This window comes from Streptomyces sp. Ag109_G2-15 (assembly GCF_900215565.1).
GTDB lineage: Bacteria > Actinomycetota > Actinomycetes > Streptomycetales > Streptomycetaceae > Streptomyces > Streptomyces diastatochromogenes.
Map to the genome: position 1 here is coordinate 451,518 of NZ_OCNI01000002.1, position 225,792 is coordinate 677,309.

The 225,792-nt window shown below is 72.2% G+C and carries 206 protein-coding genes, 7 pseudogenes and 3 riboswitches (2 of these 216 running past the window's edge); of the genes and pseudogenes, 104 read left to right on the forward strand and 109 right to left on the reverse strand.

What is annotated here, in order from left to right; translation table 11 throughout:
• Window positions 1-397 carry the end of a glycoside hydrolase family 5 protein gene (locus CRP49_RS38530; RefSeq protein ID WP_097258042.1) on the forward strand. 1,502 nt of this gene lie to the left of the window's left edge, so the window shows 397 of its 1,899 coding nt (coding positions 1,503-1,899); its start codon lies off the left edge, out of view; it ends in the stop codon at window positions 395-397.
• 23 nt (window positions 398-420) lie between these two features.
• On the opposite strand, the gene CRP49_RS38535 is transcribed toward CRP49_RS38530, so the two are convergent.
• Window positions 421-1,392, reverse strand: a complete 972-nt coding sequence (locus tag CRP49_RS38535) for an aromatic ring-hydroxylating dioxygenase subunit alpha (RefSeq protein WP_101375539.1) — start codon at window positions 1,390-1,392, stop codon at window positions 421-423.
• Between the two features lie 148 nt (window positions 1,393-1,540).
• Here CRP49_RS38535 and CRP49_RS38540 point away from each other — a divergent pair, with 148 nt between their 5' ends.
• Complete coding sequence (locus CRP49_RS38540; protein WP_257033775.1) at window positions 1,541-3,064, forward strand: NAD(P)/FAD-dependent oxidoreductase; 1,524 nt, start codon at window positions 1,541-1,543, stop codon at window positions 3,062-3,064.
• Here CRP49_RS38540 and CRP49_RS38545 read toward each other — a convergent pair.
• The 3 genes from CRP49_RS38545 to CRP49_RS38555 all read right to left on the reverse strand — a co-directional run bounded on the left by CRP49_RS38545 (window position 3,059) and on the right by CRP49_RS38555 (window position 7,161).
• Entirely contained in the window at window positions 3,059-4,642 is a 1,584-nt protein-coding gene (locus tag CRP49_RS38545; RefSeq protein WP_097258045.1) for an MFS transporter, read from the reverse strand. The genes CRP49_RS38540 and CRP49_RS38545 overlap by 6 nt on opposite strands.
• A gap of 163 nt (window positions 4,643-4,805) precedes the next feature.
• Entirely contained in the window at window positions 4,806-6,170 is a 1,365-nt protein-coding gene (locus CRP49_RS38550) for an alpha/beta hydrolase (protein WP_097258046.1), read from the reverse strand.
• Window positions 6,171-6,336: 166 nt separating this feature from the next.
• Window positions 6,337-7,161, reverse strand: coding sequence for a PaaX family transcriptional regulator C-terminal domain-containing protein (locus tag CRP49_RS38555; protein WP_257033776.1), 825 nt, complete (start codon window positions 7,159-7,161; stop codon window positions 6,337-6,339).
• Between the two features lie 76 nt (window positions 7,162-7,237).
• Between CRP49_RS38555 and CRP49_RS38560 the strand changes: the two genes are divergently transcribed.
• Window positions 7,238-7,480, forward strand: coding sequence for a Smr/MutS family protein (locus tag CRP49_RS38560; protein ID WP_257033777.1), 243 nt, complete (start codon window positions 7,238-7,240; stop codon window positions 7,478-7,480).
• An 18-nt stretch (window positions 7,481-7,498) separates the two neighbouring features.
• Here the strand turns inward: CRP49_RS38560 and CRP49_RS38565 are convergent, their stop codons facing one another.
• The 3 genes from CRP49_RS38565 to CRP49_RS38575 form a co-directional block, all read right to left on the reverse strand.
• The gene (locus CRP49_RS38565) at window positions 7,499-7,969 is read right to left on the reverse strand and encodes a DUF6174 domain-containing protein (protein ID WP_097258049.1); all 471 of its coding nucleotides are present in this window, start codon (window positions 7,967-7,969) and stop codon (window positions 7,499-7,501) included.
• Between the two features lie 86 nt (window positions 7,970-8,055).
• Window positions 8,056-9,273 (reverse strand): MFS transporter, encoded by a 1,218-nt coding sequence (locus CRP49_RS38570; RefSeq protein WP_373560424.1) that lies wholly within the window; start codon window positions 9,271-9,273, stop codon window positions 8,056-8,058.
• 60 nt (window positions 9,274-9,333) lie between these two features.
• Entirely contained in the window at window positions 9,334-10,317 is a 984-nt protein-coding gene (locus tag CRP49_RS38575) for a hypothetical protein (protein WP_143670091.1), read from the reverse strand.
• Window positions 10,318-10,536: 219 nt separating this feature from the next.
• On the opposite strand from CRP49_RS38575, the gene CRP49_RS38580 reads away from it, so the two are divergent.
• From CRP49_RS38580 to CRP49_RS38590, 3 genes are all read left to right on the forward strand, one after another.
• Window positions 10,537-12,672: a SpoIIE family protein phosphatase gene (locus CRP49_RS38580; protein WP_097258052.1), complete on the forward strand. Its 2,136-nt coding sequence runs from the start codon at window positions 10,537-10,539 to the stop codon at window positions 12,670-12,672.
• 63 nt (window positions 12,673-12,735) lie between these two features.
• Entirely contained in the window at window positions 12,736-13,536 is an 801-nt protein-coding gene (locus tag CRP49_RS38585; RefSeq protein ID WP_097258053.1) for an SAM-dependent methyltransferase, read from the forward strand.
• A gap of 36 nt (window positions 13,537-13,572) precedes the next feature.
• Window positions 13,573-14,487, forward strand: coding sequence for a serine hydrolase (locus CRP49_RS38590; protein WP_097258054.1), 915 nt, complete (start codon window positions 13,573-13,575; stop codon window positions 14,485-14,487).
• A 31-nt stretch (window positions 14,488-14,518) separates the two neighbouring features.
• Here the strand turns inward: CRP49_RS38590 and CRP49_RS38595 are convergent, their stop codons facing one another.
• Entirely contained in the window at window positions 14,519-15,385 is an 867-nt protein-coding gene (locus tag CRP49_RS38595; RefSeq protein ID WP_097258055.1) for a class I SAM-dependent methyltransferase, read from the reverse strand.
• Window positions 15,386-15,510: 125 nt separating this feature from the next.
• On the opposite strand from CRP49_RS38595, the gene CRP49_RS38600 reads away from it, so the two are divergent.
• On the forward strand, window positions 15,511-16,002 hold the full coding sequence (locus CRP49_RS38600; RefSeq protein ID WP_097258056.1) for a peptidylprolyl isomerase: 492 nt from the start codon (window positions 15,511-15,513) through the stop codon (window positions 16,000-16,002).
• Between the two features lie 106 nt (window positions 16,003-16,108).
• Here CRP49_RS38600 and CRP49_RS38605 read toward each other — a convergent pair whose 3' ends face one another.
• Window positions 16,109-16,438, reverse strand: coding sequence for a branched-chain amino acid transporter permease (locus CRP49_RS38605; protein ID WP_097258057.1), 330 nt, complete (start codon window positions 16,436-16,438; stop codon window positions 16,109-16,111).
• Complete coding sequence (locus CRP49_RS38610; RefSeq protein WP_097258058.1) at window positions 16,431-17,180, reverse strand: AzlC family ABC transporter permease; 750 nt, start codon at window positions 17,178-17,180, stop codon at window positions 16,431-16,433. Before CRP49_RS38610 ends, CRP49_RS38605 begins: the two co-directional genes overlap by 8 nt.
• A 62-nt stretch (window positions 17,181-17,242) precedes the next feature.
• Here CRP49_RS38610 and CRP49_RS38615 point away from each other — a divergent pair, with 62 nt between their 5' ends.
• Together CRP49_RS38615 and CRP49_RS38620 are read left to right on the forward strand one after the other, a co-directional pair.
• On the forward strand, window positions 17,243-17,701 hold the full coding sequence (locus tag CRP49_RS38615; protein WP_097258059.1) for an Lrp/AsnC family transcriptional regulator: 459 nt from the start codon (window positions 17,243-17,245) through the stop codon (window positions 17,699-17,701).
• An 84-nt stretch (window positions 17,702-17,785) separates the two neighbouring features.
• On the forward strand, window positions 17,786-18,577 hold the full coding sequence (locus CRP49_RS38620; RefSeq protein WP_097258060.1) for a ribonuclease BN: 792 nt from the start codon (window positions 17,786-17,788) through the stop codon (window positions 18,575-18,577).
• Window positions 18,578-18,621: 44 nt separating this feature from the next.
• On the opposite strand, the gene CRP49_RS38625 is transcribed toward CRP49_RS38620, so the two are convergent.
• Window positions 18,622-19,512: an NmrA/HSCARG family protein gene (locus CRP49_RS38625; RefSeq protein ID WP_097258061.1), complete on the reverse strand. Its 891-nt coding sequence runs from the start codon at window positions 19,510-19,512 to the stop codon at window positions 18,622-18,624.
• 235 nt (window positions 19,513-19,747) lie between these two features.
• Here CRP49_RS38625 and CRP49_RS38630 point away from each other — a divergent pair, with 235 nt between their 5' ends.
• On the forward strand, window positions 19,748-20,902 hold the full coding sequence (locus tag CRP49_RS38630) for a histidine kinase (protein WP_097258062.1): 1,155 nt from the start codon (window positions 19,748-19,750) through the stop codon (window positions 20,900-20,902).
• Window positions 20,903-20,935: 33 nt separating this feature from the next.
• Here CRP49_RS38630 and CRP49_RS38635 read toward each other — a convergent pair whose 3' ends face one another.
• From CRP49_RS38635 to CRP49_RS38655, 5 genes are all read right to left on the reverse strand, one after another.
• Complete coding sequence (locus CRP49_RS38635) at window positions 20,936-22,996, reverse strand: serine/threonine-protein kinase (RefSeq protein WP_097258063.1); 2,061 nt, start codon at window positions 22,994-22,996, stop codon at window positions 20,936-20,938.
• Between the two features lie 199 nt (window positions 22,997-23,195).
• Entirely contained in the window at window positions 23,196-24,167 is a 972-nt protein-coding gene (locus tag CRP49_RS38640) for an alpha/beta hydrolase (RefSeq protein ID WP_097258064.1), read from the reverse strand.
• Window positions 24,168-24,377: 210 nt separating this feature from the next.
• The gene (locus CRP49_RS38645) at window positions 24,378-25,301 is read right to left on the reverse strand and encodes a helix-turn-helix domain-containing protein (RefSeq protein WP_097258065.1); all 924 of its coding nucleotides are present in this window, start codon (window positions 25,299-25,301) and stop codon (window positions 24,378-24,380) included.
• Window positions 25,302-25,411: 110 nt separating this feature from the next.
• A complete protein-coding gene (locus tag CRP49_RS38650) occupies window positions 25,412-27,226 on the reverse strand; it encodes an AfsR/SARP family transcriptional regulator (RefSeq protein WP_097258066.1) in 1,815 nt (604 codons plus the stop codon).
• A 64-nt stretch (window positions 27,227-27,290) separates the two neighbouring features.
• Window positions 27,291-30,119 (reverse strand): BTAD domain-containing putative transcriptional regulator, encoded by a 2,829-nt coding sequence (locus CRP49_RS38655; protein ID WP_097258067.1) that lies wholly within the window; start codon window positions 30,117-30,119, stop codon window positions 27,291-27,293.
• A gap of 168 nt (window positions 30,120-30,287) precedes the next feature.
• Here CRP49_RS38655 and CRP49_RS38660 point away from each other — a divergent pair, with 168 nt between their 5' ends.
• A complete protein-coding gene (locus CRP49_RS38660) occupies window positions 30,288-30,866 on the forward strand; it encodes a hypothetical protein (RefSeq protein WP_097258068.1) in 579 nt (192 codons plus the stop codon).
• A 98-nt stretch (window positions 30,867-30,964) separates the two neighbouring features.
• Entirely contained in the window at window positions 30,965-31,792 is an 828-nt protein-coding gene (locus CRP49_RS38665; RefSeq protein ID WP_097258069.1) for a maleylpyruvate isomerase family mycothiol-dependent enzyme, read from the forward strand.
• A gap of 6 nt (window positions 31,793-31,798) precedes the next feature.
• On the opposite strand, the gene CRP49_RS38670 is transcribed toward CRP49_RS38665, so the two are convergent.
• From CRP49_RS38670 to CRP49_RS38700, 7 genes are all read right to left on the reverse strand, one after another.
• The gene (locus CRP49_RS38670) at window positions 31,799-32,026 is read right to left on the reverse strand and encodes a hypothetical protein (protein ID WP_097258070.1); all 228 of its coding nucleotides are present in this window, start codon (window positions 32,024-32,026) and stop codon (window positions 31,799-31,801) included.
• Window positions 32,013-32,303, reverse strand: coding sequence for a DUF6400 family protein (locus tag CRP49_RS38675; RefSeq protein ID WP_097258071.1), 291 nt, complete (start codon window positions 32,301-32,303; stop codon window positions 32,013-32,015). The genes CRP49_RS38670 and CRP49_RS38675 overlap by 14 nt, the downstream gene beginning before the upstream one ends.
• Before the next feature lie 63 nt (window positions 32,304-32,366).
• Entirely contained in the window at window positions 32,367-33,101 is a 735-nt protein-coding gene (locus tag CRP49_RS38680) for a DUF1345 domain-containing protein (protein WP_097258072.1), read from the reverse strand.
• Window positions 33,102-33,179: 78 nt separating this feature from the next.
• Complete coding sequence (locus CRP49_RS38685; protein WP_097258073.1) at window positions 33,180-34,148, reverse strand: threo-3-hydroxy-L-aspartate ammonia-lyase; 969 nt, start codon at window positions 34,146-34,148, stop codon at window positions 33,180-33,182.
• A 339-nt stretch (window positions 34,149-34,487) separates the two neighbouring features.
• The gene (locus CRP49_RS38690; protein ID WP_097258074.1) at window positions 34,488-35,660 is read right to left on the reverse strand and encodes a DSD1 family PLP-dependent enzyme; all 1,173 of its coding nucleotides are present in this window, start codon (window positions 35,658-35,660) and stop codon (window positions 34,488-34,490) included.
• Complete coding sequence (locus tag CRP49_RS38695; RefSeq protein ID WP_097258075.1) at window positions 35,657-36,595, reverse strand: ornithine cyclodeaminase family protein; 939 nt, start codon at window positions 36,593-36,595, stop codon at window positions 35,657-35,659. The genes CRP49_RS38690 and CRP49_RS38695 overlap by 4 nt, the downstream gene beginning before the upstream one ends.
• Before the next feature lie 11 nt (window positions 36,596-36,606).
• Window positions 36,607-37,245: a transcriptional regulator gene (locus tag CRP49_RS38700; protein ID WP_097258076.1), complete on the reverse strand. Its 639-nt coding sequence runs from the start codon at window positions 37,243-37,245 to the stop codon at window positions 36,607-36,609.
• Between the two features lie 341 nt (window positions 37,246-37,586).
• On the opposite strand from CRP49_RS38700, the gene CRP49_RS38705 reads away from it, so the two are divergent.
• On the forward strand, window positions 37,587-38,894 hold the full coding sequence (locus CRP49_RS38705; RefSeq protein ID WP_179851985.1) for an MFS transporter: 1,308 nt from the start codon (window positions 37,587-37,589) through the stop codon (window positions 38,892-38,894).
• A gap of 70 nt (window positions 38,895-38,964) precedes the next feature.
• Window positions 38,965-39,111: a hypothetical protein gene (locus tag CRP49_RS47275; protein ID WP_179851986.1), complete on the forward strand. Its 147-nt coding sequence runs from the start codon at window positions 38,965-38,967 to the stop codon at window positions 39,109-39,111.
• Between the two features lie 58 nt (window positions 39,112-39,169).
• Here CRP49_RS47275 and CRP49_RS38710 read toward each other — a convergent pair whose 3' ends face one another.
• Window positions 39,170-40,948 carry a bifunctional sugar phosphate isomerase/epimerase/4-hydroxyphenylpyruvate dioxygenase family protein gene (locus tag CRP49_RS38710; protein WP_097259259.1) on the reverse strand — a complete coding sequence of 593 codons (1,779 nt, stop codon included), beginning with the start codon at window positions 40,946-40,948 and terminating at the stop codon, window positions 39,170-39,172.
• Window positions 40,949-41,345: 397 nt separating this feature from the next.
• Here CRP49_RS38710 and CRP49_RS38715 point away from each other — a divergent pair, with 397 nt between their 5' ends.
• From CRP49_RS38715 to CRP49_RS38725, 3 genes are all read left to right on the forward strand, one after another.
• Window positions 41,346-42,140, forward strand: coding sequence for an IclR family transcriptional regulator (locus CRP49_RS38715; protein WP_094219671.1), 795 nt, complete (start codon window positions 41,346-41,348; stop codon window positions 42,138-42,140).
• Window positions 42,141-42,261: 121 nt separating this feature from the next.
• Window positions 42,262-42,484: riboswitch (cobalamin riboswitch) on the forward strand.
• A 145-nt stretch (window positions 42,485-42,629) separates the two neighbouring features.
• Window positions 42,630-44,939 carry a 5-methyltetrahydropteroyltriglutamate--homocysteine S-methyltransferase gene (gene metE / locus CRP49_RS38720; protein WP_097258078.1) on the forward strand — a complete coding sequence of 770 codons (2,310 nt, stop codon included), beginning with the start codon at window positions 42,630-42,632 and terminating at the stop codon, window positions 44,937-44,939.
• Between the two features lie 128 nt (window positions 44,940-45,067).
• Entirely contained in the window at window positions 45,068-45,646 is a 579-nt protein-coding gene (locus CRP49_RS38725; RefSeq protein ID WP_097258079.1) for a histidine phosphatase family protein, read from the forward strand.
• Between the two features lie 6 nt (window positions 45,647-45,652).
• On the opposite strand, the gene CRP49_RS38730 is transcribed toward CRP49_RS38725, so the two are convergent.
• The 5 genes from CRP49_RS38730 to CRP49_RS38750 form a co-directional block, all read right to left on the reverse strand.
• Entirely contained in the window at window positions 45,653-46,006 is a 354-nt protein-coding gene (locus CRP49_RS38730; RefSeq protein ID WP_097258080.1) for a hypothetical protein, read from the reverse strand.
• 92 nt (window positions 46,007-46,098) lie between these two features.
• Window positions 46,099-46,851, reverse strand: a complete 753-nt coding sequence (locus CRP49_RS38735; protein WP_097258081.1) for a CbtA family protein — start codon at window positions 46,849-46,851, stop codon at window positions 46,099-46,101.
• Window positions 46,852-46,872: 21 nt separating this feature from the next.
• Entirely contained in the window at window positions 46,873-47,094 is a 222-nt protein-coding gene (locus CRP49_RS38740; protein WP_086692985.1) for a CbtB-domain containing protein, read from the reverse strand.
• A gap of 36 nt (window positions 47,095-47,130) precedes the next feature.
• Window positions 47,131-47,273, reverse strand: a riboswitch (cobalamin riboswitch).
• A gap of 117 nt (window positions 47,274-47,390) precedes the next feature.
• Complete coding sequence (locus CRP49_RS38745) at window positions 47,391-49,577, reverse strand: MMPL family transporter (RefSeq protein ID WP_097258082.1); 2,187 nt, start codon at window positions 49,575-49,577, stop codon at window positions 47,391-47,393.
• A gap of 262 nt (window positions 49,578-49,839) precedes the next feature.
• Window positions 49,840-50,427, reverse strand: coding sequence for a rhodanese-like domain-containing protein (locus CRP49_RS38750; RefSeq protein ID WP_097258083.1), 588 nt, complete (start codon window positions 50,425-50,427; stop codon window positions 49,840-49,842).
• Between the two features lie 82 nt (window positions 50,428-50,509).
• Here CRP49_RS38750 and CRP49_RS38755 point away from each other — a divergent pair, with 82 nt between their 5' ends.
• The gene (locus CRP49_RS38755) at window positions 50,510-50,797 is read left to right on the forward strand and encodes a metal-sensitive transcriptional regulator (protein ID WP_094219678.1); all 288 of its coding nucleotides are present in this window, start codon (window positions 50,510-50,512) and stop codon (window positions 50,795-50,797) included.
• Between the two features lie 36 nt (window positions 50,798-50,833).
• On the opposite strand, the gene CRP49_RS38760 is transcribed toward CRP49_RS38755, so the two are convergent.
• The 7 genes and pseudogenes from CRP49_RS38760 to CRP49_RS38790 form a co-directional block, all read right to left on the reverse strand.
• Window positions 50,834-51,580 (reverse strand): sulfite exporter TauE/SafE family protein, encoded by a 747-nt coding sequence (locus CRP49_RS38760; protein WP_097258084.1) that lies wholly within the window; start codon window positions 51,578-51,580, stop codon window positions 50,834-50,836.
• Complete coding sequence (locus tag CRP49_RS38765; RefSeq protein ID WP_097258085.1) at window positions 51,577-51,966, reverse strand: rhodanese-like domain-containing protein; 390 nt, start codon at window positions 51,964-51,966, stop codon at window positions 51,577-51,579. Before CRP49_RS38765 ends, CRP49_RS38760 begins: the two co-directional genes overlap by 4 nt.
• A 135-nt stretch (window positions 51,967-52,101) precedes the next feature.
• On the reverse strand, window positions 52,102-53,469 hold the full coding sequence (locus CRP49_RS38770; RefSeq protein ID WP_097258086.1) for an MBL fold metallo-hydrolase: 1,368 nt from the start codon (window positions 53,467-53,469) through the stop codon (window positions 52,102-52,104).
• A gap of 271 nt (window positions 53,470-53,740) precedes the next feature.
• Window positions 53,741-54,011, reverse strand: a pseudogene (locus tag CRP49_RS48960) (sigma factor); the annotation flags it as partial.
• 128 nt (window positions 54,012-54,139) lie between these two features.
• Entirely contained in the window at window positions 54,140-55,141 is a 1,002-nt protein-coding gene (locus CRP49_RS38780; protein WP_097259260.1) for a LacI family DNA-binding transcriptional regulator, read from the reverse strand.
• Between the two features lie 155 nt (window positions 55,142-55,296).
• Entirely contained in the window at window positions 55,297-56,463 is a 1,167-nt protein-coding gene (locus CRP49_RS38785) for an acyl-CoA dehydrogenase family protein (protein ID WP_097258087.1), read from the reverse strand.
• A gap of 47 nt (window positions 56,464-56,510) precedes the next feature.
• Window positions 56,511-57,746, reverse strand: a complete 1,236-nt coding sequence (locus CRP49_RS38790; protein WP_097258088.1) for a CaiB/BaiF CoA-transferase family protein — start codon at window positions 57,744-57,746, stop codon at window positions 56,511-56,513.
• A 129-nt stretch (window positions 57,747-57,875) separates the two neighbouring features.
• On the opposite strand from CRP49_RS38790, the gene CRP49_RS38795 reads away from it, so the two are divergent.
• The 4 genes from CRP49_RS38795 to CRP49_RS38810 all read left to right on the forward strand — a co-directional run bounded on the left by CRP49_RS38795 (window position 57,876) and on the right by CRP49_RS38810 (window position 60,916).
• Window positions 57,876-58,823 carry a LysR family transcriptional regulator gene (locus tag CRP49_RS38795; RefSeq protein ID WP_097259261.1) on the forward strand — a complete coding sequence of 316 codons (948 nt, stop codon included), beginning with the start codon at window positions 57,876-57,878 and terminating at the stop codon, window positions 58,821-58,823.
• A 75-nt stretch (window positions 58,824-58,898) separates the two neighbouring features.
• Window positions 58,899-59,441 carry a thiamine pyrophosphate-binding protein gene (locus CRP49_RS38800; protein ID WP_097258089.1) on the forward strand — a complete coding sequence of 181 codons (543 nt, stop codon included), beginning with the start codon at window positions 58,899-58,901 and terminating at the stop codon, window positions 59,439-59,441.
• Window positions 59,438-60,031: a thiamine pyrophosphate-dependent enzyme gene (locus CRP49_RS38805; RefSeq protein ID WP_097258090.1), complete on the forward strand. Its 594-nt coding sequence runs from the start codon at window positions 59,438-59,440 to the stop codon at window positions 60,029-60,031. The genes CRP49_RS38800 and CRP49_RS38805 overlap by 4 nt, the downstream gene beginning before the upstream one ends.
• A gap of 15 nt (window positions 60,032-60,046) precedes the next feature.
• Entirely contained in the window at window positions 60,047-60,916 is an 870-nt protein-coding gene (locus CRP49_RS38810; protein WP_097258091.1) for a hypothetical protein, read from the forward strand.
• A 21-nt stretch (window positions 60,917-60,937) separates the two neighbouring features.
• Here CRP49_RS38810 and CRP49_RS38815 read toward each other — a convergent pair whose 3' ends face one another.
• The 6 genes and pseudogenes from CRP49_RS38815 to CRP49_RS48590 form a co-directional block, all read right to left on the reverse strand.
• A complete protein-coding gene (locus tag CRP49_RS38815; RefSeq protein ID WP_097258092.1) occupies window positions 60,938-61,516 on the reverse strand; it encodes a PadR family transcriptional regulator in 579 nt (192 codons plus the stop codon).
• 88 nt (window positions 61,517-61,604) lie between these two features.
• Window positions 61,605-63,014 carry a YhgE/Pip family protein gene (locus CRP49_RS38820; protein WP_097258093.1) on the reverse strand — a complete coding sequence of 470 codons (1,410 nt, stop codon included), beginning with the start codon at window positions 63,012-63,014 and terminating at the stop codon, window positions 61,605-61,607.
• A 27-nt stretch (window positions 63,015-63,041) separates the two neighbouring features.
• Window positions 63,042-63,839 (reverse strand): SGNH/GDSL hydrolase family protein, encoded by a 798-nt coding sequence (locus tag CRP49_RS38825; protein WP_097258094.1) that lies wholly within the window; start codon window positions 63,837-63,839, stop codon window positions 63,042-63,044.
• Window positions 63,840-63,927: 88 nt separating this feature from the next.
• Window positions 63,928-64,588 (reverse strand): annotated as a pseudogene (locus CRP49_RS38830) (acyl-CoA dehydrogenase family protein); the annotation flags it as partial.
• Window positions 64,549-65,448 (reverse strand): LLM class flavin-dependent oxidoreductase, encoded by a 900-nt coding sequence (locus CRP49_RS48585; protein WP_257033778.1) that lies wholly within the window; start codon window positions 65,446-65,448, stop codon window positions 64,549-64,551. The gene CRP49_RS48585 and the pseudogene CRP49_RS38830, both read right to left, overlap by 40 nt.
• Window positions 65,349-65,609, reverse strand: a complete 261-nt coding sequence (locus CRP49_RS48590; RefSeq protein ID WP_257033779.1) for a hypothetical protein — start codon at window positions 65,607-65,609, stop codon at window positions 65,349-65,351. Before CRP49_RS48590 ends, CRP49_RS48585 begins: the two co-directional genes overlap by 100 nt.
• Window positions 65,610-65,772: 163 nt before the next feature.
• Between CRP49_RS48590 and CRP49_RS38845 the strand changes: the two genes are divergently transcribed.
• From CRP49_RS38845 to CRP49_RS38865, 5 genes are all read left to right on the forward strand, one after another.
• Window positions 65,773-66,078 (forward strand): helix-turn-helix transcriptional regulator, encoded by a 306-nt coding sequence (locus tag CRP49_RS38845; RefSeq protein ID WP_097258095.1) that lies wholly within the window; start codon window positions 65,773-65,775, stop codon window positions 66,076-66,078.
• 111 nt (window positions 66,079-66,189) lie between these two features.
• Entirely contained in the window at window positions 66,190-66,393 is a 204-nt protein-coding gene (locus CRP49_RS38850; RefSeq protein WP_097258096.1) for a hypothetical protein, read from the forward strand.
• 11 nt (window positions 66,394-66,404) lie between these two features.
• A complete protein-coding gene (locus CRP49_RS38855) occupies window positions 66,405-66,581 on the forward strand; it encodes a hypothetical protein (RefSeq protein ID WP_373560425.1) in 177 nt (58 codons plus the stop codon).
• A gap of 103 nt (window positions 66,582-66,684) precedes the next feature.
• The gene (locus CRP49_RS38860; RefSeq protein WP_097259262.1) at window positions 66,685-67,617 is read left to right on the forward strand and encodes an NAD(P)-dependent oxidoreductase; all 933 of its coding nucleotides are present in this window, start codon (window positions 66,685-66,687) and stop codon (window positions 67,615-67,617) included.
• Window positions 67,614-68,537 carry an RNA polymerase sigma-70 factor gene (locus CRP49_RS38865; protein ID WP_097258097.1) on the forward strand — a complete coding sequence of 308 codons (924 nt, stop codon included), beginning with the start codon at window positions 67,614-67,616 and terminating at the stop codon, window positions 68,535-68,537. Before CRP49_RS38860 ends, CRP49_RS38865 begins: the two co-directional genes overlap by 4 nt.
• Window positions 68,538-68,572: 35 nt before the next feature.
• Here CRP49_RS38865 and CRP49_RS38870 read toward each other — a convergent pair whose 3' ends face one another.
• On the reverse strand, window positions 68,573-69,547 hold the full coding sequence (locus CRP49_RS38870; protein ID WP_257033780.1) for an Lrp/AsnC family transcriptional regulator: 975 nt from the start codon (window positions 69,545-69,547) through the stop codon (window positions 68,573-68,575).
• A gap of 244 nt (window positions 69,548-69,791) precedes the next feature.
• The gene (locus tag CRP49_RS38875) at window positions 69,792-71,399 is read right to left on the reverse strand and encodes an MFS transporter (RefSeq protein WP_097258099.1); all 1,608 of its coding nucleotides are present in this window, start codon (window positions 71,397-71,399) and stop codon (window positions 69,792-69,794) included.
• A gap of 339 nt (window positions 71,400-71,738) precedes the next feature.
• On the opposite strand from CRP49_RS38875, the gene CRP49_RS38880 reads away from it, so the two are divergent.
• From CRP49_RS38880 to CRP49_RS38900, 5 genes are all read left to right on the forward strand, one after another.
• Window positions 71,739-73,013, forward strand: coding sequence for a hypothetical protein (locus tag CRP49_RS38880; protein WP_097258100.1), 1,275 nt, complete (start codon window positions 71,739-71,741; stop codon window positions 73,011-73,013).
• A 75-nt stretch (window positions 73,014-73,088) separates the two neighbouring features.
• A complete protein-coding gene (locus CRP49_RS38885) occupies window positions 73,089-73,496 on the forward strand; it encodes a hypothetical protein (protein ID WP_097258101.1) in 408 nt (135 codons plus the stop codon).
• A gap of 114 nt (window positions 73,497-73,610) precedes the next feature.
• The gene (locus CRP49_RS38890) at window positions 73,611-74,693 is read left to right on the forward strand and encodes a PLP-dependent cysteine synthase family protein (protein ID WP_097258102.1); all 1,083 of its coding nucleotides are present in this window, start codon (window positions 73,611-73,613) and stop codon (window positions 74,691-74,693) included.
• Entirely contained in the window at window positions 74,690-75,949 is a 1,260-nt protein-coding gene (locus tag CRP49_RS38895; protein ID WP_097258103.1) for an MFS transporter, read from the forward strand. The genes CRP49_RS38890 and CRP49_RS38895 overlap by 4 nt, the downstream gene beginning before the upstream one ends.
• Window positions 75,950-76,007: 58 nt before the next feature.
• Window positions 76,008-77,156 (forward strand): permease, encoded by a 1,149-nt coding sequence (locus CRP49_RS38900; RefSeq protein WP_097258104.1) that lies wholly within the window; start codon window positions 76,008-76,010, stop codon window positions 77,154-77,156.
• Between the two features lie 15 nt (window positions 77,157-77,171).
• Here CRP49_RS38900 and rox read toward each other — a convergent pair whose 3' ends face one another.
• The gene (gene rox / locus CRP49_RS38905) at window positions 77,172-78,599 is read right to left on the reverse strand and encodes a rifampin monooxygenase (protein ID WP_097258105.1); all 1,428 of its coding nucleotides are present in this window, start codon (window positions 78,597-78,599) and stop codon (window positions 77,172-77,174) included.
• 188 nt (window positions 78,600-78,787) lie between these two features.
• Here rox and CRP49_RS38910 point away from each other — a divergent pair, with 188 nt between their 5' ends.
• The 4 genes from CRP49_RS38910 to CRP49_RS38925 all read left to right on the forward strand — a co-directional run bounded on the left by CRP49_RS38910 (window position 78,788) and on the right by CRP49_RS38925 (window position 82,715).
• Window positions 78,788-79,231, forward strand: a complete 444-nt coding sequence (locus CRP49_RS38910) for a hypothetical protein (protein ID WP_097258106.1) — start codon at window positions 78,788-78,790, stop codon at window positions 79,229-79,231.
• Window positions 79,232-79,340: 109 nt separating this feature from the next.
• Window positions 79,341-80,252: a hypothetical protein gene (locus CRP49_RS38915; RefSeq protein WP_097258107.1), complete on the forward strand. Its 912-nt coding sequence runs from the start codon at window positions 79,341-79,343 to the stop codon at window positions 80,250-80,252.
• Between the two features lie 215 nt (window positions 80,253-80,467).
• On the forward strand, window positions 80,468-81,688 hold the full coding sequence (locus CRP49_RS38920; RefSeq protein WP_179851988.1) for an FAD-dependent oxidoreductase: 1,221 nt from the start codon (window positions 80,468-80,470) through the stop codon (window positions 81,686-81,688).
• 244 nt (window positions 81,689-81,932) lie between these two features.
• Window positions 81,933-82,715, forward strand: a complete 783-nt coding sequence (locus CRP49_RS38925; protein WP_373560426.1) for a GNAT family N-acetyltransferase — start codon at window positions 81,933-81,935, stop codon at window positions 82,713-82,715.
• A gap of 28 nt (window positions 82,716-82,743) precedes the next feature.
• Here CRP49_RS38925 and CRP49_RS46145 read toward each other — a convergent pair whose 3' ends face one another.
• Window positions 82,744-82,884 (reverse strand): hypothetical protein, encoded by a 141-nt coding sequence (locus CRP49_RS46145; RefSeq protein ID WP_257033781.1) that lies wholly within the window; start codon window positions 82,882-82,884, stop codon window positions 82,744-82,746.
• A 188-nt stretch (window positions 82,885-83,072) separates the two neighbouring features.
• On the opposite strand from CRP49_RS46145, the gene CRP49_RS38930 reads away from it, so the two are divergent.
• The 3 genes from CRP49_RS38930 to CRP49_RS38940 all read left to right on the forward strand — a co-directional run bounded on the left by CRP49_RS38930 (window position 83,073) and on the right by CRP49_RS38940 (window position 86,579).
• A complete protein-coding gene (locus tag CRP49_RS38930; protein ID WP_179851989.1) occupies window positions 83,073-84,437 on the forward strand; it encodes an MFS transporter in 1,365 nt (454 codons plus the stop codon).
• 70 nt (window positions 84,438-84,507) lie between these two features.
• On the forward strand, window positions 84,508-85,200 hold the full coding sequence (locus CRP49_RS38935) for a response regulator transcription factor (protein WP_097258109.1): 693 nt from the start codon (window positions 84,508-84,510) through the stop codon (window positions 85,198-85,200).
• Complete coding sequence (locus tag CRP49_RS38940) at window positions 85,197-86,579, forward strand: HAMP domain-containing sensor histidine kinase (protein ID WP_097258110.1); 1,383 nt, start codon at window positions 85,197-85,199, stop codon at window positions 86,577-86,579. The genes CRP49_RS38935 and CRP49_RS38940 overlap by 4 nt, the downstream gene beginning before the upstream one ends.
• On the opposite strand, the gene CRP49_RS38945 is transcribed toward CRP49_RS38940, so the two are convergent.
• A complete protein-coding gene (locus tag CRP49_RS38945; RefSeq protein ID WP_257033782.1) occupies window positions 86,570-87,538 on the reverse strand; it encodes a TAXI family TRAP transporter solute-binding subunit in 969 nt (322 codons plus the stop codon). The genes CRP49_RS38940 and CRP49_RS38945 overlap by 10 nt on opposite strands.
• 120 nt (window positions 87,539-87,658) lie before the next feature.
• Between CRP49_RS38945 and CRP49_RS38950 the strand changes: the two genes are divergently transcribed.
• Window positions 87,659-88,429, forward strand: a complete 771-nt coding sequence (locus tag CRP49_RS38950) for an isoprenyl transferase (RefSeq protein WP_097258112.1) — start codon at window positions 87,659-87,661, stop codon at window positions 88,427-88,429.
• Window positions 88,430-88,456: 27 nt separating this feature from the next.
• Here CRP49_RS38950 and CRP49_RS38955 read toward each other — a convergent pair whose 3' ends face one another.
• Complete coding sequence (locus CRP49_RS38955; protein WP_097258113.1) at window positions 88,457-89,350, reverse strand: LysR family transcriptional regulator; 894 nt, start codon at window positions 89,348-89,350, stop codon at window positions 88,457-88,459.
• A 72-nt stretch (window positions 89,351-89,422) separates the two neighbouring features.
• On the opposite strand from CRP49_RS38955, the gene CRP49_RS38960 reads away from it, so the two are divergent.
• The gene (locus CRP49_RS38960; RefSeq protein WP_094219723.1) at window positions 89,423-89,812 is read left to right on the forward strand and encodes a RidA family protein; all 390 of its coding nucleotides are present in this window, start codon (window positions 89,423-89,425) and stop codon (window positions 89,810-89,812) included.
• A 17-nt stretch (window positions 89,813-89,829) separates the two neighbouring features.
• Here the strand turns inward: CRP49_RS38960 and CRP49_RS46630 are convergent, their stop codons facing one another.
• From CRP49_RS46630 to CRP49_RS38970, 3 genes are all read right to left on the reverse strand, one after another.
• Window positions 89,830-90,006, reverse strand: coding sequence for a cold-shock protein (locus CRP49_RS46630; RefSeq protein ID WP_116128317.1), 177 nt, complete (start codon window positions 90,004-90,006; stop codon window positions 89,830-89,832).
• Window positions 90,007-90,142: 136 nt separating this feature from the next.
• The gene (gene pip, locus CRP49_RS38965; RefSeq protein ID WP_097258114.1) at window positions 90,143-91,102 is read right to left on the reverse strand and encodes a prolyl aminopeptidase; all 960 of its coding nucleotides are present in this window, start codon (window positions 91,100-91,102) and stop codon (window positions 90,143-90,145) included.
• A gap of 37 nt (window positions 91,103-91,139) precedes the next feature.
• Entirely contained in the window at window positions 91,140-92,357 is a 1,218-nt protein-coding gene (locus CRP49_RS38970; protein WP_097258115.1) for a glycoside hydrolase family 88 protein, read from the reverse strand.
• Between the two features lie 310 nt (window positions 92,358-92,667).
• On the opposite strand from CRP49_RS38970, the gene CRP49_RS38975 reads away from it, so the two are divergent.
• Window positions 92,668-93,432: a polysaccharide deacetylase family protein gene (locus tag CRP49_RS38975; RefSeq protein WP_097258116.1), complete on the forward strand. Its 765-nt coding sequence runs from the start codon at window positions 92,668-92,670 to the stop codon at window positions 93,430-93,432.
• A gap of 23 nt (window positions 93,433-93,455) precedes the next feature.
• Here the strand turns inward: CRP49_RS38975 and CRP49_RS38980 are convergent, their stop codons facing one another.
• Both CRP49_RS38980 and CRP49_RS38985 read right to left on the reverse strand, forming a co-directional pair.
• Complete coding sequence (locus tag CRP49_RS38980; protein WP_097258117.1) at window positions 93,456-93,806, reverse strand: hypothetical protein; 351 nt, start codon at window positions 93,804-93,806, stop codon at window positions 93,456-93,458.
• A gap of 153 nt (window positions 93,807-93,959) precedes the next feature.
• Window positions 93,960-94,346 carry a hypothetical protein gene (locus CRP49_RS38985; protein WP_143670092.1) on the reverse strand — a complete coding sequence of 129 codons (387 nt, stop codon included), beginning with the start codon at window positions 94,344-94,346 and terminating at the stop codon, window positions 93,960-93,962.
• A 230-nt stretch (window positions 94,347-94,576) separates the two neighbouring features.
• Between CRP49_RS38985 and CRP49_RS38990 the strand changes: the two genes are divergently transcribed.
• From CRP49_RS38990 to CRP49_RS39005, 4 genes are all read left to right on the forward strand, one after another.
• A complete protein-coding gene (locus CRP49_RS38990) occupies window positions 94,577-95,872 on the forward strand; it encodes a ThuA domain-containing protein (protein WP_097258119.1) in 1,296 nt (431 codons plus the stop codon).
• 102 nt (window positions 95,873-95,974) lie between these two features.
• Window positions 95,975-97,171, forward strand: a complete 1,197-nt coding sequence (locus tag CRP49_RS38995) for an EfeM/EfeO family lipoprotein (protein WP_097258120.1) — start codon at window positions 95,975-95,977, stop codon at window positions 97,169-97,171.
• On the forward strand, window positions 97,168-98,373 hold the full coding sequence (gene efeB / locus CRP49_RS39000) for an iron uptake transporter deferrochelatase/peroxidase subunit (RefSeq protein ID WP_097258121.1): 1,206 nt from the start codon (window positions 97,168-97,170) through the stop codon (window positions 98,371-98,373). The genes CRP49_RS38995 and efeB (CRP49_RS39000) overlap by 4 nt, the downstream gene beginning before the upstream one ends.
• Before the next feature lie 176 nt (window positions 98,374-98,549).
• Window positions 98,550-100,367: a phospholipase C gene (locus tag CRP49_RS39005; RefSeq protein ID WP_097258122.1), complete on the forward strand. Its 1,818-nt coding sequence runs from the start codon at window positions 98,550-98,552 to the stop codon at window positions 100,365-100,367.
• 57 nt (window positions 100,368-100,424) lie between these two features.
• Here CRP49_RS39005 and CRP49_RS39010 read toward each other — a convergent pair whose 3' ends face one another.
• Window positions 100,425-101,672 carry a cation:proton antiporter gene (locus CRP49_RS39010; RefSeq protein ID WP_097258123.1) on the reverse strand — a complete coding sequence of 416 codons (1,248 nt, stop codon included), beginning with the start codon at window positions 101,670-101,672 and terminating at the stop codon, window positions 100,425-100,427.
• A gap of 41 nt (window positions 101,673-101,713) precedes the next feature.
• A complete protein-coding gene (locus tag CRP49_RS39015) occupies window positions 101,714-104,764 on the reverse strand; it encodes an FG-GAP-like repeat-containing protein (RefSeq protein ID WP_097258124.1) in 3,051 nt (1,016 codons plus the stop codon).
• Between the two features lie 250 nt (window positions 104,765-105,014).
• Here CRP49_RS39015 and CRP49_RS39020 point away from each other — a divergent pair, with 250 nt between their 5' ends.
• Together CRP49_RS39020 and CRP49_RS39025 are read left to right on the forward strand one after the other, a co-directional pair.
• The gene (locus CRP49_RS39020; RefSeq protein WP_097258125.1) at window positions 105,015-106,016 is read left to right on the forward strand and encodes a phosphotransferase; all 1,002 of its coding nucleotides are present in this window, start codon (window positions 105,015-105,017) and stop codon (window positions 106,014-106,016) included.
• 323 nt (window positions 106,017-106,339) lie between these two features.
• Window positions 106,340-107,761, forward strand: a complete 1,422-nt coding sequence (locus CRP49_RS39025; RefSeq protein ID WP_257033876.1) for a N,N-dimethylformamidase beta subunit family domain-containing protein — start codon at window positions 106,340-106,342, stop codon at window positions 107,759-107,761.
• 22 nt (window positions 107,762-107,783) lie between these two features.
• On the opposite strand, the gene CRP49_RS39030 is transcribed toward CRP49_RS39025, so the two are convergent.
• From CRP49_RS39030 to CRP49_RS39040, 3 genes are all read right to left on the reverse strand, one after another.
• Window positions 107,784-107,972 carry a hypothetical protein gene (locus CRP49_RS39030; protein ID WP_097259266.1) on the reverse strand — a complete coding sequence of 63 codons (189 nt, stop codon included), beginning with the start codon at window positions 107,970-107,972 and terminating at the stop codon, window positions 107,784-107,786.
• Between the two features lie 140 nt (window positions 107,973-108,112).
• Window positions 108,113-108,712: a hypothetical protein gene (locus CRP49_RS48595; protein ID WP_257033783.1), complete on the reverse strand. Its 600-nt coding sequence runs from the start codon at window positions 108,710-108,712 to the stop codon at window positions 108,113-108,115.
• A gap of 85 nt (window positions 108,713-108,797) precedes the next feature.
• Window positions 108,798-109,421 (reverse strand): TetR/AcrR family transcriptional regulator, encoded by a 624-nt coding sequence (locus CRP49_RS39040; RefSeq protein WP_097258126.1) that lies wholly within the window; start codon window positions 109,419-109,421, stop codon window positions 108,798-108,800.
• Window positions 109,422-109,643: 222 nt separating this feature from the next.
• Here CRP49_RS39040 and CRP49_RS39045 point away from each other — a divergent pair, with 222 nt between their 5' ends.
• The 3 genes and pseudogenes from CRP49_RS39045 (at window position 109,644) to CRP49_RS47280 (ending at window position 112,891) form a co-directional block, all read left to right on the forward strand.
• Window positions 109,644-111,104: an APC family permease gene (locus CRP49_RS39045; RefSeq protein ID WP_097258127.1), complete on the forward strand. Its 1,461-nt coding sequence runs from the start codon at window positions 109,644-109,646 to the stop codon at window positions 111,102-111,104.
• A gap of 26 nt (window positions 111,105-111,130) precedes the next feature.
• Window positions 111,131-112,702 (forward strand): amidohydrolase, encoded by a 1,572-nt coding sequence (locus CRP49_RS39050; RefSeq protein WP_097258128.1) that lies wholly within the window; start codon window positions 111,131-111,133, stop codon window positions 112,700-112,702.
• 94 nt (window positions 112,703-112,796) lie between these two features.
• A pseudogene (locus CRP49_RS47280) lies at window positions 112,797-112,891 on the forward strand.
• 39 nt (window positions 112,892-112,930) lie between these two features.
• Here the strand turns inward: CRP49_RS47280 and CRP49_RS39055 are convergent.
• Window positions 112,931-113,623 carry a pyridoxamine 5'-phosphate oxidase family protein gene (locus CRP49_RS39055; RefSeq protein ID WP_097258129.1) on the reverse strand — a complete coding sequence of 231 codons (693 nt, stop codon included), beginning with the start codon at window positions 113,621-113,623 and terminating at the stop codon, window positions 112,931-112,933.
• Window positions 113,624-113,788: 165 nt separating this feature from the next.
• Between CRP49_RS39055 and ppk2 the strand changes: the two genes are divergently transcribed.
• From ppk2 to CRP49_RS39070, 3 genes and pseudogenes are all read left to right on the forward strand, one after another.
• Window positions 113,789-114,592 carry a polyphosphate kinase 2 gene (gene ppk2 / locus CRP49_RS39060; protein WP_097258130.1) on the forward strand — a complete coding sequence of 268 codons (804 nt, stop codon included), beginning with the start codon at window positions 113,789-113,791 and terminating at the stop codon, window positions 114,590-114,592.
• 87 nt (window positions 114,593-114,679) lie between these two features.
• Window positions 114,680-115,408, forward strand: a complete 729-nt coding sequence (locus tag CRP49_RS39065) for a hypothetical protein (protein WP_257033784.1) — start codon at window positions 114,680-114,682, stop codon at window positions 115,406-115,408.
• A 159-nt stretch (window positions 115,409-115,567) separates the two neighbouring features.
• Window positions 115,568-117,613: pseudogene (locus CRP49_RS39070) on the forward strand (non-reducing end alpha-L-arabinofuranosidase family hydrolase).
• A 53-nt stretch (window positions 117,614-117,666) separates the two neighbouring features.
• Here CRP49_RS39070 and CRP49_RS39075 read toward each other — a convergent pair.
• Window positions 117,667-119,235 carry a carbohydrate-binding protein gene (locus tag CRP49_RS39075; RefSeq protein ID WP_097258132.1) on the reverse strand — a complete coding sequence of 523 codons (1,569 nt, stop codon included), beginning with the start codon at window positions 119,233-119,235 and terminating at the stop codon, window positions 117,667-117,669.
• 219 nt (window positions 119,236-119,454) lie between these two features.
• Complete coding sequence (gene bla / locus CRP49_RS39080) at window positions 119,455-120,378, reverse strand: class A beta-lactamase (protein ID WP_097258133.1); 924 nt, start codon at window positions 120,376-120,378, stop codon at window positions 119,455-119,457.
• Window positions 120,379-120,509: 131 nt separating this feature from the next.
• Between bla and CRP49_RS39085 the strand changes: the two genes are divergently transcribed.
• The 3 genes from CRP49_RS39085 to CRP49_RS39095 all read left to right on the forward strand — a co-directional run bounded on the left by CRP49_RS39085 (window position 120,510) and on the right by CRP49_RS39095 (window position 123,060).
• Window positions 120,510-121,508, forward strand: coding sequence for a LysR family transcriptional regulator (locus CRP49_RS39085; protein ID WP_097258134.1), 999 nt, complete (start codon window positions 120,510-120,512; stop codon window positions 121,506-121,508).
• Window positions 121,505-122,440, forward strand: coding sequence for a serine hydrolase (locus CRP49_RS39090; RefSeq protein ID WP_097258135.1), 936 nt, complete (start codon window positions 121,505-121,507; stop codon window positions 122,438-122,440). Before CRP49_RS39085 ends, CRP49_RS39090 begins: the two co-directional genes overlap by 4 nt.
• A 161-nt stretch (window positions 122,441-122,601) precedes the next feature.
• Window positions 122,602-123,060, forward strand: a complete 459-nt coding sequence (locus CRP49_RS39095) for a cyclic nucleotide-binding domain-containing protein (protein ID WP_097258136.1) — start codon at window positions 122,602-122,604, stop codon at window positions 123,058-123,060.
• A gap of 117 nt (window positions 123,061-123,177) precedes the next feature.
• Here the strand turns inward: CRP49_RS39095 and CRP49_RS39100 are convergent, their stop codons facing one another.
• A complete protein-coding gene (locus CRP49_RS39100; RefSeq protein WP_097258137.1) occupies window positions 123,178-123,780 on the reverse strand; it encodes a hypothetical protein in 603 nt (200 codons plus the stop codon).
• Window positions 123,781-124,126: 346 nt separating this feature from the next.
• On the opposite strand from CRP49_RS39100, the pseudogene CRP49_RS39105 reads away from it, so the two are divergent.
• A pseudogene (locus CRP49_RS39105) lies at window positions 124,127-124,465 on the forward strand (STAS domain-containing protein); the annotation flags it as partial.
• A gap of 56 nt (window positions 124,466-124,521) precedes the next feature.
• Here the strand turns inward: CRP49_RS39105 and CRP49_RS39110 are convergent.
• The 5 genes from CRP49_RS39110 to CRP49_RS39130 all read right to left on the reverse strand — a co-directional run bounded on the left by CRP49_RS39110 (window position 124,522) and on the right by CRP49_RS39130 (window position 130,165).
• Window positions 124,522-126,903, reverse strand: a complete 2,382-nt coding sequence (locus tag CRP49_RS39110) for a phosphoketolase (RefSeq protein ID WP_097258138.1) — start codon at window positions 126,901-126,903, stop codon at window positions 124,522-124,524.
• A 48-nt stretch (window positions 126,904-126,951) separates the two neighbouring features.
• A complete protein-coding gene (locus CRP49_RS39115; protein ID WP_257033785.1) occupies window positions 126,952-127,785 on the reverse strand; it encodes a universal stress protein in 834 nt (277 codons plus the stop codon).
• A gap of 43 nt (window positions 127,786-127,828) precedes the next feature.
• Window positions 127,829-128,272 carry a universal stress protein gene (locus CRP49_RS39120; protein ID WP_097259267.1) on the reverse strand — a complete coding sequence of 148 codons (444 nt, stop codon included), beginning with the start codon at window positions 128,270-128,272 and terminating at the stop codon, window positions 127,829-127,831.
• A gap of 115 nt (window positions 128,273-128,387) precedes the next feature.
• Window positions 128,388-129,041, reverse strand: coding sequence for a response regulator transcription factor (locus tag CRP49_RS39125; RefSeq protein WP_097258140.1), 654 nt, complete (start codon window positions 129,039-129,041; stop codon window positions 128,388-128,390).
• On the reverse strand, window positions 129,038-130,165 hold the full coding sequence (locus CRP49_RS39130) for a sensor histidine kinase (RefSeq protein ID WP_373560445.1): 1,128 nt from the start codon (window positions 130,163-130,165) through the stop codon (window positions 129,038-129,040). Before CRP49_RS39130 ends, CRP49_RS39125 begins: the two co-directional genes overlap by 4 nt.
• A 242-nt stretch (window positions 130,166-130,407) precedes the next feature.
• On the opposite strand from CRP49_RS39130, the gene CRP49_RS39135 reads away from it, so the two are divergent.
• Window positions 130,408-130,968: a heme-binding protein gene (locus CRP49_RS39135; RefSeq protein ID WP_097258142.1), complete on the forward strand. Its 561-nt coding sequence runs from the start codon at window positions 130,408-130,410 to the stop codon at window positions 130,966-130,968.
• Between the two features lie 46 nt (window positions 130,969-131,014).
• On the forward strand, window positions 131,015-131,485 hold the full coding sequence (locus CRP49_RS39140; protein ID WP_097258143.1) for a hypothetical protein: 471 nt from the start codon (window positions 131,015-131,017) through the stop codon (window positions 131,483-131,485).
• A 62-nt stretch (window positions 131,486-131,547) separates the two neighbouring features.
• Here the strand turns inward: CRP49_RS39140 and katG are convergent, their stop codons facing one another.
• The 4 genes from katG to CRP49_RS39160 form a co-directional block, all read right to left on the reverse strand.
• Window positions 131,548-133,740 carry a catalase/peroxidase HPI gene (gene katG, locus CRP49_RS39145; RefSeq protein WP_097258144.1) on the reverse strand — a complete coding sequence of 731 codons (2,193 nt, stop codon included), beginning with the start codon at window positions 133,738-133,740 and terminating at the stop codon, window positions 131,548-131,550.
• A gap of 26 nt (window positions 133,741-133,766) precedes the next feature.
• A complete protein-coding gene (locus tag CRP49_RS39150; RefSeq protein WP_097258145.1) occupies window positions 133,767-134,210 on the reverse strand; it encodes a Fur family transcriptional regulator in 444 nt (147 codons plus the stop codon).
• A 188-nt stretch (window positions 134,211-134,398) separates the two neighbouring features.
• Window positions 134,399-135,532, reverse strand: a complete 1,134-nt coding sequence (locus tag CRP49_RS39155) for an abortive phage infection protein (RefSeq protein ID WP_097258146.1) — start codon at window positions 135,530-135,532, stop codon at window positions 134,399-134,401.
• A 161-nt stretch (window positions 135,533-135,693) separates the two neighbouring features.
• Window positions 135,694-136,161: a GNAT family N-acetyltransferase gene (locus CRP49_RS39160; protein ID WP_097259268.1), complete on the reverse strand. Its 468-nt coding sequence runs from the start codon at window positions 136,159-136,161 to the stop codon at window positions 135,694-135,696.
• A 219-nt stretch (window positions 136,162-136,380) separates the two neighbouring features.
• On the opposite strand from CRP49_RS39160, the gene CRP49_RS39165 reads away from it, so the two are divergent.
• Window positions 136,381-137,580, forward strand: coding sequence for an acyltransferase (locus CRP49_RS39165; protein WP_097258147.1), 1,200 nt, complete (start codon window positions 136,381-136,383; stop codon window positions 137,578-137,580).
• Window positions 137,581-137,644: 64 nt separating this feature from the next.
• On the opposite strand, the gene CRP49_RS39170 is transcribed toward CRP49_RS39165, so the two are convergent.
• The 8 genes and pseudogenes from CRP49_RS39170 to CRP49_RS49440 all read right to left on the reverse strand — a co-directional run.
• Complete coding sequence (locus CRP49_RS39170) at window positions 137,645-137,878, reverse strand: chaplin (RefSeq protein WP_097259269.1); 234 nt, start codon at window positions 137,876-137,878, stop codon at window positions 137,645-137,647.
• A 90-nt stretch (window positions 137,879-137,968) separates the two neighbouring features.
• The gene (locus CRP49_RS39175; RefSeq protein ID WP_097258148.1) at window positions 137,969-140,509 is read right to left on the reverse strand and encodes a discoidin domain-containing protein; all 2,541 of its coding nucleotides are present in this window, start codon (window positions 140,507-140,509) and stop codon (window positions 137,969-137,971) included.
• Between the two features lie 89 nt (window positions 140,510-140,598).
• The gene (locus tag CRP49_RS39180; RefSeq protein WP_218893036.1) at window positions 140,599-141,408 is read right to left on the reverse strand and encodes an inositol monophosphatase family protein; all 810 of its coding nucleotides are present in this window, start codon (window positions 141,406-141,408) and stop codon (window positions 140,599-140,601) included.
• Window positions 141,409-141,439: 31 nt separating this feature from the next.
• Window positions 141,440-143,251 carry an RICIN domain-containing protein gene (locus tag CRP49_RS39185; RefSeq protein WP_097258150.1) on the reverse strand — a complete coding sequence of 604 codons (1,812 nt, stop codon included), beginning with the start codon at window positions 143,249-143,251 and terminating at the stop codon, window positions 141,440-141,442.
• 113 nt (window positions 143,252-143,364) lie between these two features.
• Window positions 143,365-144,540 carry an NAD(P)/FAD-dependent oxidoreductase gene (locus CRP49_RS39190; protein WP_097258151.1) on the reverse strand — a complete coding sequence of 392 codons (1,176 nt, stop codon included), beginning with the start codon at window positions 144,538-144,540 and terminating at the stop codon, window positions 143,365-143,367.
• Window positions 144,541-144,688: 148 nt separating this feature from the next.
• The gene (locus CRP49_RS39195) at window positions 144,689-145,390 is read right to left on the reverse strand and encodes an SDR family oxidoreductase (protein ID WP_097258152.1); all 702 of its coding nucleotides are present in this window, start codon (window positions 145,388-145,390) and stop codon (window positions 144,689-144,691) included.
• 78 nt (window positions 145,391-145,468) lie between these two features.
• Window positions 145,469-145,837, reverse strand: a complete 369-nt coding sequence (locus tag CRP49_RS49435) for a DUF1932 domain-containing protein (protein WP_373560446.1) — start codon at window positions 145,835-145,837, stop codon at window positions 145,469-145,471.
• A 74-nt stretch (window positions 145,838-145,911) separates the two neighbouring features.
• A pseudogene (locus tag CRP49_RS49440) lies at window positions 145,912-146,346 on the reverse strand (NAD(P)-binding domain-containing protein); the annotation flags it as partial.
• Between the two features lie 161 nt (window positions 146,347-146,507).
• Here CRP49_RS49440 and CRP49_RS39210 point away from each other — a divergent pair.
• From CRP49_RS39210 to CRP49_RS48600, 6 genes are read left to right on the forward strand one after another with little or no spacing between them, the layout of a single operon-like run.
• On the forward strand, window positions 146,508-147,416 hold the full coding sequence (locus CRP49_RS39210; RefSeq protein WP_257033786.1) for an ABC transporter substrate-binding protein: 909 nt from the start codon (window positions 146,508-146,510) through the stop codon (window positions 147,414-147,416).
• Window positions 147,413-148,225, forward strand: coding sequence for an ABC transporter permease (locus CRP49_RS39215; RefSeq protein WP_097258155.1), 813 nt, complete (start codon window positions 147,413-147,415; stop codon window positions 148,223-148,225). Before CRP49_RS39210 ends, CRP49_RS39215 begins: the two co-directional genes overlap by 4 nt.
• On the forward strand, window positions 148,222-149,061 hold the full coding sequence (locus CRP49_RS39220) for an ABC transporter permease (protein ID WP_097258156.1): 840 nt from the start codon (window positions 148,222-148,224) through the stop codon (window positions 149,059-149,061). Before CRP49_RS39215 ends, CRP49_RS39220 begins: the two co-directional genes overlap by 4 nt.
• A complete protein-coding gene (mdlC, locus tag CRP49_RS39225; RefSeq protein ID WP_097258157.1) occupies window positions 149,058-150,662 on the forward strand; it encodes a benzoylformate decarboxylase in 1,605 nt (534 codons plus the stop codon). Before CRP49_RS39220 ends, mdlC begins: the two co-directional genes overlap by 4 nt.
• A 3-nt stretch (window positions 150,663-150,665) precedes the next feature.
• On the forward strand, window positions 150,666-151,418 hold the full coding sequence (locus CRP49_RS39230; protein ID WP_097258158.1) for an ABC transporter ATP-binding protein: 753 nt from the start codon (window positions 150,666-150,668) through the stop codon (window positions 151,416-151,418).
• A gap of 45 nt (window positions 151,419-151,463) precedes the next feature.
• Window positions 151,464-151,982: a hypothetical protein gene (locus CRP49_RS48600; RefSeq protein ID WP_257033787.1), complete on the forward strand. Its 519-nt coding sequence runs from the start codon at window positions 151,464-151,466 to the stop codon at window positions 151,980-151,982.
• A 45-nt stretch (window positions 151,983-152,027) separates the two neighbouring features.
• Here the strand turns inward: CRP49_RS48600 and CRP49_RS39240 are convergent, their stop codons facing one another.
• Window positions 152,028-154,673: a glycosyl hydrolase gene (locus CRP49_RS39240; protein WP_097258160.1), complete on the reverse strand. Its 2,646-nt coding sequence runs from the start codon at window positions 154,671-154,673 to the stop codon at window positions 152,028-152,030.
• 192 nt (window positions 154,674-154,865) lie between these two features.
• Between CRP49_RS39240 and CRP49_RS39245 the strand changes: the two genes are divergently transcribed.
• Window positions 154,866-155,465: a cadmium resistance transporter gene (locus tag CRP49_RS39245; protein WP_097258161.1), complete on the forward strand. Its 600-nt coding sequence runs from the start codon at window positions 154,866-154,868 to the stop codon at window positions 155,463-155,465.
• Here the strand turns inward: CRP49_RS39245 and CRP49_RS39250 are convergent.
• Window positions 155,431-156,555 (reverse strand): GNAT family N-acetyltransferase, encoded by a 1,125-nt coding sequence (locus tag CRP49_RS39250; protein WP_097258162.1) that lies wholly within the window; start codon window positions 156,553-156,555, stop codon window positions 155,431-155,433. The genes CRP49_RS39245 and CRP49_RS39250 overlap by 35 nt on opposite strands.
• Before the next feature lie 302 nt (window positions 156,556-156,857).
• Window positions 156,858-157,727 carry a helix-turn-helix transcriptional regulator gene (locus CRP49_RS39255; protein WP_097258163.1) on the reverse strand — a complete coding sequence of 290 codons (870 nt, stop codon included), beginning with the start codon at window positions 157,725-157,727 and terminating at the stop codon, window positions 156,858-156,860.
• A gap of 140 nt (window positions 157,728-157,867) precedes the next feature.
• Here CRP49_RS39255 and CRP49_RS39260 point away from each other — a divergent pair, with 140 nt between their 5' ends.
• From CRP49_RS39260 to CRP49_RS39300, 9 genes are all read left to right on the forward strand, one after another.
• Window positions 157,868-158,617 carry an SDR family oxidoreductase gene (locus CRP49_RS39260; RefSeq protein WP_097258164.1) on the forward strand — a complete coding sequence of 250 codons (750 nt, stop codon included), beginning with the start codon at window positions 157,868-157,870 and terminating at the stop codon, window positions 158,615-158,617.
• Window positions 158,618-158,651: 34 nt separating this feature from the next.
• Window positions 158,652-159,560, forward strand: a complete 909-nt coding sequence (locus CRP49_RS39265) for an SDR family NAD(P)-dependent oxidoreductase (RefSeq protein WP_097258165.1) — start codon at window positions 158,652-158,654, stop codon at window positions 159,558-159,560.
• Between the two features lie 40 nt (window positions 159,561-159,600).
• Window positions 159,601-159,816: a tautomerase family protein gene (locus CRP49_RS39270; RefSeq protein WP_097258166.1), complete on the forward strand. Its 216-nt coding sequence runs from the start codon at window positions 159,601-159,603 to the stop codon at window positions 159,814-159,816.
• 76 nt (window positions 159,817-159,892) lie between these two features.
• Complete coding sequence (locus CRP49_RS39275) at window positions 159,893-160,321, forward strand: PaaI family thioesterase (RefSeq protein WP_097258167.1); 429 nt, start codon at window positions 159,893-159,895, stop codon at window positions 160,319-160,321.
• A 674-nt stretch (window positions 160,322-160,995) separates the two neighbouring features.
• Window positions 160,996-163,167: a TIM-barrel domain-containing protein gene (locus CRP49_RS39280; RefSeq protein ID WP_373560447.1), complete on the forward strand. Its 2,172-nt coding sequence runs from the start codon at window positions 160,996-160,998 to the stop codon at window positions 163,165-163,167.
• 116 nt (window positions 163,168-163,283) lie between these two features.
• Window positions 163,284-164,498, forward strand: coding sequence for a carbohydrate-binding protein (locus CRP49_RS39285; protein WP_097258168.1), 1,215 nt, complete (start codon window positions 163,284-163,286; stop codon window positions 164,496-164,498).
• 112 nt (window positions 164,499-164,610) lie between these two features.
• On the forward strand, window positions 164,611-165,387 hold the full coding sequence (locus CRP49_RS39290) for a polysaccharide lyase family 7 protein (RefSeq protein ID WP_097258169.1): 777 nt from the start codon (window positions 164,611-164,613) through the stop codon (window positions 165,385-165,387).
• 95 nt (window positions 165,388-165,482) lie between these two features.
• Window positions 165,483-165,935, forward strand: a complete 453-nt coding sequence (locus tag CRP49_RS39295) for a hypothetical protein (protein WP_097258170.1) — start codon at window positions 165,483-165,485, stop codon at window positions 165,933-165,935.
• 163 nt (window positions 165,936-166,098) lie between these two features.
• Window positions 166,099-167,064, forward strand: coding sequence for an SMP-30/gluconolactonase/LRE family protein (locus CRP49_RS39300; RefSeq protein WP_097258171.1), 966 nt, complete (start codon window positions 166,099-166,101; stop codon window positions 167,062-167,064).
• 47 nt (window positions 167,065-167,111) lie between these two features.
• Here the strand turns inward: CRP49_RS39300 and CRP49_RS39305 are convergent, their stop codons facing one another.
• A complete protein-coding gene (locus tag CRP49_RS39305) occupies window positions 167,112-170,486 on the reverse strand; it encodes a pyruvate carboxylase (protein ID WP_097258172.1) in 3,375 nt (1,124 codons plus the stop codon).
• 331 nt (window positions 170,487-170,817) lie between these two features.
• On the opposite strand from CRP49_RS39305, the gene CRP49_RS39310 reads away from it, so the two are divergent.
• On the forward strand, window positions 170,818-171,963 hold the full coding sequence (locus tag CRP49_RS39310) for a sorbosone dehydrogenase family protein (protein ID WP_097258173.1): 1,146 nt from the start codon (window positions 170,818-170,820) through the stop codon (window positions 171,961-171,963).
• A gap of 32 nt (window positions 171,964-171,995) precedes the next feature.
• Here the strand turns inward: CRP49_RS39310 and CRP49_RS39315 are convergent, their stop codons facing one another.
• Window positions 171,996-172,886, reverse strand: coding sequence for a hypothetical protein (locus CRP49_RS39315; protein WP_097258174.1), 891 nt, complete (start codon window positions 172,884-172,886; stop codon window positions 171,996-171,998).
• A 488-nt stretch (window positions 172,887-173,374) separates the two neighbouring features.
• Between CRP49_RS39315 and CRP49_RS39320 the strand changes: the two genes are divergently transcribed.
• The 8 genes from CRP49_RS39320 to CRP49_RS39355 all read left to right on the forward strand — a co-directional run bounded on the left by CRP49_RS39320 (window position 173,375) and on the right by CRP49_RS39355 (window position 181,602).
• A complete protein-coding gene (locus CRP49_RS39320) occupies window positions 173,375-174,832 on the forward strand; it encodes an ATP-binding protein (RefSeq protein WP_097258175.1) in 1,458 nt (485 codons plus the stop codon).
• Window positions 174,829-175,236: a roadblock/LC7 domain-containing protein gene (locus tag CRP49_RS39325; protein ID WP_097258176.1), complete on the forward strand. Its 408-nt coding sequence runs from the start codon at window positions 174,829-174,831 to the stop codon at window positions 175,234-175,236. The genes CRP49_RS39320 and CRP49_RS39325 overlap by 4 nt, the downstream gene beginning before the upstream one ends.
• A complete protein-coding gene (locus CRP49_RS39330) occupies window positions 175,233-175,580 on the forward strand; it encodes a DUF742 domain-containing protein (RefSeq protein ID WP_097258177.1) in 348 nt (115 codons plus the stop codon). The genes CRP49_RS39325 and CRP49_RS39330 overlap by 4 nt, the downstream gene beginning before the upstream one ends.
• A 15-nt stretch (window positions 175,581-175,595) precedes the next feature.
• Complete coding sequence (locus CRP49_RS39335; protein WP_097258178.1) at window positions 175,596-176,819, forward strand: cytochrome P450; 1,224 nt, start codon at window positions 175,596-175,598, stop codon at window positions 176,817-176,819.
• Window positions 176,816-178,042, forward strand: coding sequence for a cytochrome P450 (locus CRP49_RS39340; RefSeq protein WP_097258179.1), 1,227 nt, complete (start codon window positions 176,816-176,818; stop codon window positions 178,040-178,042). Before CRP49_RS39335 ends, CRP49_RS39340 begins: the two co-directional genes overlap by 4 nt.
• Window positions 178,043-178,216: 174 nt before the next feature.
• Window positions 178,217-179,206 carry an aldo/keto reductase gene (locus tag CRP49_RS39345; protein WP_097258180.1) on the forward strand — a complete coding sequence of 330 codons (990 nt, stop codon included), beginning with the start codon at window positions 178,217-178,219 and terminating at the stop codon, window positions 179,204-179,206.
• 66 nt (window positions 179,207-179,272) lie between these two features.
• Window positions 179,273-180,439 (forward strand): PP2C family protein-serine/threonine phosphatase, encoded by a 1,167-nt coding sequence (locus tag CRP49_RS39350; protein ID WP_097258181.1) that lies wholly within the window; start codon window positions 179,273-179,275, stop codon window positions 180,437-180,439.
• A gap of 101 nt (window positions 180,440-180,540) precedes the next feature.
• On the forward strand, window positions 180,541-181,602 hold the full coding sequence (locus CRP49_RS39355) for a glycerophosphodiester phosphodiesterase family protein (protein WP_097258182.1): 1,062 nt from the start codon (window positions 180,541-180,543) through the stop codon (window positions 181,600-181,602).
• 65 nt (window positions 181,603-181,667) lie between these two features.
• Here CRP49_RS39355 and CRP49_RS39360 read toward each other — a convergent pair whose 3' ends face one another.
• From CRP49_RS39360 to CRP49_RS39375, 5 genes are all read right to left on the reverse strand, one after another.
• On the reverse strand, window positions 181,668-182,168 hold the full coding sequence (locus tag CRP49_RS39360) for a hypothetical protein (RefSeq protein ID WP_097258183.1): 501 nt from the start codon (window positions 182,166-182,168) through the stop codon (window positions 181,668-181,670).
• A gap of 188 nt (window positions 182,169-182,356) precedes the next feature.
• Window positions 182,357-182,515, reverse strand: a complete 159-nt coding sequence (locus CRP49_RS47290; RefSeq protein ID WP_179851991.1) for a hypothetical protein — start codon at window positions 182,513-182,515, stop codon at window positions 182,357-182,359.
• Window positions 182,512-183,327, reverse strand: coding sequence for an SAM-dependent methyltransferase (locus CRP49_RS39365; RefSeq protein WP_097259271.1), 816 nt, complete (start codon window positions 183,325-183,327; stop codon window positions 182,512-182,514). Before CRP49_RS39365 ends, CRP49_RS47290 begins: the two co-directional genes overlap by 4 nt.
• Before the next feature lie 72 nt (window positions 183,328-183,399).
• Window positions 183,400-183,612, reverse strand: a complete 213-nt coding sequence (locus CRP49_RS39370) for a DUF397 domain-containing protein (RefSeq protein ID WP_097259273.1) — start codon at window positions 183,610-183,612, stop codon at window positions 183,400-183,402.
• A 26-nt stretch (window positions 183,613-183,638) separates the two neighbouring features.
• Complete coding sequence (locus CRP49_RS39375) at window positions 183,639-184,514, reverse strand: helix-turn-helix transcriptional regulator (RefSeq protein ID WP_097259272.1); 876 nt, start codon at window positions 184,512-184,514, stop codon at window positions 183,639-183,641.
• Window positions 184,515-184,832: 318 nt separating this feature from the next.
• Here CRP49_RS39375 and CRP49_RS48965 point away from each other — a divergent pair, with 318 nt between their 5' ends.
• Complete coding sequence (locus CRP49_RS48965; RefSeq protein ID WP_097258184.1) at window positions 184,833-185,642, forward strand: ATP-binding protein; 810 nt, start codon at window positions 184,833-184,835, stop codon at window positions 185,640-185,642.
• 165 nt (window positions 185,643-185,807) lie between these two features.
• Entirely contained in the window at window positions 185,808-186,464 is a 657-nt protein-coding gene (locus CRP49_RS39385) for a GNAT family N-acetyltransferase (protein ID WP_097258185.1), read from the forward strand.
• Window positions 186,465-186,511: 47 nt separating this feature from the next.
• Here the strand turns inward: CRP49_RS39385 and CRP49_RS39390 are convergent, their stop codons facing one another.
• The 4 genes from CRP49_RS39390 to CRP49_RS49445 all read right to left on the reverse strand — a co-directional run bounded on the left by CRP49_RS39390 (window position 186,512) and on the right by CRP49_RS49445 (window position 189,462).
• Window positions 186,512-186,817, reverse strand: coding sequence for an acylphosphatase (locus CRP49_RS39390; protein WP_097258186.1), 306 nt, complete (start codon window positions 186,815-186,817; stop codon window positions 186,512-186,514).
• On the reverse strand, window positions 186,814-187,758 hold the full coding sequence (locus CRP49_RS39395) for an acyl-CoA desaturase (protein WP_257033788.1): 945 nt from the start codon (window positions 187,756-187,758) through the stop codon (window positions 186,814-186,816). Before CRP49_RS39395 ends, CRP49_RS39390 begins: the two co-directional genes overlap by 4 nt.
• Before the next feature lie 23 nt (window positions 187,759-187,781).
• Complete coding sequence (locus CRP49_RS39400; protein WP_097258187.1) at window positions 187,782-189,053, reverse strand: beta-ketoacyl synthase; 1,272 nt, start codon at window positions 189,051-189,053, stop codon at window positions 187,782-187,784.
• A gap of 94 nt (window positions 189,054-189,147) precedes the next feature.
• Complete coding sequence (locus tag CRP49_RS49445; RefSeq protein ID WP_373560427.1) at window positions 189,148-189,462, reverse strand: hypothetical protein; 315 nt, start codon at window positions 189,460-189,462, stop codon at window positions 189,148-189,150.
• Here CRP49_RS49445 and CRP49_RS47295 point away from each other — a divergent pair.
• On the forward strand, window positions 189,449-189,595 hold the full coding sequence (locus tag CRP49_RS47295; RefSeq protein WP_179851992.1) for a hypothetical protein: 147 nt from the start codon (window positions 189,449-189,451) through the stop codon (window positions 189,593-189,595). The two genes, CRP49_RS49445 and CRP49_RS47295, sit on opposite strands and share 14 nt — an antisense overlap.
• Before the next feature lie 190 nt (window positions 189,596-189,785).
• On the opposite strand, the gene CRP49_RS39410 is transcribed toward CRP49_RS47295, so the two are convergent.
• Window positions 189,786-190,040 (reverse strand): hypothetical protein, encoded by a 255-nt coding sequence (locus CRP49_RS39410; protein ID WP_097258188.1) that lies wholly within the window; start codon window positions 190,038-190,040, stop codon window positions 189,786-189,788.
• A 32-nt stretch (window positions 190,041-190,072) separates the two neighbouring features.
• A complete protein-coding gene (locus CRP49_RS48970) occupies window positions 190,073-192,241 on the reverse strand; it encodes an acetoacetate decarboxylase family protein (RefSeq protein ID WP_101375460.1) in 2,169 nt (722 codons plus the stop codon).
• A 235-nt stretch (window positions 192,242-192,476) separates the two neighbouring features.
• On the opposite strand from CRP49_RS48970, the gene CRP49_RS39420 reads away from it, so the two are divergent.
• Window positions 192,477-193,484, forward strand: coding sequence for an acyl-CoA desaturase (locus CRP49_RS39420; protein ID WP_218893018.1), 1,008 nt, complete (start codon window positions 192,477-192,479; stop codon window positions 193,482-193,484).
• Here the strand turns inward: CRP49_RS39420 and CRP49_RS39425 are convergent.
• Window positions 193,468-193,926, reverse strand: a complete 459-nt coding sequence (locus CRP49_RS39425) for a flavodoxin family protein (protein ID WP_097258190.1) — start codon at window positions 193,924-193,926, stop codon at window positions 193,468-193,470. The two genes, CRP49_RS39420 and CRP49_RS39425, sit on opposite strands and share 17 nt — an antisense overlap.
• Window positions 193,927-194,048: 122 nt before the next feature.
• Here CRP49_RS39425 and CRP49_RS39430 point away from each other — a divergent pair, with 122 nt between their 5' ends.
• Entirely contained in the window at window positions 194,049-194,690 is a 642-nt protein-coding gene (locus CRP49_RS39430) for a bifunctional 2-polyprenyl-6-hydroxyphenol methylase/3-demethylubiquinol 3-O-methyltransferase UbiG (protein WP_257033789.1), read from the forward strand.
• A gap of 86 nt (window positions 194,691-194,776) precedes the next feature.
• Window positions 194,777-195,472, forward strand: a complete 696-nt coding sequence (locus CRP49_RS39435) for a lipoprotein (RefSeq protein WP_097258192.1) — start codon at window positions 194,777-194,779, stop codon at window positions 195,470-195,472.
• A gap of 21 nt (window positions 195,473-195,493) precedes the next feature.
• On the opposite strand, the gene CRP49_RS39440 is transcribed toward CRP49_RS39435, so the two are convergent.
• The 4 genes from CRP49_RS39440 to CRP49_RS47300 form a co-directional block, all read right to left on the reverse strand.
• Complete coding sequence (locus CRP49_RS39440) at window positions 195,494-196,150, reverse strand: GNAT family N-acetyltransferase (RefSeq protein ID WP_097258193.1); 657 nt, start codon at window positions 196,148-196,150, stop codon at window positions 195,494-195,496.
• 119 nt (window positions 196,151-196,269) lie between these two features.
• Window positions 196,270-198,321, reverse strand: a complete 2,052-nt coding sequence (locus CRP49_RS39445; protein ID WP_257033790.1) for a DUF1996 domain-containing protein — start codon at window positions 198,319-198,321, stop codon at window positions 196,270-196,272.
• Between the two features lie 314 nt (window positions 198,322-198,635).
• Window positions 198,636-198,808, forward strand: a riboswitch (cyclic di-AMP (ydaO/yuaA leader).
• A gap of 476 nt (window positions 198,809-199,284) precedes the next feature.
• A complete protein-coding gene (locus CRP49_RS46635) occupies window positions 199,285-199,497 on the reverse strand; it encodes a hypothetical protein (protein ID WP_143670093.1) in 213 nt (70 codons plus the stop codon).
• A gap of 237 nt (window positions 199,498-199,734) precedes the next feature.
• On the reverse strand, window positions 199,735-200,211 hold the full coding sequence (locus tag CRP49_RS47300) for a hypothetical protein (protein WP_143690612.1): 477 nt from the start codon (window positions 200,209-200,211) through the stop codon (window positions 199,735-199,737).
• A gap of 66 nt (window positions 200,212-200,277) precedes the next feature.
• Here CRP49_RS47300 and CRP49_RS39450 point away from each other — a divergent pair.
• A pseudogene (locus CRP49_RS39450) lies at window positions 200,278-200,715 on the forward strand (C40 family peptidase); the annotation flags it as partial.
• A gap of 22 nt (window positions 200,716-200,737) precedes the next feature.
• On the opposite strand, the gene CRP49_RS39455 reads toward CRP49_RS39450, so the two are convergent.
• Window positions 200,738-201,802 (reverse strand): NAD-dependent epimerase/dehydratase family protein, encoded by a 1,065-nt coding sequence (locus tag CRP49_RS39455; protein WP_257033791.1) that lies wholly within the window; start codon window positions 201,800-201,802, stop codon window positions 200,738-200,740.
• Window positions 201,803-201,968: 166 nt separating this feature from the next.
• On the opposite strand from CRP49_RS39455, the gene CRP49_RS39460 reads away from it, so the two are divergent.
• Both CRP49_RS39460 and CRP49_RS39465 read left to right on the forward strand, forming a co-directional pair.
• Window positions 201,969-203,333 carry an FAD-dependent oxidoreductase gene (locus tag CRP49_RS39460; protein WP_097258195.1) on the forward strand — a complete coding sequence of 455 codons (1,365 nt, stop codon included), beginning with the start codon at window positions 201,969-201,971 and terminating at the stop codon, window positions 203,331-203,333.
• Between the two features lie 119 nt (window positions 203,334-203,452).
• Window positions 203,453-204,418 (forward strand): DUF1152 domain-containing protein, encoded by a 966-nt coding sequence (locus tag CRP49_RS39465; RefSeq protein WP_097258196.1) that lies wholly within the window; start codon window positions 203,453-203,455, stop codon window positions 204,416-204,418.
• 15 nt (window positions 204,419-204,433) lie between these two features.
• Here CRP49_RS39465 and CRP49_RS39470 read toward each other — a convergent pair whose 3' ends face one another.
• Both CRP49_RS39470 and CRP49_RS39475 read right to left on the reverse strand, forming a co-directional pair.
• The gene (locus CRP49_RS39470) at window positions 204,434-205,453 is read right to left on the reverse strand and encodes a hypothetical protein (protein ID WP_097258197.1); all 1,020 of its coding nucleotides are present in this window, start codon (window positions 205,451-205,453) and stop codon (window positions 204,434-204,436) included.
• Window positions 205,450-205,827 (reverse strand): PadR family transcriptional regulator, encoded by a 378-nt coding sequence (locus CRP49_RS39475; RefSeq protein ID WP_097258198.1) that lies wholly within the window; start codon window positions 205,825-205,827, stop codon window positions 205,450-205,452. The genes CRP49_RS39470 and CRP49_RS39475 overlap by 4 nt, the downstream gene beginning before the upstream one ends.
• Window positions 205,828-206,193: 366 nt before the next feature.
• On the opposite strand from CRP49_RS39475, the gene CRP49_RS39480 reads away from it, so the two are divergent.
• Together CRP49_RS39480 and CRP49_RS39485 are read left to right on the forward strand one after the other, a co-directional pair.
• Window positions 206,194-207,369, forward strand: a complete 1,176-nt coding sequence (locus CRP49_RS39480) for a hypothetical protein (protein WP_097258199.1) — start codon at window positions 206,194-206,196, stop codon at window positions 207,367-207,369.
• Window positions 207,370-207,391: 22 nt separating this feature from the next.
• Entirely contained in the window at window positions 207,392-207,679 is a 288-nt protein-coding gene (locus tag CRP49_RS39485) for a DUF1232 domain-containing protein (protein ID WP_097258200.1), read from the forward strand.
• 34 nt (window positions 207,680-207,713) lie between these two features.
• Here the strand turns inward: CRP49_RS39485 and CRP49_RS39490 are convergent, their stop codons facing one another.
• Complete coding sequence (locus CRP49_RS39490; RefSeq protein ID WP_257033792.1) at window positions 207,714-208,847, reverse strand: hypothetical protein; 1,134 nt, start codon at window positions 208,845-208,847, stop codon at window positions 207,714-207,716.
• Window positions 208,848-209,061: 214 nt separating this feature from the next.
• On the opposite strand from CRP49_RS39490, the gene CRP49_RS39495 reads away from it, so the two are divergent.
• Both CRP49_RS39495 and CRP49_RS39500 read left to right on the forward strand, forming a co-directional pair.
• Window positions 209,062-211,578, forward strand: coding sequence for a PP2C family protein-serine/threonine phosphatase (locus CRP49_RS39495; protein ID WP_097258201.1), 2,517 nt, complete (start codon window positions 209,062-209,064; stop codon window positions 211,576-211,578).
• 83 nt (window positions 211,579-211,661) lie between these two features.
• The gene (locus tag CRP49_RS39500) at window positions 211,662-214,400 is read left to right on the forward strand and encodes a SpoIIE family protein phosphatase/ATP-binding protein (RefSeq protein WP_097258202.1); all 2,739 of its coding nucleotides are present in this window, start codon (window positions 211,662-211,664) and stop codon (window positions 214,398-214,400) included.
• 95 nt (window positions 214,401-214,495) lie between these two features.
• Here CRP49_RS39500 and CRP49_RS39505 read toward each other — a convergent pair whose 3' ends face one another.
• Window positions 214,496-215,992, reverse strand: a complete 1,497-nt coding sequence (locus tag CRP49_RS39505; protein WP_097258203.1) for an FG-GAP repeat protein — start codon at window positions 215,990-215,992, stop codon at window positions 214,496-214,498.
• 145 nt (window positions 215,993-216,137) lie between these two features.
• Complete coding sequence (locus CRP49_RS39510) at window positions 216,138-217,976, reverse strand: glycoside hydrolase family 15 protein (RefSeq protein ID WP_097258204.1); 1,839 nt, start codon at window positions 217,974-217,976, stop codon at window positions 216,138-216,140.
• Window positions 217,977-218,192: 216 nt separating this feature from the next.
• On the opposite strand from CRP49_RS39510, the gene CRP49_RS39515 reads away from it, so the two are divergent.
• The 5 genes from CRP49_RS39515 (at window position 218,193) to CRP49_RS39535 (ending at window position 223,784) form a co-directional block, all read left to right on the forward strand.
• Window positions 218,193-218,399 (forward strand): hypothetical protein, encoded by a 207-nt coding sequence (locus tag CRP49_RS39515; protein WP_094220393.1) that lies wholly within the window; start codon window positions 218,193-218,195, stop codon window positions 218,397-218,399.
• Between the two features lie 561 nt (window positions 218,400-218,960).
• Window positions 218,961-219,206, forward strand: coding sequence for a hypothetical protein (locus CRP49_RS39520; protein ID WP_097258205.1), 246 nt, complete (start codon window positions 218,961-218,963; stop codon window positions 219,204-219,206).
• Window positions 219,207-219,696: 490 nt separating this feature from the next.
• A complete protein-coding gene (locus CRP49_RS39525) occupies window positions 219,697-220,488 on the forward strand; it encodes a hypothetical protein (protein ID WP_097258206.1) in 792 nt (263 codons plus the stop codon).
• A gap of 855 nt (window positions 220,489-221,343) precedes the next feature.
• Window positions 221,344-222,813: an APC family permease gene (locus CRP49_RS39530; protein ID WP_097258207.1), complete on the forward strand. Its 1,470-nt coding sequence runs from the start codon at window positions 221,344-221,346 to the stop codon at window positions 222,811-222,813.
• Window positions 222,814-222,824: 11 nt separating this feature from the next.
• Entirely contained in the window at window positions 222,825-223,784 is a 960-nt protein-coding gene (locus CRP49_RS39535) for a hypothetical protein (RefSeq protein WP_097258208.1), read from the forward strand.
• Here the strand turns inward: CRP49_RS39535 and CRP49_RS39540 are convergent.
• The 3 genes from CRP49_RS39540 to efeB (CRP49_RS39550) all read right to left on the reverse strand — a co-directional run.
• The gene (locus CRP49_RS39540) at window positions 223,781-224,320 is read right to left on the reverse strand and encodes a hypothetical protein (RefSeq protein ID WP_143670094.1); all 540 of its coding nucleotides are present in this window, start codon (window positions 224,318-224,320) and stop codon (window positions 223,781-223,783) included. The genes CRP49_RS39535 and CRP49_RS39540 overlap by 4 nt on opposite strands.
• A 113-nt stretch (window positions 224,321-224,433) precedes the next feature.
• Window positions 224,434-225,585 (reverse strand): HoxN/HupN/NixA family nickel/cobalt transporter, encoded by a 1,152-nt coding sequence (locus CRP49_RS39545; RefSeq protein WP_097258210.1) that lies wholly within the window; start codon window positions 225,583-225,585, stop codon window positions 224,434-224,436.
• Window positions 225,586-225,731: 146 nt separating this feature from the next.
• Window positions 225,732-225,792, reverse strand: the end of a protein-coding gene (efeB, locus tag CRP49_RS39550; RefSeq protein ID WP_097259278.1) for an iron uptake transporter deferrochelatase/peroxidase subunit. 1,202 nt of this gene lie beyond the right edge of the window; 61 of the gene's 1,263 nt are visible here — the last part of the coding sequence; its start codon lies off the right edge, out of view — the gene reads right to left on this strand; it ends in the stop codon at window positions 225,732-225,734.

Consider the following 225,792-nt stretch of genomic DNA (forward strand, 5'->3'; position numbering starts at 1 on the left):
GTGCACCGACGCCGGTACGGCGGACCTGCGGAGCCCCGACGTGGGTCAGACGGCCGTCGTCGACGAGCGGTACGTTCCCGCAGGCGGCGACTGGGCGTCCGGGTACACCAAGCTCCAGTGCCCACCGGGCGGTTTCCTGATCGGCTACAGCCTGCGCGGGGAGCGTCTGTCGGCGGCCTTGTGCGCGCCGGGCCGCACGCCGCTGCCGGGAAGCGGACGCACCGTGTGGTTCGACCGGTCCGACAACCGTCCCTCCGGTGCGGCGGGCGGCGACTTCGCCTACGGCGACTACAAGGGCCAGTGCGCCGAGAACGAGTACGCCGCCGGGATCGCCTTCACCACCCGCTTCGGCAGCCGTCCGGGGCCCGATGCGCTGCTGTGCCGGACACTGCGCTGAGGAAAGCCGCGCGAAGAGGCTCCTCAGGCTGACGGGTAGAACTGGCGGGCCCAGTGGCGGAAGAGGCCGATGCCCTCGTCGTTCGCGGCCAGGCGGGGGCGCGGCTCGTAGCGTTTGGTGTTCCAGATCCTCAGGTCCTGGCGGACCTTGCCGACCGCGGTCCTCAGCATCGCCCGCGCGAAGGCCCGGTGCAGGCCGTGCCGTGGGAGAGACGCTCCGGTGGCGTCCGGTCTGCGGAGGTCCGCACAGGCTGTCGCGACCAGCATGCGGGTGCGCCGGGGCCCGGTCGGTGTGTGCATGGCCCACAGATAGCTGACGAGCCCGAGCGAGGGCAGGGGCAGTTCGACTCGGAGGTATCCCAGCCCGGCCATCAGGAACGTGTGGTCGGCGCGGATCCGGTGCCTGAGGGCGGGCGGCCGGTCCGGGCCGAGGCGCAGTCGCATGCCCAGGAGGGGGCCTTGGGCCGTCGGAGGGTCGAGTTCCTGCACGGTCACCTGGTGCAGGACGGGGAGATGCCGGTAGTCGAGCGTGTTCTCGATGATCTCCTGGGGATGGGTGTGCACCTCTGTGCTCCAGGCGGCCGTCGGAACGACTCCGGCCTGGGCGGTCTCGGGGACTTCCCAGGCGGGTGGGGCGCCCTCCGGCTCGTACCAGGCGAAGACGAAGCCGTTGTGCTCACTGAGGGTGTGGTGCTCCAGGCGGGTGCGCGGTGGCGGGCCGTCGGGCGTGCCGACGCAGGTGCCGTCGGGGGCGAAGGCGAAGCGGTGGAAGGGGCAGACCAGGTTCTCGCCCCGCACGGTGCCGCCCGCCCCGAGATGAGCGCCGAGGTGCGGACAGTAGGGGCGCACCGCGCGGAGCCGGCCGTCGCGGGTGCGGTAGAGCACGACGTCCTCGTCCATGAAACGGCGGGTCAGGACACTGCCGGGGGCGAGTTCACGTGCGCGCGCCAAGTAGAACCAGCCGCTGGGGTAGGGCAGTTCGTCCCTCATCGTCATGACGGGCAGCCAAACACGGGAAACGACATCGAAGATCACATATCCGGCTGGGTCACTCGTATGAGGTAGCTACGGTCATGTCTACCTACCCGAACGCCGATAGCGCTTACGATCAGTCACTCTGAGTGATCAATTGGGGGGAGCGCCCGTGACCGGGGAACGTAGCGACAGTGGACGTCAGGACGTGGAGGTCGTCGTCATCGGGGCAGGGCTCTCCGGAGTGGCGGCCTTGGTCGCACTGCGTCGGGCCGGCATCGAGGACATCGTGGCACTGGAGAAGTCCGGCCGTCTCGGCGGGACTTGGCGCGACAACACCTATCCCGGATGCGGATGCGATGTGCCGTCGATGCTGTACGAGTACTCGTTCGCCCCGCACGCCTGGAGCCGGTGCTTCGCCGGACGGTCCGAGATCCTCGACTACCTCGAGACCACGGCGGCGACGCACGGCGTGGACGAGGCGATCCGTTACGACACCGAGGTGCTGAGCAGCCGCTGGGACCCGGACGCGCACCGCTGGGAGCTGCGGACCACGTCGGGCACGTACACGGCCCGTGCCGTGATCGTCGCCACCGGCCCCTGGCACCAGCCCCGTTGTCCCGACATCCCCGGCCTCGACACCTTCCCCGGCACCGCCTTCCACTCCGCCCGCTGGGACCACGAAGCCGACCTGACCGGGCGCCGTGTCGCGGTGGTGGGTACGGGAGCGTCCACCGTGCAGTTCCTGCCGGAGATCCAGCCGAAGGCGGCTCACGTCGACGTCTTCCAGAGCACACCGCAGTGGGTGCTCCCCAAACCCGACTATCCCCTCTCTCCGGGCCTCCGCCGTTTCCTCGGACACCACCCGGCAGCCCGCCGCGCACTGCGCGGCCTGCACCACTGGACCCAGGAGGCCATCGGCGTCCCCCTGCGCCACCCCCGCCTGCTACGGCCGCTGGAGTCCCTGGCCCGCCTCCACCTGCGCACCTCCATCCCGGACCGTGCCCTGCGCCAGGCCCTCACTCCGACCCACCGCCTCGGTGGCCGGCGCCTGATCACGTCCGGCACCTACTACCCCGCCCTCACCCGGCCCAACGTGCGGCTGCATCCCACCCGTGTGGCCGCCGTGGAGGGCTCCGACGTCATCGGCGCCGACGGGACCCGCACCCGCGCCGACATCATCGTCCTCGCCACCGGCTATCACATCGGCGAGATCCCCCTGGCCGACCGCCTGCACGGCGCGGGCGGCACCACGCTGGCCCGGACCTGGGCCGACAGCCGCCGCGCCTACCTGGGCACCAGCGTCAGCGGATACCCCAACCTCTTCCTGCTCATCGGCCCGAACCTGCTGACCGGCACCACCGCGGTCCCCACCGTCCTCGAAGCCCAACTCCGGTACGTCACCACCGCCCTCACGCACCTGCGCACCAGCGGATGCGCCGCGCTGGACGTCAGGCCCGAGGTCGAGGAAGCCCACCAGCAGGCCCTGCACGAGGCGCTGCGCACCACCGTCTACAACACCGCGGGCACCAGCTACTACTTCGGCCGCCCGGGCGTCAACACCTTCTGCTGGCCCTGGTCGACCGCCCGGCTCGTCAAGCGTCTGCACGCCTTCACCCCGGACGCCTACACCTGGACGCTGCCGCTGCCGGCCCAGGCCTGCCGGGCCACGCACGCGTCGTCGGTTCGATCATGACAACGCAGGGTGTTTCACCTCCGGCTGCTGCACGGCCCTGGTCGCGCCCTCCCCCCTCAGCGCCGTGACGACCAGCAGCGCGGAGAACAGGGCGGCGCAGCCGCACACCACGAATCCGATGGCGTAGCCGTGGCCGAGGGCGTCGAGGGCGTAGGCGCGGGCCGCTCCGGGTGCGGAGTCGGCGGGTACGGAGTTGAGCGCGAGCGGGCCGCCCTCCTTCAGCACCTCGTGTGCCGCGCCCCGTGACTCCGTGCTCAGGCCGGGTGCCGTGGCCAGGGACGTCGACACCCGAGTGGCCGCCTGGCCGAGTGCCACGGCGCCGATGACGGCGGGGCCGAGGGTGAAGCCGAAGTCACGCAGCAGGTTGGTGGCGCCGCTGGCCATGCCCGCCAGGTGGACCGGAACCGTGTTGACGGCGGTCGCGGTGATCGAGGACACCGTGAGGGCGAATCCGACGCCGACCAGGCCGAGCGGCAGGATCAGGGAGGTCAGCGCCCGGTCGTCGACGTCCAGGGTGGCGGCGAGGAAGTCGCCCGCTGCGATCAGGGCCAGGCCGATGGTGAGCGGCACGCGCGCGTGCAGGCGGTGCAGCAGTCTGGAGGTCAGCGGGGTGAGGAACGGGGTGAGCCCGTTGAGCAGCAGGAACGCGAACGCCGTCCGCAGCGGGCTCTGGTGCTGGATCGGGCCGAGCCGGATGCTGGCCGCGTAGGCCGTGCCCAGGAAGCTGAACATGCCGACGACGGCGACGACCGCGGCGATGGCGAAGGACCGGTTGCGGAAGAGGTCCAGGCGCAACAGCGGCGAGCGGACGCGCAGTTCGGCGGCGACGAACAGGGCGAGGAAGACGGCGGCGAGTACGAAGGCGACGACCACCGGCGTGGATCCCCAGCCGTCCGTCGGTCCCTGGATGACGGCGTAGAGGAGCGCGAACAGGCCGATGCCGATGGTGACCTGACCGGCGACGTCGAGTGAACGCCCTTCCGGCGCACGGGAGTCGGCGGCTGCGAGCAGGCTGACGAGCGCGCTCGCGGCGGCGAGTACGGCGACCACGACGAACGCCGACCGCCAGGAGCCGTAGGTGCCGGTGATGCCACCGAGCAGCGGGGCGAGGAAGCCGCCGGCGGACAGGCTGGACGCCCAGACGGCGATGGCCCGGGCCCGATGGGCACCGGACGGGGTCCCGGCCGCGATCATCGCGAGCGAGGTCGGGAACAGCGCCGCCGCGCCCAGTCCGGCCAGCGCCTGTCCCGCCCACAGCTGGTGGATGCCGGACGCGGTGGCGGCGACGACCTCGCCCGCGCACAGCAGCAACGCTCCGCCGATGAGCAGCCGCCGGCGGCCGAAGAGGTCGCCGAGGACACCGAAGCTCAGCTCCAGGACCGCCACGGGCAGCAGGAACGCGTCCGATATCCAGGTGAGTTGGGAGCCGACGGGGTGCAGGTGTTCCTGGAACAGACCGTTGAGGGTGGCCGGCATGGCGAGGCCGATCTGCGCCAGGCAGACGGCGAGACAGCCTGCGACGAGGGTGCCGACGGGGAGGGAGGCGCGGGACGGCGCAGGGTCTGGGGTTCGAGGCATCGGAGGTCCCAACGTGAGGGAGGTGCAGGGGTGGGCGGGTCGGGGCGAGGGGGCTTGCAGGCCGTCAGGCGTGGTCCGGGCGAGGGGGCGCGTAGGCCGTCAGGCGTGGTCCGGGCGGTCGCGGCCCACCGTCAGGCGGGCGGGGCTGTACGGATATAGGCCGTCAGCCGTGGTCGGGACGGTCGCGGCCCACTGTCAGGCGGGCGGGGCGGTACGGCACATAGGCCGCTCCGTCCAGGCCGCTCGCCGTGGCCGATCGCTGCAGGGCGGCCGGAGTGGCGGCGGCCCAGCTGCCGGTGGTGACGCGGTGTTCGAGGGCGTGGAGGGCGGCTACCGTCTCGGCGGTGGTGAAGGTGCAGTGGCCCTGGCGCTCGACGTAGGCCTGGCGGAGCAGCGACCCGCGGCCGGCGGCGCGGACGCGGTCGGCGAACCGGCGCTCCTGCTCGACGGGGACGAGGTTGTCGGCGGTGGTGTGCACGTCCAGCAGCGGTACGGCGGGCCCGGGGTCGGCCGTGGAGGTGCGTGCCGCGGTGCGCACGGCGGCCGGGTCGGCGGTGACCGAGGCGCCCGTGGTGAGGGCGTCGAGGTCGGCGTCCAGGTCGAGCCCGGCCGCCCGGTACAGCGCGCGGACCTGCGGGGCGTGCGCCGATCCGGCGAGCAGGCGCGCGTAGTCGACGCCCTGGTTCCAGGAGTTGTTGCCGCCGACGGACTGCTCCACGGCGTACCGGCCGCCCTCGACGAAGGAGAGGATGCCGTTCGCGAACCAGGCGTACTGCTGCTCCTGCTGTCCGGCCCAGTCGCTCGGCGCGGGGGCGGTGCGGCCCGGGGCCCAGGTCGGCAGGTTGAGGAAGGCCGCGGCCAGCGCGATACGGGCGCGGCCCTGCGGGGTCGACTGGGCCGCGGTGACGGCCGCGGTGAGCTGCTGCGCCGTGCCGGCGGCCTCGTCGGCCGAGGTGAACCGGACGAGTTTGACCTGCTGCTCGGGCAGCAGCAGCCGGGCGAGGGTGTATTCGGCGTCGAGCTGGTAGTTGTCGAGGTCGGTGCCGCCGGCCACGAGCCCGCACAGGCCGAGCGCGCCGTCGATGCGGCCGGTGCCGTCGCGGGCGATCCTGGCGTTGACGAGCCCGCCCATGGAGGTGCCGACGGCGAGGGTGCGGCGCGGGGCGCCGATGCGCGCGGTGACGGCGTCGAGAGTGGCGAACTGGTCCCGTTCCGCGCTGTTCAGGGCCCACATCGAGCCGTTCGGGTCGTAGGAGGAGCTGGCCAGCGCGTACCCCTCCCGCAGCAGTTCGGTGCGTACGGCGTCGGTGGGCGCGTCCCGGGCGACGAGCGGGCCGAAGCCGTGGCTGAACAGCAGCAGCGTGCCGTTCCAGTCGGCCGGGACGTCGGCGATCCAGGTCGCTCCGTCGGCGAGGGTGCCGGTGAGGTGGCCGGTGTCCGTCGCAGCGGCCGGGGCAGGGCCGGTGGTGAGGGCCGTGACCGCGGCCGTGGCCAGGGCGACGAGGGAGAGGCGGAGTCGGTTACGCATGGCGGTGGCTCCTGAGGGGTGATGGGGGGCGGGAGCGTGTGGTGGCCGATGCTCAGTGCACTGAAGGTAGGGGGAACGCCAGGGAATGTAGGGCTGTTTTCTTGCGGGCGTCAATGGAATGCACAACATTGGCTGGTGCGAGGGGCCCGCCCGGTGCCGCCGAGGGTCAGGAAGCGGCTGGGATCGTGTCGATGATCCGGCGAGCGGCGTCGCGCGCCGCGGGTTCCAGCAGGGCGTGGACCATGCGGAAGGTCTTCTCGGCGCTGGCCGCCGGCCAGGTGTCGGGCAGGTGGCGGCCGGGCAGCCGGGGGTCTCGGCGGATCACCTGCAGCCACTCGCAGGTCATCCGCAGCCCCAGGGCGAGGGCCTCCTCCGCCGGGCGGTTTCCGGCGTCGTCCGTGAGCGGCCGCCAGTCGGTCTCGAACGCCCGGTAGCGGGCGGCCAGTTCGTCGAGGTCCCAGGTGTCGTGGATCATCTCGGCGATGTCCATGCCGGTCTCCGCGCGCGCCCGGAACACCTTCACGTGCGCGGCCAGGCCGAGTTCGGCGACGATGCCGGAGACGTCGACCTCGCCGGGCGCGATCCACAGCCCGCTGAACAGGGCCCCGAAGCCGCTCCAGGTCAGCTGTGAGCGCAGGTCGTGGCGCTGGCGCTGCCAGGAGTCCGGGAGCGAGAAGCCGAGCAGGGTCCAGGTGCCGTCCCACTCACTGTTGACCGCGCCCGTCTTCCAGATCCGCCGCTGCCCGTCCCGCAGGATCGCCTCGGAGCGGTCGGTGAGCCCGAAGTAGGTGCGCCGGCCCTCCCGCTGCCTGCGCAGCAGACCACGGTTCACCATGCGGGTGAGCGTGGACCGGGTGGCCTGCTCCCCTACCCCGACCCGCCCGAAGACGTCGATCAGACTGCCGGAGTAGACACAGACGTCCTGGTCCAGGACATGGTCACCGAGGAAGGTGAGCACCAGGGACTGCGGGCGGAGGGATGCTGTGGACACGGGGCTACGGTACGACGGCCTCCGCGGTGCGAGACTGCCGCATCGGCACGCACACACCAGGAGGAGACCCCCCATGATGTCCCTCGATCTCCATCCCCTCTTCCGCAACAACCGCGACATCGAACTGGCGCTGCGGCAGTTCGTCTTCAAGGCCAACAACGCGGGCGAGCCGGTCGCGGAGATCATTCCGGGCAAGGGATCAGGGCAGCTCAGGGCGCGCGTCCTCGCGTTCCTCGACCAGAAGCACATCAGGAAGCTGTACGTGCGCCGGGAGGTCGACTCCGGGAACACCGGCCGCATCCTCGTCTACTTCGAGTGAGCGCACGGCGTCGCAGGGCTAGTGCGCGGCGACGTAATCACTGATCACGTACTGGGCTTCGTCGTCCACGGCGTTCGCCGACCAGTCCAGGGTGATGCTGCGTGGATACCCGGTGGTCGAGTACTCCGCCTCCGCCGTGTCCGCGCCGTCGCGACGGGCCTGTTTCAGCTCCTTCAGCAGTCCACCGATGGTGGGCACCGCCCCCGGCGACCGCCGCACCACATCGCGGCTCTCCTCGTCCAGCCCCACCACACGCACCGCCTTCCCCTCCCGCACGGTCACCCGGAAAGTGCCGGTCAGGAGCCGCTCTCCCCCGGTCGACTTCAGGGTGTACGTGTACGCCGACGGCTCCTTCCAGGCGGTGCTCTCCGCCTGCGCCGCTCTGCCGGACTCGGCCTCCTCCTGGCACGCGGCGGTTGCCCAGACGAGCCCCGCGATCAGTACGAGGCGTGGCAGCGCGGACCGGGGGACCAGACGGACGGATCTCATGTGCGGGCCTTTCACCAACGCGGGCTGTTTCTCCTTCGACGCCGGAGGGCCGCGGGACGTTCACCCCACGGGTGATGAGCCTCGGTTCATCGCCGGACGGTGGCCGGGGACAGGTTCCGTCGCACGTGGATGCCCACTGCCGTCACCAGCAGGACCGCGCACCCCGTGAACACCAGACCGGCCCCGCGCAGCCCCAGCGCCACCGTCATGGCTCCCACTCCGACGACCGGCAACGAGATCCCCACGTATGCGACGACGAAGAACGCCGAGATGGTGGCGCCTTGGTGCGCCGGGGGCGCCGCGGTGCTCACCTCGGTCAGTCCGGCGCGGAACGCCATCCCCTGCCCCACGCCACCGGTCACCGCCCCGGCCAGCAGCACCGGGAAGGACTCCAGGAACAGCGAGGCCGCGATGAGCAGGAGGCCGGCGACGAGCACCGTACAGCCCCAGGGCAGGGATCGGCGCGCGCCGACCGGTCCCATGAGCAGCTGACCGCCGGTCGAGGCGCAGAACACACAGAAGGCGACGGCACCGGTGACCGCCAGGTTGTGCACCCCCAGGGTCTCCGTGAGAAAGGCCGGGGCGACGGCCGTGAACAGGCCGAGCATGGAGAAGCCCGCGAAGGCGGCGAGGGCGCACGGTGCGAACACCCCGCGCACCTCCGGCGGAACCGTCATGCCCTGAGGTCGCAGCGACGGCCGCGGAACGCTGCGGCGCACGGTCTCGGGCAGCAGACAGACGACCACCATGGCGATGGCCAGGAGGGCCAGATGGGCGACGAACGGGAGCTTGAGCGGCCAAGGGGCGTACTCGGCGAGTAAGCCGGACAGGAGCGGGCCGAGTCCGAGACCACCCATGTTGGCCGCGGTCGCCGCCAGTCCGGCACGGCCGCGTCGGTCGGGCGGCGCCAGTTCGAGCACGGCCGCGGTGCCCGTGCCGCTCAGCAGACCGGCCGAGAAGCCCGACAGCACCCGGCCCGTGTACAGCAGCGGCAGTCCGCGCTCGGACAGGAAGCACACTGCGCTGAGGGCGGCGAGGCCGAGCGCGGCCAGCAGCACCGGCCGTCGTCCCAGCACGTCGGAGAAGCCGCCGGCGATCAGCAGGGCGGCGATGACGCCTACCGCGTAGACGGCGAACACCACCGTCACGATCAGTTCGGAGAACCCGATCTGCTCCCGGTACAACCCGTACAGCGGTGTGGGCAGGGTGGTGCCCATCATGCCGACGGCGAAGACGCCCGCTGCGGACTTGTACCCCGGGCGTCCTCCACCCCGTCGAGGTGGCTCTGCGTCGCTGCTGATCACAGCCCACCATAGGCACCGGCTGTCGGGCACGATGCGCCTCGCAACGCCGTGCTGCGCCGGCTACACCAGGAAGGCGTTGACGCGGCCCGCCGCGATCTGCTTCTTGTCCTTGACCGGCTGTGCGACCGCGGCCTGGGGCGAGCCGGAGTTGACGCTCCAGCGGTATCCGACGAAGAGGGACGTGTCGGGGTCAGCGTAGAAGATCATGTGCCCGTAGCCCACACCGCTGTGCTCGGTGTAGGTGCTGTTGTCGTCGGCGATCTCGGCGCGGCTGTCGGGGTACGCACGGTAGCGGTCGATGCTGGACTGGCTGGTGAGGTCGGGGCCGCCGTGCGGGCTGTTGGTGCAGTCGACGATCTGGAAGAGGTGCGGGACGACCCCGGTGATGCCCAGCTTGCTGTCGACGGAGGAGGCGTACGTGCCGAGGTACGCGCGGATCAGCACGGTGTGCCCGGTGTACGGGGTGCTCTTGGCGTTGGGGTCGTAGTCCCAGGCCACGATGTCGCCGGGGCGCAGGTTCACCGGCTTGGTCACCGGGTCGATGTGCGGCACGTTGGAGGCGTTCAGGAATCCGGCCTGCAGATCCTCGGCGTTCGGGAACGAGGAGGTGCGGGGCAGGCCGTCCTTCGGCGGGAAGTACTGGTTGAAGTAGGCCGGGGTGGCCCAGCCGTACGCGGTGTCGGCGCCGTAGGAGCGCTGCAGCAGCGACGTCATGAACGAGGCGCACTGGGAGAGGTTCTCGAACTCCTCCGGGTGCCCGGGACGGCCCCAGGTCACCGTGGTTCTGCCGAGGTTCTCGCCATTGGTCTGCTCGACGTTGTACCGGTTGTGGTCCCACTGGTTCGCGCGCAGCCGCAGGTACTCCACCAGCGTCTCGGCCTCCAGCAGGTGCGGCGGCTTGAGCTGGTAGAGCGCGGCGGTCGCCGGTTCGGCGGCGACGGCGCGCGCGGGCAAGACCAGGGAACCGGCGGACGCGGCGAGCGCCAAACCGGCGCCCCCGGTCAGCAGATGACGACGAGACGGACCGGAAAAGGACGTGGACAACGCAACCCCCCTGGAATGCGGACGGCGGGAACGGTCTGGGTCCCGCCTTCGAACGCTGGACGATATCAGGCAGTCTGATCTTGGTCGGGTCGTCCCGCCTTGGCAGTGATCCAGATCGGACATATGGTCCCGATAAGGCAACCTATGGTTCGCGCGGCCGATGCTCGGACAGTCGACGCCCGGATCGGTGGCGCCGCCCGGAGGCGAGCGGAGGGCACGATGCGGCCCGGTGATCTACCGAATGGCGGCGGGTCACTGGACGACGCGCTCGGGACGGGTCTGACCGACGTCGTGCGCCGCACCGGCGCCGTGATCGGCGGCCTGTACCTGATCGAGGAGCCGGCGCCGATGCTGCGCCTGGTGGCGCTGTGCGGGCTTCCCGTCGAGTTCGCCCAGACCTGGCGGCGCCTGCCCCTGACCGCCCCCGTCCCGGTCGCCGACGCGATCCGTGAGGACCGGCTGGTGTGGATCGGCAGCCAGGTCGAGATGTCCCGCCGCTATCCGATCACCGCGGCCGTGCTGCCCTATCGTTTCGCGCTCGCGGCCGTCCCGCTGACCGGCGTACGACGGTGCTGGGGTGGCATCGTGCTCATGTGGTCCGGCGACCACCCGCAGGAGGCCTCCCCGCGCGAACGCGGCCACATCCTCACCAGCGCACACCGGCTGGCCCGTCTGCTGGACGACGCACCGGGGCCACCCGGCTTCCCTGAGCAACCGCGCATCTGGCCGCTCGAAACCGTACGCCACCCCACGCAGACCGGAATGGCCGCGGTCGACTACCTCGAACGCCTGCCCGAAGGTGCCGTCGCCCTGGACCTGGAGGGCCGCGTCACCTTCGTCAGCGGCGTCGCCGCCCGGCTCCTCGGGCGCCCCGCGGAGCAGCTGCTGGGCGCGCGGCCCTGGCAGGCGCTGCACTGGCTGGACGATCCCGCGTACGAGGACCAGTACCGCACAGCCGTCGTCAGCCGTACGCCGCTCTCCTTCGACGCACTCCGGCCGCCCGACCAGTGGCTGACCTTCCGGCTCCATCCGGACTCCAGCGGTATCAGCGTCCGTATCACCCCGTACACCGAGCAGCCGGCGGAGACGGCGGCGCCCGCCGCGCAGCGGTCCGCGGCGGCGCCGACCGGACGTCTCTACCAGTTGGTCCACCTCGCGGCGGCCCTCACGGAGACGGTGACCGTACGGGACGTGGCCGCCCTGATCGTCGACCAGATCCTCCCCGCCTTCGGAGCCCAGGGGATGGTCCTCTCCGCGGCGGACGCGGGCCGGCTGAAGATCACCGGCCATCACGGCTACCCCGACGACGTCATCGAGCGCCTCGACGCCCTTCCCCTGGACAGCGACCTCACCCCCGCCGGTCAGGTCCTGGCCAGCGGCGTGCCCGCCTTCTTCGCCAGCCCGGACGACATGGCACGCAACCACCCCCGGGCGCCCCGGATGAGCGGCAAACAGGCCTGGGCCTTCCTGCCCCTCGTCGTCACGGGCCGGCCGGTGGGCTGCTGCATCCTGTCCTACGACCGTCCGCACACCTTCACGGCCGACGAGCGCGCCGTCCTCACGTCGCTGGCCGCCCTCATCGCCCAGGCACTCGACCGCGCCCGCCTCTACGACTCCCAGCACCGGCTCGTCCATGAACTCCAGCAGGTCCTCCTGCCCCGCACCCTGCCCACCCTGCCCGGCCTCGAAGTCGCCGCCCGCTATGTGCCGGCCGGGCACGGGCTCGATGTCAGCGGGGACTTCTACGACCTGCTCCGCCTGGACGACAGCACGGTCGCGGCGGTCATCGGCGACGTGGAGGGCCACAGCATCGCCGCCGCCACCCTCATGGGACAGGTCCGCACCGCCGTTCACGCCCACGCGAGCGCCGGGGCGGCACCGGACGAGGTCCTCTCCCGCACCAATCGGCTGCTGGCGGACCTGGAGTCCGACCTGCTCGTCGCCTGCCTCTATGCGCACCTGGACCTGGCCCACGGACGACTGACCCTGGCCAGCGCCGGTCACGTCCCGCCTCTCCTGCTCGACGCTCAGCACCGCGCGCGCATTCTGGACGTCGAGCCCGGCCCGCTCCTGGGCATCGGCGCGGATGTCCACTACCCCGTCACCGCCGCCCCGCTGCTCGACGGAGCCGTCCTGGCCCTCTACACCGACGGGCTGGTGGAGAAGCCCGGACGCGACGCCGCGGACACCACGTCCGACCTGCTCAAGCACCTCGCGGACACGGACGACCCCGACCTCGACCACCTCGCCGACAGCCTCGTCCACCACGCCTGGCCGACCGGTCAGTACACGGACGACGTCACCGTGCTGCTCCTGCGCGCGGTGCACAACCACCCGCGCCTTCCTGGTAGTTGATGTGCGAAGCTGTCGTGAACCGTTCACGGGTGGGGCCGTGGCGGTCGTCGAGAGGAGCGCGGTGTGGGACAGGACGGCGGCTTCAGCGTCGGGGAGATCGACACCAGCAGGCCGCACCCTGCGCGGATCTACGACTACCTGCTGGGCGGCAAGGACAACTACGAGGTGGACCGGCGGGCCGGTGACGAACTCGCCGCCGCCGCGCCCGAGGTGCGCATCGGCCTGCGGGCCAACCGCGCCTTCCTGCAGCGTGCCGTCCGGTACGTCGTCGGCAGCGGGGTACGCCAGATCCTCGACATCGGCACCGGGCTGCCCACCTCGCCCAACGTGCACGAGATCGCCCACGGGCCGGCACCGGACGTCCGCGTGGCCTACGTCGACAACGATCCGATCGTGGCCGCGCACGCCAACGCGCTGCTCAGCAGCTCCGGCGCGACCAGTGTCGTACTCGCCGACGTGCGCGACCCTCAGGCCGTCGTGAACCACCCCGAGGTCCGCCGGGCCATCGACTTCGACCGGCCGGTCGCACTCCTCCTGGTCGCCGTCCTCCACTTCCTCACCGACGCGGAGAAGCCCGAGCAGGTCGTCGCCGCGCTGCGCGAGGCGCTTCCGGCCGGCAGCTTCCTGGTGCTGTCGCACGCCACCGACGACTTCGCCGACCGCAGCGCCGCCCAGGCCGTCTACAGCAAGGCCACCGCCACACTGAACCTGCGGTCCCGCGATGAGATCGAGCGGTTCTTCGACGGTTTCGAACTGGTCGAGCCCGGCCTGGCCCAGGTCCCGTTCTGGCGCCCGGACGCCCCGCCACCGCCGCGGTCCGGCGAGATCGGCTTCTACGGAGGGGTGGCCCGCAAGACCGCGTGACCTCAAGGGAGTTCGGCGAGCAGGGGCGGTGGGCGGATGTTCGAGGACAGGCTTGCGCAGGTGTTCGCCGAGGCCGGGTGCCAGGGCAGTGTGGCTGTCCTGGACATCGACGGTCCCGGCCAAGTGGTGCTGGGCGGCGACGAGTTGGTGGTCGCCGCCTCGACGTTCAAGATCGCGGTGGCTTTGGAGTTGTTCTGCCGGGGCGCCGAGGGGGAGCTGGACCTGGCCGAGCGCGTCCGGCTCGCGCCGTCGCAGGCCACACCGGGCGGTCAGGGCTTCTGCATCTTCGAGGACGAGGCCGAGGTCTCGCTGCGCGATCTCGCCCGGATGATGGTGACGATCAGCGACAACACCGCGACCGACGTGTTGATCCGTCGGGTGTCGGTACCGCGGATCCACGCCCGGCTGGCCGCGTTGGGCCTGGACCGGATCCGGTTGGCGGGCACGATCCAGGAGGAGTTCGACGCGATCGGCCGCGATACGGGGTTCGCCGGGTGGGCGGAGATGACCCGTGCGATGCGCGAGGCGGGCTCACCCCGGGATGCCGAGCGCATATGGGAGCGCGCGCTGTCCGCTCCGTCCCTGCGGCCCGGGCGCATCACAAGCGCGACGGCCGGGCAGATGGCCGCCTTGCTGAGGATGATCTGGCGGGACGAGGCCGGGCCCGCTGAGGCCTGCGCGGCGGTGCGGTCCGTCCTCGGACAGCAGCGGCTGACCCGGAAGATCGCCGCCGGATTCGGTGACGAGGTACGGGTGGCCGCCAAGTCGGGCACGGTTCCCGGGTGTGTGAGCAACGATGCCGGAGTCGTGCACTTCCCCGACGGTTCCCGCTTCGCGGTGGCGGTGTTCACCAGGCCCACCGGGCCCGGTCCCCGGCCACCACAGTCCGATTCCGTGATGGGTACGGTCGCCCGCCTGGGCGTCGAGCACCTGCGCCGGCTCGGCCGCTGACGGCGGCTGGGGCAGGACCGGCCCGGACAGATCAGCCGCGTGCTCCGGCCGCGGCAGGCACGGGCGGCTTTCGCCAGACGAACACCTCGGTGCTGGGCCCCCGTTCGCAGAACCGGCCCGTCGGGGAGGAGGAGCGCAGCAGGCGGCGCAGGTCGGTCTCGAAGGCGTCGCGTTGTGGGCCGAACAGGCCAGGTGCCGAGTACGACATCGAGAAGGTCGAGGCGACGACGTCGTCCTCACTGCGTTCCAGCACCTGCCCGCCGGGGACGACATGCCGCTCGGGTCCCAGGAATCCGGCGCGCGCGATGATCGCCGCTTCGCCGCCGGGTGTCCCGTCGGGCAGCACTCCGCGCCCGGCGCGGCGGACCGGCCCCAGGTACTGCTTGACGAGTTCACCGATGGCCCCGTGCGGCACACCGGGGTACGCCAGTCCCTCGACGTCGAGCGGCTCGCCCTTCAGGTCCGAGAGGTGCACCAGCGCCCCGCCGGGCCGGAGCATGCCGCGCACGGTGCCCGCCACCAGGTCGCGGTCCATCCAGTGGAAGGACTGGGCGAAGACCGCCACGGTGAACGTGCCGAGGTCCGCCGGGAGATCCTCGGCCCGGATCCGTACCCACCGGGACTTCACGGCCCCTTCCGCGGCGGCGGCCCGGCGGGCGGCTTCGCCGATCATGCCCGGGTCGGGGTCCACGCCCACGACTTCGCCGAACAGGGGCGCGAGGGGCACCGCCACGGTGCCGGGGCCGCATCCCACGTCGAGGAGCCGCCCGGTCCCGTCGAGCCCGAGCACGTCGGCCAGCACCGGCACGAGAGTGGGGGCGTACGGCAGCCTGCCCCGGTCGTAGTAAGGGGCCGCCCCCGCGAACAGTGTTTCGTCCCACACCCAGTCTCCCGTCACGGGAGGATTCTCCACGCGAGAAGGCCACGAGGCGCGCTCTTTGTCGGCGTGGTGCGGAGCGACACCAGACGCGCAAGGAGACCCTTCTGCACGTCGCGACACTCGTCGACGATAAATTGATCGCCATGAGTGACAACGTGTACTTCGACATCAGCATCAACGACGAGCCGGCCGGCCGGATCGTCTTCAAGCTCTTCGACGACGTGGTTCCCAAGACCGCCAAGAACTTCCGCGAGCTGGCCACCGGCGAGCACGGCTTCGGCTACGCCGGTTCCTCGTTCCACCGGGTCATCCCGCAGTTCATGCTGCAGGGCGGCGACTTCACCCGGGGCGACGGCACCGGCGGCAAGAGCATCTACGGCGAGAAGTTCGCGGACGAGAACTTCACCCTCAAGCACGACCGCCCGTACCTTCTGAGCATGGCGAACGCCGGCCGGAACACCAACGGCTCGCAGTTCTTCATCACCACGATCGTCACCGACTGGCTCGACGGCAAGCACGTCGTCTTCGGTGAGGTCGTCGAGGGTCAGAAGCTCGTCGACCAGATCGAGGGCGTCGGCAGCCGCAGCGGCGCGACCAGCGCGAAGGTCACGATCACCGCGAGCGGCACGGTCTGACCGACACGCTCCCCCACCAGCGGGTGACGCGAACGCCCCGGTGATGACGCCGGTCGGTCCTCTCCTGACCGGCCGTCTCACCGGGCGTCGGCCTGTTGGCGGGCCGTCAGTGCGCGAAGACCGTGCTGGCCAGCGTCACATGGACCGCGGTGCCGCCGAGGATGCTCAACAGGGCGTTGCGGCGCCACAGATGGAGGGCGACGGTGACGGTCAGGGCCGCCAGGGGCGCCGCCACGCGGGCGTGGGTCAGCGGCAGGTCGCGCAGGCAGTAGACGACCAGGATCACCATGATCCCGGCGGGCATGCGCGTGCTCAGGTACCGGACCGTGCCGCTCGCCCGCAGCGGGGCGAGGGCGGCGAAGGGGAGGGCGCGCAGGGCCCAGGTCACCGCGGCGGATATCAGGACCGCGGCGACGAGGTAGGTCGTGTCAGGCATGGCTCGGCTTCCTGCGGGTGGTGAGGTGTCGGGCCAGGAGCCCGGCGGTGAACAGGGCGAAGGCGACCGGCAGCAGCTGACCGGGGAACAGCAGCCGGGCGGCGAGGGCGCTGACCAGGGCGAGCAGCGGGGTGGGCACATCGCCCCGCCGGTCGCGGACGGCGTCCAGCGCCAACACGGTGAACAGGGCGGTCAGCGCGAAGTCCAGCCCGGTGACGCTGTCCGGCACGAGGGAGCCGAGCAGGGCTCCGGCGGCGGCGCCCCCGGCCCAGTACAGGTGCATGAAGAGCTGCAGCCAGAGGATGCGCCGGCTCGACCAGGACCGGGCCTGCTGCCCGGCGGTCAGGGCGTACGCCTCGTCGCACAGCGCGAAGGTGCTGTACGTCTTCCCGAGCCGCCCCTCCACCCGGTCCAGCGGGAAGGACAGGGCGTAGAAGACGTGCCGTAGGTTCACCAGGAACGCGGACACGGCGACGGAGACCAGCGGCGCGGCCGCGGTGACCATGCCGATCAGCAGGAACTCGAACGACCCGCCGTAGATCAGCGCGCTGGACAGGCCCGCCCACCACCAGCCGACTCCGGAGTGGGTGACGAGCACCCCGAAGGCGATGCCGAGCGGGACGAAGCCGAGGCCCACGGAGGCGGAGTCCTCGAACGCGGCCCGCGCCTCGGAGCGGGTTCGGGGCGGTGGGGCCGGCGCGGGCGAGGCCAGGCCGTCGAGCACGGCGGGGGATGTTCGCATGAAGACATTTTAGGAAAAATGTCACGTCATATGATTGCCGATTGTTTCCGTACGCTGGCCGTATGCGCAATGAAGTGAAACTCGACGCCATCGATCGAGACATTCTGTTCCACCTGCGCCAGGACGGCCGGCTGACCAACGTCGAGCTGGCCCAGCGGGTGGGACTGACCCCGCCACCGTGCCTGCGCCGGGTCAAGCGGCTGGAGGAGGCGGGTGTGATCGCCGGGTACCGGGCCGTCGTGGACCCCCAGGCCCTGGGCCGCGGCCTCGAGGTCCTCATCGACGTCGAGGTCAGCGCCAACGACCGTACGACCTTCCTGGAGTTCGAGGACACGGTGGCGTCGTACGACGAGGTGATCGAGTTCCGGCGCATGTACGGCCGCCCCGACTACTTCGTCCGGGTCGCCGTCGCCGACCACGCCGCCTACGAGTCCTTCCTCACCGAGCGGCTCAGCGCACTGTCCTGCGTCCTGCGCATCGACTCCCACCTGACGATGAAGACGATCAAGTCGGGCCCTTGACACCATCTTCGGCATGTCCGGCCGGGCGGTTCCGCGGCTTTCGTCCGATCATGTCACCAGAGACTCATCGCACGGGAGGAACCCGTGAGGCAGTGGCGGCGCGGCCTCCACCGCGCGTGGGAGTGGCTCCGTCTGCGCGCCCTGCTCCGCAACGGCCGCGAACTGGAGCTGATGCACCGGGCCATGGGGTTCGCCACGCTCGCCCTCGTGACGCTGGCTCCGCTGCTGATCGTGGTCGCCGCGGCCGATCCGCTGGTGCGGGGAGGCTTCGCCTCCTGGCTCACCGACGGCATGGGCCTGTCGGGACAGTCCGCCCAGGCGCTCACCAGCATCATCAGTCCGCCGCGCAAGGTCATCGGCACCACCAGTGTGCTGAGCCTGATCCTGCTCGCGGTGTTCGGTATCTCCTTCGCTGGCAGCGTGCAGAACGGGTACGAGCGGATCTGGGGCCTCTCGGCCGGGCCCTGGCACCGGGTCTGGCGGCAGGCGACCTGGCTGGTGGTACTGACCGCCTACCTCTACCAGGAGGTGCAGACGCGGACGGCGCTGCACGGGATGCAGCGGATCTCGCTGTCCGTGATCAGCACGGTGCTGTTCTTCTGGTGGGGCCAGCGCTTCCTGCTGGGGGGCCAGGTCCACTGGCGCACCCTGCTGCCGGGCGCGATCGCCACGGTCCTCGGCCTGGTCGGCCTCAGGGCCTTCTCGTTCCTCGTCTTCACCCCGCTCATCGTCACCAACGCACTGAACTACGGTGCGGTCGGGACCGTGCTGATCGTCGAGTCGTGGCTGATCGGCGTCGGGTTCGTCGTGTACGGGGGTGCGCTGTTCGGCCGCTGGTTCGTCGAGCACCACTGGATGCCCACCCACGAGGAGTGAGCGGCGGGACTGGTCGGTGCGGTTGAGCCAGTAGCCGATGGGCTTCACGACAGGGCGGGTTCCTTCGGATTCGGGGTGAGCAGGGCGGGCCAGTCCTGGGCGGCGGCCCAGTCTGCGAAGGTGTGCCAGCCGACCTCGGGGTGGGCACGGCGCAGGCCGGTGACGTCGACGTCGAGGCCGGTGGAGGTGAAGTAGGAGAACATCGCCGCGAGGTCGTGCGAGTGGGTGCGGACGTAGGACAGGGGCACCTCGCGGTGCGTGACCGGACGGCCGGTGGCGGCGGACAGGGCTGCGGCGATCTGGGCGGCGGTGAGTTCGTCCGACGCGATGTCGATACGGCGGCCGGTGAAGTCGGACCGGCGCCGCAGGACCAGGGCCGCGAACGCGCCGATGTCTTCGGCGGGGATGAGCGTCAGGGCGCGGTCGGCCGGCATGGGCCAGGCGAAGGTGTTCTCGCGCAGGCCTTCCAGGGTCCAGCCGGAGGCGAAGTTGTCCATGAAGGCCGCGGGGGCGATGACCGTCCAGGGGACGCCCGTCGCCCGCAGGTGCCGCTCGATCTCGGCCTTGCTGTCGTAGTGCGGGATGCCCGTGCCGCGGTCGGCGTGCGCCGCCGACGTGAACACGATGTGGCCGACCCGGGCGGCCGCCGCCGCGTCCAGCAGGGTCCTGCCCTGGCGGACCTCGGTGGCGGTGTCCGTGCCGAACGGGGTCGTCACCGCGAAGAGGGAGTCGGCGCCGGCGAGGGCGGCGTCCAGGGAGGTGCGGTCGTCGAAGTCGGCGTACCGGACGTCCGCACCGAGCCCGCGCAGGGCCTCGGCCGCCGGTGCGGCGGGGGTGCGGGTGAGCGCACGGACCCGGTGTCCGGCGACCAGCAGGGCGCGGGCGGTGGCCCCGCCCTGGGCGCCGGTCGCACCGGTGACGGCGATGGTGAGCATGTGGGCTCCTTGAGGGGTGGATGGAGGCAGAAACATTCCGGACTTCTCTGCGTGACGCATTGGTTGCGTCACGAAGGAGAGTAGCCCACATCTTCGCTGCGTCGCGCAGGCATTCGGGTGTGAGGTGGATCACCCTCGGACCTGAGCGTGATCGAGGCGACGGTGTAGCGGGCTGCACCCCGAAGGTGGAGTCCGCTTCCCCGGTCGTTCGCGTCGGATCGCCTAGCGTTGCCGTATGGGTAGAGCGTTGCGGCAGGCCGGGCGTGCCACGGTTCACCTGGTCCTTGCCGCGGTCCTGGTCTTCGGTCTGTATCTCTTCATCACCGTGCTGCTCATCACGGCCGTCGCCACGCTCGCCGTGGTCGGGGCCTGGATGCTGCCCGAGACGGTGATGCTGATCCGTCGGATCGCCGGGGCCAAGCGGCACATGACCGCCGCCTGGACGGGACGGCGGATCCCGGAGGCGTACCAGACCCTCACCGGTCCGCTGCGTCAACGCCTGCGCACCGCGGTCCTTGATCCCGGTACCCGTATCGACCTGCGCTGGATGGTCGCCTCGTACGTCTACGGCGCACTGGTCTTCCTTGCGCTGCCGCTGTGGCCGCTGGGTCTGGTCGTCGACGGGGTGTGGTGCGGGCTGCTGCGCCGCGCTCCGGTCGTACTGCCTCTGATCACTCGGCTCGCCGACCTGGAGGCCGCCTGGTCGACGGCCCTGTTGCGGCCCTCGCCCCAGGCGCTGCTCGCCGCCCGCGTCGAGGAGCTGGCCGCGACCCGTGCCGACGCTATCTCGGCGCACGAGGCCGAACTGCGCCGCATCGAACGCGATCTGCACGACGGCGCCCAGGCCCGCCTGGTGGCGCTGTCCATGCGGATCGGGCTGGCACGGCGCGCGTACGACCGCGATCCGCAGATGGCGCGCAGGCTGCTGGCCGAGGCACAGGACCAGGCCGAGGAGGCGCTCACCGAGCTGCGCCAGGTGGTGCGCGGCATCCATCCGCCGATCCTCACCGACCGCGGCCTGGCCGGGGCCGTACGCGCCCTGGCGGCGAGCAGCGGGCTTGAGGTGACCGTGGAGGTCGCGGGTGGTCTGGAGGAGGGCCCGCGGCCCCCGGCCGCCGTCGAGGCCGCCGCGTACTTCGCGGTGGCCGAGGCGCTGACCAACGCCGCCAAGCACGGCGGTGGCCGACGGGCGACCGTACGGCTGGAACGCCTGCGCTCCGGGCTGCGTGCCGTCGTGCGGGACGACGGCACGGGCGGGGCGGACGAGAGCGAGGGCACGGGCCTGCTGGGCGTCCGCCGGCGGGTCGCCGCGCTGGACGGCAGCGTGCAGGTGTCCAGTCCGGTCGGGGGGCCGACCGTGATCGAGGTGCGGCTGCCGTGCGTGTGGTGATCGCCGCGGACGACGCCCTGCCGCTCCGGCCCGTTACCGCATGCAGTCGCCCGAGCCCGTGAGCTCGGGGAAGCGGGCGTTGCCCTCGAACACGGCGATGGACCAACGGGTGTACTTCCAGGCCTTGTTGCGGCTGTACTCGGAGACCAGCCTCCGGCACGCGGTGGTGGTGACGACGTCCTGGAAGTTGTCCCGTTGGGCGCGGCCGATCAGTGTGCCGTCGGGGTCGTGCATCCACACGTAGGCGGCCTTCTCGACGGGATCGAAGCCGAGGCTGATGTCGTTGTCCGCGGCCGCGGGATCCACCCCGTTCCCCTCGGCGACCCTGCCCTTCCAGGCCGCGGTGATGGCCTTGTCGGTGGCGTCGGCGACGCGGATCTCCGCCTGGTCGCTGCTCGGTATCTGCGCGGTCGCCATGCCGGACTCGTCGCCCTGCCACTGCCCGGCGGTCTGGTTGTAGCACCCGTCGGTGGCCTCGCCGAAGCCGAGGATGTTCGGCTCGGGATCGGTGTCGGAGTCCTTCCAGAAGACCGAGTAGCGGCCGTAGGGCCAGGCGGTGGGGTCGTCCGCGAGCCTGCGGGCCAGGGCGGTGCAGGCCGCCATCTCCCCGCTCCTGCGGAACACTTCCTGCTGTTCCTCGGGAAGCTGGGAGATCGGGCCGCCGGTCACCATCAGCGTCTGCGCACGCTCGTTGAACGTGACCGTGGGCTCCATGAAGGCCATGTCCTTGGTGGCGAGCATGGTCCTCACGTCGTCCCGGACCGCCTTCGCCACGTCCTGCTCGGCCGCGGTGCCCGCTACGGTGCTGGCTCTCCACTCGTCGTCGCCGGGCTGGGTCTCGTCCCCGGCACGGGTGAAGGCGGGGTCGGGCACTCCGGCGAGGGGGTCGGTCGGGACGGCCGCCCTCCGCGGATCGGCCGCCGGCTCCGGCGCCCGCGTCGTCCCGCCGGGCGCGGCGGATCCGGTGTGACGTGCGGTGCTGTCCTCGTGCGCGGCCGGGGATGCGGTGGCCGTGGACTCGTCGGACTTTCCGGCGTGGTCGCTGCCCCCGCGTGGGAAGGCGATGGCGGCGCCCGCGAGGCCGCCGGCCACGGCTGCTGCGACGAGGACGGTCGTGATGGTCCGCTTACGGGAGGACGATGGCGCCGGGGCGTGCCAGCGGGGATCGTCCAGGGTGGGCAGGTCCCACTGGGCCATGACCGGGTCGCCGGCACCGGTGGGTCCCAGGTGCACCTCGCCGCCGACGACCTGGGTGGTCTGTGCGGCGAGCAGCCGTGCGCACTGCTCCGCCGCCGTGACGGCGGGTATCCGGTCGGCGGGCTCCTTCGCGAGCGCCGTCGTCACGATCTCCCGCACCTCCTGCGGAACGCCGTCCAGATCGGGTTCCCCCGACATGACTCGGAACGCGACCGCGTCCGGCGCGCCGCCGCCGAAGGGGAGACGGCCGGTCGCGGCGTAGGCCACCAGCGCACCCCAGGCGAACAGGTCGCCCTCGGGTCCGGCCGTGCCGTCGCGGTAGTACTCGGGGCTGATCCAGCCGGGGGTGCCGGTCAGGACGCCGGTCCGGGTCACGCTGGTGCCGTCGGCGGCGTGGGCGATACCGAAGTCCAGCACGCGGGGCCCGGCGGGCGTGAGGATGACGTTCTGCGGCTTCACGTCCCGGTGGACCACGCCGGCCGCGTGGATGGCCGCCAGCGCCTGGGCCGTACCGGTCGCGAACGCGTACAGGGTGCCGCCGGTGAGCGGGCCGTGCTCGGCCAGGTGCCGGTTGAGGGTGGGGCCGGGCGCGTAGGCGGTCGCCAGCCAGGGTGCGTCGGCCTCGGGGTCGGCGGCGAGCAGGGGCACGAGGCAGGGGCCCTGTACCCGGGCGGAGAGGTGCACCTCGCGGCGGAACCTGGCCCGGAACTCCGGGTCCTGGGCCTGCGCGGGGTGGATCACCTTGACCGCGACCCTGAGTCCGTCGGCGGTGAGGCCGGCGTGGACCGTGCCCATGCCACCGGAGCCGAGACGGCCGATGATCCGGTACGGGCCGATGCGGGCGGGGTCCCCCGGGTGGGCAGGCTGAACCCGCCCGCCCGCGCCAGTAGTGCTCACGGAACTCCCCCCAGGAGCATGCCAACAGACCGTGCGGAAGATATGGAGAACGTGTATATCACGCAGATGGTTGAAGTCGGCACGCGTCTCGGGGGGCGGGAGGTCACAGGCTCACGGCGATGCTCGCCGCGTCTGACACACCATCAAGCTGCTTACGGGATCGCCCTCCCGCACGGACGGAAGGGCGACCCGTCCGGCTTCAGGCGGTGTGCAGGGCCGCGTGCAGGGTGCGGGCGGCCAGGGTGATGGCGGCCTCGGCGGCGTGGGTGCCGCGCAGGGCGTTGAGCATGACGAAGTCGTGGATGACGCCCTGGAAGCGCACCGCGGTGACGGGTACGCCGGCCTCGCGCAGCTTGTTGGCGTAGGCCTCGCCCTCGTCCCGCAGGACGTCCGCCTCGGCGGTGACGACCAGGGCCGGGGGCAGATCCTTGAGCTGCTCCGTGGTGGCGCGCAGCGGGGAGGCGGTGATCTGCGCGCGCTCGGCCTCGTCGGTCGTGTACTGGTCCCAGAACCACTGCATGCCGTCGCGGCGCAGGAAGTAGCCGGTGGCGAACTGGTGGTAGGAGCCGGTGTCGAAGTTCGCGTCCGTGACCGGGTAGAACAGCACCTGCTGGACCAACGGGAGGCCGCCGCGCTCCTTGGCCATCAGGGTGAGGGCGGCGGTCATGTTGCCGCCGACGGAGTCACCGGCCACGGCCAGCCGGGAGCCGTCCAGGCCCTTGGCCGCGCCCTGCTCCACGACCCAGCGGGCGACGGCGTAGTTCTGCTCGATGGCGACCGGGTAGCGGGCCTCGGGCGACAGGTCGTACTCGGGGAAGACGACGGCCGCGTCGGCGCCGACGGCGAGTTCGCGCACCAGGCGGTCGTGGGTGTGGGCGTTGCCGAAGACCCAGCCGGCGCCGTGGATGTAGACGATCACCGGGAGGGCGCCAGTGGCTCCGGCGGGCTTGACGATCCGGGCCCGGACGCTGCCCGTGGGGCCGCCCGAGACGGTGATCCACTCCTCGTCGACGGCCGGCTTCCCGATGTCGCCGGACTGCACCTCGTCGACCGCCTTACGGCCCTCCGCCGGGGCGAGGTCGAACAGGTACGGCGGATTGGCGGTCGCCCGCGCGAACTCGGCGGCGGCGGGCTCCAGGACCGGCTGGACCGGTGCTACGGCATCGGACATCGATTCTCCTCGGATTTCGTGGGCGCCGGATCGTCCGGCGGGATGTGCTGAGTGCTCCGGCACCGCCGAGCGCCACCGTAGAACCGCTGGGCGGAGGTCAGTTGCCCGTGAGCGAACGGTCGGTGTGCCGACAGTGCACGGATCCGCCGGGCGCCGCTGTCGGTGCGGTGCGATGCGATCCGAGGTACGGTCCGGTGCGCCAACGGCTGTCTACCGGTCCGCGGAGTCCCGCCACTCGCGCGGGGTCATCCCGTACGTGGTGCGGAAGACGCGGCTGAAGTGCGTGGCGCTGGCGAAGCCCCAGCGGCCCGCCACCGCGGCGATGGTCCGGGTCCCGCGGGACCGGTCCGCGAGTTCGCGCCGGCACTCCTCCAGCCGGCGCAGCAGGATCCGCCTGCCGACCGTGGTCCCTTGGTCCGCGAAGAGCTTGTGCAGGTAGCGCACGGAGATGTGGTGGGCTCGGGCGATCCGCTCGGGAGACAGCTCCACGTCGCCCAGGTTCAGGTCGATGAACCTGAGGATCCGGCACACCAGGGACGGCTGGTCGCCGACGGCCGCCCTCCCGTTTTCCCGCAGGTGCTCCGTGGCGAGGGTGGTGAGCAGGTTCGCGGCGTTCCAGGCGAGCATCTCGCCGACCGCGGGCCGCGACACCACGGCGGTGTCGGCGAGGCCGGACAGGAACGGCGAGAGGAGCGAGCCCATCCGGGAGTCGCGGCGCACGGGCACCCTGGTGATCCGGTGCAGGTCGCGGTCCGCGAGCCCCAGTTGTTCGCGCGAGAGCAGGAACGTCTTCGTACGGCATCGCTCGGGGAGGTGCAGCGAGGGCGGGCGGTACAGGTCGTAGAAGCAGATGTCGCCCGGGCCGAGCACGCCGTCCACGGAGGGTTCCTGCAGTAACAGCGGCCCGCCGCCCCGCACGCCCACGAACAGGTACTCACCGCTGTCGCGGGCGGTCCACCTGTGGGGCCCTGCGGCGAGGTCGGGTTGCCCGTACGGCGAGCGTTCGCGGGGCAGCACGGCGGGGGCCGGGTCCGTGATGAGGATGTCCAGTCCCATGGCCCGCCGCCACACGCGCCCCGGTCGCGGTGAGCCCGGGTGTCCGCCGCTCGCCTCGATGCCGGTCGTCGCCGTCATCCGCCGTCGCCTCCGCTCTGTCGTCACGTGAAGCGGCGATCCGGTCGGCCACTTCGCCGGGAGCGTAGGTCGGGGGATGTGCAAAAAGAGTGACAGGGAAGTGAGGGAGGCTACGCGGTGAGTTCGGTGGCGAAGGCGCGCAGCAGCTCGTGCAGGGCGTAGCGGCCGGGCGTGGCTTCGGTGACGAGGTGCGCCTCGGCCAGCTCGCCCAGGAGCGCCCGGGCCTCGCGCACCGGCAGGTCGGCGAGTGCCGCGGCGGCACCGGCCGTGACGAGGGGGCCCGTGTGCTGCGGAAGCAGCCGGAACAGCCGCGCGCTGCGCGCCGACAGGGTCCGGTAGGAGCAGTGGAACGCGGTGCGGACGTCGGCTGCCCCCTTGGCGGACGAGAGGGCGTCGAGGCTGCCGTGGGCGGCGCGGAGTTCGGCGGCGAGGGCGGCCAGCGGGAAGTCCCTGCGGCTGGTGGCGCGCGCGGCGACGACGGCGAGGGCCAGCGGCAGCCGCCCGCACCGCGCGACGATCTCCTCGACCGCCTCGGGTTCTGCGGTCATGCGCGCGAAGCCGATCCGCCGGGCCAGGGCGGCGCGGGCGTCCGCTGCGGACGGCAGGTCCAGGCGCAGCGGGCGTGCGCCGGCGGCGATCAGGCCGGGCAGTGCGTTGCGGCTTGTGACCACCGTCAGGCAACCGGGCGAGGCGGGCAGCAGGGGACGCAGCTGCTCGGTGCCGGCGGCGCCGTCGAGGAGGACGAGAAGGCGGCGGCCCGCCAGCAGGCCGCGGTAGAGGCCGGCGAGCGCGTCCACGCCCTCCGGCATCCGCCGCGCGGTCACTCCGAGGGCGGCGAGGAGCTGCCGTAGCGCCTCGGCGGGTTCCAGGGCGGACCGGCGTGGGTCGAAGCCGCCCAGCTCCACGTGGAGTTGGCCGTCCGGGAAACGGTCTGCGGCGCGGTGCGCCGAGTGGACCGCCAGGGCGGTCTTGCCGATGCCCGCCATTCCGCTGATCAGGACGGTCGCGGGCACCCCGTCGGTGGCCGCCGTGGCGTCGGCGAGGGCGTTCAGCGTCTCCAGCTCGGTGCCACGGCCCGTGAAGACGGCGAGGTCGGGCGGCAACTGGGCGGGCCGGACGAAGGGTTCCGGAGACCGCCGTCGCACCGGGGGCGCGTCCCGCCCGGCGGGCCGCACCTCTTGGCGCAGGACGCGGGCGTGGGCCGCGCCCAGTTCGGGACCGGGTGGGACGCCGAGCTGCGCGGCCAGGTCGCGCCGGACGTCCTCGTACGCGGTCAACGCCTCGGCCTGCAGTCCGCGGGCCGCCAGCGACAGGACCAGTCGGGCGTGCAGCGCCTCGTCCAGCGGTTCGAGTACGGCGGCTCTGCGCAGGGCGGGGAGCACCTGCTCCGACCTGCCGCACAGCAGCGCGGCGTCCGCCGCCATCTGCGCGGTGCGCACGAATTCCCGCTCCACGGCAGAGAAGTGGAGGTGCGCGCGCGTGGCCTCGGCTATCCCGGTCGCCACCGGACCGCGCCACAGGGCGAGGGCGTCGGCGAAGTGCCGTACCGCCTCCTCCGGCCGTCCGGTGGCGGCGGCCCGCATGCCCTGTCGGGTGAGGTCGCGGAAGCACAGCAGGTCGACCTCGTCGGTGTCCGCCTCCAGCAGATAGCCACCGGTACGGGTCAGCAGGCGCCGGCCGGGCGCGCGTGGCGGCAGTTCCGGTTCCAGCAGCCTGCGCAGCGCACCGACGTAGCGGCGCACCACGTTCCGGGCGCTGGCGGGCGGCTGCCCGGGCCAGAGCACGTCGACGATCTCGCTCATCCGCACGGACCGGCCCGTGTGCACCAGCAGCAGCCCGAGCAGGGCCCGTTGCTGGGGGAAGCCGAGATCCAGCTCGGTCTCCCCGCGCACCACCCGCAGGGATCCGAGCACTTCGAACCGCATCACTTCACCGAGTCCCGTCCGGCACGGCCACCGACCGCCGCCGCGTCGTGCGTGTGTCCGCCGCTCACACCGCGCCGACCCACTCGTCCCGTCCGTCGAGTCGGGCCCGGACCCTGTCGGCGTCGGGATGGCCGAGCGCGGTGAGGAGGGTGAGGGCCTGTTCCCAGGCGGCCCGGGCGCTGTCGCGGTCGCCGGTGGCCAGATGGGTCTCGCCGATGCGGGTGAGCGTGTCGGCCTCCGGGTACGGCACTCCGAGCGCGCGGTACAGGGTCAGCGCGTTGCGGTAGCCGAGCAGGGCGTGCGGGTGTCGGCCGAGGTGGTGGTAGGCGTAGGCGATGCTGTCCCAGGTCGCGGCCTGGCCGTAGCGGTCGCCCAGGTCCTGGAGCAGGGTCAGGGCCTCGAAGCAGTGCGTGAGCGCCTGCCGGTGCTCGCCGAGCAGGACGTGGTACCAGCCGACGGAGTTGAGGACGCTGGCCTGCGCCGGCCGGTGCCCCGCCGTACGGAACAGGTCGAGGGCGAGCCGGTTGTGCCGCAGGGCCCCGGCCAGGTCGCCCTGCTGCTCGCTCGTCCAGCCCAGGCTGCGGTGGGTTCCCGCCCGGCCGACGAGGTCACCGAGACCGGTGAACAGCTCCAGGGCCCGGTCGAGGTGGGCGCGGGCCTCGTCGTGCAGGCCCAGTCTGCCCGCCGCCCGGCCGAGGCCCCGCCGGGCGCGGGCCTCCAGGGCGGGCTCGGCGAGCCGCAGCGCGGCGTCGAGCGCGGTGCGCTGGGCGGTCAGCCCGTCGTGCCAGTGGCCGCGCCGTTCGAAGTACGGTTCCAGGGACCAGGCCAGCAGACACGCGAGCCGGTCGCGACGGGAGGCCGCCGCCTCCTGGATGACGGCGGGCAGCGCCCCGTACTCGGCACCGAGCCAGGCCAGGGCCTGGCTGTCGTCGGCGAACGGTTCGGCGTGCGTGCCTTCCGGCAGGGGCGGGAGATCCCCACTGGGGTCGAGTACCGCACCGGCGGCATGGGCGCGGTGCAGGTAGTGCGCGAACAGCCTGTCGACCGCCTCCTGCCGCTCGTCCTCGCCGTGGTGGGTCTGGAGGAGTTCGGTGGCGTGCGCGCGGAGCAGGTCGTGGAAGGCGTGGCGGCCGGGGGCGGGTTCGTTGACGAGGTGGACGCCGCAGAGTTCGGCGAGCAGGGGACGCACCTGACGGAGCGGCAGTCCGGCGAGCGCGGCCGCGGCGGCCGGGGAGGCGTCCGGGCCGGGGTGCAGGGCGAGGAACCGGAAGAGCCGGGCGGCTTCGGCCGACACGGCATGTGCGGACCAGGAGAACACCGTGGCGACGTCAGCCGAGGTGTCGGGCCGGGTGAAGGCGTCGAGGCTGCCGTGGGCCTCGCGCAGTTCGGCGGCGACGGCCGCCAGCGGGAAGTGGGGGCGCAGGGCGGCCCGGGCGGCCACGCAGGCGAGGGCGAGGGGCAGTCCGGCGCACCGGGTGATGATCTCGTCCACCGCCCCGGGTTCGGCGGCGATCCGCCGCGCGCCCAGCCGGCCGGCGAGGAACGCCCGTGCCTGGCCGGGGTCGAACGGCCGCAGGGTCAGGGAGCGGGCTCCGTGGGCGGCCACCAGGCCGGTGAGTTCGTCCCGGCTGGTGACCACGGTGAGGCAGCCGGGCGCGCCGGGCAGCAGCGGCCGTACCTGCTCCGCGTCACGCGCGTTGTCGAGCAGGACGAGCACCCGCCGTCCGGACAGCACGCTGCGGTAGAGCGCGGCCTGGGCGTCCAGGCCCCGCGGGATGCGCTCCGGCGGCACCCCGAGCGCGTCGAGGAAGCCGCGCAGGGCCTCCCCCGGGTCGGTGATCGACCCGGACGGGGCGAAGCCGCGCAGGTCGGCGTAGAGCTGCCCGTCCGGATAGCGGTCGGCGACCCGGTGGGCCCAGTGGACGGCGAGCGCGGTCTTGCCCACGCCCGCCATGCCGCCGAGCGCGGAGATCAGCACCGTCTCGGCCTGCTCCGCGTCGTCGGCGAGCGAGCCGAGCACCTCCTCCAGCTCGGCGTGGCGACCGGTGAACGTCGGCAGGTCGTGGGGCAGTTGGGCGGGTACGGCGGTGCGCGGACCCAGGGATTCCCGGGGCGGTGTGTCGGCACCCGGACCGGTCGCCTCGTGCAGCGCGTCCCGTAGTTCGGGTCCGGGATCGATGCCCAGCTCGTCGGCGAGGCGGGCGCACGCGGCCCGGTAGGTGCTCAGCGCCTCGGCGCGGCGGCCGGTGGCCGCGAGGGCCAGGACCAGCCGGGCCAGCAGGGGCTCGTCCAGCGGGTGCTCGGCGACGGCGTCCCGGAGTTCCGGCAGCACCCGGCCCGGTACGCCGGCGCGCAGCGCCGCGTCGGCCGCCTCGCGCACGGCAGCGAGGCGCTCGCGCTGCGGGCCGCCGACCGCCAGGCGGTCGCGCACGTCCGGGGAGATCCCGGACGCCACCGGTCCGTTCCACAACGACAGCGCCTCGGCGAGCAGATCCACGGCCCGTGCGGGCGAGCCTTCGGCGGCGGCCCGCCGGGCTTCGTCCCGCAGCCCGCGGAAGCGTACGAGGTCCAGGGCGTCGCCGTCGGTGACCAGCCGGTAGCCACCCGCGCCGCGTACCAGCCGGCGGCCCGACGCCCGCGCGGGCAGCCCGGGCTCCAACAGGCGGCGCAGGGAGCCGACATGACGGCGGACGACGTTGACGGCGGTGCGCGGAGGGTGCGGTCCCCACAGCGCGTCGACGATCTCGGGTACGGGGACGGGCTGACCTGCCCTGAGCAACAGGAGGGCCAGCAGCGCCCGTTCCTGAGGCCCCCCGAGATCCAGCTCGCGCTCCCCGCGCCAGACCCGCACCGGCCCCAGCACCGCGAACCGCACGGCCGACTCGTCCGGCATGACGCCCCCTCCGGTCTGCCTCCCCGGCCTCGACTGTACGTCACCGGATCAGTGACCGAGAGTTACTGCCCCGCGAGACCCCTGAAACTCCGGGCACTCGGCGTGCAACCTTTCGCCATACCTGCGTGTCTCACCCGATAACAGCATGACTCGACCAAGGGGGACATCATGCGAAGAATTGGGGCAGTGATAGCGGCGCTCGTTCTGGCGGGCACCGGGCTGGCGACGGCGTCGAGCACGGCGGGCGCCGCACCTGCGGCCACCGCGCGGGCGACGGCGTGTCCGACCGGCTGGGGCAGCGGCGCCAAGGGCGGTCCCACCGCCGGGGCCGTGCCGCTGGACAACATCAGGACCGGTCGGCACGCCTGCTTCGACCGCATGGTCTTCGACGTGCCCGGCGGTGGCCGGTCCATCGGCTTCTCCGTCCGGTACGTGCACCGGCTCCACCAGACCGCCAGCGGCCGCTACATCCCGGTCGGCGGCGGGGCCATCCTCGACGTCCATATCGGCGCGCCGAGTTACGACCCGGAGACCGGCACACCGACGTATCCGGGACGGGTGGGGCACACCCTTCCGGGCGTGAACGTCAGCGGTTACCGCACCTTCCGGGACACCCGGTTCGCCGGCAGTTTCGAGGGTGAGACGCAGATCGGCCTCGGGGTCCGGGCCCGGCTGCCGTTCCGGGTGATCCAGCTGCCCGACCGTGTGGTGGTCGACGTGGCCCACAACTGGACGGGCAGCCGCTGAGCGCGCGCCGCCCGCGGGCTTGCCCCGCGTTCCCGAGTCTGATTGGGTACGCGGCGCCCCGTGCGCTCGGGGCGTGGCAGGCGGGAGGGGCGGGCGGCGTGCAGGTGACGGAACGGCAGGACATCGGGGGGCCGCTGCCCGAGGACCTCGGGCAGGCGATACGCGGGACCGCCGAGGACATCGCCGCGCTGTTGCGGCGTGTGCCCGACACGGCGGTTCCCGTACCGGGATCGGAGTGGAGCGTCGGCGAGGCGGCCGCACATCTGGCCCTGGCCAACGAGCTGATGGCCGACCTCGCCTCCGGGCGTGAGCGCCCGTACGGGGACGGCACCCCGCAGAGCCTGGCCGCGGCGAACGCCGAGTCCCTCGCCGGCTTCGGGGAGCGCCGGGCCGAGCCACTGGCGACAATGATCGCGAAGCAGGCCGAGGTATTCCTGGACGCCGTGGCGCGGACGGGCACAGCGGGCCGTACCCCGACCACGCCCATGGGCACCATGGACCGCGGCGTTCTCGCGTCCTACCTGCTCACGCACATGCTGGGCCACGGATACGATCTCGCGCGCGCCCTGGACCGCCCGCACATGCTCGACGGCCCGCGCGTGGGCCTCTGTATGCCGTTCATGCTCTCGGTCATGCCGCGCGTCACGAACACCGCGGCCGCCGCCGGTCTCACGGCCCGTTACACGGTCCGGCTCCGCGGGGGCGAGGCGTTCGGCGTGTCCCTGGCCGACGGCGCCGTGCAGGTGACACCGGGGCCGCCGCCGGGCCGCTCGGACTGCACCATCCTCATCGAGCCCACCGCGTTCCTCCTGATCGCGCTGGGCCGGCTCAACCCCTGGCGTGCCATCGCCCGGGGGCAGGTGCTCGCCTGGGGAGCCAAGCCCTGGCTGGCTCCCCGCTTCCCGACCCTGTTCACCGCACCCTGAGCGGTCTCACCCCTGGTGCCGGGTGGCGCCGAAGTCGGTCTCGTGGGTCCAGACGTGGGTGCAGGACGGGCACTGCAGGTGGAGCAGGCTGCCGGTGTTGGAGAGCAGGTAGCGCCAGTGGTCGTGGCACGCACGCCCCTGCTCGCAGGTGGCGCACTGCCGGCGGTCGTCGCAGTTCGGGCAGTCCACCCAGGCACGGCGCCCGATGTCGGCCTGCGGGTCAAGCGGCAGCATCGCCGCCCCCGCGCCTGGGGAGCACCCCGGCCGCGACCAGCTCGTCGTAGACGCGCTGCTGCTCCGCGTCGAGGCCGGAGTACAGCAGGTCGTACGCCTCCTCCTCACCGCGCAGCGCCGCGACGGGGTCCCAGTCGGGCCCCAGAGCGGCCAGGGCGTGCGTGCGCCGGAGCATTTCGTGCGCGGTCAGGTCGACCACGAAGTCGACGGGCGCGGATGTGCTCTCTGCGGCAGGCTCGTCCGGCTCGCCGGGAAGGATGGGGTCAAAGGAGGACATACGACCGAACGTAGGTAAGCCTCTCCCACCAGGGCAAGAGCAGGTGGGAGAAGTCACAGCAGGTCACTTCAGGATGTTCACGGCCCGCGCGACCACCAGGACCACGGTCACCAGAGAGACCGAGGACTGCAGCATCATCAGCATCTTCGCCCACCGTGACAGGGGCATCACGTCGGTCGGGCTGAACGCGGTGGAGTTGGTGAAGGAGAGGTACAGGTAGTCCAGGAACGCCGGCTCCCAGTCCGGCGGGGCGGTCTCCGGGCTCTGCATCTGCACGAAGAGGAAGTCTGCGTGCTGCTGCCGGCCGAGGGCGCGTGCCATCGGGCCGCCGCGGTCCCACTCCCAGTACCACAGGGCGAAAACGATGACGTTGGTCAGCCAGATGCCGCCGCCGGTGAGCAGCAGCGGCACCGCGTCCGCCCCCGCGGTGCCGCTCACCAGGTCCGCCACGAGCCGGATGGCCGCCAGACCGTTGGCCAGGCTGATGACGCAGATCAGGCCCAGCCCCAGCCACCGCAGCCGGCGTGTACGGGGCTCGACCCGCCGGGGGTTCGCGGCGATCAGGCCTGCCAGCAGCACCAGCTCCAGTACGGGCAGTGCCCAGAACGGCTGGAGCGCGAGCCGGTGCGGCAGCATCAGCTGCAGGGCGACCGCCACCAGGATCGCGGCGGTCACCGCCCAGCGCGGCTCCCCGCGCGTCGCCCGCTGCCACGCGGGGACCAGATCACGTTCGCGGCTCGCCAGCATTCGCTCGATCCTGGCCAAGCGGTTCTCGGCGTCGCCCGTCTCTTCGGTCATGGCCAAGATTGTCCCGGGTGCCGGGCCACCCGGCGGAGGGGGTGCCCACCACCCGGCGTACCGGCTCCGACCTCCGCCTCAGCCGCTGATGAGCGCCGTGAACCGCTCGGTGTCGATGTTGCCGCCCGAGGCGATGACACCGATCCGCCGCGGGAGGTTGTCGACGCGTGCGGACAGGAGGGCTGCCAGGCCCGTCGCGCCGCTGGGTTCCAGGACGATCTTCAGGCGCTCGAAGGCGAACCTCATGGCCTGGACGATCTCCTCGTCGCTGACCAGGGTGACGGCGTCGACCAGGCGCCGGTTGATGTCGAAGGTGATCTCGCCGGGGGTGGAGATCGCCTGGCCGTCGGCGATGGTGCGGGGCACGGGAATGGTGACGCGCTCACCGCTCTCCAGGGACCGCTTGGTGTCGTCGCCCGCTTCGGGCTCGACGCCGATCATGCGGATGCCGGGGTGCAGCGCATTGGCGGTGGTGGCGCTCCCGGCGATGAGGCCGCCCCCGCCGACGGGCACGACGAGTGCGTCGAGTTCTCCGGTGTCCTCCAGGAGTTCGAGGGCGGCCGTGCCCTGGCCGGCGATGACGTGCGGGTGGTCGTAGGGCGGGATCAGGGCCAGGCCGCGGTCCTCGGCCAGGGCCTCGCCGAGGGCCGTGCGGTCCTGGGTGTAGCGGTCGTACGTCACGATCTCCGCCCCGTAGCCGGCGGTGGCCGCCATCTTGGACCGGGGGGCGTCCTCGGGCATCAGGATGACGGCGCTGGTGCCGAGTTCGCGGGCGGCCAGGGCGGTGGCCTGGGCGTGGTTGCCGGAGGAGTAGGCGGCGATGCCCTTGGCCAGTTGCTCGGGAGAGAGCTGGGCGGCCGCGTTGTAGGCGCCGCGGATCTTGAAGGCGCCGATCCGCTGGAAGTTCTCGCACTTGATGAACACCTCGGCACCGACGAGGGCGTCGAGCGTGCGCGAGGTGAGGACGGGGGTGCGGTGGGCGATGCCCTTGAGGCGCGCGGCGGCGTCACGGACGTCGTCGAACGTTACGGGCGAAGCGGCGGCCATGGCGTGTCCTTGCTGTCGGAGCCTTGCGGCAGGAGTAAGGAGGTGGGCGGGAGCTTTGGTGGGCGGAAGCCTCGGGGGGCGGGAGCCTTCGTGGGCGGAAGCCTCGGGGGGCGGAAGCCTTCGTGGGCGGAAGCCTCGGTCGAGGAGGCCTCGGTCGGCGGGAGTCTCGGGGGGCGGGAGCGCCTTGGGGGCGGGAGCCTTGGAGGCGGGAGCCTCGGTCGGCGGGAGTCTCGGGGGGCGGGAGCCTTGGGGGCGGAAGCCTCGGTCGCCGGGAGTCTCGGGGCGGGCGGAAGCCTCGGTCGGCGGAAGCGTTGGTGGGCGGGAGCCTCGGTCGGCGGGCTACCAGCCGCTGACCCGGTTCCAGACTCCCTGGATCGCGGGTGTGGGACCATCGTCGGGCCGGCCGCCGTCGACGACGTGGTAGCCGTGGTGCTGGGCCGCCGTGGCGCAGGCGTGGTTGGGCAGGATGCGCAGGCGGGTGCCGACGGGCAGGTCGGGCAGGAGGGCTCCGTCGCGTGCGCTGAGGGTGCCGTGCTCCTGGCTCGCGCCGGTCATGACGAGCCCGGGGATCAGCCGGCCGGTCAGGTCGGCGACGAGGCCGTAGCCCTGGTCCTGGGGCTGGGCGGAGGTGCCGCGGTCGCGGGACATGGCCATCCAGCCGCCGTCGGTGATGATCCACCCGTACTCGGGGCGGTGACCGATGACGGTGACGACCACCGACAGGGCCAGGTCGTCGAGGTCGCAGACGCCCAGGCCAGCCATGACCAGGTCGAAGAAGACGTAGTTCCCGGCGCGCAGTTCGGTGACGCCCGTGAGGTCGTCCGCCGCGTGGGCGGTGGGGGTGGAGCCGACGCTGACGATGTGCACGGGCAGCCCGGCGGCCCGCAGTGTGTCGGCTGCGGCGACGGCGGCGTCGCGTTCGTTCTTCGCCGCCAGGCGCTGTTCCTCGGCGGTGTGGGCGAAGTAGGACTCGCCCGCGTGGGTCAGGACGCCGTCGAGGCAGCCCGCCTCGTGCAGGATGCGGCCGATGCCGACGAGCCCCGGCGCGTCGGGCCTGAGTCCGCCGCGGTGGCCGTCGCAGTCGATCTCGATCTGGGCGGGGACGGCGATGCCCGCTTCCCGAGCGGCGTCGGCGACGGACGTCGCCTGTTCGGTGCTGTCGAGCAGGACGCGCAGGGTGACGCCGCGACGGAGCAGGGCGATCACACGGGGCAGCTTGTGGGGGTCGATGCCGACGGCGTAGGTGATGTCGGTGTAGCCGGCGTCGGCGAACGCCTCGGCCTCGGCGAGGGTGGAGACGGTGACGGGGCAGGGGGTGCCGTCGTACAGGAGGGCGGCGACGTCGAGGCTCTTGGCCGTCTTGACGTGCGGGCGCAGGGTGACCCCGAGCCGGTCCGCCCGCTGGGCTAGCCGTGCGATGTTGCGTCGTGCCCTGTGCACGTCGACGACGGCGAACGGGGTGCCGGGATCCGCCAGGTTCCGGACGTGCGTTGCAGGTGCGGTGGTGCTCACAGAGTTATGTCCATCCTCTTCAGAAGGGCCAGGCCCAGGTAGAGGTCCTGCAGGCCGATGCCGGAGCTGTCGAAGACCGTGATGTCGGCGTCGTCGCCGCGTCCCGTGGCCCGGCCGGTGAGGACCTCGCCGAGCGGGGTGAGCACGGTCTCCTCGGGAGCGTGCTGGCTGTCGCCCATGCGGCGGGCCTGCTCGGGCAGATCGCAGAAGACGCGCGCCACGGAGAACAGCTCGGGGTCCAGTTCCCGCTTGCCGGGGGCGTCCGCGCCCATGCAGGAGACATGGGTACCGGGCCGGATCCACCGGGCCCGGAACAGGGGCGGGTCGTCGGCACGGGCGTTGGTGGCGGTGACGATCACGTCGGCCCGGGCGCAGGCCTCCTCGGCGCCGGTGACCGTCGCGGTACGGCCCTCCGCCGCGAGGTCGGCCGCCATCCGTGCGGCGCGGTCCTTGTCGCGGCCCACGACCAGGACCTCGTCGACGGGCCGGACCCGGCTGACGGCCCGTACCTCGTAGGCGGCCTGGTGCCCGGTGCCGAACACGGCCAGGGTGGAGGCGCCGGGGCGGGCCAGCAGATCGACGGCGAGGGCGTCGGCGGCCGCCGTCCGGTAGGCGTTGGCCTCGCCGACCTCCAGGACGGCGGCGATCCTGCCGATCGTCTGGTCCAGGAGCAGCAGGGTGGAGTGGTGGCGCGGCAGCCCCTGCTCCGGGTTGCCCGGCCAGTAGCTGCCGATCTTCACCCCGGCGTGCGTGGCGGAGGCCGACGGCTTGAGCGTGAACCGGTTCCGCGGGTCGGATCCGTGCACGGCCACGCTGGGGAAGACCGCGCCGTCCACGGTCGCGGCGAAGGCCTCGCGGGCCGCCTGCAGCGCGAGGTCCTCGTCGACGACCGCGGCGGTCTCCTCTTCGGTGATGTGCAGGAGACGGCGACTCATTGAGCGGCCCTTCACTTGGTGTAGTTGTAGACGGTCGCGCGGGACACGCCGAGCAGGTCCGCGATGGCCTGAGCGGCGTCACGCGAGTCGAAGTAGCCGTCCGCGTGCAACTGCCGTACGAGCGCCTTCTTGGCCTCCCGGCCCAGCGACCTCGGGGTCCCCCCGCGTTCCGCGGCCGACGCCTCGACCGCCTGGCGCAGTTCCCGGGCGTTGCGGTCGCGCAGGGTCTCCAGCGGCTGTTCGCGATGCTCGGTGTCGGTGGCGACGAGGTTGGACAGGGCGAGCGTGACCGGCGACAGGACGGAGACGTCGAGGTTCAGGCACAGGGCCGCGATGTACTCGCCGGCGCTGTTCTTGATGCCGATCGACGTGCTCTTGGCCGGGCGGCCGTCGGGGAACCGGTTGGGGTAGTTCTGGATGACGCTCGGGTACTGCGGGTCGGCGATCCGCGCCAGCCCCAACTCGGTCGCGGAGTCGCCGACTTCACGACCGGAGAGGTTGTTCTCGATGGCCCGGATCGCGTGCTTCGGATCACGCAGGTCGTGCAGAACCACCTCGCACAGCCCCGGGAACATCCGGCCCAGGGCAACGGCGATCTTCTCCGATTCGCGGATGAGGTGCTCGTCCGCTTCGGCCTCGGCGGTACGCATGACGTGACCCTCCCGCTCGACAGAGTTCGACTCTTTTTCCAACTCTGGACAGCGAGGCTAATCGGTTACGTAGCCGCCGTCCAGCAGCCCGGACGAGGACGACGGGTGCGGGCCAGGTGAGTTCGTACAGGTACCGCTCCGCGTCCCACGGGGATCCGTACCTGACGCACGACCATTGACACTCGCCCGTCCCGACCCGAGACTCATGGCCAGCTCAAAGTGAACCAAATTTCACCTGGCGAACAGGCCGCTCCTGTTCCCGAGCCCATTCATCTCCGAGGACGAAGATGACCCCCTCCCCCACATCCCCCGCACCTCGTCCCCCACACACGCTCCGCACGGTGTTCCCGGTCGTCGCCCTGTGCTGGCTCGCCGTCTTCTTCGACGGCATGGACGTCAACATCTACGGCGCCGTGATGCCGCACATGCTCGACGACTCCGGTCTCGGCCTGACCCCGGCCGACGCGGGCACCATCGGCAGCTGGACCACCTTCGGCATGCTCATCGGCGCGCTCACGGCCGGAAACCTCACCGACTGGCTCGGCCGCCGGCTGATGCTCGTCGCGAGCGTGTCGCTCTTCTCCGTCGGCTCGGCGATCTGCGCCCTGGCCGGGGGCATCGGCCCGTTCGGGGTCGGCCGGTTCGTCTCCGGTCTCGGTCTCGGCGGGCTCATGCCGCTCTGTCTGGCCTTGGTCATGGAGTTCGCACCGCCGCGCCGGGCCGCCCTGACCACCGGCCTGCTGATGACCTCGTACCACGCGGGCGGCATGGCGGCGACCGGCCTCGGCCTGACCCTGGCCCCGGCGGCGGGCTGGCGCTGGGTGTTCTGGGCGGGCGTCCTGCCGGCCGTGGTCGCCGTGCCGCTGCTACTCGCCCTGCTGCCCGAGTCGCCCGGCGTACTGCTGGCGCGCGGTGAGCGGGAGCGGGCCGACGCCGTCGCGGACCGCTACGGGCTCCCCCGGCCCACCGCCGTCGCCGCGCCGGCCGCCGGGGCCAGGGGCCGTCTGGCCGCCGTGCGCGCGCTGTTCCGCCCCGACTCGCGCTGGGCGACTCCCCTGCTGTGGCTGGCCTCCTTCTGCGGTCTGCTGCTGGTCTACGGCGTGAGCACCTGGCTGCCGCAGATGATGCGTGCCTCCGGCTACGGCCTGAACTCCTCCGTCAGCTTCCTGCTCGTCATCAACGCGGGCGGCATCGTCGGCCTGCTGATCGCGGGCCGCACCGCCGACCGGTTCGGCGCGGTCCGGGTGTCGGCGGTCTGGTTCGTGCTGACGGCCGCCGGAGCGCTGCTGCTCAAGGCACATCTCCCGCTGGGCGCCACGTACGCCGTGGTCGCCGTCACCGGTGTGTGGCTGTTCAGCGCGCAGGTCATGGTCTACGCCGCCACCGACACCGTCTATCGCGGCAGCGAGCGTGCGGCGGGCCTGGGCTGGGTCACCGGTGTCGGCCGCACCGGCGCCGTCGTGGGCCCCTGGCTGATCGGTGCGTTGGCCGACAGCGGCAACGAGAGCTGGGGCTTCACGACGTTCGCCCTCGCCGGGCTGGTGGGCGCGGTCGCCATCGCCCTCGTGCCGCTCGCCCGGCGGATCGGCCGGAGCGGTGCCCCGGCGACCGTTCGCCTCGCAGCCGGCGCGAGCCCCTCGAAAGGCTGACGTCCGGCCCTGGATCCCCTGCTCGGTATGCCCCCACTCAATTCCCCCCACTCGACAAGGAGTCGGCACGATGTTCCCGCGCACCCGGTTACCCGCAGGACGCTTCCGGCGGGCCCTGGCCGCAGCCGCCGCGGCCGTGGTCGTCCTCACCGCCGCGGGGGTCGCGACCCCCGCCCGGGCCACCACGCAAGCAGAGGTCGTGAAGGACCTCCCCTAGGCCCCCGCCCAGCACCCAGGGCAGCATGCTGAACCCAGGGCCCTCGCCGCCCGAGGGGCTATCTCCGTTGGGCGGCGAGGCGTATGGGGGCGTTGGCGGCGCCGTAGCCGCGGTAGCCGCCGGACCGCTGCACGAACTCGAAGAAGACGTGGCCGACCGTCTCCGTGTAGCAGTGCCGGAACTCGCCGCCGTGCTCGTCCCGGTCGTAGAGGATGCCGAGTTCGCGGTACGTCTCCCACTCGCCCTCGGGAAACTCGTACCGCGCCCGCAGATCGTCGTAGTAATTGGCGGGTACCCGCAGCAGGTTGGCGCCCGCCGCGCGGAAGCGGCGCACCGCCGCGACGATGTCGTCGACGGCGAAGGCCACGTGCTGAGCCCGGGTGCCGGTCTCGTCCGTCGGGCTCGGGGCGAGGTTGAGGACCAGCCGTGGTCCGTCGGGCGGGGCGGACAGGGCGCGGCTGCGGAAGAGGCCGTAGGGGTCGGCGAGTTCGACGGTGTCGTGCGGGCTGAGGCCCAGCACGGCGCGGTGGAAGAGCACCGCCTCGTCGAAGTGGTGCCAGGGTTGGGTGAGCGCGAGATGGTCGATGCCGGTGACGCCGGTGGACCGGCTCGCCGCCCGGTGCTCGAAGTCATCCGTCCAGCTGGGGAGTTGAGGTCGACGGGTGGCGCAGAACAGCACTTCGGTGCCGTCGGGTGCCACCACCGACTCCAGGGGGACGTCCTGCTCGGCCCGGCGTCGGGGCAAGGTGGGGGCGAGCAGGGCCTCGGCGCGGCGGGCGGCGGCCTGCGGATCCGGTGACTCCAGACCGATGGCGGCCAGCCTGGTGCCGGCGCGGCGCGTGGCGGCTCCGGCGTTGACCAGGACGCGGGCCTCGCCCTGCTCCCACAGGTCGACGGGCTTTCCGCGGTGCCGGCCGGTGCGGGTGAAGCCGAGTGCGGCCAGCAGTTCGCCGATGGGCTGGGGGTCGCCTGCGGCGAGTTCGGCGAAGGCCACTCCGGAGGGTGCGGCCGGGGCCGGCAGGGCGGACACGCCGGCGCTCTCCTCAAGAGCGAGCAGGGACCGCAGACCGTCCACGGCCGTGCGGCCCGCGTCCGCCTGGCGGAACACGTCGTTGAAGACCTCCAGCGACAGCGGCCCCTGGTAGCCGGTGGCGAGCACGTGCCGGACGAGCCCGGCGACGTCGAAGCCGCCCTGACCGGGGAAGCAGCGGTAGTGGCGGCTCCACTGCAGGACGTCCATGGCGAGCAGGGGGGCGTCGGCCAGCTGGAGGAAGAAGATCTTCTCGCCGGGGATGCCCTCGATGCCCTTGGGGTCCGAGCCGCGGGAGAGGATGTGGAAGCTGTCCAGGCAGGTGCCCAGCGCCGGGTGGCCCGCGGTCTCGACGATGCGCCAGGCATGGTCGTACGTGTTCACGTGCCGCCCCCAGGCGAGCGCCTCGTAGGCGACGCGGATGCCGAACTCCTGGGCCAGACCCGCCAGTTGACTCAGCTGCTCCGCGGCGAGCGCGTCGTCGTCCACCGTCTGCGGGGAGACGTTGGAACAGACGAGGACGGTGTCCACGCCGAGCCGTGTCATCAGGTCGAACTTGTGCCGGGCGCGACGGAGATTGCGGGCGAACTCGTCGGCGGACACGGCCTCGATGTCCCGCATCGGCTGGTAGAGGTCGATGGACAGGCCCAGGTCCGCGGTGCGGGCGGCGACCTCCTCAGGCGCCAGGGGGCTCGCGAGCAGGTCGTTCTCGAAGATCTCGACGCCGTCGAAGCCGGCGCGCGCGGCGGCGGTGAGCTTCTCGGTCAGGGTGCCGCTGAGGCAGACGGTGGCGATCGACTTACGCATGGCCGCCACCCACGCCGATCCAGGTCTCCCCGGCCCGCCCTGCTGCTTTCACTGAAACTCCAAGCTGACCACTAGACGGTTCATTCGTTCCGCTGTGCGGTCACAGTAATCAGGCAGGGGTCTTCTGGACAAGGGCGCATCGAGCCCAGTCTCGACCGGGGGGGGTGGCCAGAGCGCCACGGCGGGCCACTGCAGCCTTGAATCGCCAGGTCCACGGTACGGATCTGACAGACCGCTCAGCGGTACCTCAGGGGTGAGCTACGGAGCCGTCAAGGGCCGCGACAGGATGGCCCCGGCTCTGCGGTTTCCCTGGTCCGCGCAGCGGACTACGGTCGGGGGTGTCATGGACGGGTGGGCGCGGCGCGGAGACGGGTCGGCCACAGCGGGGAGGCAGCAGGTGAGCGAGGAAGAGACGCCGGCGGGGGGCGACCGGGATCAGCAGCCCACCGGGGTGCGCAGTGTCCGGCGGGCCTTCGACATCCTCAACCTGCTCAGCGAGCAACGGCCCGTGATCACGCTGCGGGAGATCACCGAGGCGACCGGGCTGGCGAAGACCACCGCGCTGCGGCTGGTGCAGACCCTGGAGGAGAGCGGTCTGCTGTGGTCGCACCCGGCCGGCTACACTGCGGGGCCGGCGCTGTGGCGCTGGGCCTATCTCGCCCGCAGCCAGTGGGAAGTGCCCCAGGAGACCCGTAAGGTCATGCGCGACCTGGCCGACCGGCTCGGCGAGACCGTCAACCTCTTCGTCGCGCGTGACGTCCACCGCATCTGCGTCGCCCACGAGGAGAGCCCGCACCCGCTGCGTCATGTCGTCGACGTCGGCGACGAGCAGCCCCTGTGGGCCGGCGCCTCCTCCAAGATCCTCCTGCGCGACGCCCCCGAGGCGCTGCTACAGCGCGTGGCCGCCGCCTCCCCCCGCGGTGAGGCGTACACCGATCAGCTGCGGACCTGGGCGGCCGAGGCGGCCGAGCGGGGCTACGCGGTCAGCAGCAGCGAGTGGGACGAGGGGCTGACCGCCGTGGCGGTGCCCGTGACCGGCCGCACCGGCCGGGTCGTCGCGTCCCTCTCCCTGAGCGGCCCCAGCCACCGCTTCCCCTACGAGGCCGTCGAGCGCTTCGCCACAGAACTCACCCAGGGCGCCCGCCTCATCTCCGACCAGGGCTTCACCCACCCACTGGGCAGCGAGGGCTGAGCCGGCGGGCTCCCGCGGGAGAGTCACACGGGGGCGCCGACAGTCCCTCAGGAATGCGTTACCCCGCCTGGCGCAGGCCGAGTTCGTACACCTGTGGTTCCGGCGGCGCACGCCACCCTCTAGGCTTGCCGGTGCAGCTGGTTCGCCCCGTCAGCCAGGCGGGATGCGTCGTAAGAGGGAACCCGGTGGGAATCCGGGACTGCCCCGCAGCGGTGAGCGGGAACGACCGCCGTCATACGCACTGGGCCCACGAACAGGGTCTGGGAAGCGACGGCCAGTAGGTGTCCTCCTTGGTGAGGGCGTGCCCGCGAGTCCGAAGACCTGCCAACTGCCCGCGTGCGAAGCACTCGTGCGCGGACATCCCGGTGACCTCGAGGGCGGGTCGGCGTACACACCGAGCGGGCGGCCGCTGCCGTCCGGTCCGTCGCCCCTTCGCGCTCTCGTCCCGTCCCCGGGATCTCAGGGATCAGTCTCGCGAAGGAGATCTCCGTGACCACCAAGCCCGCAGCCGCGGCAGCACGGGCCACCGTGTACGGCTACCCCCGCCAGGGACAGCACCGGGAACTGAAGAAGGCGATCGAGGGCTACTGGACGGGCCGCGTCACCGCGGACGCCCTGCGGGCCACCGCCGCCGAACTGCGCCGCACCACCTGGCGGCGGCTCGCCGAGGCCGGCATCGACGAGGTGCCGACCGGCGACTTCTCGTACTACGACCACGTACTCGACACCACCGTCATGGTCGGCGCGATCCCCGACCGGCACCGGGCCGCCGTCGCCGCCGATCCGCTCGACGGGTACTTCGCCATGGCCCGCGGCACCCAGGACGCGGCGCCGCTGGAGATGACCAAGTGGTTCGACACGAACTACCACTACCTGGTCCCGGAACTGGGCCCGGACACGGTGTTCACGGCTCACTCGGCCAAGCAGGTCGCCGAGCACACGGAGGCCGGCGCCCTGGGGCTCACGGCCCGGCCGGTGCTCGTCGGCCCCGTCACCTACCTCCTGCTCGCCAAGCCCGCGCCCGGCGTGGCTCCCGGCTTCGACCCGCTCACCCTCCTCGACCGGCTGCTGCCGGTGTACGCCGAGGTCCTCGCCGACCTGCGCGCGGCCGGTGCGGAGTGGGTGCAGCTGGACGAGCCCGCCCTGGTCGAGGACCGTACTCCGGCCGAACTGAGCGCCGCGGCCCGCGCCTACCGTGCCCTCGGCGCCCTCACCGACCGGCCCAGGCTGCTGGTCGCCTCCTACTTCGGCCGGCTCGGTGCGGCCCTGCCGCTGTTGGCCAAGGCGCCGGTGGACGGACTCGGCCTGGACTTCACCGAGGCCGCGGCCGCCAACCTGGACGCGCTCGCGGCCGTCGGCGGGCTGCCCGGCAAGCGCCTGGTCGCGGGGGTCGTCAACGGCCGCAACGTCTGGGTCAACGACCTCGAGAAGTCGCTGGCCACCCTCGGCACCCTGCTCGGTCTGGCCGACCAGGTCGATGTGTCGGCCTCCTGCTCGCTGCTGCACGTCCCCCTCGACGCCTCGGCGGAGCGGGACATCGCACCGCAGATCCGGCGCTGGCTCGCCTTCGCCCGGCAGAAGACCGCCGAGATCGCCACCCTGGCCCGCGGGCTCTCCCACGGCCCGGACGCCATCGCCGCCGAACTGTCCGCCAACCGCGCCGACCTCGCCTCCCGGGCAGCCTCCGCCATCACCCGCGACCCGGCCGTCCGCGCCCGCACCGCCGCCGTCACCGCCGCGGACGCCCGCCGCCGTCAGCCGTACCCGGAGCGGGCCGCGGCCCAGCGCGCCCATCTGCGTCTGCCGTTGCTGCCCACGACGACCATCGGCTCCTTCCCGCAGACCGGTGACCTGCGCACCGCGCGGGCCGACCTGCGTGCGGGACGGATCGACACGGCAGGCTACGAGGAGCGCATCCGGGCCGAGATCCAGGAGGTGATCGCCTTCCAGGAGCAGGCCGGCCTGGACGTCCTGGTGCACGGCGAGGCCGAACGCAACGACATGGTCCAGTACTTCGCCGAACAGCTCACCGGCTACCTCGCCACCCAGCACGGCTGGGTCCAGTCCTACGGCACCCGCTGCGTACGCCCGCCGATCCTGGCCGGCGACATCTCCCGCCCCGAACCGATGACGGTGCGCTGGACGTCGTACGCCCAGTCCCTCACCGACCGCCCGGTCAAGGGCATGCTCACCGGCCCGGTCACCATGCTCGCCTGGTCGTTCGTCCGTGACGACCAGCCGCTCGCCGAGACCGCACGCCAGGTCGCCCTCGCCCTGCGCGACGAGGTGAACGACCTGGAGGCAGCGGGCACTTCGGTGATCCAGGTCGACGAGCCCGCGCTGCGCGAGACCCTGCCGCTGCGGTCCGCCGACCGCCCGGCCTACCTGGAGTGGGCCACGGAGGCGTTCCGGCTCACCACCAGCGGCGTGCGCCCGGACACCCAGATCCACACCCACATGTGCTACGCCGAGTTCGGCGACGTCGTCCGGGCCATCGACGATCTCGACGCCGACGTCATCAGCCTGGAAGCCGCCCGCTCCCACATGCAGGTCGCCCGGGAACTCGCCGCCTACGGCTACCCGCGCGAGGCCGGACCGGGTGTCTACGACATCCACTCCCCGCGGGTACCCGGCGCGGAGGAGTCTGCCGATCTCCTGCGCCTCGGGCTGAAGGCCATCCCCGCCGAACGTCTGTGGGTCAACCCCGACTGTGGTCTCAAGACGCGTGGCTGGCCCGAGGTACGGGCCAGTCTGGAGAACCTGGTGGCTGCGGCGCGGACCGTGCGCAGGGAGATCTAGCCACCGAGCCGGGCGCGCCCCGGTCGAACCGACCGGGGCGGCCTGCGCGGCTGCCCGGCATGCCCGTACCGTCGTACGCAGCCAGTCCGGAACACCCCGCCCCGCGGCGGAAGCAGAGGAGCAGCCGCGTGACCAGCCGTGTCACTCTCATCTCACCGGCGACCACGCCGTCGCTGCGGCGGGCCCGCTTCGACGACGGCGACTCGATCGAGGACAGCGCGGCGGCGCGGGCCAGGTCGGCGGCCGGGTCGCTGCCCGCCGCGGTGCGTGTCCTCGTCTCTCCCAGCGTGCGCTGCCGGGAGACAGCCTCGGCGCTCGGCCTCGACGCCTCTCCGCAGCCGGAACTCTCGGGCCTGGACGTGGGCCGGTGGCGGGGGCGGACGCTGGACGACGTCGGTGCCGTAGAGCCGGAATCGGTGGCCGGCTGGCTGGCCGATCCGGGTGCCGCACCGCATGGCGGGGAGTCGGTACGGGAGCTGTGTGCCCGGCTCGCGCGCTGGCTGGACACGAGTGGTGCGGTGGACGGCAGGACGATCGCCGTGGTGGAGCCGGAGGTCGTACGGGCCGTGGTGGTGCACGCGTTGGGCGCGCCCGAGGCGGCGTTCTGGCGCGTCGACGTCCCGCCGCTCACGGCGACGGAGGTCACCGGCCGCTCCGGGCGCTGGAACGTGCGGCTCGGACACGTCCTCGCCGGGCCGGGCGACTGACGGCGGTCAGGCGGTCGCGTCCCGATGGCGGCGCAGCAGTGCCGCGATCGCGCACCGCAGGCAGTCGGTGTCCGTGTCCCCGGTCGTGTCGTGGTGGCCGTGGCAGTCGGCCGCCGCCTGTCGGCCCGCGCCCTCATCCGCCGTACGGCAGGCCGCCGTTGGGCCCCCGACCAGGGCTTCGAGTTCTTCGAGGAGTCTCTCGGTCCGCTTGACCTGCTGGGCGAGCACCCGTACCCGCGCGCTCTGGCCGCCGATCTGGCGTCGGCTGGCGATGAGTTGTGCGTACTCCTCCACGGTCAGGGCGACCGCCTCACGTCCGCCGAGAGTGATGTGGCGCGGTTCGGGACGTTGTCTGGCCACTCGGCTCCTCCGCTCGTCGCCTCCTCCGGTGTCCGGGAAACGCGAGAGGGCCCCCGGACGGTTCCGGAGGGCCCTCTCGTGTCCTGAAGGGATCAGTGCGTGGCGGGAACTCTCCGCCCGGACTCGGCGGTCGCGGGCTTCGGGTTCAGCTGCCGCTCGGCCAACTCGCCGAAGAGCAGGCCGAATCCGCCCCACAGAACGGCCTGGATGGCCAGTGCGGAGAGGCGGAACCGCCACAGCAGGGTGGCCGGGAAGTCCTTCGGCACCTCGTTGACGGCCGGCAGGAAGGCGTAGGCCAGGCCGATCGCGACGGCGAAGGCGGCGACCGCGAGGACGGTCGCGTACCAGGTGCCCAGGGTGGGTACGAGGCGCTTGCCCAGGATGGTGGCGGCGACCGCCAGGAGCACGCCGAGCAGCATCATCAGGAAGTACAGGGTCGTCCGCTTGCCGATGGTGTCGGGGTCGCCGACCGACGGCGGGTTGGCCGGGTACTTCAGGAACGGGACGACGTAGACGGCGAGCAGTGCGCAGCCGGACAGCAGCAGCGCGGTCGCCCGCGGGCCGAAGCGGCCGACGCGGCCGAGCGCGACGCAGAAGGCGAGCGCCGCGATGCCGCCGAAGGCGACCCCGTAGACGAGGACACCGGTGGCCAGGCCCGCGGTGGACTGCAGGGAGCGGGAGACGACCTCCATCTCGTGCTCGTGGGAGTGGGCGTCCTCGAAGCTGATCGCGTTGTCGACGCTCGGCTCACCGAGGAAGTAGGCGACGACCAGGGCGAGTACGCCGGCGGCGAGGCCGGCGAGCATGCCTCGCACGAGGAGGTTTCTTACCGTTGTGGAGTTCATGGGTGCGCGGTGTCCCTCGCGTCAGTGGCAGGGGAACCCGAGCAGGTGGCGGGCGTCGTGCACCCACTCGTGGACGTCCGTGCCGTTGAACACGGAGGTGGCGCCCTGCTCGGCGCCGACGAAGTAGAGCAGGACGAGCATCAGGATGCCGAAGAAGACCGCCCAGGGTGCGATTGCCTTGAGCGGCAGCGTGGCGGGAACGGCGGGGGTGGTGGCTGTCGGCTGGGCGACGGTCTGCGCCATGGCAGGACCTCCTCTGGGAGTTCGCGTCCCATCTCGGTGGTGCACATGACGACGGCCACGGGTCTGACTCACGGGTCCCCAAGGGGTGTTCCGCATACAGTGGCGCGACCGTGCCGGATTCCCACCGGCTTCCGTCTCGCCGTCGTCGATATCGGACAGACCGTACCGCGTGGCGCGTGCATGGCCAAGACCGCGTGGTCCGTCGTGATCTTCCTCTCGCGTCGGCCGTCACGGCGAGGCCGGGGTGCGGTCTGCCGGGCCGTGCGGCCCGGCAGACCTGCCCCGTCACACTGCCGTCAGCCGCGGCGGCCCGACGGATCGGGCGCGACCGTGTCCCGGTTCTGGCCGGGGACCGAACCGGCGTCAGGAGACCCGGCGCCGACGGGCGCTCCCTGCGCCCGGTCACCGTGGCCCGGCCACCACGCGGCGTGGCCGATCAGCGCGGTGAGGCTCGGCGTGAAGAACATCGCCATCACGAAGGCCGCGACCGCGATGCCGAAGGAGACCGCGAAACCCATCTCCGTCAGCAGCGCGTTGCCCGCCAGCATCATCGTGGCGAAGGTCGCCGCCAGGATGAAGCCGGCCGCCGCCACGGTCGGCCCGGCGTGCCGGAGCGCCATGCCGGCCGCCTCGCGCGGCTCGCGGCCCTCGCGGGCCTCCTCGCGGAGCCGGGCGATCATGAGGATGTTGTAGTCGGTGCCGATGGCGACCACGAACAGGTACATGATCACCGGGAGCATGAACATCAGACCCGAGTGTCCCTGTCCCTCCTGGAAGATCCAGACCGTGGCGCCGAGGGTGGCACCGAAGCCGAGGCCCACCGAGGCCATCAGGTACCAGGGGGCGACCACACTGCGCAGCAGCAGCCCCAGGATGACCATGATGAGGAGGGCGGCGACGGGGAAGACCGTCCGGTAGTCGTGGTTGACCGCGGTCTTGATGTCCTTGTAGATCGAGGACATGCCGCCGACGACGGCCTCCGTGCCGCCGGGGGCGTCGGAGTGCGCGACGTCGCGCACCTCGCCCACGACGTCGATCGCCTTGTCCGTCGAGGCCTCGTACTTGAGCGTGACGGTGAAGTCCGCGGTGGTACCGCCCTTGTTCACCTGGGTCATGCGCGCGCTCGCGACGCCGTCCACGGCGCCGAGCTTCCGCGCGTACGTGTCGAAGGCGGCCTTGTCCAGCGGCTTGCCGTCGGTGCTCGACAGGTAGACGTCGGTGGGTGCGGCGGCGCCCGCCGAGTACGCCTTCTGCATCTCGTCCTGGACGACCATGGACTCCTTGGTCTTGGGCATGGAGCCCGCCGCCAGGTCGAACGTGGCGTTGAAGCCGAGGGTGCCCAGCGAGAGGGCGACCAGGACGAGGCCGGACACCGCGGCGGTCAGCGCCGGGCGGCGCTGCACGCCCCGGCCGAGGGCGGCGAACCGGGCGTTCTCCGGCTCCCGCTGCCAGGACTTGGAGGGCCAGAAGACCTTCGGTCCGATGAGCGAGACCACGGCCGGGATCAGGGTCAGGCCCGCGACCAGGGTGGCGGCGACCGCGATGGCGAGCGCCGGGCCCATCTGCTTGAGGAAGCCGAGCGTGGACAGCACCAGCGCGAGGAAGGCGATGATGACCGCTCCGGCGGCCGAGGCGATGGCCTCGCCGACCCGGTCGACCGCGTTGACCATGGCCTGTTTCGGCTCGTCGCCGGCGCGCAGGCGCTCGCGGTAGCGGAACATCAGGAAGAGGAAGTAGTCCGTGCCGACGCCGAAGAGCACGACGATCAGGATCGACGAGATCGAGCTGTTGGCCTGCAGGTCGAACAGCTTGGTGGCGTAGGCGATCAGCCCGTTGGCCACGGCGGACACCAGACCGATCAGGACCAGGGGCAGGATCGCCAGGATCGGCGCACGGAAGATGATCAGCAGGGTCACCAGGATGATCAGGAAAGTCCCGATGCCGATCAGCGCCTGGCCGCGCTGGGAGGAGTCCTGCTGGTCGAGGACCTGCGCGGCGGAGCCGCCGAGCTTGACGTCGAGGTGCGTGCCCTTGGCCAGGTCCTTGACGTCCTCGCGCAACACCTTGGCCGCGTCGGCCTGTTTGGGCTGACCGGCGTTCTTGCTGTCCATCTGCACCAGGGTCAGGTCATACCTGCCGTCCTTGGACGGCAGGCCGGGGACGACCTTCTGCACCTGGTCGATGTGCTTCTTGCCCAGTTCTGAAGTGATCCGGGCGATGTCCTGCTTGTCGGCGGCGGTGAGCTTGCCGCCGTCGGTGCGCTGGTACAGCGCGATCGCGGACGGAGTGAAGGCGCTGGGGAACGCCCTCTCCTGCAGATCCGCCGCTTTGATCGACTCGTAACTTTTGGGCAGGAAACTGCTCTCGTCGCTGTTCGAGGGCAGGCTCGGCGCGGTGGCGACGATCGCCACCGCCGCGATGAGCCATGCCACGATCGTCCAGACGGGATGACGGACGACGGCATTCCCAATGCGTCGGAACATGCGGAAGGTCCTCCTGGGCAGGAAGATCACCGCAGCCCGGGGAGCGGACCCTGGCATCGGCGACCCCGACCAGCCGTCGCTCTCGGGCCGGTCGAATGGTTGTCTTCAGATGCGATCGTAGTGACCGCACACCGCGATCATTCCATCGTGTGCCGTCCGGCCGCCAAAAACCCTTCTCTTTTCAGTCATGGCTGTTCACTCGCCGTTTGAGGAGTGAACTCCCGTCTGACTGGCGGGCGTTGGAGCATCTTGCGGTCCTAGGTCAGCGACTGCGGAGAGCACTGAGTGCCGCGTCGAAGTCGGCCGCGCCGGGACGGTTGTGCGGCAGCTTGCCGAGCAGGATCGCCATGCCACAGGTGTCGGTGAGCGCCGAGAAGACCAGACCGCCCGCGACGCCCGCCGACAGGATCTGGAAGGCCGGGTGCAGGAGCAGCCCGAGGACGATCCCCACCAGGACCAGCGCCCCCGCCGTGAACCGGACCTGCCGCTCCATGCTCCAGCCGGCCCGGGTGCCGCGGGCAGCGGGCTGCTCCAGGTCGTGGCCTGCCGCGGCCCAGGCGCTGGTGCCCCCGGCCAGGGTGGCGGCGGGGATGCCCTGCTCCGCGAGCAGCCCGCAGGCGTTCTCGGAGCGGGCTCCGGAGGCGCACACGACCAGGACCTCGCCGCGCTCGGCGGCGTGCCGGATCTCGGGCAGGGCGCGCCGGATCCGGTCCAGGGGGACGTTGAGGGCGCCGGGCAGGTGACCCGAGGTGTACTCGCCGGGGGTGCGTACGTCGATGACGGTCAGCTCGTGCAGCCGAGTGCGGGCCTGGTCGGTGCGCAGGGTGACGGGGGCGAGGGGGGCGGTCATGGCAGGTGTGATCCTTAGGTGTTCGACGCCGTCCCGTACCGGGACGTACAGTACCCCTAGGGGTATTTTTCGAGGAGTGATCGTGGAACTGGAACTCGCGGGTGCGGAGCTGAAGTCCGTCCTGAACCGGCTGCGCCGCGCGCAGGGCCAGATCTCCGGCGTGATCCGGATGATCGAGGAGGGGCGCGACTGCGAGGAGGTCGTCACGCAGCTCGCCGCCGCGTCACGGGCGCTCGATCGTGCCGGTTTCGCGATCATCGCCACCGGCCTTCAGCAGTGCATCACCGACATGGAGTCCGGCCGTAAGAACGGCGAGGACCCGGAGCAGATGCGGGCCCGTCTGGAGAAGCTCTTCCTGTCGCTGGCGTGAGAGGCGGGCCGGCGCGCGACTGTGGGCGTCGGCGCATCACACCACCGCCTCGATCATCATGAACGCGGCCACGGCCAGCAGTACCAGGGCGAAGGTCCGCTGCAGCGCGCGCCCGGAGACCTTCGCCGCGAGCCGCTTCCCGTCCCACGCAGCGAGCACCGCGGCCCCGGCGAAGGGCCCGATGGCAGCCCAGTCGAGACCGTCGGCCGTACCGGCCCGCATCGCCAGCGCGGCCAGGGAGTTGGCGGTGATCACCAGCAGGCTGGTGCCCACCGCGTCGCGCATCCGCAGGCCGAGCACGCTCACCAGTGCGGGTACGGCGAGGAAGCCGCCGCCGACGCCGAGGACGCCGGTCACCGCGCCGAGCCCGGCACCCGCGGCCGCCGCCCGGTCCGGTCGCACCGGCACCGCGGTGTCCGACGCGGCACGGGGTCGTAGCATCCGCACCGCGGCCGTTCCCGCCACCACGGCGAAGGCGGCCGTCAGGGCGGCGCCGGGCACTCGTCCGGCGAGCGCACCGCCGAGCATCGCGGGGACAATCCCGGCCGCGGCGAACAACAGCCCGGTCCGCCACCGCACATGGCCGTCCCGGGCGTGCGCGGACAGCGCCGTGGCCGAGGTGACGGTGACGATGACGAGGCTGGCGGTGGTGGCCGCGACCGGGGTGAAGCCGAGCAGGTAGATCAGCGCGGGGACGGCCAGGACGCTGCCACCGCCCCCGAGCGCGCCGAGCGCCAGGCCGATGACGGCCCCGGCGGCCAGGGCGAGTACGACAGCGCTCACGCGACGGTCCCGTTCCCGCCCCGCGAGTCCACCACGGGCAGTCCCGCCGCGGCCCAGTCCCGCATGCCGCCGATCACGTCCACAGCCTCGGTACCGCGCGCGGCGAGCAGATCGGCCGCCCGCCGGGAGCGGTTCCCCGAGCGGCAGATCACGACGATCGGACCCGCCTGCGCGCCCGCGGGCAGCCCGGCCCCGGCGGCCAGCGCCGACAGCGGCAGGTGCACGGCGCGTGGTGCGTGCCCCGCCTGCCATTCGTGGGGTTCGCGGACGTCCAGCAGTACGGCGTCCGCGCCGCCCTCGGCGGCTTTGCCCTGGCCGGTGCGGGCGGCAGCCTCCTGGGCGGTCACCCGGCCCGGAACGCGCCGGTCTCGTCGGAAGAAGCTCATCGTGGCTTGTCGCTCCTGTCTCCCCTGTCGGTACGGAAGGTCGGTAAGGAGGGTCGTACGGCAGATCGGTGTGGAACGTCGGCACGGAAGGCCGATGCTCAAGGTCGTCACGGACGTCTTCGGTGTCTGCTGCGGTCAGGCGGCGCGGACCGTGAGCCCGGCGTTCCCGGCCGCGTCGAAGCCGTCGTCCACGGCGACGACGGCACGGCCGGCCGCGTCCAGCAGGGAGGCGGCGATGGCGGCGCGCATGCCGCCCGCGCAGTGCACCCACACCGTGCCCTCGGGGATCTCGTCGAGGCGGCGGTGCAGGGTGTGCACCGGTATGTGGACCGAGCCCTCGATGAACCCGCCCGCCCGCTCCGCGGTCCGCCGCACGTCGAGGACGACGACACCGTCCGCCGGGTATCGGCCGGCGAGGTCCGCGAAGGCGGCCCGGGGGAAGGAGGCCAGGGCCTCGTTCTCGCGGATCCAGCGGCCCGGTTCCCCGGTGGCCGCGGCGGCCGGGCGGTCGATGCCCACCCGGACCAGCTCCCGCTGCGCCGCGGCGAGTTGCTCGGCGGACTCCGCGAGCAGCGTGACCGGCTTGCCCCACGGGATCAGCCAGGCGAGATAGGTGGCGAGCTGTCCCTCGGCCTCGAAGTTGACCGAGCCCGCCACATGCCCGGCGGCGAACGCGACCCGGTTGCGCAGGTCCACCACCCACTCCCCCGCTGCCAGCCGGGCGGCGATCTCGGCCGCGTCCGCCACGGCGGGCGGGGTCAGGTCGACCGGCGCGGGCCCCGCGGTGTTGGCCGGGCCCATGTGCGCGTAGTACGCGGGGATGTCGCCGAGACCGGCCAGCAGGTCGGCGACGAAGGTGTCCACGTCCCGGGTGAGGGCTTCGTTGGACGCCTTCTCCTTGCCGATGGTGCTGGACTCCCCCGCCGCCTGGGACGACGCGCAGAAGCTGCCGAATCCGTGCGTGGGCAACACCGCCGTGTCGTCGGGCAGTTGGGTGGCCAGGCGGTGCGCGGAGGCGTACTGCGCACGGGCGAGGCGCTCGGTCAGACGCGGCTCCACCAGGTCGGGGCGGCCGACGGTGCCGATCAGCAGGGAACCGCCGGTGAACACCGAGACCGCCGTCCCACTCTCCTCCAGCACGTAGGAAGTGTGGTGCGGAGTGTGCCCGGGCGTGGCCACGGCGCGCAGGGTCAGCCCCGAGTCGGCGTCGATCACCGTACGGTCGCCGTCGCCGACCGGCAGGCGCTCGAAGGAGACGGAGGCCCCGGCGGGGACGAGATAGGCGGCGCCCGTGACCCGGGCCAGCTCCAGGCCGCCGGTGACGTAGTCGTTATGGAGGTGCGTCTCGACGACGTGCGAGATCCGCACCCCGCGCCGGGCCGCCGCGGCGATCACCTGGTCGATGTCGCGCGGCGGGTCGACCGCCACCGCGGTGCGCCCGCCACCCGCCAGATAGCTGCGGTTGCCGAGCCCTGGCACCTCGATCGTGTCGACGAAGAACACGTGCTCATCCCTTCCATCGAAGAATTACCCCGGGGGTATGTCTTCGACAGTACACGATTACCCCGGGGGGTATCTGTGAGGGAGGCGGAATTGGACGATCCACCCCATCCGGGCAGGGCCGGGTGCAACCATGGCGCCGTCGTATCTGCATCTGGACGCGGTCTGCCCGCATCCGGCGATCCACGCAGCGCTCGCCTCGGTCGTCGAGGAGGCCGACAACGTTCGGACACGTGCTGCGCGAGTCGGGATCAGGTGCGTCCAGGAAGTGACAGCCGAACTCGGCGTCGCCGTCGTCGCTGAGCGTCGTGTGCAGCGAGACGGGTTCCCTGGTGTAGCTCCGGTTCCGGCAGGCGTTCCACCGGCACGGTGGGCTCGCCCCCCGTCGCGTGCAGGTGTTCGCGGCGGACGCGCGCCACGCGGTTGATGACCTCCACCAGGTGCACCGGGAGGCGGATGGTCCGGCTCTGGTCGGTCAGGGCGCGGGAGATCGCCTGCCGGATCCACCAGGTCGCGTAGGTCGAGAACTTGAAGCCCTTGGCGTAGACGGCCTCCCCGCACTCCGGACAATGCGGCCTTCCGATCCGCGCGTAAAGCAGTCGCAGATGGTCGTAGACCTCGGTGATCGTGCCCACCGCCGCGGGAGGCTGTGCAACAAACCCGGGCGAGGGTGTCAGGCCGCCCCGTCCGGCGGCGGCCCGCTCGTCCCCCGCACCACCAGCTTGGGGTCCAGCACGGCTTCCCTGGGTTCGAGTCCGGGGTTCTCCAGCCGCTCCACGGCGAACCGCACCGCGTGCTCCGCCATGAGCGTCGCGTCCTGGCGCACGGTGGTCAGGCCGATCGGCATCAGGTGGGAGAGATGGCTGTCGTCGTAGCCGACGACCGACACGTCGCGCGGGACCTCGACCCCGGCCCGCGTGAGCGCCATCAACACGCCCATCGCGCAACGGTCGTTGCCGGCGAGAATCGCCGTCGGCAGGGCGAGCCCGCGGTCGCGTTCCGCCAGGAGGAGGTGGCCGGTCTCGATGCCGGCCTGCTCGGTGTGGTCGCCGGGGATCACCCGCTGTTCGGACTCCAGGCCGTGCCGGCGCATCGCCGCCCGGTAGGCCCGCCGCCGCTCGGCCGAGCCCGGGCCGCGACCGCCGTCGACGTGCACGATCCGGCGATGGCCCAGCTCCACGAGGTGCTCCATGGCCTGCCGCACACCCTTGCCCTCGGCGCTGTGCACGAAGTCCACGCGGGCACCGGGCACACGGCGGCTGACCGAGACGGTGACCGCGCGGTGCCCGATGTCGTCGAGGTACGCGGCCTCAGCGTCGGGGCCGAGCAGGATCAGTGCCTCACAGCGGTGACTGAGCAGCGCCTCCACCGCCTTGGCCTCGCTGCGGCCGGGTGCGGTGGCGGAGAGCAGGACGTCGTAGCCGAGCCGCTCGGCCTCCGGATAGATCCCCTCGATGAGGTCCGTCTGGAACGTCTGGCGCACCGTGAACATGACGCCGAGCGTGCGGCTCCGCCCGCGCGCCAGCAGCCGGGCCGCGCTGTCGGGCCGGTAACCGATCTCGTCGGCGACGCGCAGGACCCGCTGCCGGGTCTCCTCGCCCGCCCCCGGCTGGTTGCGGAATACGATCGAGACGAGCGCCCGGGAGACGCCCGCCTTCTCGGCGACGTCCGCCATCGTGGGCCGCTGCCTGCCCGACGTGTCCACCCGTGATCCCACCCTCCGACGGCGCCCTTGACAGAGGTCATCGTACTCGCCCTAGAGCGCACCAGTAGAGCGCGACAGCACACACTCGGACAGTGCGCAGGAGCACCCCGGCACCTGCACGAGGTTCAGGCTTCGCGTCCTCCCCGCTTCACCAGCTGGGCCGCGATGACGTTGCGCTGGATCTCGTTCGTGCCCTCGCCGACGATCATCAGCGGGGCGTCGCGGAAGTAGCGCTCCACGTCGAACTCGGTCGAGTAGCCGTAAGCGCCGTGAATACGGACGGCGTTGAGGGCGATCTGCATGGCCGTCTCGGACGCGAACAGCTTCGCCATGCCCGCCTCCATGTCCACCCGTCGGCCCGCATCCGCCTCGCGGGCCGCGTACAGGGTCAGCTGGCGGGCCGCGGTCAGTGAAGTGGCCATGTCGGCGAGGTGGTTGCCGATGGACTGGTGCTGCCAGATCGGCTTGCCGAACGACTCGCGCTCCTGGGCGTAGGCGAGCGAGTCCTCCAGCGCCGCCCGGCCCACTCCGAGGGCGCGGGCGGCGACCTGGAGCCGGCCCGTCTCCAGGCCCTTCATCATCTGGGCGAACCCCTTGCCCTCGACCCCGCCGAGTACGGCGTCGGCCGGCACCCGGTAGTCCTCGAAGGACAGCTCGCAGCTCTCCACGCCCTTGTAGCCGAGCTTGGGCAGGTCGCGCGAGACGGCGAGTCCGGGGCCGTGCTCCGCGAGGAGGACGGAGATGCCCCGGTGGGCGGGGCTCGCCTCCGGATCCGTCTTGCACAGCAGGGCGATCAGCCGGGAGCGGCGGGAGTTGGTGATCCATGTCTTCGCCCCGTCGACCACGTAGCCGTCGGCGTCCTTGCGGGCGACCGTGCGGATGGCCTGGAGGTCGGAGCCGCCGCCCGGCTCGGTCAGGGCCATCGTCGCCCGGACCTCACCGGTGGCCATCCTCGGCAGGTAGCGGCGCTTCTGCTCCTCGGTGCCGAAGTGCAGCAGCAGCTTGGCGACCACCGTGTGCCCGCCCATGGCGCCGGCCAGGCTCATCCAGCCACGCGCCAGCTCCTCGGTGATCAGGACGTAGCAGGGCGTGGAGACGGGTGTGCCGCCGTACTCCTGCGGGACGGCGAGGCCGAAGACGCCGAGTTCCTTCATCCGGTCGATGAGAGCCTCGGGGTAGGTGTCGGTGTGCTCCAGTTCGCGGACGACCGGCCTGACGTCCTTGTCGACGAAGTCGTGCACCGTCCTGACGATGAACTGTTCGTCCTCGGAGAGGATGTCGAGGGTGCTCATGGTGTGATGACGCTCCTTGCGGGAAGTTCGGTCCGTGCCCGGCCGGTTCAGATGACGCCGTCGGTGCGCAGGTCCGCCGTGTCGGCCGCGCTGTACCCCAGTTCCGCCAGGATCCGCTGGGTGTGCTCGCCCACGGCGGGGACGGCGTCCATCCGGGGGCTGGTGCCGGCCAGGTCCACCGGCGGCAGCAGCGCCGGGGCCGTCGCTCCCCCGGAGGTCCGCACGTCCCGCCAGCGCTCGCGGCCGGCGAGCACGGGGTGGGTGAGGAAGCCCTCGACGTCGTTGACTCCGGAGTTGGCGATGCCGGCCTCGTCCAGCGCCTTCATCGCCCCGGCGCTGTCCGACTGCGCGAACCGCTCGGCCAGCAGGGCGTCCAGCTCCGCCCGATGGGTCACGCGGTCGGCGTTGGTGGCGAAGCGCGGGTCGTCGACAAGGACGGGAGCCTCGAGGAACCGTGCGCACAGGGCGGCCCATTCGCGTTCGTTCTGGACGGAGAACAGGACGTCCTTGCCGTCGGCGGCGGTGTGGGTGCCGTAGGGGGCGATGGTGGCGTGCTGGGTGCCGAGCCGCGGGGGCTGGATACCGCCGGAGCGGGTGTAGTGGGCCGGCTGGCTCATCCACTCCGCCAGCGCCTCGAACAGCGACACCTCGACCGCGCGGGCGACGCCCGTGGTGGCCCGGGTGAACAGGGCGGTGAGGATGCCGGAGAACGCGTACATGCCGGCGGCGATGTCGGCGATCGAGATGCCGACGCGGGCGGGCCCGTCGGGGCCTCCGGTGAGGGAGACCAGGCCGGTCTGGCACTGCACCAGCAGGTCGTAGGCGGTGGGGGTGCCCCCGCGCGAGCTCGTTCGAGCGTGGGGGAGCTCGGCCCACGGCCCGTTGGATCCGTAGCCCGTCACGGAGCAGGGGATGAGGGACGGGAAGCGGCCGGCGAGGGCCGCCGTGCCGAGGCCCAGCCCGGCGGCCGCGCCCGGGGCCAGGTTCTGCACGAACACGTCGGCCCGTGCTAGGAGTTGCTCCAGGATCTGCCGCCCGGCGTCCGACTTCAGGTCGAGCGTCAGGGACTCCTTCGAGCGGTTGAGCCAGAAGAAGTAGCTGGAGTCGCCGTGCACGGTCGTGTCGTAGCGGCGGGCGAAGTCGCCTCCTGAGGGGCGCTCCACCTTGATGATCCGGGCGCCGAGGTCGGCCAGCTGCCGGGTGGCGAAGGGGGCCGCCACCGCCTGCTCGACGCTGACGACGGTGATTCCGTGGAGCGGCAGGTCTTCCGGGGGTTCGGTCATGCGGTGACCTCCAGGCGGGTTTCTGTCCCTGACCAGGCAGTACCATCATGAAGACTCATGGCAGGCGGAGTGAAATAGCAATACGTGATCGAGCCATGCGCACCGCGGATGGCTCCGGAGGAAGCGACCGTGGACGTCAGACAGCTCAAGGCCCTGGTCACCGTCGCCGAGGTGGGCAGTGTCACGCGGGCCGCCGAGCTGCTGCACCTGGTGCAGCCCGCGGTCACCCGGCAGATCCGCACGCTGGAGCAGGAGCTGGGCGTCCCCCTCTTCGAGCGCACCCGCCAGGGCATGCGGCCGACGGAGGCCGGCGCGATCATGGTGGACCGCGCCCGCCGCGCCCTGAACGAGCTGGAGCGGGCCCGTGCCGAGGTGCGGCCCGCCCCCGGTGTGGTGACCGGGATCGTCACGGTCGGCCTGCTCGAGAGCACCGCCGAGCTGCTGGCCGAACCGCTCGTGCGTGCCGTGGCCCGCGACCACCCGGGCATCGAACTGCGCCTGATGACCGCCTACTCCGGGCATCTGCAGCAGTGGCTCGACGACGGGGACCTCGATCTGAGCCTGCTGTACAACCTGGACAGCACGCCGTCGCTGAACGCCCGTCCGCTGGTACGGGAACACCTGTGGGTGGTCGCTCCCGCGGCGGCCGGTCTGCGGGCGGACCGGCCCGTCCCGTTCACCGAGGCCGCCGCCCACCCGCTCGTGATGCCCGCCTCCGGTCACGCGCTGCGCGCCCTGATCGACGCCGCCGCGGGACGGGCCGGGGCCGAGCTGGACGTCGCCGTCCAGACCAACTCCATGCGGGTGCAGAAGCAGCTCGTGCTGGCCGGGCACGGCTGGACCGTCCTGCCCGGCATCGGCATCGCCGAGGACGTCGCCGCCGGCACGCTCAGCGCCGCGCCGCTGTCCGAGCCGGACGTGTGGCGCTCGATCGTCCTCGCCACGCCGAGATCCGGGCGGACGCCGCCCGCCGTGCAGGTCGTCGCGCGCGAGCTGGTGCGGCGGATCCGCATGGAGGTGACCGGCGGCCGCTGGCTCTCCGCCCGGCTCCAGGAAACCGACGCCACCGAGGGGTAGTCATACGGGCATCGCATACCGGGATCACGGTTTTCTATTGTTCCGCGCCATCCATCAGCACCCATGATGGGCGGCATGAACGAGACACCCGTTCCCGCCCCGCCCTCCTGGCAGGAGGACGTGTTCGCCGCCCTGAAGAACCGCGGGATCCAGCAGATCGCCTACGTGCCGGACGCCGGCCACTCCCATGTGATCGACGAGGCGCGGCGGGACCCCGGCATCCACGACGTGGTGCTGACCACGGAGGAGGAAGGCGTCGCTGTCGTGAGCGGCGCCTGGCTGGGCGGGCAGCGGGCGGTGCTGCTCATGCAGAGCAGCGGGGTCGGCAACTGCGTCAACATGTTCTCCCTGCTGGAGATGGGCCGGTTCCCCTTCCTGACGTTGGTGACGATGCGCGGCGAGTACGCCGAGTTCAACCCCTGGCAGGGGCCGATGGGCCGGACCACCCGACAGGCGCTGGAGCTGATGGGCGTCACCGTCCTGCGCGCCGACTCCCCGGACGAGGTCGGGGACACCGTCGAGGCGGCCCTGGACTCGGTGTTCGGGGCCGGTGAGCGCGTTGCCGTACTGCTCGGACAGAAGCTGATCGGCCGGAAGAAGTGGGAGCGCAACGGATGACCGCCACGCCTGTACGACTCGATCGGCGCAGGTTCGTCGCCGACCTGATCGCCCGCCTCCCCGAGGACGCCCTCGTCGTCACCGGGCTCGGCTCGGCCGGCTACGACGTGTTCGCCGCCGGCGACCGCCCGGGCACCTTCTACCTCTGGGGCGCCATGGGCGGCGCCGCCCCGCTCGCCCTCGGCCTCGCCCTCGCCCAGCCGGACCGCCCGGTCGTGGCGGTCACCGGCGACGGCGAACACCTCATGGGCATCGGCACGTTGGCCACCATCGGCGCCAAGCTGCCGCCCAACCTGACCCTCGTGGTGCTGGACAACGCCCACTTCGGCGAGACCGGAATGCAGCCCAGCCACACCGGCCTCGGCACCGACCTCGTCGCCGTCGCCCAGGGCTTCGGAATCCGCGAAGCCGTACGGATCACCGACCCGGCGCCGACCGAGGACCTCGCCACCCGGATCAAGGCGCGCGCCGCGACGACGTACGCGCAGGTGCTGATCAGCACCAGCGAGCCGCCGCGTGCCCTCCCCCCGCGCGACGGCGTCGCGAACAAGAACGCCGTCCGCGCGGCGCTCGGCCTGAGCACCTTCTGATCCGGCGGTGCGAGCATGCCTTCCGCATCCCTCCCGCTCGGCTCCTACGTGGAGTCGTGGAATCCCGGTCCGGTCACGGACGAGGACGCGCTGCCCCCGGGTCCGGCAGCGGCCGTGTCCGCGCTCCTGGACCTGCCCGACTCCGTCGCCGCGGCCGGGGACCCGCTGCCGCCCCTGTGGCAGTGGTTCTACTTTCTGCACTGGCCCGCCCAGCGGCAGCTCGGCCCCGACGGCCATCTGCGCGACGCGCGGTTCCTGCCGCCCATCCCGGATCGGCAGCGGATGTTCGCCGGCGGCCGCTGCGAGATCACCGAGCCGCTGCGCCTCGGCGAACCGGCGGTTCGTGTCAGCAGCCTGACCGCGGTGACGGCCAAGCGCGGGCGCACCGGAGAGCTGCTGTTCGTCACGGAACGCCAGGAGTTCCGGCAGTACGGCCGCACCTGCCTGGTCGAGGAACAGGACATCGTCTACCGGTCGGGGCGCGGCGCCGGGCAGCATCCGGCCGCGCTGGAAGACCGGGCCGTCCCCCATGCCGAGGGCCCGTGGCAGCTGCGCCTGCGGCCGGATCCGGCGCTGCTGTTCCGGTTCAGCGCCCTCACCGCCAACGCACACCGCATCCATTACGACGCCCCGTACTGCCGCGACACGGAGGGCTATCCCGGTCTCGTGGTCCACGGCCCGCTGCTGGCGCTGCTGATGCTGGAGTCGGTCCGCAGGAACGCCCCGGAGCGCCGGGTACGGTCCCTGTCCTACCGGCTGCACCGGCCGGCGTTCGCCGGCGAGCACCTCCTGGCCGTGGGCACGCCCTCCACCCGACAGGCGCAGCTGCGCATCGCGACACACCGGGAGGCCCGGCACGCATCCGCCGAGGTGACGTTCACGTGAAGCAGCGGCGCAGCGACCTGCTCACTCGGTCCGCGCGGCGAGTGCCGCGGTGCGCTGATCGAGCCGCTTCAGGGCGACCTCGCCCCACCGGAGGTTGTCCTGCTCCAGGGACAGGCCGCGCAGCAAGGTGAGGTAGGGGCCGATGCGTTCGGCGGTGCCGAAGTACTCGTCCTCGGTGCGTCCGGCGAGCAGGCGCTCGCGGGCACGCTCGAAGCGGACGACCTTGGTGGCGGCCAGTTCCATGCGCTGGGCGATCGCCGCGCGCACGGCCTGGAGATCGCCGACGTCGACGCACTGGACCTTGACCAGCAGTTCGTCCCTGATCGCGGTCGGCTTGGCGGGCGGTTCGGTGGTGTAGGCGTGTACGGCCGCGTACCCGGCCTGGGTGAGCGAGAAGAGCCGCTTGTTGGGCCTGCGCTCCTGCTGGACGAAGCGAGCGGCGACGAGGCCCTCGCCCTCCATGCGCTCCAGCTCGCGGTAGATCTGCTGCGGCGTGGCCATCCAGAAGTTGGCGACCGAGGACTGGAACCCCTTCGCGAGGTCGTACCCGGACGCCTCACCCTCCAAGAGCGCGGCCATCACCGCATTGCGCAGAGCCATGACCGCCAATTTAGCACCGGATGGGAATATTCAAAAAGTTGCATATTCCCATCCGGTGCCGTGGGGGTTCAGCGGGGGTTCAGCGGCATCAGGCCAAAACCGCGGCCCTCTCCGGCTCACCGGCCTCGTGCGGGATGCGGTGCAGGCCCTTGCGGTCGTAGAGGCGGGTCATACCGAATCCGAAGAGACCGGCGGCCAGGAGACCGGCGCCCAGCATGGCCCAGCCGCGGGTCAGGCCCGCGTCGCCCTGGGCGCCGTAGTAGAGGATCGACTGGACGCCGCCGGTGATCTGCCGCAGGGGCTCGAACTCCGCGAGGAAGCGGTAGAAGCCGGGGAGCGCCTGGACCGGGGTCGTGGCTCCGGCCGTCGGGACCGCCATCGCGATGTAGAACAGCGTGACCAGCAGCATGCCGGGGGTGCCGAACACCGCGATCAGGCTCAGGGCACCGATCCCGCACACCGCGATCGCAGCCACGGAGTACAGCCACAGCAGCGGCAGGTGGGACGCGTCCATCCCCATGATCCCGATGGCTCCCGCCATGACGAGACTGGCCATGACGATCGAGAGGCCGATCATGAGGGTGCTGCTGATGGCCAGCGTCTGCACGCGCGTCGCGCGCACCAGCGGGTTGTGCTTGCGCAGCGGGCCCATGTCGTTGTGGGTGTAGCCGAGGGCGTGATCCACCTGGCCGCCGATGACGTTGGCGGAGAGCATGCCGCACACGACGAGGACGAGTGAGTAGTAGAACGCCGTCAGGCCCAGACCCGAGTGGGAGTCGAGCGGGTGACCGTCCTCGATGTGCACGGCGGCGGGATCAGCCAGCAGGAGGCGCGCCGCGGTGGGCAGCCGGGTCTGCGCGGCGGCCGCCTTGGAGGTCGCGCCCTGGGCCTTCGATGCCTTGGCGCCCTTGGCATGCGCAGCCTTCGCAGCCTTGACCTGCGCCGCCTTGACGGCCTTGGCCTGAGCGGCCTCGACCTGCGCGGTGAGGTCCTTGCCCACGGAGACGGAGGCACTCTGGGCGGCGGTCGTCGTCGCCTGTCGGGCGAGACTGGAGCCCAGGCTCCCTGCGGACTGGTTGGTCAGCACGGTCAGCGCGGGGCGGACCGGTGTCCCGTGCGAGGTGGTGGTGAGCGCCGCCACGGAGGCACTGAAGTCACGGGGAACGACGAGGGCGCCGTACAGCTTGCCCTTGCCGAGTTCCTTCTTCACCTCCTTCTCGTCCATCACCTTCCACTCGATCTTGTCCCCGCTCGCCTTGGACTTCTTGATCGAACCGGTGATCTGCGCACCGAGGTCGACCTCTTTGCCACCGACGGTCGCGCCCTTGTCGGCGTTGACCAGGCCCACGGGCAGGTGGTGCATGTGGCCGGGCGGATCGATGTTGGCGCCGACGTAGAACACGGCGAACAGGATCGCCAGGACCCCCACGATCACGCCGTTGGATATCCACAAGGGTTTGGAACGCAGCACCCGGAAGGGACGTGCGGTAGAGGTCATGACGCAACTCCGGTAGTCAACAAGAAATCAGCGAATTCCCTCGGTGGGCGCGGCCACCGGGAGCAGGTCGGGTCGCTTGGCCTGCCGTCCGTCACCGGAGGACCGGCCGCGCACCCGGCGCAGGATCCATGGCCCCAGGAAGGAGTCGGCCCAGCGCACTTCCCTACCGACGGCGCGCCATCCCGCGCGCGCTGCCGGAGCGGGGAGCAAGGGGCGCGTCCAGCTGTCGTCACTGCCGGGCACGCCGAGCGCGTGCGCGACGGCGGCGGCGATGAGCGCGTGCCCCCGGGGACTGGCGTGCAGCCGGTCCGCACTCCACATGCGCGGATCTGTCACCACGGGGTGGTGGGAGGCATCGACCACGACGACGTCGTGACGCCGAGCGGCCTCCTTGATCCGGTCGTTGAGCGCGACGACCCGGTGGCTGACAGGTCGGGCGAGCGGGGCGATGCGGGCAGGATCGGGGAAGGTCAGCGTCGCGACACGGGCGCCCTGCGCGCCGAGCGCCGCGAACATCGACTCCAGATGCCCGGCCACCGCGTCCACGTCGACGCGGGGGCGCAGCAGGTCATTGACGCCGGCGACGACCGTGGCGAGGTCAGGCCGCAGCGCCAGTGCGGGCGCGAGCTGCTCGGCACGGACCTGCCCGGCGAGCCGTCCGCGTACGGCGAGGTTGGCGTACCGAAGCCCCGGACTGCTCCGCGCGACCGTTTCGGCAAGCCGGTCGGCCCAGCCGCGCAGTGCTGTCGCGTCGTCGCCGTCGCCCACCCCCTCCGTCTGGCTGTCGCCGAGCGCGACGTACCGCAGGTATGCGCCATCAGACACGGTCGACTGCCTCTCACCACGGGAATAGCCAACGAATGATCTATGTGCATTGTTGACTATACAGCGAAGCATCACCGTGGGCGGAACGTCAGCGGAAGGCCGCGTGACCCGTCAGCGCCTGGCCCAGCGCGAGGGTGTGCATCTCGGAGGTGCCTTCGTAGGTGAGGACGGACTCCAGGTTGTTCATGTGCCGGATCACCGGGTACTCCAGCGAGATGGGCCTTGTGCAGTTCCAGGGCCATGTCGACGAGCTTCTGCTGGGTGAGCTGGAAGGCGGCGAGCGGCTTTCCGAACTGCTCGCGCTGGGCCGCGTACCGGGCGGCCGCCTGTCAGGCCGAGCGTGCCGCGCCCGTGGCGCCCCACACGATCCCGTAGCGGGCCTCGTTCAGGCAGGTCAGAGGCGCGGACACGCCGCACGCGCCGGGCAGCAGCGCGCTCGCGGGCAGCCGTACGCCGTCCAGGACCAGTTCGCTGGTGAGGCTCGCCCGCAGCGACATCTTGTGCTTGATCTCGGGAGCGGAGAAGCCGGGCGTGGCGGTGGGGACGAGGAAGCCGCGGATGCCGTCGTCGGTGCGCGCCCAGACGATCGCGACCTCGGCCACCGAACCGTTGGTGATCCACATCTTGCGGCCGTCGAGAATCCAGTCACTGCCGTCGCGGCGGGCCCGGGTTCGCAGGGACGACGGGTCCGAGCCGTGGTCGGGCTCGGTCAGACCGAAGCAGCCGATGGCCTCCCCCGCACGCCCGCGACCGTGATCACGACGTAGCCGAGGCCGAGGGCGACGACGGACCAGATGGAGCCGGTGGCGGTGAGCAGGTACTGGGAGACGATCGGGGCGGTCCCGGCGAACAGGGCCGTGCACGCCTGGTACGAGAGGGACATGCGGGTGTAGCGGACCTCGACGGGGTAGTCGCGGGCGAGGATTCCGGCGAGCGCCGCGTAGTACATGGCGTGCGGGAAGGTGGCGAGGGCCATGCCGAGGACGGCGAGCCAGAAGTTCCCGGTGCCGACGAGGACGAACATCAGAGTCAGGTACGGCTTCGGCGTACCGAGCGCATGGGTGCGGGCACGCCGGCCGTCGAGATGCCGGGGCCGCGGCCGCCAGGCCGCGCGGGTAGTTGAACCAGCCGTCGACGTGGGCGCCGAGCCAGTCGAGATCCTGCCCCGCGCGCCCAGCGACGACCACCGGCACACTGCCCCGGCCGGCTTGGGCAGGACGTCCAGCCGGCGTTCCGCCTTCAGCCCGAGGGCGGGCACCGTGATGCCGCTGCCCGCGGGCGGAGCGGCCCATGCCTGCCGCAGGATCGCCAGGTCGTCCCGGAAGGTGGCCGCGCGCTTGCCGAAGTCCTCGCCGAAGAGCGGGTATTCGATGGGGCGGTCCCCGCCCGCCAGGCCCAGCACGAAACGGCTGCCCGAGAGGTGGTCGACGGTCGCCGCCGCCTTCGCCACCAGCAGCGGCTTGCGCAGCGGGAGCACGACGGCCGCGGTGCCCAGCACGATGCGCCGCGTCACGGCCGCCAGGTACCCGAGGTGTGGGTGAAGGTCTCGTACACCGAGCCGGCGTCGCCGAACTCCACGGGGTCGTACAGCGGCACGTCCCGCACCCACAGGGCGGCGAAGCCCAGCCGGTCGGCCAGCTGTGCCGTCTCCGCGTGCGCGGCCAGATCGGCGACCCCGAGCGGGCGCCCGGCAACGTGATCGCGTTGCAGCTGGGAGGGTCCCCAGTCGTTGTCGAGGGGCAGCTCGAGTGTGCATCCACTGAAGCACATGCTTCGATGAGCGTCAAACTTTGACCACTGTCGACATAGGGCCCAGAACGAGAGACCGTCGAATATTCGACAGCGGTCGTACGATGAACGTGTCCCATCCAAGCCTCAAGGAGTCATCGTGGCCCGCCCTCGAACCTCTGCACGGACCGTCGAGCATCCCTCCATGGCGGAAATCTCACTGCAACAGGTTCTGGAGGCACTGGCCGAACCCGTGCGGCGCGCCGTGGTGTCCCAGCTGGCCACGGCCAGTGAGGACATCAGCTGCGGGACGTTCGACGTAGAGGTCTCGAGGTCGACCCTGACGCACCACTTCAACGTCCTGCGGGAGGCCGGAGTGATCCGGCAGTACTACATGGGGACGACGAAGATGAACTCGCTGCGCATGGACGAGATGGAAGAGCGCTTCCCCGGCCTGCTGTCGGCACTGGTGACCGCCTCCGCCCTGGAAGCGGGCGCACCCACGCACTGACACCCACCCCCGCACACCACCCCTCGGAATCCCGCTCTCGCAATTTCGATGACGGTCGTATTACCGCGCCGCTGTCGAAATAGTGCTGCACAAGCGAGAAGGACGTCGGCTGTGGCCAAGGTGGTGCGGTTTCATGAACTGGGTGGGCCCGAGCTCCTGCGGTTGGAGGACCACGACCTCGGAGTCCCGGGCCCCGGTGAGGTCCTCCTGGACGTCGAGGCGATCGGCCTGAACAGGTCGGAGGCCGAGTTCCGGCAGGACCGGTATCTCGACCGGGTCCGCGCGCTGCCCTCGGGGCTCGGCTGGCGGTGTTGACCGACGCAGGCATGGCGGCCCTGGAAGACGCCGCCCCCGGACACGTCGCCATCGTCCGCGCGGCCGTCTTCGACCGTCTCACCCCTGAGCAGGCCCAGGCGTTCGGTGAGGCCTGCGAGATCATCCTGGCCGGCCTCACCGGCCCGGAGCGGCCGGCCCTTCCGGCGGATCTTCCCTGGCGCCGGTAGCCACCGCGCAGATCACACCGTCTGCCCTCCCCATGTCACAGCCTGCCGGGCTGTCTCGTCCCAGGTCTCGGAGACAGGCTCCGGCAGGGAAAAGGTGATGGTCATGCGAGTGTTCGTTGCGGGCGGGTCCGGGGTTCTGGGACAGCGGCTGGTGCCGCAGCTGGTGGCACGGGGGCATCAGGTGACGGCCACGACGACCAACAGGGCCAAACTGGGCCTGATCGAGCAGCTCGGCGCGGACGGCGTCGTGATGGACGGCCTGGATGCGGCGTCGGTCGGCGAAGCCGTGGCCAAGGCCCAGCCGGACGTGATCGTGCACCAGATGACCGGGATCAGTCTCGCCCACGCCGGCAAGCCCGACCTCAAGCACTTCGACCGGTGGGCCGTCCCCACCATCCGGCTGCGCACCCAGGGGACGGACCACCTGCTGGCCGCGGCCGAGGCGACCGGCGTGCCGCACTTCGTCGCACAGGGCTACGCCAACTGGAACGGAATCCGCGAGGGCGGCTGGGTGAAGACCGAGGAGGACCCGCTGGACCTGCACGAGGGAACCCCTGCATACCCGGCGATGGCCGCGGTCCGCCACGTCGAGGACGCGGTCGGCAAGGCCGGCGGCGCGGTGCTTCGCTACGGCGGGTTCTACGGGCCGGGCGCCACCGACGACCAGCTCGTGCTCGTGCGCAAGCGGCAGTTCCCGCTGGTCGGGGACGGCACCGGCCACGCCTCGTGGGTGCATCTCGACGACGCGGCGAGCGCCACCGTCCTGGCCGTGGAGCAGCAGGCCAGGGGGGTGTTCAACATCGTCGACGACGAACCGGCCCCGGAGAGCGAGTGGTTGCCCCATCTCGCGGCCTGCGCGGGGGCGAAGCGGCCGATGCGGGTCCCCAAGTGGCTGGCCCGGCTGCTCGCCGGTGAGGTGGTGGTGACGATGATGACCGAGGGGCGCGGCTTCTCCAATGCCAAGGCCAAGCGGGAACTCGGCTGGCAGCTGCGCTACCCGTCGTGGCGGCAGGGCTTCAGGGAGGGGCTGGCGTGAGCCGAGTCGAGGAGTTCGAACAGCTGCGGCCGCTGCTGTTCTCGATCGCCTACCGGATCCTGGGCAGCGTGAGCGAGGCCGAGGACGCGGTCCAGGAGACCTGGCTGCGTTACGAGGCCTCCCCCGTGCAACCCACGTCGGTCAAGGCCTATCTCTCGGCCGTGGTGAGCCGGATCTCGATCGACGTGCTGCGCTCGGCCCGGGTCAGGCGCGAGGAGTACGTCGGCCCGTGGTTCCCCGAACCGCTGCTCACCGACCCCTACCAGGACCCCGAGCGCTCGGCGGAGCTGGCCGACTCGCTGTCGATGGCCGCCCTGTTGCTGCTCGAACGGCTCAGCCCGCTGGAGCGCGCGGTCTTCGTGCTGCGGGAGGTGTTCGCCTTCGGCTTCCCGGAGATCGCCTCGGCGGTGGGCAGGTCGGAGGCGGCGTGCCGTCAGCTGGCGGTGCGGGCGCGGCGCCACATGGACGCGGGCCGGCCCCGCTTCGAGGCCGACCGGCAGGAGCGCGAGGAACTCGCCGAGCGATTCTTCGACGCCTTCCGGGAAGGAGACGTCGACGCGCTGCAAAAGCTGCTGGCCGCCGACGTGTCGATGGTCGGCGACAGCGGCGGCAAGGCACCGCAGTGGGGCCGGGGCATCTTCGGCGCCGAGAACGTGACCCGGCTGCTCGCCTGGATCTTCCCCGCGCTCGGCCGGATCGGCGTGACGTTCGAGCCGCACGAGGTGAACGGCCGGCCGGGTGCGGTCTTCCGCGACCGGGACGGCAGGATCCTCAACACCTGGACACTCGACGTGCTCGACGGACAGATCCAGACGATCCGCTCGGTGGTCAACCCCGACAAGCTCGGGCACATGGGCCCGGTGGCGGACGCCTGGGCGCTCGCCCGCGAGGCGAACCGAGCCCGCCGGTCCACGGACTGACACAGTCTCGACGGACTCCCCTGCGTCCGGCCCGCTCAGCGGGTCGGCTCGTAGGTGAGCTGCTTGATCTGGCGCAGGCTGAGGACGGTCTCGACGCTCTGGACTCCGGCGAGTGCGCCGATCTTCTCGCTCAGGTACCGGTACAGCTCACCGGTGTCGGAGCTGAGGACGGAGGCGACGACGTTGGCCTGTCCCGTGATCGCCGCGGCGAAGCGGACCTCGCGGTGCTCCGCGAGCGCCCGTCCCACGTCGGAGAGGACCGAGGGCGCCACGGTGAGCCACAGCATCGCTCCGACGCCCTGGCCCAGCGGCGCGGTGTCGTGCTGAACGTCGAAGTAGAGCACGCCCGAAGAGCGCAGGCGTTCGACGCGTCTCTTGACCGCCGACTCCGACTGACCGGTGGCGGACTGGAGTTCGCTGAACGTGGCCCGCCCGTCGCGGCCGAGCAGGGCCAGCAGCGCCTGGTCGTCCGCGTCGAGGGCGACGGTCCCGGAGCGGGGTTCGGCCTGGGGCGGGCGCAGCGCTGCCACCTGCTCGGCGTCGAGCGCCTGGATCTTGTCGAGCCAGGCGAGCGGTCCCCCGTAGAAGACGTGCAGGAGGCAGTGGGCGCTGACGGAGGTGACGCGGGGTGTGCGCCGCAGACGGTCGAAGAGGAGTTCGTCGCGGTCCTTCTCGCTGCGGGGCTTCATCGCGCACATGACCTCGGTACCGCCGCCGATGAGGTCGACGTACCGGGTGTCGGAGCGGCGGGCCAGAGCGATCGCGAGCTGCTCGGCCACGTCGGGGGTGCAGCCCAGCCGGACGATCCAGGTGGCACGGCCGAGCCTGGCCTCGTCGACCACCCCCAGCACCCGCAGCCCGGCGGTGGTGCGCAGCCGTCTGAAGCGCCGCGCGACGGTCTGGTCGGACACTCCCAGGACGTCCCCGATACGGCTGAACGCGGCCCGTCCGTCGAGTTGCAGGGCCTGGAGCAGCTTCAGGTCCAGTGCGTCGAGGGGCTGAACATCCAAGGCGGCCCTCCTTGTTCGGAGCGGAATCGGTCGTCCATGGGCGGTGCTGCGGGACCCGGCGCGGGTCGGCTGTTGCCGTGCGGGCGGGACCCGGCGCGGGTCGGGTGCTGTCGTGCGGGCGGGGCCCGGGACCATTGCACCGGTCCCGGGCCCCGCCGAGGGCGCCGTACCCGTCCCCACGGACGGCGCCTGTACCTGATCGGCGTACTGCCCCTTCGTCACGCTCGACCGGGCACGTGTGGTGTCACCTCTCCGCGCCGTTGCCCGCCAGGGAAGCCGCTCCCCCGTGCCGCTGCGCGGGCACCTCCTGACGGGGGCCGGCGCCCGCGGGCGGTGCCGTGTGCTGGGGGCGGCGCAGCATGAGTACTCCGAGGACGGCGGCGAGCAGGGTCAGTACGGAGGAGACGATCAGGCAGAGATGCAGTCCGTCCAGGAAGGCCTCGGACAGTGCGCCCAGCACGCGGGGCGTGTCCGCACCGAGGTCGGCCCCGGCGACGGCGCCGATTCCGCCGTGCTCGGCGACCGTCCGGACCTGCTGGACGGTCCGCTCTGTCACTCCGGCGTCGGTGAGGTGGCCGGGCAGGGCGTCGACGGCCTTGGTGGACAGCAGGGCGCCCAGGACGGCCGGGCCGAGCGCGGCGCCGACCTGACGGAAGGCGTTGTTGCCGGCGGCCGCCATGCTCGCCTGGGGGAACGGCACGGCGCTCACCGCTGTGGCGGTCATCGGCGTGATGACGAAGGCGAGACCGAGTCCGAGCAGGGCCAGCCGCCAGGCCATCGAGCCGAACGTGGTGTGCGCGCCGAGGTCGGTGAGGGTGAGCAGGGCGGCCGTGGTGACCAGCAGGCCGCCCGGTATGAGGACGCGCGGCGAGACGCGGTGGACGAGCCGGCCGACGGGGGCGCCGAGCAGGAGCGGGACACTGGTCACCATCAGCAGGCGCCAGGCGGCGTCCAGGGTGGACAGCCGCTGGACCATGCCGAAGTAGAGGCTGAGGGCGAAGAAGAACCCGATCAGGCCCAGGAAGCTGATCATGGCGATCAGGGTGGTGGCGGTGAAGGCCGGGCTGCGGAACAGCGTCAGGTCCAGCATCGGGCTGGAGCTACGGCGTTCGACCAGGACGAACCCGACGGCGGCCACGGCCGCGGTGGACAGCGCCACCATGACCTTGACGTCGGTGAAGGACTCGGCTCCGCCCTCGATGATCCCGTAGACGAGTGCGGTGATCGCCAGCGCGGCGGTGATCTGGCCGGGCCAGTCCAGCCGACGGGTGCCCGGGGCCCGGGAGTCGGTCAGGAGCTTCGCGGCGAAGGCCATGGCGAGCAGCGAGGCGGGGAGGGCGAGGAGGTAGATCCAGCGCCAGGCGAAGTGGTCGAGGACGGTGCCCGCGATGACCGGGCCCAGGGCCAGGGCGGCGGTGAGGGACGTGGCCCACAGACCGATGAACCTGCCGCGCTCGCGCGGGTCCGGGACGGCGTGGCTGATCAGGGCGAGGGTGGTGGGCAGCAGCGCGGCCGACCCCAGTCCGGCCAGCGCCTGGCCGGCCCAGACGACCTGGACGGACTGGGCGCACAGGGCGACGAGGGCGCCCAGGCTGCTGAGGGCGAGGCCCGCCTGGTAGACCTTCTTGCGGCCGTGGACGTCACCGAAGACGCCGGCGGTCAGGATGAGGGCGGCCATGGGCAGGACGAACGCGTCGGAGACCCAGGACAGCTGGGAGGTCGAGGCGTGGAGCGCCCGCTGGATGGCGGGCAGGCTCGCCGAGACGGTGGTCACCGGCAGGTAGGCGACGAACACGCCGATGCAGGCCATGACGAGCGTGGCGGCCCGCCGTTCCTGTGGCGCGGTCCCCATGGTCGTGGCATTCACGGAAGTACTCCCTTGCGGCGCCGAAGGCGCTGGGCACTGGGGTTGGCTGACTCCGGACACCCTCCGTGCCGCCACCGGCCGAAGCCAGCCACCACCTGCCGGAACCCGGATATCCGACATCGGAGCCTGGTGTTCCGGGGATTTCCGACGAGCGCTGCCGACGGGAAAAGCCGAGGAAGACCGGCCGGAAGCCACCATGTGCGGAACCCGAAGCCACGATGTGCGGAACCCGCGGCCTTCGGGACCCCTCTAGAGGAGTGACGCCGCGCAGTGCCCGGGTCCTCGGCCGTCCCGCCGGAGGCGGGCGGAGGGGAAGGACGGAACGTGCGGAACCGGGAGACGGCGCGGGCCGTACCCAGGGACGGAACGCGCATCGGCCGGATCGGGCGCTCTCCGGTGCGCTGGCACAACGCGCTGCTGACCCTGTGGACGGCCGTCTGGTTCGTGGTGGCCGAGCGTCATGGGGCCGTGTCCTGGCACTATCTGAGGACCGGCCAGGAACTGCTCTTCCGGCAGATCCCCGGCGGTGGTCTCGCGCTCTACGCCAACCACCCCGAGCTGCAGATCGGTCCGGTCAGCTTCCTGGTCGCCGCGCTGTTCGAACCGTTCCCCGTCGAGGTGGGCGAGAAGCTCGCCGATGCCTTCATGTCGGGCCTGGGCCTGTACATCCTGGTGCTGGTCGGCCGCGCCGCCGCCGACCACTACCGGGGCACCGGGCTCAACCACAAGCGCCTCCAGCAGCGCGTGCTGATCGCCGGGGCGGCCTTCATCCCCATGTGGGTGGAGGTCGCGGTGCGGTTCGCGCATCTCGACGACGTCCTGGCGCTGTTCTTCACCACGCTGGCCGTGCGGGCACTGGTCCGCTCCAAGGCGACCTCGGTCGGTGTCCTGCTGGCGCTGGCGGTCGACTCCAAACCCTGGGCGGTCGGCTTCCTGCCCCTCCTCCTGGCACTGCCACGCCCCGCGCGGCTGCGCTCCGCCGCCTGGGCGTTCGGCCTGGTGGCCGCGGCCTGGCTGCCCTTCTATCTCACCCACATGGAGACCCTGGCCGCGGCCCGGTTCACCATTCCCAACCAACCGGCGTCGTCCCTGCGCTGGTTCGGCGTGCACGACGCAGCCACCCCCTGGTGGGACCGTCCGGCCCAGATGACTCTGGGCATCGCCCTCGGCGCACTGGCCGTCCGCCGCCACCGCTGGCCGGCGGTCGTGCTGCTCGCCGCCGACGCCCGCATCGTCCTGGACCCGAGCGTGTACACGTACTACAACGCCTCGGTCCTCCTCGGCACCCTGATCTGGGACTCGATCGGCCAGCGCCGTCTGGTCCCCTGGGTCAGCTGGATCGCCCTCCTCTCCCTCTACGGCAGCGCCCTGCTGATCCCCTCCGATTCCGCGCAGGGCTTCATCCGCCTCGCCTTCGCGCTGGGCTCCGCCGCGTACGTCCTGTGGTGGCCCCAGCGCACACCGCGCGCCAGGCGCGGGGGCCGGCGGCCGCAGAGTCCACCGCCGTGGCCGTCCGAGGGGGACGCCGTGGAAGTGCCTCACCAGAGGTCGTCGCCCTGGGGGAGCAGCGCGACGGGCGGAGCGAAACACCCCTTCTGAGGACAACTCGGGGTGATGGTGCGATTACCCTGTGCACCTATGAGGGCTTGCCCGGGTCACCCCAGCAGCCGCTCGGTGTCGCGCACCGTGGCGGCCGTCGCGGTGCTCCTGGCCGCCCTCATGCACCTGCTGGCCTGCGCCCACGGACCGGAGTCGCGGGCCTCGGCGCAGTCGGACGCCGTACCGACCGTCCGCGTCGCCTTCGCCCAGCCCGGCACAGTCACTCCGGCCCCCGCCTGCCGGCCGTCGGACCAGGACCCGACCCACGACCACGAACCGCACTGCTGCGGCGGAGACGAACCGACGATCCAGCCACCGCGGGGAGTGGCCCGGTCCCCGCAGACGGTTCAGGAGGCGCTGCCGGTCACCGTGCCCGCCTCCGGTTCGGGACAGGTGCCGCCGTCGGCGCTGCCACCGGCCGCCGAGACGGCCGGCTTCTCCGTGGGACCCTCACCGGCTCGCCTGGGCGTGTGGCGGATCTGATCGCCGCTCGGCCGCGCCCGACCCCCGCTTCTGCCGGGCGCGGCAGCCGATCACCGCCCTATCCCTACCCACGGCCGGTAGCCGTGCACGGCCCGGCCGCAGGAGAAGCACGCCATGAACGACCCCACCAGCACGCTCTCCGGACTCGTCGGAGACACCCCGGTCCTGTGGATCGGCGAACCCTTCACCGCCGCGGGACGCGGTTTCTGGGCCAAGCTCGAAGGACACAACCCCGGCGGCATCAAGGACCGCGCCGCCCTGTACATGGTGCACGCGGCCCGCGGACGCGGAGAGCTGCGACCCGGCGCCCGGATCGTGGAGTCCACCTCCGGCACCCTCGGCCTCGGTCTGGCCCTGGCCGGCGCCACCTTCGGGCATCCCGTCACGGTCGTCTCCGACACCGGCATGGAGCCCCTGATGACCGGCCTCCTCACCGCCCACGGCGCCGAGGTCGAGGTGGTCGAGGCCCCGCACCCCGCCGGCGGCTGGCAGCAGGCCCGGCGGCACCGCGTCGCCGAACTCCTGGCCGCACATCCCGGCGCGTGGTGCCCGGACCAGTACAACAACCCCGACAACGTGGCCGCCTACGCGCCGCTCGCCCGTGAACTGGCCGCTCAACTGGGCCGTGTCGACACGCTCGTGGTCTCCGTCGGCACCGGCGGGCACTCGGCCGGCATCGCCTCCGTGCTGCGCCGCCAGTGCCCCGGGCTGCGTGTCGTCGGGGTGGACGCGACCGGTTCGACGATCTTCGGGCAGCCCGCCGCGCCACGCCTGATGCGCGGACTGGGCAGCAGCATCCACCCGCGCAACGTCGCCTACGGCCTCTTCGACGAGGTCCACTGGGTCGCCGCCCCGGAAGCGGTCTGGGCGGCCCGCCGCCTGGCCCGCGACCACTACGCGACCGGCGGCTGGAGCGTCGGTGCCGTCGCCCTCGTCGCGCGCTGGCTGGCCCGCACCCGGCCGGCCGGCGAGCGGATCGTCGCCGTCTTCCCCGACGGCCCGCAGCGGTACGTCGGCACGGTCTACGACGACACGTACTGCCGCGCGCACGACCTGCTCGGGCGACCGCCCGCCGACGATCCCGACGAGATCGCCGGCCCCGGCGTACGGGCCGTCACCCGCTGGACCCGCTGCACCCGTGTCGTCGACCCGCTCGCCACCGGCGACACCCCGGGGCCGACCGGGGTCGCCCGATGAAGCGGCTGTGGCAGCAGACCCGTTCCTTTCCGCCCGCCGCACGGGTGTTGATGGCCAACCAGTTCGGCATCAACCTCGCCTTCTACATGCTCATGCCCTACCTGGCCGCCCATCTCTCCGGCGAACTCGGCCTGGCCGCCTGGGCGGTGGGTCTCGTGCTCGGCGTGCGCAACTTCTCCCAGCAGGGCATGTTCCTGATCGGCGGCACCATCGCCGACCGCTTCGGCTACAAGGCTCCGATCATGGCCGGGTGTCTCCTGCGCACCCTGGGTTTCGCCCTGCTCGGCTGGGTCGACAGCCTGCCCGCCCTGGTCGCCGCCTCCGCGGCCACCGGTTTCGCCGGCGCCCTGTTCAATCCGGCCGTGCGTGCCTGTCTCGCCGTCGAGGCGGCCGACCGCCGCGTCGACGCCTTCGCGACGTTCAACGTCTACTACCAGGCGGGCATGCTGCTCGGCCCGGTCGTCGGACTCGCCCTGCTGGCGGCCGACTTCCGCCTCGTGTGCGTGGTGGCCGCCGCCGTGTTCTGCGCGCTCACGCTGCTCCAGTGGAGGGCCCTGCCCGCCCGGCATGTCGAGCCGGGCGGCGCCGGGCGGGACCGCGTTCTGACGCAGTGGCGGACGGTCGTCGCCAACCGGCCCTTCCTGCTCTTCGCCACGGCGATGATCGGCTCCAACGTGCTGACCTTCCAGATCTACCTGGCCCTTCCGCTCACCGCGGCCCACGCCCTCGGCGCGCGCGGTACGACGGTGACCAGCGGGCTCTTCGTGGTCTCGGCCGCGGTGGCCGTCGCGGGGCAGCTGCGTCTGACCAGCTGGGCGAAGGAGCGGTGGGAACCCGCCGAGGCGCTGGTGCGGGGCCTGGTCGCGATGGGGCTGGCGTTCCTTCCGCTGGCGCTCACCCCGCACGGCTCGTCGGTCGGGGTGCCGGCCGCGCTGTTCGTGGCCGTGGTGCTGCTCTCGGCGGGAGCGGCGGTGACCTATCCGTTCGAGATGGACACGGTCGTCGCCCTCTCCGGCGGCCGCCTGGTCGCCACGCACTACGGCCTCTACAGCACCGTCTCCGGTCTGGGCATCACCCTCGGCAACCTCGTCACCGGCGCCCTGCTGGACTTCGCCACCCGGCACGACGCGTTCCGGCTCACCTGGGCGGTCCTGACCGGCACCGGATTCGCCTGCGCCGCCGCCGTCAGCGGGCTCGCCCGCGCCGGACACCTGGCGCGACGGCTGCCGCAGCGCCTCCCGGCACAGCATGCGTGACACCGCACCCGCAGGCAGACTCGACCCGAGACAGGCCGCCGCCACGAAGGGTGCGCACATGGATGCGATCGGCCACGCGCTGGCCATTGCCGGCTCGATGACCTGGGCGATCACCTGGGCGCTGATCCTGGGCTTCGCCCTGTCCGCCGTCGTGCAGGCGGTGGTGCGCCGGTCGACGGTCGTACGGCTGCTCGGGGACGACCGGCCGCGTACGCTCGCCCGGGCCGCGGGGCTCGGCACGGCCTCGTCCTCCTGTTCGTACGCGGCCGTCGCGCTCGCCCGCTCGCTGTTCAGCAAGGGCGCGAACTTCACCGCGGCGATGGCGTTCGAGATCGCCTCGACCAACCTGGTGGTGGAACTGGGCGTGATCCTGGCGCTGCTGATGGGCTGGCAGTTCACCGCCGCGGAGTTCGTCGGCGGCCCGGTGATGATCGTCGTACTCGCCGTCCTCTTCCGCGTCCTGCTGCGCGAGCGCCTGCTCCGCGAGGCACGGGCGCAGGCCGACCGCGGGCTGGCGGGGTCCATGGAGGGACACGCGGCGATGGACATGTCCGTGCAGCGCGAGGGCGGCTTCGCCCGGCGCCTGTTCTCCCGCGAAGGGTTCACCTCCGTCTCGCACATCTTCGTCATGGAGTGGGCCGCGATTCTGCGTGACCTGGTGGCGGGCCTGCTCATCGCCGGGGCGATCGCCGCCTGGGTGCCGGACGCGTTCTGGCACACGTTCTTCCTCGCCGACGATCCGGTCGTGGCGAAGGCGATCGGGCCGCTCGTCGGCCCACTGGTGGCGATCGCGGCGTTCGTCTGCTCGATCGGGAACGTGCCGCTGGCCGTGGTGCTGTGGAAGGGCGGCATCAGCTTCGGCGGCGTGATCGCCTTCATCTACGCGGACCTGGTGATCCTGCCGATCCTGAACATCTACCGGAAGTACTACGGAGCGCGGACGGCCGTCTTCCTCTTCGCCACGTTCTACGCGGCGATGGCGGTCGCCGGGTACACCGTGGAGTTCACCTTCGGCGGGCTCGGCCTCATCCCCGACCAGGCCGATGCGAGGATCCCGGCGGAAGGCGTCAGCTGGGACTACACGACCTGGCTGAACATCGCGTTCCTGCTGCTCGCCGCGGTCCTCGTCGTACGTTTCCTGCGCACCGGCGGACCCGCGATGCTGCGGATGATGGGCGGCTCCCCGGGTCACGCGGAAGTCGCGTGACCCGGGGCCGCGCGCTCAGCCGGCGGCGGCGCCGAACCACCTGGGCAGCCGGCCGAGCAGATCCTGCTGATCCTCACCGACCCAGGCCACGTGGCCGTCCGGGCGCAGCAGCACCGCGGGCACGTCCAGCTCCTCGCTGACGTCGACGACGTGGTCGACGCGGTCGGCCCAGCCCGCCACCGAGAGCCGGCCGGTCTGGTCGAGCAGCAGTCCGCGGCCGCCGTGCATCAGCTCGTAGAGGCGCCCGCGCTTCAGCTGCACATCCCGCATCCGTCGGCCGAGCAGTTCATGCCCCTCGCCGAAGTCGTAGCGGACGCCGACCGCGGTGATGATGCCCGTGACGTACCGGTTCACCTCCTCGAAGTCCATCAGCTTCGAGAAAAGCTCCCGCAGCGCGGTCGCTCCCGGATCGGTCCCCAGCAGGGTGATCTGCGCGCGGGTGTTCTCCAGCACGGCGGCGCCCACCGGGTGCCGTTCGGTGTGGTAGCTGTCCAGCAGGTCCTCCGGCGCCCAGCCGTCCACCGCGGCGGCCAGTTTCCAGCCGAGGTTGAAGGCGTCCTGCACGCCGAGGTTGAGCCCCTGTCCGCCGGTCGGCGGGTGGATGTGCGCCGCGTCGCCGGCCAGCAGCACCCGGCCGACCCGGTAGCGCTCGGCCTGCCGGGTGGCATCGCCGAACCGGGAGAGCCAGCGCGGCGAGTGCGCGCCGAAGTCCGTGCCCGCGAAGGCGCGCAGCTGCGTCTGGAACTCCGCCAGAGTCGGCGCGGTCGCACGGTCCTCGGCCACGCCGTCGGCGGGCACGACGACGCGGTACGCCCCGTCCCCGCTGGGGCTGGCGCCGAACCGCAGCTGGGTCTTGCGGACCTCCTCGACGACGGCGGCGACCGTCGCCGGATCCTCGGTCAACTCCATCTCTCCCAGCAGCGTCTCGACCGTGGCGGGCTCACCCGGGAAACCGACGCCGATCTGCTTGCGCACCAGACTGCGGCCGCCGTCGCACCCGACCAGGTAGCGCGAGCGCAGCCGCGTGCCGTCCGCCAGCTCGACGGTCACCCCGTCCTCGTCCTGGCTCAGCCCGACCACTTCGCAGCCGCGCCGGATCTCGGCACCGAGTTCGAGGGCACGCTCGTCGAGCAGCCGCTCGGTGACCGGTTGCGGGGTGGCGACGCCGTACGGGTGAGCCGTGTCCAGCCGGTCCGGCCACGGCTTGATGACGCCGCCGAACAAGCCGCCGGCCTGGAACTTCTCACTGATCGCCAGGAACCGGTCCAGCAGGCCGCGCTGGTCCATGATCTCGACGCTGCGCGCGTGCAGGCCCTGACCGCGGGACTGCGAGGTCGGCTCGGTCAGCTTCTCCAGCACGACCACGTGCACGCCGTGCAGCCGCAACTCACCGGCCAGCATCAAGCCGGTCGGTCCTCCGCCGACGACGATCACGTCGATCATCACAGCCCCCATGTGTTTCCGCAGATTCCGGCTTCGGCCGGTGATTCTGCGGCACGACCGGGGCCTTGCCGCAAGCCCCCTGTGCGCTATACGTTGAGAGTGGCAAGGAGCGTCTGACCTCCTTGCCTTTCTCCTTTCGCCGTTCGGCCCATTTCCTCTCGGGTACCCCCACCGGGTATCGTCACCTCATGGTCGACGAACGCACACACAGGCTGGGCAGCGCCCGGCTGCTGTCGTTGTGCGCGATCCTGCTCGGTCTGTTCCTCATGCACGGCTCACCGGCCGCCGCCGTCGACGGCTGTCACGGCCGGGCGGGTCCGGCCCATGCCCTGCACGACAGCCACGACGGCCATGACAGCCACGCCTCCGCCACGGCATCGGCGGAGTCCGCACGGACCCAGCCCGGCACACTCCGGGCCGCGGACGACATGGCCGCGCACGGGACGCTGTGCGTCGCGACTCCCGCCGAGCAGCGCATCCCGCTGCCCGTCGCGCCGCTCATCGCCCTCTTCGCGCTCGCCGCACTGGCGGCCTGGGCCGTGCACCGGGCATGGCGGCCCGGCGGGACCGGTCGGCGCGGGCCACCGGGCGGACGTGGTCTCCTCCTCCAGGTGTGCATCGCGCGGACGTGACAGGAACCGCGCCGGAGCAGGCCCCATCCGGGCTGCCCGGCCGCAGCAGCGTCCTGCTCGTTCCGCGCGCCACCCGGCGTGGTGCGCCACCCGGAAAGACTCCCCAGCGATGTTCGCTTCCACCCGTTCCACCGTCCGTCGCCGCGCCCTCGCGGCCGCCGGCACCGCGGCCGCCCTCGCCCTGACGCTGGCCGCCTGCGGGTCCTCCGACGACTCCGCCATGCCGGGCATGCGTCACGGCGCCACGCCGACCGCGACCTCCGGCTCCGCGATGAGCGGCATGCCCGGCATGGACCACGCGAGTGACGGCAACGGCCTGGCCGACGCCCAGGACGGCTACCGCCTCACCAGTTCCGACAGCACCCTGACCGCCGGCAGGCAGACCACGTACCGCTTCGCCGTCACCGGCCCGGACGGCAGGCCGGTGACCGGCTTCGCCCTCGACCAGACCAAGCGGATGCACTTCTACGCCATCCGCTCCGACCTGACCGGCTTCCAGCACATCCACCCGACGATGGCCTCGAACGGCACCTGGACCGCCGGCCTCTCCTCCCTCGCGTCCGGTTCCTGGCGCATGTTCGCCTCCTTCACGCCGGACAGCGGGAGCGGCAAGGGCAGGGACTTCGTCCTCAGCCGTACGGTCACGGTCCCGGGCCCGGCCGCCAGGACCCGGCTGCCCGCCGCCACCGACAGCACCACGGCCGACGGATACACCGTCACCGTGGCGGGCAACCCCGTGGCCGGCATGGCGCAACCGCTGACCGTACGGATCACCAAGGACGGCAAGCCCGTCACCGACCTCCAGCCCTACCTGGACACCTACGCCCACCTGACCGCCTTCCACGAGGGCGACGCCGCCTTTGCCCACCTCCACCCCACGACGAAGGTCGACGGCGACCACGGCGGCCCGGACCTGTCCTTCCACGCCGAACTGCCCACCGCGGGCAACTGGCGGCTCTTCCTGCAGTTCCAGACCGGGGGCAAGCTGCACACGGCCGCCCTGACCCTGCGCGTGGGCTGACCTCACCGCACCGATACGAACCGTTGGCGGACCATGGTCCGCCAACGGTTCGACCACATTTCGGCAATCTATGCCCCATATCGCATCCCTATGTCGGCGCCTGGGTAACACTGAGCGGCGGAGTGGGGGCGGGTCGAGCAGTGGGGGGATGCGTGACGCAGTCGCTTCCGGAACAACGCCGTGCCCATGAGCGGGCGTTGACCGGGAAAACAGGGATGCCGGTCGTCGTGGTCGGCGCCGGGCCGTACGGGCTCTCGGTCGCCGCGCACCTGCGGGCCGCGGGCGCGCCCGTTCGCATCTTCGGTGAGGTGATGGGCAGTTGGCGCCATGCGATGGCGACCGGCATGTTCCTGAAGTCCACACCGGCGGCCACGGACCTGTCCGCGCCCGAGCCGGGCGGACGGCTGGCGGACTTCCGCCGGCTGCACGGTGAGCCGGAGCTGACCGAGCTGACACCCATCCCGTGCGAGGTGTTCGTGCGCTATGGGCAGTGGTTCCAGAAGCGGTACGTCGGTGAGGTCGACCCCGCGCGGGTCGTGGCCGTCGACAGGGCGGCGACCGGTTCCGGTTTCACCGTACGGCTGGACGACGGTCAGGAACTCGCCGCCGCCGCCGTCGTCGTGGCCACCGGTCTGAACGGACTCGCGCACATCCCGGACGAGTTGCGGCGCCTCGCACCCGAAGGCCCCGGCATCGGAGCCCTGGTGTCGCACACCAGCCACCACACGGACCTGTCGCGGTACGCCGGTCAGCGCGTCGCCGTCGTCGGCGGCGGCCAGTCCGCGCTGGAGAGCGCCGCACTGCTGCACGAGGCCGGTGCCGAGGTGCAGGTACTGGTCCGGGAGCAGCGCGTGCGCTGGGGCCTGACACCGGATCTGGTCCGGCCCTGGACCGAACGGCTGGCCAGGCCGGCCTCCCCGCTGGGCACGGGCTGGGTCCTGGCCGCCGTCTGCAAGTCCCCGGGCGGCGTACGACGGCTGCCCTCGTCGGCGCGGCTGCTGCTGTTCCGGCGTGCGCTGGGCCCGTCGGGCGGCTGGTGGCTGCGTGACCGGGTCGAGGGCGTCGTACCGGTGCGCACGTCGTGCCGCGTCACGCGCGCCGAGGCAGCCGGCTCCGCCGTTCACCTGGAGCTGGCGGAACCCGACGGCCGGCGTGCGACGCTCGCCGTCGACCACGTGCTGGCAGCCACCGGCTATCGCCTCGACCTGGACGCCGTACCCTTCCTGTCGCCCGCCGTACGCGGCGCGGTGACCTGCGTCCCCGGCTCGAAGGCCCCCGACCTGACCGCGACGTTCGAGTCGTCGGTGCCCGGCCTGTACTTCACCGGATCGCTGGCCGCCCCGATGTTCGGTCCGATGATGCGGTTCGTGGCCGGCACCGAGTTCGCCGCCACACGCATCGCCCGGCACGCTGCCCGGCCGGCGACGAAGCGCTGAGGCACGCCGGCCCTGAAACGGCTTGCCGCACTCGTTCGACGTGTGGCAGGCTTCGATGAGTTGACCTGCAGCGCTCCTGCACGACGAAGGACTGAAGCCATTGATCGCGGCGTCCCCCAGCGGCCGCCGTCGGCACTGACCCCGCCCGCCTCTCCGGCAGCGGCCATCGGTGCCCTCGCGTCTCCTCACGGCGGCCCCACGTAGATCCCCTGTTCCCGGCCGACAGGCCGGTCCCGCAGCCATCATGGCTGCCATCCCACGTGAGGTCATCATCATCGTGCACACCGACGTCCAGAACTTCGCCGTCGCCAACCTGCTGCGCCGTCCGGCGGCGGTCGAAGTCGCGGGCTTCGTCGCGGGCTTCGATCCCACGACGACCAGCCCGTACGTCAACTACGCGACCCCGGTCCCCGGCGCCGAGCCGACCGACCGGGACGTCAGCGCCCTGATCGAGGCATTCCGCGAGCGCGGCCTCAAGCCCCGCCTGGAGTTCGCCCCGGACGCCGCGCCCGCCGTCGAACCGGCCCTGCGCCGGGCGGGGTTCGCGACGGAGGCGGTCCATGAGTACATGGTCTGCACCCCCGCCACACTGGCGGTGCCGCCCAAGAGGATCGAGGTGGCGGCACCGGACACCGACGAGGACTACACGGCGATCGACTCGGCCCTCTCCGAGGCGTTCGGCGGTGAGTTCCCGCCCTCCGCGGAGGGCGCGGCCCGGCTGCGACGCACCCAGGAGAGCGGCGGGGCCGTGCGCTTCGTCCGGGCCACCGACGGCGGCTGCGCCGGCGGGGCCATCTGCTCGGCACCCGCCCATGACACGTCGGAGCTGGCGGGTGTGGGCACCCGGCCCGCGTACCGCGGTCGGGGCATCGCGGCCGCGGTCACGGCGGCCCTGGCCGAGACCATGTTCGCCGGCGGGGCGTCCTCCGTCTGGCTCGAGTACTCGGGCGACGGGTCGCGCCGGGTCTACGAGCGGGTCGGCTTCCGGCCTCGGGGCACCCGCCTCTACCTGACGCTCGAAGCGTGACCCACCCCCGGCGGGGGCCGAGCCGGGCTCAGCCCTCGCCGGGCAGTGGGTGCTCCTTGACGAAGCGGCGGATCTCCGCGGTGAGGGCGGCCGGATTGTCCAGCTGGACCAGGGTGCGGGCATGGCGGGCGAGTGACGGGGGCACAGCCGCTTTGCCAACGGCGGTCACCGACGCATTCTCAACAAGGTCACAGCCGCTTCCACAACGTGGTCACCGCCGCTTTCTTAGCGGCATGTTAGATCTGCGCGGCGGCCCTTGTCCGGGTGCGGCGGGCGCCCGCATGCTCGGGCGCACTCAGGTTCCGGGGGCACTCTCCCGCTCCCCGATCCCACCGGTTTTCCCCACCTGGAGCCGCCATGTCATCCTCTGCCGCCGTGCCCGGAAAGCCGCCGGCGACCTCTCCGGGCAACCGCCGTCTCGCCCTCGTCGGCGGGTCCCTGGGCAACCTCGTCGAGTGGTACGACTGGTTCGTCTACGCCAGCTTCGCGATCTACTTCGCCGACTCGTTCTTCCCCGGCGACAACCCGACCACCAAGCTGCTGAACACGGCCGGCATCTTCGCCGTCGGATTCCTGATGCGGCCGGTCGGCGGCTGGATCCTCGGGCGGGCGGCGGACCGGCACGGGCGCAAGAGCGCGCTCACCCTCACCGTCACCATGATGTCGGTGGCCGCCCTGCTCATCGCCGTCGCGCCCACCTACGGCCAGGCCGGCTACTTCGGCGCCGTGGTGCTGCTCCTGGCCCGGCTGCTGCAGGGCCTGAGCATCGGCGGCGAGTACGCCGCCAGCGCCACCTATCTGACCGAGGCGTCCGCCCGCGACCGGCGCGGGCTCGGTTCCTCGTTCCAGTACGTGTCGATGACGTGCGGCCAACTCCTCGGCCTCGCCATCCTGATCACGATGCAGCACACCCTGACCAAGGACCAGCTGGAGAGCTGGGGCTGGCGGATCCCGTTCGCGCTGGGTGCCGTGTTCGCCCTGGTGGTGTTCTGGCTGCGGCGCCGGCTGACCGAGACGGAGGCGTTCACCGAGGAGTCGGGCGACCGCACCGATTCCGCGCGCGGCACCATCAAGGCGCTGTGGGAGCACCGCCGCGAGGCCGGTCTCGTCATGGCGCTCACGCTGGGCGGCACGGTGGCCTACTACACGTACACCACGTATCTCACGAAGTACCTGATCGGCAGCGCGGGTATGGCCAAGTCCACGGCCACGCTGGTGAGTTTCACCGCGCTGACCGTCTTCGCGCTGCTCCAGCCCTTCGCCGGCATGCTCTCCGACCGGATCGGCCGCCGGCCGCTGCTGATCACCTTCGCGGTCGGCTGCACGGTGGGCACGTACCCCATCATGACCGCGCTCGGCTCGGCGTCCTCGTACTGGTCGGCGCTGGGGCTGTCCCTGCTGGCCCTGGTCGTCGTCACCGGCTACACCTCGATCAACGCGGCCGTGAAGGCGGAGCTGTTCCCCACCCGGGTCCGCGCCCTCGGTGTGGCCCTGCCGTACGCCGTCGCCAACGCGCTGTTCGGCGGGACGGCGGAGTACGTGGCCCTGTGGTTCAAGGACAGCGGTCACGAGAAGGTGTTCTTCTGGTACGTGTCGGGGTGCGCGCTGGTCTCGCTGGTCACCTACGTGCTGATGCCGGACACCCGCAACGCGGCCCTCAGCCGCGCCGAGGTCGAGGCGGACACCGGTCGCGACCCCAGTCCCGCGAGGGCCGTCCGCTGACGCGGTGGTGACCCGGGCGGTGCCGCTTCCGTAAGCTGCCGCCCTGGTCACCACGGCACGAGGACTTTGCATGCACGCGCTGCTCGTCGAGGACGACGACCGTATGGCCCAGGCCCTGACCACGGCTCTCGCCCAGCGCGGGCACACCGTGCGCAGGGCCGGGCGGGCCCTGGACGCCCTGCGGTACGTCCACGCGGCGGAGTTCGTGCTGCTCGACCTCGGCCTGCCCGACCTGGACGGGCTGGAGCTGCTGCGCCGGCTGCGCACGGTGTGCGACGCGCCGCTGATCGTGGTGACGGCCCGCTGCGAGGAGCGCGACATCGTGCAGGGGCTGCGGGCCGGCGCCGACGACTACGTGGTCAAGCCGTTCCGGATGAACGAGCTGATGGCCCGGATCGACACCGTGCGCCGCCGCACCGGGGCAGCGGCGGCCCGCGATACGGACGGCGGCGGGCGGCCCGTGCGCACCGGCGATGTGGAGATCGACATCGCGGGCCGCACGGTCACGGTCGCCGGCGCGGAAGTACGGCTCACCCGCCGCGAGTTCGACGTCCTCGCCTGCCTCGCGGCCCGGCCCGGCGAGGTGCACTCCCGTGAGGAGATCCTGGACCGGATCTGGGGCGACGCCTTCCTCGCCGCGTCCCGGTCCCTGGACGTGCATGTGGCGGGCATCCGCGCGAAGACGGGCCGCGCCGAACTGGTGCGTACGGTACGGGGCTTCGGCTACCAGCTCGGCACCGACGGCCGCGGCGGGCGCCGATGAGGCGCAGGCTGCTGGCCGTGCTGATGGTGCTCATGGGGGCCGCGACCCTGCTGCTGTCGGTGCCGCTGGCCGGCTCGTACGCGAGCGGGCGGACGGAGCATCTGCTGCTCCAGCGGCGCGCCGACGCCGTGCGGTTCGCCGACCTCGCCGACCGGGTACGGACCGCCGCCGACCGCGCCGAACTGTCCACCGAGATCCGCCGGTACGCCGAGCTGTACGGCGCCTCGGTGACCGTGGTGGACTCCGCGGGACGGGTCCTCGCGCAGGCCGGCGTCGGCATCACCCCGTCCTCCGCGGCCGACGTCCTGGGCCGCGCGCTGACCGGGCGGTCCACCGAGCGGCTGCCGACCGTACGGCCGTGGGGTCCTGACCGGGTGGTGCTCGCCGAGCCGGTCGGCCGGGACGAGCGGGTCAGCGGGGCGGTCCTGCTGGCCGTCCCGACCACCGCGGCCCGGCGGGACGTGACCGTACGCTGGGCGCTCATCGCCTGCGGGGCGCTCACCGCCTTCGCGGCCGCGGCCCTGGTCGCGGCCGGCATCACCCGCTGGCTGATGCGCCCGGTCCGCGATCTCGACCGGGCCGTCGCCGCACTGGCGTCCGGCAGCCTTCGGACGCGGGCCGACTCCGACACCGGACCGCCCGAACTGCGCAGCCTGCGCCGGCACTTCAACGGCATGGCCGAGGCGGTCGCCGACTCCCTCGGGCGCCAGCGCGCCTTCGTCGCGGACGCCTCCCACCAACTGCGCAACCCGCTGGCCACCCTGGTGCTCCAGCTGGAGAACGTCGAGCCGCATCTCGTGCCCGGCCCCGGCCGGAAGGAGCACGCGCGCGCCCTGGACGAGGCGGAGCGCCTGGAGGAACTGCTCGACGGCCTGCTCGCGTTGGCACGCGTGGAGTCGGGTACGGCTGAGCGGACGGAGCAGGACGTGTCCCGCGGGGTGCGGGAGCGGGTGGCCGCGTGGCAGCCGGTGTTCGAGGCCTCCGGGCTGACGCTGAGCGCCGCTGCCGTACAGGAGGGGCTTCGGGCGGCGGCCGTACCGGACGCCGTCGGCCGGGTCCTCGACGCGGTCCTGGACAACGCGGTCAAGTTCGTCCCGTCCGGGGGCCGGGTCGCCGTGGCGGCCGCGCTCGCGGACCGTGAGGTCGTGGTGCGCGTCGCCGACGACGGCCCGGGGGTACCGGAGGAGCAACTCCCGTTGCTCACCCGGCGCTTCACCCGGGCGCCCGAGCATCAGAACGTGCCCGGCACTGGCCTGGGCCTGGCCATCGCCGACGAGATCGCCCGCCTCAGCGGGGGCCGGCTCGCCACCGCCGGCAACCGTCCCCACGGTCTGGTGGTGGAGCTGCGGCTGCCGTGTCCGGTGCCGGGTCAGCCGTAGACCGAGCGGTAGTAGGCCACCGCGCCGGGGTGCAGGGGTACGTCCCCCGTGGCGACGGCGAACCTGGGTTCCAGCCGGGCACCCGCCGTCACCTCCCTGAGCAGCACGCGCCACCGGTCGAACACCACCCGGAGCACCTCGCGCACCGCCTGCTGCGGCACCTGGGAGCGGGCCAGCAGATAGTTGCCCACGCCGACGGTGCCGACCGGCTCGGTGAGCCCGTACACGCCGGCCGGGAGGGTGACCGCCGTGTAGACGGGGCCGTACGTGTCGCGCAGGACGGCGGCCTGTTCCTCCAGCGGCAGGAAGCGCAGCGGGAGTTCGCGGGACAGCGCCGACAGGGCGGGGGTCGGCACTCCCCCGGCCCAGATCAGCGCGTCGACCGTGCCCGTGCGCAGCGCCTGAACCGAGGCGGCGAGGCCGAGCGGGCGTTCCCGTACCGACCGCTTCCCGGTGAGTCCCGTCACCCGCAGCAGCCGGTTGGCCAGCACCTGCCCGCCGGAGCCCGCCGCGCCGGTGGCGACCGACCGGCCCGCGAGATCCCGTACGGACCGCACGGGTCCGGGAGCCGGTACGACCAGGTGCGTGTAGTTGACGTAGACGCGGGCGAGGGCCGTCACGGCAGCCCGGGTCGAGAACGGCTCCCGCCCCCGCACGGCGTCCTCGGCGGCGTCCGCCATCGCCAGCCCCAGGTCCGCCGAACCGGCGCCGAGTCTGCGCAGATTGTCCACGCTGGCCGCGGTACCGAGCGGGGTGATGTGCAGCCGCGGGACGGTGCGGGCGGCCTCGGCGGCCAGTGCCTTGCCGAAGGCGTTGTACGGCCCACCGGGCGCTCCCGTCGCGAGCCTGAGCCGCCAGCCGGGTCCGCCGTCCCCGGTGCAGCCGGCCAGGGCGAGCGCCGGGGCACCGAGGACCGCGGCCTCCAGCAGGCCGCGGCGGCTCATCGGTCGACCGGTCACGCCCGCAGCGTAACGGTTCCGCGCGCATGGGTCGCTCCACTCCCGCGTAGCTCGCGCCGCGAGCGTGGCACTATCCTTGCGCCCTCAAACCCGGGTAGGAGAAGGGATATCGGCGTGGCGATGAAGGCCTTGCGTTCGGCGTTGGAAGCGATCTACGTACGGCGCCTGAACCGCAAGCTGGAGGGCCTGCCCCGGCCGCGGCACGTGGCGATCATGCTGGACGGGAACCGGCGCTGGGCCAGGGGTGCGGGACATCAGGACGTCCGCGAGGGCTACCGCGTCGGCGGCGCCAAGGTCACGGACTTCCTGCACTGGTGCACCGACGCCGGAATCAAGCACGTCACGCTGTGGATGCTCTCCGACGACAACCTCCACCGGCCTGCCGACGAACTCGGCCCCCTGCTCGACATAATCGAGGAGACCGTCCAGCGTATCTGCGCCCCCGGGGAGCCCTGGGAGATCGAGATCATCGGCGCTCTCGACCTGCTGCCCGGGAACACCGCCCGCGTCCTCAAGGAGGCCGCCGCCCTCACCCAGGGCCGCGGCGGGCTGAAGGTCGACGTCGCCGTCGGCTACGGCGGCCGCCGGGAGATCGTCGACGCCGTCAAGGCGGCCTTCGACAAGCACATCGGCGCAGGGGGCGACCCCGTGGAGCTGGCTGCGGATTTCGACCTGGAGCACATCACCGACAACCTGTACTCACCGGCCGGCCACGACACCGACTTCATCATCCGCACCTCCGGCGAGCAGCGGCTGTCGGGCTTCCTGTTGTGGCAGTCCGCCTACGCCGAGGTGCACTTCGTCGACGTCCTGTGGCCGGCGTTCCGCGAGATAGACCTGCTGCGGGCCCTGCGGTCGTACGCCGCCCGGGAGCGCCGTTACGGCCGCTGACGCCGTGCCGGGCGCCCTCGGCCGCGCTCATCCCCCGCCGACCGTCGCGAGAAGGTGGGCGACCAGGGGGTTCGGGTCGGCCTCGCGCCAGGCCACGGCGACCCGGGTGCGGGCGGTACCGGGGGCGATCCCGCGGAACGCGACGCCCTTGAGGCGGATGCGGCGGATGCCGGCCGGGGCCAGGGAGACGCCGAGGCCGGTTTCCACGAGGGCGCACACGGTCTGCCACTCCACCGCGTGCTGGGCTGTCCGGGGTGTGAAGCCCGCGTCCGTGCACAGGCCGGTGATCCGGTCGTACAGCCCCGGGCCGGCCGCCCGGGGCAGGAGCACGAACGGCGAGTCGGCCAGCTGCGCGATGTGGACGGTCCGTTGGGCGGCCAGGGGGTGCGCGGCCGGGAGCACGGCCACGAAGGGCTCGCTGAGCACCGTCCTGAAGGCGATCTCCGGCTCGTCGGCGGGCGGCTCGCGCAGCAGGCCGATGTCGATGGCCTTGTCGTGCAGGGCTGCTATCTGCGGCGCCGTGGTCATCTCCTGGATGTCCAGGTGCACAGCGGGGAATCGCTGCCGGAAGGTGCGCAGCAGTCCGGGCAGGACGGTCAGGGCGAGGGAGGCGGCGAAACCGATGCGCAGCCGGCCGGCCCGGCCGCTGCCGGCTGCGCGGGCCGCGGCCAGGCCGTCCGCGAGGTCGGTGAGGGCCCGGCGGGCGGCCGGGAGCAGTTCGCGGCCGGCAGCGGTGAGTGCGACGCGGCCCGGCTCGCGGCTGAACAGCGCGTGTCCGACCCTGTCCTCCAGGCGGCGGATCTGCTGGCTCAGCGGCGGCTGGGCGATGCCGAGGCGGGCGGCCGCGTGGCCGAAGTGCAGTTCCTCGGCGAGCACGACGAAGGCGTGCAGCTGCGGGAGGGGAAGTTCGGGGCGCTCCATACCTCCAGAGATATCAGGTCATGGCGTAGGCGGTATTAGACGTATCGGTGCAGGTCACCTAGCGTTCGGCCCATGACAGAGCGACGTGCGATCCTCAGCGGCTCGACCTTCGAGGAGCAGATCGGGTACGCCCGTGCCGTGGTGGACGGCGACTGGGTCCATGTGTCCGGCACGACCGGGTTCGACTACACCACCATGACCATCTCCGACGACGTGGTGGAACAGGCCGAGCAGTGCCTGCGCAACATCGAGGCGGCCCTGACCGAGGCGGGCTGCGGCTTCGCCGACGTCGTACGGGTGCGCTACCTGCTGCCCGACCGCGAGGACTTCGAGCCCTGCTGGCCGGCCCTGCGCCGCCGCTTCGGCGAGGTCCGCCCGGCCGCCACGATGCTCGTGTGCGGCCTCTCCGACCCCCGCATGAAGATCGAGATCGAAGTGTACGCGCGGCGACGGCTCGCGTGATGCGACCGCGGGACGGGTCATCGGACGGCGATCACGTTCGTGGCCTTCTCGCCGACGACATCGAAGAGAACCCGCTGACCTTCGCGGGTGGTCTGCGTCTCCATGCCGGAGAACGGGCGCCGTTCGCCGTCCTCGTCGGCGATGACGCCCACGCCGTCCGCGTTGTTGTACACAGCGATGGTTCCGAGAGGCATCGTCTTTCCTCCGTCGTTGGGTCGTGAAGCCAGTGATCTCCCCCGGTGAGCAGAGCATCACCCACCGTGCCCGATGGAGGAAGGGCACATCGGCACGTCGGCCATGGTTTGACCGGAAGTCAGCGGACCTTTGCGCTCACTTCCGGTACTTGTCCGTCGCCGCCACCAGTGCCTCCGCCACACCGGGTGCCCCCGTGGTGTGACCCGCCTCGTGCACCGTAACCAACTCGCTGCCGGGCCAGGCCTGCTGGAGGCGCCAGACGATGCCGAGGAGGTTGCCGAAGTCGAGGGATCCCTGGACGAGGGTGCCGGGGATGCCGGCGAGGAGGTGGGCGTTGCGCAGGACCACGCCCTCGTCGTTGTCCTCGCCCAGGAAGTGGTCGTTGCCCCAGTAGTGGGTGACGGTGCGGGCGAAGCCCATGCGGTACTCGGGGTCCTCGAAGCGGGCGACGGAGCGCGGCGGTGCGGGGATCGTCGCCGTCTCCCAGTCGGTCCAGGCCCGCGCCGCCCGCTCCCGCACGGCGGGGTCGGGGGACTCCAGCAGCCGGTTGTAGGCCGCGGCGAGGTTCCCGTCGCGCTCGGCGGGCGGCAGTTCGGCCAGGAACCGGTCGAAGGCCTCCGGGAAGATCCTGCCGAGTCCCCTGGTGAGCAGCTGCACCTCGGTGTTGGAGCCCGTCGCGACTCCGGTCAGCACCAGCTCGGAGACGGACCCCGGATGCGTCTGCGCGTACCGCAGGGCGAGCACCGAGCCCCATGACACGCCCCACACCAGCCAGCGCTCGATGCCGAGGTGCTGCCGCAGCAGCTCCAGGTCGGCCATGACGTGCGCGGTCGTGTTGACGCCCATGTCGGTGTCGTAGCCGCTCGCGTGCGGTGTGGAACGGCCGCTGCCGCGCTGGTCGAGCTGGACGATCCGGTAGGCGGCCGGGTCGAACAGGCGCCGGAAGTAGGGGCTGCACCCGGATCCCGGACCGCCGTGCAGCGCGACCGCCGGCTTGCCCTCGGGGTTGCCGCAGGTCTCCCAGTAGAGGCGGTTGTGGTCACCTACGTCGAGCATGCCGTGTGCGTACGGCTCGATCTCCGGATAAAGGGGCATCCGGGCACCGTAGCGTCTCCCCGGCGCCCGGTCGCCCTCATTTCGCGCCGGACAGGTCGATCGCCCGGTCGACGTCCTGTGGCCGCAGCACGCGCAGGATGCCTTCGAGGAGGTAGTAGTCGGCGTACGGGAGGGAGATCTCGATCCCGTCCTCGGCCGGGCGGTTGCGGGTGCAGCGGGCGACGACGGCCTCGGCGCGCGTCGAGTTCGTGGTCAGGCAGGTCTTCGCCAGCGCGGTCAGCAGCCGCAGGGCGGCTTCCCGGTACTCGGGCCTGCCCGTCGCCGCGGACAGGTCCAGCAGACCGCAGGCCATGATCGCGCCGGCGGAGGCGTCCTTGACGTCGTACGGCTGCTGGGGCGCCCGGTAGTCCCACACGGGGACGTGGTCGGGGGTGAGGGCGCCCAGCGCGTAGTCGGCGAGTCGGCGTGCGGTGGTCAGGAACTCCTGGTCGCCGGTGCGGCGGTGGATCGTGGTGAACCCGTAGATTCCCCAGGCCTGTCCGCGCGCCCAGCAGGACGTGGGGCTGTAGCCCTGCACGGTGCCGGGGCCGATCGGCGCGCCGGTGGCGGGGTCGAAGTCGTAGACGTGGGGAGTCGAGCCGTCCGGGCGTGGGAACACCCGCTGGGCGGACTTCGCGTGTTCCGTGGCGATGTCGAGGTACTTGCCGTCGCCCGTCTGCTCGCTCGCGAAGGCCAGCAGGTCGAGGTTCATCATCGTGTCCATGATGACGCGGCCCGCGTTGTTCGGATCGTTCAGCGCGCCCCACGCCCGGATGAAGCGGCCGGTGGGGTTGTAGCGCCGGCTCAGCGAGTCGGCCGCCCGTACGGCACCGGCCCGCCAGGCGTCGTCACCGGTCAGGCGCCAGGCGGTGACCCAGGAGGGGTAGAAGAGGAAGCCGAGGTCGTGGGTGGTGGTGTCGGACTGGCGGGGGGCGAGCTTCTTCGCGGAGTCGAGCGCCAGGGTGCGGAAGGTGTCGTCGCCGCTGTGGAGCCAGGCCATCCAGAGCGTGCCGGGCCAGAATCCGCCGACCCAGTCGCCGCTCTGCGAGTACACCCACTTCTCGGACCTCGTGCCGACCGGAAAGGCCGTCACGCGCGGGGCGACGGTACGGAGTTTCCCGATCGCGTAGTCGGCGGCGGCCCGGAGCGTGCGGACGACCGCGGCGGGGGTCTGCTCGGCCGCCTGGGCCGGTGCCGCGTACAGCGCGGCGGCGCCGGCCGCCGTGGTCAGCACGGTACGTCGGGAGATCTCCATCGGCCCGCAACCTCCAACTCGGCATCGAACAAGGGAAGTTGCCCGAGCCTTGCACAGCCCGCCCTGTCATGTACACCCACATGAGCAATGTTCAGATAGGTGAACGTGACGGGAGCGGCCGCCGCGGCGAATGACCTCGACGAGGCCGGCGGAGCGTGTCAGCAGCAGGTGCCCGCCGTGGCCGTTCGGACACCTGTCCCAGAAGTACCCCGGAATTGTCCGTGATCGGTAACAGAGGGATCCCGTGGCTCTCTTGTGCCGTCCTGACAGGTGCACGGGGACCACCAAAGCGGCGAGGAGCGGGGCGGACATGGCACGGCATGGCGGGCGGGGATGGTACGGCCGGGTGGTCGCGGCGGCGGTCGGGGTGACGGCGGTGGCCGCCGCCACATCGGTGTGGACCGCGCAGGCCGGCCAGACCGGCGGGCACGTGGCGGCGCGCCCCGCCACCAAGAAGGCGGTGCCCGTGTCCGCCACGATCGTCCACGCCTCCGACGGCGGCGACCACGCGGTCAACATCACCATCGACGACGGCCCGGACCCGCAGTGGACCCCGCAGGTGCTGCAGGTGCTGAAGGACAACGGCGTGAAGGCGACGTTCTGCATGATCGGTCCCCAGGCAGAGGCCCACCCGGACCTGGTCAAGCAGGTGGTGGCGGCCGGGCACCGGCTGTGCGACCACACGGTGTCGCACGACACCACCATGGACAAGAAGTCCCAGGCCTACCAGTCGCAGCAGATCCTGGACGCCGAGCGCCAGATCACGAAGGCCTCCGGGGGCGTGCGTCCGCTGTACTACCGTGCTCCGGGCGGCGCGTTCACCCCGTACAGCCGGCATCTCGCGGCCTCGCACGGGATGCGGCCGCTGGGCTGGAACGTCGACTCCAAGGACTTCGAGCGGCCCGGCACCGACGCCATCATCACCACCGTCAAGGGCGAGTTGCACAACGGCCCGACCCTGCTCTTCCACGACGCCGGCGGCGACCGCTCCCAGACCGTGGCCGCGCTGCGCACCCTGCTGCCGTGGCTGAAGCAGCAGGGCTACTCCTTCGGTTTCCCGGTGCGCCAAAGCTGAACAGGGCGCGGCTGCGGGCTGCTTCAGGCCGCGGCCGCACCGACGATCGTGCGCAGCGCCTCGGTCACCACGGACCAGGCGGCCGCCGATTCGGGGTCGATCACGTCGAAGTGGCCGCATCCGGGCAGCTCGTGGAGTGTGACTCCCGCTCGGGCGGCGTACCGGCGGGCCATGGCGACGGTCAGCGCCTCGTCGAGGGTGCCGTGGACCACGACCGTACGGCCGGCGGGGGCGCCCCGGCCGCTGCCGAGTTCGTCGGCCCACGCCAGGTCGGCGGTGGGGGCGAGGACGAGCACACCGAGAACGGCGGGCCGGGTGTCGGTCCGGCCAGGTGCGCCGTCGGGTACCCGGCGCCGGAGCTTCCGCGGGGTCACTCAACGCGACCGGCCAGCCCCCTCCGCCGCCCACCCGGCGGCACTCGACACCGGCGACCGCACAGCCGCTCCGTGCCGCCAAGGCCCGGGCGAATGAGGAGACCTGGACACGGGACACGGGACACGGGACACGGGACACGGGACACGCAGACCCTAGAAGCGGACCTCCTCGCACGCCCGCCCCCGGGACTCGACGCGGCCGTCGATGTGCTCCCAGCCCTCGGCGCAGAGCACCGAGCCGTTCGGCAGGTCGCGGCCCAGCGGCACCGAGAACTTCTGGTGGTAGCCCCAGAAGCCCGTGGCGCTGTTCTGGTCGATGCCGCCGCCCCAGACGTGGAAGTGCCCGGTGAAGTCGCCGTTCCAGGTGGTCGAGGCCGACACCCGGTCGACGGTCAGCCCCGACCCTTCGACGTCGATACAGGTCCGGCCGTTGCAGCCACGGGCCCCCGCCTCCGCCGAGGGCGTTGCGGTCAGCACGAGCGCCACCAGGCTCACCAGACCCAGCCCCGCCCGCAGCATCCACCCTGACGTCACGCTCACGAAATATGCCTCCGTTCGGCATTGATCGACAACGAGACGACCTTGGCATCCCGGGCACGCAACCTCCGCATCGCGAGCCAGGAATACATCCGAACGGCGGACACACCGGCGGTCGGACGGTTCAAGCAGTGGATGCTCCAACACGCCTGATTCCTCGGTTACTTCACCTCTTGACGGCCTTGGTTCAGACCTTTACGTTGCAGCAACCCCCCACACGACAGGAGCGGCACATGCACGGTGTCAGAGCGTCGTCGTCCTCTCTCCTCCTGCGGCTGCTTCTTCTGCTGGCCGTCCTCCTGGGCCTGGCCGGTGTGCCCGCGCAGGCCGCGGACCGGGCCGTGGCGGCGCCCTTCAAGGTGCTGGCCCTGTACAACGGCACCTGGGACGCGGCGCACATCAGCTTCGTCAAAGAAGCGAACGAGTGGTTCCCGCGACAGGCCGCCGCCAACGGGTTCACCTACACCGCCAGCAACAACTGGGATCTGCTGGCCGACGGCGGGGTGAACGCGTACCAGGTGGTCCTCTTCCTCGACGATCTGCCGCAGACGGCGGCCCAGCGCTCCGGGTTCGAGCAGTACATGCGCTCCGGCGGCGCCTGGATGGGCTTCCACGTCTCGGCGTTCACGACGAACGCCTCGGGCTGGTCCTGGTACCACGACCAGTTCCTGGGGTCGGGAAACTTCAAGTCCAACACCTGGGGCCCGACCACGGCCGTGCTGCGCGTGGAGGACCGTACCCATCCCGCGACGAAGAACCTGCCGGCCACGTTCACCTCGTCCGTCAGCGAGTGGTACAGCTGGTCCAACGACCTGCGCCAGAACCCCGGCATCAAGATCCTGGCGTCCATCGACCAGAGCAGCTTCCCGGTCGGCACCGACCCCGGCCAGACCTGGTACAGCGGCTACTACCCGATCCTGTGGACGAACACCAAGTACCGGATGCTGTACGCGAACTTCGGCCACAACGCGATGGACTACTCCACCAACACGCCGCTCTCCTCGACCTTCGCCAGCGAGACGCAGAACCGGTTCGTCCTCGACGGCCTGAAGTGGCTGGGCGGGACGGCGGACACCCAGCCGCCGACCGGCCCGATCTCCGAGACCGCCTGGTACACGCTGCGCAACACCGGCAACGGCACCTGCGTGGACGCCCGGGGCGCGGCCACCGCCAACGGCACGGCGATCCAGCAGTACGCCTGCAACGGCACCGCCGCCCAGCAGTACCAGTTCCGGTCCACCGACAGCGGATACGTGCGCATCACCAGCCGTGGCAACCCCCAGCAGGTCGTCGACGTCACCGACCGGTCCACCGCCGACGGCGCCCCGCTCCAGTTGTGGGCGTACGGAGGCGGCCAGAACCAGCAGTGGCGCCCGGTCCAGCAGGCCGACGGCAGCTACCACTTCGTGGCCCGGCACAGCGGCAGGTGCCTCAGTGCCGCGTCCACGGCCGCCGACAGCGTCCAGCTGACCCAGCGCACCTGCGACGACTCCCCCGCCCAGAGCTTCCGGCTCACCGCGCAGCCCTGACCGCGCGCGGCCGGACGATCGCCGGTGAACCCGGAGGGAATTCCTGGTCAATGAATCGTTGGGACGGCTGTTCGGATACGGAGGGCTGCCTAGCATGAGGCCATGCCGCTGCCCCGCCTCGGCACGCGGCCGCTCCCCGTCCGGACGGCTGGAGTGCTGCTCCTCGTCCTCGCGCTCGCCGTGGGAGGATCCCTGCTCGCGCTCTCCCTCCGCGGCGGGCGCCTCACGCGGGCCGCGCGGCCCGTCACGGTCGAGGTCTCGCCGAGCCACTGCGGCCGCGGCTGGACCCGGCCGGCGCCCGGGGTGCAGACCTTCGACCTGTACAACGCCTCCGGCGGTGCCGCCGAGGTCTACCTCGAGGACCCGGGCAGCCAGGTGGTGTACGGCGAGGTGGAGGGCATCGGCCCGGGTACGACACGGCAGTTGACCGTCCAACTGGGCGAGGGGACGTACGCCTTCAAGTGCGTGCCCGACGACGCCGACGCCGTCACCGGGCCCAGCGTCCGCGTAACGTCGGGGCGGCGCGGGCCCGGGGCGCCCCCCGTCACCGAGCACGACCTGATTCCGCCGGCGCTCGCCTACCAGAAGTGGGTCGGCGACGGTCTGGACGAGGTGGCCCGGCTGACGGCGAAGCTCGGCCGGGCCATCGACCGGGGCGACCTCGCCGGCGCCCGGTCGGCCTGGCTGCCGGCCCATCTGGAGTACGAGCGGCTGGGCGCGGCGTACGACGCCTTCGGGGACGCGGACGGACGGATCGACGGCACGGACGCGGGGCTGGCCGACGGGGTGCGCGACCAGGGCTTCACCGGGTTCCACCGCATCGAGTACGGGCTATGGCACGGGCAGTCCGCCGGCCGTCTGCGCGCCCCGGCGGCGGCGCTGGTCAAGGCGGTGACCGGGCTGCGGGACGGCTGGGCGCAGACCCGCATGGATCCGGCCCAGCTCGGTCTGCGGGCGCACGAGATCCTGGAGAACACCGCGCAGTTCGAGCTGACCGGCCGGACGGACTACGGCAGCGGCAGCAACCTCGCCACCGCCCGCGCCAACCTGGACGGCACCCGCGAGGTGCTGTCCAGGCTGCGCCCCCTGCTCACGACCCGGTACGCCGACCTGCCCGGCCTCGACCGGGACCTGGACCGGGCACAGCACCTGCTCGACGGGTACCGGCACGGCGGCCACTGGACCGCGCTGACCGCCCTGCCCAGCGCCGGGCGGGAGCGCGTCGACTCGGTCTTCGGCGATCTCGTCGAGCGGCTCGCGTCGGTGGCGACCCTGTGCGATCCGCGGAGGACGGCGTGAGCGGAGTCGACCGACCCGGCGGCGTGGGCAGGCGCGGGTTCCTGCGCGGTGCCGCCCTCGCGGGAGCCGGGCTCGCCACCGGTGCCGCCGCACCCGCAGCGACTGTCGTCCCCTTCCATGGCGCCCACCAGGCAGCCGTGCTCGCGCCCCCGCGGCGGACCAGCGTGTTCGTGTCGTTCGACGTGACCGCCGAGCACCGCGCCGACCTGTCCGACCTGCTGCGCGCCCTCACCGACCGGGCCCGTTTCCTGACCTCGGGCGGGACGCCGCCCCCGGTGGGCATCACCGGGCCGCCCGCGGACTCGGGCATCCTCGGCGACCGGCTCCCCTCCGGCGCGCTGGGCGTGACCGTCGGGGTCGGCGCCTCGCTCTTCGACGACCGGTTCGGGCTGGCCGCGCTACGGCCCCGGCGGCTGACCGCCATGCCCGCCTTCCCGGACGACGACCTGCGGACCGAGTGGTGCCACGGCGACCTCAGCCTCCAACTGCACGCGGACGACCCGGACACCACCCTGCACGCCCTGCGCGACATCGCCCGGCACACCCGGGGCGGGATGCAGGTCCGCTGGCGCCTGGACGGCTTCACGAGTCCGCCCCGGCCCTCCGGCACCCCGCGCAATCTGCTGGGGTTCAAGGACGGCACCGCCAACCCGGACGCGCACAGTGCCCGCGAGATGGACCGCCTGGTGTGGGTGGGCAGGGGCATGGGCGAGCCGGACTGGACGGTCGGCGGCAGCTATCAGGTGGTCCGGCTGATCCGGATGCTGGTGGAGTTCTGGGACCGGGTCTCGCTGACCGAGCAGGAGCGGATGTTCGGCCGGGCCCGCTTCTCCGGCGCACCGCTGGACGGCGACCACGAGCACGACACGCCGAAGTACGCGGACGATCCCAAGGGTGACGTCATCCCGCTGGACGCCCACATCCGCCTCGCCAACCCCCGCACGGCCGCCACCGCCGACCAGCGCATCCTGCGCCGCGCCTACAACTACGACCGGGGCATGGACGGCAACGGCAACCTCGACATGGGCCTGCTGTTCTCCTGCTACCAGCAGGATCCGGTACGGCAGTTCGAGACCGTGCAGCACCGGCTGGCGGGCGAGCCGCTCACCGACTACATCTCCCCGTTCGGCGGCGGCTACTTCATCGCCCTGCCCGGCGTACGGGACGCGACCGACTGGTACGGGCGCGCGCTGCTGGGCTGAGCCTGTCCGGACAACTGGGCTGGCAGGTGGGTCAATTCGGCGTCAAGGTTTGCCCCAGCATCCCTGACCCGGAGTTCATTCCCGCGCCACCGCCCCTCCGCCGACTCGCCCCGCCGCGGGCGCAGCATCCGTGTTCGTACGACGAACAGACGTTCCTGCCCGGAGGGTGAACCAGCATGGCCAGCAGAGGAAGACGAGCGGCGATACGGAGCCTCGGGGCGCTCGCCGGAGCGGCGGCGCTCACGGTGCTCGGCAGCAACGCGCCGGGCTGGGCGGCGGTGCCCTCCGGTCAGTCAGCGACCACGACGCCCATCAAGCACGTCGTCGTGCTCTTCGACGAGAACATCTCCTTCGACCACTACTTCGCCACCTACCCGAAGGCCGCCAACACGGACGGCACGAAGTTCAAGGCGTCGAGGAGCACCCCCAAGAACATCGACACGCTGGCCCACGCCGGGCTGCTGAAGACGAACCCCAACCAGTACACGCCGAAGCGGCTCTCCCCCGCCCAGGCGATGACCTGCGACCAGAACCACTCCTACGGGGCCGAGCAGTACGCGGCGAACGGCGGCAAGGCCGACCAGTACGTGCAGAACACCGAGGTCGACAAGTGCAGCGGGGGCCTGTTCGGCGAGCCCGGCCTGGTCATGGACTACTACGACGGCAACACCGTCACCGGGCTGTGGAACTACGCCCAGCACTACTCCCTGTCCGACCGCTCCTTCAGCTCGGTCTACGGCCCCTCCACGCCCGGTGCCCTCAACCTGATCTCCGGTCAGACGCACGGCGTGGTCTCCGTCGACCCGGCCACCGGCAAGCGGACGGCGACGCCCGACCCGTACGCCGTGAAGTCGCCCGACGCGAAGGGCGTGGGCACGGTGATCAACGACCCCGACCCGGCCTTCGACGACTGCTCCGACAAGGACCACACCGGCACCAACGCGCTGGCTTCCCTGCAGGGCAGGAACATCGGTGACCTGCTCAACGCGAAGAAGGTGTCCTGGGGCTGGTTCCAGGGCGGCTTCCGGCCCTCGGCCGCGTGGAACGGGACGTCCGGGTCGTACGCCAAGTGCGACACCACCCACACCAACGTGGGCGGCGCGGCCGTCGCGGACTACAGCCCGCACCACAACCCGTTCTCGTACTACAGGTCGACGGCCAACCCGCACCACCTGCCGCCGAAGAGCGTGGCCGAGATCGGCCACAGCGGACAGGCCAACCACAACTACGACCTGACCGACTTCACCGCCGCCGTCAAGGCGGGCAAGCTGCCGGCGGTCAGCTTCGTGAAGGCCGGTGAGTACCAGGACGGCCACGCCGGCTACTCCGACCCGCTCGACGAGCAGCACTTCCTCGTCAAGCAGATCAACGCGATCCAGAGTTCGCCGCAGTGGAAGTCCACCGCGGTCGTCATCGCCTACGACGACTCCGACGGCTGGTACGACCACGCGTACGTCGCCCCGCGCAACGGCTCGAAGGACACCTCGCTCGGCTCCAACGGCAAGGCCACCGACAGCCCCGCCTGCCAGAACGGCCCGAAGGCGTCCGGCGGTTACGCCGACCGCTGCGGCCCGGGCACCCGCCAGCCGCTGCTCGTCGTCTCGCCGTACAGCAAGGTCAACAAGGTCGACCACACCCTGACGAACCAGGCGTCCATCACCCGGTTCATCGAGGACAACTGGCGCACCGGCCGCGTCGGCGACCACTCCTTCGACGCGACGGCCGGCTCTCTGACGGGCATGTTCGACTTCCGGCACCCGAACAACAAGCAGGTGCTGCTGAACTCGGACGGCTCGGTGAAGTCCGTGCGCCCGATCCAGCACGTCGCCCCGGTGGCCACGAGCATCACACCCGGCCCGGCGATGCAGAACACGTCGGCCACCACCGGCACTTCGCGGGTCCCGGCCCTTCCGGTCGGCCTCGGCGTGGGCGCCCTGCTGGCCGCCGGTGTCACCGGCACGTACCTCACGCTGCGCCGCAGGCAGCACGCCTGACCGACACCGCTTCCCAGGAGTGCGCCCCCCGGCCGACGTCCGGGGGGCGCACTCCGTTCAGGCTCTGACCGAAGCCTTCGTTTCGCTCACGTCGCTTGTTCTCCCGAGCAGCTGGAGCAGCGGTCCGGTCATGAAGGTGGTGACCAGCGCCATGAGGACGAGGACGGCGTACAGGTCCTGGCCGATGAGCCCCGCCGACCTGCCGACGTCCAGCACGATCAGCTCGGTGAGCCCGCGGGTGTTCACCATGACGGCGACCAGCGCCGACTGCCGGGTGTCCAGGCCGTGCACCCGGGCCGCCCCGTAGGCCGGTACGACCTTGCCCGCGATCGCCGCCACCAGGAGCACGCCCAGCAGACCGAAGCCGTCCGCGCCCAGTGTGCCGATGTCGACGGACAGGCCGGTGGACACGAAGAACAGCGGCAGCAGCATCCCGGACGTCTGTTCCATCGGTCGCAGCACGTCGGCGTTCGGCGCACCGTCCCGGCGCGGCATGGCCAGTCCGGCGAGGAACCCGCCGAAGACGGCGTGCAGGCCGAGCGACTCGGTGACCCAGGCGCTGCCCAGGGCGAGGACCAACGCCACCGGAACGGGATTGCTGAGCAGCGTGGCCGGCCGGTTCAGCCACCAGCGCAGCACGGGCCGGACGAGGCCGAGGACGAACGCGACGAAGGCCGCCAGCAGGGCCAGGGCGACGGGCCAGGGCCACCGGGTGTCGTGCCCGGAGTCGCTGAGCACCGCCGCCAGCACCAGCCAGGCCGCCACGTCCATGAGGCCGGCCGCCGTGATCGCCACCGTTCCCGCGGGAGTGCCGGCGGCCCCGCGCTCCCGCACGATGGCCGCCAGCACCGGGAGGGCGGTGATCGAGAGCGCCACCGCCATGAACAGAGCGAACGAGTGGTGGCCCGCATGCCGGGGATCCACGGCGGAGAACAGTCCGCCGCACAGTTCCACGGCCCCCACGGCGAGCGCCATCGGGGTCAGCAGAGCCGCCACCGCGACGCTCACGGCGGTGCGTCCCGCCCGGAAGGTGCGGAAGTCGATCTCGTAGCCCGCCACGAACAGGAACAGGACCACGGCGATCTGGGCCAGCACCGACAGGAACGGCCGCGCCTCGGCGGGGAACAGACGCCCGGACAGGTCCCCGGGAAGCCGGCCCAGCAGGGTCGGTCCCAGGGCGATCCCGGCGAGGATCTGGCCGATCACCGCCGGCTGCCCGAGCCGCCGGGCCAGGCCCCCGAACACCCAGGACACCAGGATGACGAGGGCCACGTCACCGAGAACGGTGGCTACGAGATGACTCACGAGGGCACCTCTCTCGCGGAGCGCCGGAACAGACCCGTGCGCTAGAACAGACCCTTGTACGTGCCCCAGCCCGTGCCGATCTTCGTACGGGCGCCGAAGGAGCCCTTGCCGGTGCCGTCGGCGCGCCACAGCGTGCCGGAGGAGTCGCGGGCGACGAGGTCCGCCTTGCCGTCACCGGTGATGTCGCCGACGCCGATGACGGCGTTGTAGGAGGAGCCCCAGTTGTCGAAGAGCTTCACCCGGGCCTTGAACGTGCCCGCGCCGGTGCCGCTGTAGCGCCACAGCTTGTTCGACTTGTCCTGGACCAGCAGGTCACCGCGGCCGTCGCCGTCGAGGTCGCCGGCGCCGACGGCCTTCTTGTAGCCGGACCAGTCCGCGTACAGCTTCACCCGCGCCGACAGCTTCCCGGAGCCGGTCGCCTTGTACAGGTACAGCGCACCGGTCTTCGCGTTCCGCGCGACGAGGTCCGCGCGCCCGTCCCCCGTCACATCGCCGGGCGAGGTGAGGACGTCGTACTGGTCGAAGCCCGTGCCCAGCGCGGTGTTCGCGGTGGACGGCGTCACGGCCTTGCCGCAGCCGGGCCGGTAGGCGCGCAGGGTGCCGTTCGCGGACCGCACCAGGACGTCGTTGCAGCGGTCGCCGTCGAGGTCGCCGAACGGGACGGCCTTGACGGAGGTCGCCCAGCCCGAGCCGGTGGCCTTGCCGGAGAAGCCGCCCTTGCCGTCGCCCTTCTGGATGCTCAGGGCGCCCGAGGAGCTGAGCGTCAGCAGGTCGCCGATCCCGTCGGATCCCGCGTGGTCGCGCCGCACGGCCGCGGCGCCGGTCACCTGGACCGTGCCGGAGGTGGACAGCACGGCGCCGTTGCCGTCGGCCGGGGTGGCGGTGAGGGTCCAGGTGTAGGCGCCGTTGGGCACCAGTGCTCCGCTCTGCGTCTTCCCGTCCCAGGTCGCGCGGACGGCGCTGCGGGTGGGGCCGCCCTGCCAGGTGCGCAGGACCGCTCCGGTGGTGTTGCTCTTGACGGTCACCTGCCAGGAGGCGGCCGGCTTGGACAGCCACCAGCGGCCGTCCCACCGCGCCGCACCGCCGGCCGCCGCGAACGACACGGGAGCGGTGGAGTCGGGCGCGGTCAGCCTGGACGGCAGCCAGGTGTAGTCGTAGGCGCCGACGACATGGACGGCACTGTCCCCGTCCACGTACGCGACCTTGTTGGAGCGGCGGTCGACGGTCCAGGTGACCCCGCGGGTGTCGGCGGCTGTGGTGGAGGCGACGCCGGTGATCTCGCCGAGGGAGTCGGTGACGTCGTTGCGGACCTCGGTCAGCCGGATCGACTTCTTGGCAGGGTCGTAGGAGCCGTAGAAGCCGTCGCCGAGGAGCACGTCCCCGACCGGGGCGTCGTACGTCTTGTCCATGTAGGCGAGGTTCTTGATCCCGGCCTTCTTCTGGGCGGCGCAACTCCAGTACAGGAGCGTGCCGTTGGTCCGCAGGTCGTCCGGTGTGCAGCCGCCGCCGGTGTCGACGGTGCGAACCGCCTTGCCCGTACGCAGGTCGGTGGCGACCACCTGCCCCGCGGTGGTGGACGGTGTCCACAGCGTGCCGTAGTCGAGGACCGCCGCCTGGGCGTTCTGTTCGCGCACGACCTTGCCGGCGGTGATGTCCACGACGTACTGCTTGCCGCCGCCGGTGTACAGCACGTACTGCGGGGACACGTCGAGGATGCGCCCGTCGGTGGCCGGCAGCGCGATGTCGCCCTTGGGGTCGTCGGCCGTGGTGAGGATGTCCTTGCCGGTGGCCGGGTCGGTGGTGAGCTGGGCGAGGCCCTCGTCGCCGCCGTCGGCGAAGCGGCCCGCGCCGGTGCTGCCGGAGGTGGCGGCCGGGGTCAGCGGGGCCCCGCCGGCCGGCGCCAGGGCGGTGCCGATGTCCTGGCTGTGCAGCGTGCCGGTGCCCCGCAGGGAGTTGAGGAAGCGTACGGTGCCCCGGTCGAGGCCGAGCGCGCCGACCGAGCCGTCGTAGTGGACGGGCGTGATCGTCTGCCAGGGCGTGACGGAGACGCCGCCGTCGCCGTCGTCGGCGAGGAAGTACAGGCTGCGCGGGCCGTCGGCGGTCGCCCGTCCGATGACGGCCACCGACTCACCGGTCTGCCAGGCCTGTTCGACATCGGCGAGGACCGGGGCCGCGTCCGCCGGGAGCGACAGGTTGTGCAGCGCCCCGCCCGAACCCTCGTACCACAGCGAGTTGTCGCCGACGACGAACGAGGTGACGTCGCTGTCCGGGGACGAGGTCGGCACGGTCCGGACGCCGGGGCTCTCACCCGCGCCGGCGCGCGCCCGGATCCGGATGCCGGCCCCGTCCTCGCGGGTGAACCACGACACCCAGGAGCGGGTGAGCCGGAAGCTGCTCGCCGGTCCGGTCACCTGGAGTGCGGTGACGGCGCCGGAGAGGGCGTTGACGATGCCGTAGGCGGCGCGGCCGTCCTTCTGATAGCGGACGACGAAGTCCGCACCTCCGTCGGCGGTCGCCAGGATCTCCGGTTCGGCCTCCGCGGTGGCACCCGCCGGCAGTTGCACCTGAGTGTCGTAGACGCCGCCCGAGCCGTTGGGTCTGACGACCCGGTACTCGTAGGTGCCGTCGGCCAGTTGGTTCGAGGCGAGCGCGAAGCCGCCGCTCATCTGCGGGTGTTGGTAGCCGCTCGGCAGCTTGAAGGAGTACGTGTAGCCGGTTTCCAGGTTGTACGCGGTGATGCTGGTGCTGCCGTCGTCCGCGGTGGTGGAGTAGAAGACCCTGTTGTCGTAGTCGTACGTGTCGAAGAAGGACTGCGCCGGTACGCCGTCGAGCGCCGGTATTGCCTTTCTGGTGCTGCTCCAGAGGTAACCGTCGGTGCCCTCCTGCTGGTACAGCACGCCCAGGCGGCCACTGGCCACCACCGTGATGCGGCGGGCGACGTCGGCGTCGGGCGCGGCGATCTTCACCTCGGCGGTGACCGCGTATGCGGGCGCGACCAGCGGCGCGGCAAGTCCCGCTGTCGTGACGAGCGCGGTGGCGACGGTGGCGACGGCGCTCCCCGCGCGCGTCAGCCGGTGATGCCGTGCGGGCACGGTTCCCCCCTGTATGCGGCTCTGGCGTCAGAGCTTGTCCGTCATGTCTCCCCAGACATGCGTTCGTGAGCATACAAGTGGCCGATGAAGCAGGTGGGTTGAGCGGGTGGGCTATCAGAGGTCGGGGCCCGCGCCGGGTCCGGCCGGCCGCGGCCACCGTGGCGACGCCCGAACTGACGGCGGCCCGCGGGCGCGCGGTGGCCCTTGAAAACCGCTGGTCACCCGCGCATCGGGATGCTGGGATGGCCTGATGCGAGATCATGCGTCGCCGACCGTGGACCGGGGCCGGTACGCGGGCGCGGTGACTCCCTGGGAGCAGGAGTCCTGGCGGACCGCGGCCCTCGACTGGGTGGAGGCCGGGCTTGCCGCCCATGGGCTGCGGATGAACGGCCGACCGCAGGTGCGGCTGCGGCCGTGGTCAGTCCTGGTGCGGGTGCCCGTGGCCGGGCGCGCTGCCGTGTGGTTCAAGGCGAATCCGCCGGCCAGCGGCTTCGAGGGCCCGCTGACCGCCGCCCTGGCCCGCTGGGTGCCGGAGCACGTCCTGGCGCCGCTCGCGGTCGACGCCGACCGTGGCTGGTCCCTGCTGCCGGACGGCGGTGACCTCTTCCGGAACGTGCTCGAGCGGGAGTCCGTGGAGCCCCGCGCCTGGGAGGACCTGCTCCGCCAGTACGCGAGCATGCAGCACGCCCTGGTCCCGCACGCGCGGGAGATCGAACGGCTGGGTGTCCCGAGCGCCCGGACCATGGAACTGCCCGAGATCTTCGACGAGTTGCTCGCCGGGAACGCGACACTGCGGCCGGACGAGCGCGCGCGGCTCGACGCACTCCGGCCCCGCCTCGTGGACTGGTGCGCCGAACTCGCGGCCTCGGGCATCGCCGACTCCCTCGACCACTCGGATCTGCACGACGGCCAGCTGTTCAACCCGGAACCGGGCCGGTACACCTTCTTCGACTGGGGCGACGCCGCCGTCTCCCACCCGTTCTGCAGCCTGCAGGTCACCGCCCGGCGAGCCTGCGGCCGGTACGGTCCCGACGTGCTGCCGCGCCTGCGCGACGCCTACCTGGAGCCATGGACGGGATCCGGCCGCACGGCGGCGGAACTCCGGCGCGCGGTGAACCTCGCGTGGCGGCTGAGCGCCCTGGGGCGCGCCCGCGCCTGGGGCCGCCTGTTCCCGACCGCGCCCGGAGCCGCTCCACTGGCCCTGGAGAGCGCCCGCTCGCTGCTGGAACTCGCCGAGGATCCTCCGCTGTAGGCGACAGACCGTTGTAGACAGCACACCACTCGTACGGCACAACGCCCGTCCCCCACCCCCGATGCCGCCACCCCGGTGGCCCACCGGGGCCGTCCGCCGTCGGCGCCGCCCTCGCGGAGTCCTCGTCCGGTTGCGGGAAACGGGGCCGGATCGGGAGGCTGGGCAAGGGACGAACCGGGCCGGATCCGGGAGGCGTGGTGATTCCAGCACGCGGCATTCCACCCCTCGACCGCCGACGCTTCCTGGCCCTGTGCGCGGGCGCGGGCCTGGGCACGGCGGCCGCCTGCACGCCCGCGCCCCCGCGCGCGAACACCCGCCCGCTCATACGGACGCTGCCGGAGGCCGAACGGGACGCGCCGGGCACCACCGACTGGCGGATCCGCTCGGCGGGCCCGCCGGACGCCGTGACCGGTTACACGGACCGGGTGAGCGTCGCACCCGGCGAGGAGTGCGGCCTGCACGTGTCGACCACCGCCGCCTCGTTCCGGGTCTCGGCGTTCCGCGTCGGCTGGTACGGCGGCAAGCAGGCCCGTCTCATATGGGCCTCACCGCGCATACCCGGCCGCGCCCAGCCGCCCCCGCTCCTGCTGCCCGCCACCCGTACCGTGCGCGCCGACTGGCCCGCCTCGCTGAGCCTGGACACCACCGGCTGGCCGGAAGGCGCGTACCTGCTGCGGCTGGAGGCCGACACCGGTCACCAACGCCACATCCCGCTGATCGTCCGCTCCGCCGAGGGCGCGGGCCGCACGGTCCTGCTGCACGCGCCGGCCACCTGGCAGGCGTACAACCGCTGGGGCGGCTACAGCCTCTACGCGGGCTCCTCGGGCGCCTACGCCACCCGGTCGCTCGCGGTCAGCCTCGACCGCCCCTACGACGGCAACGGCGCCGAGAAGTTCCTGGTCTACGAGTGGGCCCTGGTGGTGCTGGCGGAACGCCTGCGCATCCCGCTCGCCTACACCACCGGCGTCGACGTCCACCGGGACCCGTCGGTGCTGCGCGGCGCGCACGCGCTCGTCTGTCTGGGGCACGACGAGTACTGGACGCCCGAACAGCGGGCGTACGTCACCCGGGCCCGGGACGCCGGGACGAACGTGGCCTTCCTGGGCGCGAACACCTGCTTCCGCCGGGTCCGGCTGGAGGACGGGGAGGGGGCGGGCGACCGTACGGTGGTCTGCTACAAGACGTCCTACCGCGCCGACCCCAGCTACGCGTCCGCCCCGGCGCTGGTCACCACCGACTACCGCAGTCCGCCCGCCGCCGACCCGGAGTCCTCGCTCACCGGTGTCCTGTACGAGGGCTATCCGGTCGACGCCCCCTATGTCGTGCACGCCGCCGATCACTGGCTGTACGACGGCACCGGCGTACGCCCCGGCGACGCCTTCCCCCATCTGGTGGGGGTCGAGTACGACCGGGTCACGCCCGTCTCCCCCGTTCCCGGCTCCCTGGAGATCACCGCGCACTCCCCCGTCGTCTGCGTCGGCCGCCCCAGTCACAGCGACTCGGCGTACTACACGGCCGCCGGCGGTGCGGGGGTGTTCGCGACCGGCACCATGCGCTGGGTGGAGGGCCTGCTCGCCGGCACCGGTGAGCTGGGCCGCGACCACGGTATGGACGGCCGCACGCGCGCGTTCGTCACGCGCACCACGGAGAACCTGCTGCGCACCTTCGCGCAGGGCCCGGCGACCCGCACCGGCCCGCCACCCCGTCCGAACGTGGAGGAGGTGTACGGCGGCGGCGCGGTCTGACGGCGGCCACCGGGCCCCGGCGTCACTGAGCCTGGTGCCCCGTGGCGCGGAGCCGGTCCCTGCGGGCGAGGTTGTAGAGCCGCAGCAGGTGCTTGGCCACGGCACAGGGCGCGGCGTCGGCACGGCACTGGCGGCACGTCTGAACGTGCTGCTCATAGGCGAAGCGAGCGCTTTCCAACGGATCGTTGTGCGCGTCGTTGACAGTAGACATGGCCATCTCCGGGCAGGGCGCGTCCTGGGACCGCGCCGAGTTGACTGACTGGTACACCCGGAGCCAAGGTCATCATGTTACTTACGGTAGTGGGAAACTGGCCGGTAACCAGGCCCGTCCCGCCGGCCGGGGACGTACGGTCAGTGGCCCCCCGAGGGCTGGTCGCAGCCGTCGTGATCGGGGTAGCCGCCGAAGGCGTCCGCCTCGGTCGTGGCGCCGTCCAGGGTCGGGGTCCCCTGCAGGCTCCCCTCCACACACACCGGGTAGTCGTCGACCTGGACGAGGAAGCCGACGCCGCCCCCGCTCTGGTACGTCTGCACCTGCCCGCCGGAGTACCCGAGGCCGACGAGGGCCTTGCGGACACTCTCGGGGTTGAACTGCCCGCGCGTGCGCAGTGGTTCGAGTGCCTTCCGGACGCGCCCGACGACCGCGAGGCCCTGGCAGCGGCGCTTGCCGTGCAGTTCGAAGGGCACCATGAAGCCGTGGTTCTCGGCGTAGTGGTCGGTCGGCGGCGCGGTGGGGCTCGGGGTGGCCGTGGACGGCTTCGGCGAGGGAGCGGGGCTCTCGCCGGGGCACGGAGAGTCCGTGGGCGTGCTCGGCGTCGCCACCGCGCTGCGCGAGGGCCCGCCCGCACCGGCGTCGTCCCCGGCCCGCTGCGTCCCGCACCCGGCGGCCAGCACGGCCAGTAACACCAGCGGAACCATCCCGGCCCGGGTCCCCGTCGAACTGATCTTCGTCATGCGCCGATCCTGGCCGACGCCCGGGTCGGCGTCATGAGTTCTCGTACTCAGAAAGCGGGCTCAGAGGCTCGGATCGCGAGCCGGGTCAGCCGCCGACGTCGACCCGCTTCTCCCGCAGCGCACGGGCATGGTTCATGAAGGCGGTCAGGCCCACCTCGAAGGCGCGGTCGGCCCGGCCCTCGCCCACCGCGGCGAGCGCCTCGGCGAGGCGGGGTGTCGGGACCTGGTCCGTCAGCTCCCACATCGTCTCCGGTGCGGCGAGGTCGAGGGCCGAGCCCAGCACCAGGTTCTCCAGGGCGATGATCAGGGGCATGATCCCGGCGCGGTCGAACCCGGCCGCGAGCAGGACGTTCACGGCCCGCTCGTACTGCTCCAGCACGCGGGGCGCTCGTACGGGTGAAGTCATCAGCAGCGGGATCGCCCGGGGGTGGGCGGCGAACGCGGCGCGGTAGGAGCGGGCCCAGGCCTCGACGGCCGTGTCCCACGGCGTCAGATCCAGGGTGGCGGGGTCGATCCCGGAGGCGACGCGCTCGCGCAGCAGTTCCACGATGCCGTCCCGGCCGTCCACGTGGTGGTACACGGACCCGGTCTGGGCGCCGAGCCGCCGGGCGATCTGCGGCACGCTGAAGTCGCCGCTCTCGTCGATCAGTTGCAGCGCCGTGGTGGTGATGCGCTCGCGGTCGAGGAGCGGTGTGCGCGGCCGTCCCATGGTCAGCGTTCTCCCTGAGGTCTTCCCGGATGCCCAACGGCAGGTTACATTGCGGAAACCGAAAGCCTTTAGGTTAACGGCTCCGGGCACCGTCATCCCCCCGTGCGCCCGGAGACGTCGGCATGGACCCGCCCACCCCAGCCCCGGCCGCCGACGCCCGCGAACCCCGGCCGCCCCACCACCGGGACCCCCTCCCGTCCGCCGCCAGAAGGGCTCCCCCGTATGTCCGTGACCACCTCCGAGCTGCCGGAGGAGAGAGCGTCGTCCGACCCGGCCACGCTCCGCTCCGGTTCCCTCGGCACCGCCGACATCGCCTTCTTCGTCGTCTCCGCCGCCGCACCGCTGACCGTCATGGCCGGCGTCGCTCCCCTCGCGATCCTGCTGGGCGGCATCGGCGCGCCCGTCGGCTATCTCCTCGCCGGTCTGACCCTCGCGGTCTTCGCCGTCGGCTTCACCACCATGAGCCGCCACATCACCAGCGGCGGCGCCTTCTACGCCTTCATCACCCGCGGGCTCGGCCGCCCGGTCGGCATCGGTGCCGCCCTGCTGGCCCTGATCGGCTACAACGGCATGGAGATCGGCGTCTACGGCCTCCTCGCCTCCACCACCCGGGACACCGTGCACTCCCTCTTCGGCACCGACGTCCCCTGGCTGCCGATCTCCCTGGCCGGGCTGGTGCTGATCGGCTACGGCGGCTTCCGTTCGATCGACTTCGGCGCCAAGCTGCTCGGCGTCCTGCTCGTCGCCGAGACCGGGATACTCGTCCTGCTCGCGGGCGGGGTCCTGGTCAAGGGCGGCGCCCACGGCCTGTCCCTGGGCTCCCTGGCCCCGGCGCACGTGTTCGTGCCCGGCACCGCCGCGGTCCTCGCCTTCGCCTTCGCCGCGTTCACCGGCTTCGAGTCGACCGTCATCTACCGCCGCGAGGCCCGCGACCCCGAGCGCACGGTCCCGCGCGCCACCTACCTGGCCGTCGGATTCCTCGGCCTGTTCTACGCGTTCATCGTCTGGGTGGCCATCCAGGCCTTCGGCGACGACCAGGTCGTCCGGGCGGCCGGCAAGGACCCGGCCGGGCTGTTCTTCACCGCCATCACCACGTACGTCGGCGGCTGGGCGGCCGACCTGATGCATCTGTTCATCATCACCAGTGTCATCGCCTCCCTCCTCGCCTTCCACAACGCCATCAACCGCTACGCCCTCGCCCTGGCGGAAGAGGGCGTACTGCCCCGCCGGCTCGGCCGGATCCACCCGCGCCACCGCTCGCCCTACGTCGCGGGCATCGCCCAGACGGTCCTCGGCGCGGTCGTGGTCCTCGCGTTCTGGGCCGCGCAGGCCGACCCGTACCAGCAGCTGCTGCTGTGGGTGAACACCCCGGGAATGATCGGCCTGTTGCTGCTGCAGCTGCTCGCCGCGATCGCCGTGCCCTGCTACTTCCGGCGCGTCAGCCACCAGGAGGGCAGTCTGCGCACGCTGGTGGCCCCCGTCGTCGCCGCCGTCCTGCTGGCGACCGCGATCGTGCTGGTGGTGGGTCACATCGACCTGTTCACCGGCGCGTCCTCGGCCGTGAACACCCTGCTCGTCGTCGTCTCCCCCGTCGTCTTCGCCCTCGGACTGCCGCTGGCGTGGTGGCTGCGCCGCAGACGCCCCGAGGTGTACGCCGCCTTCGCCACCGAGCCTGCCGAATGACCCGCACCCGTACAGGAGTCGCCCCCATGCCCGCAGCCGACCTCATCCTCACCGGGGCCCAGGTCCGCACCCTCGACCCCGCCCGTCCCACCGCCTCGGCCGTCGCCGTGCACGACGGGACGATCACCGCGGTCGGGGAGACGGCGGACGTACGTGACTGGCGCGGCCCCGGTACCGAGGTCGTGGACTTGGGCGGCGCGCACCTCGTGCCCGGCCTGGTCGACGCGCACAGCCATCCGGTGTGGGGGCTGGACATGGCGACGGGCACGGACCTGTCGGCCGTGACGGACCTGGCCGGGCTGCGCGCGGCGCTCGCCAAGGCAGAGCGCGTGGAGGGCTGGGTCGTCGGCTTCGGCCTGGACCACAACGCCTTCGAGGGCCGGCCCGTCCACCACGACCTCGTGGCGGACGTCCTCGGTGACACGCCGGCCTTCCTGCGCCTGTACGACGGCCACTCCGCGCTCGTCAACGGCGTGGCCCTGGCGGCCGCCGGGGTGACGGGACCGCGCTCCTTCGCCCAGCGTGCGGAGGTGGTGTGCGACGCCGAGGGCCGGCCCACCGGTCACCTCGTCGAGCATGCCGCGATGGACCTCGTGGCGGACGTCCTACCGCGGCCGTCGTGCGCCGAGCGGCGCACCCGGCTGCTGGAGCTGCTGTCGGCCATGGCCGCCACGGGGCTGACCGGCGCCCATGTGATGGACGGCGGCGACCTGGACCTGGTGGCGGCGGTGGCGCGGGAGACCGTGCTTCCCGTGCGGCTGCGGTTCGCGCCCTGGTGCATGCCCGGCGCGGACGACGACGCCCTGCGGGAACTGATCGAGCTGCAGGGCAGAGGCGGCCGGCACTGGCTGGTCGGCGGGGTCAAGTTCTTCATGGACGGCACCGTCGAGGGCGGTACGGCCTGGCTGGAGCACGCCGACTGCCACGGCCAGGGCACGGACGCGTTCTGGCCGGATCCGCAGGCGTACGCCACCGCCGTACGGACCCTGCACGCGGCGGGTGTGCGGACGGCCACGCACGCCATCGGGGACGCGGCCGTGCGCCACGTCCTGGACACCGTCGCCTCCCTCGGGCCCGGCGGGCGCGGGGCGCACCGGATCGAGCACATCGAGACCGCCCCCGACGAACTCATGCCCCGCTTCGCGGAGTTGGGCGTCACCGCTTCGCTGCAGCCGCCGCACACCGGCTACACCCGGGACGACGGCACCGACGAGTGGTCGCGCCGTCTGGGCACCGACCGGGCCGCCCGCGCCTGGCGGCTGCGGGACCTGCGCGAGGCCGGGGCCACGGTCGCGCTCGGCTCGGACTGGCCCATCGCGCACTACGACGTACGGGCCGTACTGGCGACGGCGCGCCGCCCCAAGGGTGCCGCCGCGCAGCGGCCGGGGCTGACGCCGCTGCAGGCGCTGGAGGGCTGCACCAGCCACGCGGCCGCCGCAGCCGGCGAGTCCGGCGTGGCCGGCCGTATCGCACCCGGCCACCGTGCCGACCTGACCGCCCTGTCGGTGGACCCGGTGCTCGCGCCCGGCGACGAACTGGCCGACGCACCGGTCGTGGTGACGGTGACGGGCGGCCATGTGGCGCACCGGGTCACGTGACGAAGCACCCCGTCAGCGGCGCGTCAGTCCCCCGTCAGCCCCTGCTGCCACTCTTTTCATGTGAACGGCACGGGAAACCGGAAGCCGGGAACGGGGAGAGGTGCCCGGAGTGGCTGATCGGGGACCGACGAGCACGCCTCAAGGTCGGGCCCCACGGGGCCCACGCAGGTTCGAATCCTGCCCTCTCCGCTCGGTGTGCAGAAGGACCGGGAACGGGGCCGGGCGGGCTCACCACACATCGATGCGGCGCCCCGTGAACACGGTGGGCTCGATGCGTACCCACTGGTCGCGCTCTCCTCCGGCCCACGGCGTGCTGTAGGCGTGCTCGGCCAGGTGGCGCGCCTCGTCGGGGTCGGTCACGGCGCGGGCGGTGCCGTGGACCAGGAGGCTCCATCCCTGGCTCAACGCGTCATCCACGCGGTCGACTTCGAAGGACACCTCCTTGCCGAGTCCCTGGGTGGCCGGCGAGCCCGGGCGTGTCCGGAAGGCGATGGTGCCGTCGACGACGCTGTAGTTGACGGGGACGACGAGCGGTGCCCCTTCGCCGGTCACCGCGATCCTGCCCACGCCGTGCGTCGAGAGCAGCGCCCTGCACTCCTGCGGGCTCAGCTCACCGAGGCGGGCGTACCGGGCGGCCTGTCCGAGGCCGACCGGAAGACCGGCATGGCCGCCGCCGAGTTCCGCGGGGCTGGTCCGCAGGGCCCCGGCCAGTCTGAGCAGGGTGCCGGCGTCCGGGGCGGCGGTGCTGTGTTCCTCCAGGTGGGCGACGTAGTCCTCGGCCACGCCTGCGCGAAACGCCACCTGCTCCCGGGTGAGGCCCAGTTCCGTGCGGCGCCATTCGATGCGGCGTCCCAGGTCGCCCTGCGTGGCAGTCGCCACCGGAGCCTGCGTGCGGTGCTGCGGGGTCGTCCGTTCGCTCATGGCCACCCACTCCTCGCCCGGGCCGGACCGCCCGGCACCAGCGTGTTCCGTCGCTCTCACCGTCGCACACGCCCGGATCCGACCCCATGGGCCGCTCGGCCCCTCCCCGTACCGTTCGGCACCCGCCGAGCGGCCGTGCGGCTCGACTCGGGAGAGACTGGAGACATGGCCGACAAGACGGTGGATCAGCTGCCCCGCAGGACGTACGAGAAGGAACTGCTGCGTCTGCAGACGGAGTTGGTGAAGCTGCAGGAGTGGGTGCGGGCCGAGGGCGCCCGGCTGGTCGTCGTCTTCGAGGGGCGGGACGCGGCCGGCAAGGGCGGCACCATCCAGCGGGTCACCCAGTACCTCAACCCCCGCCTCGCCCGGATCGTGGCGCTGCCGAAGCCCACCGGCCGCGAGCGCACCCAGTGGTACTTCCAGCGGTACGTCGAGCATCTGCCGGCCGCGGGGGAGATCGTGCTCTTCGACCGGTCCTGGTACAACCGGGCCGGCGTGGAGCACGTCATGGGCTTCTGCACCCAGGAGGAGTACCAGCGGTTCCTGCGCCAGTGCCCGATCTTCGAGCGGATGCTGGTGGAGGACGGGATCGTACTGCGCAAGTACTGGTTCTCGGTGAGCGACGCGGTGCAGCAGGAGCGGTTCCGGCGCCGGCTGGAGGATCCGCTGCGACGCTGGAAACTGTCGCCGATGGACCTGGAGTCGATCATCCACTGGGAGAAGTACTCCCGGGCCAAGGACACGATGTTCGTGCACACCGACATCCCGGAGGCTCCCTGGTACGTCGTCGAGAGCGACGACAAGCGCCGTGCCCGGCTGAACATGATCGCCCATCTGCTGGCGTCCGTGCCCTACCAGAACGTGCCGCCGCCGGTGCTGGAGCTGCCCGAGCCACCACCGTCGACGGGGTACGAGCGCCCGCCGCGCGATCTGCAGACCTACGTCCCTGATCACTCGGCGACCCTCTGAACCCACGCGGGTTCCACATCCCGCCCTCTCCGCCGGCAGGGGCCGGGCCGTACGCCGACCACCCTGGGTACCGGGCAGACTGTGCAGGTGAACGACTACTGCCCGGTCCAGCGCGACCCCGCTCCGGAGCGGTACGGACGCCTGCACGTCCGTACCGCCGACCTCGCCCCGGCCGAGTGGCTCACCGAACGCTCCCCGGGGTACGCCGCGATGGGAACGGTGGCGGGGGTCGCCGCGCCCGGCTTCGCGGTCTACGCGAGGATTCTGCATCCGGCGTCCCTGGACGAGCGGCCGGTGCGCTGGTCGACGGTGGCCGCCGCGCACGGCACCCGGGTGACCCCGACTGTGCGCTGGCACGAGGTCATCGGGGAGGACCAGGACTACTTCAACCGCTCCGACCACGGCATGCCCGAGGTGTGGGACGAGCATCCGGGCGAGGGACCGACCCCGCCTGAGGTCGCCCGGGCCCTGATCCCTGTGCTGGGCCGGCACACCCGGACCCAGGAGCACTGCTGGTTCGGCCTGTGGTGCGGGTACGGCCGGTGGGAGTTCGACGGGATCCCCACGTTCGCGACGCCCGGCCGGGACGAGGTGCTGCTCGCCGGGGCCCTGGCCGATGCCGTCTCCCCGACGGCCCTGGACGAGTTCGCCGAGCTGCCCGACCTGTGGTGGCCCGAGGACCGCGCCTGGATCGTGGGCGGTGACGTGGACCTGGTCAGCACGTACGTCGGTGGATCCCCCGAGCTGATCGCCGAGTTGCTGTCCGACCCGGAGCTGGAGGCCCGTCCCGTGGGCGCGGGCGACCCGGTCGGCTGAGCGCCGGGTCGCCGCCGTCGGCGAAACATTTCGACGCCAACACCGAATGATGCGAGGGGTATTGACGTCACTGGCACCCCTCCTATCATCCAGAGCGTCCGGGGCTACGTTCACCGTTCGAATGTCCGAACATCGCGGAATCGAGCGCTGAAGCATGTCATGCCCCCGTCATTCGCCCGCAGCGTCATCCGACCGTACGAGGAGAACCATGAAGCCCCCACCAGGCCCGGCCGACGCCGGGCCTCCCTCTTAGGCCTGCTGGTCGCCGGCGCGCTCGTGGCGACCGGGACGGCCGGCGCCGTACCCACAGCCGTGAAGGCGAGCACGCTCGGAGCTCAAGCCGCCCAGTCGGGGCGGTACTTCGGGACCGCCGTCGCCGCCGGAAAGCTCGGCGACGGGACGTACTCGACGATCCTGGACCGCGAGTTCACCATGGTCACGCCCGAGAACGAGATGAAGTGGGACACCACCGAACGGTCCCGCGGCTCGTTCAGCTTCGCCCCCGCCGACCAGATCGTGAGCCACGCCACCGCGCACGGACAGCGCGTGCGCGGCCACACGCTGGTCTGGCACTCCCAACTGCCCAGCTGGGTCAGCGGCATCACGGACGCGAACACCCTGCGCACCGTGATGAACAACCACATCACCACCGTGATGAACCACTTCAAGGGCAAGGTCTACGCCTGGGACGTGGTCAACGAGGCCTTCGCCGACGGCGGCAGCGGGCAGCACCGCAGCTCGGTCTTCCAGAACCTGCTCGGGGACGGCTTCATCGAGCAGGCGTTCCGCACCGCCCGGTCGGCCGACCCGTCGGCCAAGCTCTGCTACAACGACTACAACATCGAGAACTGGAGCGACGCCAAGACCCAGGGCGTCTACCGCATGGTCCGCGACTTCAGGTCCCGGGGCGTGCCCATCGACTGCGTGGGCTTCCAGAGCCACTTCGGCAGCTCCGGTCCGCCTTCGAGTTTCCAGACCACGCTGGCGAACTTCGCCGCGCTGGGTGTGGACGTGCAGATCACCGAGCTGGACATCGCACAGGCGTCCCCGACGGCGTACGCGAACTCCGTCAAGGCCTGCAGGAACGTCCCCCGCTGCACCGGCATGACGGTCTGGGGCATCAGGGACAGCGACTCCTGGCGCAGCGGCGAGAACCCGCTGCTCTTCGACGGCTCGGGCAACAAGAAGGCCGCGTACAACTCGGTCCTGTCAGCCCTCGGCGGCACGACCACGGCCACGGCACCCGCCGCGCTGCCCTCCGGTTTCGGCTGGAGTTCCAGCGGCCCGCTGATCTCCCCGAAGCCGGACTCCACCCACGACATCGCCGGGATCAAGGACCCGTCCGTCGTCTACTACAAGGGGAAGTGGCACGTGTTCGCCAGCGTCGCCAGTTCCTCCGGGTACAACCTGGTGTACCTGAGCTTCAACGACTGGTCCCAGGCCGGCTCGGCCACCCACCACTACCTGGACCGCTCGGCGATCGGCAGCGGATACCGGGCAGCGCCCCAGGTCTTCTACTACGCGCCGCAGAAGCTGTGGTACCTCGTCTAGCAGACCGGGAACGCGTCGTACTCCACCAACCCGGACATCACCAACCCCGACGGGTGGAGCGCACCGCGCACCTTCTACGCGTCCATGCCGGACGTCATCAAGCAGAACATCGGCAACGGCTACTGGGTCGACATGTGGGTGATCTGCGACAACACCAACTGCTATCTGTTCTCGTCGGACGACAACGGGCACCTGTACCGCTCGCAGACCAGCGTCGCCCAGTTCCCGAACGGCTTCACCAACACCGTGATCGCCGCCCGGGACTCCAACAGGTATGCGCTGTTCGAGGCGAGCAACGTGTACAAGGTGCAGGGCAGTAACCAGTACCTGCTGATCGTCGAGGCCATCGGTTCCGACGGGCGCCGCTACTTCCGCTCCTGGACCTCCACCGGCCTCGCCGGTTCCTGGACGCCGCTGGCCGCGTCCGAGAGCAATCCGTTCGCCCGGGCGAGCAACGTGGCCTTCCCGTCGGGCGCCTGGACCAGGGACATCAGCCACGGCGAGATGATCCGCGCCGGGTACGACCAGACGCTCACCGTCCCCGCCTGCAAACTCCAGTACCTCTACCAGGGGTTGGACCCGAACGCGACCGGTGACTACAACACCCTGCCATGGCGGCTGGGTCTGCTCACCCAGACCGACTCCACCTGCTGAACGCGAGTGCCGGCCCCGCGCGGGTGCGTGCGCGGGGCCGGCTCACGCGTCGGCTAGGGGGTGACGACACTGCCGCCGAACGTCACCACGAGGTGGCCGTCCGAGGCGAAGGACCAGCCCAGGGCGCCGGAGTAGGAGGCGCACCGGGAGCCGTTCGTGCCGGTCCAGAACTGGTTGGAGCTGTCGGCGTCACCGACGGCCTTGTCGTTGGAGCCGCTGACGGCGAAGCGGCACGAGGTGTTGGTCCGGAACACCGACGTCCCCGCGTCGAACGAGAAGTTGCGCTCGGCGTTGTCGACGCTGACGTTGTTCGAGATCGCCATCGTGCCGGGGTTGCTGTTGTAGGTGAACCCGTGATGGCCGTTCTTGTAGGCGATGCTGTGCCGGACGACGTGGTTGACCGCGATGTCGTCGCCGCCGAGCTTGTAGCCGTTGCGGTCGCCGTTCTTGTTCTGGGTGCCGTCGCCGAGGGTGCCGTTGCCGTAGGAGAGGGAGTTCTCGATGGTCACCGGGCCGATGGCGCCCGTGTCGGTCTTGGTGTAGAGGTCCCAGCCGTCGTCGATGTTGTGGTGGGAGACGTCGTACCGGAAGACGTTCCCCGTGCCGGTGGTCAGCTTCGCGGCGAAGCCGTCGGCGTCCTCGCCGTCGGAGTCGGCGTTGTCATGCGACTCGGAGCTGACGATCAGGTTGTTGGACGGCCACTGGCTGCTCGGGGTGCTGGAGGCGATCCGGCCGAGCTGCAGTCCCGTGTCGCGGTTGTACGCCGTCACCGCGCGCTCGATGACGTTGTTGCTGCCGCCGACGTAGATCCCGTTGTCACCGGCGTGCTGGACGGTGAGCCCGTACAGGTGCCAGTAGGAGGCGTTCAGCTGGATCCCTCGGTTCGACGAACTCTCGCTCTGCGCCGAGAAGTTCAGCACCGGGGTCTCGCCGGGGTAGGCGGACAGCGTGGTGCGGGCGCTGGAGGTGCCGTCGCTGCCGGCCGGGATGGTGACCGTCGACGAGTAGGTGTACGTACCGCCGCGCAGGTAGATCGTGCCGCCGGAGGTGATGCGGCTGATGGCCGAGGTGAGCGTCGTCGGAGCCGACTCCGTGCCGGCCGCGCCGTCGGTGCCGCTCGGCGCCACGTACAGCACGGTGCCCGTCGCCGCCGTGGAGACGTCGGCGTCCACGTAGTCGATGTTGGGCAGGCCGGCGGAGGACGTCGGGTTGAACCGGATGGTGTTGCTGCCCGCGGTGACCGGCACGGTGAGCGTCTTGGTCACCCAGGTCCCCCAGGCGCCGGTGGCCTCGAACGACGCCGAACCGGCCGCCGAGCCGTTCACCGTGACGTCGGCCGGACGCGCGGTGGTGGTTCCGTTGGCGAAGCGGACCTGCAGGGTCGCGGTGCCCGCACTGGCGGCGTTCACGGTGAACTGGGCGTACGCGCCGCTCGCGTTGGTGCCGTTGCAGAATCCGCTGCCGGAGTAGCCGGTCCAGTCGGAGTCGACGGTGCCAGTGCAGACCGCTCCGGAACTCTCGGCTTCGTAGCGGGTGGTCGCGGCCTGTGCCGTGGTGCCGGACAGCGCGACGAGCGTGCCGGCGATCAGGCTGGCGCACGCGATGGCTGGTCTGAGGTGCATCGGCTCGTCTCCAGGGGTCGGTTCGGCTGGGCGGGTGCGGTGCCGTGGTGCCGTGGTGCGACGATGCTGTGGTTCGAGAGCGTGAACTGCACTGCCGGGTGTTTGCGGGAACTCGGCAGTGGAAAGCGCTTTCTCCGACCGTAAGGAGACGCCATGAGCGCGTCAATAGCCATGCACTTGATCAGAATTCAGTGACATGAACACGGTGGGCCGGAGGGGCTATTCTCCGGGGGCGAGGGTGCGCGCCAGGAGGCGGGCCGTGTCGGCGACCAAGGCGTTGTCCACGGGTGCGTCCTTGGCGGCCTTCGTGGACAGCACGGCCAGCACGATGGGTGTCCCCCGGGTCGTCCAGGCGACACCGATGTCGTTGGCGGTGGCGTAGTCCCCGGTCCCGGTCTTGTCACCGAGGACCCAGCCCTGCGGCAGCCCGCGACCGAACCGTTCGGCGCTGGTGGTGTTGCCCTTCAGCCAGGTGACGAGCTGCTCGCGGTCGGTTCCGTCCAGGGCCCGGCCCAGGGTCAGCCGCTCGAAGCTCCGCCCGATGGCCTCCGGTGTCGTGGTGTCGCGCGGGTCGCCGGGGACGGCGGTGTTCAGGTCGGTCTCCCAGCGGTCGAGCCGGCTCACCCGGTCGCCGAGCGACCGGAAGAAGCGGGTGAGGCCGTCCGGCCCGCCGATCTGGCGCAGCAGGAGGTTGCCGGCCGCGTTGTCGCTGTACTGGATCGCGGCCGCGCACAGGTCACCCACCGACATGCCGGTGGCGAGGTGCTCCTCGGTCCTCGGAGAGTTCGGCAGGATGTCGCGCGGCGGGTAGTGGATCACCCTGTCCAGCGGCGCGCAGCCGCCGTGGTCACGCAGTACGGCCGCCGCCGCGAACGTCTTGAACGTCGAGCACATCGCGAACCGCTCCCCCGCGCGGTACGCCACGGTCCGGCCGGTGCGCACGTTGTGGGCGTACACACCGAGCCGCGCGCCGTACCGCTGCTCCAGATCGCTCAACTGGGCGTGCGGGTCGGCCGTACCGCCCCCCGGTTCGGCCGAGGCGGTCGGCGCGACCGCGGTGGGGGCGATCACGGCGGCGGTGGTGAGGGCGAGTCCGGCCTGGAACAGGCGGCGGCGCGGCAGAGGGGTGCTGGCACTGGTCATATGCGGAGTTCTCCCTGGTCATCCGTCGTCGGTTTGGTGGATCTTCGACGGGGACCAGCGAAACAGCAGGACTCCACCCATGTCCAAGAGAGATCTTTGAACGCCTCATGACTTATTGATATGACTGCTGGATGGATCTCCTCGCGCACCTGGAGGCGTACGTCGCGACCGTCGACGAGTCGAGCTTCTCGCGCGCGGCCGACCGGCTCGGGATCGCCCAGCCGCTTCTCAGCCGCCGTATCAAGACACTGGAGGCCCACTTCGGAGGCCTGTTGTTCGACCGTTCGCGGCGGCAGATCACGACGACAGAGCTGGGCCTGCTCCTGCTTCCGTACGCGCAGGACGTGCTGGACCGGGCCCAGCGGCTCGGGCAGGTCGCCCGGTCGGCCCGCCGGGCGCAGGTGCGTGCCGTGGGCGTGCCCATGGACTGCGCACCGGTGGCGCTGGCGCGGGTCATCCGCGCGGCCACCGAACGCGGGATCACGCTCGGCATGCGCGAACTGCCGCCGGCGGAACGGGTCTCCGGGCTCGCCGACGGCTCGCTCACGTACGCGCTGGTGCGCGTCCCGCCGGAGCAGGCCGGGGTCCGGGTACCGCTCGGCCTGGCGTCGGCGGCACCGCCCGAGGCGCCGGAGCCGGCGGCCGTAGGAGCGGGCGGCGGGCGACGGCGCGCGATCCATCTGGAGGACGTGCGGCCGCGCCGGAGCCGTGACGGTGAACTTCCTGCCGTGCTGCCCGTTCTGATCCTGACCGAGGACGAAGTGCCGTACGCACACGACAGGTTGGTCCGTGCCGCCGCCCGCGCCGGGCTGCCGGAGGGCCTGGTCCGGCCGGCCGGACCGGCGGCGACGGCCCTCGCCGAGACCCTGGCCGGTGGGGCGCTTCTGCTCTGTGCCGAGCCGTTCGCCCGGCAGCACGGGGCGAGTTGGGCGCCACTGGCCGATACCGCACTGCACCGGGGGTACGACGTGCAGGGTGCACGAGGCCGGTCCGCAGCGGTGGACGTACCCGACTGGCTGACCGCGCTGCTCGCGGCGGCGGCCGGTGCCCCGACCGAAGCGCCGGACGGGCTCCGGCCGCCCGCAACCACGGCCGAGGACGCCTCGTCACGGCTGGCGGCACGCGGATGAGCGCGGAACCGGTGCACCGCCCGGCCTACGTGGCCGGGGACGGCGCCCTGCTCGACGTCGCCGAGGCGGTCGCGGCGGACTGGGCGGCGCTCGGAGTCCGTGGCTCGTTCCTCGCCCGCAACCTGGACTCGGGCGAGCAACTCGGCTTCGACGTAGACGAGACGATGCCCCTCGCCTCGGTGGTGAAGGTCCCGCTCGCCCTGGTCGTGCTGGACCGGATCGCGGCCGGGGAACTCGACCCGGCGCGCCCGGTCACCGTCGACCCCGCCACCAGCAGCATCGGCCCCACCGGACTCGCGGCGTTCCGGCACCCGGCCACCGTGGCCGTCGGCGACCTCCTCCTCCTGATGCTCTCGGTGAGCGACAACGCCGCCGCCGACGCGCTGTTCGACCTGGTGCCGGTGGCGGAGGTCGACGCCCGCCTGCGTGCGTGGGGGTGCGCGGGGATACGGGTACGGCACCGGATGAACCACATGTACGAGTGCGCGGCCGGAGCCGCCGGCAACGACTTCTCGCTCGCGCTGGAACTGGCCGTCCGCGACGAGCGTGCCGGACGGCACACCATCGAGACCCTGGACCCGGCCCACGCCAACCTCGGCTCGGCCTCGGCACTCGTTGACCTGCTGCAGCACGTGTGGACGGACGAGATCTCCCAGCCCCGAGCGACGGCCGAGCTGCGCCGCCTGATGGGCTTCCAGGTCTTCACCCAGCGGCTGGCGAGCGAGCTGCGCGCGGACACGCTGCGGTGGTGCGGCAAGACGGGCACCTTCCTCCATCTACGACACGAGATCGGGGTGGTCGAGGCCGAGTCCGGAGACCGGGTCGCCCTGGCCGCGCTCACCCGCGCGGACCGGCGGGCCGGCCTGGCCCCGGACATCGACCTCGCGATGGGAATCGGCGCACGGCGGGCGTTCGAGGCGTTGCGGGGGTGAGGGGGTGAGGGAGCGGTTCCTGCACCCGGTCGCAGCTGGGCCGCAGGGCCCCGGGTGGGGCCGAGTGGCCTGTTGTGGGTGGGACCGGATGAGCACAGGCTGGAATCAGGAGCCCCACGGTCGCGGGGGCTACCGGATCTGCGGCGAAGGGAGCCGGAGCAATGACCTCCGTCACCACCATGAGCGCGGCCCTGCCCCCCGAGCATCGCGTACAGCTGATGCAGCTCGCCCGCGAGGTCTCCTTCGAGGCCGGGACGCGGCTGTTCGAGGAGGGCCGGCGCGCCGACCGCTTCTGGATCGTACGGACCGGCACCGTCGCCCTCGACCTGCATGTGCCCGGCCGTCGTCCCGCTGTCATCGAGTCGCTCGGGCACGGCGAGCTGGTCGGCTGGTCCTGGCACTTCCCGCCCCACCTGTGGCACCTGGGCGGTGAGGCGATGACACCGGTGCGCGCCTGGGAGTTCGACGCGGAGCCGGTCCGGGCGATGTGCGCCGCCGATCCCGGGTTCGGGCGGGCGATCGCGGTCTGGATCGGGCTCGTGGTGGCCCAGCGGCTGCACGCCTCCCGGGTCCGGCTGCTCGACCTCTACGCCCCCTACGGGAGTGGTGGTCTGGAATGACCTGGACTGCGGAGGTTTCGCGGTCCTGGAGAGCTGTCCGGACCGGTTGACGCAACTCCGCCGGGCGTGACCGACCGGGACCGACCCGCGCCGGGCAGGCTCAGTCCCTGCCCCGGTTCAGGTTCCGCCACTGCTGTAGTTCCGCCACTCCGGGCCGATCCGCTTCCATTCCTCGTCCCACTCGGACAGGCGTCGGCGCATGCGCCAGGTGCGGACCACCCAGCCCCCGGTCCAGACGGCCACGCCGGCCGAGGCGGCGGCGAGCACGCCGGTCAGGGCCGACTGCAGGGTCGCCTCAGCGGTGGAGGGAGGCGGCGACACCATCCGGTTCGCGGGGTCCGTCCACACCGTGAGCCGGCTGCCGGCCGGGGCGCCCGGGTAGACCTTGGCCCGGTCGGTGTGCACCGAGCCGTCCGCGGCCGTCCAGCGCACGGTGGCCCACACCCGGCCGTCGTCGTAGCCACCGCCGGACGGCGGGGTCCGGGCCGCGTCGTCGGTCAGCACCGCGGTCACCGCGTGGACCTGGGCCCGCCGCGCGGCGAACGACGAGTCCACCGACAGGGCCGCCGCCGCGCCCGCGACGATGCCTACGAGGAGGACGAGGGTCCAGATGGCGAGCACGATCCAGGCCTCGACGACGTCGCTGTGCCGCCGGAGCGGGTTGCGACGCCATCGCCACCACCGCAGCCGGGTCACACTCGTGGGAGGTGTCCGCGTCATCGGTCGCCGCCTCCTCTCGCATACCGGCGGCCACCGGGCAGGGCGTGCGGTCCCGCTCGGCGTCCGGGTCCGGGCCGAGGTCCGGGTGACGCCCGCCACGACCCGACCCGATCCGATCCGGGCGGGCGGTGAGCGACACGGCACGGTGTCGTACACCAGGCCGCTGAACGCCACCCCACCATCGTGCACCTCGAAACGGATCGATGCCGCCCGCAGACGGAAAGAGCCGTACGACGACGCAGGACGGGACCCCTCGGGGCAGGCCACCGGTGTGGTGTCCCGGACGGTCCCGGGCCGGGGCCGATCGGCCCTTCCTCGCGTCCCGTGGGATCGATTGGCTGGTGTCATGTCCGAGAACCGGCCGGGACCGGCACAGGGCCCCGCGGACCACACGCCCCACGCGGCGGTCGTCGTACCGCTGCACGGCGAGATCGACCTGCTGACCGTGACCGCGCTGTCCCGACGGCTCGATGCGCTGACCGCGCACCCGCGCCCCGACCTGGTGCTCGATCTGCGGCCGGTCGCGTTCATCGACTGCGCCGGGCTCGGGGCCCTGTGCCGGGCCCGGAACCGGGTGCCGGCCCGGCAGGGCCGGCTACGGCTGGTCGCCGACAGCCCGGGCTTCCTGCGGATGCTGCGGGTCACGGGCCTGTCGGGCGTCTTCGAGGTGCTGCCGAGACCACCGCTGATCTCGGTGCCGGAGCCCGACGGCCGCTGGCCCGGGACACCCGGGCAGCCGGTTCAGCTGTGCCAGCTCCAGTCGGCGACCTCCGGGAGGTCGGTGCCGTGTGCGCGGATCCAGTCGTGGTGGCGGGCGCGGGCGTCGGCCATGGCCTGGCGTACGCCGGCGGCGCGCGTCGCGAGGCCGGGCACGCGGTCGATGACGTCCATGACGAGCCGGTAGCGGTCGAGGTCGTTGCGCACGACCATGTCGAACGGGGTGGTCGTGGTCCCGGACTCCTTGTAGCCACGCACGTGCAGGTTGTGGTGGCCGGTGCGGCTGTAGGCGAGGCGGTGGATCAGCCACGGGTAGCCGTGGTAGGCGAAGACCACCGGTTTGTCGGCGGTGAACAGTCCGTCGAACTCGAAGTCGGTCATCCCGTGCGGATGGTCCTCGCGCGGCATCAGCCGGGTCATGTCGACCACGTTGACCACCCGCACCGCCAGGTCGGGCAGATGCCGGCGCAGCAGCTGTGCGGCGGCCAGCACCTCCTGCGTGGGTACGTCACCCGCGCAGGCCAGGACGACGTCCGGTGCGCCGCCGTTCTCGGTGCCGGCCCACTCCCAGATCCCGGCGCCGCGGGCGCAGTGGACCCGGGCCTGGTCCAGGGACAGCCAGTCGAAGCACGGCTGCTTGCCGGCCACGATCACGTTGACGTAGTCCCGGCTGCGCAGCACGTGATCGGTCACGGACAGCAGGGTGTTGGCGTCCGGCGGCAGATAGACGCGCACCACCTCGGGGCTCTTGTTGAGGACGTGGTCGACGAAGCCGGGGTCCTGGTGCGAGAAGCCGTTGTGGTCCTGGCGCCAAACGTGCGAGGTCAGCAGGTAGTTGAGGGAGGCGACGGGGGCCCGCCAGGGCAGCCGGCGCGAGGTCTTCAACCACTTGATGTGCTGGTTGACCATGGAGTCGACGATGTGCACGAACGCCTCGTAGCAGGAGAACAGTCCGTGCCGGCCGGTGAGCAGATAGCCCTCCAGCCAGCCCTGGCAGAGGTGTTCGGAGAGGATCTCCATCACCCGGCCGTGCCGGTCCAGGTGTTCGTCGACCGGGAGCGTCTCGGCCTGCCAGGCCTTTCCGCTGGCCTCGAAGACGGCCTGGAGCCGGTTGGAGGCGGTCTCGTCCGGTCCGACGAGCCGGAAGTCCCGCCGCGCGCCGGTGTCGCGCATGACCTGTTCGAGCAGGCCGCCCAGGACCCGGGTGGGTTCGTGCAGGGTCGTGCCGGGTTTGTCGACGGGTACGGCGAAGCCCTCCAGGGCCGGCAGGGGCAGCTCGCGGACGAGGAGGCCGCCGTTGGCGTGCGGGCTCGCGCCGAGCCGCTTCGTCCCGTCGGGGACACAGGCGAGGACGTCCGCGACGGGCCGGCCGTCGGGGCCGAACAGTTCCTCGGGCCGGTACGAACGCAGCCACTCCTCCAACTGCCGCAGGTGCTCGGGGTTCTCCCGGACTTCCGGCAGCGGGACCTGGTGGGCACGCCAGGTGCCCTCGACGGGTTCGCCGTCCACCTCGGCTGGGCCGGTCCAGCCCTTGGGGGTGCGCAGCACGATCACCGGCCAGTGCGCCCGCTCGCCGCCGCCCTCCTCGCGGGCGGTGCGCTGGATCCGGGTGATGCGGTCCAGCGCGTCGTCCATCGCCGCCGCCATGGCGCGGTGCACCTGCCGCGGATCGTCGCCGGTCACGTGCAGGGGTTCGTGGCCGTATCCCCGCAGCAGTGCGTCGAGTTCGGGCTCCGGCACGCGGGAGAGCACGGTCGGGTTGGCGATCTTGTAGCCGTTGAGGTGCAGGATCGGCAGTACGGCCCCGTCGTGCACCGGGTCGAGGAACTTGTTGGAGTGCCAGGAGGCGGCCAGCGGTCCCGTCTCCGCCTCGCCGTCGCCGATCACACAGGCCACCAGCAGGTCCGGGTTGTCGAGGGCCGCGCCGTAGGCGTGTGCGAGCGAGTAGCCGAGTTCGCCGCCCTCGTGGATCGAGCCCGGGGTCTCGGGGGCCACGTGGCTGGGCACTCCGCCCGGGAAGGAGAACTGCCGGAACAGCCGCTCCATGCCCGGCGCGTCCCGTGACACGTCCGGGTACGTCTCGCTGTAGCTGCCCTCCAGCCAGGAGTTGGCGAGGACCGACGGTCCGCCGTGCCCGGGGCCCCACACGCACAGCGCGTCGAGGCCGCGGGCCCTGATCACCCGGTTGAGGTGGGTGTACACGAGGTTCAGGCCGGGGGACGTGCCCCAGTGGCCCAGCAGCCGGGGCTTGATGTGCCCCGGCTTCAGCGGCTCGGTCAGCAGCGGGTTGGCCATGAGGTAGATCTGGGCCGCCGCGAGGTAGTTGGCGGCGCGCCAGTGCGCGTCCAGGGTGCGCAGTTCGTCGTCGGTCAGTGCCGTGGCGTCCGGCTGGGCGGCCTTGGACATGGGGACTCCGGAGATCTTCGTCGGTTGCCGGCAGGCGTGCCGGGAATGTCAGGAAAGGTCGGGTACCACGGCGACCGGGCATGCCGCGTGGTGAAGCACCCCGTGGGCGACCCGGCCGAGCTGCGGGCCGAAGTGCCCCGGGCGGCGCCGGGTACCCACGACCAGCAGGTCGGCATCGCGGGAGGCGGCCAGCAGGGCGTCGCGGGGACGGCCCGTGACGGTGTGCCGCCGCACCTCCAGGCCGACCGGTACGTCCCGCAGAGACTTGTCCAGCGCCAGGGCTGCGTCCGGCTCCCGCTCGTCACCGCCCAGCAGGGTGTGACGCAGCACGTGTACGGCCTCCAGGGGTACCCCGCGCAGGCCGGCCTCCTCCGCGGCGAACCGCAGGGCCGCCGAGCCCGCCGTCTTCTCGTCGACGCCCAGGACGACCCTGCCGCCTGCCCCGGGGCGGGCCTGGTCGTCGTGGCCGCCCGGCAGCACGATCACCGGGCAGCGCGCGTGCTCGGCCACCGTCACGCCGACGGAGCCGAGGAGCGCCTCGGTGACGCCGCTGCGGCCGCGTTGGCCGAGGACCACCGCGAGCGCGGACCGGCTCTCCCGCACCAGCGCCTGCTCCGGTTCCTCGGGCAGCACCTCGGTGGTGATCCGCACGTCCGGTTGCCTGCGGTGGGCGCGCCGCTCGGCGGTCTCCACGATGTCCTCGGCCATCACCTGTTCGGACGGTCTGTCGGAGCCCTGACCGAGGGAGGCACCCTCGTAGCGCTCCCATACGGACGCGTACACGAGCCGCAGCGACGCACGGTGCAGGGCCGCGGCGTCCGCCGCCCAGTCCACGGCGCTCAGGCTCGACTCGGAACCGTCCACGCCGACGACGAGGGGCATGACCGCCACCTCCCGGGGTGAGGAATCCATGGCGTGCCCGGTCTCAAGCCGTCCCGGGGCGCACGACCACCACCGGGCAGGCGGCGTGGTGCGTCACGTGCTGGCTGACGGAACCCAGCAGGGCGCGGGCGAAACCGCCGTGCCCCCGGCTGCCGACGACCAGGCACTCGGCGCCCTCCGCGGCCCTGAGCAGGACGTCTGCGGGGTTGCCGTGCACCACCAGCGGCCGTACCGAGCCGAACGCCTCCGCGCCGAGCGCCTCGGTCAGTTCCCGCGTCATCCGCTCGCGGGCGTCCTCCTCGTCGACGTCCAGGTCCACCGCGGGCGCCGACCAGCCGTACAGGCCCGGCAGCTCCCAGGCGGCCACGGCGTCCACGGTGCCGCCGACGAGCCCGGCGTAGCGCACGGCCCAGCGCAGGGCCGCGTACGAGGACGGCGACCCATCGACACCGGCCACGATCCGGGGCCGGGATTCCTCCGTGTCCATGCGTCCCACCTCTCTCACGGCCAGAGCACCGGCCTCGCCGTTCGGTCCCCCATGCCCCACGCTGCGCGAGGTCGCGCCGCGCCGCCACAGCAGCGCATCCGGCGGCATGAGGGCCTCAGGGCAGCAGCCGCTGTTCCTTCGCCACCGCCACGGCGCCCGCCCGGGTGTCCACGCCGAGCTTGTCGTAGATGCGGCGCAGGTGGGTCTTGACCGTGGCCTCGCTGATGTACAGGGCGCGGGCGATGGCGTGGTTGGGCAGGCCCTGGGCCAGGTGGGCGAGGATGTCGCGTTCGCGAGGGGTGAGGGCCGGGCGGGGGTTGCGCAGACGGGCCATGACGCGGTCGGCGACCGGCGGTGACAGGGCGGGGCGGCCCTGGGCGGAGGCGTGGATCGCGGTGAAGAGGTCCTCGGCGCGCTCCGCCTTGAGGAGGTATCCGGTGGCTCCGGCCTCGATGGCCCGGGTGACGTCCGCATCGGTGTCGTACGTCGTCAGGACCAGCACGTGCGGGGCGGGGGTGAGGGCGCGCAGTCGGCGGGTGGCCTCCACGCCGTCCATGCCCTCGCCCAGCTGCAGGTCCATGAGCACGACGTCCGGCGCGGTCTTGCGGGCCAGCGCCAGCGCTTCCTCGCCGCTGCCGGCCTCGCCGACGACCTCGATGTCCGGGGCGCTGTGCAGGAGGGCCAGCAGGCCGGCGCGTACGACGGCGTGGTCGTCGCAGACGAGGATGCGGACGGGGGCCGCGGGGGCCGGCTCGGGGGTCCCGGTCATCTGGGCTCCAGCGGGATCGCGGCGGACAGGGCCGTGCCCTCGCCCGGTGCCGACTCGATGGTGAGGGTGCCGCCCAGCTGGCGCAGGCGGGCGCGGATGGCGGGGAGCCCGTGGCCGCGTCCTTCGGTCTCCGGGACCGTACCGGTGTCGAAGCCCCGGCCGTCGTCCGTGACGTCCAGGACGATCTGGTCGTCCAGGCAGGTCAGGGTGAGGGTCGCCGTGGTGGCGGCCGCGTGTTCGCGGACGTTGGCCAGGGCACCCTGGGCGATGCGGAGCAGGGCCGACTCCACGGGGGCGGGCAGGGCGGCGGGCGGGGTGCCCTCCAGGTGGACGCGGACGGTGAGCGTGGGCGTCGTCTCGCGGTCGGCGACCGCCCGCAGGGCCTGGAGCAGGCCGCCGCCCTCGGCCAGGTCGGCGGGGGTCAGGTCGTGGACGAAGCGGCGGGCCTCGGCGAGGCTGCGCTCGGCGATGGACGCCGCCGTGCGGACGTGGTCGCGGGCGGTGTCCGGGGCGGTGTCCCAGAGGCGGTCGGCGGCCTGCAGGAGCATCCGCTGGCTGGACAGGCCCTGGGCGAGGGTGTCGTGGATCTCCCGGGCCAGCCGCTCGCGTTCGGCGAGGGTGCCCTCGCGGCGCTCGGTTGCGGCAAGTTCGCGGCGGGTGCGGACCAGGTCGTCGATCAGGGCGTCGCGGCGGGCCGACTGGCGCTGCATGACGACGTAGACGGTGGTGGCCACGGCGGCCACGGCCGGGGGTGCGACCAGCACGTTGGGGTCCGGCCAGCCCGCGAGGCTCAGCTGGGCCGCGACGGCCAGCGCGGTCAGCAGCGCCACCAGCGCGATCGCGGCGCGCGGCGGGAGGGTGCGCAGGCCGGTGTAGAACAGCGGGACCGCGCACCAGGCGAAGCTGGGCGCCAGGACCACGAGGAGCGCCCAGGTCGCCACCACCAGGCCCAGCCAGGCCAGCCGGCGCGGGGCGGGGCGGGTGCCGAGGGCCGGGCCGAGCACGTACAGCACCGCCAGCAGGGCGGAGAGGGCGATGATCCAGGGGGTGCGGGGGCCCTCGGCGTGCCGGGCCAGGTAGCGGGCGAGGGACGCGGCCAGCAGCACGAAGAACGCCGTGTGCATGACGACGTTGAGGGCGCGGGTGTCGTCGCGTTCGGGCGTGGCCACCGGTGACTCCTCCCTCGCCATCGCGCTGAGCTGGGCAAACACCCTCCATTGTTCCCTGACCCGGCGCCCTGGGGGTCATCCGATCGGATGACCCCCAGGGCAACCGGTCCGTCGACGTCGTACGTCCGGATCCGGGCCGAGGATCGGTGACGGGAGCGACTCCGCCCCCGGATCCGACCGCAGAGAGGTCCCTCGTGATGCCCAGCCGCAAGAAGCCGTCCAGCCGTACCCGCGTCCTCGCCGGCGGCGCCGTCCTCGCCGTCGTCGGTGCCGGTGTCGTCGGTACGGTGGCCGCCAGCGCCGCCGACTCCGCGGGCCCCGCACCCGCCGCCGCGGCCGTCCGGAGCGGCAACCTGACCGAGAGCACGCACCTGACCCTCGACGCGGCCACGAAGGCGGCGCAGGCCGCGGTGGACGCCGCCGAGCAGGACGGCCGGCGGGTGTCGGTGGCCGTCGTCGACCGCAACGGGAACACCCTGGTCACCCTGCGCGGCGACGGTGCCGGACCGCAGTCGTACGAGTCCGCCGAGCGCAAGGCGTTCACCGCGGTGTCCTGGAACGCGCCCACGTCCGAGCTGGCCAAGCGTCTTGAGCAGGCGCCGGCCCTGAAGGACATCCCGGGCACGCTGTTCCTCGCGGGCGGCGCCCCCGTGACCGCCAAGGGTGCCCCGGTCGCGGGCATCGGCGTCGCGGGCGCCCCGTCGGGCGACCTGGACGAGCGCTACGCGCAGGCGGGCGTGGCGGCGCTGGGCCGCTGAGCAGGGTCCGGGACAGCCGCCGTACGGTGCGGCTAGGGTCCGTCCGGTGAGTGACTACTACGACCTGTTCCTGGCCGTGGATCTCCGGCCGGATCTGCCCGAAGCGTTCCTACGGGAACTTGCCTGGCTGGTCGGACAGGCCGACCCGCCGCCGGTCTTCGAGTCGGCGGACTGGACGGTCTGGGGTGATCCCTGGCAGGTGCTGGCCGGCGGGGAGGCGAGCCACTCCTTCGACGGGGCGGACACCTCCCTGCTGGTCAGGGCCGCCGCCAGACAGAACGCGGACGGCGGGGTTCCGTGGGCCCTGACCGTCCGGGTCTGCATCCACGAGGACGAGTTCGGGGTCCTGATGGAGGTCCTGGAGTGGGTGCTCCGGGAGGCGGTCACGGAGGGCTGGGCGGGATTCCTGCGCGACTCCGGGCCGGGGGACGTCCAGCACATCGTGCGTTCCCGGGCCGGGTTCGAGATCGTGAACATGCGCGCGGCCGGCCGGCAGATCCAGGTGTCCTGGGGGTAGGGACGGCGAAGGCGCCCGAGCCGGCCCGTGCGGGGCCGGTCCGGACGCCTTCAGGCGGTTGCTCAGACGAGGTCGAACCGGTCGAGGTTCATGACCTTGTCGAACGCGGCGACGAAGTCCGTCACGAACTTCTCCTTCGCGTCGTCGGAGGCGTAGACCTCGGCGAGCGCGCGCAGCTCGGAGTTCGAGCCGAAGACCAGGTCGGCACGGGTGCCGGTCCACTTGACCTCGCCCGAGGCGTCGCGGCCCTCGAACGTGGTCTGGTCCTCGGAGGTCGACTTCCAGGTCGTGCCCAGGTCGAGCAGGTTGACGAAGTAGTCGTTCGTCAGCGTGCCGGGCCTCTCGGTGAGGACACCGTGCTGCGAACCCTGGTGGTTGGCGCCCAGGACGCGCAGGCCGCCGACGAGGACGGTCAGCTCGGGGGCGCTCAGGCCCAGCAGGTTCGCCCTGTCGAGCAGCAGGTACTCGGCCGGCAGGCGGTTGCCCTTGCCCTGGTAGTTGCGGAAGCCGTCCGCGCTCGGCTGGAGCGCCTCGAAGGACTCGACGTCGGTGTGCTCCTCGGTCGCGTCGACACGACCCGGGGTGAAGGGCACCTCCACCTCGTGACCGCCGTCCTTGGCGGCCTTCTCCACGCCCGCGACACCACCGAGGACGACGAGGTCGGCCAGGGAGACCTTCTTGGCACCGGAGGAGGCGTTGAACTCCTGCTGGATGCCCTCGAGGACGCGCAGCACCTGGGCCAGCTCGTCGGGCTCGTTGACCTCCCAGCCGCGCTGCGGCTGCAGGCGGATGCGGGCGCCGTTGGCACCGCCGCGCTTGTCGCTGCCGCGGAACGTGGACGCGGACGCCCACGCGGTGCTGACCAGCTGGGACACGGTCAGGCCGGAGTCGAGCAGCTTGGCCTTGAGGGACGCGATGTCCGCGCCGTCGATCAGGTCACCCTCGCGCTCCGGCAGCGGGTCCTGCCACAGCAGCGTCTCCGCCGGGACCTCCGCACCGAGGTACAGGGACTTCGGGCCCATGTCGCGGTGGGTCAGCTTGTACCAGGCGCGGGCGAAGGCGTCCGCGAACTCCTCCGGGTTCTCGTAGAACCGGCGCGAGATCGGCTCGTAGATCGGGTCGAAGCGCAGCGACAGGTCGGTGGTGAGCATCTGCGGGCGGTGCTTCTTCGACGAGTCGTGCGCGTCGGGGACGATCTCCGGAGCGTCCTTCGCCACCCACTGGTGGGCGCCGGCCGGGCTCTGGGTGAGCTCGTACTCGTACTCGAAGAGGTTCTTGAAGAACTCGTTGCTCCACTGGGTCGGCGTGGTGGTCCAGGTGACCTCGAGGCCGGACGTGATGGCGTCGCCGCCCTTGCCGGTGCCGTAGGTGCTGGCCCAGCCGAGGCCCTGCGCCTCGATGGGGGCGGCCTCGGGGTCGGCGCCGACGTTCTCGGCCGGGCCGGCGCCGTGGGTCTTGCCGAAGGTGTGACCACCGGCGATCAGCGCGACGGTCTCCTCGTCGTTCATCGCCATGCGGCGGAACGTCTCACGGATGTCGCGGGCCGCGGCGATCGGGTCCGGGTTGCCGTTGGGGCCCTCCGGGTTGACGTAGATGAGGCCCATCTGGACGGCGCCGAGCGGGTTCTCCAGCTCGCGGTCGCCGGTGTAGCGCTGGTCGTCAAGCCAGGTGGTCTCGGGACCCCAGTAGACGTCCTCCTCGGCCTCCCAGACGTCCGCACGGCCGCCGCCGAAGCCGAAGGTCTCGAAGCCCATCTGCTCCAGCGCGACGTTGCCGGTGAGGATCATGAGGTCGGCCCAGGAGATGCTCTGGCCGTACTTCTTCTTCACCGGCCACAGCAGACGGCGGGCCTTGTCGAGGTTGCCGTTGTCCGGCCAGCTGTTGAGGGGGGCGAAGCGCTGCTGGCCGGCGCCGGCGCCGCCGCGGCCGTCGCTGATGCGGTAGGTGCCCGCGCTGTGCCAGGCCATCCGGATCATCAGCGGGCCGTAGTTCCCGAAGTCGGCCGGCCACCAGTCCTGGGAGTCGGTGAGCACCTCGGCGATGTCCCGCTTCACGGCGGCGAGGTCGAGGTTCTTGAAGGCCTCGGCGTAGTCGAACTCCTCACCCAGCGGGTTGGCCACGGCGGGGTTCTTGGCAAGGATCTTCAGGTTGAGCCGGTCCGGCCACCACTGGCGGTTGCCGCCGCCCTGGGTCGGGTGCGCGGCACGGTCGTGTGCGACCGGGCACTTCGCCTCGGCAGGGGTGTTCTCGGACATGCGGGAATCCTTCCGAACTGAGGGGTTCACGGTGCAGCGGTAGCGGCGGTAGAACAGTCGGGGCACAGGCCCCAGTAGATGACCTCGGCCTCGTCGATCGAAAAGCCGCTGTCGTCGGCCGCGGTCAGACAGGGGGCGTGGCCGACCGCGCAGTCGACGTCCGCGACGACGCCGCACGACCGGCACACGAGATGGTGGTGGTTGTCCCCGACGCGTCCCTCGAACCGGGCCGGGCTGCCGGGCGGTTCGATACGGCGTACGAGTCCGGCCGCGGTGAGCGCGTGGAGCGCCTCGTACACGGCCTGGACGGAGATGTGGCCCACGCGGTCGCGCACGCCGGACGTGATCGCCTCGACATCGAGGTGATCACCGTGCCGGACGGTCTCGAGCAGCGCGACACGGGCCGCCGTCACCCGCAGGCCGGCACCGCGCAGCTCCTCGGCGGTGGTCGGAGTCTGGGATGAGGTCATGACCCCGAACCTACCCTCATAAACACGAGAGATTCAAGAAAACGAACGATGCAATTTTGGCCACGTGTCGTCGACCGGAATGTGCCCGGCAGGCACGAACGCATCATGCTGCCGCGAGTCCGGGGCGACCGCGCGCCGAGCCGAGGGGTCCTCCGAACGGGTGAGCGCACGGTTCCGGGGCCGGCACCTCAGCCGTGGCACGCGTCCCTCGCGTACCGGCGGGCCAGGGCGTGGAAGGCCTCCTTGGGCTCCCAGTGCCGAGGCGAGGCGGGGTCGTACGGGCGGTCCTCGACGGTCCTGGTGATGGCGTAGCTCGCCAGGTCGAGGTCGTGCCGGGGGTCGCCGGGACGGTGCGGGGCGTCGAGGGTCACGAACTCGAAGGCCATCGCCGCGTACAGGTCGAGCGAGGAGAAGACGTCGAGGAGCCGCATGAGGTAGGCGGCCTGGGTGCGCTCGCTGCGGACCGGGTCGCCCTTGATCTCCTCGGGGTCCTTGTCGTGATCGACGATGTTCCAGCCCATGCCACGGGTCTCGGGCGCGCCCACGTAGGCGCAGGTGCCGAACTCGGTGATGGCGAGGGGTTTGCCCCAGCGCAGGTAGCGGCGCAGCTCCCGTACGTAGTCGGCGCGGCGGGGGAAGTACGAGTAGTAGTCGATGCCGACGATGTCGAAGAGCCGCCAGTCGACCACGTCGTCCTGGGCGGCCGCGTAGCTGAGCCGGCCGTGGAAGACGGAGCGGCCGACCGCCGCCGCCTTGGCCGTGAAGCGGTCCAGGCGGCGCTGCATCCTGACGGGGTCGACGTTGCCGTCCAGCAGGTTCTGGACGCGTTCGAGGACGGTGTCGCCCGGGACGATGCCGGGCACGAACAGCCAGAACTCGCAGCCCACGCTGAGGTCGACGCTTGCGCCCTGCCGGCGCAGCCGCTCCGCGAACCGGCCGGTCTCGGCGAGGTGGTCCAGGATGTCCGGTTCGGGGACGTCACCGAGGGTCGGCTGCAGCCAGACGTGCAGACCCCGCTCGGCGGCCTCCGCGGCGGTGGCCGTGAGGCGCTCCACGCCGTCGCCGGTGACGTCCACGGTGTCGGCGTGCAGCTCGTCGCGGATGGCGCGGATGTCCCGGCGCATCCGGGCCGTACGGAAGCCGGTGGCCGGTGTCCCGCCCGCGCCGACGGTGTAGACGACACCCCGATGGCCGAGTCCGTGCCGCCTCTCCCCCGCTCGGGCCGGGCCCGCCGGCAGCAGCGTCGCGGCGAGCCCGGCGGACGCCATCGCGGCGAGGAACCGTGCGCGGTCGATCCCTTGGGTCTTCTGGGTCTTCTCCATGCGGCCACCCTGGCGGGAGCGGGCCCGCCCGCGCCGTCCCCCGATGGTCTACGACCCGGGGCCGAAGGGAGCGAATCGGTCGGCGAAAGTCGCGGCCGCGGCGAGGATCTGCCGGGCGACGCCCGGCTCTTCGCGAAGGACGCGGTCAAGGGCGGTGGCCATCAGGACTGATGTGCCAGGAGCCGGAGGCGGAAGACCATGCGGTCGACGCCCGGGCCGTCGTGGTCGTGGACGGGGCCGGTCACCGTGAAGCCCATCGCGGTGTGGAAGGCGAGGGAGCGCTCGTTCTGCGGAGAGGTGATCGCCCGCACCTCGGTACGGTGTTCGACGGCGGCCATGTCGAAGAACCGCTGGTAGAGGCCACGGGCCAACCCTTCCTTGCGGGCCCGTGGCGCCACTCCCACGAAGTGGATGTACGCGGCGTCGGGCACCGACGGGGACATCAGCCCGACCAGGAACCCGGCCAGGCCATCGCAGTCCTCGGCGACCAGGCTCGTGCGATGGAAGTGGTCCAGGAACAGCCGGGGCAGCACCGAACGCATCGGACGCTCCCACCACTCGTCCACGACGGCGATGATGCGGTCGTAGTCCTCGGGTTCGGCCGGCCGGACGTGCGCACTCCGATTCATGATCACGGATGCTGCCAGCGGACCCGCCGGCTGTCCACGTGGCACCGGAGATCGGCCCCGTTCACTCGTGCGGGTGCACCGGTCCAGCCGTCCGTGGCATCCCGGGGGTTCCGTCGTTCGGCAGCAGTGTGATGTTTGCAACGCGATGTGATGGAGAGGGGCCGAACGGGCAACGCTCCCCTTCATGCCCCACGCGAACCTCCTGCGGCAGGTGATTGGATGACAACGGCGACGACCCGGGCGAACCGGACGCCGCCCGCTCGAACCAACTCGGGCTCGGGCTCGGGCTCGGCGAGATCCTCCCCGCCCGTCGCCATGTCCTCCCTGCCGTCCCTCACCGGGCTGCGGTGGGTCGCGGCGCTGCTGGTGTTCGGGCTGCACGTGAACAACTTCGGCTATTTCGGAGGCGGCGCCGGTCGCATCGTGACCTGGGCGTTCGGTGCCGGCGCCACCGGCGTGTCGTTCTTCTTCGTGCTGTCCGGTTTTGTACTGACGTGGTCCGCGCGGCCGCGTGACCGTGCGCTCGCCTTCTGGCGGCGCCGCATCGCGCGGGTCTACCCGGTGCACCTGGTCACCTTGGCCGTGGCGCTCGTCATGACGTACACGCTGGCCCATCAGGCGAAGCCGACGCCCTCTCAGGCGCTGGCCAACGTCCTGCTGCTGCACTCCTGGTGGCGCCCCTGGTGGCAGACGCTGAACCCGGTCAGCTGGTCGCTGGCCTGCGAGGCGTTCTTCTACGCCGCCTTCCCGCTGCTGATCCTGCTGCTGCGCCGGCTCGGCGCGCGCGGCGCGACGGCGCTGGGCGGGCTGTCGGTCGTGGCGGTACTGGTCCTGGCCTGGGCGGACGCACACCACTGGATGGCCGAGTCGATCTACTCCCTGCCCGCCGCCCGCCTGCCGGAGTTCGTCCTGGGCGCCGTCACGGCCCGGCTGGTGCTGCTCGGACGCTGGCGCGGGCCCGGTCTGGAGGCCTCGCTCGCTCTCGCGATCATCGGGTACTTCCTGGTCCCGCAGGTCACGCCCGGCTACTCCGCCACGGTCTGCACCATCGCCGGGTTCACCCTGCTCATCCCGGCCGCGGCGGTCGCGGATGCGCACGGGCTGCCCTCGCTGTGGCGGCACCGGCGGATGGTGCGACTGGGGGAACTGTCGTTCGCCTTCTACATGATCCACCTGCTGGTCCTGCGCGCGGGCACCAACCTGCTCGGCACGAAGCCGCACTTCGGCTTGCTGGCGGGTCTCGCGGTCACCACCGTCGCCTTCACCCTCTCCCTCGCGCTGTCCTGGCTCCTGTACGAGGCGGTGGAACGCCCGGCGAGACGCCTGCTGCTGCGCCGCCGCCGGACCGGCACCGGGCCCGCTCCGCAGCGGGAGTCGGTGCCGTCCAGCCGTGAGACTCCGGTGGCGGTGCGAGAGTGAGCAGGCCGTAGCCCGGACAGCCGTGTGCCGGCCCCTTCGGAAGGGACCGGCACACGGGATGGGGTCACTTGGTGGCGCAGGAGTTGGCGACGGCCGGGTTCAGCAGCCCGATGACGTCGATGCTGTTACCGCACACGTTGAGGTCGAGGTCGACCGGGATCTGGATGACGTTGCCGGAGACCACGCCCGGGCTGTCGGTGGCGACGCCGACCGGGTTCGGGTCCGCCGCGTGGGCGGCCGTCGTGCCTGCCAGGGCAAGGGCACCTGCGAGAACTGCTGTGGTAGCAAAGCTGCGCATACGCATGAGTTGCCTCACTGGTTGACGTAGGGACCCTTCCATGAGAGCGGCACCGGGAGTCGGCCGCCTCCTCTGGTACGCCGATCGGGACTACGGGAACCGGGTGACCTTTGAGGGGACCGTGTCCGTGCCCGAGGTGGGGGCTCCCGTGGTGTTGACGACGTGGGCGTACTGGCCCTTGCCGCCGAGGGAGATCACCAGCAGGTCGTGCATCCTGATGCCCGACGTGGCCGGAACCTGGAAGCCGTGGGCCTGGACGATCGTGGGATCGGCCGTGTAGTTGCAGTAGCTGCCCAGCCCCCATGCCTCGTGCGTGGTGACCGAGTCCGCGACCTTGTAGGCCGCGTAGCCGACGATGCCGTCGTGGGTGATGGCGGCGGCGTTCGGGGCGTCGTACGCCTTCTCGTTCTGGAAGAAGATCGTGCGGCCGCGTTCTCCGTTCCAGTACACGTCGTACTTGTTGAAGTGTTCGACGAACAGGCCCGTGGCCAGGACGTCGTTGCCGTTGACCCGCAGGCCGTAGTCGGCGCGGTTGGTGTCCCAGCCGACGCCGCTGCCGTGGTCGGCGCGCCAGATCCAGGTGTGGTCGATGACGACGTTGTTGCTGTTGACCACCACGGAGTTGGTGGCGAGGCCGGGTCCGGCGCCGCCGATGCGGACGAACACGTCCTGCATGGTGGTGGGGTTGGCGGAGTGGTCGGCGGTGGAACCGGGGGTGCCGATCCGCAGGAGTGTGTCGGAGTTGACGGAGCCCGCGTCGATCAGGAATCCGGCCAGCTTGACTCCGTCGACGTCGGCCACGTGCATCGCGTCGATGCCGTTGTCCGGGACGAGGGTGGCGAGGCCGAGGCCGAGGACGACGGTGTTGGCGCGGGTGACGTCGATGGTCTGGTCGAGGTGGTAGACGCCGGGCGTGAAGAGGAGGTTGAGACCCTGGGCGAGGGCCGCGTTGATGGTGGCGGCGGTGGCGCCCGGCTTGACGACGTAGAACTGGTCGAGCGGGATCGAGGTGCCCGCGTTCGCCGGCCAGGAGACTCCACGGGCGTCGGTGCGCTTGGCCGGGACGAACACCTTGTAGGCGGAGCCGTCCAGGTAGAGGAACGGCTTCTCGCGCGAGACCGGTGTCGTGTCCAGGGTGGTGTACGGGCCGCTGTCGAAGTTGGTCGCGGGTGCGCCCTGGACGCCGGAGAAGGTCATGTTCCACACGCCGTTGGTCCAGCCGCCGACCGAACTGTCGCGGGTGTACCACTGCTGCTGGGAGTACGGGCCGACCGTGCCGTCGATCTTCGAGTCGGCGATGTAGCCGCCGGAGGCCCAGCCGTAGCCGTTCGGGGCGAGGTTGAGGCCGCCCTGGACGTGGATACGGCGGAAGGGTGCCGCCTGGGCGACCGCCCAGCGGTCGGTGCCGTTGGAGGGCTTGATGGCGAGGTTCTCCGCCGAACGCCAGAAGTTCTGGGTGGCGTTCCCGTTGAACCAGCCCGCGTCCACGGTGACGTCACCGTTGATCTGGGTGTCGTCGGGGTTCAGGCCGAGGCCGGAGATGGACGTGTAGAAGCCGATCTGGGCGTTGATGCCGTTGTAGGTGCCGGGCTTGAGCAGGAACTGGTAGCGGCCGGTGCCGAACTGGCTGGACTCCTGCTGGGCGAAGACGTCGTCGAACTTCTTCTGGAGGTCGGGGGTCGAGGGGTCGACGACGATGACGTTCGGGCCGAGGTCGCCGCCGCCCTGGACCGGCGGGGTGCCGGTGGAGCCGGTGTGTACGGCGACCTCCCACAGCGAGTAGCCGTAGCCGGTTGCACGTGCGGTGCCGTAGATCCGGACGTAGCGGCCGGAGCCGCTGACGTCGTAGGAGGCGGTGCCGCCGCTCGCGCCGGTCACGTTCTTGAGGGTGCTCCAGTTCTGGCCGTCGGAGGAGGCCTGGATCTGGAAGTCCTTGCCGTACGCGGTCTCCCAGGTGAGGTCGACCTTGCACAGGTCCTTGACGGATCCGAGGTCCACCTGGAGCCACTGCGGGTCCGCGGCCTGGCTGGACCAGCGGGTGCCGGTGTCGCCGTCGAAGGCGGCGGAGGCGGGGGTGCCGGCGTTCTCGGTGGAGGAGGCGGTGGCCGGCCTGCCCTGGGCGGCGTTCGCGGTGCCGCAGGTGGGCTGGGTGTCGCTGGTCGAGCCGAACACCTGGAACTCCCAGAGGGAGTAGCCCCATGGGGTCGCGCGGTGCACGCCCAGCATGCGGACGTAGCGGCCCTGCCCGGACACGTCGAGGGTGTCGACGCCTCCGTCGGAGCCGGTGACGGACTTCAGGTCGGTCCAGGTGGTCCCGTCCCCGGATATCTGGACCTTGTAGTCCTTGGCGTAGGCGGTCTCCCAGTCGAGGACCACCTGGGTGACCGAGGCGGTGGCGCCCAGGTCGATCTGGAACCACTGGTCGTCGGTGGCGGCCGAGGACCAGCGCGTACCGGTGTCGCCGTCGACGGCCTTGGCCGCGGTGGTGCCGTAGTTCTCCTCGGAGGACGCGGTGGCCGTCCTCCCCTGCGACAGCGGGGTTTCGGCCGCGGCGGCCGGTGGATGGGTGGTGGGCAGGGCGATCAGCGCTGCTGCGGCGGCCAGCGCGATGCCCAGGGATCTCCGTCTCATGGGGCGGCTCCGTAAGCTTCGAGGCTTAGTTCAGGTTTTGATTTAAGTGGTGAGCCAAGCCCGCGACAAGCCTTCGGAATCCGAATCCTTCAACTTTCGTGTGACGTCTGTCCGTTGACCATGTTCAGCAGGGCGGCGTGCGTCTCGGCGTCGGCCGCCGCGATCAGCCCGCCCGCGCCCGTGTGCACGGGCCGGCCGTGGAGGTCGGTGACCGTGCATCCGGCGGCCCGGCACAGGGCGATCCCGGCGGAGAAGTGCACGCTGTCGCGCAGGTCGCCGTCGGTGACGTACGCGGCCCGGCGGCCGGCGGCCACCCAGGCGACCGCGACCGTCGTGGAGACCACTCGCGGCCAAAACAGCCGTATGAACTCCGGGTCGGCCAGGAGCCGGACCGCCTGGAAGCCGGGGGCGTTGGGGAACGGCGGGTCGAGGTTGACGTCCACCAGCCGGGATTCGGGCGAGGGCGCCAACTCCTCGTCCCCGCCGTCGAATCGGACGCGGGCTCGGTGCCCGTCGGTCCAGAACACCTCGCCGCTGAACGGGTCGGCCGTCGCGGCCGCCGTGATCTCGTCGTCCACCCGCAGGGCCACGTTCACCCCCACCAGCATGTTCCGCACCGCGTAGTTGAGGGTGCCGCACAGCGGGTCGACCAGCCAGCGGCGCCGTGCTGCCACGGCGCCGCTGCTTCCGCTCTCCTCACCCGTCACGGCGTCGCCGGGCCGGGCGGCGCGCAGTACGTCGACGATGGTCTTCTCCGCCGCGAGGTCCGCCTCCGTCGCGAAGTCACCGGCGGACTTGTCGAAGCGGGCCAGCCGTCCGCCGTACATCTCGCGGACCACGGCCGCGCCCGCCTGTGCCGCCGTGAGGGCGAGTTGGGCGTCCGACTCCGAGTTGATCATCCCCATGCGCGCAGGATAGCCGCGCTCGTGCTCACCTGCTCCGTGCCTGCCCGGTCGGGGTGAGGGACAGCGTCTGCTCGGCCGGGGTGCGGCCGCCGCCGACGGAACTGCCGCTGGTGTCCGTCCAGTTGCGCGCCGGAGTGGTCTCGGCGCGTCGGCCGGAGGTTCCGGACAGGGCGAGGACGAGGCCGCTGTAGCGGTTGACCAGACGGTAGCCGCCGTCGCCGGAGGAGCTGCGGATCAGGAACCACTGCTGACCGACGGTCGGCCCGCCGGCCGGTGCCGCGGTGACGGTCGGCCGGGCGCCCCAGGCACGGCCGGCGGTGGCGGCGGAGTCGACGCCCAGCAGACGGCCGCTCGCGGCGTTGGCGAGGGTGAAGGCGCCGTCGCCCGTGGCGGTGAAGGTCCACGACTCCCGGGCGGACCCGGTGGGGGACGCGACGGACGTCGTGGCGGAGCCGCCGGAACTCTGGACGAGGACCCGGCCCGTGCCGGCGGTGATCCGGTAGCGGCGGCTGGTGTCCACCGGCGGCACGGCGGGCCGGTCGGAGTCGATGGTGACGTCGACGTACTCGCCGGAGGAGTCGTGGGAGCAGCCGAAGGAGCAGTACGAGCGGAAGGTCCTGCCGACGACGGTGGAGCTGGTCCGGTTGGCGCTGTCGAGGAACCAGCGGTACCAGGAGGCGTTGGTGTAGCCGCCGGTGTCCCCGATCAGGTGCCACTTCTGGGTGGTCAGGTCGTCGGTGGCGTAGAGGTACTGCGGTGAGTCGCCGCTCTGGTCGACGGCCTGCGGTTCGCCGATGTACAGGCCGAGGTAGGCGTCGTAGGCGATGTTCATGACGAACAGCGGCGAGGTCGGGGGCGTCTTGCCGGCCGCGATCTGCTGGGCGGTGGTGCCGGTGTTGGCCGGGTCGTACTCGGCGGAGGCGGGGGTGTAGCCGGTGGGGTGATCGGCGTCGACGGGGACGATGTTGCTCTCCTTGCCGCCGGTGCCGGGCTGCGACCACGCGCCGTCGTACCACTTGCGCCAGGAGCCGGGGGCCATCTTCGCGGAGATCGGGGCGCGGGCCACGTGCTCGTAGAACGCCTTCCAGCCACCGCTCTTGTCGATGATCCGGGAGCCGTAATAGACGTAGAAGTAGCCGGAGGCGGTGTCGACGAAGAGGCGCTGGTCGCCGTCGCCGTAGGAGTACGTCTGGTTCGGGAAGGCGGTCGTGTCCCCGCGCTTGGTGCTGTACGGGGACGTGAGGACGTGGTCCTTGATGGACCAGGTACGGCCGCGGTCGGTCGAGACGGCGTAGTCGATGGCGTCGTAGTGCAGCCCGTCGCCGAAGGGCTGCGGGGTGAACTCGTTGTGCACCAGGCCGTACCAGTCACCGGTGTCGGGGTCGATCCACACGCCGGACAGGTCGCAGTAGTTCTTCTGGGCGTAGCCGGAGCCGCTCGGGGCGTACGTCGCCTCGCGGCCGGTCGGGCTGTTGTTGCACCGCCAGGTGGTGTCGTCGTTGCGGTCGGCGTTGTTGGCGGGGTTGACCGCCTTGCTCAGCGTCTTGTCGAAGGTCGCGGTGTCGAAGTCCCTGCCGGTGTAGAAGTCCCAGGTGCGCGGGTCCTTGGCGCCGTAGAGGGCGGCGGACTGCTGGTAGTGGAAGGTGCCGTCCTTGTCGGTGTACGGGGCGGCGGGGGTGTCCGTGGGGTGGGTGAACGGCACCGGGGTCCCGACGCTCACGCGGTAGGTCGCGTCGGCGGCCGGGGGCGCGGCGGACGCCGGGGCCGGTGTGCCGCCGCCCAAAGTCAGGGCGGCGGCCGCGGCCAGGGCGCCGCCTGCTCTGCTCAACAGTCGCACGGGTGCTCCTTGTTGCCGAAGGGCCTGTTGCACCGGAACGATCCGGGCCCGGCGGTTGCTCCGGCAATGGACTCCCGTGCTCCGCCTCTTGCACTTTCTCGGCGGGGTGCCGCTCAGCGCACGCCGTCCACGCCGGCCGGGAGCGGTGTCTCCCAGGCCAGTTGGCGGATCAGCGCGTCATCGACACGAGAGACGCCGGGAGCCGCGGAGCCATCGCGTGCGGGGCTGTGGGTGCCGCGGGAGATGCCGCCGCTGACGGTGATGTTGTGTTCGACGCGTGGGCGGCGGTGCTGCTCGTAGACGGCGAACGCGGTGCCCGGGTCGGGGGTGTCGCGCAGGGCCTTGGCGAGGACGACGGCGTCCTCCAGCGCCATCGAGGCGCCCTGTCCGGTGGCCGGGGAGGCTGCGTGGGCCGCGTCGCCGATGAGGAGGACGCGGCCCACGTGCCAGGGGGTGCCGAGCGGCATCTCGGCGGCGTTGACGACCATGATGCGGTCGGCGCAGGCCGCGACGATGTCGCCGGCGGGGGTGGCGTCCCTGCGCAGGACGGGGAGCAGCTCCTCGCGCCGGTCGGCGGCCGTGCGGTGCCCAGGCCCGCCCGTGGGCAGCGGCTCGCCGGCGACGCGGGCGAACCAGTACGTCTCCCCTGTCGGCGAGACCGTGTACCCGAAGGCGGATTCACTGCCGCGCACCATGGTGATGGCGCCGGTGTCGTCGGTCGCGGGGGTGCCGTCCGTGTAGCCGTAGAAGACGCGCTGGCCCGCGTACCGGGGCTGCGCCGCGAGGGCGGCGACCTGTCGGCGCACGGCCGAGTTGAGGCCGTCGGCGCCGATCAGCAGGTCTCCGCTTGCGGTGCTGCCGTCGGCGAAGTGCGCGGTGACGCCGTCGGGGCCGTCGTCCACGGACACCAGGCGGGTGCCGTGGCGCAGGGCCATGCCGCGCCGGGCCGCCTCGGTCTGCAGGGCCGCGTTCAGCTCGCCGCGCCGCAGGCAGCGGTATCGCAGGGCGGGGTCGTGCGCCCCCGCGAGCGGGGCGCGCGTCACCTCCGCGCCCCCGCTGTCGAGCAGGCGCAGGGAAGTCAGCGGAAAACCGATGGCGGTGACGGCGTCCGTGGCGTCGAGCTGGGCCAGGGCGCGCATGCCGTTCGTCGCCAGGGTCAGGAAGGCGCCGATGTCCTCGGCGGTGTCGGGGTGTGCCTCGCAGAGGGCGACGTCGTGTCCCGCCTTGTGCAGGCCCAGCGCGGCCGCCGTGCCCGCGATGCCGCCGCCGATCACCAGTATGCGTGCCATCGGATCCACCCCACCGTCCCGTTCGGGTACCTCGGCCGGTGGCACAGGTACGCCATGAACGGCGGGCGGGCAAGAACGCGGTGTCACATCCGGTCGCGTCCGGGGGCCCGGCCCGCGCCACGCCCCTGGACGCGACCGGACTCCGGGCTCACTGGGCGAGCTGCTGGTACATCGCCGTGAGGTCCTGCGAGAGGACCGACTTGACCCAGCGGGTGGTGTCGTCGCCGAGCACCTCGTACGCCCCGGACTCGATGCCGTCGAGGGCGGCCACGGCGATGTCGTGGGCACTGGCCTTCGGGGCGTCGAGCCCGGCCGTCATGTCGGTGTCGACGTATGCCATGTGAAGGCCCGTCACCTGGATGCCGCGGGACCGGAGCTCCAGGCGCAGGCTGTTGGTCTGCGACCACAGGGCGGCCTTGGTGGAGCTGTAGCTGCTGCCGTCGGCGAGCCAGGACAGGGCGGAGTGGACGTTGAGGATGTGGCCGCCGCCGTTGCGCTCGATGACCGGCACGAAGGCGCGGGTGAGGAGCAGCGGGCCGTAGTAGTTGATCTCGAACTCGCGGCGGACGTCCTCCAGCGGCGAGCTGAGCACACGGGCGCCGGTCGAGGCGCCTGCGTTGTTGATCAGCACGGTCACGTCCGGCGCCTGCTCGGCCAGGGCCGCCACGGAGGCGGGGTCGGTGACCTCCAGGTGCAGCGGGACGGCGTCGGGGTGGGTGACGGTGCGCGGGTCGCGGGCGGTGGCGTACACCTTCCCGGCTCCCCGCGTGTACAGCTCCTCGACGAGGGCCTTCCCGATGCCCCGGCTGCCACCGGTGACGAGGACGACGGAGTTCTTGAGTGCGGTCACGGCAGTCTCCAGACAGGTGAAACCGATCGGTTTCCACCATCGTAAACCGATCGGTTTCCCGACTCAAGGCGGGGTGACTCAGGGGTGCGGGGCGGGCGGCTCCCGCACGGTCCGCTCCTGGGTCAGATCCGCGAGGAGCCGGGCGACGGTCACCGTCGGGTCGTCCTTGTGGCCGTGCCAGCGGTCGAAGGTCTCGGCCGCGGCTTCGGCGAAGGTGCCGGGCAGTCCGGTGTCCCGCCAGGCCCGGGCGATCTCCCGCATCTCCGGCTCCCAGCGCCAGGCGCGGGGCTCGGCACCCGCCAGCTGCTCCGGCCGCGCCAGCGGGGTGCCGGGCAGCAGGTGGGCCGCCAGGTCCAGCAGGTCGTCCAGCACGCCGTGGCCGTCGGCGAGGGCGAGGGTCTGGGCGGCCAGGGCGTACGAGATCTTGTTGTAGGCGGCGAAGGCCAGTTTGAGCGCGGACGCCCGCCCGAGGGGCCGTCCAGCGCGACCGGGGTGAGCAGACTGCCGGCGAACAGCACCGAGACCTCCTCGACGGCCGCCGCGTCCCCCGAGAGGTAGAGCCTGGTCTGTCCTGCCGCACGGGGAGGGGGGCCGGTGATTCCGCCGTCCACCACGGTGACCGCGCCGCCCCGGAAGAGGGCGCCGATCTCCGCCGTCGCCCGGGGGCTGATCGCGTTGGCGTCGACGTAGATCCCGCGAAAGCCGGTGGCCGCGATCTGCCGGGCCACGTCGAGCGCCGCGGCCGGAGGGCACACGCTCAGGACGACGTCACACGTCCCCGCCAGCTCCGCCAGGCTGCCGGCGGGGCGCAGCCCGGCCTCGGCGGCCCGCTCCCGGGTGGCCGCCGAGCGCCCTTCCGGCACCCACCACACCCTTGCTCCCGCCATCACGGCCTGCGCCGCCACGCCCGCGCCCATGGCACCGGGGTGCACGATTCCCACGTCTCGCCCAGTCATGCCGGGACCCTAACGCCGCGCCGGCGCTTCGCCTTTCTCCCAAGCCCGCCGAAAACCACGACCCGAATGTAGCGATCATGACAATCGCGGGTACGCATGCCCGTATGCCGTTACGTCGATCACGATCGGGACGAAACAGGTTCGCGGCGGTCATCGCCGCCGTGGCACTCATCCTCGTGGGCTGTCAGAACGGAAGCTCCTCCTCCGACCACGGTCGGCAGGAGCTGACCGTGGCGGCGCTGCCGCTCACCGACTCGGCGGCCCTCTATCTCGCCCGGGACCGGGGACTGTTCGCCAAGGAGGGCCTGGACGTGCGCATCCGGCCCGTGCAGCAGAGCATCCAGGCGCTGCCCGCGCTGATCAAGGGCCAGGTGAGCGTGATCGCGAGCGCGAACTACGTCACCTACCTCCAGGCGTACGAGAAGGGCACCCTGGACCTGCGCATCCTCGCCGAGGGCGTCCGGATCGCCCCGCACATGATGGACGTCCTGGTGCCCAAGGACTCCGCGCTCAGGACTCCGGCGGACCTCGCGGGCAAGAAGGTCGCCGTCGCCGTCCTCAACAACATCCAGTCGCTGACCCTGAACGCGATCCTCGACGCCAAGGGCGCCGGCCGGCCCGTGTACCGGCAGATCCTCTTCCCGCAGATGGGCCCCGCTCTGGAGCGGGGGCAGGTGGACGCCGTGCACGCCGTCGAGCCCTTCGACAGCGCGATCCGGGGCGAGTTGGGCGCCCGGGTGCTCCTGGACGGCGACTCACCGCCCGTGCAGGGCCTGCCCGCCAGCGGGTACGTCACCACGCGCGACTTCGTGCAGAAGCACCCGAAGGCGGCGGCAGGCTTCCGGCGTGCCATCGAGGCGGCCTCCGAGATCGCCGCCCAGGACCCGGGTGCCGTACGCGCGGAGCTGCCGAAGTACACCAAGGTGACCGCGGACCAGGCCAAGGCGATCCACCTGCCCACGTATCCGGCGACCGCCGACCCCGCGCAGCTGCGCCGTCTCGTCCGGCTCATGCGTGACCAGGGGCTGCTGGAGAAGGACATCGACCCGGCGCCCCTGCTGGCCCGATGACCCGGCGTCGGGAGTTCCTGCTCGGCGTCCTCGGCGCGGTGCTGGCCTTCGGCGCCTGCGAGGCGGTCAGCCGGGCCGGGATCGTCCGGCGCAGCTATCTGCCGCCCGCCTCCGAAGTCCTGGCCCGCGCCGCACAGTTGGCGGGTGACGGAGCCTTCCTCGACGGGATCGGGGCCACACTGCGCGCCTGGGCGCTGGGCCTCGGCCTCGCCTGTGCGATCGCCGTACCGCTGGGGCTGCTGCTGGGCACGGTGCCGGTCCTCGACGCCGCCGTGCGCGCGGTCGTGGAGTTCCTGCGGCCGTTGCCCTCCGTCGCGCTGATCCCCCTGGTGTCGCTGCTGCTCGGGTCGGGCACCGGTGCGGAGGTGACGCTGATCGCGTACGCGTCGGTGTGGCCGGTGCTGTTCAACACCGTGTACGGCCTCGCCGAGACCGATCCCCTGGCCAGGGACACCCTGCGGGCCTTCGGCTTCGGACGGCTCGGGGTGCTGCTGCGGGTGGAACTGCCGGGCACCGCCCCGTTCATCGCCGCCGGGGTGCGGATCTCCGCCGCGGTCGCCCTGATCCTGGCCGTCGCCTCGGAGATCCTCTCCGGGTTCGGCGACGGGCTGGGCATCTTCATCGCCCAGGCGCAGACGGCCACGGACGGCACCCGGGACGTCCTGGCGGGCGTCCTGTGGGCGGGGACCCTCGGGCTGGTGATCAACGGGGTTCTGGTCGGCGCTGAGCGGCGGCTGTTCGCGTGGGCCCATGAACCCCGGGACGCACAGCGGCGGTTCGGGCCCGAGCGGCAAGGGGTCCGGGCATGACGGCGCAGGCGCGGCTCGGCCGCCGGATCCCGCGCGGCTCCGCGACCCACCGGGCCCGTACCGCCGTACCCTTCCTGCTGCGCTGGTCGGTGCTGCTGCTCGCCGTCGCCTGCTGGGAGGCGGCCGCCCGCAGCCGGGGCAGCGTGTACTTCCCGCCGCCGCTCCGCATCGCCCGCCACGCCCACGACCTGTGGTTCTCCGGGTCGGTGGGGCATCTCTTCCTCACCACGGCGGCCGTCGACAGCGTCCTGCCCAGCCTCGGCCGGATGGCGGCCGGCTTCGTGATCGCCGCCGTCACCGGGATCCTGCTGGGCCTCGCGGTGGGCCGCTCGCGCCGGGCGTACGCGCTGTGCAACCCGGTGCTCCAGTTCGCGCGGGCCGTCCCGCCGCCCGCCCTGGTGCCGGTGTTCGTCGTCGTCCTCGACTTCGGTACGCCGATGCAGGTGGCGTCGATCGCGTTCAGCGCCGTGTGGCCGGTGCTGGTCAACGCGGCGGAGGGCGCCCGGGCCACCGATCCGCTGCGGCTGGAGGTGGCGGCGGTGCTGCGGCTGACGGGACCGGAGCGGTTGTGGTTCCTCGTCCTGCCGTCCGCGCTGCCCCGGATCTTCGCCGGCCTCAGGCTGAGCCTGTCGCTGTCCCTGATCCTGATGGTCTTCTCGGAGCTGCTGCCGGGCACCGCCGACGGGATCGGCTTCACGCTCACCGACGCCCAGTCCCGCTCCGATCTGCTCACCGTGTGGGCCGCGTTGATGCTGCTCGGCGTACTCGGGTACCTCCTCAACACCGGACTGCTCATGGTCGAGAGGCGGCTCATCGGCCCAGGGAGGGCAGCGTGACGACAACGGTGCGCGACGCGGTGGTCCGGTTCCTGCGCGACACCGGGACGACCACCGTCTTCGGCAATCCGGGCTCCACGGAACTGCGCATGCTCCGCGACTGGCCGGACGACTTCACCTATGTGCTCGGGCTCCAGGAGTCGACCGCCGTGGGCATGGCGGCCGGACACGCCCTCGGCACCCGGCGCGCGGCCTTCGTCAGCCTGCACTCGGCCGGCGGGGTGGGGCACGCTCTCGGCGCCGTCTTCAACGCCTTCCGCGACCGGGTGCCGCTGGTGATCGTGGCCGGCCAGCAGGCGCGCTCGCTGATCCAGCTGCGGCCGTTCCTCGGCGCCGACGAACCCGCCCTGTTCCCGCGCCCGTACGTGAAGTCCGCCCGTCAGCCGGAGCGGGCCGAGGACGTGCCGGCCGTGCTCGCCGAGGCGTACCGGATCGCGACGACGCATCCGCGCGGCCCGGTCTTCGTCTCCGTGCCCGAGGACGACTGGGACCGGCCCGCCGAGCCCGTCACACCCCGCACGGTGCACTCCGCGTTCACGGCCGACCCGGACGCCCTGGCCGCGCTCGCCGCCCGGCTCGACTCCTGTGCCCGCCCGGCTCTGGTGGTCGGCCCCGGTGTGGACGACGAGGACGCACTGGAGGAGGTCCGGGCGCTGGCCGAGCGGATCCGCGCCGGGGTGTGGATCAGCCCCCTGTCCGGCCGCTCCGGGTTCCCTGAGGCACACCCGCTGTTCCAGGGGTTCCTGCCCCCGGTCGCCGGGCCGCTGGCCGCGCGCCTGGCTCCGTACGACGTGGTGGTGGCCCTGGGCGCTCCAGTGTTCACCTACCACGTGAGCGACGACGGGCCGCCCCTGGCGCCGGGCACCGACCTGTTCCACCTGGACTGCGATCCGGGCCAGGCCGCCTGGCTGCCCACCGGCACCAGCATCCTGACGACCCTGCGGCCCGCCCTCACCCGGCTCACGGAGCTGCTGAAGGAAGCGGACCGCGACCCGCCGCCGCCCCGCCCCGCGCCCCCGGCCGCCCGCGCCGGGGAGCACATCACCCCGGAGCTGTTCTTCGATCTGCTCAGCGCCCGCCTCCCGCGTGACCGGGTGCTCGTCGAGGAGGCCCCCAGTCACCGCGACGCCCTGCACACGCGCGTGCCCGTCGGCATGAGCGGCGGCTTCCTCACCACGGGCAGCGGAGCGCTCGGCTGGGGTCTGCCGCTGGCGGTCGGCCGCGCGCTCGCCGACCGGCGCCGGCTGGTGTGCGTGGTCGGCGACGGCTCGGCGCTCTACTCCGTGCAGGCACTCTGGAGCGCGGCCCGGTACGCGGCGCCGGTCACCTACATCCTGCTCGACAACGGCGGTTACGCGGCCGTCCGCGCGCTGGGCCGCCGGATCGGCGTCGAACCCGTCCCCGGAACGGACATCGGCGGCATCGGCTTCGCGGCCCTGGCCGAGTCGTTCGGCTGCCCGGCGGCCCGCGCCGAGCACCCCGACGAGCTGCCGGCCGCCCTGGACCACGCCCTGGGCCGGGGCGACGACGCGGGCCCGTTCCTGCTCCAGGTGCAAGTGGCCGGCAGCGCGGGCACCCTCTACGAGCCCTGGGCCGGGTGACGGATGCTGCGCCTCGACTCGGTGACCCGGCGCTTCGGCGACCACCTCGTACTCGACCGCATCGGCCTCACCGTGCCCGACGGCCAACTGCTGAGCGTGGTCGGTCCGTCCGGCTGCGGAAAGTCCACGCTGCTGCGCACGATCGCCGGGTTGCTCCCCGCGGACGAGGGCACGATCACGATCGACGGCACCCCGGTGACCGGCGTGCCCGACCGGCTCGCGGTCGTGTTCCAGGACTACGGCCGCTCGCTGCTGCCCTGGCTCACCGTCCGCGACAACGTGGCCCTGCCGCTGCGGCGCCGTGGCCTTCGCCGGGCCGCCCGGCACGCCGAGGCGGAGGCCATCCTGGAACGCGTCGGCCTGCACGGGGTGGCCCGCCGGCATCCCCGGCAGCTCTCCGGCGGCATGCAGCAGCGCGTCGCCATCGCCCGCGCGCTGGTCTGCCGCCCCTCCCTGCTGCTCATGGACGAGCCGTTCGGTTCCCTCGACGCCCGTACCCGCGAGGACCTGGAGGACCTGCTCCTCGAAGTGCACCGCGCCGACGGCACGACCATCGTGTTCGTCACCCACGACATCGACGAGAGCGTGTACGTCGGCGACCGTGTCGTCGTCCTCTCCCCCGGCCCCGGCTCCCGCGTCGTCCGGGACGTGCCGGTCGGCCTGCCCGGCAAGCGCGACCAGATCACCACGCGGAGCCTGCCCGCCTTCGTGGCGCTGCGCACGGAGGTGGGCCGGGCGGTGCGGCAGAGCGACTGAGGCGGGCATCCTGGGAGGCGTACCGGGAGGCCGGGAGGTGTGGGCATGCGGTGGTGGGCCTTGGGGTGCGCGGTGGCCGCGGTCGTCGTGCTGGCGGGGTGCGGGGCGCCGGCCGGCGGGGGCGGGGCAGCGGGTACGGGGACGTCCGGGAGTGGCTCACCGGCGGGCGCCTCCACCTCGTCCAGCGGTGCGGCCACACCCACGTCCGCACCGTCAGTGTCGGCCGCAAGCTGTGCCGCCGGGCACCTACAGGTCACCGTCTCCCCCGGTGACCGGGTCCGGCGGCTGTGCGTACGCCCCGGCGCTGTGGTGACCCTCGTTCTTCGGGCACGAGTGGACGACAAGCGCTGGACCGGCGTGGTGAGTTCCGCGCCCGCCCTCGTCGTGCCCGCCGGCTGGCAGGTGGACGCGGACGGCACCGCGCACGCCACCCTGCGCTGCGCGGGCACCCGGGGCGGAGCCGCCCGGGTCACCGTCTCCGCGAAGGCGCCGGACGTGGCGGGTGCCCCGCGGGGCGTCTTCACGCTGGACGTGAACGTGGTGCCGTATCCGCAGAACGGGTGACCCCGCACCCGGCGGAATCACCCGTTCCTCACTCGTCCGCGCCGATCAGTCGAGGTCGCGGAGCCTGATGGTGTAGATGCCCCGGCCGTGGGTGGCCGCGTACAGGGTGCCGCCGTCGGGGCTGGTCTTGAGCTGGAGGACGGCGACGGCCGGGAGGTCGCCGACGCGCTGCCAGGTCGTACGGCCCGGTGCGCGGTAGACGACGCCGAGGTCGGTGGCGACGGCGAGGCCGCCGTCCGCCGTCACCAGCGCGGAGTCGGTGGGCACGTCGGGGAGGTTCGCCGAGATGTCCTTCCAGGTGGTGCCGCCGTCCGTGGACTCGAAGACATGGCCGACGCCCGCGCCCGGGCCCTCGGTCCAGTGCCGGGAGAAGCCGTTGACCGCGAGGAAGACGTGGTCGGCGTTCTTCGGGTCGACGGCGAAGCCGCTGAGGTAGCGGTTGGGTACGGTCCCGTCGACCGGCAGGGTGATGTCGTGCCAGCCGGTGCCGTCCGCGTTGCCGACGGCGATGCCACGGGCGAAGCCCTGGTTGTTGCACGGTCCGCACCATGCGGCGTAGATCTTCCCGCCGGAGGCCGCGACGGCGGTCGCGACGCGTCCGGCACCGAAGTCGTGGACACTGGTCCACTCGGAGCCGCTGCGGATGGCGTAGCCGTGGGTCTGCACCCAGATGTGGCGGCCGCCGGCGATCCAGGTGGAGCCGTTCTTCAGGTCCGTCGCGAGCGGGGCGATGAAGCGGGCCTCACTGGTGGCGTTGTCGGGCGGGGCGACGCCGTACGAGGTGGCCTTGCTCGCGTCGGTGGTCCAACTGCCGTCGTTGACGGCACAGTTCTGGGTGACCTGGACGGCGAGGTAGACGTACTCCTGGGCGATGTCGCAGCCGTTGGCGGGGTCGGTGAGGGTGTCGCCGCCGTCGCCGCCGAAGTTGGAGCCCATGACCTTGTCGTTGCCGCGCAGGACCGACTGGCCGTTGTCCTGCAGGCCGCCGGTGACGGACAGGCCGCCGTGGTCGAGGTCCTTGCCGATGCCGACGGAGTAGTACTGGAGGGTGTCGATGGTGCCGTCGTTGAGGGACGTCCAGTCGGTGGCGTGGCCGGAGGCGTCCTGGGAGCCGGCGACCGGGCGCTTGTAGACGCCGCCGTCGTTGCCGACGTACACGTAGGACTTGCCGTGGTAGCGGCCGATGGCGACGCCGTGCTGGTCGGAGTGGGTGGTCTGGTGGCAGTCGCCGGTCTGTTTGGCCGGGTCGATGCTCCAGCAGGAGAAGGGGAAGTTCCAGTACGGGCCGACGGTGGACCAGGTGGTGCCGCCGTCCTTGGTCTCGTAGACCTCCTCGAGACCGGCGTACACATGCTGCGGGTCGCCGGGGTCGACGGTGAGGAACTGGTTGTACCAGGCCTGCACGCCCGGCATGTAACCGGCCGTGGTCAGCGCCGAGTTGTCGGCGGCCAGGCCCTTGTAGTCGGCGATCCTCGTCCAGGGGCCGGTCGGGGAGCCCGACTTGGAGACGAAGATGCCCTCCAGGCCGCTGTCCGGGTTGGTGGCCAGCTGCTCCGGCGACTGCGCGATGGCGTAGTAGCGGGAGCCGTCGGCAGAGCGGGCGAAGGTGACGTTGCCGACGTTGTCGGCGTCGCCGGGCAGGTCGCCGAGGCCGCCGGTGATCCGCGTCCAGGTGCCGTTGGTGCGGCTGTAGAAGCCGTTGTAGTCGTCGCCGCTGCGCCAGCCGACGGCCAGGACCACCTTGGAGGGGTCCTTGGGGTCGATGGCGATGTCGTTGGCGATGTTCTTGTACGGGGCGCTCGGGTCGCCGGCCTTCGAACCGCCCGGCAGATAGTCGGGGTTGGGCGCGAACTCCAGCTTCCAGGGGCCGCTCAGCTTCTTCGTGGAGTGGCTCCAGACGCCCTCGCTGGTGGCCGCCCACACCGTGCCGCCGCCGAAGCGCAGCTCGTGGATGGTGGTGCTCTCCAGTTCGTCGCCACCGACCCTGCGGCGCGCGGAGAACGTGCCGTGGTGCGGGTGGGCCAGGACGTAGACGCCGCTGCCGAGGTAGGCGTCGGCGTTGGTGGTGGCCTCGCCGGTGCCCAGCCACAGCCGGCCCGCGCCGTCGAGGGCGAGGGCGCCGGTGGACTGCGCGGGCAGCCGGTCGCTGATGGGCTGCCAGTGGCCGCCTCCGCTGCGCGAGCGCCAGACTCCGCCGCCGGCGCTGCCCGCGTAGACGTAGCCGTCGTCGTCGGCCGCGAGCGCGGCCATGCGGCCGGTCACCTTGCCCGAGCCGCCGCTGGAGTTGGAGTCGATGTCGCGGTAGCGCGGGTCGTCGGAGTCGTACGGCAGGTCGGTGATGTTGCGCCACCTGCCGTCCGTGCTCGGCAGGTTCCGGAGGCCGCGCCAGGCGGCGCCGTATGCGCCCGGTGCCACGACACCGGGTGAGGTGCGGGCCTCGGCGTACTGGTCGGCGCCCTCGGCGATCTCGTCCGCCTCGTTGCCGTCGTCGTCATCGGCCTTCAGATGCGGGGACATGGTCTTGCCCACCGACTGCTCTCGCTCCTTGGCGAGTTGGCCGAGCGTACGGACTCCGAAGGGGCTGACGCCGCCGCGACCGGAGGCGGCGGACGGGGGTATCGCGACGAGCGCGGCGGAGGCGGTGAGCGCACAGACGGTGAACCACCGTCTTCTGCGGGTGGGCAGGGACAACGGGGACCTCCCAGAGGGGCATCGACTGCCGTCGCAGGAGACCCGACCACGCGGACGGGGGAACGTCCGCCACTTGGCGCGTTTTTGACAAGAACCTGCCAGTAGATGACCTTCCGGCCCACGATTTTCCAGCACGGCCGGCGCCGGGTACCGTCACCTGGCCGACGACCGTGAGAGAAGGCCTGTACGCCTGTGAACCCGGGCATCATCGGGCAGGCTGCGGGCCTGTTCACCGTCACCAACATCGACGACATCCTGATCCTGTCCCTGTTCTTCACCCAGGGCGCCGGACGGCCCGGCTCGGCCCGGCGGATCGTGCTCGGGCAGTATCTCGGCTTCGCGGGCATCCTCGCCGTCGCCGTGGCCGCCGCCTACGGCGCGACCTTCCTGCCCGAGGCGGCCCTCCCCTACCTCGGCCTGCTGCCGCTCGCGCTCGGCGTGAAGGCGGCCCGGCAGGCGTGGAGCGGACGGAACGGCGAGGACGAGGACGGCGACCGCGCCGGGGACGGCGGTCCCGGGGCGCTGGAGGTCGCCGCCGTCACCTTCGCCAACGGCGGTGACAACATCGGCGTCTACGTCCCCGTGTTCGCCACCGCCGGTGTGGGCGCGATGAGCGGGTACGTCGTCGTCTTCCTGGCCCTGGTGGCGGTGTGGTGCGGCGCGGGCCGATTTTTCGCCACCCGCCCGCTCGTCGCCAGGGCGCTCAGCCGCTGGGGGCATGTCCTGCTCCCCCTGGTGCTGATCGCCCTCGGTCTGCTCATCCTGATCGAGGGTGGTGCGTTCGGGCTGTAGGGGCGGCCGTCCCGCCCTGGGTGCGCAGCCGGCCCGCCGTCCTCAGCAGGCGGTCGGCGGGCTCGCGCAGCCGGGGGTGGGCCAGGACCGTGTTGCGCAGGCCGCGTACCGGTCTGCGCCACAGCCGCCGGGCCATGGCCACGGGGTGCGCGCGGGCGGCGAAGCCCTCGCCGACCCGCAGTTCACGGGTCTTGAGCCAGTCCTTGTACTCCTTGTCGCCGCGGCCCAGGTCGACCAGGGTCACCCCGTTGCGGGCGGCCGCCTCGGCGGTCCTCAGGTGCATCATCAACCCGGGCGAGTAGTAGCGCAGTTCGGGGTCGTACGCGGTGAACCAGGCCGCCAGGACCGTGCTGGAGCGCGGGCCGAAGTGCGCGGCGACCGGGCGGTCCCCGGCGTACAGCACGGACAGCACCCCGGTGAAGTGCTCCTCGCGGACATGGAAGAGGTGGTCCACCAGGTCCACGATCCAGGGCCGCGAGAAGCGGTCCATCCGTCCCGTGCGGCGGTACTGGGCGGACTTCCACTCCATGAGCGTGCGCAGGGCCCGCGGGTCCCGCTCGTCGAACTCGAACCGCACCTCGCCGAGGTCGCGCCCGAGCCGGCGTTCCTTCTTCAGCGTCGTCTTGGCCAGCCCCGGGTAGGCGCCGCGCAGCCACTCCGCGTAGCCGCCGTCGCCGGGCTTCACGTCGATCACCGGTGAGGCGAAGGTGCCGGTGACGTGCGGGGCGAACGGCCGCTGTTCCTGGACGAGATGGTCGAACTCGAAGACGCTCAGCCCGCAGGCGCGCAGCAGCTCCCCGGTGTCCCAGGTGACGCCCGGCCGGTGCACCAGGGCCTGGCAGTCGGACAGCCCGAGTCCGATGGCCCGGCCGGTGCCCAGGGGCCCTCGCTCGTACGGGAAGAAACCGACGGGCTCCCCGCCCTCCCGCAGGACCGCCACCCGCGTCCCGCCCCGCTGCCGGCCGACCCCGATGGTGAACTCCGGGGCCAGGAACGGGTTGGCGTACTCGGGCGACTCGTCCATCGCCCGGTGCCAGGCCCCGCGCAGCGCGGAGGTCAGGTCACCGGGTCTGTGGATCGTGATCTCCACGTCAGCTCGACCGCCCTTCCGCCGGCTCCGCGAGTGATCTGTCGCGTGCGGCACGGGCCGGTGAGGCGTGTGGACCCTGGCTCATGGATCGCATGGGCGACCGCTCCCCCCATGACGCGCCGAGCGCGTCCTGCCATCGTGTCTGCTGACTTCGGCTCCCCGCCATGTACGCAATGCTCAAACGTCGCGAAACCGTACGCACACTGTCAAGGGTGCCTCAGGCGACAGATGGTCCGCCACGGGTCTGCGGACATCGGTGATGAGTCGGGATGCATGGCGTGAAGTGCACGCCCCCCTCGTCCTCAGCCCGGCCGCCGCTCCGATCGGTCCGCGCCCGCCGTCAGGTCCTGGGTGCCGATCACCGACAGCAGGTCCAGCTGTGCGGCGCCCTCGGTGCCGGGCGGGGCGCTGAACCACAGCAGGCGCTGGCGGCCGTCCTCGCTGAACAGGTTGTGGCAGTCGAGTTCGATGACGCCGAGCGAAGGGTGGACGATCCGTTTGTGGTCGGTGCGGCGCAGGGCCACGTCCCGCTGCTCCCACAGCGCGGCGAACTCCGCACTGCGGCGGCGCAGCGCGGCGACCATGCGGGTGACCTCGGCGTCCTTGGCCCGGCGGGCGGCGACCGCCTGCAGGTCGGCGACGAAGACCCGCGAGTGGTGCGGGTGGTCCTCGACGGGGTAGACGGCGCGGGCGGCGGGGTCGGTGAACCAGCGGTAGACGAAGCTCGCCTCGGGGCCCCGGGTGGCCGGGGGCGGGCCGAGGAGAGCCAGGGCGAGGGGGTTCTGGGCGAGGGTCTCGTGCAGGTCGTTGATGATCTGGGCCGGGGTGGTGGTGAGCCGGTCCAGCAGGCCGAGCAGGGCGGGCTGGGCGTGTGCCGCGGTGCCGTGTGCGGTCGGCACCGGGCGGTCGGCGAGGTGGAAGAGGTGGTCGCGTTCGTCGCCGTTCAGCCGCAGGGCGCGGGCGAGGGCGGCCAGCACCTGGGCGGAGGGCTGGGCGCCGCGACCGCGTTCCAGCTCGGTGTAGTAGTCGGCGGAGAGCCCCGCCAACTGCGCGACCTCCTCGCGCCTGAGGCCCGGGACCCGGCGGCGGGGCCCGGCGGGCAGACCGACGTCGGCCGGACGGATCCGGTCACGGCGGGACTTCAGGAAGGCGGCCAGCTCCGAGTGGTTCACGCCCCCATGGTCGCCCCTGCCCCGGCGCGGAACCAGGGGTTGCCGACCCCAGGGTGAGGCGAGCCGTGGCTGCCGTCCGGACGGCGCCCCAGGCTGGAGACGCACCCAGGAACCAACCCCTCCGGCACTCAGGAGTTCCCATGTCCACGCAGGAAACCGCGGCCACCCGCGTCGCGATCGTCACCGGCGGCTCCCGCGGCATCGGCCGCGAGACGGTGACCCGGCTCGCCGCGGACGGCTACGCCGTGGTGGTCGGGTACGCGGGCAACCGCGACCTGGCCGAGGCAGCCGTCAAGGACGTCACCGCGGCCGGCGGCCGCGCGGTCGCCGTCCGGGCCGACGTCGCCGACGAAGGCCAGGTCGCCGAGTTGTTCGAGACGGCCGCCCGCGAGTTCGGCGGGGTCGACGCCGTGGTCCACGCGGCCGGCCGGATGTACCTCGCGCCGATCGCCGAGCTGGACCTGACGGAACTGGACGCCATGCACCGCACCAACATCCGCGGCACGTTCGTGGTCGCGAAGCAGGCGGCCCGGACGCTGCGCCGGGGCGGCTCGTTCATCGCCTTCTCCACCTCCGTGGTGGGCCTGTCCTTCCCGGCCTACGGCGCCTACAGCGCCAGCAAGGGCGCGGTCGAGGCGATGACCATGGTCCTGGCCCGGGAGCTGCGCGGCCGGGACGTCACCGTGAACGCGGTCGCCCCCGGGCCCACGGCCACCGATCTGTTCCTGGACGGCAAGGACGAGGAGACCGTCGCCAGGCTGGCCGCCCAGCCCCCGCTGGAGCGGCTCGGCACGCCCGCCGACATCGCCGAGGTGGTGGCGTTCCTGGCCTCCCCGGCCGGCCACTGGATCAACGGGCAGGTCGTACGCGCCAACGGCGGCATCGTCTGACACCCCCTCACCACTCCCCCCTCTGCGAGGAATCATGACCACCGACACTCCCCTGACCGTCCTGGTCACCGGCGCCTCCAGCGGTTTCGGGGCGCTGACCGTGCGCGCGCTCGCCGTCGCCGGTCACACCGTCTACGCGGGCATCCGGCAGACGGCCACCCGCAACGCGCCCGCCGTGGCCGAACTGGACCGGTACGCGGCCGAGCACGGCGTGGCCCTGCACGCGGTCGACCTCGACGTCACCTCCCAGGACTCCGCCGACGCGGCCGTCGCCCAGGTCCTGGCCGCCGAGGGCCGCCTGGACGTACTGGTGCACAACGCGGGCCACATGGTCACCGGCCCCGCCGAGGCCTTCACCCCCGAGCAACTGGCCCAGTTGTACGACGTCAACGTGCTCGGCGCCCAGCGCGTCAACCGGGCCGCGCTGCCCCACCTGCGGGGGCGCGGCCAGGGCCTGCTGGTGTGGATCGGCAGCTCCAGCACCCGGGGCGGCTGCCCGCCGTTCCTGGCGCCGTACTTCGCCGCGAAGGCCGCGCTGGACGCGCTGGCGGTCAGTTACGCAGCCGAGCTGGTCCGGTTCGGCATCGACACCGCGATCGTCGTCCCCGGCGCCTTCACCTCGGGCACCAACCACTTCGCGCACGCGGGCACACCCGCCGACACCGGGCGCGCCGCCGCGTACGACGAGCGCTACGGCACCCTGCTGGCGGGCCTGGACCAGCGGCTCGGGGCGCTCGTCCCGCCGGACGCGGACGTGGCCGAGGTCGCCGAGGCGGTCGTACGCCTGGTGGACCTGCCGGCCGGCCGGCGGCCGCTGCGCACCCACGTCGACCCGAGCCGCGACGGCAGCGAGGTCGTGTCCGCGGTCGCCGACCGGATCCGCGTCGACTTCTTCCGCCGCGCCGGACTCGAGGATCTGCTCACGGCGGGCAGCTCTCTCTGACATCCCGTCAACTACATCCCGTCAACCAAGGAGATTCTCCGTGCCGTTCGCGAACTTCAAGGTCCCTGCCGGAAGCCTGGACGAGAAGCAGAAGGAGCTGATCGTCACCCGCACCACCGAGCTGTACGCCGAGATCTACGGCGAGCGCGCCCGCGCCACCACGATGGTCCTGGTCGAGGAGGTCGCCGACGGCGGCTGGGGCATCGGGGGCGGTGTGCTGACCCTGGCCATGATCCAGGAGTCGTCCGAGGACTGACTGGCGCACTCTGCCCCGCGGCACCACAGTGGATCACCGTCCGCAGCACCACGGCACCCACGAAAGGCGGTACGCCATGTCCCCCTCCGAGCCGGTTCCCCCGAAGCCCGGTGATCTGCTGGCCGCGATGCCGTTCGCGGCCGGGCTGGGCATCGAGCTGCGAAAGGCCACGGCCGAGCGCACCGTCGGCAGTCTGGCCTGGTCGCCGGAGGTCTGTACGGCGGGCGGTGCGCTGCACGGCGGAGCGCTGATGGCGCTGGCGGACAGCGTCGGTGCCGTGTGCGCCTACCTCAACCTGCCCGAGGGGGCGTCCGGCACCTCGACGGTGGAGTCCAAGACCAACTTCCTGCGCGCGGTCACCTCCGGCCACGTCCGTGCCACGGCTCGCCCCCTGCACCTGGGCGGCACCCTCCTGGTGGTGCAGACGGACCTGCACGACGACCGGGACCGGCTGGTCGGGCAGACCACGCAGACCCAGATCGTGCTCAGGAAGAACACCGACTGAGCCTCCCCGACCCGAAGGCCGGCCCCTGCGGATAGGGGGCCGGCCTTCGTCGTGCCCGGCCGTGATCCGCACCGCCGTATTGACATGAACCTGCGTCAACCCCGAGGCTTCGTGCGTGAAGTTGCTCGATTGAAGCTCGTTTCGAGCGCTTACGCGCAGCAAGCGCAAGGACAGTCAATCCGCGATGGTGCGATGGGAGCTGTTCCGCCGTGCGAAGACTCCGACACCGTGTGCCGTGGCCGGCCTGGGTTCCGCTGGGGCTGGCGGCCGCCCTGGCCCAGCCCCTGCTCACCACCCCGGCACCCGCCGCGGCCGCCACGACAGCGGCCGGCGCCGTACTCGACTCCGCCCACAGCAGCGTCGACTGGCAGAGCCCGGTCTACGCCAAGGGCACGGGCGGCGGCCCCGAGAGCTGCCCCGCCGCCGACCCCGGCAACACCACCTGCGACCGCTTCGACCTGACCGTCTCGGTGCCGGACGGCTACTGGGACGACAACCCCGAGGGCGGGGTACCGCTGTCGGTCAAGTGGGAGAAGCCCTCCGACGACTTCGACCTGTACGTCTACGACGACCACGGCAAGCAGGTGGCGTCCAGCGCCGGTACCGCCGACCCCGAGGCCACGGTGATCCCGCGGGCGTCGGGGACGTACCACGTCCTGGTCGTGCCGTACGACGTGCACGACAACTCCTTCACGGGCACCGCCTATCTGCCGGCGACCACGGACGCAGGTGATCTCACGTCGTTCTCGGGCGGCGGCGGGAGCTACCGGATCCAGGCGGGCGGACTCACCGCCCGCGCGGACTTTCTGACGGGAGGTCGACTCCGGCTCCAGGCGGACCCGTCGGGTTCGCTCAGTGATCCGGCGGGCACGGCCATCGTGCGCGAGGAGCCCGCGCTCCGGCGGCACACCTCCTCCTTCGACGCGGGCGACTACTACGGCATCCGGTCCCCGGAGGCCGTCCTGCGCGTGTACAAGAAGCCGCTGCGGTTCGGGCTGTACAAGCCCGACAACCGCACCCGGATCTGGCAGGAGGACAAGCCGCTGCGCTGGTCGACCGGCGGGATGCGGCAGAGCCTCGCGCGCGGCACGGACGAGCAGTTCTTCGGCGGCGGCGAGCAGAACGGCAGTTTCTCGCACCGCGGGCGGACGATGTACGTGGCCAACAGCTTCGACTGGAACGAGGGCGGCTACAACAACTCCCAGCCGTTCTACCTCTCCAGCGCGGGCTACGGCGTCTTCCGCAACACCTTCGCGCCGGGCGTGTACACCTTCGGCTCGCCGGTCACCACCGGACAGCAGGAACGGCGCCTGGACGCCTATTACTTCCTCGGTGACGCCAAGCAAGTGATCGGCAAGTACACGGAGTTGGTGGGCAAGCCCTTCATGCCGCCCGTGTACGGCCTCGAACCCGGCGACTCGGACTGCTATCTGCACAACGCCAACCGGGGCGAGCGGCACACCCTGGACGCGCTGAAGATCGCCGACGGCTACACCGAGAACCAGATGCCGCTCGGCTGGATGCTGGTCAACGACGGCTACGGCTGCGGGTACGAGAACCTGGAGCAGACCGCCAAGGGGCTGCAGGACCACCACGCCCAGCTCGGCCTGTGGACCCAGGACGGCATCGACAAGCTCGCCGACCAGGTCAAGGCCGGCCAGCGGGTGGCCAAGCTGGACGTGGCCTGGGTCGGCAACGGCTACAAGTTCGCGCTGGACGCGTGCGACGCGGCGAAGAAGGGCATCGAGGACAACAGCGACGCCCGCGGTTTCGTGTGGCTGCCCGTCTCCTGGGCGGGCGCCCAGCGCTGCGGGGTGCTGTGGAGCGGCGACCAGAAGCTGTCCTGGGACTACATCCGCTGGCAGATCCCGACCTACGCCGGGGCGACCATGTCCGGCATCGCCTACAACACCGGTGACGTGGGCAGCATCTACCGCCACGACCCCAAGATGTACGCGCGCGACCTCCAGTGGAAGGCGTTCCTGCCGGCCATCATGACCATGGACGGCTGGGCGAGCGACATCACCACCGGCAAGCCCGCCGACCAGCAGCCGTGGCGGGACGGCGAGCCGTACACCTCCGTCAACCGCAAGTACCTGCAGCTGAAGGAACGGCTGCTGCCGTACATGTACACGTTGTCCGCCCAGGCGGCGAAGACGGGCGTGGGCGCGGTGCGTCCGCTGTGGCTGGAGTACCCGGACGACCCGAACACGCTGGGCGCGCAGGCCAAGTACGAGTTCCTGTCGGGACCCGACTTCCTCGTCGCCCCGGTCTACCAGGACTCCGACACCCGCGACGGGATCTACCTGCCCAAGGGCACCTGGACCGACTACTGGACCGGCCGCACCTACCGGGGTCCGACGACCCTGAACGGCTACCACGCCCCGCTCGACACGCTCCCGCTCTTCGTCCGCGAGGGTGCGATCGTCCCCATGTGGCCCAAGGGCACGACGAGTTGGCAGACCCGCGACCGGCACGAACTGGACTGGGACCTGTATCCGTCCGCCCGGGGCACGAGCCGCTACACGCTCTACGAGGACGACGGCGTGACGCGTGACTTCGCGAAGGGCGCGGCAGCGAGCCAGCGGGTGTCGGTGCGCGCCGACGCGCGGGGGACGACCGTCTCGGTCGGTGCGAGCAAGGGCGACTACGCGGGCAAGGTGGACGCGCGGACGTACCGGTTCACCGTGCACCGCGATCACGCGCCCGGGCGGGTGCTCCTCGACGGGCGTCAACTGCCGGACTCCGCTTGGTCGTACGACGCGGACACCCACGTGACGACGGTCAGCACGCCGAGTCTGCCGCTCGACCGCGGCTTCACCGTGGACCTGGTCGACGAGAGGTAAAGAGATCGTATGGTCTAGTCCAAAGACCAAGTTGGTCTAGTCCAACTTATTGACGTGACCGCAACAGCTCCCGGAGGGTGGGGCCACTCCCCACCCCCACCCTCTGGAGGCACCCAGTGAGACGTCTTCACGCATGTCTGAGCGCGGCGGCGGCCGTCACGCTCGCCGCCGCGGGCACGGCCGCGCTCGCCGCGGGCAACGCCTCGGGCGCGACCACCGCGCTCAGCAACCGCTGGTACGCCGCCGCCCCGTATCTGATGCCGCTGGACAACGACCCGCCGGACGCGGCCGCGATCATGGACGCGACCGGCCTCAAGGCTTTCCAGCTGGCCTTCGTCCTGGCCCCCAACGGCGGTGGCTGCTCGCCGACCTGGGGCGGCACGGCCGCGGTCTCCTCGGACACCGCCGTCCAGTCGGTGATCAACACGATCCGCGCCAAGGGCGGTGACGTCTCCGTCTCCATCGGCGGGTACGGGGGCACCAAGCTCGGGCAGACCTGCTCGGACGCCGCCGCCACGGCGGCCGCCTATCAGCAGGTCATCACCAAGTACGGGCTGCACGCGATCGACTTCGACCTGGAGGAGCCGGAGTACGAGAACAGCGCGGCGATCAAGAACGAGATCGGCGCGGCGAAGATCCTGCAGCAGAACAACCCGGGTCTGTACGTGTCCGTGACCACGGCCGGCACGGCGGACGGCACCGGCTGGTTCGGCAAGCAGATGCTGCTGGAGGCCAAGTCGCAGGGGTTCACCCCGAACAACTTCTCCATCATGCCCTTCGACGGCGGCTTCAACGGTGCGGCGAGCCAGACCAGCGCGCTGACCAACTTCAACTCGATCCTGCAGTCCACCTTCGGCTGGGACCAGGCGACGGCCTACGCCCACGAGGGCTTCTCCGGGATGAACGGCCGCAGCGACACCGGCGAGTACTTCACGCAGGCCGACTTCCAGACCGTGCTGGACTACGCCACCAGCCACAACATGGACCGGTTCACCTTCTGGTCCCTGAACCGCGACCGCCAGTGCACACCGGCCGACAACGGCGGCCGTACGTCGGGCACTTGCTCCAGCGTGACCCAGAACTCCTGGGACTTCGCGAAGTACTCGGTGAAGTTCGCCGGGGTCACCCCGCCGACCAACACGCCCACGCCCACGCCCACCCCCACTCCGACCCCGACGTCCTGCAAGACCGCCTGGAGTTCGACGGCGGTGTACACGGCCGGGAACGAGGTCTCGTACAACAAGCACAACTGGAAGGCCAAGTGGTGGACCCAGAACGAGGTGCCCGGCGCCTCGGAGTGGGGTCCGTGGCAGGACGAGGGCGCCTGCTGAACCTCTTGACGTGTCAGGTTCAGACCTTTAACTTCACGGGTCACCGGCGACCAAGGATGCGTTCAGCGTTCATCATGCTGAACGCATCCGGGTCTGACGAAGGGACCCCCACATGACCCGTTCCCGGCTCCTCGCGGCCACCACCGCCGCGGGCTTCGCCCTCACCCTCACCGCCCTCACCGGCGGCAGCGCCGACGCGGCCGACCCGCATGTCGCGCCCGGCGGCAACTTCGACCTGTCCATATGGCAGCTCCAGGAGCCCGTCGGCTCGCCCGGCTCCCCGACCACCATCCCGTCGTCCCGGCTGCAGGGCGCGAACGGCTACCAGGACGCGTACTTCTACACCGACACCCGCGACGGCGCGATGACCTTCTGGGCGCCCGAGAAGGGCGTGACCACGCCGAACTCGAACTACGCCCGCTCCGAGCTGCGGGAGATGAACCGCAACGGCAGCGCCGCCGACTGGTCCCTCAGCGGATCCCACCGGATGAGCGCGACCCTGCGGGTCGTCTCCGTGACCAAGAACGTGTGCGTGGGCCAGATCCACCTCGGCTCCGGTGGCTCCTCCACCAAGCCGCTGCTGGAGCTGTACTACCACGCCAACGGTGACATCGTGCTCGGCACCGAGAACTCGCCCTCCGGCGGCCAGACCCCGCACACCGTGGGACACGTGCCGATCGGCAAGACGTGGAGCTACACCATCGCGATCTCCGGCGGGAACACCATCGAGCTGACCGTCAACGGAACCACCACCCGCTACGGCATCCCGTCGTCGTTCTCTCCGTACAAGCAGTACTTCAAGGCGGGTTCCTACAACCAGTCCTCCTCGGACAGCACCACGAACGGGGCCCGGGTCGCGTTCTACGGGCTGACCGTCCAGCACGGGTGACACGCCGCGCGACCTGCGCGACTGGTGCAACCGGGCGGACGGTCGTAGCGTCGAGGTGCACGCGGTCGGACACGGCACGACGGGTGGGAGCGGCCATGCGCGGATCACTGGTGGGAACGGCGGTCACCCTCGCGGCGGGGGCCCTGCTCACAGCGGCCATGACCACGGCCTCGGCCAGCCCGCCGTCCACGGTTCCGAAGGCCGATCCCGCGAAGCCCGTCCTGGTCGACTGCTTCTGGAACCGCCACGTCCGCCCGGCCGACTTCATCCTGGCCTGCGGCGACGGCAACAGCCGCCTGCTCGGGCTCCACTGGACGCAGTGGGGTCAGCAGGCGGCGACCGCCGTGGGCGTGAACGCGGTCAACGACTGCAAGCCGTACTGCGCGGCCGGCAAGTTCCACTCGTACCGGGTGACCGTCCGCCTGGACCACCCGCGGCCGTGGAAGAAGCATCCGGACGTCGAGCACTACACCCGGATGAGCCTCACCTACGAGGGCGCCCGGCCGGAGGGCTTCAAGCAGGTCGTGACCTACCCGCTCTGGGACTGACCGCTGCGCCTGCGCATCACCCGGGCAAGCCTCGTACAGCGGTGTGTCGTGGGCCGCGCGGGCGACGCTGCGGCCCCGGCTCCCGGCCCCCGTGACCTGCCCACCGTCATGTTGGTGTGACCCCGCACGCCGGCGCTCCGCGCGCCGTCCGAAGAGAGGTCACATGCCCCGACTCCCGCGCCTGGCGAGTGCCGCCACGGCCGCCCTCGCGCTCGGCCTGACCGCGGCCGCTCCCGCCACCGGTGACGAGCCGGTCGTCACCGACGCGCACATCGTCGCCCACTTCGACCTGGCCAACGGGCGGACGCCCGAGAACATCGCGCTCGAAGGGGACGGCTCCGCCGACCTCACCTTCGCTTTCGCCCGGCAGGTCGCCCACGTCGGCCTCGACGGGACCACCGACGTCCGCGCGACCCTGCCGGACGTGGCGAACCCGAACACGCCGCTCGTGCACAGCGCCGTCGTCACCGGCATCGCCCGCGCCCACGACGGCACCCTGTACGTCAACTTCGCGACCGGCACCGGTGAGACCGGCATCTGGCGCATCGCCCCCGGTGGCGGCACGCCCGAGCAGATCGCCGCGCTGCCGCCGACGGGGCTGCCCAACGGGCTGGCCCTGGACGAGCGCCGGGGCGTGCTGTACGCCGCCGACTCGGTACTGGGCACCGTCTGGCGCGTCCCGCAGTCGGGCGGTCCGGCCACGGCCTGGGCCACCGGGACGCAGCTCCGACCGGCCGGCGGCTTCGGCGCCAACGGCATCAAGGTCCACCGAGGCGCCGTATGGGTGTCGAACAGCGACCGCGGAACACTGCTGCGCATCCCCGTCCGCGAGGACGACACCGCGGGTCCCGTCGAGACCCAGGCCACCGCCCTCGACGGCATCGACGACTTCGCCTTCGCCGGCACGGGCCGCACCGTCCTGGCCGCGCTGAACGGGAGCGGCCGGGTCGCCCTGGTGGGCCGCGACGGCAGCCACACGATCGTCCTCACGCCGACGGACGGGCTGTCCAACCCGACCTCCGTGGCGGTACGCGGCCGGACCGTCTACGTGACCAGCGCCGCGCTCATCGCGCGGCACGATCCGAACCTGCTCCTCGGCCGCCTGCGCCACTACTTCGGCCGTCTGTAGGACGCATCGCCGCGACCGGGTGTCCCCCGGCCGCGGCGAGCCGTGGATCAGGCGATCTCGACCAGCAGGTCGCCGCCCTCCACCTGCTGGATCCGGTTGATGGCCAGCCGGGACACCCGGCCCGCCTTGGTCGCGGTGATCGTGGCCTCCATCTTCATCGCCTCGATGGTGGCCACCGTCGCGCCGGCCGCGACCTCGTCGCCCTCGGTCACCGCGAGCGTCACCACACCGGCGAACGGCGCCGCCACATGGCCCGGGTCGGCACGGTCGGCCTTCTCCGTCACCGGCACGTCCGAGGCGGCCGCCCGGTCACGTACCTGGATGGGCCGCAGCTGGCCGTTGAGCGAGGACATCACGGTGCGCATACCGCGCTCGTCGGCCTCGCCGACCGCCTGCAGCTCGATCAGCAGCCGCACGCCGGGCTCCAGGTCGACGGCGTACTCCTTGGCGGGCCGCAGGCCGTAGAAGAAGGCCTTGCTGTCCAGCACGCTGGTGTCGCCGAACGACTGCCGGTGCGTGTCGAACTCGCGGGTCGGGCCGGGGAACAGCAGCCGGTTGAGCGTCGCCCGCGTGTCCTTCGACAGTCCGTCGCGGTCCTCGGCGGACAGCTCGGGGGTGGGCTTGGGCTCGCCGCGGCCCTGGAGCGCCTTGGTGCGGAACGGCTCGGGCCAGCCGCCGGGCGGGGTGCCCAGCTCGCCGCGCAGGAAGCCGATGACCGAGTCCGGGATGTCGAACCTGTCGGGCGTGGCCTCGAAGTCCTCGGGCTGCACCCCGGCGCCGACCAGGTGCAGGGCGAGGTCGCCGACCACCTTGGACGACGGGGTGACCTTCACCAGGCGGCCCAGGATGCGGTCGGCGGCGGCGTACATGGCCTCGATGTCCTCGAAGCGGTCGCCGAGGCCGAGGGCGACGGCCTGGGTGCGCAGGTTGGAGAGCTGGCCGCCGGGGATCTCGTGGTGGTAGACGCGCCCGGTCGGGGAGGCGAGGCCCGCCTCGAAGGGGGCGTAGATCTTCCGGACGCCCTCCCAGTACGGCTCCAGGTCGCCGACGGCCTGGAGGTCGAGTCCGGTGGGCCGCTCGGAGTGGTCGGTGGCGGCGACCAGCGCCGACAGCGACGGCTGCGAGGTCGTACCCGCCATGGAGGCCACCGCGCCGTCCACCGCGTCGGCGCCCGCCTGGATCGCGGCGAGGTAGGTGGCGAGCTGGCCGCCCGCGGTGTCGTGCGTGTGCAGGTGCACCGGCAGGTCGAACTCGCGGCGCAGCGCGGACACCAGCTTGGCGGCGGCCGGGGCGCGCAACAGTCCGGCCATGTCCTTCACGGCGATGACATGGGCGCCGGCCTCGACGATCTGCTCGGCCAGGCGCAGGTAGTAGTCGAGGGTGTACAGCCGCTCGGCGGGGTCGTTGAGGTCGGCGGTGTAGCAGAGGGCGACCTCGGCGACGGCCGTGCCGGTCTCGCGTACGGCGTCGATGGCGGGCCGCATCTGGCCGACGTCGTTGAGGGCGTCGAAGATGCGGAAGATGTCGATGCCGGTGGCGGCGGCCTCCTGCACGAAGGCGTCGGTGACCTCGGTCGGGTACGGGGTGTAGCCGACGGTGTTGCGGCCGCGCAGCAGCATCTGGAGGCAGATGTTGGGTACGGCCTCGCGCAGGGCGGCCAGCCGCTCCCACGGGTCCTCGGCGAGGAAGCGCAGGGCGACGTCGTAGGTGGCACCGCCCCAGCACTCCAGGGACAGCAGTTCGGGCAGGGTGCGGGCGACGACCGGGGCGACGGCGAGCAGGTCCCTGGTGCGGACCCGGGTGGCGAGCAGCGACTGGTGGGCGTCGCGGAAGGTGGTGTCGGTGACGCCGATGGTCGGCGACTCGCGCAGGTGCCGGGCGAAGCCCTCGGGGCCGAGGTCGACCAGCCGCTGCCGGGAGCCGGCCGGGGGCTCGCCGGCCGGGAGCGGCGGCAGCTTGGTGACCGGGTCGAGCAGGTCGGGGCGCTTGCCGTGCGGCTTGTTGACGGTGACGTCGGCGAGGTACGTGAGCAGCTTGGTGCCGCGGTCGGCGGAACTGCGGGCGGTCAGCAGGTGCGGGCGCTGCTCGATGAACGAGGTGGTGACCCGCCCGGCCTGGAAGTCGGGGTCGTCCAGGACGGCCTGGAGGAAGGGGATGTTGGTGGCCACGCCGCGGATGCGGAACTCGGCGACGGCACGCCGGGCGCGTCCGATGGCGGCCCTGAAGTCCCGGCCGCGGCAGGTGAGTTTGACCAGCATCGAGTCGAAGTGCGCGCTGATCTCCGTACCCGCGTGGGTGGTGCCGCCGTCGAGGCGGATGCCGGAGCCGCCCGGGGAGCGGTAGGCGCTGATACGTCCGGTGTCCGGGCGGAAGCCGTTGGCCGGGTCCTCGGTGGTGATACGGCACTGGAGGGCGGCGCCGCGCAGAGTGACGGTGTCCTGGGACAGGCCGAGGTCGGCGAGGGTCTCGCCGGAGGCGATGCGCAGCTGGGCCTGGACCAGGTCGACGTCGGTGACCTCCTCGGTGACCGTGTGCTCGACCTGGATGCGCGGGTTCATCTCGATGAAGACGTGGTTGCCGTCGCGGTCGAGGAGGAACTCGACGGTGCCCGCGTTGCGGTAGCCGATCTCGCGGGCGAAGCGCACGGCGTCGTCGCAGATCCGGTCCCGCAGCTCGGGGTCCAGGTTGGGCGCGGGCGCCAGCTCGATGACCTTCTGGTGGCGGCGCTGCAGCGAGCAGTCTCGCTCGAAGAGGTGAATGACGTTGCCCTCGCCGTCGGCGAGGATCTGCACCTCGATGTGGCGCGGGTCGACGACGGCCTTCTCCAGGAAGACGGTCGGGTCGCCGAACGCGGACGCGGCCTCGCGGGAGGCGGCCTCGATGGACTCGCGCAGCTGGGCGGGGTCCTCCACGCGGCGCATGCCGCGCCCGCCGCCGCCCGCGACCGCCTTGACGAAGACCGGGAAGCCGATCTCCTCCGCGGCACGGACGAGTTCGTCGACGTCGTTGGAGGGCGCGGACGAGCCCAGCACGGGCACGCCCGCCGCCCGGGCCGCGGCGACCGCGCGGGCCTTGTTGCCGGTCAGCTCCAGCGTCTGCGCGCTCGGCCCGACGAAGGTGATGCCCGCCTCCTCGCAGGCGCGGGCGAGTTCGGGGTTCTCGGACAGGAAGCCGTAACCCGGGTAGACGGCGTCGGCGCCCGCCCGTCGTGCGGCGCCCACGATCTCCTCGACGGAGAGGTAGGCCCGCACGGGGTGGCCCGGTTCCCCGATCTCGTAGGCCTCGTCGGCCTTCAGCCGGTGCAGCGAGTTGCGGTCCTCGTGCGGGAACACGGCGACCGTACGCGCGCCGAGTTCGTAGCCCGCCCGGAACGCGCGGATCGCGATCTCTCCACGGTTGGCGACCAGCACCTTGCGGAACATCCTGGATTCCCTTCAGCTGCCTGCCGGCGACGAACACCATGGTGTCAGCCATGCCTTGCGGTACGTCGCGGCAACATTAGGGTGCGCCCGCACGGGTCGAAGTGCGAAAAGCGTCACATTGACGTGGCACGGACATGCCGGTGAGAGCCGTTCCGCCCCGAGGTCGGTTCCGCTCAGCAGGATGGGTCAGTCCAGGTGGCTGCCGTGTCGATCAGCGCTCGATACTCCTCGAAGGGACCAGCCCCACGCTGCGGCCGCGCCGTTCGCGGCCACCCGTTCCCGTCCGAGGGAATGACGCGGTCCCCTCCCCCCACGACAGGAAGGCAACCAGATGTCACGTCCGGCACACCGTGCGCTGCATCGAGTCCGTCCGGGTATATCCGCTCTCACCGCCGTCACCGCCGTGGTGGCCGCGGCCCTGCTCCCCTCGCCGGGCGCGGCCGCGCAGTCCGCCCCCCGCGGTGGGGACGGCGCGTCCCACAAGGGCGGTGCGCCGACGGGCATCAGCCGCCTGGCCGACAAGTGGGCGAATCCCTGGGGCCTCTCCTTCCTGCCGAAGACGACGAGCGCACTGGTGACCGAGCGCTACACGTCCGCGGTGTGGCTCCTCAAGCCCGACGGCTCCAAGAAGAAGGTGGGCACGGTGCCGAACACGGTCGCCGCGGACCCCGATCCCGCGATGGCGGACGGCGGGCTGCTGGGCGTGGCCGTCTCACCGACCTGGAACGGCACGACGGACAAGGACGTGTTCTTCGTCCACACGGTCGCCGACGGCACCCGGGTCGTGAAGATGCGCTTCGACGGCACTTCGCTCAGTGGCTACACCGTCGTGATCAGCGGCATCAAGAGGGGCGGGGACCACAACGGCGGCACGATCGCCTTCGGTCCCGACGGATACCTGTACGTCACCACGGGCGATGGCCATGACAACAAGGCGGCGCAGGACAAGAACTCCCTCAACGGGAAGATCCTGCGCATCACCAAGAGCGGTGCCGCGGCACCCGGAAACCCCTTCGGCAACCGCGTGTACAGCCTCGGCCTGCGCAACCCCGAAGGCCTGGCGTGGGATTCCCGGGGCAGGCTGTGGGCTGCCGACATCGGCCGGACCGCGTGGGACGAACTCAACCTCATCGAGAAGGGCCGGAACTACGGCTGGCCCACCTGCGAGGGAACCTGCCCCACCCCGGGCATGACCAATCCCAAGATGGTCTGGAAGCCGGCGGAGGGGGGCGTACCCGCCCAGGTCGCGATCGTGAACGACGTCCTCTATGTCTCCACACTGCTCGGGAAGCGGCTGTGGCGGTTGCCCATCGACGCCAGCGGCACGGGCATCGGCCCTGCCACGTCCTACTACCAGGGCACCTATGGCCGACTGCGCGCAGTGGCCAAGGTCCCGGGCGCCGACCAGCTGTGGCTCGGCTCCAGCGGCAACACCGGCACGAACAAGGACGTCATCCTCAAGGTCACCATCGGCTGATCCGCAAGGTCATCGTCGACCGAACCTCAAGGTCACCGTCGGCTGACATCCGCCCTCGTCGACCGGCGTTCGGGGGAAGGCAGGACGGCCTCGGGGACGGGATCCGCGGACCGGGGGCGATCCGGCTGCGCGGGAACCGGTACCGGCACGGCCCGCGCCGGAGCGGGCTCGGCGGTCCGTGTCGGCAGCGCCGAGCGGACGAGGGACCGCAGCCGCTCCCGGCGGCCGTGCAGGAGGCCCAGGACGAGCGACATGCCCACCGCGATCAGGTGCTCGCGTCCGGCGAGGTTCGGAACCGCGATGGACTCCCACACCATCGAGCCTCCGGTCAGCGTGAACACCACGGGTGCGTGCCGGACGACGGCCAGATAGGTGAACAGGCCCACGACGGCCGCCGAGGGTCCGGTGTCGAGCACCTCGCCGCACGCGTGCGGCAGTCCGAACCCCCACCAGCCCGGGCCGAGCGCGATCATCACGCGGGCGGTGAGCGTGCCGGCCAGGGTGGTGACGTAGGCGATCGCCAGGGTCCGGGCCCGGCCGAGGATCAGTTCGGCGAGGGCGAAGGCGAGGAACAGCTGGGCGATGCCCGCCCACACCGGCAGATCGAGCGCCGGGACGTACAGCGACACCGGGGTGCGCAGCAGGGACAGCCACAGCGGCAGGTCGGCGGTGACGCCACCGAGCCTTTTGACCCACAGCGCTCCGGTGGGGTGCTGCGCGACGTCGTGGAAGAAGATGACCCCGAACGCGGCGACGAACGCCAGTAACAGCCCGGGCAGTCCGCGCCGGGCGAGCCGCCGAACCGGGTCGACGACGATGGCGTACCACTCCGCCCGCAGCGTGCGCCCGGTGAACCGGGCGAGGCGCGCGAGCACGGCACGGACCTGTTCCGTGTGCCCGGCGGTGCTCCCGTCAGCGCTCATGAGGCGCGGCAGCCCCTCGCCCCTCGGTCCCCCGTCACCCGCATCGCCCCCTTCACCCCGCTCCCCGCACCTCGGCCGTGCGGGGAGTTTGCTCGCATTCCACCCATTTCATCCGTCATCGTACTGATGTACGATTCCACCCTCTGTGCCGGGGCCGCCCCGATCCGGCCGCTCACAGTTCAGCCAGCCCGGGGCCGGGCGTCAAGATCCCTCTGGCCTGCGTCGCAGTGACAAGAAACAGGCGCACGAGAGGCAACCTGCCCAGCCTCGGAACCGTCCCCGACGGGGGGGCGGGCGACCGTACGGCCCCGAGGCGCCCGGCACCGACCAACGCACAGGTTCGACCGTCCACTTCAGGGAAACACGCCCGAACCTGCCAGATTTGATCACCAACTCTCGTATAGTGACCGCCAGTTCACTCTCGAGAGTCGCTCCGCTACCCGCCCGCCCCTGCTCGCCCTCTCTGCCGCGAGGACCACACCGGACCGATGACCGTGCCCACGCATCCCGGCGAACGCCCTTCCTTCCGTACGCTCACCACCGCCCTCGCCGTGTCCGGTGCGCTGTCGGCGCTCCTGGTCCTCGCGGCCGTGTCGGCCGCGCCCGAGTCGGTGCGTGCGCCGCTCGCCTGGGGTGGGGGCGCGGCGGCGGTCGTGCTCTGTGCCGCCGTGGCCACGGCGGCCCACGCCGGGCACACCGCGCGCGGCACCCGGCGCAGGCTGGAGAGCGCGACCCGGGACATCGGACGGCTGCTGCAGCAGCAGACCCGCACGGCCGAGGAGACACGTCGGGAACAGCAGCGGCTCATCGACGAACTGGCGGCTCAGCAGGCGGAGTTCACGGCCGACCGAGCGCGGATCGCCGAGCAGGGAGCGCAGGAGCTGGACCGGGCTCGCGCCGAGAACACTCGGCTGGCGGAGGAGGTGCGGCAGGCTCGGCGCGAGCGGGCCTCGGCGGTCTCCGCGACCGCCAACGCGGCCGCCCGGCTGCAGGCGCTCGCCACGGCGACCCTCGCCGATCTGCGGGCGATGGAGGACCGGCACACCGACGAGGACGTCCTCGCCGACCTCCTCCACCTGGACCATCGCACGGCCCAGGCCGGCCGGCTCGCCGACTCCGTCGCCGTCCTGACCGGGGCGCGTTCGGGCCGCAGGTGGGCGCGGCCCATCGGCATGGAGTCCCTGCTGCGCGGCGCGCTGGGCCGGATCGCCGGCTACCAGCGGGTCCGGCTCCACTCGGTCAGCGAGGCCGCCGTCGCCGGACACGCCGCCGAGGGCGTGATGCACGCGCTCGCCGAACTCCTCGACAACGCCGCGAAGTTCTCGCCGCCGACGGCCGAAGTGCACGTCCACGTCGAGGAGGTGGCGGCCGGTGTCATCGTGTCCGTGGAGGACAGCGGTCTGGCGATGGGGGACGTGCAGCTGCGCCGTGCCGAGCGGGCGGTCACCGGTGACGTCTCGGAGCTGGGCGGCCTGACGGGGACCCGGCTCGGGCTCGCCGTGGTCGGCCGGCTGGCCCGCAAGCACGGTCTCAAGGTGTCCTTCCGTCCGTCGGCGCGGGGCGGCACCGGTGTCCTGATGCTCATACCGCAGGACATCCTCACCGGCCCCGCACAGCATCCGGACGCGGGGCGGCCGGCCGAGCCCACAGTGACCGCGGACCCCTCACCGGTCCACGAGTCCCCGGCGCCGGACGCGGGCGAGGGCCCGACCGGGCTGCCCAGGCGGCGCCGAGGCCGCACCCCCGCCGAGTCCGAACGGCCCCGCCCGGCACCCCGGACCACCGAGTCCCGCCCCGCACCGGGCACCGACGAGTCCAGGACCCGGGTCAGCCGCTTCGGCGCGTTCCGCCAGGCCCTCCGCCCCGCTCCCGGGCCCGCCGACGAGCCCGGGCACGGCTCCCCCTCCCCTCCGCACGCGCACCCGGAAGGCGACGTCACCTCATGACCGGCCCGAGCACCGCCGACGACACGCTCACCTGGCTCCTGGAGGGGCTGCTGGAGAGAACACCGGGGGCGCGGCACGCGCTCGTGCTGTCCCGGGACGGGCTGAGGCTGTGCCGGTCCCCGGAGTTGAGCGTCGACCGCGCCGACCAGCTCGCCGCGCTCGCCTCCGGGATCCAGTCGCTGTCGCGCGGAGCGGCGGTCGAGTTCGGCGACGGCAGCGGAGGTGTGCGCTCGGCGATGACGGAGTTCCACGGGGGCGTGCTGTTCATCGTCGAGGCGGGCGCGGGCGCCCACCTGGCCGTCGTGACGACGGAGGAAGCGGACGCCGGGGTGGTCGGCCACCACATGACCGAGCTGGTCGAGCAGCTCGGCGAGCACCTGACCGCTCGGCCCCGTACGTCATGAACCGGCCCGGCAGGGACGACGCCCCCGACCGTCTCTACACCCTCACCCAGGGACGCAGCCGGACCGGCCCCGACAGCCCCTTCGACCTGGTCACGCTGGTCGTCGCGGAGTCGGAGCCGGTGGCCGGCATGCAGTCGGAGCACGCGGCGATCCTGCGGATGACCGAGTTCCCGGCCTCGGTGGTCGAGATCGCGGCCGAGCTGGGACTGCCCGTCGGCATCACCAGGGTGCTGCTGTGCGACCTGCTGGCGGCGGGCCGGGTCAGCGCCCGCCATCCGCACCGGCCGGCCGTCACCGACCCCGCCGTCCTGGAGCAGGTGATCGTTGCACTCCGCAATCTCTGATCAACAGGAGTTCGTGTGACCCCCGACGCCGTCCCCCTGACCGGACCCCGCTTCCAGACCGAACCCGCCCGCCTGTACCGGGAGATGCGGCACGAGCACGGCTCCGTGGTCCCCGTGCTGCTCGACGGCGGCGTCCCGGCCTGGCTGGTGCTCGGGTACCGCGAACTGCACCAGGTGACCGGCGATCCGGTGCTGTTCAGCCGGGACTCCGAGCTGTGGAACCAGTGGCCGAACATCCCGGCCGACTGGCCCCTGCTGCCGATGATCGGCCACCGGCAGCCGTCGATCCTCTACACCGTGGGCGAACGGCACCGGCAGCGCGCCGCGATGATCAGCGACGCGCTGGAGGCGGTGGACCCCTTCGAACTGCGGGACCACGCCGAGCGGTTCGCGGACGAACTGATCGACGCGGTCTGCGCCGCGGGCGAGACCGACCTGGTCGCGCACTATGCGATGCTGCTGCCGGTACGGGTCCTCGCCCGCCTGTACGGCTTCCCGGACGAGGACGGCCCGGGTCTGGTCACCGCCCTCAACGACATGATCGACGGACAGGGACGGGCCCTCGCGGGTCAGTCCCATCTGGCCGCCTCCATGGGGCAGTTGCTCGCCGACCGCCGGAGGGAACCGGCGGGCGACGTGGTCTCCCGGATGCTCGCCGACGCCGGCGGCTTCACCGACGAGGAGATCGCGCAGGACCTGATGGTGATGATGGCGGCCGGGCACCAGCCGACCGCCGACTGGATCGGCAACTCGCTCAGGCTGATGCTCACCGACGACCGGTTCGCCGCCTCCCTGTTCGGCGGTCAGGGCAGCGTCGCCGAGGCGATGAACGAGGTGCTGTGGGAGGACACGCCGACCCAGAACGTGGCGGGCCGCTGGGCCGCCCGCGACACCCACCTCGGCGGCCGCCCGGTCCGGGCCGGCGACCTGCTGCTGCTCGGCCTGCAGGGCGCCAACTCCGATCCGCAGGTCCGCACCGACGTCTCCGCGCTGACCGGCGGGAACAGCGCGCACTTCGCGTTCGGCCACGGCGAGCACCGCTGCCCGTTCCCCGCCCAGGAGATCGCCGAGGTGATCGCGCGGACCGGCATCGAGGTCGTCCTGGACCGGCTGCCCGACCTCGACCTGGCGGTGCCCGCCGAGTCCCTCGCCCGCCGCCCCTCGCCCTGGCTCAGGGGACTGAGCCGGTTGCCCGTCCGGTTCACGCCCCTACCTGCCCTGGGAGGCACCCCACGATGACGACCGGAACCGACCACGCCCGGATCGCCCTCGACCCCTTCGTCACCGACCTGGACGGAGAGAGCGCGGCGCTGCGCGCGGCCGGCCCGCTCGCCGCCGTGGAACTGCCGGGCGGCGTCCCGGTGTGGGCCGTCACCCACCACGCCGAGGCCAAGGCGCTGCTCACCGACCCGCGCCTGGTGAAGGACATCGACGTGTGGGGCGCCTGGCAGCGCGGCGAGATACCGGCGGACTGGCCGCTGATCGGCCTCGCCAACCCGGGCCGTTCCATGCTCACCGTGGACGGCACCGACCACCGCCGCCTGCGCACGCTGGTCGCGCAGGCGCTCACCCCGCGCCGGGTGGAGCGGATGCGGGAGCGGATCGAGAAGCTCACCCAGGCCCTGCTCGACGCGCTGCCCACCGGCGAGGAGGTCGTGGACCTCAAGGCCGCCTTCGCCTATCCGCTGCCCATGTACGTCGTCGCGGACCTGATGGGCCTCGACAAGGCACGGCTGCCCCGCCTGCAGGTGCTGTTCGAGAGGTTCTTCTCCACGCAGACCCCGCCCGAGCAGGTCGTCGCGACCCTCACCGAGCTGGCGGGGATCATGACGGAGACGGTGGCGGCGAAGCGCTCCGAGCCCCGCGACGACCTGACCAGCGCCCTGGTCCTCGCCTCCGAGGACGGCGACCAGCTGACGGACGAGGAGATCGTCTCCACGCTCCAGCTGATGGTCGCGGCGGGTCATGAGACGACGATCTCCCTGATCGTGAACGCCGTCGTCAACCTCTCCGCCCACCCCGACCAGCGGGCCCTGGTGCTGTCCGGGCAGGCGGACTGGTCGGCGGTGATCGAGGAGACGCTGCGCTACTCGACCCCGACCTCGCACGTCCTGATCCGCTTCGCGACCGAGGACGTGCCGGTGGGTGACCAGGTGCTCCCGGCCGGGGACGCGCTGATCGTGTCGTACGGCGCGATCGGCCGCGACGAGAACGCGCACGGCCCGAGCGCCGGGGAGTTCGACATCACGCGGGAGACGAGGCACCGTCACATCTCCTTCGGACACGGCCCGCATGTGTGCCCCGGCGCGGCGCTGTCCCGGCTGGAGGCGGGGGTGGCCCTGCCCGCGCTGTACGCCCGCTTCCCCGCCCTGGCACCGGCGGTGCCGGTGTCGGAGCTGCGCAACAAGCCGGTGGTCACCCAGAACGACCTGTTCGAGCTGCCGGTCCGCCTGAACGGCTGAGTTGACTTCGAGTGCGCTCCAAGTCATAGCGTCACCGACATACCGGCGCACGAAGGTCACGTCGTCCGGCCTCCCGCACGGGATGCCGGGTGACGGAATCCGTCGCTAGATGGATGAGGACCGTCGTGCCGTACGGAACGACGATCGAGTGTGCGGGAAAGGCTGGGACACCTCATGCGACAGCGCAGTCTGCGGGATCTCCAGGTATCGGCCATCGGCCTCGGGTGCATGGGCATGTCGGCCTTCTACGGCACCACGGACCAGGACGAGGGCATCGCGACCATCCGGCGCGCCCTGGAGCTGGGCATCGACTTCCTCGACACCGCGCAGCTCTACGGCCCGCTCACCAACGAGTCGCTGGTCGGCGAGGCGATCCGGGGACACCGTGACGAGTACGTCATCGCCACCAAGTTCAACTACCGGATGGACGACGCCGTACCGGGGGACATGACCACGGTGGGCCGGCAGGACGGCTCGGCCGAGCATGTCCGCAGCTCCATCCACGGCTCGCTGGAGCGGCTCGGCACCGACTACATCGACCTCTACTACCAGCACCGGGTCGACCCGAACGTGCCCATCGAGGAGACGGTCGGCGCCCTGGCCGAGCTGGTCGCCGAGGGCAAGATCCGGCACATCGGGCTGAGCGAGGCGAGCGCGGAGACCATCCGGCGCGCCCACGCCGTCCACCCGATCACCGCCGTGCAGACCGAGTACTCGCTGTGGACGCGGGACCCGGAGGCCGAGGTGCTGCCGGCCTGCCGGGAACTCGGCATCGGCTTCGTCCCGTACTCCCCGCTCGGCCGCGGCTTCCTCGCCGGCCGCTTCTCCTCCCCCGCCGAGCTGGACGAGAACGACTACCGCCGCACCAGCCCGCGCTTCACGGACAGCAACTTCGAGGCGAACCTCCGGCTGGCGGCCAAGGTCAAGGAGATCGCCGCGGAGAAGGACGTGACGCCCGCGCAGCTGGCCATCGCCTGGGTGCTGGCCCAGGGCGAGGACCTGGTCCCGATCCCGGGCACCAAGCGCCGTACCTACCTGGAGCAGAACGCGGCCGCGGCCGACGTCGAACTGACCAAGGAGGACCTCGCCCGCATCGACGCCGAGCTGCCCGAGGTGGCGGGCGAGCGCTACGACGAGGCCGGGATGCGCTCGGTGAACCGCTAGCCACATGGGCGACCCACGGCGTGCGTCCGGAATGCCCGATGCTCGTTCCGGGCGCACCCTGGTGGCATGAGGGCGCGGCAGAGGGGTGCTGGTCTGCGGCAGCCATGGCAGTCGACGCATGCGCTGATCCTGCTCCCGGTCGCGCTCATCGTGGTGATCACCGTGGTGGACATCCGCTCCCCCGAGAGCATCCATCTGGGCCCGGCCCTGGTCATGGCCCCGGCACTCACGCCGTCGTTCGCCGGGCCCCGGACCACGGCGTTCGTGGGGGCGCTGGCGCTGGCCGCCCAGACGCTGATCGCCTTCCTTCACGGTGGGATCGCCACCTCGAACCACGTCGTGCAGCTCGTCACCCTCGCGGTGCTCTCGGTCATGTGCGTGGTCTACAGCGCGGTGCGGGAGCGGCGCCAGGCCCAGCTGGCGCAGGTCCGCACGGTCGCCGAGGCCGCGCAGCACGTGCTGATGTGGCCGCTGCCCGAGTTCATCGGCCCGCTGCGGATCGCCTCCCTGTACCTCGCCGCCGAGGACGAGGCGCAGATCGGCGGCGACCTGTACGCGGCGACCCGCTGCGACAACGCGGTGCGGGTGCTGATCGGCGACGTACGCGGTAAAGGGCTGCCGGCCGTCGGGGAGGCGGCCCTGCTGCTCAGCGCGTTCCGGGAGAGCGCGCACCGGCATGTGGCGCTGGGGGATCTGGCCTCCGGTCTCGACCAGAGCATCAGCCGCTACGCCACCGAGCTGGAGACGGAGGAGGAGACGGGCGAGCGCTTCGCCACCGTCCTGCTGGTGGAGATCCCGGACCGGGATCCGGTCACCCGGATGACCAGCTGCGGGCATCCCCCGCCGCTGCTGCTGAGCCCGGGGCACGCGGTCACGGTCCCGAGCCTGCACCCGTCGCCGCCCCTCGGTGTGCACGGGGCCACCGACCACACGCTGGACGTGTTCTCCTTCGAGCCCGGTGACACGCTGCTGCTGTACACCGACGGTGTCGTCGAGGCCCGGGACGCGCACGGCCGGTTCTATCCGCTGGCGGAGCGGGTCGCGCACTGGACGGACGACAGTCCGGAGGCGCTGATGCACCATGTGCGGCGCGACCTGCTCGCCCACGCGGGCGGCCGGCTGAACGACGACGCCGCCCTCATCGCCCTGCACCGCACACCCGTGGTCCGGCGCCGCCACCACGGGCACGGACGGATGGCCGGCGCCGACTCCTCGCGGCCCGAGGCCGGATGACCGTCCCGGGAAACCCTTCACCCCTTGTTCAGTTCCGGAGGTGGCCCGCCCCGGCCGGCCGCCTGGGAGAATCTCGGGCGCCTCGAGAACAGGGAGTTCCGATGTCCTTACGACACCTGCTCACCGGCCTCGCCCTGCTGCCGGCGCTCGCGTTCCCGGCCACCGCGCAGGCGGCCCAGGCCAAGCCGCCGCAGGCCCGTTTCGACCTCCAGGCCCACCGTGGCGGTATCGGCATGACCACCGAGGAGTCGCTGGAGGGCTTCGGCAAGGCGATGCGGCTCGGGGTGTCCACGCTGGAGCTGGACACCCACGTCACCAAGGACCTGAAGGTCGTCGTCAACCACGACCGGCAGATCAGCGGCGTCAAGTGCCGCGACACCGGCCCGGTCACGCCCGGGGACCCGATGTACCCGTATGTCGGCAAGTACATCAAGGATCTGACGCTCGCTCAGATCAAGACGCTGGACTGCGGCTACCAGCAGCTGCCCGGGTTCCCCGATCAGGAGGTCGTCAAGGGCTTCCGGATGGTCGAGCTGAAGGACGTCCTGGACCTGGTCAAGAGCTACCACGCCCGGCGGGTCAAGCTGAACATCGAGACCAAGGTCGAGGCGGGCGCGCCCGAACAGACCGCGCCGCGCGAGGTGTTCGTGCGCCGGGTGTACGAGGAGATCCACCGCTCCGGCATCGAGCAGCAGGTCACCATCCAGTCCTTCGACTGGGGCGCGCTGAAGCTGATGCACCGACTGGCGCCGCGCTGGCCGCTGGTGGCACTGACGAACTACGACTTCCTGCAGGTGGGCCGGCCCGGCGCGTCCCCGTGGCTCGGCGGGATCGACGCCGACGACTACGGCGGTGACTTCGTGCGGGCGGCCGCCACCATCCCCGGGGTCACGACCCTCTCCCCCAACTACGGCTTCCCGCAGAGCGGGAAGGTCGGCGACCCCGGCTTCCGTTTCTACTCGGACGCGGCGATGGTCGCCGAGGCGCATGCCCGCGGCCTGAAGGTGGTCCCCTGGACCTGCGACGACCCGGCGACGGTGGAGGCGCTGATGGACTTCGGCGTCGACGGGATCATCACCGACTACCCCGACCATGTACGGCAGATCATGGCCGACCGCGGCATGCGGCTGCCGCGGCCGTACTACCCGCACGGCCGGGCGTAGCCGCCCCGGAAAGCCGCGAGCCCCGCCCCGAGTGGGGGCGGGGCGGGACTGCGCCCTGCGGCCGGTCAGCGGGCCGGCTTGAGGTCGGTGATCTTCAGGGTGTTCAGGTCGGACCTGACGTCGATCCTGGTGACCTCGGCGCCGGGACCGTCGCCCCAGGTGAGCGTGACCCTGCTGGTGGCGTGGCCCGCGCCGGAGCCGGTGTGGACGACCTTCCACTTCACCGGCACGTTCTGCGCGAACAGGATGCCGTCGGCGTGGTTCTTCCTCTCGTACGCGGCGACCTTCTTCTGGGCGGCGGAGGTCAGGTAGAAGGCGCGCAGCGCCTTGGCGTTGGCGCCGGCCGCCGGGTCCTCGGTGGCCCAGACGGAGTCGATGTAGGCGCCGTAGAAGTCGGCCACGTGCTGGGTGACGTTGCGCGGGTCGCCCTGGGCGGAGGAGACGGCGGCGGCACGCGGGGCGTGGCTCGCGCCGGAGCCGGCCAGGGCGGGCGTGACGGCGGCCAGGGAGAGGCCGGCGGTGAGGGCGACTGCGGTCAGGAGGGTCTTGCGGCGGCTTACGGACATTTTTCTCGTTCCCCCGGTTTCTTCGCGACCGGCCCGATCCCGGCCGTCGACGGACTTTAAGACCGCATTTCCCTCCGCCTGGTTCCGCTTCTCCGGGCTTTCCTTCCCCGTATTTCCGGGCACCTGACACGTCGCCAGAGGTTGTGCCGAATTCCGGACCGTTTCGCCGTCTTTTCGGCCAGATCCGTTCAGTCCGTCGGCGGATTCCGCTCCTCGACCAGCCGGGCGAGGTGGTCGAGGGCCATCCGGGTGCCCCGTTCGTTGTGGGGCGGCCCGTCCGGCCGTACGGCACGGACGGGGCCGGGGTCCGGGAGGTGGTGGGCGGACCCCGGCCCCGGGCTTGTCACGGCTTGCGGGCCACCGCGCCGTACATCGCGATGTCCTCGTCGCGGATGTCCTTCTCGCCGGTGCCGTCGGGGTGCCACTTGTGCACCTGGACGATGCCGGGTTCGACCAGGTCCAGGCCCTCGAAGAACTCGTGGGCCTCGTCGATGGTGCGCAGCCGCATCGGCATGTTGCGGGCCGCGTACTCGCGGGCGACCCGGCCGACCTCGTCGGGCGCGAACTCCGCGGTGCCGATGGACATCGCCAGGTAGCTGCCCGACGGCAGCGGCTCCAGCAGGCGGCGTACGACACCGACCGCGTCGTGCTCGTCCAGCATGAAGTGGACGATCGCGATGACGGTGAGGGCGACGGGCTTGCTCAGATCGAGGGTCTCGCGCAGTTCCGGGGCGTCCAGGATGGCCGTCGGGTCGCGGAAGTCGGCCTCGATGTACGAGGTCCGGCCCTCGGGCGCGCTGGCCAGCAGGCCCTGGGAGAGGGTGAGGACGATCGGGTCGTTGTCGACGTAGACGACCCGGGACTCGGGGGCCACCGCCTGGGCGATCTCGTGCAGGTTGGGCGAGGTCGGGATGCCGGTGCCGATGTCCAGGAACTGGCGCATGCCCGCCTCCTCGGCGAGCCAGCGCACGGCACGGTTCATGAAGTCGCGGTTGGCGCGCATGTGGACCGGGAGGGCGGGCCACTCCTGGGACATGGCGTCGCCCGCCTCCTGGTCGGCGGGGTAGTAGTCCTTGCCGCCGAGGATGTAGTCGTAGATGCGGGCGGAGTGGGCGTTCTCGGTGTCGATGCGGTCGGCCGGCCATCCGTTGTCGGACAACGCCTTGTCTCCCATTCGGGTCGGGGGGGTGTGGAACTTGCGTCAAAAAGAGGTGCGTCACCACAGGCACGCTCACAGCAGGAAGTCGGCGTCGCCCTCCTTCACTCCGGTCAGGAAGTTCGACATCTCGTGGGACGTGAACACCAGCGCCGGACCGTCGGGGTCGGTGGACTGGCGTACGGCGACCCGTCCGTCGGCGAGCCTCTTCACTTCCACGCAGGCGCCGCCGGCGTCGTCGCTCCACGGCTTGGTCCAGCCGCGGGCGCCCAGTTGCCGGGCCGGCATGCCGTTGTGTATGGGAGGGTGCACGGTCACAGCTCCTTGCGAATCGCGCCGAGCAGGGTCTCGGTCTTTCTGGCGGGCGCCGCCTGGGCGCCCAGCCGGTCCAGGGCCTCGCGGTACACCACGACGTCGTCGCACTTGTCCAGGTAGACGGCGCCCACCAGGCCGTTGAGGTAGACGATGTCGGGCAGTTCGCGGGCCCGGAACCGGAAGAGGTGGTACGCGCCCGCCCGCATCGCCGGGTGCGGGCCGTTGGCGAACGGCATCAGCTGCAGGGTGACATGGGGCAGCCGGTTGACCTCGATGAGATGGCCGATCTGGGCGCGCATCACCTCGGGCCCGCCGACCGGCCAGCGCAGCACGGTCTCGTCCATGACGACCCACAGCCGCGGCGGCCCCTGCCGGGCCAGCAGCTCCTGGCGGCGCATGCGCAGCGCGACCCGGCGTTCGGTGGCCTCGGCCGGGGCGTGCGGATTGCCGGCGCTCAGCAGGGCGCGCGCGTAGTCCTCGGTCTGCAGCAGGCCGTGCACGAACTGGTTCTCGTACGCCCGGATCTGCAGTGCCGCCTGCTCCAGGCTGAGATAGGCGGCGAACCAGTCGGGCATGACATCGCGGTAGGTGTGCCACCAGCCGCGCTTGTTGGCCTCCCGCACCGACTGCAGGAAGGTGTCGATCTCCTGCTGGTCCGTCACGCCGTAGACCTGGAGCAGCTTCTCGGCGTCCGCGAGGCGCAGCCGGGCGACCTTGGCGGCCTCCATGCGGCGGATGGTGGAGTGGCTGACGCCGATGGCCTCGCCCGCCTGCTCGTAGGTCAGGCCGGCCCGGGTCCGCAGCTCCTCCAGCTGTCTGCCGAGGATCATGCGCAGAACGGAAGGGGCGCCGCCCCAGTCGGTCTCCGCGGTCACGCCCACCCCCTCACACGGGTTTCAGGGTCACCGTCTCACGCGATCGCCTGCATCAACCCATTCGATCACTTGTTGCCGGAAGCAGCATGCACTTGGCTTCTTGCAATTTTCAACTTGCTGGTTGCGAGCGGTTGTTGGCGGGTGACACAGTGGACTCACTGCTCCGGCTGACCGAAGGAGCGGGCGCCGCAGTCCAGTTGGGGGAGACCGGGCTGCACCACGGCCTCATGGGAGGCGGTGTGTCGTCCGATCCCCGAGCGTCCGGCCCTCCGACACCGACACCCCCACGACACGAGGCCGGACGAAAGGCGTACGGCGATGACTCCGCCCTCCTCCCTCCCCCAACCGCTCCACCGGCTGCCCGAGGACCGGATCCCCGGCCGGCCGCCCGCGCCCCCGTCCCCCCTGCGGCTGCCTCCGATCGGCCTTCCGGTCCGCATCCCGGCCGCCATGGAGTCCGCTCACCGGCCCGCAGAGGCGGCCGGCAGCACCTCCAGAACACCCGGAGGCGAGCACCCGGGTCGACTCCCTGGGCCCGAGGGCCCCGACCCGCTCGCCTCCGGGGCCACGGCTCCCGGCCCCACAGCCGCCTTCGAACTGCCGGCCCTGCCGGCGGCGGTCGGCACGGCCCGCCGTGTGCTGCGGGACCTGCTGACCGCCTGGGGCATCGCCGAGCCCGCCCGGGACGACGCGGTCCTCGTCGCCTCGGAGCTGGTCACCAACGCGCTGGTGCACGCGGCCGGCGAACGGATCGTGTGCCGGGTGCGCAGCACCGCGGACCGGGTACGGCTCGAGGTCGAGGACCAGAACCGGGGTTCCGCCCGCCCGGTCCCGCGCCGGTCCGGGCCCGACGACCAGAACGGACGCGGGCTCTTCCTGGTCGACGCGCTGAGCGTCGACTGGGGCGTGACGCTCGCCCCCGACCGGCCCGCGCGCGTCGTCTGGGCGGACCTGCCGACCGCACCCGAGCCCCCGGCCCCGACCTGCCCCACCCCATCCGCACCCCTCCCCCGGACCGTCCCCCACTCGTCCGAAGGAGCCCCGCCCCATGCCCCAGCCGACCCCCGTCCCCGACCTGCCCGCCGACCCGTCCTGGACCCGGACCCGTCCGAAACCGGGTCCGGGTGACCCGGCCGAAGGCCATCAGCCGTAGGCCGTCGGCCATCGGCAGCCACCCCGGCCGGATTCCTCGGTAGATTCACCCCCGATGCGAGCCGTTCGCATCCGTCGGCGGTCCCGGCGCCCGTCCGGAACGGGACCGTCCGTCACACAGCGGTGCCTTCGGGGGGTTCCATGCTCTGGTCGCTCGTCCGCCGGAGCCGGGCCGTGTCCCGGCTCCCCGTACCCGGGCGGTGCGATCCCGGCCGGCACGTCCTGGCCACCGAGCGGCTGTTGCTGTTCACGCCCCGGACCCACCTCGACGTGGCCGCGGCGCTCGCCGCCAGTGCGGACGCCGAGGCCCAGCGATGGCTCGGCAACCACGCCGACCGTCTCGTGCCCAACCCCGGCACCCGGCGCGCGCTGCTGGAGTGGCGGCCCGCCGGCGACGACGGCCGCCACGTCCCCCGCCTGCTGGCCAAGCCCTTCACACCCGACCCCGACGTCCCGGTGTTCCTCGTCTGTGTGCGCAGGGCCGACCTCAGCTATGCCGGCGGACTGCAACTGGAGCACCGCGCGGGCGAGGTGGGCGGCTGGCTGGCGCCACGCTGCCGCGGGCAGGGCCTCGGGGCGGAGTTGTTCGGAGCCGGCGCGCTGCTGGCGCACACCCACTTCGGCATGACCAGGGTCCGGGCGGGCGCGGAGCCCGGAAACACCGCGAGCCGACGAGCCCTGGCCCGAGCGGGATTCGTCCCGGACGAGGGCCCGCCCCGACACACCCTGCCGGACGGCCGCGTGATCGAGGCCGTCTGGGTACGGCACGACACGACGGCTGCGGCCCGCTGCAGCTGACCCGGGCGGCAGCCGAGCGGGTGCGCCGAAGCCGGCTGCCCGTCGGGCTACCCGGCGCGGGGGTCGTCGCCGGGTGGGGCGTCGGGCAGTACGTGGAAGCCGGACAGGCCCTCGGGCTGCTCGGTGACGCCCGTGCAGCGAGTCACCTGGGCCGACCGCGGGCCCTTGGCCGCCCAGTGCGCCATGGCGGCGACGTCGTCGGGCTCCCCCTCGAACACGGCTTCCACGTCGCCGTTGTAGAGGTTGCGCACCCAGCCCGCCACTCCCCGTTCCTCGGCGAACCGACGGCAGGTGTCGCGGTAGAACACGCCCTGTACGCGGCCGCTGACGTGCACGTGCTGCCGTACGGTCATTCCTGCGGACTCCCGTTCTCGCGCCGGCGGGCGGTGACGCGGCGCCGCTCCGGCCAGCGGACGTCGTAGGCCCAGCCGAGGCGTTCGAACCAGCGGATCAGGCGGGCGCTGGCGTCGAGCTGGCCGGTGAGCACGCCGTGCCGGGCGCTGGTGGGGTCGGCGTGGTGGAGGTTGTGCCAGGACTCGCCGAAGGACAGCGGGGCCAGCCACCACACGTTGCCCGAGCGGTCCCGGCTGCGGAAGGGCCGGGAACCGGCCGCGTGGCAGATGGAGTTGATGGACCAGGTGACGTGGTGGACGAGGCAGATCCGCACCAGCCCGGCCCAGAAGAACGCGCTGAGCGCCCCCTGCCAGGACCGGGTCAGCGCCGCGCCGAGCAGCGCGGGCAGGGCGACGGAGGCCAGGACCACGAGACCGAAGCGCTTGGAGATCAGCATCAGCGTGCGGTCGCGGACGAGGTCGGGTGCGTAGGTGCGGGGCGAGGCGTGCTCGGTCTCGAAGAGCCAGCCCAGGTGGGCGTAGAACATGCCCTTGGCCAGGGCACGGGGCGAGCGGCCGTACCGCCAGGGCGAGTGCGGGTCCCCGTCGCGGTCGGAGTAGCGGTGGTGCTTGCGGTGATCGGCGACCCAGGTGAGCAGCGGGCCCTGTACGGCGAGGCTGCCGGCCAGGGCGAGCACGATCCTGAGCGGCCGTCTGGCCTTGAAGGAACCGTGGGTGAAGTGCCGGTGGAAGCCGACGGTGATGCCGAGACCGCTGACGAGGTAGAAGACGAGGGCGAGCACGAGGTCCGTGGGGCTCATACCGTGCCGCCAGGCGAGGGGCACGGCGGCGAGGAGCGCCAGGAACGGTACGGCGACGAACACGCCGATCATGAGCTGCTCGCCGTTGGGCCAGGACCGCGGTCTGCCGGCCAGCGAGGTGGGTTCCGAGAACTCCGACAAGAGGGGGGACCTTTCGGCTGGGGTCACGTGCAAAGAGGCGGCGAGTCGACGGCGGTGAAGGCGAGCACGGCGTTCTGGCCGCCGAAGCCGAACGAATTGCTGAGGGCGGCTCGTATCCGGTGCGGGCGGGGCGTCTTGGTGACGACGTCCAGGTCCATCGCCGGGTCGAGGGTGTCCAGGTTGGCGGTGGGCGGGATCAGCTGGTGGCGCAGGGTGAGCACGGTGCAGGCCGCCTCGATGGCGCCGGCGCCGCCGATGGCGTGCCCGATGGTGCCCTTGACCGCGGTGACGGGCGGCGGCCGGCGGAAGGCCTGGTACAGCGCGTTGTGCTCGGCCGTGTCACCCTGCGGGGTGGAGGTGCCGTGCGCGTTGACGTGATCGATGTCCTCCGGGGCGAGGCCGGCGTCCACGAGGGCGCCGCGGATGGCTCGGGCGGCGCCGTCGCCGTCGGGGTGCGGGGCGGTGAAGTGGTGGGCGTCGCAGGAGGCGCCGAACCCGGAGAGCAGCGCCGCGGGCCGGGCGCCGCGGGCGCGGGCGTCCTCCACTCGTTCCAGGACGAGGACGGCGGCGCCCTCGCCGAGGACGAAGCCGTCCCGGTCGCGGTCGAACGGCCGGGAAGCCTCCTCGGGGCTGTCGGCCCGGCGGGACAGGGCGCGCATCTGGGCGAAGCAGGCCGCGGTCATCCGCAGCCGGGCCGACTCGCTGCCCCCGGCGAGGACGAGGTCGCAGGCACCGGACAGCAGCCAGTCCCGGGCCAGTCCGAGCGCGCTGGTGCCGGAGGCGCAGGCGGTGCTCACGACCATGTTGGGGCCCTGCGCACCGAGGTCGAGGGCGATCTCGGCGGCGGCCATGTTGGGCACGCTGCGCGGCAGCGCGAGCGGCGAGACCCGCTCCGGAGTGCTGTGGGCGAGCCGGTCGAACTCGGCCTGCCAGCCCTGCATGGACCCGGTGCCGACCCCCATCACGACGCCGACGCGGGCCCCGTCCCAGCCGCCGGGGGTGAGCCGGGCATCGGCGACGGCCTCCCGGGCGGCGAGCAGCGCGAAGGTGGTGAAGCGGTCCAGGCGGCGGCTGAGCCGGTGCCCGAGCAGGCCGGCCGTGTCGAGGGCGGGCACCTGGCAGGAGAAGGCCACGGGCAGTCCGTCGAGGCCGGGGTCGACGGCCGCGGTGGACTGCCCCGCGCACAGGCCCGCCCACGTCGCGTCGCGGCCGATCCCGGCCGGTGTGACCAGTCCCAGTCCGGTGACGGCCACGGGGGCGCGCCGCGCCGGGACACGTGCTTTCACAGGCTGCATGAGCCGTGATTATCCGGCCCGAATGCGATCATTCCGGGCTACGACAACTCGTTCGGCCCAGGACGGGACCCGCTACCACCCGGATGTGCGAACGTCACTGACGAACGGTCACACCCAGCGTCCGTACCGCGCACGACCAGGCGTCGGCGAGGGCGGTCTCCAGGTCGTCCAGCGGCCGGGGCGAGTCGGCCAGCGGGGCCGGGCCGATGTGGACGTGGACGCGGGGGCGGCGGACGGGGGCGGTGGCCCAGCCGGCCAGTTGCTTGACGCGGCTTCCGGAGGAGACCCGGCGGGCGCCCGCGTGCCCGATCGGGACGACCGGGGCCCCGCTGGACAGGGCGAGGCGGACGACGCCGGACTTCAGGCGTCCGGGCAGGCGGTCGTGCGAGGACGAGGTGCTGCTGCCCATCGAGACGCGCAGTGTCGCCCTCGGCCGCGAGCTGCGGCTGGCCCCGTACAACGACTACCGCGCCTACTACGGCTTCCCGCGGATCACCGACCCGCGGCAGACATCTTCGTGGACGCGTTCTCGGAGGCGCTGAACAACCCGCTTCTCGCACCACGTCTGTTCGGGCCGTCGACGTTTTCCCCCGAGGGCCTGCGGATCGTCCGGGAGACCCGCGGCTTCTCCGACCTGGTGCACCGCACCTGCCGGAGGACAAGGGGCGTTGCTTCGTCTCGCTCGGCCGGAGCGCGGCGGACACCCGGGCCACCGCGCTCTGAGCAGATGCCTCAGGCTCGCGCGTGTGCGAGCAACGCCTCGGCGGCGGTGCGCAGTTGCTCCGCCGCCGTGCCGCAGGCGGCCGCCTGCTGTTCCAGGGTGGGGCGGCTCCACTCGGGTACCGCCGGGCAGCCGGTCAACGCGGACGCGGTGGCGAGCAGCCGCCGGGCGTAACCCGCCATCAGGTCGGCGTCGGCGCGCAACTTTCCTGCCTGGTCGAGGAGTTCGTCGGCCGACGGCAGCGTGCGGGGGGACTCGGTGACCATGGTGGCTCCCACTCACGGGTGTGCGGACGGGTTCAGCGCGGCAGGACTGCGCCGGCGCTGCGGTGGAGCATGAACTGCGGGCAGGACAGCACGAAGAGCGGCCGGGCCGCGTCGATGCCGAGCCGGCGCAGCTGCCCGGCCATGGGTTCGGCCGCGGCGGTGTCCAGGCGCAGCCGAACGCCGGTTCCGGTGTGCAGCCGCAGCCGGCCGTGGGCCCGGACCAAAGTGCGCACGGTGCTGTCGCCGCGCCGGCCGTACAGGACCCAGTCCGCCTCGGGGCAGCGCAGGCCCGGGCCGAGGCGGCCCTCGACGGTGAGCCCGAGTTCCGGCGCGGTGACACCGACGTCACGGTTCATCAGGTCGACCTCGGCGGCGGTGCGGACCGCGGGCTGGCCCCAGACCTCCTGGGCTACGACGCGGGACTCCTCGCTGCTCACCGCGAGGGAGAGGACGTAGCGGCCGGTGCGGCGCAGGTCCACACGGCGCAGCAGGTCGGTGGCGACGTCGAACGGGCGTGGCCGCCACAGGTCGTCCACCAGCACCGAAAGGGCGATCTCGGCATAGGGGCCGATCGTGGAGCAGCGGTGCTCGTACAGGGACAGCACCGCGAGCGCCCGCCGGCCCAGCCGGCTCGGCACCAGCCAGGTGACGTCGGGCAGCAGGCTGCGCGCGGCCGCGGCGTCGACGGCGAAGCAGAGGTGGGCGGCGGAGGAGTCGTAGTAGCGCACCGGGACGTCGACGGGTCCGGTCGTGGTGGCCAGGGAGGTGGTGGGGACGGTGAGGAAGGGGTAGCCCTCGGGCGGGTGGGCGCGGTCCTTGAGCTGGTAGGCCCGGGTGCGCACCACCGGGCCGCGATAGGGGGTGAGCGCCTCGTCGACGTCCTCGCGGGCCTCGGGGATGACGGTCCGCAGGTGCTCGATGTACTCCCGGATCATGTGGCACAGCGGGAACTCGTGGGTGGGCCCGGTGTAGTCGACCTCGTACCAGTTGGGGTGCGGGTTGAAGCCGGAGCCCGCTCCCCGGCCGTCGAGGACGGGCACGATGTCGTGCTGGTTGGTGATAGTGGCGACCCAGGTACGCGGGTCGGCGGGCTTCTTGTTGTCGACCGGGGAGCCGACCGCGATCACGTGCGTGACCCGGTAGGCGCGGCAGAAGTCCTCGTTCTGCGCCAGGTTCATCACCGCGATCCCGCCCTCGCTGTGCCCGATCAGGGCGAGGTCGGCGCCGCGCGGGATGCCGTAGTCCGCGAGGGCGAGCAGGATCGAGCGGGTGTAGGGCGAGTCGGTCATGAAGAGGTTGCGCCAGGCGCCGACGAAGTCCTGCGGGGAGTCGTGGCGCGGCCGGCCGGGCGCCATGCCGGGGGCCTGGACGACGTACCGGACGACGCCGTCGGGGCCGCGCACGTTCTGCACCAGGATCCGCCCGTCGGTGGACAGCACCTCGATGTTGCGCAGGAAGCCGAGGAGGGAGCCCTCGGTGGCGATGGTCTGCCGCTCCTGGTCGGTGAGGTCGACGGCCTCGGCGGCGCCCTCTCCGTGGTCCATGCCCTTGAGGTGGGAGGCGCTGATGCCGCGCAACGGGTCGGCGGACAGCTCACGGCCGGCGGCCAGTGCCCAGCCGGTCTCGTCGTTCTTCGGGTCCTCGTCCAGCAGGGCGCGGATGGCGAGGAGTTCGGCCATCAGGGGCGCGAGCCCGGACAGGGCGCGCTGGGCGCCCTGGTCCCTGAACAGGGCGCGCAGGGCCCGTACGGCCTCCGGGCCGCGGTCGGCGGTGACGGCGTCCAGCAGCCGGCGCATGCCCGGGTCGCGTTCGAACTCGGGGTGGTCGAACAGCACGGCGGCGATCCTCAGGCGCAGGGAGGTGACGGCCACCAGCGCGGCCAGGCTCTCGCGGCCCAGCGCCTCCCCGGCCGTGCCGAGCACATGCCCCACGCCCTTCGGTGCCGTGATCGCGGAGCCGCCGAGGCCCTCCTTGTTCGTCAGGGCCCGCAGCAGCACCCACTGGGCGACGAGACCGGTACGGGGACGGCGGCGCGCGGAGGTGGTCAGGGCCGGCGCGAACAGCGCGGTGCTGGTGCGTGTGGACACCTCGCGGATGCCCTCGGCGACGTCCACCACGTCCCGTGCGCACCGGCGCAGCAGCTCCTTGGTGTCCTGCTCGTCCTGGGCGGTTCGTCCGCGTATGTGGCCGTCCGCTCCCATGCGACGCTCCCTCGACTCGACGACGTTCGACGGTCTACGACCGCGCCCCTGGGACGCGGCCACCCATCCATCGTCGGCCAGGGGCACCGCACCCGCACCTTCATCCATCCAGGTAGAGGATGTGCGCCGGTCCCGTATCCCCGTGCGCGCCTGGGCCGGGGCCGGATGCGGCTCCCGCATAATCGCCGCACATGACCCCCTCCACTTGCCCGCTCCTCCTCGCGGGAGGTGCGCCGTGAGCGCCGCCGCCGAACACCCGAACGGCCTACGGGCCCCGCTCCCCGACACCGTCCCGGTCAGCCGTGCGACGCGCACCGGTTCCCTGCTCCTGATCGTCGCGGCACCCCTGGTCGTACTGGCCGCGGCACTGCCCGTCGCTCTCGTCGAGGGCTGGGGGCCGCGCTGGTACGACGTGCTCCTCGGCGTCGGCATGTACGCGTTGTCCATCATGGGCATCACCGCCGGCTACCATCGGCACTTCACCCACCTGTCGTTCAAGGCGAAACGGCCGCTGCGGATCGCCCTCGGGTTCGCGGGCGGGCTGGCCATGGAGGGGCCGGTCACCCTGTGGGTGGCCGAGCACCGGCGCCACCACCAGTACGCCGACCGGGACGGCGATCCGCACTCGCCGTGGAAGTACGGCACCACCCGCCGGGCCCTGTTCAAGGGGCTCTGGCATGCCCAGGTCGGCTGGTTCTCCTCCTCCACGGTCCGCTCCAACTACCCGCGCTACGCCCCCGATCTGCTCGCCGATCCGGATGTGCGCCTCCTGGACCGCTGCTACGGGGCGACCATCGCCGTCTCCCTGGCCCTGCCCCCGGCGCTGGTCCTGGTCTGGACCCGAGACTGGCGGGCGGCGGCGGTCACCTTCTTCTGGGCGAGCCTGGTCCGGTACGCGGTGGTCCACCATGTGACCTGGTCCGTCAACTCGATCGCGCACGTCTTCGGTCCGCAGCACTACGCCACCCGCGACCAGTCCCGGGACGTGCACTGGGTGGCGCTGCTGACCTTCGGCGAGGGCTGGCACAACCTTCACCATGCCGACCCCAACAGCGCCCGGCACGGCGGGCTGAAGGGGCAGCCGGACCTCACGGCCTGGCTGATCGCCCGGTTCGAGCGGTGGGGCTGGGCGTACGACGTGCGCTGGCCGGACGAGCGGCGCATGGCCTCCCGGCTGCTCCTGGAGGGGGCCCACATGAAGATCGCTCCGGTGGCGGGCCGGCCGTTCAGGCCTCGGTCATGAGTCCGGCCGCGACCGTGGCGCCCAGCTCCCAGCAGGCCTGCACATCGGCCTTGCCGGGTTCGCCGGTGACGGTCACCGCGTCTGCGGCGCGGCGCCAGCCGAGGCCGGTGGTGAGGGCCTCGATGGCGCGGACGGCGCCCGTGACGTCGCTGCCGCCGTGGACGTAGTAGCCGAAGGGCCGGCCCCGGGTCTCGTCCAGGCAGGGGTAGTAGACCTGGTCGAAGAAGTGCTTGAGGGCGCCGGACATGTAGCCGAGGTTCGCCGGGGTGCCGAGGAGATAGCCGTCGGCCGCCAGGACGTCGGAGGCGGTGGCGGACAGGGCGGCCCGCCGCACGACACGGACGCCCTCGATCTCCGGTGTGGTCGCGCCGGAGACGACGGCCTCGAACATGGCCTGGCAGTTGGGCGAGGGGGTGTGATGCACGATCAGCAAGGTAGGCACGTCCCGAACCCTGCCCTGCCGGTGCCACGGCCCGCAAACGGCGTCCGGCGCGCGGCATGGTGAGCCCCGGGCCGGAGGTGCGACGATGCCGGGTACCTGGACGCGACACGGGAGGAGTCGTCTTGGGCGAGGACGAGCAGCGGGCACCGGCCGCCGTGGTGTTCGACGCGCTGGGTCTCGACTACGAGAAGGCGTTCGCGTCGTCCGAGGCGCACCGGGCCTCGCTCCGGTGGCTGCTGGACCGGCTGGAGCCGGGCAGCCGGGTACTGGACGTGGGCAGCGGGACGGGACGGCCGACCGCGCAGACCCTCGCGGAGGCGGGGCACAGCGTGCTGGGCGTCGACGTCTCCCCGGTGATGGTCGACATCGCCGCCCGACAGGTGCCCGAGGCCGAGTTCCGGCTCGCCGACATCCGTGAACTGCCGCTCGCCGAGGGCTCGTTCGACGCGGTGTGCGGGTACTTCTCGCTGCTGCAGATGTCCCGTGCCGAGCAGTCGGCCGTCGTGGGTCGCATGGCGCGGGCGCTGCGGCCCGGCGGGCTCGCGGTGCTGGCCACCGTGCCACTCGACATGGAGGACGTCGAGGGGGTGTTCATGGGGCAGCCGGTACGGGTGACGAGCTTCGCCGCCGGGGACTTCACGCAGCTGGTGACCGGTGCGGGCCTGACGGTCCTGTCCGAGGAGCACGCCCTGTTCTCCCCGGCGCACCCCGACGCCGTACCCGAGCCGAATCTGTTCCTGTACTGCCGGCGGGACGGGGACTGAGCCCCCTTACTGAGCCTCTTTATTGCGTACGGCGCTGTCGGTGCCCTCGGTTACAGTGGCCGCGCTGAACAGGAGGGGAGACGACAGTGCAGGTCAGAGTGGGGTCCGTGCGAGGCCGGGTGGTCCAGGCGGTGGTGCTGGCGGCGGTACTGGCAGGCTGCTCGCAGTCGCCGGACGGGGACGCGAAGGCGTCGGGGAGCCCGTCGGCCGCCGAGAGCGCGGGAGCGAACAGTGCGGTCGCGGCGCGCGGCGGCACCGTCGGCGCCGCGCGGTCGGCCTGCGAACTGCCCGTCAGCTTCGACATCGCCAAGCGCTGGAAGGCCAAGGGGATCGACGCCGAGAAGGAGCTGTCGAAGGCGTCGAAGGGGTCGGACGGCGACCTGAGCGGAGCAGTCGCCGACTCCCTCCTCCGGCAGGGCCCGGTCACCACCGCCTGTGAGATCGACGCCAAGCCCGCCGGCAAGATCGGCTTCCTGCGGGTGTGGACCGGCGAGCCGGGCGACGCCGACGCGCGCACGGTCCTGCGGCAGTTCGTCGCCGCCGAGGACAACACCAGCAAGGAGAAGTACCGCTCCTTCAGGACGGCCACCGGCCTGTCCGGTGTGGAGGTGGAGTACCTCTACACGAGCAAGCTCCTGGAGGAGACGAAGAAGGAGAGCGCGCTTGCGGTCTCCACGCCCGACGGCCCGGTCGTGCTGCACCTCGGCGGGATGGACACCGAGGAGCACAACGCCATGCTGCCCGCGTACGAACTCGCCAAGCAGACCCTGCGCGTCCTCTGACAGGCACCTCCGGGCGGGTGCTCAGTCCGTGGTCGTGGCCCGGCCCAGATACGTGAGCGGGCCGGGGTCCGCGACCGGGATCTCGTGGAAGCCGAGCCGGTCGTAGAACGCGCGGGCGGCCGTGTTGACGGTGACCATGCCGAGGTGGACGGCCGGAACGCCCTGTGCGTGCAGGGCGTTCAGCAGTGTGTGCATCAACCGGCGGCCGTAGCCGCGCCCTTGCCAGGACGGCAGCAGGTCGATGTGCAGGTGGGCCGGGTAGGCGGCGAGTTCGGGTACGAGCATGCGCTCCGGGCGGTGCAGGAGGCCGATCATCTCCTCGCTGAACGTGCGGGGCGGCGCGGTGGGTTCCGGGTAGCGGTCGGCCAGCCGGGGGATCCAGGTCCGCCGGAAGTCCTTGACGAACCGCTCGGTGTCCGCCGTGCCGACGACGTACCCCACCGCCCGGCCTGCGCCGTCGTCCAGGACGAAGGCCAGCTCCGGGTCGAAGCGGCAGTAGGGTTCGGCGAAGATCGACGGCATCAGGCGCAGGTCCGGACACAGGGCGCGGGAGTCGCCGCCGTTGAGCGCGGTGCGGACGCAGATGTCGGCGACGGCGTCGCGGTCGGTGGGGTGGTAGGCGCGGATGGCGGGGCGGGGGTCCGTTGGCGGCGTGCGGACCTCTTCATGTGGTGGCATGCGGACATCTTCGGGTGCATGGGAGCGCTCCCACAAGTAGCGGGCGGGCTCCGGACGACGGAACGGCGGCCGCACCGCTGGAGGGTGGGGCCGCCGTTCCGTCGTTCCGTGACGTGCCGTCAGTACCGCAGGCGCTTGGCCCGGATCAGCATGATGAGGCCGGACAGGGCGAGCAGCGTACCGATGGCCGCGGGCCACAGGTGCGCTCCGGTCTCGGCGAGGCCACCCTGGACGGCCTGGGGTTCGGTCTGTGCGGCGGGGGGCTGCGCCTGTGCGGCCGGGGACTGGGCGGCCTGACCGCCGGCAGGGGTCTGGGTGGCCTGGCCGACCTCGCCGGCGCCCGAGTCGGACGGTGCGGTCGAGGCGGCCTTGTCGGCCTTCGCGGGAGCGGTCTGCTTGCCCTCGCTGTCCTGCTTGGTCCGGCCGTCCTGCTTGGTGGACCGACTGTCGTGCTTGGCGGGCTTGTCGTGCTTGGTGGTGTCCGCCGGCGAGGTCGTCGTGTAGGTCCTGGGCTCCTGCGTCGAGTCGGAGGAAGCCGGGGCAGGCTCGGCCGGGGCGCTCGTGGCGGGGTCGGCCGTGGCGCCGCCGGTGCCCGTGCCCGGGGCGTCCGTCGCACCGGTGTCGTCGCTCGGGCTCGGGGCCGTGGTGGCTCCGGAGTCGTCACCGCCGCGGGGTCCGCAGGTCCGGCCGGAGTTGATGCAGTCGACCATCTCGCGCATCAGGTCCTCGTCAAAGACGTTGATGAAGTCGCCGTGGTCGGTGACCGGCTTGTGCAACTGCTCGGGGAAGGAGTCCACCGCGAACAGCGGCACGGTTCGGCCGCCGTCGTTCAGGCTTGGCGCGGCGACGTCGTAGACGATGCGCTGGACCAGCTGCGGGATCGCCTGGAAGCCCTCGGGGCAGGAGCCGTCGGGGCCGGCGAAGGCCACATGGGTGCGGTGGTTGGCGCTGTCGATGTTGCGGCCGTCCCAGCAGCTCTGGAAGCGGAAGGTGCGCACCACGTCGCTACCGGACGGACACAGCGGGTACTTGTCCTTCAGCTGCCGGTCCTCGAAACCGGTGCAGCTCCAGGAGGCGTTGGCGTTGGTGGGGCCGTTGACGAAGGCCTTGGCGTCGCCGGTGATGATGCGCAGCAGGCGGGGCATCGCGGTGACCTTGCCGCGCGGGTTGCCCACGAACGTCAGCGTGACCTGCTTGGCCGTGACGATCTGGCCCGCGTTGCCCTCGGTGCCGCCGCCCGGGGCACCCGCGTCCCGTTCCTGCTTGCCGTTCTGCAGCCGCAGCACCGGCCAGTAGTACGTGGACTTGTCGCCCTGGTCCACGCAGCTGGTCTTGGCGTCGGCCAGGTCGTCGTCGCTGGCGAAGGCGTTGTTGGACTGGTTGCCGATGTAGTCGTGGAAGTGGTGGGCGCCGTTGGAGACGCCGGGGGCGACGATCACGTTGTCCGAGTTGAACAGGCCGTTGGCGTTGACACCGCACTCGGAGGTGAAGGTGCCGCGCGAGGCGTCGGCCTGCTGGGGCGGGTTCGGCACGTTGGGCTGTACGGCGGTGATGTCCGCGTAGTCGGAGGCGACGGGGCCGTTGCCGGCCTGGCCTGCGCCGTTCTGGCCCTGGCCGGCGCCCTGTTGGGCTCCGTCGGCCGGGGGTGCGCTGCTCTGGCCGGCGCTGCCGGTGTCGCCGCCCGTGTCGTCCTGGGCGGGGCGCAGGGTGCAGGCGGCCAGGGATTCCAGTCCTTCCGGCCGGTCCCCCACCTGGTCGATGGCGACCGCGATCCGTTCGATGGTGGCCGACCGCTGCTCCTTCAGCGGGTTCATGATGGGGCCGTCGGCGGCCGTGGGGTCCTGGCGGACGGACTCGGCCGACGCCTGGAGTTGCTGGTAGGCGGCCGCGATCTGCTGGTCCAGCTGGGCGAGTTCGCGGTCGACGTCCGCGCGGGCCCCGTCCGGCACCGCCGTCAGCCGGCTGCCGACGTCCGGGCAGTCGATCGTGGCCATGCCCGCGGACCTGACCTGTCCGGTCGCGTCGGGGCCGCTGTCCCCGCCCCATGTGCCGTCGGCGGCCGAGGCGTAGACGTTCGCCGCGACGAGACCGCCTCCGCCCAGGATCAGGGCGACCGCGGCGAAGGTCGCGCGTCGAGCACGGGTCGGGCGTCTGCGCGTGTTGCGTCCCACGGAAGTACCTCTGTGTGTGTCGGGCGGCTCGGCATGGAAATCCCCCGCCCCATACGGATCCGAGCGCCCGAGTGTTCAGGCGTCCCGTGAATTCATCAGAATCTCATAGGCACCGAGCTCGCGCCCTGTCGCACCGGGCTTGCGCCCCGCCCCCCCCCACACAGGGCTCCCGGAAGGCGGCTCGTCTCGAATAGCAAGACGAACATCACATATATGTATCGGACATTACGCACTTCAACCTTCACACGCGCCACACAAATTGGCTAGGTTGACGACCAGGCCGCACGGCTCCCCCTGGCGAACCACGCCGGGCCGCGTGGCCTCCGCCGAATCCGGCGCACCCTGGGGTGCGGCTGGAGCCGGGGACCCGACCGACTTCGGGGTGAATCGGCCAACGCCCTTCAGGGCGACGGCCGTCGGGCACGCCTTCCGGAACCGACCGCCCGAACCCGACAGCTGACTCGGTAGGCGGAGGACGGAAGGAGTGCGCCCCTTCATGGCGTCGGACAGCCGCGACGAGGTTCGGCAGCGGATCAACTCCCTCTACAACCAGGCCGAGGACGCGACGGGGAACTTCAACGCGACGCGGGCCATGGCCGGGGCGACGCGGTCCCGTGGTGTTCCGCTGGCCAAGCGGCCGAACCGGCGCTCGGATCCGGCCCTCGACGAGGTGGCCCGGCAGTGGTTCGACGCGGCGCGCGCCAGGCTCGGCCCCTCCGTACCCGCGGCCCTGCCGGCGGACCGGATGCCCGACCGGCCGACGGCCCCGGCCCGCTCCGTGGACCGGGCGGACGGCGGTCGCCCCGGTGGCGACCGGGAGACGCCGGGACGCGGTCTGCCTGAGTTGCCCGCCGGGCCTTCGGGGCGGACGGGTGCCCGTGCGCTGCCGGAGCTGCCGAGTGGTGCCGCCGCCGAGCTGACCGCTCGGTCCCTCCCCGAACTGACCAGCCGGGTCATGACAGTTCAGGCCGACCGCACCGCGCTGGAGCTGCCCGGCCGAGCCGCGGCCGAGCTGCCGAGCCCGGCCATGCTGGAACCGGCGGGCCGGGCCTCCGCGCAGACGGCTGCCCTCCCCGTCGCCGCTCTGCCCGCCGCCCCGGCGGCACCGCCGCAGGAACCCCGGGCGCTGCCCGCCCCCGCCACCGGGTCCCGGCGGCCCGCCCCGGCGGCGTCCAAGGCGGAGAACCGCCGCAAACTCGCCGCGGCCCGGGACCTGTTGTCCCGCGGCACCGCCCTGCGCGCCGCGCTTTGGGCCACTCCCGCGCCGGACGCCCTGAGTACCGTGGCGGGGCAGGCACCACGGCCGACCGAGGACCAGTGGCGCGCACCGCAGTGGGCGGCACCCGGCGTGTTCCCGGCGCAGGAGGCAGCCGCATCGCTCGGCGCCGCCGCACTTCCCACGGGCACCGAGCCCTACAACCCTCCCGCCGCCACGGCCGCCCTGTCGGACACGGGCTCCTTTGCCGCACCCCTGACTGCGGCCCTTCCGACCGACACGGGGTCCTTCGCCGCGCCGCTCACCGTCGATACCGGGGCCTTCGCCGCACCGCTCCCGACCGACACCGGGGCCTTCGCCGCGCCACTCCCGACCGACACCGGGGCCTTCGCCGCACCGCTCCCGACCGACACCGGGGCCTTCGCCGCACCGCTCCCGACCGACACCGGGGCCTTCGCCGCACCGCTCACCGTCGATACCGGGTCGTTCGCCGCACCTGTCATTGCCAACACCGGCACCTTCACCCCGCCTCCAGCCGCAGCCGCACCCCTCGCGACCGACACCGGCGCCTTCGCAGCCCCCGGCACCGCCAACACCGGGTCCTTCGCCACACCCCTCCCAACCGACACGGGCTCTTTCGCCGCGCAGCTCACCGCCAACACCGGCACCTTCACCCCACCCCCAGCCGCACCCGCGCCCACCCCCTCCCAACCGACACCGGCGCCTTCGCCGCGCCCATCGCCGCCGCCCTCACGACCGACTCGGGCTCGTACGCAACCGTCACCCCGCCCCCCGCCCCCACCCCGGAGTCGTCCCGCGCCCTGCGCGCCGAGAAGGCCATCGCCTTCGCTCGGGCGCAGATCGGGAAGCCGTGTGTGTGGGGTGCGACCGGGCCGGACTCGTACGACTGCTCCAGCCTCACCCAGGCGGCGTGGAGGGCGGCCGGGGTCACGCTGCCGCGGGCCGCGCACCAGCAGGCACTCGGCGGGACGCCGGTCACGCTCGCCGGTCTCGAACCCGGTGACCTCGTCCTCTTCTTCGACGACGACCGGCATGTGGGCCTGCACGTCGGCAACGGCATGATGATCCATGCGCCGGGCCCGGGATCGTCCATCCGCGAGGAGTCGATCTACGGCGCCGGGGAGGCGGCGATCCACCGGGTGATCCGGCCGGCCTGACGCGGCCGGCCACGCGCCCGCCTCACCCCTGGTTGCGGCGTCGCGCGCGCCAGCTTTCGTAGTGGTCCAGCAGGGTCTCCGAAACCGGCCGGTAGGCGAGGCCCAGTTCGTCGATGCCGCGGCGGTTGTCGACACGGAAGCGGATTCCGAGGTGCTTGCCGATGTAGTCCTGCGTGAGGCCGAAGGCGGGGCCCAGGATGCGTACCGGCCAGTGCGGGAGCGCGGTGCGCGGCAGGCGTGGGTCGTAGGGGTGGCGGGTGCGGATGATGCGTGCCATCTGGTGGAACGACGTCATCGTCTCGGCCGCCACGATGTAGCGGCCCTTGGCGCCGGGATTCTCGGCGGCCGCGATGTGCGCGTCGGCCACGTCCCGTACGTCGGCCGTGGTGAAGCTGAAGTCGGGGGCGCCGTAGCAGAAGTAGCCCTTGAACAGCTCGTCGAGGAGGAAGAGGCTGCCGGACTCGGACGCGGGCGTGAGGGAAGGTCCCAGGATCAGGCCGGGGTTGACGGACACCATCCGCCAGCGGTCCTGTGCCGCCTCGGCGTCCCAGGCGGCGCGTTCCGCGACGGTCTTGGCGTAGTGGTAAGGGTTGTTCCCGGCCGTGCTGGTGGTGTTGAAGTAGCGCTCGGACAGCACCTGGCCGTCCATGTGCCGGACGTCCGCGTAGTCACCGAAGACCGCGCCCACGGTGGAGGTGAACACCAGGGTCCGGACCTCCGGGGTCCGCTCGATGCTCGCCAGTACGTTACGGGTGCCGAGCAGCGCCGGGTCCACCACGTCCCGCCGGGCGTCCCTGATCCGCTCCGGCATGAGGAACGGTGAGGCCACGTGGAAGACGACCGGGCAGCCGCGGAACGCCTCGTCGAACGAGCCCTCCGTCAGCAGGTCCGCCTCGAACAGCGTCAGTCGACCGGGGAACGCCTCCTGCATCTCCCACAGCGGCCGCACCTTCGCCGCGTTCGCGGTGCTGCGTACGGTGGTGCGGACCCGATAGCCACGCTCCAGCAGCCGTCGTACGAGATGGCTGCCGACGAAGCCGCTGCCGCCGGTCACCACGACGGTCGTCGCGTCGCCCCGTCCCCCCACGCGCCCTCCCTTCACAAGAGACCCCATAAGGGACCCCATAAGGGACCCCTGGACAAGTCATAAGATCCACTTATGAGGTCATAGACCGGACCCGTGTACTAACTTAGGGCTGCCTTAGTCTAGGCTTCCCACTCGAGTAACTGATCACGCTCGAAGGGAACTGATCATGCCGCGCCCCCTGCGGGTAGCCATCGTCGGAGCCGGCCCCGCCGGGATCTACGCCGCCGACGCCCTGCTCAAGTCCGAGGTGGCCGCCGAACCCGGCGTTTCCATCGACCTCTTCGAGCGGATGCCCGCCCCGTTCGGCCTGATCCGGTACGGCGTGGCGCCCGACCACCCGCGCATCAAGGGCATCATCACCGCCCTGCACCAGGTGCTCGACAAGCCGCAGATCCGCCTGTTCGGCAACGTCGACTACCCGAACGACATCAGCCTGGACGACCTGCGTTCCTTCTACGACGCGGTGATCTTCTCCACCGGCGCGACGGCCGACCGGGAGCTGCGCATCCCGGGCATCGAGCTGGACGGCTCGTACGGCGCCGCCGACTTCGTGTCCTGGTACGACGGCCACCCGGACGTGCCGCGCACCTGGCCGCTGGAGGCCGAGAAGGTCGCCGTGCTCGGCGTCGGCAACGTGGCGCTCGACGTGGCCCGGATCCTCGCCAAGACGGCGGACGAGCTGCTGCCGACCGAGATACCGCCGAACGTCTACGACGGTCTGAAGGCGAACAAGGCGCTGGAGATCCACGTCTTCGGCCGCCGAGGCCCGGCGCAGGCCAAGTTCAGCCCGATGGAACTGCGCGAGCTGGACCACTCCCCCAACATCGAGGTCATCGTCGACCCCGAGGACATCGACTACGACGCGGGCTCGATCGAGACCCGGCGCGGCAACAAGCAGGCCGACATGGTCGCCAAGACCCTGGAGAACTGGGCGATCCGGGACGTCGGCAACCGGCCGCACAAGCTGTTCCTGCACTTCTTCGAGTCGCCCTCGGAGGTCCTCGGCGAGGACGGCAAGGTGGCCGGCCTGCGCACCGAGCGCACCGCCCTCGACGGCACCGGCAACGTCAAGGGCACCGGCGAGTTCAAGGACTGGGACGTCACCGCGGTCTACCGCGCCGTCGGCTACCTCTCCGACAAGCTGCCCAAGCTGCCGTGGGACATCGAGTCCGGCACTGTTCCGGACCAGGGCGGCCGGGTCATCGAGGAGAGCGGCAACCACCTCCAGTCGACGTACGTCACCGGCTGGATCCGGCGCGGCCCGGTCGGCCTGATCGGCCACACCAAGGGCGACGCCAACGAGACCGTGGCCAACCTGCTGGACGACTACGCGAACGGCCGTCTGCACACCCCGGACTCCCCCGCGCCGGAGGCTGTGGACTCCTTCCTCGCCGAGCGTGAGATCCGCTTCACCACCTGGGACGGCTGGTACAAGCTGGACGCCGCCGAGCGGGCACTGGGCGAGCCGCAGGGCCGCGAGCGCGTGAAGCTCGTCGAGCGCGAGGACATGCTGCGGGAGAGCGGGGCCTGATTCCCGCGAGCGCCCTGGGAGACTTCGGGAACGAGTGCGAGGAGTCCGACGAGTCCCATGACTCGAACGACTCCGACGACTCCAACGAAGGCTCCCAGGGCCCCTGTTAGGGTCCTGCGGTGTTCTCTCTGCGTGAGCCCCTCTTCTTCACCCGCCTGCGCGAGGCGCGCCGGGTGCTCGTCGCCGGTGCGGGCGGCGGTTTCGACGTCTACGCCGGACTGCCCCTGGCGTTCGCCCTGCGGTCGGCCGGTGCGGAGGTCCATCTGGCCAACCTGTCCTTCTCCGACCTCTACGGCCTGAGCCTGGACTCCTGGGTGGCGGAGGACGTCGCCGCCGTCCGCCCCGACACCCAGCTGCGCGGCGACTACTTCCCCGAGCGCGCGCTCGCCCGGTGGCTCGGCGAGCAGGGACTGCCCGACACCGTGTACGCCTTTCCGCGCACGGGTGTCGAACCGCTGCGCGCCGCCTACCGGGCGCTCCTCGACCATCTGGGCGGCGTGGACGCCGTCGTACTGGTGGACGGCGGGACCGACATCCTCATGCGCGGGGACGAGCACGGGCTCGGCACGCCGGAGGAGGACATGGCGAGCCTGGCCGCCGTCGCCGGTCTCGACGAGGTCCCGCACCGGCTGGTGGCCTGCCTGGGCTTCGGGGTGGACGCCTATCACGGCGTCAACCACTCCCTGTTCCTGGAGAACCTGGCCGCTCTGGACCGCGAGGGCGCCTACCTGGGGGCGTTCTCGCTCCCCCGGGAGAGCCAGGAGGGCGCCCTCTATCTCGACGCGGTGGCGCACGCTCAGCAGTCCCACGAGAGCTACCCCAGCATCGTCCACGGCTCGGTCGCGGCCGCCGTGCGCGGGGACTTCGGCGACGTGCGGTTCACCGAGCGCACCCGGGACAGCGAGCTGTTCGTCAACCCGCTGATGTCCCTCTACTTCTGTGTCGACCTGCCCGCGCTGGCCCGTGCGAACCTCTACCTCGACCGGTTGGCGGGCACGATGCTGATGCGGCAGATCAGCTCGGTGATCGCCGGGTTCCGTGAGGAGCTGCCGCGGCAGCGGGCGCCCCGGGCGTTCCCGCACTGAGCCGGGGCGCGCCGGTCACGACAGGCCCGGCTCGGCCGCGACCAGGTCCCGGCGGCCGACCACCGCCAGCGCGACGGTCAGCACGGCGAGCGCGGCCGTCTGCGCGAGACCGCCGCCGAGGTAGGCGGCGGGCACCTCGGGCACGTGCAGCCAGGGGTAGAGGGCCGCGACCCGCGCTGTCAGGATCAGCAGGCCGAGGGCGGCCAGGGCGAGCGCGCCGCCGGGCGTCGCACCGTCACGGCCCCGGGCCTGCCACAGGAGCCAGCCGAGCGCGCCCACGACGAAGCAGCTCGCGGGCGCCCAGGCCAGGTCCGCGGCGGCGGGCAGCACCACGCTGGACGCGCCCATCACCACACACGCGCTCATGAAGACCAGCCCGGGTGTACCCGCGGGCAACCGGGCCGGGGGCGCGTCCCGGTGGTGGGCGGCGCAGAGCGCGAGGGCGGGCAGCCAGGCCAGGAGCCCGAAGGCGGTGGCGAACGTCGGGTCCGCAGGGACCAGCGCGCCCGTGAGCGGGCCGAGCAGCGGCCAGAGGGTGGGCAGCGCCGCGAGCAGCGCGGACGCCCGGGCGAGGCGGCGGCGGTCGTGGAGGAGGGCGAAGTACGCCACCGTCCACAGCAGCGGAAGCGTCCACTGGGCGGCGGTGACCACCGCGGTGAGCAGTCCCTGGTCGGTGAACTGCGACAGGAACAGGTGCTGCCCGGGGCCGCCCCGGCCGACGGCCCAGCCCAGTTCGAGGACCAGGTCGGCGGCCGCGGCGGCCGCCTGGAGCAGCACGGCGAACAGCGCGAAGAGCCGGACGGTCGAGCCGAGGAGGACGTAGCGGCGCGGCGCCCCGGGCGCTCCCAGCCGGCTGCGCACGGCGAGGGCGGCGATGCTCGCCACCTCGCCCAGGGTGGGCCGGCTCTGGTCCTGTGTGTCGGGGTCGACGTCCCACAGGTACGTCTCGACCATCTCCTCCTCCCGTTCGCGCCGGTAGTAGGCGGGGAGCAGGCGCAGAACGGTGCGGTAGCGGGATTCCAGGAGCGTGGTCATGCGAAGCCTCCCGCGAGTCCGGGTGCCGTGGGGGGTTGGGGGGCGGTGTCGGCCGGGGCGGCGGCCCGGCGGCCCTCGGCGATGCGCCGCTTGGCGGCCCCGGCGCCGGCGGCCATGCGCTCCGCCTCCGCGTCGAGGGCCGCCACTCCGTCCTCGGTGAGCCGGTAGTAGCGCCGCAGGCGGCCCTGCTGCACCTCCTCCCGGTCCAGCACGATCAGTCCGTCGGCGGTCAGCCGGTCCAGTACCCCGTAGAGGGTGCCGACCCTCAACTGCACCTCCCCGTCGGACAGTTCCTCGACCTCGCGCAGGATGCCGTAGCCGTGCCGCGGCTGATCGGCGAGCGCCGTGAGGACGAAGAACGCCGCTCGGGTCATGTTCCTCGATGCCATGGAAGCAGAATATCTCGGCTGCCGATATATATCGAGACGTATAGCGAGCGGGTGTGGCCGTCTTGGGCGAGACCTCCCTGGTGTGCCGCAGACGGCGAACGGGGCCTGCCCCTAAGCGGATGGGAGGGCGGGCCCCGTTCGACGGACCATTCTGGGCACCGTGCGACGGTCCGGGGACGGGTGAACAGCGGTCGCGTGATGCGTGCGGCGCGTACCCCGGGTGCGGGGCGCACACCCCGTGCGCGGGGCGCGAGCCCGCAGCGGCGCGCCGGCCCGGGGCCCCGGCCGACCGGTACCGTCCCCGGGCGGTGATACTGGAAGGCACACCTGCCCCCATCAGCAGATTGGCCCATGTCGAACTCCGCCACCGACCGCGCCACCATCCCGCAGACCCTCTGGGCGGCCCGCGGCCGCCACACCGGTCCCTCCGCCGAGGAGGTCGTCCGCCGCACGTTGCGCCGGCACAAGGAGAGCGGGGACATCGACGACTTCGCCGAGCCTCCCGTACCCGAGGACTCCCCCGCACGGATCTTCGAGGCGCGCTGGCGGGCCGGGGGCACGGTGACCGTGCGGGCCCGGCTCACCCTCGTACCGCGTGACGACCGGCCGGAAGGGCAGGAGTGGACGCTCGTCGCGGAGGCGGGGCGCCCCTGGGACGAGGCCTGGCCCTCGCCTGCGACGCTGTTCTGGCCCGAGGCGGGACCGGCGGAGGGCGCCGACGGCGCCTGGGACCACCACCCCACCGTCGCCGGCCTGCGCTTCCGGCAGGTGAACGCGCTCCCCGAGGACGACAAGGAGATGCGGCGCCGGCTGCGGGACGCGGCCCGCGAAGCCTGGTGCGTGAACGTCGTCGTGCACGAGGCGATGACCCCGGACGAGCGCGGCCGGCTGCCGCTGGCCCGGCTGCTGCCGCCCGGACTGCGGCACCGCGTACTGGAGCACCGGGCCGCGCCGCAGCAGCTGCGCGCCGTCAACTGGGCGCTGAAGGACCTCGGCGTCCAGGTGCCGCGCGGCGGCGCCGTGCTGCTGCCCCCGGACCCCGCGCCGGAGGGCTACGACAGCAGCGGGCACAGCGTGCGCACCGTCTTCCTGGACGGCTCCGAGCCCGCCGAACTCGTCGCGGCCGTACGGCACTTCGCCGCCCTGCCCCGTCCCCTGCCCGAGGGTGCCGCGGAGGCGCTGGCGGACCTGCGGGACAACTGGACCCTGCTGACCCTCCAGGAGGAGCTGGAGCGCCAGCGGCGGCTGGTCGCCATGTACGCCGAGGCGCTGGAGGCGATGACGAAGTCCCGGGACCTGTACCGGGACGCCGCCGAGCAGGCCCACCAGGCCCTGGCCGCCTACCGCGACGCGCCCGCCCCGCACGCCCTGCCCCGGCGGCAGGAGCGGGACGGCGCCCGGCAACCCTCCGCGCTGCAGCAGTTGACACGGACCTTCGAACGGCTGAAGTTCAGCACGAAGGGTTCACGCCCGGACGCCTCCCCCGGTGGCGACGACGGCACGGACACCATCACCGACCCGGCGTGAGCCCGGAGGGACAGGAGGCCGCATGGATTCCACCACGACCCTGCTGGTGGTCGCCGCCGTCGTAGCGGGGCTCCTGCTCGCCGTGGCCGTCGCCCTGCTGGTACGGCTGGTGCGCGCCCGGCGGACCCTGCGGCGGGCCGGGCTGCCCACGGGACCGCGCTGGGTGTTCTGGGGCGCGGTCCTGTATCTGGTGCTGCCCACCGACCTGCTGCCCGACCCGGTCTACCTGGACGACATCGCCGTCCTGCTCCTCGCCCTGCGCAGCCTCCGCGCCGGCCGCGCCCTGCCGCCCGGCCCCTCGGAGTCCTGAACCACCCCTGCACGCGGCCCGGTTGCACGCGAACCTACCCGAGCCCGTCACCGCAGCTACGACGCTCCGGCTCGACCCCCTCCGCCCGGCGGGCGTTCGCCATCCCGACGGTGGCGAGCAACACCGCAAGCGCGGCGAGTGCGGCCGCCGCTGCCGCCGTGCCGGCGAGCCACGGCGGGGCCAGGAGCGCGGACTGGAGCCAGGCCGGTTCCGGGAGGCCGAAGCGGCCGCCGTCGAGCACCTGCACCGCGGCGAGCGTGGCCGTGACCAGCAGCGTCACGGTCGCCGCGGCCAGCCGCGCCGGTACGGTCCGGGCCGGCAGCGCGAGGGCCAGGAGGACGCAGAGCCCCGAGGCGACCAGGGTCGTCCGCAGAGCGGGTTGGGACAGGTCCGACCAGTAGCGCGGCGCGTGGGCCGCACCGCAGAGGAACACCAGCACGGCGGCGGTGCGGGCGAGCCGCAGTGGCGCCTTGGGGGATCCGATGTCCGGGCTGCGCGAGTCCGACTGCTGGGGACTCGGGGCGGCCGCCTCCGGTGCCGGAACGACGGAGGCGAGCAGCGTGTCGGCGGGCTCCAGGAGCGTCGGCTCGGGCAGCGCCGTCTCGTGCGCGGACTCCTCGGAGGCGAGGCGGGCGATCAGCTCGGCGAGTTCCTCGACGGGGCGGCCGACGGCCACCGCCTCGACCGCCGCCCGCACGCAGTGGGGCTCCACGGGAGTATGGCGCAGCAGTTCCATCAGCCGGGTGACCTCCTCCAGCGGACGGCACTCGGCGGCGGCGCGGATCGCCTCGTCGGCACCGCCGCTGGTGCGGGGCGGCCGGGTGAGGAGGGAGACCAGGCGGGTGACGTCCTCCACGGGCCGGTCGATACCCGCCGCGCGCAGCGCTTCGGCCGTGGTCCGGGCGTGCTCGGGCCTGCGTTCCAGCAGGGTGATGAGCCGGACGACGTCCTCCAGGGGGCGGTCGGCCACGGCCGCGCGGACCAGGCCGTGCAGCGGATCGCCGTAGGGGTCATCGTCGCGCGCGGGCTCGGGGATCTGCTCCGGCGGCGCCGCGGGCCCGGTTCCGGGGTCGGGGGACGGTGTGGCGACCCCGATGGCGCCCGGAACGGGCGGCGCGACGGGTATCACGGAGAGGTCGTCGGGACCGGGGCACGAAGAGCTGGTCATCTGGGCTCCAGAGGAAGGGTGCGGACGCACCGGCGCCCCCCGCGTGCGGCGCGCGGAATCCACGCCAGTCCATTACTAGGAGCCCGTACGGGTTCCCGCCACCCGGGCGAGGCAGAGGTGTGAGGCGGCGTCTTCTCCCGCCCAGGTGCATTACGCGACCGACGTGGCGCATTCTTGTGTCATCCACCCGGCGGTACGGGACGAGGTAGGGCCCATGGCTGGGAGCGGAGAGCCGGCGGTCCGGACGCGGGCCCGGCTGACCGCGCTGCTGGTCGACGTCTCGACGGGCGCGCTCGGCGCCGCCGGAGCGCGTGTGGCGGGCGTGTACCTGCGCTCCAGCACCCCGGGGCTGCTGCGCCTCGCGGTGCTCGTCGGGCTGCCCGGCCCGCTGTTCCGGCCCTGGTGGCGGCTGCACGTCGGCCGGCCCTTCCCGGTGGCCGACGCCTACCGGCTCGGCGTCCAGGTGGTGCTGCCCAACGCCACGGAGACGGTGCGCCGGTATCCCCAGTTCGCGGCGGGTCTGCCCTTCCCGTTCGGGTCTGTGCACGTGCCCGTGCCGGGCGGCACCGAACCCTTCGGGGTGCTCACCGTGCTGTGCCCCGCCGCGTCGGACACCGTGGACGAGCTGCCGGACCGGGAGCTGCTCGCGCGGTTGGCCGAGGGGCTGGGTGCCGAGCTGCTCGCGCTCGCCGACGGGGACGAGGCGACCATCGCCTGGGACGGGGAACCCCTGTGCGTACGACCGCCCGCCACCCGGCCCGCACAGGCGCGCGTGGGGCGGTTCACCTGGGATCCACGGACCTCGGCGGCGCACCCGGACGACCGGCTGTACGCGCTGCTCGGGCTGGACCCGGCCGAGTTCGCGGGGACCGGCCCGGCGCTCGCGGACGCCGTGTCCCCGGCCGAGGCGCACCGGATCCTGGCCGCGCTGCGCGCGGCGGGCGCCGGGAAACCGCCGGCCGCACCCCTGACCCTGTGGTCGCGGGAAGGGACCCCGCGGCTGCTGGACCTGTCCCCGGCGACGGAAGCCGGCGAGGCGTCCCTGGTCGCCGGAACCGTCTTCGAGCCCGGCCCGGGTGCCTCCGCGGACGGCGCGGCCGACCTGCTGCCGCAAGGGGTGTTCTGCCTGGACCGGCTCGGGCTGCTCGTGTACGTCAACCCGGCCGCGGCACGCATGGCGGGCCAGGAGCGGGCCTGGCTGCTCGGCCGTCCGCTGTGGGAGGCGATGCCCTGGCTGACCGGGCCGCCGTACGACGACCATCTGCGCAGCGTGCTGCTGTCCCATGAACCGGTGCACGTGCACGTCCGGCGTCCGGCCGCCGGCCGTGCGGCAGCCGGGGAGGGCGACTGGCTCGCCCTCACCGTGCATCCCGGCCCCGACATTCTCACCTGCACACTCGTCCCGACCAGCCGCGTGGACGCCGCGGAGCCCGCCCTCGACGCCCCGGACGCGGACGAGCCGCACACCCCGGAGGACACGGTGGCCGGCGACCACTCGCTGACGTCGCTGTACCGGCCCATCGCCCTCGCCATCGCGCTGACGGACGCCGTGACCGCCCGGCAGGTGTCGGCGGTCGTGATGCAGGAACTGCTGCCCGCGTTCGGCGGCCGCCGCCTGGCCATCTACCTGCTCCAGGACCGGCACCTGTACCTGGCCTGGGAGACCGGCTTCCCGCAGGGCTTCCTCGCCCCCTTCGACGGCATCGGTCTCGACGCGCACGTGCCCGGCGTGGAGACGCTCACCACCGGCCGCCCCATCTTCTTCGAGTCCATGCACCAGCTGGCGGCCTCCTACCCGGGCATCCCCCTGGACGCCGAGGAGGGTGCTCGCGCCTTCCTGCCGCTGATCGCCTCCGGGCGGCCGGTCGGCTCCTGCATCCTCGGCTTCGACCGGTCGCGCAGCTTCAGCACGGAGGAGCAGACGGTCCTCACCGCGCTCGCCGGGCTGATCGCGCACGCGATGGAGAAGGCGCAGCGCTACGACACCGAGGCCGCGCTCGCCCGCGGTCTGCAGCAGGCCCTGCTGCCCCGGCGGCTGTCGGCGCACCCGCAGGTGGAGACGGCGGGCCGCTATCTGCCGGGCACCCAGGGCCTGGACGTGGGCGGGGACTGGTACGACGTCGTCGAGGCCGGGGACGGGCTGGCGCTGGTCATCGGCGATGTGCAGGGGCACGGGGTGCAGGCGGCGGCCACCATGGGCCAGCTGCGCAGCGCCGTACGCGCCTTCGCGCTCGGCGACCGGCCGCCCGACGAGGTGCTGAGCGGCACGAACCACCTGCTCATCGACCTCGACCCGGGCCAGTTCGCCAGCTGCTGCTACGTCCGTCTCGACCCGGCCACCGGGCAGGCCCGGGCCGCCCGGGCGGGACATCCGCCGCCGCTGCTGCGCTGCCCCGACGGACGTACCCGGGTGCTGGACATCCCGGGCGGTGTCGTCCTCGGGGTGGATCCGCACGCCCAGTACCCGGTGGCCGAGCTGCAGTTGGAGCCGGACGCGATCCTCGCCCTGTACACGGACGGCCTGGTGGAGCGGCCCGGCGCCGACATCGACGAGGGCATCACCGCACTGCGCCTCGCGCTGGCGAGGGCCGGCGCGGCCGCCGGACGGCGCGGCGGCCGGTCCCTGGCCGGGGTCGCCGACCGGGTCACCGCCACCGCCCGGCACGCCACCGACCGCCCCGACGACGTGGCGCTGCTCCTCGCCACCCGCCGCACCGCGCACCGCCGGTGACCGGAGCCCGCCGCCGGAAGAGACGGCTGTCACCTCGGGCAACAGCCTCGCCTGGCGGGGCCGGGCAGTGTAGACATGGGCACATGGTGCGTCTGCCCGGCCGGTCCGAGACCCGGCCGCCCCGTCCTTCCGGGCAACCGCGCGCACCGCAGGGCCCGCGGCAGGACACATCGGGCGCGAACGGCGGCCGTCCGGGGGTGCTGCGGTCGGCGGTGACCGGACGCAGCGTCGCCGGGCAGGTGTTCCTCCTCCAAGTGGTGATCGTGCTGCTGCTGGTCGTGTCGGCCGTGGTGGCGCAGGTGCTGCAGGTGCAGCACGACAGCAACAGGGAGGCCCGTAACCGCTCCCTGGCGGTCGCCGAGACGTTCGCCAACGCACCCGGTACGGCGGCCGCGCTGCGCACCCCGGATCCGACGGCCATCCTGCAGCCGAAGGCCGAGGCCGCCCGCAAGGCGTCCGACGTCGACTTCATCGTCGTGATGGACACCGACGGCATCCGCTACACCCACCCCAAGCCGGACCGCATCGGCAAGAAGTTCGTCGGGACCATAGCGCCGGCCCTGGCCGGGGGCACGGTGGTCGAGGAGATCCACGGCACGATCGGCGAACTGGTGCAGGTCGTCGTGCCGGTGAAGGACTCCGGCGGCAAGGTGGTGGGCCTGGTGTCGTCGGGCATCACCACCGCGCACGTGGGCGGGGCCGCCGACCAGCAACTGCCCCTGCTGCTCGCGGCGGCCGCGGCGGCCCTCGGGCTGGCCACCGCGGGCACGGCCCTGGTCAGCAGGCGGCTGCTGCGGCAGACCCACGGCCTCGGCCCGTACGAGATGACGCGGATGTACGAGCACCACGACGCGGTGCTGCACGCCGTCCGGGAGGGCGTGCTCATCGTCGGCGGCGACGGCCGGCTGCTGCTCGCCAACGACGAGGCACAGCGCCTGCTGGACCTGCCCGAGGACGCCGAGCAGCGTCATGTGCTGGAACTGGGCCTGGACGACGAGACGGCCGGGCTGCTCTCCTCCGGGCGGGTCGCCACGGACGAGGTGCATCTGGTCAAGGACCGGCTGCTGGCCATCAACCAGCGCCCCACCGACCTGCGCGGCGGCCCGGCCGGCAGCGTCACCACGCTGCGCGACTCCACGGAGCTGCGGGCCCTGTCGGGCCGCGCGGAGGTGGCGCGTGAGCGGCTGAACATGCTGTACGACGCCGGTGTGGGCATCGGCACCAGCCTGGACGTGGCCCGCACGGCGCAGGAGCTGGCGGAGCTGGCCGTGCCCCGGTTCGCGGACTTCGTCACCGTGGACCTGTTCGACGCGGTACTGGGCGGGGAGGAGCCGAGGCCCGGGACCGCGCTGCGCCGGGCGGCCTGGAGCGGCATCCGCAAGGACGCCCCGCTGTACCCGGTGGGCGAGCGCATCCGGTTCGTGGCGACCTCGCCGCAGGCCCGGAGCCTGACGACCGGGCAGTCCGTGGTCGAGCCGGTGCTGCGCGAGGCGCCCGGCTGGCTGGCACAGGATCTGGAGCGCACCGAGCAGGTCGTGGCCTACGGCATCCACTCGCTGGTCACCGTGCCGCTGCGGGCCGGCACCCTGGTCCTCGGTCTGGCCAACTTCTGGCGCTCGGAGAAGCCGCAGCCGTTCGACGCCGAGGAGGTGGCCCTCGCCGAGGAACTGGTCGCGCGGGCCGCCGTGTCCATCGACAACGCCCGCCGGTACACCCGTGAGCACAGCATGGCGGTGACCCTCCAGCGCAGCCTGCTGCCGCGCTCCCTGCCCGAGCAGGGCGCCCTGGAGATCGCCTACCGCTATCTGCCGGCGCAGGCGGGAGTGGGCGGCGACTGGTTCGACGTGCTGCCGCTGTCCGGCACCCGGGTGGCCATGGTGGTGGGCGACGTCGTGGGCCACGGACTCCACGCGGCGGCGACGATGGGCCGGCTGCGCACGGCGGTGCACAACTTCTCCGCGCTCGATCTGCCGCCCGACGAACTCCTCGGCCTGCTGGACGAGTTGGTGGGGCGGATCGACCAGGACGAGACCCCGGCCGACGGCGCCGCCGCGGTCATCGGCGCGACCTGCCTGTACGCGGTGTACGACCCGGTGTCCCGGGTCTGCACGGTGGCCCGGGCCGGTCATCCGCCGCCCGCGCTGGTGCACCCGGACGGGCGCGTGGAGTTCCCGGAGGTGCCCGCCGGTCCCCCGCTGGGCCTCGGCGGGCTGCCGTTCGAGACGGCCGACCTGGAACTCGCGGAGGGCAGCCGCCTGGTCCTGTACACCGACGGCCTGGTGGAGGACCGGGACCGGGACATCGACGAGGGTCTCGACATGCTGCGCGACGCCCTCGGCCGCGCGCCCGGCGCCTCGCCCGAGGACACCTGCCGCACGGTGCTCGACCGTCTGCCGAACCGGCCCAGCGACGATGTCGCGCTGATCGTGGCCCGCACCCGCGTCCTCGGCGCCGACCGGGTCGCCGAGTGGCAGGTGCCGTCGGATCCGGCGGCCGTCTCGGAGGTACGGGCCTCGGTCACCCGGCAGCTGGCCGAATGGGGCCTGGACGAGCTGTCGTTCACGACGGAGCTGATCCTGAGCGAGCTGGTCACCAACGCCATCCGCTACGGGCGCGGCCCGATCGGTGTACGGCTGCTGCGCGACCGGACCCTGATCTGCGAGGTCTCCGACCGGAGCACGACCTCGCCTCATCTGCGGTACGCGGCGACCACCGACGAGGGCGGCCGGGGCCTGTTCCTGGTGGCCCAGGTAGCCGACCGCTGGGGCACCCGCTACACCCACAACGGCAAGATCATCTGGGCGGAGCAGCCGCTGCCCTGAACCAGACACCGCAACCCCCACCCGAACCCACCAGCCCACCGAGTCGGGTGGTGGGTGGGCGAAGGCGGGGGGCTGCGGGCGGAGCCCCCAGGAGGCTACTCGTCGATCACCGCGCCGAAGCGGGCGGCGTGGGCATGGCCGCCCAGGGCTGCCGCGCCGTAGGACCAGGAGCCGTCGGCGAGCAGGCCGCGGCTGCTCGCGGGCAGGAGCCACACCGCCCCGTCCCCCGCGTTCTCGGCGGGCGCAGCCGCCAGCAGCTCGGCGCGGCCGTCGCCGTCGGTGTCCGCCAGGCGCACCTGGGCGCCCCAGCCGTCGTCGGCCTCGGCCGTGCCGGGGATGCCCCGGGTGTTCTGGTCGAAGGACTGGGCGCCGGTCCCGGTCAGGCCCGTACGGGAGCCGCGCAGCAGCCACACCGCGCCGGCGTCGGCGACGCTGCCGACGTCCTCGCCGGGCGCCCCGACGGCCAGGTCGGCGTACCCGTCGCCGTTCACGTCGGCGACGGACAGGTCGGCGCCCCAGGCGTCGCCCTGCTCGGCGGTGCCGGGCACGCCCGGCGAGTTCTGCGACCACCACTGGGGTGCGGAGCCGGGGCCGTCCTGGCCGCCGTAGTAGACGCCGACCAGCCCACCGGGCGCGTCCGCGTCGCCGGTGGCGTCGTCGGCGGCGCTGGGCTGGCCGAGGACCAGGTCGTCGTAGCCGTCGCCGTTGATGTCGCCGGAGGCCGAGCCCAGGCCGCCGTGCAGGTCACGCCGGTACGTCAGGCCCTCGGCGCCGCCCGCGTAGTACGCGGACCAGCCCTTGGTGTAGTCGTCCTCGGGGCTGTAACCGGAGACGACGAGGTCGGCGAAGCCGTCGCGGTCGTAGTCGCCGGTGGTCACGTAGGCGGGCTGGAGCCGGTGGCCGGTGGAGTGCGGGGCGCCGACCGGGCGCAGGACGCCCGCGTGGTAGGTGAAGACGCGCAGGCCCACCTTCTGGTCGACGACGACGAGCTGGTCGGCGTCGGTGTCCCCGGAGAACCGCGCGGCGGCGACCGCGAGCCCGAACCGGGCGCCCGCGGCAGGCTTGGCGGCGGTGACGGAGGCGGTGCGCTCGGCGCCGAGGCCGGCCTTGGAGCCGTACAGGACGGTCACCCGGCCCGCGTCGGCCACGCTGCCCTCGTCCTCGCCGGGCGCACCGACGACCGCGTCGTCGTAGCCGTCGCCGTCCAGATCGCCGGTGGCCACCGCCTGACCGAAGTCGTCCCAGGCCTCGGAGGTGCCGGGCACGCCCTTGGTGGACTGGCTGATCACCTGGACCCGGCCCTTGGGGACGGTGGTGCGGGTACCGACTCCGTTCGGGGCGCCGTACTGGACGGTGACGTATCCGGCGCCCTCCTTGCCGTCGACGGTGCCCTCCGGGACGCCGGTGAGCAGGTCGGTGTAGCCGTCGCCGTTGAAGTCGCTGTTGCGGTCGGCGGCGGAGGTGCCGCCGGGGACGCCCGCGAACGCGGACGGCGCGGCGAGGATGCCCGCCCCGGCCAGCAGCAGGAAGGAGGCCGCGGCGACGGCGGCGGAGCCCGCGGTACGGCGGGTGGTGCGTGCGGTGATGCTCATGTCCGGTTCCCCCATGGGATGTTGACGATGCGTCAGTCGGCTGGTCTGTGGCCGACGCAGGGTTCGACACGGGGGGTGCGGACGGAGTTGTGGTGCCCGCGCGTGCTGTTACAGGGCGGTGACAACCTGTATGCGCCAGGGCGGGTCAGCCCAGGGCGCGGTCCAGGTTGAACGCGGCGCTGATGAGGGACAGATGGGTGAACGCCTGCGGGAAGTTGCCCTGTTGCTCGCCGGTACGGCCGATCTCCTCGGCGTACAGGCCGAGATGGTTGGCGTAGGTGAGCATCTTCTCGAAGGCCAGCCGGGCCTCGTCGAGCCGCCCGGCCCGGACCAGTGCCTCGACGTACCAGAAGGAGCAGATGGAGAAGGTGCCCTCGTCGCCGCGCAGCCCGTCGGGGCTGGCCTGGGGGTCGTAGCGGTAGACGAGGGAGTCGGAGACCAGGTCCTCGGTGAGGGCGTCCAGGGTGGAGAGCCACTTGGGGTCGGTCGGCGCGATGAACTTGGCCAGCGGCATCATCAGCAGCGAGGCGTCCAGCACGTCCGCGCCCTCGTACTGCACGAAGGCGTTACGGCGCTCCGACCAGCCGCGGTCCATGATCCGCCGGTAGATCGCGTCCCGGGCCTGGCGCCAGCGGCGATGGTCGGCAGGCAGGCCGCGGTGGGTGGCGAGGCGGATGGCCCGCTCGATGGCGACCCAGCACATCAGCCGCGAGTACAGGAAGTTCTTGCGGCCGCCGCGGGTCTCCCACACGCCCTCGTCGGGCTGGTCCCAGTGGTCGCACACCCAGTCGACGAGGCGGCACACGTCGTCCCACTGGCTGCTGGAGATGGGCTGCGCCCACTTGTCGTAGAGGTAGATCGAGTCGATCAGGGCGCCGTAGATGTCCAGCTGGAGCTGGTCGGCGGCGGCGTTGCCGACCCGGACCGGGGCGGAGCCGAGGTGTCCCTCCAGGTGGGGAAGTTCGCGTTCGGGCAGGTCGGCACGGCCGTCGATGCCGTACATGATCTGCAGCGGGCCGGAGCCGTCGCCCCAGCCGGGGCTGATGTGCGTGGTCAGGAACTTCATGAAGGCCGCGGCCTCGCCGCTGAAGCCGAGCCTGAGCAGCGCGTAGACGGCGAAGGCGGCGTCCCGGACCCACACGTAGCGGTAGTCCCAGTTGCGCTCGCCGCCGAGCTGCTCGGGCAGGCTGGTGGTGGGCGCGGCGACGATGGCGCCGGTGGGGGCGTAGGTGAGGAGCTTGAGGGTGAGGGCGGAGCGGTGCACCATCTCGCGCCAGCGGCCCCGGTAGCGGGACTGGTGCAGCCAGCGCCGCCAGTAGGCGACGGTGGCGTTGAACTCGTGCTCGGCCTCGGCGTGGGCGCAGCCGCGGGGGACCACCTCGACGCCGACCTGGTCCAGGGCGAACACCGCCGTCTCGCCCTCGCTCAGCTTGAAGTCGGCCCGCGCGTCCCGGCCGTCGCACTCCACGATGACGGTGGACGTGAGGGCGAGGGACAGCTTGGGGGACTCGAAGAGGACCAGGCCGTCCTGGACGCGCAGGGTGTGCGCGTCGGAGCCGTAGTTGAAGCGCGGGGCGATCAGGGCCCGGAAGGGCACGGTGCCGCGGACGCACACCACGCGCCGGATCAGCCGGTGCCGGCCCTCCACGTGCGACTCCTCTCCGCTGACCGGCATGAAGTCCTGGACCTCGCCCACGCCGTCCTCGGTGAAGAACCGGGTGATCAGCACGTTGGTGTCAGGGAAGTAGAACTGCTTGGTGCGCGCCGGTACGGCGGCGGCCAGCTCGAAGCGGCCGCCGCGCTCGGCGTCGAGGATGGCCGCGAAGACGCTGGGTGCGTCGAAGGACGGGGAGCAGTACCAGTCGATCGTGCCGTTGGTGCCGACCAGGGCGACGCTGCGCAGATCACCGATGAGTCCGTGCTCGGCGATCGGCAGGTAGCGGGGGCTCCCGGACAGGTCCTGCGGGAAGGGGATCTCGGCCATCGTTCAGGCCTCCCGGTGCGGTGTGCGGGCTGCATTCCAGCTCGGGCTGCATTCCAGCTTAGGGCGAGTGCATCGGCGAGGGGCCGGCAGACGTTTCTCACCCGGCGCCGCGGCGCCTTCCGGATGCAGGGTGCGTCGAGGCGCGGAATGGTGAGAGTGTGCCCCGTTCGGCGGCACCGGCACGGATGCGGTCATCCGGACCGAGGAGGAGGCAACATGTCGACATCCACACCCGAAGGGTCCCGGTCGCCCGACGACTACTGCACCCCGGACGCCCTACTCCACTCCGCTCCGTCGAGGGACGTCACCCCGGAGGACCTGGTGATGGCGGCGGGCAGGGACGTCACTCCGGCGAACCTCGACTGGGCGCGCCGCAAGCTGGAGACCGAGGGCCAGGCAGCCGTGGAGAAGCTGCTGCCCTAGGGCGGTCCGGGAAACCTCAGGAAACCGAACGGGGAGGCGCCGGGCAGAGGCACGCCGGCCGCACGGGAGCGTGCCGCCCGGCGCCCGGCGCTGCCCGCACAGCGGCGACGCGGGCCTTCCTGGCGGCGACGTCATGCCGAACGGCCACACCACCTCCGGCAGGACCGCGGATCGCGGCACGGCCAGGAAGGCGTCCATCCAGTCCGGGGTCATGGGCCCGCGCGCGCCAAGAGGGAGCGGCCCAGTTCGGAACGCTCCTCCGACAGACCCGGCAGCGTCATCAGCCGATGATCCTCGGGCCACCGTCGGGGGACGGGGGCTCCTTCGGGCCCGGTCAGGAGTCGCCCGGCAGGCCGTCGCCGCCATCGCCGCCTCCGCCGCCCGTCATTCCGATCGTCTGGAGACTCGCTCCGCCCAGGTCTTCCGGGACATCGGACGGAGCGGGGGCTTGGGTGCAGCCCTGACCCGGAGCGGCCGCAGGTACCGCCGCGGCGCCGGCATCGCTCGAACTTCGATGGCACAAGCCGTTCTGCACGTGGCCTGACCTGGCATGATGCCCCCATGGAAACAGGGTTCCCATGGGGTTCCACGCCGACCGTCGATCTTCGCCTGTGGCGCTCCGACGCCATCGTGCTGTTCGACTGGCTGATGACCACCGACCTGAACACCGTGCCGATCACACACCCGGCTCAGAAGCAGGCTCTCGCGGACTTGCTGGCGCGCCTGGAAGAGGCGGACGTTATCGAGTCCACCGAGGAAGAGATCGCCGCAGCTCAGGAAGAGGTGGCCAAGGACATGGGCTGGTAGGGCATCAGTAGCGATTGCACGCGCGAGAGGGCTCGCATTCCGCCGCCGGACCGACGGCCGTGATCATGATGCTGCGGTGGCAGGCCGGTGGAGTTCAGCTACGCCCTGGGCAGGGCTGCACGACCGGAGGGGAAGGCCCGGTGGAGGGTACGTGATGTCCCCCATGCGGTCGTAGGCGTACAAGGGCACGACTGTGCCTGTGAGGCGTCTCGTTCTCTGACGGCAGCTCAGCTCCTCGCGTAGTCGTCTGCCACCGAATGGGCGACGATAAATCAGATAATCATCATCCGGACCGATTTCGCCGTAACTCCCCCTCTATTCAAGGAATTTGATCTGCATTCAACTGGGCGGGCGGGTGTGTTCTGGTCCCTCGTTCGGCCCCTTGGGCGCATTCTTCCGATATGTGCGACAGGGCGGCCATGGAGATAGTGAGTGCGTTCAGCCCCGTGCCGACTGCCCCGGCCGACCCCTCTCAGACGGGAGACGTTGCATGCGCAAGACCCGGTCCACCGCTGTCACCGCGGCCGCCGTGGCCCTGGCCGCGGGCGGCATCACCTATGCCTCGGCCTCTTCCAGGCCGGCGGCCCACGCGCCGGCAGCCCACGCACCGACCGTCGAGGCGCCGGCCGCCCAGCAGCCGGATGCCCCCAGCGAGTCTTTCCACGGCACCGGTACCGGCACCGACGCCGGCATCGACGCCGGTACCGACACCGGCGCCGGCGGCAGCACCGGCATCGGCGCCGGCGGCAGCACTGGTACCGGCGCCGGTGGCGGCTCCGGCACCGGCGGCATCTCCGGCTCCGGCACCGGCGGCATCTCCGGCACGGGCATCGGCGGCATCGGTGGCATCTCCGGCACCGGCATCGGCGGCATCTCCGGTACCGGTGCCGGAAAGGGCAATGAGGGCGTCATCGGCATCGGGGGGATTTCCGGCAATGTAGGTATCCAGGGCCGCAACAACGTGCACGAAAGGGACCACGACCACGAGGAGGAGGAAGGCCGGATCCAGATCAACGAGCGGACGTACAGCAGCCACCCGGGCGACTGCATCTCCGTGGTCCTCGTGAACGCCACGTCCCTGAACATCCGCAACAACAGCCGCCGTGCCGTCGACGTGTTCGACGGACCCGTCTGCGACAGCGGCGCTCCCCTCGCCACGGTCGGGCCCCATGACGACGCCTTCGGCGTGACGCCCACCGGCACCTTGGCCAGCTTTTCGGTGATCGACCAGCGTCGTGGTCGGGACAACGATCGGGACAACGATCGGGACAACAAGTGGTGAGTCGGCGGGGGAGGCCGAACGGGTCTGGTGCGCGCTGTCCGCTGCGGAGGGGAGCCCGTTCGGCGGCGACCGCCACCAGGTGAGCCGTATCGCGCTGCGTTCACGCCACTGCTCCCAGGCTGTGCGGCCGGCCCGACCCGGCCCGGCTGCCGCACCTCGTCCTCGCACCGGCGCAGCGCGGCCGTACGGCTCCGCGGTGTGCGTCCGTCACAGGACCTGCCGCGCCGGCCACCCGTCCCTCACTCAGCCGGCTACGCGGACGCTGTCCCACGCATACGCGCGACAAGCGAATGCCACGCAACACCTGGCACCCGCCCGCGGCCCCACCCCGGGGACGCCATGTCCCCCACGCCGTCGGCCTCGTCGAGAACGAGCCCGGCGGCCTGCCTGCTTGGCTGACAGGAGCCCGTTCCGGTCGGAAACAGCCCGGCGGATCCGCTCGGCCTCGGCGGTGCAGCCGTTCGCATCGAGCACTTCGGCGGCGTGCTCACCGTGCATGCCCCGAGGGGGTCGTCCTCCGGGGTGCAGCGGGGCCACCTACAGCCGATCGGGATCTACACCATCCGGCCGCGCCAGATCGAGCACCTGTCCGACTGAGCGGTATCCGAACAGGTCAGCGCACATTACCGGTTGGTCATCTTGAAAGGTCAATGAGTGCCGCTATCATCGCACCCACACACGGTGACCGTCCGCCGACGCTCGGCAGCACGGTGTGTCCACCCACCCCCGTTCTTCCTGACCGGCTCCTGACCCGAGGCCACCCCCTTTCGGGTCTCGAGGCGGGGCCACACCCCCCACCCGTACGCGTCGGGCCAGGCGCCCGTGCGCCGTGCACGACCGGAAAGCGGCACGACCATGAGCAACAACAGGGGCAGAGGGCTGCAGGCCAATGTCCTCGGCACGTTCGACACCGTGGTGATGGCGGTGGCCGGCAGCGCGCCGGCGTACTCGCTCGCCGCGACCACCGCCGTCCTCGTCGGCGCGGTGGGACTGGCCAGCCCGGCCGCCCTGCTGTACTGCGCGATACCCATGCTGGGCATCGCCCTGGCGTTCAGCTACCTCAGCCGGATCGACGTCAACGCGGGCGCCAGCTACTCCTGGGTGGGCCGTACGCTCCACCCGTTCCTGGGCTTCATCAGCGGCTGGGCGCTGGTCATCTCGGCGACCATCTTCATGGTGGCCGGTTCACTGCCCGCCGGTTCGATGACGCTGGCCCTCTTCGACGAGAAGCTCGCTGACAACACCGCGCTGTCCACGGTGGTCGGCGCGCTGTGGTTCCTCGTCATGCTGGGCGTGGTGCTCGGCGGGGCCCGGCTCACCGTCCGCGCCCAGCTGGTCATGTCCGGTGTGGAGCTGGGCATTCTGGCGCTGTTCGCGGTGCTCGCTCTCTTCCACACGCACAACGCCCGTGCCTTCGACTGGTCGTGGCTGGGCTTCTCCCACTTCGACGGCGTGGGCGGGTTCGCGTCCGGCGCGCTGCTCGCCGCGTTCTACTACTGGGGCTGGGACGTCACCAGCAACCTCAGCGAGGAGACCCGCAACAGCCGTCGTACGACGGGACTCGCGGGCCTGATCGGGGTCGGCATCGTCTTCCTGCTGTTCGAGGTGTTCACCATCGCGGTGAACGTCATCCTGAGCTCGAAGCAGATCCAGGAGAACGACGCCAACGTGCTCGCGGTGCTGGGCGAGGAGATCTGGCCGGGCTGGGGCGGCAAGCTGCTCATCGTGTCCGTGATGCTGTCCACCATCGCCACGCTGGAGACCACGCTCATCCAGGTCACGCGCTCGCTGTTCGCGATGGGCCGGGACCGTACGATGCCGTCCGCGCTGGGCCGGGTGCACCGCACCTGGAACACGCCGTGGGTGGCGATCGTGGTGGTCGGCGGGGTGGCGCTGGCGATGTTCATCGCCTCCAACGCGCTCGGCTCGGTGGGCGAGATCCTCTCCGACGCGATCTCGGCGATCGGCCTGCAGATCGCCGTCTACTACGGCCTCGCCGGCCTCGCTGTGGTCGTCGCCTACCGCAAGATGCTGCTGAAGTCGCCGGCCAACTTCCTTCTCGGCGGACTGTGGCCGCTGTTCGGCGCGGTGTTCATGTTCTGGATCTTCGTCGAGTCGCTGGGCGAGCTGAGCGGCGCCGCGATCGCGATCGGCATCGGCGGACTCGCCGTCGGGCTCGTCCCGATGCTCTGGTACTGGCGGCAGGGCAGCGACTACTACCGGCCCGCGAAGCTGGACGCGACCCGCACTGTGGAGGCGGAGTACGTTCCCGACGGCGCCGGTGTGCCGTCCCGGCTGCACGAGGGTCTCCCCACCGACTTCTGAGGGAGATCCCGATGGCGCGAGACCGTTTCACGCCCGATTTCGACCCCGACTGCGGGGACGCGCCGCTCACCTCCGCTCGGCAGGACATCGTCATCGGCCGCTGGCAGGGCCTCAGGGACCTGCTGTGGGTCACCGGCGACGACTGGACGCTGCGCGGCCACCGGGTACGGCAGCTGGCGCAGGCCTGCGCGGGCAGTTCGACAGTGGAGTCCTGGCTCGCCGCCGAACCCGGCAACGCGGACGCCCAGGTGCTGCGCGCGGCGACGGAGACGGCCCGGGCGTTCCACCTGGCCATCTCGGCCGGGCGGGGTGTGCCGATCGACCGGGACCGCATCGACACCGCGGTCCTGGCCTCTCTGCACGCCGCCGAGGCCTGCCCCGAGGACCCGACACCGTGGGTGTCGCTGATCTCCGTCGCACGGCTGTATCCGACGGGGGTACGGCGGCAGGAACTGGCCCGCTGGTGGGACGAGTTGCACCGGCGGGACCCGTACAGCGTGGAGGGCCACCTGCAGGTCCTGCACTACTACTCGGCCCGCTGGCACGGCACGCACGGCCTCATGTACGACTTCGCCCGGGACGCGGCCGGAGTGGCACCGCCGGGCTGCCCGCTGCCGGTGCTGGTCCAGTACGCCCGGGTCGAGGAGTACCGCTACGTCCTCGACGGAGCCCGCGGCCAGCGGGGCTCGGTCAGCCTCGGCCAGCACTGGGACCACGACGGCGCGGTCAACGACGTACGGCGCACCTGGGAGCGCTGGGTGCGGGGCCGTCCGGACAGCAATCCGGCCCCGACCGAGCTGCGGGACCTCAACCACCTGGCGCACGCTGCCTGTCTGGCCGGTACGGCGGACGTCGCCGGGTCCCTGCTGCGCCTGCTCGGCCGGCGCGCCACCCGCACGCCGTGGTCGTTCACGGGTGATCCGGTCCAGCAACTGACGAAGTGGCGGAAGGAGTTCGGGGTGCGGGCCTAGACACGGTTCCGGAGCAGGACGAGTCCGGCTGCGGCCGCTCCGGTCAGGGCACAGCAGAGCATGCCTGCCGCCATGTAGCCGAAGACGACGAAGGTGACGAACGACAGGGCCGCGAGGGTGGCCAGGACGGCGCAGGCACGGGGCAGGCCGCCGGCCGTCCAGGCCTCCTGGAGGAATTCGTTGGTGCGCCAGGCATGAACGGCGGCGAGCACCACGACCACGATCATGACGCCGCCGAGGACCGGGGAGAAGCCGTACGTCCGGTGGAACACCGTGGGACGCTCCGCCCCCTTCAACGCCAGCAGATGGCGGATCCCTTTGATCAGCTCCACCGGGCCCACCACCGCGAAAACGCCACCGGCCAGGCGGCTCGGCCACACCTTCCCGCCGTTGCCCCGCCGCAGCGCGATCCACTCGAGGATGCCGCGCGGATTGATCAGCGCCACCCAGCCCATCGCCGTGGCGCCCAGCCCCCATGTCATGTCGAACAGAGCCGAGTCCGGCGCCGACATCTGCTGCGACGCAATTGTGTACATCCCTGGTCCCTCCGAAGCGCCGGCAGCGGAACACGCCGGCAGCGCAGTGTGCCGCTGCGCGGGGGCCGTGCACCACGGGTGACGTGGGGATTTGATGCGATCTTGACGGGGCGCTAGTCCGCGGACCCCTCCGCCAGGCCCGCCGTCCACTTCTCCTCGATGCGGCCCGCCTTCCACACCAGCAGGGCGATGGCCCAGGTGGCGAAGAACAGGCCGACGATGACGAAGCCGACCGTGTTGAGGTCGAGGCCGGAGACCCAGTCCCAGAACGCGCCGTGCAGGTCCAGCTCGTCGGCGAGCAGGCCGAGGAGTTCGACGGTGCCGATGATCAGCGCGACGGCGACGGACAGGCCGGTGATGGTGAGGTTGTAGTAGACCTTCCGGACCGGCTTGGAGAACGCCCAGCCGTAGGCGAAGTTCATGAACGAGCCGTCGATGGTGTCCAGCAGGGACATGCCTGCCGCGAACAGCACGGGCAGGCACAGGATGGCGTACCAGGGCAGGCCTGAGGCGGCGCCCGAACCGGCGAGGACCAGCAGGGCGATCTCCGTCGCGGTGTCGAAGCCGAGGCCGAACAGCAGGCCCAGCGGGTACATCTGCCACGACTTGGTGATCGACCCCGTGACCCGGCCGAGGAAGCGGTTCATGAAGCCGCGGTTGTTCAGCTGCACTTCCAGGGCGGCCTCGTCGAAGCGGCCGGAGCGCATCTGCCGGAAGACCTTCCAGATGCCGGCCAGGATGACGAGGTTGATCCCGGCGATGAGGTAGAGGAACGTGCCGGAGACCGTCGTACCGATCAGGCCGGTGACCTGGCGCAGCCGGGAGTTGTCGTCGCGGACGGGTCCGGCCAGGGCCTTCATGCCGAGGGAGAGCAGCAGGGTCAGGCCGAAGACGATGCTGGAGTGGCCGAGCGAGAACCAGAAGCCGACCGACAGCGGCCGCTGCCCCTCCCCCATCAGCTTGCGGGTGGTGTTGTCGATCGCCGCGATGTGGTCGGCGTCGAAAGCGTGCCGCATGCCGAGCGTGTAGGCGGTCACGCCGATGCCGATGCCGAAAGTGTCGGCGCCGACGCTGTAATGCTCCGGGGCGACGATCCCGACCAGCGTGCCCCAGCCGATCACGTGCAGCGCGAGGACCAAGGCGGCCATCCCGCCGACCCTGGTCCACTCCTGCCGCGTCATGGAGCCGCGGACGCGGTGCCAGGCCGAACGCGGGGCGTCGGCCTGGGCGGGGAGGGACGGAGCGGAACCAGGGGCGGCCGTCATCGGGAGGGTGTTTCCTTTGCTGGTGGCACGAGTACGGCTGCACTGCACAGCCTTGTGCCATCCTCCCGTACTTGCAACTCATGTGCAGTAAAGGCCGCGGCAGACCTTTCCCATGGGGAGGGAAAGGCCGCGGTCGAGCGGGCGGGTCAGGCGGAGAGCAGGCCCCGGCCGAGCCAGTCCCGCGCGTCGCGCACGCCGGGCAGGGCG

Bases quoted from the DNA above. Each gene is read 5' to 3' on its own strand.
- CRP49_RS38535 (WP_101375539.1), bottom strand. From the start codon at position 1,392: ATGACGATGAGGGACGAACTGCCCTACCCCAGCGGCTGGTTCTACTTG.
- CRP49_RS38545 (WP_097258045.1), bottom strand. From the start codon at position 4,642: ATGCCTCGAACCCCAGACCCTGCGCCGTCCCGCGCCTCCCTCCCCGTC.
- CRP49_RS38550 (WP_097258046.1), bottom strand. From the start codon at position 6,170: ATGCGTAACCGACTCCGCCTCTCCCTCGTCGCCCTGGCCACGGCCGCG.
- CRP49_RS38560 (WP_257033777.1), top strand. From the start codon at position 7,238: ATGTCCCTCGATCTCCATCCCCTCTTCCGCAACAACCGCGACATCGAA.
- CRP49_RS38565 (WP_097258049.1), bottom strand. From the start codon at position 7,969: ATGAGATCCGTCCGTCTGGTCCCCCGGTCCGCGCTGCCACGCCTCGTA.
- CRP49_RS38580 (WP_097258052.1), top strand. From the start codon at position 10,537: ATGCGGCCCGGTGATCTACCGAATGGCGGCGGGTCACTGGACGACGCG.
- CRP49_RS38590 (WP_097258054.1), top strand. From the start codon at position 13,573: ATGTTCGAGGACAGGCTTGCGCAGGTGTTCGCCGAGGCCGGGTGCCAG.
- CRP49_RS38600 (WP_097258056.1), top strand. From the start codon at position 15,511: ATGAGTGACAACGTGTACTTCGACATCAGCATCAACGACGAGCCGGCC.
- CRP49_RS38605 (WP_097258057.1), bottom strand. From the start codon at position 16,438: ATGCCTGACACGACCTACCTCGTCGCCGCGGTCCTGATATCCGCCGCG.
- CRP49_RS38610 (WP_097258058.1), bottom strand. From the start codon at position 17,180: ATGCGAACATCCCCCGCCGTGCTCGACGGCCTGGCCTCGCCCGCGCCG.
- CRP49_RS38615 (WP_097258059.1), top strand. From the start codon at position 17,243: ATGCGCAATGAAGTGAAACTCGACGCCATCGATCGAGACATTCTGTTC.
- CRP49_RS38625 (WP_097258061.1), bottom strand. From the start codon at position 19,512: ATGCTCACCATCGCCGTCACCGGTGCGACCGGCGCCCAGGGCGGGGCC.
- CRP49_RS38630 (WP_097258062.1), top strand. From the start codon at position 19,748: ATGGGTAGAGCGTTGCGGCAGGCCGGGCGTGCCACGGTTCACCTGGTC.
- CRP49_RS38640 (WP_097258064.1), bottom strand. From the start codon at position 24,167: ATGTCCGATGCCGTAGCACCGGTCCAGCCGGTCCTGGAGCCCGCCGCC.
- CRP49_RS38645 (WP_097258065.1), bottom strand. From the start codon at position 25,301: ATGACGGCGACGACCGGCATCGAGGCGAGCGGCGGACACCCGGGCTCA.
- CRP49_RS38650 (WP_097258066.1), bottom strand. From the start codon at position 27,226: ATGCGGTTCGAAGTGCTCGGATCCCTGCGGGTGGTGCGCGGGGAGACC.
- CRP49_RS38655 (WP_097258067.1), bottom strand. From the start codon at position 30,119: ATGCCGGACGAGTCGGCCGTGCGGTTCGCGGTGCTGGGGCCGGTGCGG.
- CRP49_RS38660 (WP_097258068.1), top strand. From the start codon at position 30,288: ATGCGAAGAATTGGGGCAGTGATAGCGGCGCTCGTTCTGGCGGGCACC.
- CRP49_RS38670 (WP_097258070.1), bottom strand. From the start codon at position 32,026: ATGCTGCCGCTTGACCCGCAGGCCGACATCGGGCGCCGTGCCTGGGTG.
- CRP49_RS38675 (WP_097258071.1), bottom strand. From the start codon at position 32,303: ATGTCCTCCTTTGACCCCATCCTTCCCGGCGAGCCGGACGAGCCTGCC.
- CRP49_RS38680 (WP_097258072.1), bottom strand. From the start codon at position 33,101: ATGACCGAAGAGACGGGCGACGCCGAGAACCGCTTGGCCAGGATCGAG.
- CRP49_RS38685 (WP_097258073.1), bottom strand. From the start codon at position 34,148: ATGGCCGCCGCTTCGCCCGTAACGTTCGACGACGTCCGTGACGCCGCC.
- CRP49_RS38695 (WP_097258075.1), bottom strand. From the start codon at position 36,595: ATGAGTCGCCGTCTCCTGCACATCACCGAAGAGGAGACCGCCGCGGTC.
- CRP49_RS38700 (WP_097258076.1), bottom strand. From the start codon at position 37,245: ATGCGTACCGCCGAGGCCGAAGCGGACGAGCACCTCATCCGCGAATCG.
- CRP49_RS47275 (WP_179851986.1), top strand. From the start codon at position 38,965: ATGTTCCCGCGCACCCGGTTACCCGCAGGACGCTTCCGGCGGGCCCTG.
- CRP49_RS38710 (WP_097259259.1), bottom strand. From the start codon at position 40,948: ATGCGTAAGTCGATCGCCACCGTCTGCCTCAGCGGCACCCTGACCGAG.
- CRP49_RS38735 (WP_097258081.1), bottom strand. From the start codon at position 46,851: ATGAACTCCACAACGGTAAGAAACCTCCTCGTGCGAGGCATGCTCGCC.
- CRP49_RS38740 (WP_086692985.1), bottom strand. From the start codon at position 47,094: ATGGCGCAGACCGTCGCCCAGCCGACAGCCACCACCCCCGCCGTTCCC.
- CRP49_RS38745 (WP_097258082.1), bottom strand. From the start codon at position 49,577: ATGTTCCGACGCATTGGGAATGCCGTCGTCCGTCATCCCGTCTGGACG.
- CRP49_RS38750 (WP_097258083.1), bottom strand. From the start codon at position 50,427: ATGACCGCCCCCCTCGCCCCCGTCACCCTGCGCACCGACCAGGCCCGC.
- CRP49_RS38765 (WP_097258085.1), bottom strand. From the start codon at position 51,966: ATGAGCTTCTTCCGACGAGACCGGCGCGTTCCGGGCCGGGTGACCGCC.
- CRP49_RS38780 (WP_097259260.1), bottom strand. From the start codon at position 55,141: ATGGCGGACGTCGCCGAGAAGGCGGGCGTCTCCCGGGCGCTCGTCTCG.
- CRP49_RS38785 (WP_097258087.1), bottom strand. From the start codon at position 56,463: ATGAGCACCCTCGACATCCTCTCCGAGGACGAACAGTTCATCGTCAGG.
- CRP49_RS38790 (WP_097258088.1), bottom strand. From the start codon at position 57,746: ATGACCGAACCCCCGGAAGACCTGCCGCTCCACGGAATCACCGTCGTC.
- CRP49_RS38800 (WP_097258089.1), top strand. From the start codon at position 58,899: ATGAACGAGACACCCGTTCCCGCCCCGCCCTCCTGGCAGGAGGACGTG.
- CRP49_RS38805 (WP_097258090.1), top strand. From the start codon at position 59,438: ATGACCGCCACGCCTGTACGACTCGATCGGCGCAGGTTCGTCGCCGAC.
- CRP49_RS38810 (WP_097258091.1), top strand. From the start codon at position 60,047: ATGCCTTCCGCATCCCTCCCGCTCGGCTCCTACGTGGAGTCGTGGAAT.
- CRP49_RS38815 (WP_097258092.1), bottom strand. From the start codon at position 61,516: ATGGCTCTGCGCAATGCGGTGATGGCCGCGCTCTTGGAGGGTGAGGCG.
- CRP49_RS38820 (WP_097258093.1), bottom strand. From the start codon at position 63,014: ATGACCTCTACCGCACGTCCCTTCCGGGTGCTGCGTTCCAAACCCTTG.
- CRP49_RS48590 (WP_257033779.1), bottom strand. From the start codon at position 65,609: ATGTGCTTCAGTGGATGCACACTCGAGCTGCCCCTCGACAACGACTGG.
- CRP49_RS38845 (WP_097258095.1), top strand. From the start codon at position 65,773: ATGGCGGAAATCTCACTGCAACAGGTTCTGGAGGCACTGGCCGAACCC.
- CRP49_RS38855 (WP_373560425.1), top strand. From the start codon at position 66,405: ATGGCGGCCCTGGAAGACGCCGCCCCCGGACACGTCGCCATCGTCCGC.
- CRP49_RS38860 (WP_097259262.1), top strand. From the start codon at position 66,685: ATGCGAGTGTTCGTTGCGGGCGGGTCCGGGGTTCTGGGACAGCGGCTG.
- CRP49_RS38875 (WP_097258099.1), bottom strand. From the start codon at position 71,399: ATGGGGACCGCGCCACAGGAACGGCGGGCCGCCACGCTCGTCATGGCC.
- CRP49_RS38890 (WP_097258102.1), top strand. From the start codon at position 73,611: ATGAACGACCCCACCAGCACGCTCTCCGGACTCGTCGGAGACACCCCG.
- CRP49_RS38895 (WP_097258103.1), top strand. From the start codon at position 74,690: ATGAAGCGGCTGTGGCAGCAGACCCGTTCCTTTCCGCCCGCCGCACGG.
- CRP49_RS38900 (WP_097258104.1), top strand. From the start codon at position 76,008: ATGGATGCGATCGGCCACGCGCTGGCCATTGCCGGCTCGATGACCTGG.
- rox (WP_097258105.1), bottom strand. From the start codon at position 78,599: ATGATCGACGTGATCGTCGTCGGCGGAGGACCGACCGGCTTGATGCTG.
- CRP49_RS38910 (WP_097258106.1), top strand. From the start codon at position 78,788: ATGGTCGACGAACGCACACACAGGCTGGGCAGCGCCCGGCTGCTGTCG.
- CRP49_RS38915 (WP_097258107.1), top strand. From the start codon at position 79,341: ATGTTCGCTTCCACCCGTTCCACCGTCCGTCGCCGCGCCCTCGCGGCC.
- CRP49_RS38920 (WP_179851988.1), top strand. From the start codon at position 80,468: ATGCCGGTCGTCGTGGTCGGCGCCGGGCCGTACGGGCTCTCGGTCGCC.
- CRP49_RS38925 (WP_373560426.1), top strand. From the start codon at position 81,933: ATGGCTGCCATCCCACGTGAGGTCATCATCATCGTGCACACCGACGTC.
- CRP49_RS38930 (WP_179851989.1), top strand. From the start codon at position 83,073: ATGTCATCCTCTGCCGCCGTGCCCGGAAAGCCGCCGGCGACCTCTCCG.
- CRP49_RS38935 (WP_097258109.1), top strand. From the start codon at position 84,508: ATGCACGCGCTGCTCGTCGAGGACGACGACCGTATGGCCCAGGCCCTG.
- CRP49_RS38940 (WP_097258110.1), top strand. From the start codon at position 85,197: ATGAGGCGCAGGCTGCTGGCCGTGCTGATGGTGCTCATGGGGGCCGCG.
- CRP49_RS38950 (WP_097258112.1), top strand. From the start codon at position 87,659: ATGAAGGCCTTGCGTTCGGCGTTGGAAGCGATCTACGTACGGCGCCTG.
- CRP49_RS38955 (WP_097258113.1), bottom strand. From the start codon at position 89,350: ATGGAGCGCCCCGAACTTCCCCTCCCGCAGCTGCACGCCTTCGTCGTG.
- CRP49_RS38960 (WP_094219723.1), top strand. From the start codon at position 89,423: ATGACAGAGCGACGTGCGATCCTCAGCGGCTCGACCTTCGAGGAGCAG.
- CRP49_RS46630 (WP_116128317.1), bottom strand. From the start codon at position 90,006: ATGCCTCTCGGAACCATCGCTGTGTACAACAACGCGGACGGCGTGGGC.
- pip (WP_097258114.1), bottom strand. From the start codon at position 91,102: ATGCCCCTTTATCCGGAGATCGAGCCGTACGCACACGGCATGCTCGAC.
- CRP49_RS38970 (WP_097258115.1), bottom strand. From the start codon at position 92,357: ATGGAGATCTCCCGACGTACCGTGCTGACCACGGCGGCCGGCGCCGCC.
- CRP49_RS38975 (WP_097258116.1), top strand. From the start codon at position 92,668: ATGGCACGGCATGGCGGGCGGGGATGGTACGGCCGGGTGGTCGCGGCG.
- CRP49_RS38990 (WP_097258119.1), top strand. From the start codon at position 94,577: ATGCACGGTGTCAGAGCGTCGTCGTCCTCTCTCCTCCTGCGGCTGCTT.
- CRP49_RS38995 (WP_097258120.1), top strand. From the start codon at position 95,975: ATGCCGCTGCCCCGCCTCGGCACGCGGCCGCTCCCCGTCCGGACGGCT.
- CRP49_RS39005 (WP_097258122.1), top strand. From the start codon at position 98,550: ATGGCCAGCAGAGGAAGACGAGCGGCGATACGGAGCCTCGGGGCGCTC.
- CRP49_RS39020 (WP_097258125.1), top strand. From the start codon at position 105,015: ATGCGAGATCATGCGTCGCCGACCGTGGACCGGGGCCGGTACGCGGGC.
- CRP49_RS39030 (WP_097259266.1), bottom strand. From the start codon at position 107,972: ATGTCTACTGTCAACGACGCGCACAACGATCCGTTGGAAAGCGCTCGC.
- CRP49_RS48595 (WP_257033783.1), bottom strand. From the start codon at position 108,712: ATGACGAAGATCAGTTCGACGGGGACCCGGGCCGGGATGGTTCCGCTG.
- CRP49_RS39040 (WP_097258126.1), bottom strand. From the start codon at position 109,421: ATGGGACGGCCGCGCACACCGCTCCTCGACCGCGAGCGCATCACCACC.
- CRP49_RS39045 (WP_097258127.1), top strand. From the start codon at position 109,644: ATGTCCGTGACCACCTCCGAGCTGCCGGAGGAGAGAGCGTCGTCCGAC.
- CRP49_RS39050 (WP_097258128.1), top strand. From the start codon at position 111,131: ATGCCCGCAGCCGACCTCATCCTCACCGGGGCCCAGGTCCGCACCCTC.
- CRP49_RS39055 (WP_097258129.1), bottom strand. From the start codon at position 113,623: ATGAGCGAACGGACGACCCCGCAGCACCGCACGCAGGCTCCGGTGGCG.
- ppk2 (WP_097258130.1), top strand. From the start codon at position 113,789: ATGGCCGACAAGACGGTGGATCAGCTGCCCCGCAGGACGTACGAGAAG.
- CRP49_RS39075 (WP_097258132.1), bottom strand. From the start codon at position 119,235: ATGCACCTCAGACCAGCCATCGCGTGCGCCAGCCTGATCGCCGGCACG.
- bla (WP_097258133.1), bottom strand. From the start codon at position 120,378: ATGACCAGTGCCAGCACCCCTCTGCCGCGCCGCCGCCTGTTCCAGGCC.
- CRP49_RS39085 (WP_097258134.1), top strand. From the start codon at position 120,510: ATGGATCTCCTCGCGCACCTGGAGGCGTACGTCGCGACCGTCGACGAG.
- CRP49_RS39090 (WP_097258135.1), top strand. From the start codon at position 121,505: ATGAGCGCGGAACCGGTGCACCGCCCGGCCTACGTGGCCGGGGACGGC.
- CRP49_RS39095 (WP_097258136.1), top strand. From the start codon at position 122,602: ATGACCTCCGTCACCACCATGAGCGCGGCCCTGCCCCCCGAGCATCGC.
- CRP49_RS39100 (WP_097258137.1), bottom strand. From the start codon at position 123,780: ATGACGCGGACACCTCCCACGAGTGTGACCCGGCTGCGGTGGTGGCGA.
- CRP49_RS39110 (WP_097258138.1), bottom strand. From the start codon at position 126,903: ATGTCCAAGGCCGCCCAGCCGGACGCCACGGCACTGACCGACGACGAA.
- CRP49_RS39115 (WP_257033785.1), bottom strand. From the start codon at position 127,785: ATGCCCCTCGTCGTCGGCGTGGACGGTTCCGAGTCGAGCCTGAGCGCC.
- CRP49_RS39120 (WP_097259267.1), bottom strand. From the start codon at position 128,272: ATGGACACGGAGGAATCCCGGCCCCGGATCGTGGCCGGTGTCGATGGG.
- CRP49_RS39125 (WP_097258140.1), bottom strand. From the start codon at position 129,041: ATGACCGGGACCCCCGAGCCGGCCCCCGCGGCCCCCGTCCGCATCCTC.
- CRP49_RS39130 (WP_373560445.1), bottom strand. From the start codon at position 130,165: ATGCACACGGCGTTCTTCGTGCTGCTGGCCGCGTCCCTCGCCCGCTAC.
- CRP49_RS39135 (WP_097258142.1), top strand. From the start codon at position 130,408: ATGCCCAGCCGCAAGAAGCCGTCCAGCCGTACCCGCGTCCTCGCCGGC.
- katG (WP_097258144.1), bottom strand. From the start codon at position 133,740: ATGTCCGAGAACACCCCTGCCGAGGCGAAGTGCCCGGTCGCACACGAC.
- CRP49_RS39150 (WP_097258145.1), bottom strand. From the start codon at position 134,210: ATGACCTCATCCCAGACTCCGACCACCGCCGAGGAGCTGCGCGGTGCC.
- CRP49_RS39155 (WP_097258146.1), bottom strand. From the start codon at position 135,532: ATGGAGAAGACCCAGAAGACCCAAGGGATCGACCGCGCACGGTTCCTC.
- CRP49_RS39160 (WP_097259268.1), bottom strand. From the start codon at position 136,161: ATGAATCGGAGTGCGCACGTCCGGCCGGCCGAACCCGAGGACTACGAC.
- CRP49_RS39165 (WP_097258147.1), top strand. From the start codon at position 136,381: ATGACAACGGCGACGACCCGGGCGAACCGGACGCCGCCCGCTCGAACC.
- CRP49_RS39170 (WP_097259269.1), bottom strand. From the start codon at position 137,878: ATGCGCAGCTTTGCTACCACAGCAGTTCTCGCAGGTGCCCTTGCCCTG.
- CRP49_RS39175 (WP_097258148.1), bottom strand. From the start codon at position 140,509: ATGAGACGGAGATCCCTGGGCATCGCGCTGGCCGCCGCAGCAGCGCTG.
- CRP49_RS39180 (WP_218893036.1), bottom strand. From the start codon at position 141,408: ATGATCAACTCGGAGTCGGACGCCCAACTCGCCCTCACGGCGGCACAG.
- CRP49_RS39190 (WP_097258151.1), bottom strand. From the start codon at position 144,540: ATGGCACGCATACTGGTGATCGGCGGCGGCATCGCGGGCACGGCGGCC.
- CRP49_RS39215 (WP_097258155.1), top strand. From the start codon at position 147,413: ATGACCCGGCGTCGGGAGTTCCTGCTCGGCGTCCTCGGCGCGGTGCTG.
- CRP49_RS39220 (WP_097258156.1), top strand. From the start codon at position 148,222: ATGACGGCGCAGGCGCGGCTCGGCCGCCGGATCCCGCGCGGCTCCGCG.
- CRP49_RS39230 (WP_097258158.1), top strand. From the start codon at position 150,666: ATGCTGCGCCTCGACTCGGTGACCCGGCGCTTCGGCGACCACCTCGTA.
- CRP49_RS48600 (WP_257033787.1), top strand. From the start codon at position 151,464: ATGCGGTGGTGGGCCTTGGGGTGCGCGGTGGCCGCGGTCGTCGTGCTG.
- CRP49_RS39260 (WP_097258164.1), top strand. From the start codon at position 157,868: ATGTCCACGCAGGAAACCGCGGCCACCCGCGTCGCGATCGTCACCGGC.
- CRP49_RS39265 (WP_097258165.1), top strand. From the start codon at position 158,652: ATGACCACCGACACTCCCCTGACCGTCCTGGTCACCGGCGCCTCCAGC.
- CRP49_RS39275 (WP_097258167.1), top strand. From the start codon at position 159,893: ATGTCCCCCTCCGAGCCGGTTCCCCCGAAGCCCGGTGATCTGCTGGCC.
- CRP49_RS39290 (WP_097258169.1), top strand. From the start codon at position 164,611: ATGACCCGTTCCCGGCTCCTCGCGGCCACCACCGCCGCGGGCTTCGCC.
- CRP49_RS39295 (WP_097258170.1), top strand. From the start codon at position 165,483: ATGCGCGGATCACTGGTGGGAACGGCGGTCACCCTCGCGGCGGGGGCC.
- CRP49_RS39300 (WP_097258171.1), top strand. From the start codon at position 166,099: ATGCCCCGACTCCCGCGCCTGGCGAGTGCCGCCACGGCCGCCCTCGCG.
- CRP49_RS39305 (WP_097258172.1), bottom strand. From the start codon at position 170,486: ATGTTCCGCAAGGTGCTGGTCGCCAACCGTGGAGAGATCGCGATCCGC.
- CRP49_RS39310 (WP_097258173.1), top strand. From the start codon at position 170,818: ATGTCACGTCCGGCACACCGTGCGCTGCATCGAGTCCGTCCGGGTATA.
- CRP49_RS39315 (WP_097258174.1), bottom strand. From the start codon at position 172,886: ATGAGCGCTGACGGGAGCACCGCCGGGCACACGGAACAGGTCCGTGCC.
- CRP49_RS39320 (WP_097258175.1), top strand. From the start codon at position 173,375: ATGACCGTGCCCACGCATCCCGGCGAACGCCCTTCCTTCCGTACGCTC.
- CRP49_RS39325 (WP_097258176.1), top strand. From the start codon at position 174,829: ATGACCGGCCCGAGCACCGCCGACGACACGCTCACCTGGCTCCTGGAG.
- CRP49_RS39330 (WP_097258177.1), top strand. From the start codon at position 175,233: ATGAACCGGCCCGGCAGGGACGACGCCCCCGACCGTCTCTACACCCTC.
- CRP49_RS39340 (WP_097258179.1), top strand. From the start codon at position 176,816: ATGACGACCGGAACCGACCACGCCCGGATCGCCCTCGACCCCTTCGTC.
- CRP49_RS39345 (WP_097258180.1), top strand. From the start codon at position 178,217: ATGCGACAGCGCAGTCTGCGGGATCTCCAGGTATCGGCCATCGGCCTC.
- CRP49_RS39350 (WP_097258181.1), top strand. From the start codon at position 179,273: ATGAGGGCGCGGCAGAGGGGTGCTGGTCTGCGGCAGCCATGGCAGTCG.
- CRP49_RS39355 (WP_097258182.1), top strand. From the start codon at position 180,541: ATGTCCTTACGACACCTGCTCACCGGCCTCGCCCTGCTGCCGGCGCTC.
- CRP49_RS39360 (WP_097258183.1), bottom strand. From the start codon at position 182,168: ATGTCCGTAAGCCGCCGCAAGACCCTCCTGACCGCAGTCGCCCTCACC.
- CRP49_RS39370 (WP_097259273.1), bottom strand. From the start codon at position 183,612: ATGCCGGCCCGGCAACTGGGCGCCCGCGGCTGGACCAAGCCGTGGAGC.
- CRP49_RS48965 (WP_097258184.1), top strand. From the start codon at position 184,833: ATGACTCCGCCCTCCTCCCTCCCCCAACCGCTCCACCGGCTGCCCGAG.
- CRP49_RS39385 (WP_097258185.1), top strand. From the start codon at position 185,808: ATGCTCTGGTCGCTCGTCCGCCGGAGCCGGGCCGTGTCCCGGCTCCCC.
- CRP49_RS39390 (WP_097258186.1), bottom strand. From the start codon at position 186,817: ATGACCGTACGGCAGCACGTGCACGTCAGCGGCCGCGTACAGGGCGTG.
- CRP49_RS39400 (WP_097258187.1), bottom strand. From the start codon at position 189,053: ATGCAGCCTGTGAAAGCACGTGTCCCGGCGCGGCGCGCCCCCGTGGCC.
- CRP49_RS49445 (WP_373560427.1), bottom strand. From the start codon at position 189,462: ATGGGCAGCAGCACCTCGTCCTCGCACGACCGCCTGCCCGGACGCCTG.
- CRP49_RS39410 (WP_097258188.1), bottom strand. From the start codon at position 190,040: ATGGTCACCGAGTCCCCCCGCACGCTGCCGTCGGCCGACGAACTCCTC.
- CRP49_RS48970 (WP_101375460.1), bottom strand. From the start codon at position 192,241: ATGGGAGCGGACGGCCACATACGCGGACGAACCGCCCAGGACGAGCAG.
- CRP49_RS39440 (WP_097258193.1), bottom strand. From the start codon at position 196,150: ATGCCACCACATGAAGAGGTCCGCACGCCGCCAACGGACCCCCGCCCC.
- CRP49_RS39460 (WP_097258195.1), top strand. From the start codon at position 201,969: ATGCCGCGCCCCCTGCGGGTAGCCATCGTCGGAGCCGGCCCCGCCGGG.
- CRP49_RS39470 (WP_097258197.1), bottom strand. From the start codon at position 205,453: ATGACCACGCTCCTGGAATCCCGCTACCGCACCGTTCTGCGCCTGCTC.
- CRP49_RS39475 (WP_097258198.1), bottom strand. From the start codon at position 205,827: ATGACCCGAGCGGCGTTCTTCGTCCTCACGGCGCTCGCCGATCAGCCG.
- CRP49_RS39480 (WP_097258199.1), top strand. From the start codon at position 206,194: ATGTCGAACTCCGCCACCGACCGCGCCACCATCCCGCAGACCCTCTGG.
- CRP49_RS39485 (WP_097258200.1), top strand. From the start codon at position 207,392: ATGGATTCCACCACGACCCTGCTGGTGGTCGCCGCCGTCGTAGCGGGG.
- CRP49_RS39490 (WP_257033792.1), bottom strand. From the start codon at position 208,847: ATGACCAGCTCTTCGTGCCCCGGTCCCGACGACCTCTCCGTGATACCC.
- CRP49_RS39495 (WP_097258201.1), top strand. From the start codon at position 209,062: ATGGCTGGGAGCGGAGAGCCGGCGGTCCGGACGCGGGCCCGGCTGACC.
- CRP49_RS39500 (WP_097258202.1), top strand. From the start codon at position 211,662: ATGGTGCGTCTGCCCGGCCGGTCCGAGACCCGGCCGCCCCGTCCTTCC.
- CRP49_RS39505 (WP_097258203.1), bottom strand. From the start codon at position 215,992: ATGAGCATCACCGCACGCACCACCCGCCGTACCGCGGGCTCCGCCGCC.
- CRP49_RS39510 (WP_097258204.1), bottom strand. From the start codon at position 217,976: ATGGCCGAGATCCCCTTCCCGCAGGACCTGTCCGGGAGCCCCCGCTAC.
- CRP49_RS39515 (WP_094220393.1), top strand. From the start codon at position 218,193: ATGTCGACATCCACACCCGAAGGGTCCCGGTCGCCCGACGACTACTGC.
- CRP49_RS39520 (WP_097258205.1), top strand. From the start codon at position 218,961: ATGGAAACAGGGTTCCCATGGGGTTCCACGCCGACCGTCGATCTTCGC.
- CRP49_RS39525 (WP_097258206.1), top strand. From the start codon at position 219,697: ATGCGCAAGACCCGGTCCACCGCTGTCACCGCGGCCGCCGTGGCCCTG.
- CRP49_RS39530 (WP_097258207.1), top strand. From the start codon at position 221,344: ATGAGCAACAACAGGGGCAGAGGGCTGCAGGCCAATGTCCTCGGCACG.
- CRP49_RS39535 (WP_097258208.1), top strand. From the start codon at position 222,825: ATGGCGCGAGACCGTTTCACGCCCGATTTCGACCCCGACTGCGGGGAC.
- CRP49_RS39540 (WP_143670094.1), bottom strand. From the start codon at position 224,320: ATGTACACAATTGCGTCGCAGCAGATGTCGGCGCCGGACTCGGCTCTG.
- CRP49_RS39545 (WP_097258210.1), bottom strand. From the start codon at position 225,585: ATGACGGCCGCCCCTGGTTCCGCTCCGTCCCTCCCCGCCCAGGCCGAC.